Below are 230,686 nucleotides of genomic sequence, written 5' to 3'. Positions count from 1 at the left end.
ATTTACTTTTATTTTTTTAGGCATACTAATATGCTGTAACATGCAACCAGCAAACAAAATCACCCCACACTTCCCTCTAAAGAAACCGCCAGCAACTTCTGCGCCTCCACAGCGAATTCCATTGGTAGTTGGTTAAAGACTTCTTTGCAATAACCGTTAACAATCAGTCCTACTGCATCTTCGTTAGAGATGCCGCGTTGGTTGCAATAAAAGATCTGGTCTTCGCCGACTTTTGATGTTGTAGCTTCGTGTTCTACTGTTGCTGATTTATTGTTTACTTCAAGATATGGGAATGTATGTGCGCCGCATTTGTCGCCGAGTAATAGTGAATCACATTGCGAATAGTTGCGGGCATTTTCTGCTTTTGGTGAAATGCGAACGAGTCCACGGTAACTGTTATGACTATGTCCACCGGAAATACCTTTTGATACGATTGTACTCTTCGTATTTTTTCCGAGGTGAATCATTTTCGTTCCGGTATCAGCCTGCTGATAATTATTCGTTACGGCTACACTATAGAATTCACCAACAGAATTATCACCTTTCAAAATCACACTCGGATATTTCCAGGTGATAGATGAACCTGTTTCAACTTGCGTCCATGAGATCTTTGAATTATCACCTGCACAAATTCCGCGCTTGGTTACGAAATTATAGATTCCGCCTTTTCCATTTTTATCGCCCGGATACCAGTTTTGTACTGTACTGTATTTTACCTGTGCATCTTTGTGAGCGTAAATTTCTACTACTGCAGCATGCAATTGATTTTCATCACGCATTGGAGCAGTGCAACCTTCCAGATAACTAACGAATGCACCTTCATCAGCGATGATGAGTGTACGTTCGAATTGTCCGGTGCCGGCAGAATTTATTCTGAAGTACGTCGATAATTCCATCGGGCAACGAACGCCTTTTGGAATATAACAGAAAGAACCATCGCTGAAAACTGCGGAGTTCAATGCTGCATAAAAATTATCGGTACTCGGAACGACAGAGCCTAAATATTTTTTTATCAGTTCCGGGTGATCATGAACTGCTTCACTGAATGAACAGAAGATTATTCCAAGTTCAGCAAGTGCTCCGCGAAAAGTTGTTTTTACAGAAACGCTATCGATGACAGCATCAACAGCAACACCTGTTAAACGTTTTTGTTCTTCGAGAGAGATGCCAAGTTTATCAAACGTTGCACGAATTTCCGGATCAACTTCATCCAGTGAGTTCAGTGTAATTTTTGTTTCGGTGCAGAGTAATAGATGATATCCTGAAAATTAATTTCCGGATAATGAACATTCGGCCATTTCGGTTCGGTCATAGTTAACCAATGACGAAAAGATTTCAATCGCCATTCGAGTAACCATTCAGGTTCATTTTTTTTTGCAGAGATGAACCGAACGATCTCTTCGTTCAATCCTTTCGGTGCATTATCGGATTCGATATTACTGACAAAGCCATACTTGTATTCGCTTTGGGTGATATCGTCTATGATCTTTGTATCTGACATGAATCAATGGGAATTAGTCCCTGATGTTTTATTTACTTCTTTATTAAATTAAAAACAACGTTATCGAACGTTATCTTTAATCAGACTTAATCTAATTAAGGAATTCGGGCAAAAAAAATTACACCGAAAAACTTTCACCACAACCACAAGTACGGGAAGCATTTGGATTGATAAAATTGAATCCTTTACCATTCAGTCCATCTGAGAAATCAAGCTCAGTACCAATCAGGTACAGGAAGCTCTTCTTGTCGCAAACGATCTTAATTCCCTTATCTTCAAACACTTTGTCCTCAGGTAATTGCACATTATCGAAGTCCAGTTTGTATGTCAAACCTGAACAACCGCCACCTTCCACACCCACTCGAATGAACGAATCAGCCGGTTTATGGTCTTTTTGAATCAATTCCAGCGCTTTTTCTTTGGCGCGCTCTGTTACCGTTATCATTTTTTGCCTTTCTGCTTTAAAATCAGGTACAAAGGTAGGCTTTCAGGGGGTGAAATCCAACCTTTTTAGTGGGTTTTATGTACTCATAAACAATGCTTTAAAGCAAAAGTTAGCTGATTGAAAGAATTTCCATATTTTTAAGTCCATAGAATATTTAAAAATGAACCTAAAAAACACTTTCATATTACTTGCAACTTTCCTGTTTTCAAGTCTAAACGGAATGGCCCAATTCACACAACTAAATGGTCCAGAGGGATGCTTTCCAAATTGTTTTGCAAAAATTTCAACAGGTATCCTCTGCGGATCAATGCAGAATTTGTATATCTCTCCAAATGAAGGGAGAAATTGGGTAGCATTTTCCGATTTTCAAGGTAAGCAGATTTGTTCTATGTTAACATCTTCTGATACCATAGTACTTCTCTATTTTTCCGGAATTGAAGTTTATGATTCGTACGATAGTATACATGTGACAAAAAGTTTTGATGGTGGCCAAACTTGGCCGCTTGATACACTAATATACACATATATAATTGAACCTTCGCTAAATAGATTTGGCAATAAAATAATTGTAAGTGCAGCTCCAACTATTCTTGAATCTGACGATTTTGGCAGCACTTATTATCCGATAAACATGCCTGATGGTGGAGAGTTTGTAGGATCCGTCTTCAGCAACAATTTTCTTTATCTAGTGAGCTTCGATTCTCTTGAGTCCAAACATTATATTTCTGATACTACCTTAAATTTTTCAAGAATAGACTCACTAGATCAGATTCAACATAAACTTATAATTGACTCTTTAGTATTCGGATATAAATGGGGTCCACCAGGTTTTGTATCAATTATGAAAAGTGAAGACAGAGGTATAACATGGAATACATCAGTGACAATTGACTCAACAATATTTTTCTTCCTTCGGTCAGCAGACAATTTATTATATTGGGTAGATCGATCAAATAATTATACTGTGTCTAGTGATTTTGGTATAACCTGGACAGCTTCTCCAATTCCATATCAAGTACGATATCAGAATCGCTATACTTTGCCAAATGGAGATGAATTATCCTTTAGCAATGAACTTTACAATCTTGTCCACTATATTCCATCTCTCGACTCTGCATATTTATCATGTTCTGGAATCAAAGGTCAATTCATTTTAAATTTAGAAGGGAATAGCAATGTTTTGTATTGCACAGCTGAACTAAATATTCTTAATAAAAGTGAAACTGATGGCCTAAATTGGGATACTATAAATAGAAATATGTCATCAATAATTGTAAGCGGCGACAGCATCTTTTCTACAAATCTTTACTTCATTAGAAGTTACGATCGGGGATTACCTGGCAACAGGGATTAAATACAGGTTCGAGTTCAAACGTCGTTTTATACAGTCCACCTATCAAAATAAATAACAGATTCTATTGCAAAACAAGCACTAAACTTTTTTATAGTGATGACCTTGGGGATAATTGGACGTCACTACCTCCTCTTCCAATCATTTCGGGATGTACTACTAGTTCAAATTTTTCCGGTACGTTATGCGCGATAGGAAATGATCTAATTGCAAATACATTTACTGGCGGCATCTTTAAGTTTGATCCCGTAACATCATCTTGGACATATTTATACTGCATTCCATCCCAGACTAATAATTTATATCTTTCGAATACAACTTTTGTAAATAATATACTTATTTCGACAACTGCTTCAACACTCTATACAAGTTTGGATTCCGGACAAACATGGAATCAATCTCCTTTAAACGGTGTGCCAAGATCACAGAGGAACCCAGCTTACTCCACACTCAATCGTTGGAAGAAATGGCGAGTTAATTGGCTTGCTAAGAAAGAATGGAATTTACACTTCTTCTAATAATGGAATTGACTGGACGCCATTATATTCAAACCTTCCATTTGAATCAAGAAATTTGACATTGATTAATGACAGATTATATATTGGTTCAGAATATCAAGGAATATGGCGGGAAAACACTATTCTTGGTGTTGGTTATATTTCTAATTCAGAAAAAGAATTGTCAGTTTATCCTAATCCAACGAATGGAAACATACATTTAAAAACGCCGGAAAGTATTAATGAAAATATTTTACTTAAAATTTATGATCTACAAGGAATATTCGTAAAATCAGCAGAACTAGAATCAGCAGAAACTGATATTGAACTTGAGAATCTTTCAAATGGTATTTATGTAGGAAAATTACTTTCAGAAAGTGGAAAGGTTAATTATCAATTCAAGATTTCAATTATTAAATAGGTCAGATTAAATTAAGTTGATTGACCATTTTCCGTCTTAAATTATAGTCGGGAATACTCACTCCAGTTTTTTATTCCGACTTCAATACACCATTCCGGTAATTTTTCCCTTTTACTTTTCAAACAACCTGCCACCACCAAATGATCTGTTGATCAAAGTTGCAACACCATTGTCTCCGGCTACTTTTAATAATTTTTTCTCTTAGTACAGTAAATCGATTGAATAATTAAATTGGAAAAATCAATTTTTTCGGAAAAAATTATTTTTGTAAGCTCATCATGCATTGAATCCTGATAGTGTGTGATGCCAATATAATTTTTAATTCCTTCTTCTTTCCATTCTCTTAAAACAGGTAAATGTGTTTTCCAATCAAGCAGAGCAAATAGATTATTGTTTAATGAGTTTTAAATTTCCGGATTCAGAAGTTTTTACATTTGTGATCTGAACAATGTAAACTCCTTTTGAAAGTTTTTCTGTGTTCAATAAATATTCAATGCCAACAAATTTATCAGCAATGAAATTTTTCTTACCAAGAAGATCATAAATTAAAATCTCATAGTTTCCGGTTTCATTGGAGTTGATGATCACACGAGCATGATCCGTGACAGGCATTGGCTGAATAGAAAAGTCAATTGATCTTTTTAAATCGCGAATTCCGGAAACAAGATTATTGCTGAAAGTTCTCATGGTAGTATTCGTCACCACAGGAGCATTCTGATCAAAATAAATATATGCTGTATTATTTACAGGCGTAGGATCAACATTCGATGAACTTCCGCTTATACGGAATAAGATATAACCGTGACTTGAAGCTTCGTCAATATTACTATCAGGTAAAAGAATATTATCAAAATTAAATTTCAGAATGTTATTATTCATTCTTTCTACTGTACACGGATGAGAAGTACCAACCAATTGCATTGATTGAGGGTTCAATCCTGCATCAAGAGTATCCATCACAAAAACATTAAATGCAGTATCATTCCCTGTATTTTGAAAACGGATCTGATATAATAATTCCTGATCCATAACTACAGCGCTGTCTACACCTACACCGAGAGGGAATGCAGATTTATCATTCGGATCATAAGAGCACCTAACGGTATTTGTAAAATGAAGAATATTTTGATTGACTATGACACCAGCTGTGTCAAATTGATTTACTACTCCATTGATCTCAAAAACACTACCAGCCGCTGGAAACAAACAGGACGTTTGAATATTAATAGTTTGTCCGGGAACTAAATTTGCAAAACTATATGTGATTGTTTGACCGTTTACCGTTCCTGCGGGATATGAATAATTATATACCAAATTGGTATCTAATGTCAATTCAACAGTAAAAGAATCTAAATATGTTCCTATATTCTGAAAACTGGTAATGATTCCACCAACTAGATTACAACGTGTAAGCGGAGCAGTAATGGAAGAAGTCATTTCATGATAAAACGTATCCGGCATTATTAAAAAATCAAATCCTGTTGTATCGCTGTTAAGTACAATATTGTATGAAACAGGTCCACCTGCAATTGAAAAATTTCCTATTGCAGAATATTCAATTGTGTAATTTCCTATTGTATCATTTAAAAGATAATTTCCATTTTGATTCGTATAAGCAATTTGCATTGATGGAGTAAGCAATATCTGTTGACCGTTTAAACCTATGTCTGTAGAATCTATTAACCCATTTCCATTCAAATCCCAATAAACGGTACCTGTGATAGAATGATGTCCCGGATAAAGATTAATGGTGTCAGTTACCATACAACCGTTTCCATCAACTGCATAAAATATATAAATCCCACTTAAAAGATTACTCGCTATAGGTGTTGTTACACCATTACTCCACGAATACGAATAAGGAGGAGATCCTCCAAACACACTGGGTGAAATACTTCCATCATTGCAAGTAAAACATGAAGGATAGATTAAATTATAAGTTACACTCAGCGGATTTGCAGAAATTGGAAGAACTGTAGCTGTCGTAGCACCACTACATGTATCACCACTTGCATCGATCGTAAAAAAACTATATACACCGGCAGTCAAGCTGGTTATAGTATATAAACCGGAAGTGGAATTCGGGTTTGCCTGAAAATAAAATGTGTATGGAGCAGTTCCGCTATCTGCTTGTAAAGTTATTTGTCCACTCTGATTATCGCAACCCGAGTTAGTAACACCAATTAACGAAACAGTACATTGAGCAAATAGTTGGTTGATCGAAATAATTAAGAGGAAAGTAAGTAAATATTTTTCATGAGAATTAATTTTAGGGTTAACGGTAAAATATAAATTCAGCAAATGTGGCTATGAAAATAAGAAAAGTTCTTGAGATTCAAAAAGTGGCTGGAAGGAAAGCGATTTTTAGAGCAAATATCAAGTCTGTTTTCTCTCGTTGTATTCTCTTAGGTTGATGAGATGATTCGGTTTAGCATAAAGGACAGGAATTATAAATCTAAATGTAAAACAAAACAATTAATTCATCTTACTATACTTTGGCCTGAGGTATATTAGACTTGAGGAAGATGGGAATTTGGGCAATAATGCACAATATATATGTAAAATAAAATCTCAATTAATAGATTTCACTTCATTTTTTACATTAACTTCCTACTTATAATTATATTCAATATTATGAAAACAACTTTCCCGTTTATAATTCTAATTCTCAATTTTATATACTCATCAGGACAAGACAGCCTTGCAATAACCAGAGGTGAGTTGGAAGTGAGCGGAAATTTATATTCTCAAAGTTATGGTGTAAAAAGATATGATTCCGAAGGACATTTAATAAAAGCAGAAAAAGTTGGACGTACTTTTGATGCTTATTATCCTCAATCTTATGGGGAATATGTAAATTATTATTATGACTTGAATTGGAATTTGATCACAGATAGTAATTTTCTTTCGATTGATACGCTAGGGTATGCTTTAAATAGTGTTCATCATTATTACTATGACCTAAATGACGAACTGACAATTGACAGTTTATTCGATTTCAAGCTTCATATTTTAACAACAGTTGATAGAGATGCCAATAATGATACAATTACAATTGACAGATTTCAAATTGATTCTACATCCTATATTTTTTATGACAAATGGGAGATAACTCGTGATGCATTTGGGAGAGCAATCCTCAGGGAATACTATTTTTATTCTCCGACCGGCATTCCAATACTTAAAGAAAGGCGTACTTGTACATATGATATTAATGGCAACGTCATACTTTTTACTATTCAGTCCATCAACAATACAGTTCTCACTGAAACTTATCGGCAATCATTTCAATATTCTTCAAGTGGTCAACTTGAAATATATGGATTTAGGGGAATGAATTTCGGCATATTTAGCCTATTAGATACTGCAAATTATCAATTCAATGCAGCCGGAAATATTTCTCAAAGTCTGCAGATTAATTATTTTACAGGAACACCTGATTCAACTATTACAATAAACACTTATGATAATAATAATTTTTTAATACAGACTGACATCAATGAAGTCACATCTGTTTCAGGAATTCCAACATATACAACCTACCGTTATCTAATCACAAGAGATCCGATAGGACAACCGATTGATTCTACATGTCAGCAATATATTTCAGGAGTTTATCAGAACACCAACCTATTTCTATTCGATTATACCCAAGCCCCATCAACCATTGATCGTTTCGAAATTGAATGTCCGAGTGGATTATGCAACGACACTGTTAAACTTACAAAATACACTTTCGGAAATTTTGGAGGTTATTTGATAACATACTATTCATTCAATTCCGGGGTGCTGACATATCTCAGTTCCACAGGCATTGAATACAATTCAACAGGAAAAGTACTAAGTGATCGTACAGGTTCAGATGGTTATAATTACTATTTCCAATACGACGTAAATGATAATTTAATTTATTCAGATAGATATCACTATCCGTTAAACCATAAATACGAACATTATTCATGGGTAATTGACACCGTCAATATACTTACAGTTTCTATTAATTTTAGTGACACGATTAGTTGTCAGCGTAGTCCAAATTATGGTCTGATAACTATATCAGGTGGATATCCACCATATTCAATAAACTGGAATGACACTTTAAATATTCTATATCCAAATTCAGAGATGCCAATATTTTTTCCTGATAGTAATACAATGTTTATTCTAACTGTTACAGATTCCATCGGCCAACAAATATCAACATCATTTACTTTGCGTGGCAATAATCATACTCTATCATTGTTTCCAACTACAGCTTGTATTGGAGATACACTTGTTGCAATAGTTTCGCCACCATTATCAGGTAATTATCTGTACAGTCTGGTAGAAGATGGGTCAGTTATTTCTACTTCAAATCAACCAATTTTTGTAATTCCTTTTCCAGCAATTTTCAGATACAAGTCAACACATCTTGTGCAAACAATGTAAGATCAAATGAAATTCTTATTCTCCCGCTGCCGTTTATCCAACTTGGCGCTGATAGGGTTCTTTGTTTAAATGATTCCATCCAACTTAATATTCCTTCTTCCGATTCCATTCTATGGAATGACGGATCCAACAGTTCACAATTTATCATTCACAATCCCGGAACCTATTTCTGTACTTTAATAGATTCAAATCAATGTTCGTCCACTGACACAATAAGTGTTATAGGAAATTCAATTGCACCACCAACTTTAGGGCCTGATACGACCATCTGTATAAACCAATCGATAATTCTAAATGCAGGAACAAATTTCACAAGCTATTTATGGCAGAACGGAGACAGTGGTCCGTTTTTCAATTACACTTCTTCTGTGGCAGATACAATGCTAGCTACTGTCATTGTTACAGATAGTAACAACTGTATTCAATCAGACAGCATATCCATTATTGTTGACATATGTACAAATACTAATAATCTTCACGGTGATTTAATTTCAATTGGCCCAAATCCTTGCCATGAAATATTGAACATATATAATATTTTTCAACAAATAAGAATCGGCTCAATCAGAATCCAAATTTTGGACATGACTGGAAGAGTTGTTGAAATGATAGATGTGACAGGTTCTGAATATTCAGTCAAGATTGATGTCACTCATCTTGAAAATGGTATATATTTAATCAAATTATCCTCGAACGATTTTTCCAGTAGCGCAATGTTCGTTAAAAACTAGCATATGAGATTGATTCTTTTTCTTTGTATATTTATTTAATTTCTGAAAATTCTATGGTAACTAAAATTCAATGTCAATATTCAATCAGATATAATTCAAAAAGTTGACCATTTTCCGACTCAAATCGAAATCCGGAATAGAAACTGAACCGGCACGATAGTTTTCTACTGCATGTTGAACATCAGAAGTTGCAGGAATAACGCATGTAACATTAGGATCAGCAAGAATAAATTTCAGAAAGTACTCACTCCAGTTTTTTATTCCGACTTCAATACACCATTCCGGTAATTTTTTTCCTTTTACTTTTTCAAACAATCTCCCTTCACCAAATGGTCTGTTGATCAAAATTGCAACACCATTGTCTCCGGCAACTTTCATTAATCTTTTTCCGCATGCAATGAATCGATTGAGTAATTAAACTGAACGAAATCAATTTTTTCTGAAGAAATTATTTTGGCAAGTTCATCATGCATTGAATCCTGGTAATGCGTGATGCCAATGTATTTTATAATTCCTTCTTCTTTCCATTCTCTTAAAACGGGCAAATGCGTTTTCCAGTCGAGCAGATTATGAATTTGCATCAAGTCGATTTTCTCCCGCTGCATTTTTTTCATAGATGATTTCATCTGATCGATACCGGCTTGTCTTCCGGTTGTCCAGACTTTAGTTGCGTAGAAAAAATCATTTCTTGATTTTAATTTGGATGTGAGGTTTCCAATAACAGTTTCAGATCTTCCATACATTGGTGAACTATCGATCAATCTTCCGCCACTGTTGTGCAGCTCCTCCAAAACCGGAATTAAGTTTGATTGATTGCTTTCGTCAACATCAAAACTTTGCCACGTGCCGAGACCGATAGCAGGTAGTAATTCTCCTGTGGATGGTATTATCCGTTTAAGCATACCTATTAATTTTAACACTAAGATCACTAAATTTTTAGCACAAGAGCACAAGTGATGCTTTTTTCATAAGTGTTCTTGTGACAAATTTTAGTGACCTTAGTGTTAAAATATAACTCCAGAATACTATTGAATCATAATTTTCTTAAACACCCTGTCCTTCGTTCCGCTATTTACAATAACATAATAGATTCCTGAAATGAAGTGATCATTCTTGATCGCAACGGAAGCAACTCTGTCGTTCAATGTGATGTTTTGAGAGTATTGCTCTTTACCAAGCATATCAACGATCTTCAGTTCGACTTCCTGATTTCGACTTCCGGAAATGCTAACGTTAATGAACGGACCGACTACCGGATTCGGATAAACTTCCAAAGTTAATTCATCAGGTTTATTCAGATCTATAGAAACAGTTCTTGAGTATTCTTCATTGCCATTGAAGTCAGTTTGTTTCAAACGATAGTATGAAGTACCCGGATATGGTCTCGGATCAACAAATGAATAAGACTGGAAGTGTGTTGAGTTACCTTTTCCGGAACGATACCAACTTTTTCATATATAAAGAAGTCGATCGTTTTTTCTACAGTAAAGAAATCATTATTTGTTTCACTTGCAGTTGCCCATGTACAAAGCACATTAGGATTTGTTTCCTGATCTGTGAGTTGTGCATTGAAATAAAGTAATTCAACCGGCAGCGGAATTAAACAACCTGTACTTGCAAGTGCACCACCGTCGTGAATTCCTCCATTCAGGAATGTAAATAATGTTGCGCATTCGTTTCTAACACCTTTTGAATGTCCATCGAATGGTCCACCACTGAAAATTGATCCCGGTGGTGCAGGACAAGCATCAATATTTGCAGAGAAGCCATCATATGATCCTCCGAAGTAAATTGAAACTGTCGATGGACAAGTGGTTTTGCTATTTGAGAATCCATTATAAGAACCTCCGGTAAAAATTTGTGCAACCGGTAAACATGCAATACCGTTATTTGCAAAGCCATCATAAGAACCTCCTTTGTAGATCGTCGCAGCAACAGCACATGAAGTTCCTGAATTGGAAGAACCATCATATGCTCCGCCTTTGAAGATAATACTCATCGGTCCGCAAGTGAGACTGCTGACAGAACTTCCCTGGTATGGACCGCCTTTGTAAAAAGCTGTAATTGGTAATGGACAAGAAGTTCCAATAACTGAGTGTCCATCATAAGGTCCACCGGAGAATATAGTAGCAGCAACAGAGCAAGAAATTTTTCCAACTGCTAAACCATCATACGAACCACCGTGATAAATTGCTGTAATTGGTGGTGCACATAAAGTTGAATTAATAGAATGGCCATCATAAGAACCACCTTTGTAGATATCCGCCAGACATGCGATGTAACTGTCCATTGAATAACCGCTGAATGAACCTCCTGAATAAATTGTAGACTGACAAGTTGTGAAATCCTGACTATTTCCATCGTAAGGCCCACCTGAATAAATACTGGCAGCAAATGTACATGATGAAACCGTATTTACAGAAAACCCACTATACGAGCCACCGGTAAACACAGAGACTGAAATACATGTTGTGCTACTTGAACTGAAACCATCATAAGGTCCGCCGTTATAAATATTGATCGGGCTTGGACAAGCAACAAAAGGATTACTTGCATACCCATCATAAGATCCACCAATAAAAATACTGGCAGCAACCGGACAAGCGACACCATCTTCTGAAGTTCCATCGTAAGGTCCACCTCTGTATATCAGATTTGAATACACACATGAGAATCCTGAAGATGAGAATCCATCATAGGGGCCACCCTTATAAATGCTGGCAGCAACAGCACAGCTTGCTGAATTCAAACTGAATCCATCATATGAACCGCCTTGATAAATTGCAGTGATTGGTGGCGGGCAAGAGATGCTATTAAGATGAAATCCATCATAAGATCCGCCTGAGTAAATTGAAAATGAAGTCGGACATGGTGCAAATTTATCGACAGAAGAACCATCATATGGGCCACCAAAAAATATACTGAGTGAAGAAAAGAAACAATTAGAAGCTGTATCTACTGCATAGCCACTATAAGATCCGCCTTTAAAATAGAAGCCGAAACTATACAAGATGTTTTACTGGTAGAAAAACCATCGTATGGACCACCGGTATAAATTGGTGGCGAAGTTGTAACACATGTACCGGCACTAAGGCTGAAACCATCGTATGCACCACCGGTAAAAACGGAAGCTGCAACAGTACATTCAAATTTGTAAACTGAAAATCCGGAATTTCTTCCGCCATTATAAATATTTCCCTGACAACTATTCCATGAATTAAATCCACCGCCATTGAAAGCTCCGCCACTGTAAATTGTAGTTGCACAAACAATCGCGCTCATTGAAGAACCCTGGTAAGATCCACCTTTGTAGATTTCAACCATTGTACATGAAGTCATGCTGACACCTATGCCGTCATATGAACCACCTTTATAAATATTTGCTGAACTTGAACAGGAAACAGTTTGCGACAATGAAGATCCGTCATTTGATCCTCCTGAAAATGGTGAGTAAGTTGAAACGCAAGAACTAATTGAAACAGCAGAACCACTATAATCTCCTCCCCTGTATTGCGAAAATGCAGGGAGCCTGAATAAAATAATTAAGGCGAGGATAAAACTGGTCCGCATAAATTTTATTATAGATCAACACTAACATGCATTGTCAAACCGGAAGCATCTAATTAATGCAATCAACGATCAGCCAGTACAACTGCTAAAGTGATTAAACTTTTACTATTAAATTTTTTTGTAATGATTTAAAATAAGTAATAGGAAGAGATGTAATATCTCTGTCCTATTACTATTTCAATAACACTTTCCACGAAGGATCATCCAAGGTCCTTGAGAAAGGATAAAATGATAAAGAGATTATCTGATACCCCGTCCGCCATTTTGAGCATTTCTACCAATTTGGTTCGGGTTATTATACATATAGTTTCTATCAGATACCTGAAGCTGTGCAATACCGTTGTTATAAGCACCGCCGCGTAAACCGATTAAGTTTGCAGCACTACCGTTAGTCGCAGTTGTGTTATTGGCAGGCCATGTAGTAACATCATGTTGACCTGCAGCATCAAGTGCTCCATTTCCCCATGTACGAGTCAAAGCATTAGAAGCAGGCGTTGAGTGAATACCAACATAATATTCCATTACATTTCCACTCATATCCATGATACCGAAATAAGAAGCACCTGCTGTCTGACGAGTACTGCTTGATGTAGCATAGATCCCAACACGTGCAGGTCCAATGGCACCGTCACCGTTAGTATAAGTACCGTTACCATATGTGCAATTTCCGGCGATGAAAGTTTCTGTTCCATTTTCCGTTGCAGCACCTGCGAAAGTTGTTCCCGGGGCGATAACAAGATTTCCCCAGGCATATTCACCTAAAGTTGATCCGTTACCACGACAAGCTTTTTCAAATTCTGTTTCTGATCCCGGACGTAAACATGCCCAATCAAGATATGCAGTAACATCAGCCCATCCTAAAAAGTTTTGAGCTCTGTCGGGACGAGTTGTTGAATATGGAAGTACTGCTTGTTGAAGTTGATTTCTGTTTGTACCAAAGCTTCCCGGTGCACGGGTAGTTTGTTGTGCAGTTCCAAGTGTGTTCAGGAATTCCATATACTGACCTTCTGTAATTTCATACTTTGTCATATAGAATCCGTAATTGCCTTTTGGAAAAGCAGCCGATACGTTATTTACTGTAAGTACAGAACCAACCGGTTCGTTGTTCATATAAAAAGTAGATGTACCTGTTTCAAAAGCACCTGTAACTGTCATAGATGCAGAGTTCAGAACGTTTGAACCAAGGAAACTATTTACAGCAGCAGTAGTACCGCTACCATCACCAATTGTAAAATCACCTTGAGGAACGTAAACCATTTCTATTCCGAAAACATTTACGCTTAAGTTTGTTCCCGGACCAGGAAGGGCAGGAACGTTTAGTACAACAGTTGAGGCAGCCAGAGTTCCGGTACCTGTAACTTTTGGACGCAACATAATACCATCCGTAAAATCAAGTGTTGCACCTTGAGCAACGCTTTCAGTAATACCTGATGTACCATTCCAGTTGACAGAAGTCATTGCTTCCAGTGAAGCAGGAATAGTATGATTCGCAAGTACATTACTTAAAGCTCCATGTGTAAATGGAATAGCTGATGTAGCATTACAATCTTTATACTTAATAAAGATCCATACTGCATCCCAGTTGTTAGGAACTCCGGTACCGGCAATGTTCCAGCTATTATCCCATGACACAGAGAAAGAAACTGTCTTTGCAGTCTGATTCACGGAGATACCGGTGATCTGAAGATTGTTTGCTGATACAATTCCATTTAGGGATAGAATTGAGAAAACAAGTATTAAACTTGTTTTGATTTTATTTACAAAGCGTTTTGTTTTGTAAACAGAATTCACCTCCATAGAGGCATTGTGTGGATGAATTTTCATAATGGATATGTGTGGTATTTATTTAATTTCAATTAAAATGCTTCTGCAAATTCTTTGGAAAGAAATTGTGAAAGCAGATAATTCCAAGTGTGGGCTTAGACCTATCTGTGAATTCAAACGGCAGCTTAGAAATTAAAGTTCCTTGAAATTAAGTTAAAATGACTCATTTTGAATTTTTCCAAGATTGAAATTCTGAAGAATAACTGTAAGAAAATTGAACTTTTCTATAGTGTTCATTTATAATTTCAGAAATTCAGAATACAATAAATTGGAAACATCCTGTTATATAATATCATTTTAATGAAAATAGTTGTTTAAATAAAAATGCCGACAGAAAATAAGATGTAAGAAAAGATTGTAATGAGTTAAGACTATTTGAAGTACAATTTTACTTTACAATTCAATTATCCGGAATTTTTCAGCAACTCCCACGACCGGGGCTTTTGCAGCAATTCGGAATGTTGAACTATCTACGGTCAGATATTTTCCGTTAGCTGCCTGAAATGCTACTGTTGAATCTGAAAATTCAATAATCCGAAAAGTTTCTTCTTCTGATCCTGTTATTTTATTCGCTTTAATTTCAGACATCGAATCTTTCTCCAGATGCAAAATCAAATTTGTTTGAGCCTTTATCATACATTCTCCATTCTCAAATCTGATCATTAAAAACGTTTCCCAACTTTGGGCAATATCTCTATTGGCTTCAAGCACCGGATTTTCATTATCAATCGCGGAAATATATTTCCCATTAAATGCTTTTAGATTGATCTTCGTCCGGCTAATTTCTTTCCTTCCAAAATCGTTCAAATGTTGAACTAAAGAATAATCCGTCTTATTGAATTCACACCATTCTTTGAGTGTTCTGTCACGTGGCTCATAGAAAAAATTCAGATAATTACCCGGATCGAAACCGGTATAAGAATTTACACATTTAATATTTAATTCCTGACAAGCGATCATTACATCAAGTGCCCTTGCGACATATCCCATATAACCGCTTTCTTCCGGGCCGACATAAGTATGAAATGCCATGTAGGCTATTGCAGAATATTTTGGATCATACTGTTTTTCGATTCTCGCCTTAACATCGGCTATACGAGACTGAGATGTTTCTTTATCAAATCTCTTTACTTTATTAGCATCAACCTGGTTTTCTATAACTACTAAAACCGGCAATAAGTAAAGTAAGAATTGCATTTTCGGAAATGCCTGAATTATACTTTTAAATGAAAATACAAATACAAGAATGAAAACAAATACTTCCAGATTAATAATTCGGTCAATAGATCGCATTGATGAAAATCCGGGAATTTTAAAAATGTATTCATATAAAGTGAATCCATTAATGTTCAGACAAAAAATTACACAAAGAAATAATGTAGTTAAGAAAAATAGATTCTGCTTCTTATTAAGTTTATCGTTCTTTTTAAAAAACAACAAAAAGACTGTTGTTAAGACTCCAATCCAAGGAAGTGCCCCAACAAAAAGATAGTGATTCCACCAAACATCGAGTTTACCGATACCATGATCAGATAACACATTCCATACTGCGGATGAAGGAGTTGCGAAAAAATAAGATCTGAGATGCGGAATGGTCGAAAATGCTGATTCAAATTTGCGCATACCCATTGTTTTTGCAACATCTAGATATGGTTGAATCAATGGAAACAAAAGTACGATTGATGCAATAATTGTTACTGCTAACGTTGCTAAATATTTCTTCTCTTTAAACCCAGAAAAGACTTTGAAATCTTTGTAAACAATAAAATAGGAAATGCTTAGAAACATAAGAATGTAGATCAGTAAAAATGCAAGATAGATCCCGCAATAAAACTGATAGATAAGTCCAAGTGACATAAAAATAAAATACTTTGACTTTCCTTCAGAAAGAAACTTCCAGCACCAGAAAATTACAAGTGGTGCAATAAATTTTGGCAATACCTGAACATGATCAAATTGACCCAGATTATAAATTGAAAAGGCAAAAATATAAGCACCTACGGAGGATAAGATATTTTCTCCGGACCATTTTTTCAATGCAATGAAACAGAAAATATAATTAAGTACAAAGAGCGAGATAATCCATAACAAAAATGAAGTTTCCCGGTCTGTCCCAAATCTGAATACGCTATAAATGGGAAGTGTTCCGATTAAATTATCTGATAATGCAGTTACGTTTTTATATGGATATAAAAATGGTGCATTCCAAAACGAATCAATTTGCCCTGTCAGATACTTATGCCCATGTTCAAGAATATAATTGTTAAATCGGGTATCACCCAGATCTCCGGGCATTTTAGAAAGATTGGTTTCTATAATTTTTAATGGCATTGAATACAAACCACAAATCAAGAGTAAGACGGGAAAGATGTATTGTAACTTACTTTTCATTATTTGTTTGTTCAATTAAGTAAAAACTCAAATTCAGGTGCATTCGTTCTGATAAGTCTGCAATGTAAAAATTTTATTCTGCTGATAGTAGTTGCAGAATAAATTTTTGAACTCTACCTTTATACTATGTACAAAATAATCTATGTTCTTTTCGTAATCCTGCTTTCTTCAAGTTGCTCCTCACGAAAACCTGAATCAGGTATTTCGGTTTCAGACACGACAGCAGTGCAGGAAATTCCCAAATCTGGATCAGTTACGATAAGGGACATGAGTCGGTTTCCGGATATTAAAAATCAGAACAATCTGAATAAGATCGTCAGAGAACTGGAAACTTCAGAATGTGTTGACGAAAATGGTGTTGGTTTTGCTGCTGAGTACACCCGTACTTATGCATTGTATGAGCGAATGACACAACTGGCAACCGAACAGCAATTATTCGGATTACTCAGAAACAAGAGCGCAGTTGTAAGAGTATATGCATTCAGGGCTTTGGCTACAATGAAATACAGTTCGGCCAATTCCGGAAAAGCCATTCTGGATTCAGATACAAATCATGTTTGTTGGTTTGTAGGCTGTGTGAAAACGGATACGGTGGTTTCGTTTTTTTCCCGCTCTGAAGAGTAAGGTTAATTATTAATTACTAATTTCCTTATTTCGGGCAGTGCATTATAGAGCTGATCAAACGAATCAATAACAAAATATTTATCCTGGAGAATATCGGTTCTGAAATCGGTTGACATGATTTTATTTACATCAAAGTTCAATTTTTCACATTCATTACTCAGACAATGTTTAGTTTCTCCATTAGAAGAAATTATTCCGGCGCCATAGATCTTTAATTTATCATTCTCTCTGATCAATCCGAATTCAATAGTGAACCAATAAATTCTTCCAAGCAGTTCGATTGCTTTCGGATCATCAATATGTTCAAGGGCTATATCGCTGATACCCTTGAAGAAATTGCAATATGCAGTATTGCTTAAAAGTGGAACATGAGCAAATACATCATGAAACATATCCGGCTCTTCTATATAATCAAGTTGTTCAAATGATCGCAACCAGCAGGTAGCTGTAAATTTTTTTTCAGACAGGTATTTGAAAAATTCTTTTTGCGGACTGATATTAGGAACTACATGCAGATTCCAACCTGTCAGATCGTTCAAAGTTGAATTGACCTCGTTAAAATCCGGGATCTTATCGTTTCTGAAATTGACAATTTTCAATGCGTCGAGATAATTCCGGGAAACTGTTTGTGACAAAATATCCATTTGCCGGTCAAACAATATTTTCCATACCCGGAAATCTTCGTCGGTATAATCAGAATAAATTTGTGAATTGGGCCTGTTCATTCTATGTTAAGTTTATTCGAAGAGAGTTTGTACGAAATTCTCAGGACAATTGTTCTGCACTTTCTCTTTTCTTTAAATAACTAAAGCCCATTGATGCTACAATAAATATTCCACCCATTATCCACCACATTACAGGAAATCCAAAATTGTAGGCGATCTGACTACCTGCTGCGGGACCAAGTACTTGAGCAACAGCCCATGCCATCGTAAACAGACCGGCATATTGTCCACGGTTATGCGCATTTGTTCTGCTCATAGCATGAGAGTTCATAAAAGGCAGAGAAAATATTTCACCACCAACACAAATCAATGTAGAAATAAGCGCAAGTAAAAATCCTCCGGGAAATAAATTGAAAATCAGGTATGAAAATCCTAATAACACTGAACCCAGAGATATCAATTGCAGTGTGTTTCTTTTCCCGTCAATAGAATGTACAATGATCATTTCAAATGCTGTAATTACCAATCCATTCAGAGCCATTAAAATTCCAATTGATGTTTCAGCTAAATTCAATTCTCTTTTGAAATATACCGGTTGAGTAGTAAACAACTGAAAAAAAGTAAATGCATAAAGGAACACACAGATTATGTAAATCAGATAATTTTTATCTCTGTAAGGAGATCGGATCACATCCGGTTTCTTTTCTACCGCTTTGTGAACCGATTTTATTTTAGAAGGCGCAAGTGCGAAGTAGAGAAAAAATGCCGCAAGAATATTAGTAATGCCATCGATCCAGAACAACAAATGATAATTTGTTGAAGCGATAATTCCACCTAATGCACCACCGAAAGCCCAGCCAACATTTATAGCAAGGCGATTCAATGCGAAAGATCGCGTTCTGTTTTCAAGTGTACTATAATGAGTAATAGCAGAAGAATTTGCCGGACGAAATGCTTCATTAATAGACGCAAGGATAAAACTTGCAATACAGATCTGCGAAAACTCCGTAAGTTGTCCTATCACAAAGAACATTAATCCACCACCTAACAAAGCAAACAGCTGGATAAAATAGAATCCAAATTTGTCTGTTAGTTTTCCTCCTAACCAGCCACCAACTACTGCTCCGCAGCCAAAACATGCCATCACCCACCCTGCTTTTCCAATAGTGTAACCTAATGCAGTCGTCAAGTAAAGAGTCATGAAAGGCATAACCATAGTCCCGGCCCGGTTCACGAACATAACCATTGACAACAACCAGGCAGGTCTGGACAACCCGCTGTATGCATCACGATATAAATTTTTTATTTTTTTCACTTTGAATTTTATTTAAACCAAATGACTTTTTTTTTAAAAATAAAAAAGGGGATAATTTTCTAAGAAACTATCCCCTTCCAATGAATATTTAAAATATTCAATTGAATGAGACAATTCCAAATTGATCGTATTTTCTTTTCTGGCCGAAGATCATTAAATTATTGTCGTCTACTTGTTCACAGACTCTTGGTTGAATAACGACTTCGACTTCTTTATTGTCAAACAATGTTTCACGAGTTAATTTCCCTTGATTATTAATTCTTGCAATGGTGACAATTCCATTTCTATCTCTCAAATTGAAATTCTTCAGGTTTCTGGTTGTTTCAATTTCTAAATTATCTCTGTTATCATTGTAAATAAATCCAATGAAATCATCTGTTACCATTAAAGCAAATGACGAATAACTTCCGCCATCATTTTTTGAACGCTGGCGTTTTGGAACTTTCTTCGACCATTCGATTTTTCCTTCAGCATCAATATTAACTACGATTATATCGTTATAATTATAGATCGTGGCACTACAAGTCATATTATTACCGCAAGGGTAAGTGTACGTATAAATATAGATCTGTTCAGCAACCAGTATGGCACCACCGTCTGATCTTTTTATCAATGACCTTAAGTGATATGAGCCGAGTTCCATTTCCTTACCTTTTTCTTCATTCTTTTTTGCTTTCTTTTCTTCCTTTTCGGTCATGTATTCGGTCATGAAATCCATATCGAATTCCTTAAAATTAGAAGCTTTGACTTGCTTTGAAATTGGATCAAGAGTAAGGAAAAAGGCACCATTAATACCTCCTTTTCCCAGATTACTATAGAAGCCTGCACATGTGATATCACCATCCTTATTAATTCTGAAAGTAATATCCGCTATAAATTTGTCTTTGAGTTTAACTTCATAATCAATGGTTGAATTTCCCTGATCATTGAATACAATAATATGATGAGTATAGTTTACTTCTTTTTTCACCCAACTATCCTTATCGCGATACAAAATTCCTAAGACATAAAAATTCCCGTTATCATCTACCATAAATCTATTTGTTCTGAACAGTGTATTCTGATATGGCAATTGAATATTTTTTTTCCAGGTAATATTCAGAGCATTATCAAACATGATCACATTGAATTTTTCGTTCTCATCTTTCTCAACAGGAATTTCTTCAATAACCATCAGGTAACTATCATTTGCAGAAGTGTAGATTGAGAAATCTCCTTTTTCCCTTCTTTTTTCATATTGAATTGCGGCAATTTTTTTATCGCTTCCTACAGACGTCATCGTTTTCTTATTGACTTCCTCAGCCAATAGTGTAGTTGTTTTCGTGTCCTTATCAATATTAGTTTTGAAAACATATAAGCGATCTGCGAAATAGACTCTTTCAAATAGACTAAATCTTTCTTTCGTTTCTCTGTTCTTTTCTTCAAAAATAAAGTTGACAGGGTTATCAAGATTTTTATCCAGTTTTTCTATTGTAAGATCATTTTTAAGTCTGGCACCGAAGTAATAGAAATCATCGTCCATTCCGATCAAATCGGAAATTGATCCGCTGTTGGTGCCTTTTAGTTGCGGTCCCCATTTAACAGAAAATTTACCTAATCCATTTTGAGCAAATAGATTTACGTTCAGTAAAAGAAGTAATAAAAATAATTTCAATTTCATATGACTTGGTTTCTTTAATGCTATTAATGTTTGATTCATCATCAAAGTATCTCTATGACGAATCAGTGATAATTAAATTTAAGATTATAATTTTTTGAATGTGGATAACTGCGCGCAAGTAAATAAAGATTTTGATACCAATCAATAAATATTATATTTGTCGACAGCAAATTTGAGCCCACATGACCCTTAAGAAAACGCAATTTTATTGCCTTATATTATCAATTTCGATGATTATTTCGAGTTGTGCTACTATTTTAAGTCCTGAGAAAGGAACTAATACTCTGGATGCTACGCCCGGTCCTGCAGAAGTATATGATGAAAATGATCATATGATTGGAACAACTCCTTTCGATATGAAAAAAGTAGGATCGAAAGTAAAACTTCTTACAATTAAAAAAGAAGGGTATGTAAGTAAACAAGTGCCTATTTACAGAAAAACAAAAAACGGTTTACTTTTTCTTGATGCATTATTGTTATGTATACCGTGTATAGTTGATCTTCCTTCTGACAATATAACTTACATAGAACCTAAGAATAAGGTTGTTGATCTTAAAAAAGCGCCAAAGGAATATGACCGGCCGATTTTGCTTGCAATAGATAAGACTTCATATGAGAATGAAGAGATGGTAAAAGGTCGTGTAAATGGAATGACTAAAAAACCTTCTGACAAAGGAGCTTCAAGATCTATTGGCGATATTGATTACATAGAAAATACAATTATCGAAAAACTGGAAAAAAGTTATATTGATGCTGTAACAGTATCATCGAACAATAATGCTAAATCAGGTATGACCAAAGCTAAGGTTCGTGTCAAACCGGTAATCAACTCTATTGATTTTACTGTTAAAGGTAAATATCTGAAATTATATGAAGGAACAGAATCGATGAAATGTACATGGAATTTTTTCCGAGGTACGGATGGCAAAGATAAGATCGGATCTATTGTTACCAATGTTAGCATGAGTCGTTCAAAAGGAACAACTACTACAATCCTTGACGACCTGATGTCAGAATCCATATCTGAATTATTAGCCATTGACACCCTTTATGACTTCCTCGATAAAAATGAAAAAATTTATTTGTCAGATTCAAAAGGTTCTGAGATAAAGATCTCTACTTCTCCTAAAGTTAATTTTGAGACAAAGAAAGATATGTTCAAGACCACTAAAGAAGGTGTTGTAACTGTTCTGACAAAAGATGGATTTGGAAGTGGGTTTATAATTTCACCTGACGGATATATTGTGACAAATTATCACGTCGCTGATGGTCAGAAAAACAATATTCAGGTAAAATTAAATTCCAATGTAAAATTAAAAGCAACAGTTGTAAAAAGTAATGAAGACTACGACTTATTGCTTTTAAAAATAGATGCAGAAGAACTTAAACCACTTTACATGGGTAACAGTGATGCCATTGAAACCGGAGATCCAGTATACGCTATCGGCACACCATTGGAAACAAGTCTTGGTCAGACAATAACAAGTGGCATCGTTTCAGGAATAAGAGAAATAAACAACATGAGTTATATTCAGACTGATGTAAGTATTAATTCAGGTAATAGCGGCGGACCGTTGATCAACGAAAACGGTGAAGTGATTGGTGTAACAACGATGAAACTTTCTGGAAAAGGTATAGAAGGAATTGGCTTCTGTATTCCATCTAAAGTTGTATTAGATAAATTGAATATCAAATTCTGATCCGGACACTAATCGTTATTAACTCTACCCACATGAAATTAAAGATCATATTCGTCTGCATATATTTTCTCATCGTACAAAATCCGGTTTATTCTCAGGCGATAAAAATGGATGTACTGGGGTACACTACCCTTCAGAAATCTTATACAAGTACTTTCTATTACGGTTTTGGATACGAACAAAATGTAGGAGAAAAGATCTCATTGGGTCTGACATATAGAAAAGGATATTCTATTGATCCGGATTATAGTACGTTAGTTAATTCATACAGTTTTGTTGGATATGAAAATGGTGTTGGATATAATGTTTCATTCGATATTTTAAATATTTCAAACTGGCATGAATTCGTTTATACTTCAAAATATTTTTTTGAGGATAATTTAGATGGCGGATATTTTTCAACAAGTATAGGTCTTGTAAAATCTGAAATTGAATATGACATACAAAATATCTGGCTGGATCAATCTCCTGTATATAATGCATTTGATATTTCTTACGGTGTTTACAAGCAGGATCTGACTCTTGTACCCATATCATTCGATCTCGGATCAAGAAGTGAATTCGACGGCTGGTATTATGATTTTTACCTGGGCTTATCCATCCTTCCATTTGGAAATAAAAAAGATGTTAAGCCACAGTTTCTTCACAACAGAGGAGTAGAAACAATGTTTGATCCTGTTTCATTTCACATTGCCTTATGTTTTGGCGTTAGTTGGGCAGACTAAATTTATTCCTTGAACGAACAACAAAAACAACTCATGAAATTCAAATTTATTCTGTTCGCTTTTTTTCTTTCTGTTAATGCAAACTTCGTTTTTGCACAGGCCATTAAGTTAACTTTAATAGAATATAATGAAGTTGGGCGAACTGGTACTGACAACTCTGCCTTTGGAATTGGTTACGAACAAAACCTAAACAGCAGAATCAGTATTTTAATAAATCCCGGCATGGAGTATCCGGATGATCTTGACGATACTTTTAGTTATGATTATAGAGACGGATTGTACCAATATGATAATGATGTAACGGATATTGGTTTTTCAAGAAAGCACACTACACTCAAACTTACATTTGAGTCCAGATATTTTTTCCGTGATAATGATGAAAATTCATGGTACATGGCAAGTAAAGCCAGTTTTCAAAGTAGAAAAGAAACTACTATAATTCATTACATAGGAGACTATAATTCTCCTCAGACAAGTTTTCACGATATAGAAGTGAATGGAGAATATTCACAAAGTGTTTTCATAACTCCATTATCGTTAACTATAGGACACAGAAGTAATCTGGAAGGGTTTATATTTTATTTTAATTTTGGTTATGCATTCCTGCCAAAAAATGTTTACGATCTTTCAATTCCAACAGGAAGTATCATTGACAAATCAGTTACTTATCATAAATCAACTATAACTTTTGGATTGAGTATTGGAATTGGCTGGGCAAGTTATTGATCAGAAAGCTTTCCAACCTTGTGCTTGCAACTTAACCTGATTTCCTGATTTATCTATGAGGTGCAAACCTTCTTCTTTTGCAACCATGTGACCGACAATTGAAATATCAACATGCATCCGCATCTTTTCATAGTCAGATTGTTTGATCGTAAAAAGTAATTCATAATCTTCGCCACCACTTAAAGCACAAACAGTCGGGTCTAAATTAAATTCTCTAGCCTTCTCGTAAGTTTGCGGATCAATTGGAAATTTGTCTTCATATAAAGTGCAACCTGTTTGAGATTGTTTACAAAGATGCATTACTTCAGAAGACAGTCCGTCAGAGATGTCGATCATTGCTGTTGGTTTGACATCCACTTGTTTCAATTTATCTATAATATCTTTTCTTGGTTCAGGTTTTAACTGACGCTCGAGAATGTAATCAGCATTACTCAGATCAGGCTGGATCTTTGGATTCTCAAGAAAAATTTTCTTTTCTCTTTCGAGCAATTGTAATCCAACGTATGCTCCACCCAGATCACCTGATACACAAATCAGATCTCCGACTCCCGCCCCATTTCTGTAGACAATGTCTTCTCTTTTGGCTTTACCAATTGCAGTAATCGAAATAACTAAACCTGAAGTTGAGGAAGTAGTATCACCACCAACCAGATCGACAGAATATTTATCGCAAGCCATCTGAATTCCTTCATATAATTCTTCAATTGCTTCCAGGGAAAATCGGTTTGAAATAGCTATTCCGACAACAATTTGTTTGGGTGTGGCATTCATTGCATAAATATCACTCAGATTGACCGTGACAGCTTTATAACCCAAATGCTTTAATGGTTGAAAAGTAAGGTCAAAATGAACACCTTCAACAAGCATATCAGTAGTAACAACGGTCATTTCATCACCATTATCGATCACTGCAGCATCGTCTCCGATTCCTCTGACACTTTCCGGATTTTTTAATTCAACTGCAGAAGCAATCTGATCTATCAATCCAAACTCTCCCAATGAGCTAAGTTCTGTGCGGTTTTCTTTATTCTCAAACATGTGGCAAAAGTACTAAAAAGATTGCTTACGTGGGGTGGTGACAGAAGGGTAGATAAACCATTTGCTATCAACTTACTCTTAAACCTACACTTAAACTCAAAAAAAGTTTAATTGTAAGAAGAAAAAAACACCTAAACCAAATGACGTTTTTTTATCATCCCACCCTTTGTATCCTTGATACTATGTGTAATGAGAAAAGCCTTTTGATCTATTTTATCTACCTCGGCCTTCAGCGTTGACATTTCCAAACGGGTTACAACGGAAAAAACAATATCAACTTCACTTAACTGATGTCCATGAGAACCGTACCCACCTTTTCCTCTGTAAACAGTTACGCCCCGTCCAAGTTGTTCAGTGATCATTTTCCGGATCTCATCGCTTCTTTCTGAAATGATTGTTACACCCGTATATTCTTCAATTCCGGAAATAATATAATCAACCGTTTTAGCAGCGGAAATATATGTCAGTATGGAATATAAGGCTTGTTCAAAGGATAGTACAAAAGCTGCAACACAAAATATTATGATATTAATAATCAGGATCACATCTCCGATTGTAAGAACAGATTTTCGGGTAATACTTAACGCAAGAATTTCTGTTCCATCGATAACACCGCCGCCTCGCATAGCCAGACCAATTCCAACTCCAAGAAAAAAACCTCCAAATACTGATACAAGTAATTTATCGGATGTAAGAATCGGATAAGGAATAAAATACAAACAAAGTGCAAGCCCACCGATTGCTGAAAGAGTTTTCAAAGCAAAGACTTTATTAATTTGCCTTAGTCCCAGATAAATAAACGGAAGATTTATAATAACAATGAGAAAAGACAAACTCCAGCCTGTGATTTCCGAGATCAGCAGACTGATACCCATAACTCCACCATCAATAAAACCATTAGGAAGTAAAAATCCTTTTAAACCCAAACCTGCACTAAGCATGCCTGCAATTATCAGAAAGCCATCGATAAATTGTGACCGTGCATGACGTTTAAATGATTTGTAATCTTGTTTACCGGCTCTGCGAAAAATCTGTCCTTTCTTTTTAGCTCTGCTCTTTGCATAATTAATAAAAAGTGATTGATAAATTGGATTCATAAAAAAGAAATTTTTGAAAGACTCATTGAAATAAAAAGCAATGAGTCTTTCAAGATTAAGAAATTAAATTTATCACACAGCAACTTTTTGTTTTGCCATCAATGATTCAATCTCATCAACTTCTACAGGAATACTTTCCATAAGATCAACAGGACCTTTTTCTGTGATGAGAATATCATTTTCGATTCTTATACCAAGATTTTCTTCAGGAATATAGATGCCGGGCTCGCAAGTGAAAACCATTCCCGCCTGCATTGGCAGATAACGGTTGCCAATGTCATGAACATCCAATCCTAAGAAATGGGAAGTTCCGTGCATAAAATATTTTTTATAGAGTGGCATCTTCGGATCCTGCTTTGCGACTTCAGCAGCATTGAGCAGACCTAGTCCGATCAATTCTTTCTCCATCACCTTACCAACTTCCTCATGATATTTTGGAATGGTATTACCTACAACTAACATTGAAGTAGCTGCTTTCATCACTCTTAACACTGCATTATAAACATCTTTTTGTCGTGCAGTAAATTTTCCATTTACAGGAATACTTCTTGTGAGATCGGCAGCATAGTTTGCATATTCTGCCCCGAAGTCCAGAAGAATAACATCTCCATCCTTGCATTCTTTATTGTTGTCGTTGTAATGCAAAACATTTGCACTGGCGCCACTGGCAATGATTGGATAATAAGCATGTCCATTTGCACGATTACGGATAAAAGTTGCAGTGATTTCTGCTTCGATCTCATATTCCATTACACCGGGACGCAAAGTTGAAAGTACTCTGCGAAAAGCTTTATTAGTAATTTCCACAGCTTCTCTTAATAAAGCAATTTCGATTTCACTTTTTATTATTCTCAGGCGAGCCATAACAGGACCTGATCTTTCATACTTGTGATTTGGATACTTGCTTTTCAATTCTCGGGCGTAACGTTCATCACGGTATTCAACTTCAGAAACAAACCGGTCATTTTCATTCAGGTTAATATAGACATTTGTTGAATGATGCATTAAAAGCGGAAGTATAGAAGCATAATCATCAATCCATAATACTGTTTGAATTCCGCTTGCTGCGCGCGCTTCATCCTTGGAATATTTGTGGCCTTCCCAGACAGCGATATGTTCATTTGTCTTTCTTAGAAAAAGCATTTCGCGATATTCAACAATCGGATGGTTTGGTGCGATAACTAAAACGGATTGTTCCTGATCAATTCCACTCATCCAGAATAGATCTGAGTTTTGACGGAAAGGGAAATTACAATCTCCATTGCGTGGCATTTCATCATTAGAATGAAAAATTGCAATGGAATCTTTTTGTAATTCAGCTACAAATTTTTTTCTGTTTTCGACAAACAACTTTTTGTCAATTGGAGTGTACTTCATATTGGACCGGGTTATGTGGTAAAAATAATGAAATTTTCACATAATATCGTCTAAATATCCAAATCAAAACAGTAAAAAAAGCATAAAATGAATCAACAACCCCCTTGTTTAGGAATATTAAAATCTATTTAAACAATGAATTTGAATTTACCAGGCATTTGGGAATATTCCACTTTCCAGCAAACTCGTTTTTATCAAGTTGAGTGCCATCACATTTAAGCTCAACTCCATTTTCATTTTTAAGAATTATTTTCAACTTACCGGCTCTTATATTTTGAATAACAGTATCACAGATTGCCTGACCGGAGACAGATTTAAAATTGCAGCCAATAGCAACACCAACTTGATTATTGTATAGATCCATTTCTGATGAGACAGAGTCAGGCAAAAGTCCCTCTTCATCGTTTTGGTTTTTTCTGAATGAAATTTTATTTGCCTTCTCATGCGCCTTTCCCAATCGCAAAGCTTTTTTCCATTTCATGGTCTGAGCCATTCGTGCCATCCAATAAGCATGTCGGAATGCATCAATTTGTCCACCAAGCGGATCGCCATCCAATGCAGAAATCTGGAGAAGACTATCACTTTTCAATCTTGCTTCCCTTGTTATCTTAAAGGCATCTTTTGCAACGAACGGATGAGTAAACACCCACCATTTTTCCGGACACGATAATTTCCAGAATGAACCGAATGCAGAAGATTGCGCATTCATTTTATCAGACAGAAACAGAAACGACAAGAAGAGCAGGGCTGCTTTCAATTTTAGATTTTGTATTTCTGCAAAGATAGGTGAAGTTTATCGGTTAAGGAAAAAGGCGCCAGCAGATCGGATTCTTAATCTTTGTTATTTACGATATCTTGTCCATACTTTTATTAAATTGCGCCTATGAAGCAAGGGGTTTATAAAATACTAAGCATAGCACTTTTTTTAGGTGCTTGCTCTGCACCAAAATTATTGCCTTTATCATCTGATCAGGTAAAAGCAAATTTGAAGTCGCACATTATTACACTTTCCTCCGATGATTTCGAGGGAAGAGAAACCGGAACTGCCGGAGAAACTAAAGCTGCGAATTATCTTACCAAACAATTCAAGTCGATCGGACTAAAAGCGAAAGGTGAGTCCGGATATCTTCAGAAATTTAAGTTCAACTCAGGAGCAACTTTTGGAAGCAGTACTCAATTGGTTGTAAACAATTACATCTTTAAAAATGGAGAAGATTTTTATCCTTTACCATTTTCCGGAAATGCTGTTGTAACAAACTTCATTACGAAAGTAAGTTTTGGAATTACTGATACTAAATTGAATCGCGACGATTACAAAGGAAAACTCAATATCGCCAAGCGTATATTTTTAATTGAGTCAGGTACGCCTGATGGAAATACACCGCATGGAAAATTCGGAGAATGGAGTGACTTACGGAAGAAAATCGATCTGGCAATTTTAAAAGGTGCAGCAGCAATAATTTTTATCAATTCAGACACAGCACAGTCGGATCCGAAAGCTGATTGGTTGAATCATACAACTCCGGTTTCAATTCCGATTCTCTTCGCAAAAGGAAAAGCTGCACAATTACTCCGCGACAGTGTGGTTACAAATTGTACTATAGGTGCAGATATAATACATGTCGAAAAAGAAGGACGGAATATTGTAGGCTACATCGATAATAAAGCTCCTTACACAGTTGTTATCGGCGCACATTATGATCATCTCGGTTATGGCGAAGAAGGGTCTTTATACAGAGGCGAGAAAGCAATACACAATGGAGCGGATGACAATGCAAGCGGAACTGCAGCATTGATTGAACTTGCAAAATTTATTATCACAAACGGATTGAAAAATAAAAACTATCTGTTTCTTGCTTTTAGTGGTGAAGAGAAAGGATTATTAGGATCCAATTATTTTGTGAAACATCCGACCATTGATCTGAAGAAAGTAAGTTGTATGATCAATATGGATATGCTCGGACGATTGAAGTACGACGACAAAGCATTAATCATAAATGGTATGGGCACATCTCCGCAATGGAAAGAATGGATCAATACCATTCCTACGGGAGATATGCGTTTGAAAACAACAGATTCAGGCGTTGGTCCGTCCGATCATACATCATTCTACTTACAAAACATTCCCGTTCTTCATTTCTTCAGTGGTACACACAGTGATTATCATAAACCTACAGATGATGAAGACAAGATCAATTATGACGGCCAGATGCAGATCATGGAATTGCTTCAAACTATTTTACGCAGAATAAATGATGCCGACAAAATGGTCTTCACAAAAACGAAAGATGATGAGAATGAAGACGCACCAAAATTCAAGGTAACATTAGGTGTAGTTCCTGATTATTCATTTGAAGGAGAAGGTATGCGCATTGACGGAGTTACTGATGGAAAACCTGCTTCCAATGCCGGTTTACTTGCCGGCGATATTGTTGTTCAACTAGGCGAACACAAAGTTCTCGATATGATGAGCTATATGAAGGCTCTTGGAAAGTTTTCAAAAGGTGAGACAACGAAAGTAAAAGTTATCCGGAATAAAGTTGAGATAGAAAAGGATATAACATTCTGATCGAATAATCTCGCGTTTAGAATTAATCCAAAATACTTATGGATCAAAAAATATCAGTAATAGGTGGCGGTAGTTGGGCAACAGCAATTGTAAAAATTCTATCTAACAATGTCAGTAAAATTCACTGGTGGGTACGAAGCAATGAGACTGCAGAGTTTATCAGGAAGTACAAACACAATCCGAATTATCTGAGTGATGTCGAAATTGATCTTTCAAAAATTGAAATCGAAACAGATCTTAAAAAAAGCGATAACATCTTCTGATCTTATCATACTTGCTGTACCATCAGCGTTCCTTAAGAATACATTAGAGAAAATTACAAGTGACGATTTCAAAGGCCGGGCCGTTTTTTCTGCAATCAAAGGAATTATTCCGGATGATCTTTTAATCATAGGTGATTTCTTAAATCAAAAAATTGGAATTCCGATCAATCAGATCGGAGTAATTACCGGACCATGTCATGCAGAAGAAGTTGCAATGGAACGCCTCTCTTATCTGACTATTGCTTCACAGAATAAAGATACAGCTTCACGACTGGCAACAATTATGTCGTGTCGATATATTAAAACTTCAGTCAGTGATGATATTTACGGAACAGAATATTCAGCCGTTTTAAAAAACGTTATTGCAATTGCAAGCGGAATATGTCATGGTGTCGGTTACGGCGATAATTTTCAGGCTGTATTAATCAGCAATGCAATTCAGGAAATCGAACGGTTTGTAAAAGCTGTGCATCCTGTAGACAGAGACATAAAAGATTCTGCATACTTAGGTGATTTGCTGGTAACTGCATATTCTTCGTTCAGTAGAAACCGAATGTTTGGAACAATGGTCGGTAAAGGATACTCAGTTAAATTTGCTCAGCTCGAAATGAATATGATTGCAGAAGGATACTATGCAACAAAGTGCATTTACGAATTGAATAAAAAATACAACGTTCACATTCCGATTACGAATGCAGTCTATCACGTACTTTATGAAAAGATTGCTCCGAGAATTGAGATGAAGTTGTTGAGTGATCAGTTTTCCTAGATATTTTAAAAATCCATAAGGCTATAAATCACTTTGCAAGTTTTTCAAGATTATCAGTCGCTCTTGGATTTCCCGGACGAACAATTAATGCTTGCTTGTAACACTTTATTGCTTCTTCCTTATTATTTTTCATTCTGTAAACATCACCCAGCTCATTCCAGGCAACAACAATATTTGGAAATTTTACAGTATAATATTTAAATAAAGAAAATGCCGCATCGACATTTCCATCGTTAACAAATCTCTGTCCTACTTCATACAAGATCATATCATCAGATATTTCAATTTGTTGTTTTGGAAGTTCTACAGCCAAATCAGCATTGCTATTAGAATTTAAAACATTGAAAACTTTTTCACTCACCGGAGATTCAAATCTTGAATTCATTTCAAAAGCATCCTGTACAATTTCACCTTGAAAATATAACTGTGTAACATTCGGTAAAACCATATTTGTATTCGCGGATTTTTCATTTGTAACCATATAAAATACAAGTCCTTCCTCCGGTAAGCGGATCATTCTGGCAAAATAAATCCTGTTACTACCTCCATTATCTATCATAACTGTATTTCTCCTGCTCTTTGAAATATTACATCCATAACCAAAAGAATAATTTCCTTCAGTTCCATCTTCAATTATATGTCTGGTAAACATTTTATCTATTGAAGTCTTACTCAGGATTGCTGCAGAAGATATTGCATTGATCCATTTATACATATCATTAAGCGATGCTTCAAGGCCGCCATTACCTTTCAGATTCCAATACGGACCTCCTCCTGCCTTTTCAAAACGCTGCTGATGAGTTCCCCAGTCAAGGCCGTTATTATAACCATGTGCAATGGTATCCGAATCCAGTTGAGGATAGCAATAGCTGATCCGCTTTATACCAACCGGATCAAAGAGTTCCTTCTTTAAAAACGCTTCATAATTCATACCTGAAACCTGTTCAATTATAATTGCAAGAATACTCATCCCTACATTCGTATAAACAGCTTTTTCGCCAGGAGTAAAAGATAAAGGCTCACTGAATGCTCGTTTCAGATATTCAGCAGTTTCAATTTTTTCATAATCTCCACCATCATTTTGCAAAAACTCCGCAAACCCTCCTGAATGGGTCAGCAGCTGATGTAATGTAATTTTTGATTTATCGGCAGGGGCATCAGGAAAAAACTTTATCAGACTATCATTAACTGACAATTTTCCTTGTTCAACAAGTTTCATGATTCCACTCGCTGTAAAAGCCTTTGTAATACTTCCCATTGAAGCCAATGTTCCGGAAGTAAAAGGAATTTTTTTCTCCTTATTTGCCCAACCATATCCTTTGCTGAAAATTTTCCGGCCATCTTTTACTATTAATAATGCGCCCGAGAAATTTCTATCTACAGAAAGTTTAGAAAGATAGGAGTCAATCTTCTTACATGTATCATTTTGATAAACGAATTCGTTTTTATCATTTTCAGCAAATGACAGATGATCAAACGTCAATAATATTGTCAAGATGAAAATAATACTTTTCATAGGAGGTTATTCTTGTGGTTTGTTCAGTAAATATAAGTCCAATCCACACGAATAATGTTAAGACAATCATAAAGTCACCTCTACTTTGCAAAAACGATCATCGGCACCTTCGAAACAAATGAAAATTCTGCCGAATAAGAAGGTGCGAAAATTTTATCAAAAATGTTTTTTTTCACATGTCTGAACATAATTAAAACCGAAGGCTTTGATCTTTTTACTGCAGATTCCATATTTGAAACAAAGCTACTCGCAATATCAAGATTGGCCAGATGCAAACTGAAATTCTGCTTAGAATATTTCTTTTTTGCTGCTGTCATAATTTTTTCTTTCAAGTGCAATTCAGCGGGAAAATCAAAATGCAGTAATTCAATTTTTGCCTTTAGTGATTTATTGAAATTAACAACCAATTTTAATTCCTCTTGAAGTTCATCGAGATCAGTGGCATAAAGTATAGTAGAAATCTTCTCGTGTTTGTATGAAGATGGAACAGAAATTACCGGAATCATCGAATTTTTTATTATTGTAGAAGTATTTGTCCCGAATAATTTTTTTACTGCTCCTGCACCACGGGTGCTTATACATATAAAATCAAAATGATTTTTTTTTGCATATTCAACAATATTTTTATCAGCGGAAACAGAACGACCTAAAACACATTCAGCATTTGGATATTTTAATTCCATACTTTTATAAACAGACGCTACGAATTTTTCAAGTTGGTTTTGCAGTTTTTCCACTTCAGCAATTTCAAACGACCGGGCTTTACTACTTTCCCATGAAGTTGGTTTCATTACATAATAGGAATGAAAAAATGTCAACTTAACTTTCTCTTGCAATGAAAGTTGAATTGCAAACTTCAAACCTGCTTTTGAATTTGCTGAGAAATCGGTTGTCACAAGAATTTTTTTCATCGTAAAGAATTTTGTTTGTCAATATTCCAAAGTTACGTAACCAAAAGCGAGAAATCGTGATATTTATCAGTAAATTCTGAATAGATTGTCACTTCGACTAAAACTGATCTACTTATGGAGCGGTTTTATCATGAAAATGCGAAAAAACTTTATCTGCTCTTGAATTACCAATTACTGCCTTCAACTCATCATGCGACGCTTCTTTGATTCGTTTAACGGATTTGAATTCGCGCAATAGTTCATCTGCTGTCGATTGACCGATTCCCTTTATATCGGAAAGTTCTGTCTTCATTACTCCTTTACTTCTTCGATTACGGTGATGAGTAATTCCAAAGCGGTGAACTTCATCCCGCAAATTCTGGATTACTCTGAGTGTTTCACTTTTCTTGTCGATATACAAAGGCGCAGAATCGCCGGGATAATAAATCTCTTCCAGTTTTTTTGCAATTCCTATGACAGCCATTTTTCCTACTAATCCCAATTTTTCCAGACTGGTCATTGCTGAACTAAGCTGACCTTTACCGCCGTCAATTACTATCAGTTGCGGAAGAGGTTGTGCTTCATCGAGCATTCTTTTGTAGCGACGATAAATTACTTCTTCCATCGAAGCAAAATCATCGGGACCTTCAACGGTTTTTATATTGAAATGCCGGTAATCTTTTTTGGAAGGTTGCCCGTTTTTGAAAACACTCATAGCAGCAACCGGATATGCACCTTGAATATTTGAATTATCAAAACATTCAATATGTCTGGGTAGTTCGGTTAAACGTAGATCCTTCTGCATTTTCTCCATCAGGCGCAAAACTTTGTTTTCAGGATTTTGTTTCTCGAGTTGAAGATCACGTTCGCGGATATAATTTCTCACATTACTTTCCGATAATGAAAGCAAGTGCCGCTTCTCTCCTATTTTTGGAATTGTAAACGTAACTCCTTCCATCATTGTAGGAACTTCAAAAGGAACAATTATCTCTTTAGCATCACTGTTAAATTTAGTCCGGAGATCAGCAATAGCAATTTCCAAAAGTTCTTCCGGAGATTCATCGAGTTTCTTTTTAATTTCAAGAGTATGGCCTTGTACAATAGAACCGTTCATAATGCGAAGAAAATTTACGAAAGCAGAATCTTCCTCTGTTACAATACTGAATACATCGGTATTATGAATTGATGGATTTACAACAACAGATTTCGTTTTAAATTTCTCAAGCAGTTCAATCTTTTGTTTTGTGACCTGAGCTTCTTCATAAAAGAATTGTGCTGACTGCTGATTCATCAGATTTTTCAAGTGCTGAATTACAGTATTTATATTTCCTTTCAGAATGAGCCGGATCTCTTTGATCGTCTGATCATAATCTTCCATTGATTGATGTCCTTCACAAGGACCCTTACAATTTCCTATATGATATTCCAGGCAAATTTTGAATTTCTTCTTTTCAATATTTTCCGGAGTAAGGTTGAGATTACAATTTCGAAGTTTGTAAAGTTGTCCAATAAGATCCAGCAATGTATTGATCATTTTCACCGGAGTATACGGACCAAAATATTCCGATCCATCTTTTATCATCTGGCGCGTAATAAAAATTCTTGGGAACTTTTCATTCTTAATACAGATCCATGGATATGTTTTATCGTCTTTAAGATTTACGTTATATCGTGGCTGATGTTTTTTGATAAGACTATTCTCCAGCAGGAGTGCGTCCATCTCAGTATTAACGACAAGAATTTTAATGTCAGCAACCTTACGGACCATTACGGTCGTTTTGCCATTTTCATGAACATCTTTCTGAAAATACGAACTGACTCTTTTCTTCAACGACTTCGCCTTCCCGACATACAATAGCAATCCCTCTTTATCATAGAACTGATAAATACCCGGGCTGTCGGGGAGGGTTGAAAGGAGTTCGGGGATCTTCAATTGGTGAGTAGTAATTGGTGAGTAGTAAGTAGCACTATTTTCTTACTTGCGATAATAAGCTATGAATAAAGAAAAACTTGAACCGAAGCTCAACATTATCAATTATTCATTATTAATTATTCATTCCTTCTAGAGTCCGTATTCCGCAAGTAAGAACGCCATTGCACCCATTGAGGCGGAGCCGAGAAGCAGTTCGCGTTTGTTCACTTTATCCCATGTATCAGAAGCAGCATGATGGTAATCAAAGTACCGTTGAGAATTTACATGTAGTCCCATGAGTGGAACATTATATTTTTCCATAGCACTGATATCAGCGCCATCGCCTTCTCCTGAGAAATTATATAAACCATAATCCAAAAACAGTGGTGCCCATTTTCTGACTTTTTCTTTTTTAGCTTCCGGCATATTCAATCCGAATCCTAATGGTAGAAATGCACCTGCATCACTTTCAATTGCTGCAATGTGTACTTCTTTTTTTTCATTCATGTTTGCAGCATATTTTTGTCCGCCGCGTAAACCGTTTTCTTCATTCATAAATGCAACAATACGAATTGTTCGTTTCGGCCGCATGTTGATTGCTTTCAGTGTTCTTATGATTTCGATTGACTGAACAATCCCGGCACCATCATCATGCGCTCCTTTACAGTTGTCCCATGAATCAAGATGTCCGCCGACAACTACATACTCTTTTGGTTTTTCCGTTCCGCGTAACTCACCGATCACATTGTAAGAAAGAACACTGTCTTTCATTTCACAATGAGTCTGCATGAAGAATTTTGTTTCCTTATTTGTTTTCAGGATTTTACTTAAAAGATTTGCACCGATCGTACTGATTGCAACACAAGGAATTTTCGGAATTGAATCGATGTACCGCATTGCGCCGGTATGTGGAAAATCATCGAGAGCATTTGTCATTGACCGACAGATGGAGCCTACAGCACCATACTTTGCAGCTTCTGAAGGAGCTTGCCAGCGATATTTTACAGCTTCGCCGTATGCTTCAAATGTATTGATGAATTTTTCATCGAATGGATGGTTGAAGAAAACGATTTTTCCTTCCACCATAGCCTTTCCGAATTTCTCCAGCTCATCGAAATTAGTTACTTCGATTATGTTTGCAGTCAGACCTTCTTTCGGAGTAGAGATAGAATTCCCAAGTGCAAGAATCTGCACTTCCTGTTTATTACCGCTTGCTTCAACGATCACACCTTTTTCTTTTGCACCACGTACCCAGTGTGGAACCATTACTTCTTCCAGATAAACAGAGTCTGCTCCGGCTTCAATCATTTTTTGTTTAGCCCATTCGACAGCAGTGCCGGCTTCTTTCGAACCTGCTAAGCGTGGACCTACATTTTCGGTTAGGTCATAAAGCCATTGATAGGCGCGGCCGTTTTCGAGGGTTTCGTTAAAAATTCGTTTAATTGAAATCGAATCTTTGTTTTGTGCTTTTACCGAAGTAAGGTTGATGAAAGCAGATATAAAAATCAGGAGGATTCTTTGCATGGTTCTTAATTTCGATCAAAAATAGTAAAAAAAGAGAACTAATATCTGCGCTAAATCTGCGGGATCTGCGGGAGAAATTTCAGTGTGTTTTCTTTCCCGCAGATCTCGCAGATCCCGCAGATTCATCGCAGATTTTGCGCAGAATTCTATGTATTGGTATCCTGTATATTTACTGCTTCAAGAATCGTCCTTTCACCTGACCATTGTTATTTGAGATCTGATAAAAGTAAACTCCATTCTCCAGATAATTTATATCAATAAAATGATTTGCACTTAAATTTAAATCATGGTAAACAATTCTTCCCTGAATGTCAATGATCTCGATAGAATATTTTTCCGAATTATCTTTTGCATTAAAAAGCAAAACACCATTTGTGGGATTTGGAGAAAGACTCACTTGCAGATCAAAATTACTCTCATCAACTCCGACAAATAAAACTGTAACTTGCTGTGTGGTCGAGTCGGTAGATGTACAACCTTCATTGACAACTGTGAGTGAAACGTTGAACAAAGCAGCTGTATGGAAAATGTGTGTAACGACATTTCCTGTATCCACAGCACTTCCATCACCAAAATTCCAGATCGCAAAAGTGTTATCTGATGAATTAGCAGTGAATACAACTGTATCATTAAGATGTGCAGGTGAAGGAGAGAATGTAAATGTTGCGTCAGGATTTTTTATATGAACAACAAATAAAGCAGTCGTTGATTGTTGTGGAGTTCCGTTGTCAGTTGCTGTGACAGAAATTGAATGATAACCTGCATTTCCTGAAGTACCGGCGATATAACATGAAGTGGCGGCAACATTTCCCGGGGAGTTCTGAAGGACACCGCAATCAGAAAGTCCAAAGAAATTAAATGCTGTTGTAGTCAACTGAGAAAGTTCAGGTGAATAAAATTCAAAATCAACTATTGCAGTATCACCAATACAAATCTCCAATGTATCGCAAAGCCCGGTATATTTAAGGAACGGAGCAATATTAGCTGAGTTGCACAATCCAAAAGTATAGGATTGATTATCTAAAAAATCAATTCCCGCGCCTCCGCCATATGGACCATTGTATGTTGACCCCGGTTGATCAAAACGACCGATTTGAATTGAACTTATTCCATCACCTAAATTTGCTCCAACCGTAGCAGGTGTTCCGCCAAAACCTCCGGCACCACCTGATGCAGAACCCGTGGTCCACTGCATATCCTGATAACAAAAGGAAACATTTTTACCTGCGTCAAGAATTGGGTCAGAACCATCAGTCAAAATTAACTGAAATGTATTTAACAAATTATCTTGTGTATTATAATATCCAACATGATCCCATTGAATTATCAGTGCTGTACTTGTAAGTTTATAATAAACAATTCCGCTTAAAAGACCACGAGTATCAACATCGCCCCAAAAAGGAGAGATCATCTTAAAGTTTGGTGAAGGGAAAGAATCTGCTATGAAAGCAGTAAATGGACCGTCAAAAGAAACACTACCATTATTATTAATATATATCGAATTGTAATTACTCCCATAAAAACAAAAATTGAACGGAATAGCAAATGGAGCCGTTGAACCATCATCATTTCTGTATTCAGGTGGTCCATTAGTAGATCCATTAAAAGGAACAACATTCCAGGAACTATCTCTTTCTATCCAGCAATTACATGGATCAGCTTCATTCACTTCAACCGGTTCAGAAATCCTTACGTCAGCATTTGCAGTTGAATGAAATGTTACCGGAATATTCTTCGGGTTATCTGATGCATATATGAAAGCAGCAGTAATAAGTTGAAGGAATAATGGAAGGAATTTTTTCATGTGGACTTTGAGAATACGCTTGAAATTAATTTCGGCAACATCGCAGAAATTATTCAATACAAATATAAAATAATGCAGGAGAATTCAAAATGACCTGGGTCTATTCTATCTCAATTCTGAGTCTGAAATTCTGTTTCCTTATTTACTTCTTCCGTCGTTTTCTCAGAAGTAAACTTATTCTGAAAGATCAAAAGTAAGATCACACCAACAGTTATAGATGAGTCAGCGATATTAAAAATCGGGCGGAAGAAAAGAAACGTTTCACCACCCCAAATCGGTAACCAGTCAGGAAAGCGACCACCGACGATCGGGAAGTAAAGCATATCGACAACTTGTCCGTGGAGAAAATTTGAATAACCATGTCCGGGAGCAAAACGTGCTACACCTTCCATGCTATCAGTGAACAACATTCCATAGAAAGCACTATCGATGATGTTTCCGATTGCACCTGCAAAGATCAATGCGAAGCAAGTAATAATAAGTTTATGAGATTTTTGCCGGATCAAATGAATAAGATACCATCCGATTCCAAAAGAGGCTACGATACGAAAAACACTTAGAAACAATTTGCCAAAAGAACCACCGAACTCAAGTCCGAATGCCATTCCATTGTTTTCAGTAAAATGAATCAAGAAAAAATCAAAGACCTTAAACTCTTGTCCGAGATACATGTGGGTCTTGATCCAGATCTTCACCACCTGATCTACGAATAATACCAGTAGTACTATTAAAGCTGCACGTTTCAAATTAAATAATTTCGGATTTCGGATTGTGGATTTCGGATTGCGCAATCCGAAATCCGAAATCCGCAATCCGAAATTCAAAAAAATTAGTCGCGATACTGGTTAAGTTTCGCTTCGATACTCTGAGTAGTATGTGGAACGGCACGCAGACGTTCTTTCGGAATTAATTTTCCTGTCACACGACAAACACCGTATGTTTTATTTTCAATACGAACCATTGCATTTTCCAATTGCTCGATGAATTTTTTCTGACGACTTGCAAGCTGACCTGCTTCTTCTTTTGCAAGTGAATCCGATCCATCTTCAAGTATTTTGAAAGTACTTGCAGTATCATCGGTACCATGCTCATTGGCAGCTGTCATCTGTGCTTGTAGTAACATCAATTCTCTACGCGCTTCTTCCAGTTTTTTATTGATGATAGCACGGAACTCTTCAAGTTCACTATCAGCATAACGTGTTTTACCGGAATCTTCCTGAGGTTTCTGAGGTCTGTTCAAAGCCGGTTCTGGACGACGGTTAAAAGGCGCAGGGCGACCGATCACCGGTCTTTCTTTTGGCGGAGCCGGAATTTCATTGCGCGGTGGAAGCTGTGGCTTCTCAACTTTATTTTTCGCAGATTCTTTTTTAGAAGCTTTTACAACCGGAGGTGCTTTTACAACTTCGGGTTTTGCAACAACTGCTTTAGCAGGAGTTTTTACAGCAGGTTTAGCAACAACCGTTTTAGCTGGAGCTTTTGCAACAACTTTAGCGGCTACTTTTTTCGCCGGAGCTTTTGCAACTACTTTTTTAACGGGTGCTTTTTTAGCAGGAGCAGCTTTTTTAGCAACAACTTTTTTCGCCGGTGCTTTTTTGGCAGGGGCAGCTTTTGCTTTTTTAGCTGGAGCCGGCTTTGCTTTTTTAGCAGCAGGTTTAGCTTTTGACTTGGTAGCGGGTTTCGCTTTTGATTTGTTATTAGTCTTCTTACTCATATGAAAACGTTATTCTAAAGGGTTGTTTTTGATGGCTTGAATCCGACTTAATTAAGCCCGGATATGTGTTTTTGAATGATAATCCGCGTTTGTATTTCGTCATCTACCTCCAGGTTAACCGCATCTTCGCCATCAAGACGGTCGACCAGATCTAATTTAGCTGCTAAAATTTCGGCGCAAATATAATCTTTATTATTTATCAGGGAATTCCTAATTCCCGCATGTTCCAATACTTTCAGGTCTATTCTGTCGGTGACCTCAAAACCGCGTTCTTTGCGCAAATTCTGTATTCTATTGATGAATTCACGGGCAATTCCCTCCTCTTTTAACTCCGGAGTAAGCGTAATATCAAGGGCCACCGTCAGTTTTCCTTCGCTGGTAACTTGCCAGCCCGGGATATCTTCAGAGGTGATCTCCACATCTTCATCAGTAATAATGACCGTTTGATCTAGTACTTCAAATTCAAATTTCTTCTCTGCTTCCAGCGTCTGGATTTGCTCCTGAGTCATTGCTACGATACACGCTGCAACATCTTTCATCAGTCCACCGACCTTTTTTCCGAGTACTTTGAAATTCGCTTTGATCTTTTTGACAAGTACTCCTTTTGTATCATGAATGTATTCTATCTCTTTCACATTTACTTCTGCGAGTATAAGATCCTTTACAGCTTCCACTTTTATTTTGAATGCTTCATCCAGAACAGGTATTAATATTTTATTCAACGGTTGACGTACACGGATATTTACTTTTTTCCGAAGCGATAATACCATCGATGAAATTTGCTGTGCAAGTTCCATTCGTTCTTCAAGCGATTTATCGATGATAGCAATATTCAATTCCGGAAAGTCTGCAAGATGAACAGATGTAGCTTTACGAAGTGAACTTACAGTATTCAGATCACGGAATAAACGGTCACTAAAGAATGGCGCTATTGGTGACATCAATATTGAAATTGTTTCAAGACAAGAATACAATGTCTGATAGGCAGCAATTTTATCATTCGTATATTCTCCTTTCCAGAAACGACGACGACTTAATCGTACATACCAGTTACTCAGATGTTCCGTCACAAAATCAGAGATTGCTCGTGCTGCTCGTGTCGGTTCGTAGTCTGCAAAACTTTCATCAACGATCTTGATGAGTGAATTCAATTCAGATAAGATCCATCTGTCTAACTCTGTTCTGTCTTTAATAGCAATTTCTTTTTCAGAAAAAGTGAAGCCATCAATGTTAGAATACAGAGCGAAGAATGAATATGTATTATAAAGTGTGCCAAAGAATTTACGTTGAACTTCAGAAATTCCTTCGAGATTAAATTTAAGATTGTCCCACGGCTGAGCATTGCTGATCATATACCAGCGTGTAGCATCGGCCCCGTATTTTTCCAGTGTTTCAAACGGATCAACAGCATTTCCAAGACGCTTCGACATTTTATTTCCATTTTTGTCGAGTACTAAACCGTTACTCACAACATTTTTGTAAGCAACAGAATCGAACAACATAACAGAGATAGCATGTAATGTAAAGAACCAGCCGCGCGTCTGATCAACTCCTTCGGCGATAAAGTCTGCCGGAAAAGCTGATTTAAATTCATCGGCATTTTCAAAAGGATAATGCCATTGAGCGTACGGCATTGCACCTGAATCAAACCATACATCGATCAGATCCAGTTCGCGCTTCATTGGTTTTCCCGAAGGAGAAACTAAAATTATATCGTCAACATATGGGCGGTGTAATTCAAACTGGCCACCATTCTCTCTCGCTGTTTTTACGAGATTCGATTTCATGAATCCTGCAGCAACAGATTTTTCAACTTCTGATTCCAACTGAGAAACCGAACCGATACAGATCTGTTCAGAGTAATCTTCATTCGCCCACATAGGAAGTGGAATTCCCCAAAAGCGTGAACGCGATAAATTCCAGTCGACCAGATTTTCCAACCAGTTTCCAAATCTTCCGGTCCCTGTAGATTCCGGTTTCCAGTTGATCGTTTTATTTAACTCAACCATTCTTTCTTTCGCAGCAGTTGTGCGAATGAACCATGAGTCGAGCGGATAATATAAAACCGGTTTGTCTGTTCTCCAGCAATGCGGATAAGTATGTTCGTAGCGTTCAGACTTGAATGCTTTACCTTCTTTTTTTAATTTGATAACAAGACGTTCATCAACGGAAAGATATTTTTCACCGCCTTGTTTTTTTATTTCAATCGCTTTCTCTTCGTCATTGAGATAAGCTTCCTTTACAAATTCTCCTGCGAAGTCTGTTACTTCAGAAGTGAATCTTCCTTGCTTATCTACAAGTGTCAATGAACCGATTCCATTTTGTTTAGCAACACGAAAATCGTCTGCACCAAAACTCGGAGCGATGTGAACGATACCTGTTCCGTCTTCCGTCGTAACAAAATCACCTAGCAATACACGGAATGCATCACCGTCTGTTGGCTGTGCATAAGGTAAAAGTTGTTCGTATCGGATTCCTTCCAGATCCTTACCAACGATTTCACCAATGACTTCGAAAGGAATTGCTTTATCGCCTGCTTTATAATCTTCGAATGAAACTTCAGAATTTTTTTCAGGAAAATATTTATGCAGTAAATCTTTTGCAAGAATTACTACTACAGCATGATCAGTATTCGGAGTAAAAGTTTTTACAGCGACATATTTTATTTTCGCACCAACAGCCAAAGCAGTATTCGAAGGCAAAGTCCATGGAGTAGTTGTCCATGCCATAAAATAAACTTTACCTTCTTCCAGTAAAGAATCCGGCAATTGACCTTTAACCTTTGACCCTTGACCCTTAGCAATCCGAAACATAGCAACCGCCGACGTATCCTTCACCATCTTATAAGTTCCCGGCTGATTCAATTCATGCGAAGAAAGTCCGGTACCTGCAGCAGGTGAATAAGGTTGAATGGTAAATCCTTTATACAATAATCCTTTGTCATAAAATTTCTGCAAAAGATTCCAGCATGTCTCTATGTAATCATTTTCGAAAGTCACATACGGATTATCGAGATCGACCCAATAGCCCATTTTACGGGTAAGATCATCCCAGATATCTTTGTATTTCATCACCTCCTTACGGCAGGCTTTGTTGTAATCTTCGATAGAAATTGTTTTACCGATATCATCTTTACGAATGCCTAAAGTTTTCTCTACTGAAAGCTCGATCGGAAGTCCGTGGGTATCCCAGCCACCTTTTCGTTTTACCTGAAATCCTTTAAGTGTTTTATAGCGGCAAAAAATGTCCTTGATAGAACGTGCCATGACGTGATGAATCCCCGGTAAACCATTTGCAGAAGGCGGACCTTCATAGAAATTAAAGGCCGGACGACCTTCACGGGAAGAAACGCTGGCTTCAAAAGTATTCTCATTTTCCCAGGTTTTCAGGACATCCTTAGCCAGTTCGCTGAGATTGAGTTGGTTGTATTCAGGGTATTTTGACATAATGAACCATTCAAAAGGTCCGCAAAAGTACTAAAAAAGGACCATAATACAGGCATGCTGACTGTAATAATGACTGATTTTCAGCGAAATGGGTGCTATACCAATTGGGTATAAACAAAAAAAAGCCACCTGGAAGGGTGGCTTTAAAATTAAGTAGTGGGGAAATTACTGTTTTGTATATGTTTTTGTAAAAACATAAGTAGTTCCCCCTGTAGTCAGGCTTTCAGTCAGACTTAACGTTGTTTCAGAAAGAGCTGTTATCGGATATTCCTTCGCAACACCTCCGGTAGGAGTTCTTGTTAAAGTTGTTTCACCGCTATTGAATGCCCAAGATCCAGATTCCTTAGTTTGAGGATCACCAGCAGAACATTTTGTTGCACCTTCATCAGTGGTATATGTATTCGTAGTAGTGTATACAGTAATATTATTCAACTCACATGGAGGAATGTATCCGATAAGATTCGTTACTAACCCCGTACCGCCATAATTATATGCTGGATCTACTGAAAACGCAGTAAGTTTCCAGCTTTTATCGATCAATAACGACTTTTTAGAACTTGGTGTAGGAGTTGGTGTAGGAGTTTCTTCGTCTTTCTTACAACCTGCAAATGATACTGTTGCTAAAAGGCAAATCAAAAGGATTTTAGATTTCATTTTAATATTGGGTTTTGGGTTTGAATTTCTGATATTATAAAGTGGCTCGAAGATAGTGTTTTCCACTTTAAATTTTGTTAATTATTTGTATCCTGCCAAAAAACGGAAACCGTATCTTTCCAGCCATAAAAATTATATAATGTCTGATCAGATCAATTCTTCAAAAGCTCCGGAACCGGTTGGATTATATCCGCACGCCCGTCGGGCCGGAAATTTACTTTTTTTATCCGGTGTCGGTCCAAGAGAACGCGGGACAAAAAAAATTCCGGGTGTGGAGCTTGATGCAAACAATAATATCATCAGTTACGATATTGCCGCGCAATGTCATTCTGTTTTTAAAAATGTAAAATACATTTTAGAAGATGCAGGAAGTTCATGGGAAGAAATTATTGATGTGACAGTTTATCTGACGAATATGAAAGATGATTTTCCAATTTACAATAAACTATGGGCTGAGTATTTTCAAAACAATCCTCCATGCAGGACTACTCTGGAGATCAATTGCCTGCCGACACCGATTGGAATTGAGTTGAAGGTGATTGCTTTGGTTAAGTAAGTTGGTCGATCTTTAATATAGTGCCGCATGAAATTTCAGATGGCTGTCGTTTTTTTAACTGAATCAGGTCAAAGGTCAAAGGTTATGACTGCATAATCTTTGACCCTTGACCTTTGACCTGATTGCATTTCCAAAAAGCAACTCCGGTGATAAAACCTTTATCTCTGAAAAAAAAAAATTATTTCCCTACAACCAACTTCCCTGTAAATTCCTGTTTGCCTTCTTTTCTGAGTGAATAAAAATAAACACCGGGCTCTACTGAAATTGAGAAATTGTTTTCGGTTGAAGAAACATTTCTTGAAATGATTTGCTTACCTCTTACATCATAAAGAACAAACTCATAAGTTGAATAGAGATTAGAGATAGAAATAGTTTCTTTATTGAGGAAGACTGTTGGATTTGCTTTTAAGATCTGGTCAATACCTGTTCCCACTGATACGATAAATACAAAATCAGTGGAATCAATTTTAATAAATTCGGCACAATTTCCGATAGAATCAAAAGTACCTTGAAAAAGATTTGCAGTAACATTATACGTACCTGCTGATAGTACTCCAATTGGCAAAGTATCTATTCCGGGGCAAATCACAGTGAGCATTCCCGGACAATGATAATGATTGGTTGTGATATTGTTTCCCGACATAGTAAAATTTTGATTTACAAGATCGCAGGGACCACTGGTAAAAATGTAACTTCCAATCACTGATACGGTGTCCGATTCTGTAGGTTGGGTTGGACTGATTCCAACGTATTGAAAACCTTGTCCGAATGATTGCACGCTTAATAATAAAATTGCGGAGAAGAGAAGTAGTTTTTTCATGACTTTTAAGTGTTAGTCTAACGAAGTTAAAAAATTATTTTAAATCATCAATGTCCGATAAAACATTTTCATATGAAAATTGTTCTATCAGACAGCAGTGATTAATATTATGATGGTTAGAAAAGCCGGAAGTTATTTCCGGTTTTTCTATATTATTGAACTGCCTTTCTGGTTTTGATAATTTTCCAGATAAGAATTGCAGAAATGAGTGTTATTATTGAAAACAGTTTTTCGAAATTGGTCTTTGCCAGTACATTTCCAAGCGTGTTGAGAACAAAAATTACAAAGTAGATCCACAGTATGAAATTCAGCATTCGTTCGTTTATTTCAAGTCTAAGATATTTACCTTTTAGTAATAGAATAAAAATCAGGATCAGGATTATTCCTATAGAAACTGATTCGAAGACATACATATCCCGATCATTTTTAAGTCTGCCTCCCCATGCAATTTCGTAAGGAATTAGTTTTGTGATTATCCCTAAGTGAAAAATTATAGCAAGAAAATTCAATATAAGCATCCAATTCAAGGAGGAATTAATTTTCATATCTTTTCAAATCATTAATATTAAAATTCACTACTGTTTATTGGTCGTCGCTTCATTAGGCTACCAACTCCTCAAATAGTTTTTGCAAAGTTGCATCCAGATCTAAAGAGAAACCGGGATGAGGTCGCGACGTTTGTAAAACGGAGCTTCGAACAGCAGTCAACCAACGGAATCGTGAAGGCACATCCATCTTAGCAATTGGTCCGCCATTATCATCGCCGTTATTTATTTTTTCGAATGCATGCAAGTAACTTTGAATTTGCTCAATGTCCAGTTCGTTCGCAAAGCATTGCAATTTTGAAATATCAAGATGACAACGTGATTTGAGATAGTTCTGTTTTTTAGAAAACAGAACAATGCCCACATTTACAAATTCTTCGCGTTCAACTTTAGGGACAACACGAATCACCGCATATTCATATAAGTATTTCTCTTGCATCTTTTGCGGCTTTTATAAATAGTTCGGAATTATCTCTGCGAATGGTCAGAAATTTAAAATAAGTGTTTCTTATTTCTGCAGGTGATTCATTTGTGTCTTGCCATTGTAACCATTCATCAGGAATAAGATCAGTAATTTCTCTCAGGATCTCATCTGAAAGAATCATCTTGAATTCTTTGTCGACCATATCCAGTTCTCCTGCCTGAGAAAGTAAAACATGATCTTTGATCAGTTCAAAATTACTCCGTGCATGCTTCTCCCAGTTGGTCCATGTATGATGAAAATAAAAAGAAGCACCATGATCGATCAACCAAAGGTCTTTGTGCCACATCAGCATGTTTGTATTTCTGAAAGTCCGGTCGACATTTGTAATGTATGCATCGAGCCAGACAATTTGCGATGCAAGTTTTGTATCAACTGTTGTCACGACCGGATCGAAGGTCAGTGCACCTGATAAAAAATGCAAAGCAAGATTTAATCCCTTACTTGCTTTGAGAAGATCCTGAATTTCTTCATCCCCTTCTGTTTGTCCGAAAGCTTCATCAATATTTGCAAACACTAATTCCGGAACACGAAGTTTAAGTACACGTGCAATTTCACCACCCAGCAATTCAGCGATCAATGCTTTTACGCCATGACCGGCGCCTTTGAATTTGAGTACATATTTGAAATCATCATCAGCCTCCGCCAATGCCGGCAAGGAACCACCTTCTCGAAGAGGCATCATGTAACGGGTGACGTTTACGTTGCGGATGTAAGGGGAGAAATCATTCTGCAATATTAAAATAATTAATTCGAAACGACTTATAAAATTTATACATTATCTCCAAACTCCATTGCGGTTAGTCGGTCATCAAGAAATTCAATTCCACTAATAATTTGCAAGTACTTAATTGGAGCATTCCCATCAAAATAAAAATTTTGCTGATTCAACCATTTAGTAAATTCTTTGTCCGTACCAAAAACCATTTTTCCTTGTCTAAACAAAACATATAAAGCAATTGCATGTTCAGTCAATCGCCATGACAAAATTTTCTTAAAGGATTTGTATGTCCTAAATTTTGCATGACTAATGTCAAGAATACTCGAGATTTCAATATCGCTTAAATTGGAAATTTCCTTTAATGCTGTAAAAAGTTTTTTCGATTCATTCTTACTCGTCTCTAAGCAATCTAACATGCTTCTTGTTCCGGCATTAACAGGTTGCTCAATCATTGGAACAAATTTTTTACCGGATGAAGCTTTCATAATTTAAATTTTAGAACTAACTAAACATAAGAATTATTTTCTACTAATACCAATTAACTTTTTCGTAAATGTGGTTTTTCACAATGAGATTGATAGGTGAAGTTGTCCTCCTAAACCAAGCTCAACTATTTTTGCAATGTGGATAAACGGACTTCCTTTATGTTGTTCTCAATTTTTGAAATATAAGATTTTGTTGTTCCTACTTTTTCGGCAAGTTCAGCTTGAGTCATCCCTTTTTCTAATCGTGCCTCATAAATCAAAACTCCAATTTTAAAATCTTCAAACCCGGCTTCAAGCTGATCACGTTTAATAGTTCCCTTTTTTCCATAATGTTTTTCTTTAAAACCTTCGAGGGTTAGAATGTTATTTTTTTTCGTCTTCATATTCCTGTTTAATTTTTAAAGCTCTTTCAATATGGTTCTGTAAAGATAAAAAATGTTGCACTAAAGTGCAACTGCCATATAATTCTTATATGGGATATTGAAAATAAATTCAAAATTTAGCTATGAGAAAAAAATTCAAATTGGCTACTGTATTGTTAAACTGAAGCCAACTTCTATTCATACGAAGAAAAAAAAGTTCAATTAGCCGACCTCGCCTAGAAACCGAAAAGGTCCTTCCAGGATGACTTTTTTGGCTCTAACATATGCTCAAGGTGGAAAAAAAATCTGCAGGGCCTGCGGCCCGCATATTTTTTTTCCACCTTGAGCATATACAACAAACCGCTTTGTCATCCTGGAAGGATCTTTTCGTTTTCTAATCTTGACTGTATAATCTTAGGGATTTGTACTATAATTTATTTTCTTATTCCTTTACTGCCACCACACACGAACTCCTAAAAACCTCTGTCCCCTTTTCCAGACTAAATGCTTTTGCCCAAATTAAATACCTCCCCGGATAAACAAGTTTTCCTGCATCAGAAAATCCATCCCAGAAGATTTGTCCGGTTCCTGAGACAGTTTGATTGACCAGCAGTTCGCGAATGGGTGACCCATCTTTCGAAAAAATCGACAGACTCAGAATTGTACCCGGATCTTCAAATTGAAAATTGATGGTGAGCAGATCTTCATAACCATTGTTATCGGGAGAAAAGACTTCATTAACAATGTCAATTTTTCCTGAGCCCGGATTTTCACCAACCCAATGCGAATTCGTAAAACCCGGTGTAGCAAACCCGACAGTCGAAGCTGCCGAATGCCATTGTGCATTTTCCGGATCACCGAAATAACCATTTAATCGTTCCAGCGAAACACCGTTTGGAGAATTCAGAAGATAGAAATGCATGTCGTCGGAATACCTGAATGCATCGAGTCGGTTGCCGTCACCATCCCGAAGAACGACACGACCTTCATCAGAATTAAAATCAGGAATGTCTTCCAGTTGGACAATGGATTTTAAATCCGGACAATTGTAAAATCCGGTGACACCGGCCACTGATTTAGTAAACGCCAAATATTCTCCCGGGAATAATATCCGGTGATCGGAACTCAATTGTGATTCATCCTTGACGGAGTTTTCATCATCAGCTTCTGCTTCCTGAATGATCCATTTGTTGAGGTCAATGATCTTCGAAGAACAGTTGAACAGTTCGACAAAATCTTCGCCGCCATCTCGCGGATCAAATAAAATCTCGTTGATCACAACATCACCTATTGCTGCAGGTTGTGTTTTTCCGAAGCGATATTGAATATTAAGATCAACTGCATTGCCGGTACAATCGCGGAGCGTATCGTTAATTTTCAAATGATAAATTCCATCGGCAAATTGATTTGCAAACTCCAGCAGAAAAGAATTTTCCGTGATCTGATTTACGGAAATACAATCATTCGCGACATTATACTTGTCAATAGCTATAAATCCTGATGGAATGATAGTAGAAAAGATAGATTCACTGAATTCTATTTGTAAGCTAAGAGAATCTACAATGTAGAGATTATCTATCCATGGTGTTGTATAATCTGTATGAATTCCGGCAACACTATTGGCCAGACCGGGTGTACCATGTGCCGTGTTTTCAGAAGCTTTCCAATTCGCCTGATCCTGACAAGTGAAGTTTGCGTCGATTCGTTCTGTCGTCCAGCCGCCATCATTCTTGTCGTTATTGTGATAGCTGTCGTCATTAAAAGGAACGGTTTCAATTTCCAGTTGCAACGAATTCATCAACGTCAAGGTATCACCGGAATCGTTATTCAATCCGGGAAAACCTACGACACCAATTCGATTCTGAATTGCCGAAAAAAGCTGATCGTTTTGCAAATCATAAACAACAACGTAATGGTTTGGCTTTAACAAATAATCCGGAAACATTGCATCAGAAGAACCATCAGAAATTGTCCAGCCTGCAAGATTGATTGCAGAATCAGATCGATTAAACAGCTCAATAAATTCTGCATTTGGCAACGGACTTAGCGAAGACATTTCGAAATAGATCTCTGAAATGATAATATCATTCAGCATTCCCGAGCCAATCGGGTGATAGGAAAAAGCGATGCTTGTATCATTCATTCTATTTCCGGCAGCATCCCGGAGATTTTGCAAATGAAGATTCAGTTCATCGCCCACAGTAAAATGCTGCGGGAAGAAAAGCATGATTGAATAATCATTAAGTGAATCAATCGTCAATTGAGAAGGATTACCGATTGAAATGATGTTATAATTTGCAAACGTATTTGCACTTGCGAAATCAATCTGCTCTGAGAACTGCAGTTTGATGGTAGTATCAGTTGGAATTTCGATAGAAGTACAACTCGGCTTTTCATCATCAGGAATAAATTTTCCGGCATAGACATCATCGAAATAAAACCGCTGGAGATTTCCGGAAGTGTAATTACAATCGAGGAAAAAATAATCTGGAGCGGGATTACCGGGATCTGATCCTGACGCTATTTGTGAATAATTGCCGGTTAGATTTTCATCAGCAAAGACTTGCCATAACCCGGAAGGGAATCGCAAAACCCGGATCTGAATTTCAAAAGCGGCTGCAATCTGTCCATCGGTTCCACGGCAAACAGATGTGATCACAGTTCCGGATTGTCGGAACAATTCGATGGCATCATTTGACAATGACTCGCCCAATTGAAGAAAATAACCGCTGACGGAAGACTGAGAATTATTCGTATCGGCTGCCAAATAGATCCGGCAATAGTTACCGGAAGAAGGAGCGAAATCGAGTTTGGTTTTGATCCGCCATTCCAGCGTGTCATTATAATTCATGTTAATGGGGACAGCTAAAGTCGAATTACCTACAATCGCAGAATTCAACTGCAGCATGCCGCTGGAATTGACAATAAAATCTGCACTATCACCCTGCCATTGCGGATTTGAAGTAAAATCGCCGTCGGTAAAATTGTCGGCGAGCTGAGCATTTGACATTGTAACCAGCAAAGAAAAAATCAGTATGAGGAGGTTCTGCATTGGAGCGATTGCTTAATTTGCAGACAAAATTAGGGTGCTGAAATCGGATTCGTAACCCCATAAATGCTGGATAATAAAAGAACCTTATGAAAGTAGCAGTAGTCGGTGCAACCGGAATGGTTGGACAAGTAATGTTGAAAGTTTTGGAAGAACGCGATTTTCCTGTCGACGAATTGATCCCTGTCGGTTCTGACAAATCGATCGGCAAAGAAATTTTCTTCCGAGGCAAACCGTACAAATGTGTTTCAATGGCTGATGCTGTATCGATGAAAGCAGACATTGCTATCTTCTCTGCCGGTGGTAGCCCTTCATTGGAATGGGCACCAAAATTTGCAGCCGCAGGAACAACTGTCATCGATAATTCCTCCGCATGGAGAATGGATGCAACAAAAAAACTGGTTGTACCGGAGATCAATGCACATGTGTTGACGAAAGAAGACAAGATCATTGCCAATCCGAATTGCTCGACGATTCAAATGGTAATGGTGCTGAATCCGCTGCACAAAAAATATAACATCAAGCGTGTTGTTGTTTCAACCTATCAGTCTGTTTCCGGTACAGGAAAAAAAGCAGTTGATCAGATGCTGAATGAACGTAATGGCGTGAAAGGTGAAATGGCATATAAATATCAGATCGACATGAATGTTTTACCGCAGATCGATGTGTTTCTCGACAATGGCTACACAAAAGAAGAAATGAAAATGCTGAACGAGACGCGCAAGATCATGGGTGATGATTCAATTCGTCTGACTGCAACAACAGTTCGTGTTCCCGTCAAAGGCGGACATAGTGAAGCAGTGAATGTAGAGTTCACAAATGATTTTACAGTTGAAGATATCCGTTCGATATTGAAAGACACAAAAGGTGTGATCTTACAGGATGATGTTTCCAATCAGCAATATCCGATGCCACTTTTTGCAGAGGGAAAAGACGATGTCTTCGTAGGAAGAATCCGTCGTGACGAATCGCAAGCGAACACAGTGAACATGTGGATCGTTGCAGATAATTTGCGCAAGGGTGCGGCTACGAATGCTGTGCAGATTGCGGAGTATCTGGTGAAGAATAAATTGGTCTGATTGCAGGTTTTAAGTGGTAAATGTTGGCGCCAGTTTATGTCGGCGGTTGGTATTTTTGACTGACACTGTAGATGGCACATATTTAACCCCGGGGGCGCGCTTCAAAAAATGAAACGGTCCTTGCAAAGGATTAACAGTAAATTGTGTTGTAATTGAAATAAAAATTATCTGTAAATGTAAGTTTGAGTTTAAGTGCAGGATTAAAGTGCTGGCTTGATAGAAAAATGGTGAATACATATTTAACCCCGGGGGCGCGCTTCATCAATTGAAACGGTCCCTGCAACCAATTCAAAATAAACTGGAATAGAAATTAAACTGAATTAGAAAGTGAAATAGAAATAGAAAATGCTTAGCAAACAAAAGGCTGACGCCATGCAGAAAGTCCCCAAGTTTTCCCCTGTCTGCATGACTATCCGCCGAGGCGGACAGCATTTTTAAATAATCAAATGACTATAATAAATTTGAAATTCGTTACCGCATAAATGCCGGTTCTTTTATTAAACAACAAAAGAGATATTTAAACTTAACATTTCAAAATGATTAAAATATTTTTTACGCAATTTTTATTTCTCCTCTCAGCACAATTTTTATTTGGGCAAAATGCATTTCATACTGACACATTATTTGTCACAGGAAAAGTAAAATCAGAATGGTCCTTTCCAATTTCCGCTATTAAAGAATACAAGAGTGACTTACTTGGTGATGTCAATACCAGTTGTTCTGCAAAGCAGCGGGAAGATTCCAAAGGTGTGAAAGGTGTTTTAGTAAAGACTCTGTTAGATACTGTTGAGTTCGATTATGAGAACCGGAAAATGCTGAACGAATTTTATTTTAAGTTTGAGGCAGTCGATGGTTATACTGTTGTTTATTCCTTCAACGAAATCTATAATACAGAAACCGGCAATCATCTTTACATAGTTACTGAGATGAATGGAAAAGAGATGGGTGAAATTGAAAATAGAATACTTTTTGCTTACTATGAATGATCTTAAAACAGGGAACAGGAATATAAAAGGATTGAAGAGGATAGTTGTTTGCAGGGCAGAATAGTTTTTATAAATTCTTCTGAAAGTGAAGATTCTTCATTTGGTTGAGGTTGTCTTTTGTTCCTTTTTCAAAGATCATTCATTTTATATTTTACCTGCATCATCATGTATTATTTGATTTCTCAAAGGGATAATTCTTTCTATGTTGTATATTTACTTTAAGTAAAAAATTTCATGAGAAATATTTCATTCATCCGGATTACGGTCGTCTTTATTTTATTTTCAGAAATAATTATAGGCCAAATTACTCGACGCGTATTATTTTTAGGAAACAGTTATACTTCCGTTAATAATCTTCCTCAACTGATCAGCGACGTGGCGTTGTCTGCGGGCGATACATTAATGTTTGACAGTAATACTCCCGGTGGATATCAGCTTCTCGATCACAACACAGATTCCGTTACACGTAGCAAGATCATGGCGGGTGGATGGCAGTATGTTGTGATGCAAGGGCAAAGCCAGGAACCGGTACTTGAACATAATCGGTTTTTAAGCGGAGGAAAAGATCTTGAAAAATTAATTAAACAGTACAATCCATGTGCTGTTCCATTAACATACATGACCTGGGGAAGAAAAAATGGTGACTCAGCAAATTGTATGTATTATCCTCTTGTTTGTACTTATGATGGCATGGACACAACCATCAGGCGCGCTTATATGTATCTATCTAAAAATCTCAACTGTGAAGTGTCGCCTGTATCTACAGTCTGGAGATACCTTCGTTATAATTTTCCACAGATTGAATTGTATCAGTCTGATGAGAGTCATCCATCAGCTGCCGGTTCCTATGCAGCCGCCTGTTGTTTTTATACTGCCATTTTCAAAAAAGATCCATCATTGATCACATATAATTTCAGTCTCTCTCAGTCTGAAGCTGCAATAATTCGCAATGCAGCAAAACTGATCGTATATGATAGTTTGTCATTTTACGATTTTAAAAAACCTCCGCTTGCTCAGATTGGTACTCAGGTTGGAGCAGGATACAATGAATTGAATTTTTATTCCCGGGCTCAGGGAATTAATCAAAACTATTTGTGGGATCTTGGCGATGGTACTATTGATAGTCTGGGTTACAGCTATCACGGCTATTTGAGCGATGGATCTTACTACGTTACTCTGACAACCAATACGTGCGACCTGCAGGGACTACACACAAGTTTTGCTGATACAATTGTTCAGTTTTGCAGTCATGATCCATCTGTTTTTACAGAAAATCCATGGCTGTGCTACAATGATACAATTTACACTTCTGTTGCAGATTCATATCAATGGTTTGCTTATGATGATTCATTACCTGAAACCGGGCAGTTTCTTCCAGACTACAGGCGTTATGCTGTTTCGGGATTTTCTGTTGTAACAACTTTGAACGGATGTTCTGAAAGATCCCGCAGTTATTCTGAGGCACCGTTCTGGACAGGATATTATTTTGATGCAATCGGAGATCCTTGTGATGGAGATACAGTTGTGTTTTCAGTTTTACACATTAACGGAAGCCTTACAGGAACAGAAAACATTTTATGGTACAAAAATGACACATTACTACAATCGATAACTAATGAAGATACCCTTCTGATTTATTCTTCCGGCAAGTACGAATGCAGGGTCATTAATCCGCTTTCTGAATGCCCTGTAGATACAACATCACAGGTCTTATTCTATGATTGTGGATTGATCTCTGTCAATGAAATAAACCATGACCCTGAATACCGTTTGTACCCAAATCCTGCCACAACATTTGTCAAAATTGACAGCGGAAACCAGCCCTTCTCGGATCATCTGGATATACTAAACTTCACAGGAGCAATTGTGAAAACGATTGAGTGTTCAAACGACATACCACTGGACATTTCAGAATTATCTGAGGGAATTTATTTTTTCCGTTTCGGAAAAAACAGGACAAAAGTTTATAAGTTAATTGTTCAGTAAGAAAATTTTTTGCACGGCCCTTAAGGGCCGTGCAAAAAATTATTCATCTCCAGCAATCATCTTCAAATTAATCTCATCTCTTATCAGTCTCTGACTAGGATACCATGCTGCCAAAAGTCCAATCACAGCAACAGCTCCAAAAACGTAGATAAAATCTATCAGCAGCATTTGTACCGGATAGGCATCAATCACAAAAGTACCGGAGCCGCCAAGAGCGATCAGGCCGAATTGCTGTTGCAGCCAGCAGATGAAAAATCCGATTGCAAGTCCGGAGATGGCGCCGGTCATAGTGATGAGCAGGCCGTCGATTATAAAAATTTTACGGAGCATGGAAACATCTGCACCGAAGGATTGCAGTACTGCAATGTCTTTCTTCTTGTCGATAACAAGCATTGTGAGTGAACTGATCACATTAAATGCGGCGACTACAAGAATGAAAGTTAGAATTAAAAACACCGCCCACTTTTCTGATTTCATGATGCGGTAGATGAGTTCATGTTGCTGAAAGCGGTTCTTTACTACAAATTTGTTTCCGAGTTTTGTTTGAATGTCGGATTGTAATTGATCGACATCTGTTCCCGGAACTGCAGCAATTTCAAGAGCCGTCAGATGATCATCGTATTCAAAAATCTCATTTGCAAAACGCAAAGGAACGATGATGTATTTACTATCGAACTCCTGTTGAATAGCGAAAATTCCTGATGGAGAAACGTAACGTTTATTAAATGCTTCTTCCGGATTTGTAAATGAAGTTGCAGTTCTCCGTGGCGCATAAATTTCCAGTTGCGTGTAAGGATCACTCATGCTTATTTGAAGATTGTATGCAATTGCACCACCGACAACAGCAAAATCCGTATCACCACGCGCAAGTATCATCGTTCCATCAGTTAGCATAGTATCCATTCCATTCGACTTGCTGTAATTATCGCTGACACCTTTGATGGTAGCAGTAACTTGTTTGTCGCGATATTTCACGAGCACATTTTCCTCCACTACACTTACAACATACTTCACTCCATTGATCTTTTTGAGATCATCGAGCTTCACTTCCTGATTCGAAAAAGATTTTCCTTCAGCAATCGTAATTCGCAGATCAGAGTCGAATGAATTATAAAGTTGTTTGATGAGTCCTTCAAAGCCATTGAAAACAGAAAGCACGATGATCAATGCTGCTGTTCCGATTGTAACACCAATGATAGAAATGAGAGAAATGATGTTGATGACCCGCTGCGACTTCCGGCTGAAAAAGTACCTTGTTGCTATAAGGGAAGAGATTGACATGTTTAGGCGGTCTTTGTGTTTTTTTAGGTCAAAGGTCAGAAGTCAGAGGTCACGCTGTACGGCTATTAACATCCTATATTTATTAATTGTAAATGTAATTTGTACTCTATTCGATTCAAAGAACAAAAGTCAAATTAAACGAGCAGTAGTGACCTTTGACTTCTGACCTTTGACCTAAAATTTATTTAATCCTTCCACGCCTTAACCACAAGTCCAGTGCCTGTAGAATGCCTGCCGTATGTGTCCAGATAATTAAGCACAAACGAAATCGGATAAGCGATAATATAATAGAACGGCAGAATGATAAAGAACAATTTCGTTTTGCCGAGCATAACGATCGGATATTTCATCGACAGTCGCCACGAAATTTTTCCGGGAGTTCCGTATTGATAACGCGCTTCTATTTTATTGAAACCTGCAGAGCGCAGTTTGTCCTGTATTTCCTGAATGTTATATCCATCACGCACATGTTCTTCGATGAAAGAAGATTCATCATCGCCATGCACATCGCTGCCACCCTGATCGGAAGGAGTTGAGATCAGAACCATTCCACCCGACTTCATCGATGCGAAATAATTTTTGAAAACCTGAACATCTTCTAAGATGTGTTCCATTACATCAACACAAACAACAAGGTCATATGCATTCGGCACAACATATTTCGTAAGGTCACCCACTTCAAAGCGGACATTTGTAGAACCGATCTGCTGAAAGAAGCGATTGCAATCAGCCACTTGTTCATCCTTCACATCGATAGAAGTGATCTTCCAGTTTTGATTTTTCTGATTCATCCAGTAAGTATACTGTCCGAATCCCGCGCCTGCATCAAGAATATCTGCATCCTTTTTCGCTGTCCGGATCCATAATCGAAGTTCCTTATGCACATGCCATGCACGGAGCAATAAAAGATCCAGCAGATTATAAAAAAGTCGTCTTAAGAAAGGAGTTTTATTAAAAACATTGCCCAGGGAGCGCTTTATGGGGTCGTATTGCATATAGGGTTATGAATATGCGCGAAGATAGGAAATGCCTTTAAATTAGGTCAAAGTTCAAGGTTCAAAGTTCAAAGTTTCGAAAGCACTTAACCAGTTGAATTCTAATATATAACAGAGGGGGTTTCTACCGCAAAGAATCGTTTCAAGATTCAACTGCTTTCCCTACGAAGCCAACTTTGAACTTTGAACCTTTGAACAAAAATACTCTTGATAGCTGGTGGTGCTGGGTGGAATATTGATATCCTTAAAAAGCTTCTCCATCTTCTCCACATAATCCAGCGAATCATCCAGAAAAAACTTCAATTCCGGCACAATTCGCGCCTGGTGTCGGATAGAATTTCCGAGTAAATGGCGGATTTCCTTCGTATGTTTTTTGATCTGTTCCAGCACAGCATTCGGGTCTTTTACCCCAAAAAACGACAAATGTATATTCGCAATCCCCAAATCCGGCGACACGCGCACATTCGTAACCGTCACAAAAGCATTCCCATAAAAATTCCGGCCTTCCTTCTGGAAAAGCTCACCGATTTCTTTTAGGAAGAGGCGGTTGTATTTTTGTTGGCGGGTGGAGTCCATTTGGTCTTTTGTAAGTTTGCAAAGATAGTAAAAATGGATAAATCTTATAAGAACTTGTTTAGTAGTGTTTTATTTACGAGTATTGGAATCTGATGGATATTAAGCTTTTCGAGTATTCTATTTCTATGAAAAGACTTTTGTGAGATTGAGTATATTTTTAAGATCGATTAAATGAGTGGTTCCTTTAGAAAATCAGATAGTGAAGCAGAAATTGAAGTCGGTAAATTTTTGGACAATCAATTTTATTTCAAGTATGTAAAAAACTTTCAAAGGAGAATTACATACGAAGAACAAATGCTTGGAATTGATGTGCATCTTCGATTTAGAAGACGAAGTTAATTTATTGGTCGACGAAAAGGCGATGGTTCATTATGTAAATAAATCACTACCAACTTTTGCATTTGAGGTTAGCTTTAAATTAGCAACAGGAAAAGAAGTTGAAGGTTGGCTACTTGATAAATCAAAACTGACTCAATATTATATAATCGTATGGATTTGGGCCACAAAAGATAAGGGATTCAAAGAAAAGATATTACCAAAATAGAACTAATACTTGTAAAAAAGAGATGCAATAATTCAAATGTTAGAAAAATTTGGTTTTAATGACGATAAAATTAAAAAAACGGTTATTCAAATAAGGACTGAAAAAATAAATGGAGCATGTTTCAAAGATACCAATCTGCCATTCTATTTTTATCATTCTGATAAATTTGTTGAAAGTCCAATAAATATTGTGATTAAAAAAGAAAAGCTCTTGCAAATTGCCTCTGCACAACATATCATTTCAAATAAATCTCATCTCTAATATATGAATTATTAAGCCAGAAACTTTGTTTGGTAAAATACCTCAAGCCTGTTTTTCTATCCTTAACAGGTAAATAATCTGTATCCTTTGAGTTCGTTGCATGTGGCCGCACATGAGCGACTTCATTATAATCCTTACTTGGAAAATTAGTAATTCTCCTTTTCCTTTTTTTCCTAGAACTATATCACCATTTGATAAAATTTTCCTAGTTCTTAGCCAAACTCTCTTCGCTTGAACAATATCCCTATAAGGCATATTCCAAAATTTTACTTTCTCAAAAATAAATTTGTTCCCCACTTTTCTAAAAAAAACAATTAAATACTTCTGCTCCAAAACACTTTTAAATGAAGATTCCGCCCAACTTTCGTTTAATAAATCTCGAAATTTAAAGTACGGGAAAGACATGTCTTCGTTTGGTAAATTGTTCTCTTTAATTCTTACAACCTTAATTTTAATGTTTGCTTTTTCAAACTCTTCAATTTCCTTTTTTATTTCTATTCCAAGAATAGATTTTGTTAAACTTGAATAATAATTTTTTGCTGACCTATTCAATTTGATTCCCAAGTTCTTTTCAATTTGCGAAATTGTCATACCTATATACTTTTTAAACTTTTTAGATACAATTTCTTCGACAGACGATTTTTTTGCAATTTCCTTTCTTTGTATTAATTTACCATAATTATCTCCTGACTTTTTTTGAATGGTTGCAAGAATATGATTAATATAACCTTGCTTAAAAGAGAAAGCTCGAGGTTTAGCTTTAATTTTGCTCTTCGGCTGTACGGTGAAATCATTTCCTGTTGCCGATTTTGTACAGGCACCAAGATAGAAAGTGTCCCCTTCTGATATTTCATGAGCTTTGCCTTGCTTCACCTTTAATTTAATTTCATTCCAATCCTTTTTTATAATTTGCAAATCAATCTCAGGAATTTTCCAATTTTCAACAACTAAAATTTTGTAATCCCAAATATTTTTGCCCTTCTCATAAAGATAAAATATAAATAATAGATCTTTATTCTTTTTAATCACAGTACATGATGAAAATTTTTCATTGATTAATTTTTTATAATTAATCATATTTAGAACGATACGCTCCTTCGCCAAAAATCGATTTTGTTTAGATTTTTTCAAAGGTGAAGATTTTAGCTCTAAACCAATTTCGGGAAAATCCGGTGCTGGATTTGAATTAGGTTTATACTCAAAATAATATTTTTCTAAAGCAGTACCGAACCCACCTTTATTTCCTATGTTTATTTTTGCTTTCACTTTCTTGCAAGCACCTCGTAAAGTAGAATTTCTCAACTTAAAAGCAAAAGCAAGAACCGATCTTTTATTTCTCGGATTATAATTTTGAGAATAGAATTTAGTAGTATTTTTGTTTGACATTTTAAGATATATATAATTCCAATTTTTAAAGAAATCTAAATGCAACTTTACACAAATTAATCGCAATTAGGTTCCAAGCATTAGAAATTCATACTTAAATTAAATTTTCACTCCTTAGAAAATAATGATTTCGAGGTTTATAATAGCTATTTTAAATAAATTTCATCTCGAATATAAAAATTATTCAACCAAAAACAATGTTTAGTATATTCAAATGAGCCGGTTACATTATCTTGTACTGGTAATGAATATGTTTCTAATGAATTTTTTGCATGAGGCCTTACATGTGCGATATGGCTTTCCTTTTCCCAGGAAATTTGTAGAGCGAATATTCTGCCTGAATCTTTTACAATTAATTTAGAAACTATATCCCCATTTTGGACAATTTCTCTTGTTCGCGTCCAAACCCTTTTAACATCACTTATATCAGATTGTGGCATATTCCAAAATTTTACTTTATTAAGGACATACTCTTTATCCACTATTTTAAAAAAAACAAACAGGAATTTTTTTTCCAAACAATCTTTGAATTCTGATTCGTCCCAATCTTCCAAAATTAATTTTTCATATTCAGAAACTTGGAAATGAAACACTTTCTCGTGGCAAATTATTCTTCTCGATTCTAACGGTCTTAATTGTAACATCCGATTTTTTAAACTCTTCAACTTCTTGTTTTAACTCAACGCCTAATATAGCTTTAACCAAATTTGCATAGTAATTTTTCGCACTTTATTTAAAGTCAAGCCCAATTCAACTTCAATTTGACTAACCGATTTAGTATAGTAGATTTTAAATTTATCCTGTACAATTTCAACAATTGTCTTCTTTTCAACCTGTGATTTAGATGATATTAATTTCCCATAAATTTCTATGGGTTCATTTGCAATGTAGCAATAATATGATTAACGTAACCCTGTTTTAAAGAATAAGCTCTCTGCTTCGCTAAAATAGAACTATTATGCTGTGGTCTTGGATTACCACCTTTGCTCCCTTTAGTACATGCTCCCAAATAAAACGTATCACCTTCTGAGAGTTCGTGGGCTTTCCCTTCAATAATTTTTTCTTATTAGCTCCCAATCCTTCTTAATGATTTCAAGATCTGTTTCATTAAAACTCCATTCTTCAATTAATTTAATTTCAAATTCTAAAAAGGTCTTTATTTTGTTCGTATAAGTAAAATATCAGAAGTAGATTAGCATTTTTCTTCCAAAATGAACTTGTTTCAAAACCTCTTTGCAACATCTAAGTATGAAATAATATTCAATACTAATCGTTCCTTTGAACGATATTCAGAATTCGATAATAATTTTAATGGAGACGCCTTTAGCTCTAACCCAACTTCTGCAAAATCAGCTTCTGCAACCGAATTGGGCTTGTATTCAAAATAAAATTCTTCAAGCAATTGACCGAAAGAGCCTTTATTTGAATAATTCTTATTTATTAAATCTTGTCCATACTTCCTTTAAAGTTTTATTTTTTAATTTTTTAGCATAATCAATAATCGACTTTTTATTACCTCTATCATACTTTATCATACTATCCCTTTTCTAAAACTATTTTTATTTAAGAAAAGTATGAAATTAAATTTCACTTTGTACTAGTTTTTTTAATTTTTCTATTCAATTCAAGACCAATCCTCTCAATAACACCAACAACCAAAGCATTCCCCATAAAAAACGCACGTTTCGTATCCGTAATACCATCCATTTTCGTGTGTTCATCAGGAAACATATTTAGTCTTTCCAGCTCAACTGGCGATAATCGCCTTAGTCTTCCGTTAGCTTGAATCACATGCTTAAATCTTGAAGGAGATGGCCCACCTTCGCCAGTAATAATTGTTCTTGATGGTTTATCAATTGGATCAGGAAATATCATCCCTCCTTCGCTATAATGATATTCAAATCCTTGGGCATTCTTCCTCATTTCTTTTTAGATCCTTTCAAATAGTTCCATTTATCAAGATCTTTTTATCGATATAAAACTCCTCTGTAACTTCTCCATTTTGAAGTACATCTTTTAAAACAATAAAATTACCTTCATGATTGGGCCTCGTCTTAATTGTTGTAACTTCTCCATTGATCATAATTCCAGTATTTTCAAAATAACCTGAAATTCCCTTCTTATTAAAATTTGCAGAAATGTCGACAATATCTCCTTCAAGTTTAAATTCTATAGGGAAATTTATTGTCTCACTTTCTACAGGGAAAGCTTTTGCAATGGTACCCTGTTCAAGTATCCATTCAATTGGTTTTGCTTTCTTAATTTCACTATATATGGATGATCCTTTTTTATATGCTAGAATAAAAACTCTTCTTCTCCTTTGTGGCATTCCATATTCTGCAGCATTAACAACCCTCCATTCAACAATATAACCTAACTCATTCAAGCTTTGAAGTATAATAGCAAAATCTCTTCCTCTTTGTCCTGACGGTGAAATCAATAGACGATCCACATTTTCAAGAAAAAGATATTTTGGCTTTTGCTTTTTCTCACTAAGTATTTTATGAATTGACCACCACAAAACACCTTTTTTTCCAATTAACCCCTTAGAGTTTTTTAACGAAGTAGCAACAGAATAATCTTGGCAAGGAAAACCTCCAACCAACAAATCATGATTTGGGATTTTCGTTACATCTACAGCAGAAATATCCTCATTAAAATGACCCTTCTTTCCCCAACGATTTTCATATACAAGTGATGCATGCTGAGTTTTTGTAGAAGGCTCCCATTGATTACTCCATACAACTTCATAATTTGATTTAATGGACTTTTTGTATCCCGAAGATGCAGACTTTCCTTTCCATCCTTCTAATCCAAGTCTGAATCCGCCAACACCTGCAAATAATTCAACCACTTTTAATTTATCTTCCATGATTTATTGATCTTAAATACTTTACTTTTTTTTCCGCTACTTTTAAAACTTTTTTTGCACAATCCTCGTAAGCAATTTCAAAAGCAATTTTGTCACTCATAAATTGAATAAGCAACTCTTCTTTATTAAGATTTAATATTTTAGCGAGTTTAATAATATTGTCCCTTGTTGGCTTTCTTTCACTTCTTTCAATCTTACTTAATATTGCTTGATCGATATCAAGGTGCGCAGCCACATGTCTTAGGAGTAAACCTTGCGACTCTCTAGTCGTTCTTATTATTTCCCCAACAGTTTTCATTTTTCTACTTGACAATATTTGTCAAATATAAATAGTCAAGTGTAAAAGTAATTAACATGGAATGAATTTTACTAACAATATATGCGGAGAATTTACGTAAGGCTGTAAAACAATCCATGTGTTCACAGGTAATATAATTAATTATAATTTAGTCAACGCAAATTTTTTGAGACTATTTTTTGAATTTTATAGACGCAATTCTCCAAATTTGATTTTACTTGACATTCCCAAATAACTATCGAAATCCAACCAGCCTTTTTTAATTCTTTAGATTTCCGTTTATCTCTTTCAACATTTCTATTAAACTTATCTTTCCAAAAAATTGAATTAGTTTTAGGTAAAGTCAAATTACAAATTGGGCATCTATGCCAAAAACAACCGTTTACAAAAATTGCAACTTTCTGTTTACTAAATGCAATGTCAGGACTACCTGGTAAAACTTTCCAATGCAACCTATAACCACGCAACCCTTTATTCCAAATTGCTCTTCTTAATTTAAGTTCAGGTTTGGTGTTCATGGCTTTATTAGAGCTCATGACTTTTGATACAGATCTATTTAAGGGTTTAGGAGATCGTTTATCTCTGACATATTCCTTTTTAACACTCTTCATTGGGAAAATAATTAAAGAAATATGCCTACGTTTTTCACTTCCCACCCAACGTCAACCCCACCCCCACCTCAATCACAAAATTCTTCCCCGCATTCTCATCCGAAGCAAATTTATCATCGATCACTTTCATAAAGCCGGTAGTCGCTCGTGCATACACGAGAAGGAATGATGGAAGCTTGTAACCAATACCGCCTACCAATGCAAGATCCGATTTGTTGAATTCAAGGTTGGTTTCAGTCTGAGCGGGTGCGGGAGGTGTTGAGGTTCCGCTTACGACACTATAGGTTGTGGAAGTGGTAAGAGTTGCTGTGCTTGTAAGCAAATACGAATATTGTGGTCCGGCCTGAATGAAGAAGCCGCCCTGGTCGCCGAAGTAAAGAGTAAGCATGATTGGAATGTCGAGATAACCGAGTGTTGCATCACCTTTGATCCCAACATCAATCAAAACCGAATCAACTGCTTGTCCATTTTGTACTGTCGAGCGTGTAGCGGTTACATAATCATACTTGAAGCCTTTCGATGAATACAAAGCGCCTGTCATCACAGACAAATGATGCGTAAATGGTATGTTGAACATCAATCCGCCGTGATACGCGAACTTACTGTTGACGTTGAATTCGGTTTCGTTTAAGGTGGCTACTCCTATGCCGGCTTGGGGGCCGAAGTAGAATTGGGCGTTCGCATTTGCTATGAAGAAAGTAAAAAGAAATATGGAGAGGAGTTTTTTCATTGGGGATTTTTTGGATTAAAGTGTTTTAGGTGTGGTATTCGTTGAGTGATTGGGCAATCGTTTGTTATTTCAACAAATTTAGGAAACGGATTGTGATGGCAAAAATTATAATTCAACAACGGGCTGGATTTAAGAACCTGAATTTGTGATGGAATTGGCTCGTTTTTACTTTAATTTCATTCTTAAAGGCGAGGCGGGAGTATATTCAGACAAATTATTATATTTGATTTAAAACCAAACCCTTTTTATCATGAAAAAGCTCCTGACCCTTGCAGTACTTTTAATAAACTCAATCGTTTTCGCCCAACCTTCTTGTCAATGGGCATACATTCCTGTCGGAGCTGTGCAAACGTATAACACAATTTACAACTCAACGACTGATCACTCGGGGAATCTTATCGTAACAGGAATACTTTTGGGAAATGCTGATATGGATCCGGGTGCTGATCCGGCAGATACTTCATTCAGTACAGCGACTTACAATTACTACATTTCAAAAACTGATTCTTCAGGCAATTTGATCTGGATCCATTACTTTCAGAACAACTCACAAATTGGTCTGTTCGAATTCGTCGGACTGAAAGTGAATTCGGCAAATGAAATTGTTGTTGTTGGAAATTTTACCGGACTGATCGATTTCGATTTCTCTGATGCAGGTGTTGATACTTTGCGAAGCCATTTCCCTACTTACACTGATTATTTCGTAGCTAAATATGATCCATCGGGATCATACCAATGGGCGTTCAGCATTGGTGATCCGACCACAAGCGATATCGTTGCGCAGGCAATGACCATTCTTCCAAACGATAATATTGTGATCGCCGCTAATCCCAACGGAACTATTGATGTTGATCCGGGAGTTGCAGTTCATTACAACATCGGTGGAAATGGGAATGTAATCTGCTATGATAATAACGGAAACTATGTCTGGAATAACAATATTTCCAACACAACATCCTATTGCATTCTAAACAATAGTCTTGAAAGCGATATCGGCGGTAATGTGTTTATGGCAACAGTTGGATATTACAAACTAACCTTAACTGCATTCGATAATGCCGGTAGCAGAAGTAGCGAAATGACCATTGGAGATTTCCCTGCCGGTGCACGTGTTAATCCGCAGTCATTGTTGACTGATAAATCAACCGGAGAAATTTATGTTGCAGGAACATATGGCGGTATGGTTGATTTTGATCCGGGCTCAAATGTGGTATTCAGAACGTCTTCCTCGGCAATGTTTCAGGATGGTTTTATAGCTAAATATGACCGGTTCCTAAATTTCATCTGGGTACAAACGTATGAAGGTGAATGTTCGTTTGGGAATTTCAGTCTTGACTTCTATGGAGCCGATATTGCTGCTGTCGGGAATCTGGCAGGAACAATTGATTTTGGTAACAGTACAATTTTATCAGCATCTTCTTCGTTCAGTCCGTTCTATATAAAACTCAATTCAACCGGTATCACACAAAGTGGTTTTACAATTGATGGTTTTGGTAGATTTAATTCTATTCATAGCTTTCCGAATAATTCTTTCGCAACGACAGGATTAATTTCAGATAACACCGATATGGATCCGACATCGGGAACATTAATTTTAAACGCTACTGCTTCAAACCATTTCTGTGCGGTATATCAATCTCCTGTTCAAACTTCTGTTGTAGAAAATGCTATTGATATAATAGTTGCTTATCCAAACCCTGCAATGAACTTTGTCGAATTGAAAATCAGCAGCAGACTTGTTGGCGAGACCTATACAATTTATGATATTACATCTAAAGCAGTTTTAAGTGGTGAATTAGTAACTGAAAATACGACCATCAATCTTGAGAACATTGCCAGTGGAATTTATACGTTAAAAACAGGTTCAAATCAGGAGCAAACTTTGAGGATAGTAAAAGAATAAAAGAATATCTTTGCCCCCAATGAAAAACTACCTGCGCCTGCTGCGCTATGTGAAGTCGTATAAAGGTTTTGCCTTTTGAACATATTCTTCAATATGCTTTCGGTGGTGTTCTCGCTTTTTTCACTGACGATGGTCATTCCTTTTATGAATGTGCTCTTCGGAAAGGAACAAGTCTATGCTAAAGTGGAGTGGACATTTTCTGTTAATGCTGCACTTGCCAATTTCAATTACTATTTAAGTCAGTACATTATAGAAAACGGAAAAATTCCGGCGCTTACTTATATCTGTGTGCTTATCATTATTTTGTTTTTCCTGAAAAATCTTTTCCGTTATCTCGCTATGTATTTTATTTCGCCGATCCGTAATGGTGTTGTGCGTGATCTCAGAAATAAAATGTACAACAAAGTTTTATTTCTTCCTCTTACCTATTTCTCCGAAGAAAAAAAAGGTGATCTCATGTCGCGCATGACCAGTGATGTGCAGGAGATCGAATGGAGTATCATGCAATCACTGGAAGTGATCTTCCGCGAACCATTTACTGTTGCACTTTATCTGGCAACGATGGTGATCATAAGTCCGCAGTTATCCCTGTTTGTATTCATCCTGTTACCAATAGCTGGTTTACTCATTGGACAAATCGGAAAAAGTCTTAGACGAACTTCTTCAAAAAGTCAGGCGAAGATGGGAGTTTTACTTTCTGCAATTGAAGAAACGCTTTCTGGTCTGCGCATAGTAAAAGCTTTCACAGCAGAATCATTCTTTCAGAAAAAATTCTACAAGCTGAATGACGAATACAGAAGACTGATGATCCGTCTCTATCGCAAACGGGATCTTACTTCACCGTTGAGTGAATTTCTTGGCGCTGTTGTAATGGTGATCGTGATCTTCTTCGGTGGCAAACTCGTACTGGATCAGGCGGTAAATCTTGAACCGAGTGTGTTCATTTATTTCATTGTGATCTTCTCGCAATTGATCCCGCCTGCGAAATCGTTCAGTGAAGCGTATTCAAATGTTCAGCGCGGACTGGCAAGTGTTGAACGTATCAATAAAATTCTGGATGCAGAAATTACGATAGCTGATAAAGAACATGCTATCCAACTTGCAGATTTCAATCATGCAATTGAATACAGAAATGTTTCATTCGCTTATCACAAAGGCGGATCAGGATGGGTTCTGAAAAACATCGATCTCAAAATCGAAAAAGGAAAAACGATTGCACTCGTAGGACAATCAGGTTCCGGAAAGACAACGCTTGTCGATCTGCTTCCGCGATTCTATGATCTGGAGCATGGTGAAATTCTCATCGATGGTGAAAACATCAACAGCTACAAACTGAATGATCTTCGCGGTAACATGGGAATTGTGAATCAGGAAAGTATTTTATTCAACGATACAATTTTCAACAACATTGCATTCGGTCTTGACAACATCAGTGTTGCTGATGTTGAGAATGCAGCGAAGATCGCAAATGCACACGATTTCATTATGCAGATGACAGAAGGTTATCAGACGAATGTCGGTGACCGCGGCGGAAGATTGAGCGGTGGACAACGTCAGCGCATCAGTATAGCACGCGCCATTCTGAAAAATCCGCCGATACTTATTTTAGATGAAGCAACATCTGCGCTTGATACAGAAAGCGAACGTTTAGTTCAGGATGCCATCACGAATCTGATGAAGAACAGAACGACGCTTGTTGTTGCGCATAGACTTTCGACGATCAAACATGCTGACGAGATCATTGTGATGCAGCAAGGTGAGATCATTGAACGCGGTACGCATTTGCAGTTGTTGGAGAAAGCGGGGGTATATAAGCAGTTGTATGAATTGCAGGCGTTTGTTTAAGGAAGTTAAAAATTAAAAGAAAAAAGAAATAAATCGTTTTCATAAGAATTTGCACTTTTCACATTCCTTTTCAATCTGTAATTACAAATTTTTGAATTTAATTTTTGGTGGTACTTCTATTATTTCGATTTTGGCAATGTATTCCAATTAAACAATCCATCAATTCACAGGTCGCCCCTACGGGGCTAATACGTTATGGGTATGTTTCGTTCTACAAACAGGTCGCCCCTGACGGGGCTAATTCGTTATGTTGAGGTATTTGCGTTTATTAATGAGCTAACAGATTAAAAATTTTATGTCTGATACCATGTGGTTAATTTTTTAAATAAAAAATAAGTTCAAAGCAAAAGATCACAAAAGAAAATTACTGATAGCCCCAGAGGGGCAACCTGTTTGTAGAAAAACAAGAGACCCACGTTCAATAGCCCCGTAGGGGCGACCTGTGATATGATTGATTCTTTCCTATTATTAAATGCCAATTTTACATTCTAGAAAAATCATTCTTCCTATGATTTCAGATTACATTAAATCACAGGTCGCCCCTACGGGGCTAATTCGTTATGGGTATGTTTCGGGCTACAAACAGGTCGCCCCTGACGGGGCTTGCAGCAAGAAGAAGGATGCGACAGTATTTCCAGATAATTCATCCTGATTACATTTGTCATTTTAGTAGAACAGTTAGCCCCAGAGGGGCGACCTGTTTATAGAAAAAACAATACACCCGCGTTTAATAGCCCCGTAGGGGCGACCTGTGATATGGTCGATCTGTTTCAACATTGCAAAACATTTCTAACATCATTATAAAATTTGAGAGCTCAAATTTTCCAATTCATAAATCGCCAAACTTAATTTAATAATACGTTGCCATTCGTTTAGTCTCAAAATACACTTACATTTACCAAACAATCGAATTACAAATTACAACAAAGAAACATGTACGACATCATAGGCGATATTCATGGCCACGCAGATAAACTGGAAGAGTTACTTAAGAAACTGGGTTATTCAAAGAAGAAAAAGGAATTTTCTCATTCAGAGCGGAAAGTAATTTTTGTAGGTGATTATATCAATCGTGGTCCGAAGATTCCCGAAACCCTGGAGATCGTGCGCAACATGGTGGAGAGTAAAAATGCAATTGCATTGATGGGAAATCATGAATACCATGCAATCTGTTTTCATACCAAAAAAGAAAAAGGCGGATATTTAAGAAAGCATACCATTAAAAATATTCTTCAGCATTATAAAACAATAAAGCAATTTGAACATGATCAGGATGGTTATGATGAAACTATCAACTGGTTCAAGACTCTTCCATTATTTTTCGAAAATGAAAATTTCCGTGTTGTACATGCTTGCTGGGATGAAGAGCAGATAAATTTTTTTAAAAGTTTAACTGCACATAAACTGGATCATCAATTGATCACTGATTCTACAAATGAGGATTTACCAGCATTTAATGCATTTGAAATTACATTGAAAGGAAAAGATCTTGTGCTTCCATTGTCAGAACGGTTTTCAGATAAATATGGGGATCATACTTCCATTCGTGTGAAATGGTGGGTGGATGCTCATCATTCTACTTTTAAGGAATTATGTATTGATCCATTACCGGGACTAAAGGATGATGCTGTGATAGGTGGAGAACAATTAAGTGCGAGCAGATATAAAGAAGAATACAAACCTGTCTTCTTCGGACATTATGCACTCGAAGGAAAACCGAAAATTTTAAGAAATAATATTTGTTGTTTGGATTATTCTGTTGCTAAGGAAGGGCCGATGGTGGCTTATAAGTATGATGGGGAGAAGGTGTTGGATAATTCCAAATTAATTTCCGTGTAAAAGGAAAGGGGTAAACACAAGAACACTAAGTTCACAATAAGAGCACGGATTTTGTTTCACAGAATAATTCCGTGCTCTTATTGTGAACTTAGTGTTCTTGTGTTTTATTTTACTGTAGGGTACCCCATCGATTCCCATTTAAGAATCCCGCCTTGCAGATCATGAACATTCTTAAATCCTTTTTCTTCCATTAATTTTGAAGCGGCTGCACTGCGCGTTTTCCACTACGGCAATACACTTCATACTTTTTGTTTTTGTCAAGACCATCGAGACGTGAGGCAAAATCATCAGCGTTATAATCGATGTTAACCGAATTTGCAATATGGCCTTCTGAATATTCTACAGGAGTCCTTACATCAAGAACAACAACTGTTGAATCTTCAATTTCCTTTTTGAAATTTTCAGGAGTAATTGTTGTTGCAGTGTTTTGTCCGCAAGCGAATTGAACAAATGCAATGAGGAATAAGATAGCTAGTTTTTTCATGAGAGGCTAGGGACGCTGTCCCGTGTTATTTTAAAGTGTCTACTCCTATTATCTTTAGATAACAGGATGGCTTTGATTTATACTGCAAAATTACTGTTTATATTCTTAACTGACTGTGACTAAAGTTACATTAAGTGTAAATTTAGTTTAAGAGTAAGTTTAAAAGTAAGTCTATAGTCAAATCAATCCTGCTCCACACGCTCCGGTCTCATCTGCGGGAAAAACAACACATCCTGAATTGAAGCAGAATTCGTCATCACCATAGCTAAACGATCGATTCCAATTCCCAATCCAGCTGTCGGTGGCATACCGAATTCCAGTGCACGGAGAAAATCTTCATCGAGTTGCATTGCTTCTTCATCACCACGTTTTCCTAATTCATTTTGCTCTTCGAAACGCATACGTTGATCGATAGGATCATTTAATTCAGAAAAGGCATTGCAAATTTCTTTGCCATTACAGATAGCTTCGAAACGCTCTACCAGTCCGGGTTTTGAACGATGCTTTTTTGCAAGCGGCGACATTTCCACAGGATAATCCGTTATGAATGTCGGTTGAATTAATTTTCCTTCGCAATGCTCACCGAAAATTTCATCGATCATTTTTCCGCGGCCCATTGTATTGTCGACATGAATACCAAGACCCTTCGCTGTAGTAGCAAGAGCAATTTCGTCCATCTCAGTAATATCGATTCCTGTAAAATGTGCAATCGCTTCATACATTGTAAATCGTTTCCATGGACGTTTGAAACTGATGATATGTTCACCAACCTGAATCTCTGTTGTGCCATTGGTATCGATAGCAACACGCTCGACCATTTCTTCAACTAAGTTCATCATCCATTCGTAATCTTTGTATGCAACATACAATTCTACCTGCGTAAATTCCGGATTATGAAAACGACTCATTCCTTCGTTGCGGAAATCTTTTGCAAATTCATATACGCCATCGAATCCGCCAACGATCAGTCGTTTCAGATATAATTCATTTGCAATCCTTAGATATAAAGTCATATCTAAAGTATTGTGATGCGTCTTGAACGGACGCGCAGCAGCACCCCCATAAAGCGGCTGAAGAATCGGAGTTTCAACTTCCATGTAGCCTTTCTCATTCAGGAAAGCACGCATAGAATTAGTAAGCTTCGAACGTTTTAGAAATGCTTCACGAACCTGAGGATTCACGATAAGATCGACATACCGCTGACGATATCTCATTTCAGGATCGCTGAATGCATCATGAATATTTCCATCAGCATCTTTCTTCACAACAGGAAGCGGACGAAGCGCTTTGCTCAGAAGTTTGAAACTCTGAACATGAATACTTGTCTCGCCCATTTTTGTAACGAACACATATCCTTTCACACCAATGATATCGCCCATGTCGAGCATTTTCTTAAAAAGAAAATCGTAATCCGATTTATCATCGCCCGGACAAATATCATCACGTTTCACATAGATCTGGATCCGGCCAATGCTGTCTTGCAAAACTCCGAAGGCAGCTTTGCCCATATCGCGAATGCTCATCACTCTTCCTGCGAAAGAAACTTCTCTGTAGGCATCTGGATTTGTACCGAAGCCTTCAAGCATTTCCTTGGAAGTATGTGTTATCGGCCATAGTTCAGCCGGATACGGGTTGATATTGTGTTGTTGCAATTCCTCCAGTTTCTGGCGGCGGATCAATTCCTGTTCATTCAATTCCATAAATTGTGTATTTCGTGGTGCAAAGATAAAATTTCGGTTGAAGTATTTGAAAGTCTGAGGAGTAATTACTACCAGAATTCTTTCCCGCAGAGTTGCGCAGAATGCGCAGAAAATCCGCAGAGATCCTTCATGTCTTGATAGAAAATCAAATCACTCATGATCCCAGAGGGATCACATATCGGTAGAAAAATAAAAATGCGAAACACCATGACCCCAGCGGGGTCATATAAATCAATGCAATGGAAATGTCGATTTTAACAAAATCCATTGTCGTTCCAAATCATATACGATCCTCCGGGATCGATTCGAACGGCAATGCCGTTTTCTACGATATTTGATCCTCTGGGATCATAGCGGATTGGTTTATTCGAAATGTGCATCTAGGAACATGGCTGATCTGGTTTATTCGAAATGTGCATCTGGGATTATGGTTGATTTGGATTTTTTTCGAATGTGATACATCTGAGAACATGGGGATATGGCATTATTTTCAATATTTAATGAACCATGAAACAAATTTACCGTACGAATGCCTGTTTCCTGAGTTTTTTCATGATTTCAGGTTCAAAATTTCGAAGGTCAAATTCAAAAGTGTATTTTTACAAATAAATAAAAGAACAATATGAGCGATATGAAATCACTGGTAGACCAGTTTCCGGGGCAGCTTAAAGAGGCGATTGGAATTGGTGAGAAATTTTCAATGACAAAGCCTGCAAAAGAGATCCGGAATATTCTGATCACAGGTCTTGGCGGGTCAGGTATTGGCGGAACGATCGTTGCTGAAATAGTTTTCAATGAATGCAAAGTTCCTATTACTGTCAATAAAGATTATTTCGTACCGGCATTTGTAAATGATGAGACGTTAGTGATCGTTTGCTCCTATTCCGGAAATACGGAAGAAACGTTGCAGGCAATGGAACTGGCAATGCAGAAAAATGCCAAAATTGTTTGCATCACTTCAGGTGGAAAAGTTGCCGAGATTGCAAAAGCAAAAATCTGGACCACATTATGATTCCCGGTGGATTACCGCCACGTGCATGTCTTGGATATTCACTGACGCAGTTGTTCTACGTTTTTGTTGCAGGAGGTTTTGCAGGAAAGCATATCATCGATGAATTAAAGACTTCAATTGAATTAATAGAAAATGAAAAATCAGCTATTCTGAAAGAAGCGAATTCGCTTACAGAATTTTTCATGAATAAAATTCCTGTCATCTATGCAGTAGATGGATATAACGGTGTTGCAACACGTTTCCGTCAGCAGATCAATGAGAATTCGAAAATGCTTTGCTGGCATCATGTTTTGCCGGAGATGAATCACAACGAACTTGTCGGCTGGACTGAAAAGCACGAAGACCTTGCTGTTATCATTCTTCGCAGTGACAATGATTATGCAAGAACACAATCAAGAATAGAGATCAGCAAAATGTTTTTTCAAAATACGCGAATGTGCGTGAGTGTTATTCAAAAGGAAAATCGCAGGTTGAAAGAAGTATCTATCTGATTCATCTTACTGACTGGGTTTCTGTTTTGCTTGCTGAGAAAAACAAATTGATGCAACGGAAGTAAACATCATCAATCACCTGAAAGGTGAATTGTCGAAAATATAATGAGTGAAATTTTAAATTCATTAACTACGATCACGGAAGATCAGCAAAATCGCGCTGTCATTTTCCGTGATCTTGGTTTAATAGATTACAAGGAAGCGTGGGATTATCAGGAGAAGTTGTTTCAGGAAGTTATTGACAGAAAAGTAAACAACAGAAAACTTCCTGTTGAAGAACAGGAATCTCCAAAACATTATTTGCTTTTCTGTGAGCATCCGCATGTTTTCACACTTGGAAGAAGTGGTGATGAAGCAAATCTGGTCATCAAAGAAAATGATCTTCCATCTGTACAGGCAACATTTTACAAAAACAATCGTGGTGGCGATATTACCTATCACGGTCCGGGACAAATTGTAGGTTATCCGATTTTAGATCTTGATTTTTTCTTCACCGACATTCATAAGTATTTAAGATTTTTAGAAGAAGCAGTAATTCTCACTCTGAAAGATTACGGAATTGAAGCCGGCAGAATTGCAGGATTGACAGGTGTATGGCTTGATCCGGAAGATAAAATCCGCGCGAGAAAGATCTGTGCTCTTGGTGTCCGTTGTTCAAGATGGGTAACAATGCATGGTTTTGCATTCAATGTAAATACTGATTTGAATTATTTCAACTACATTATTCCCTGCGGGATTACGGATAAGCAGGTGACATCGATGGAAAAAGAGTTGGGAAGAAAAGTTGATATTGAAGAAGTGAAATTGAAACTCAGAAAAAATATTGGATTACTTTTTCAAATGGGATTAAAATAAAACACTAAGTTCACTAAAATTCGTCACAAGAACACTTATGTTAGTAGCATCACTTGTGCACTTGTGCTGAATTTTAATACTTAGTGTTAAAAACAATTTTTTCTAATCATCCATTCCGAAAAGCGACGCCTCTTCCGTCTTACTAGAAGTCGCAACCATTGTATTGATCGTTTCCATTTCTTCAGCAGTAAGATACCGCCACTCCCCTGTTTTTATTCCATCAAGAGAAACGTTCATTATCCGGATGCGTTTTAGTTTTGTCACTTCGTAATTCAGTGCTTCACACATTCTCCGGATCTGTCTGTTCAGACCCTGAGTAAGTATGATCCGGAAAACAAATTTGCTTTCCATTTTCACAAAACATTTTTTCGTTACTGTATCAAGGATTGGAATTCCTTCTGACATCAGCCTGATAAAATCAGCAGAGATCGGTCTATCGACAGTAACGATATATTCCTTCTCATGATTATTTCCAGCGCGAAGAATTTTGTTTACGATATCACCATCATTAGTAAGAAAGATCAATCCTTCAGAAGGTTTATCGAGACGACCGATTGGAAAAATTCTCGAAGGGTAGTTTAAGAAATCGACAATATTATCTTTTATATGCGTATCCGTCGTGCACGTAATCCCAACTGGTTTATTGAAAGCCAGATAAACGAGTTCCGGTTTTGCATTCAATGGTTTTCCATCGACAGTGATCTCATCTTCACTTGTAACTTTAGTCCCAAGTTCAGGAATAGCTCCATTCACACGTATACGTCCTTGCTCGATCATCCGATCCGCTTCACGACGGGAGCAGAAACCTGATTCGCTTAGAAACTTATTTAGCCTTGTCATTGTTGCGAAAGTAGGGAAATTTACTTTCTTTTTAGTAGGGTCGTTGAGTATTTTTTTGTTTAAAGTTTAAACAATATATGGTCGATGGAATTACACAACAACATGTTAAAACTTACAATCCTTTCAAGGTAAATTCAATCATTTTAGTAGTATTTTGCGACTATGAACAAAACAAAAAAGCGCAATCCTTTTTGGGCGAAGATCATCTGGGGATTTTTTATTATCCTGGTGAGTACGATGATTGCAATCTGGATCTCCGGTTACACTTTCATTTATAAAACACTTATTTACACTTATCCGGATATTGATGATATCAATTTGTTTGACACAAGAACGGTAACAGATAGTGCCGGTATTCCATGGACCTTATCCACATCGTATAATAAAACCAAATTGAATGAAAATACTGAAGCAACCTTAACTGCAAATGAGAGTGTAGCATATCTGGTAATTAAAAATGATTCAATTGTTCATGAAGAATATTGGGATCATGCTTCAGCAAATACATTGAGTAATTCATTTTCAGTTGCAAAAAGTATTGTTGGATTACTAACAGGTATTGCCCATGACGAAGGATATTTTTCACTTGACGATTCTGTTGGAAAGTATTTGCCTGAATTTTCTGAAGGGAGAAATGGAACCTTGAAGATCCGGCATCTTCTGCAAATGAGTTCCGGACTTAACTGGGATGAATCGTACAGTAGTTTATTTTCAAAAACAACAGAAGCATATTATGGCGATGACCTGAAACATCAGGTATTGAAATTAAAAGTCATCAAAGACCCCGGAACCGTTTTCGAATATATGAGTTGCAATACTGTTTTACTTTCGTTGATCATCAACAAGACTACAGGAAAATCAATTTCAGAATTCGCTTCGGAAAAATTATGGAAGCCGATCCATGCAACTCAACCAGCATACTGGTCGCTCGATCATAATGATGGTATAGAGAAATCGTATTGTTGTTTCTATTCAAGCGCAAGAGATTTTGCAAAAGTCGGGAAACTTGTTTTAGATAGTGGCAGATGGGAAGGAAAACAAATTGTGTCTAAAGAATTTTTAAATGAAATGCTCACTCCAAACATGATCAAGGATCAGTTTGGTGCGTCTACAGATTATTATGGTCTGCAATGGTGGATGATGGATCACAAGGGTCATAAAGTATACTACGCAAGAGGAATTTTAGGACAGTATATTGCAGTGATACCGGATGAGCAAATCATTATGGTACGCTTAGGCCATAAGCGCGGACAGAAAGTGGGGAATCATTATGATGATCTTTTTGCTTATCTGGATGGAGCGTTGGAGTAAAATTGTTTACAGGTTCGCAGGTTTCAGGTTCGGAACCTGCAAACCTGTTAACTTTCAAACCTTCAAACCAATTTACAATTCCTATTTTAAGTTCCATCATATATTGGTTTCAAATCCCTTACGATGAATTTATCTTTGTCAGATGAATTCACTACCCGTTATCCAGAATATTTTATTTATCGATATTGAAACTGTCCCTCAATATGGTGACTATGCTGATGTTCCTCCAAGGATGAAAAAATTGTGGGACAAGAAATGCGAGAACTTTAAGGAGGATAAAATGCCATATGAGTTCTACGACCGTGCAGGTATTTATTCAGAGTTTGGAAAAATCGTCTGCATTTGTTGCGGATACTTCGACAACGATCAGGTCTATAATGAAACAGAATTTTATGGGCATGATGAGAAAGCAATTTTAATTTCTTTCAAAGAATTGATCAGTTCCAAATTTTATCTGAATACAAAAGTTCTTTGCGCACACAATGGAAAGGAATTTGATTTTCCCTATATCAGTCGCAGGATGCTCATACATGGAATCTCACTTCCATCGATGCTTGAAATAGCAGGAAAAAAGCCCTGGGAAGTAAGGCATCTTGATACAATGGAGCTTTGGAAATTCGGTGATTACAAATCGTATACTTCACTTGACTTGCTCGCCGCTGTCTTTAATATTACCACTCCTAAGGATGATCTTGATGGAAGTATGGTTAGAGAAACTTATTGGTTAAAAAATGATCTGGAAAGAATTGTAACATACTGTAAAAAGGATGTCCGGACGTTATGTGAAATCTTTATGCGAATTGCTCAGGTGGAGAGAGTGAGTTTTCCTTTGGTGAATAAGGAACTTTTAATTTAATTATAAACTTAGTGATCTTGTTTGTCTGAAAAATATAAACACTGAGGGCACTAAGTTCACAATAAGAACACGGAATACTTAGTGGTCTTTCTTGTGAACTTAGTGCCCTCAGTGTTAAAATTTTCCCGGTTTTTATCGGATCATCACCCCAGCACGGTTAATCACCGGTATATTCACAAAATATTCTTCTTTAATTGTCTCCGGCAGAAAAATATATTTCTTGTCGTACATATGTCCGTTCATATGAAAGCTGACCCAGAATTCATTGCTGAGACCAAATAAGTTTTCCATAATTGGTTCAATCTTTCCATAGTCATTCGAAGAAATGTCGCCGATTAAATGTCTGAGGACACTTGTTTTTACTTCTCTTCCTTCAAACTGACCATAGCCAACAGAACTTACCAGTACGCTGGCAATTTCTTTATCATAGAGATTGATTATGTACACGTTCCAAACTTGTTCGCCTTCTTCTTCTTCGCGGACCACTGCAACTACAATGTTCTCAACGATCAATTGCGGAATGTCTTTTAGCATAGGCTGTAAAGATAATGTTTTTAGGAATTGTTAATTAATAAAATCCTATACCAATTATAATTAACGAGACTATCTTATTTTTACATTCGATGAGCTCGCCATTACTTGAAATCCGGAATCTGAGTACAAAATTCACCACTGAAGCAGGAGATGTTGTCGCTGTCAATGATATTGGCTTTTCTATAAACCGGAGCGAAACGATTGGCATTGTTGGAGAATCCGGATCGGGGAAATCTGTTACTGCACTTTCAATCATGCGGCTGCTTTCCAATAATGGGTCGATCACAGCCGGGAAAATTGATTTTTTCGGTAGAGATAAACAGGCCGTGGACTTACTTCAAATTTCTGAGAGAGAGTTGGAAAATTTCCGCGGCAATGAGATCTCAATGATCTTTCAGGAGCCAATGACTTCTCTCAATCCTGTAATTTCCTGTGGCAAACAAGTTGCTGAAGCACTCATCATCCATAAAAATTTATCCAGGTCAGAAGCAAAGCAGCGGACTATTCAACTTTTCGAAAAAGTAAAATTGCCACGTGCCGAAAAGATCTTTGATGCTTATCCGCATGAACTATCAGGCGGGCAAAAGCAAAGAGTAATGATTGCCATGGCTATCAGTTGTGATCCTGCTATTTTGATTGCTGACGAACCGACAACTGCATTGGATGTTACAGTACAGAAAAAAATTCTGGAACTGTTGCAACAGTTAAAGTCGGAATATAACATGAGCATGATCTTTATCTCTCATGATCTTGCTGTGATTTCAGAAATCGCAGATCGTATAGTTGTAATGTACAAAGGAAAAATTGTAGAAAGTGGAACTACTGCCGAAATATTAAGTGATCCAAAACATGCTTATACAAAAGCGCTTTTAGCTTGTCGTCCGCCGTTGAACAAACGCTTATACCGCTTGCCGACTTTGTCAGATTTTATGAAAGAAAACAATGACGGAAGTTTTTCTGAAATTAAAACTTTTGTGAATGACACTTTAAAAAATCTTGAGGTCAGCGAAAATGAAATCGAAATTCAACGTCAAAAATTATTTTCACAACCTCCAATTCTGCAGGTAAAAAATCTGAGTACATGGTTTCCTGTTAGAAATGGTTTATTCGGAAATACAACAGAATATATCAAAGCAGTTGATGACGTAAGTTTCGATGTATTTCCCGGCGAAACGCTGGGTTTAGTTGGAGAATCCGGCTGTGGTAAAACTACTCTCGGCCGAACGATTCTGAGATTGATAGAACCAACATCGGGTCAGGTTATTTTCAAAAATAAAGATTTTGCAAATCTCGAAGGACAATCACTTCGTAAAATGCGGAAGCATATTCAGATGATATTTCAGGATCCATATTCGTCATTGAATCCTAAAATGACCATTGGAAAAGCGATCATGGAACCTATGCAAGTCCATGGTCTTTTTGAGAATGATACTATCCGAAGAATGAAAGTATATGATTTACTTAATCGTGTGAATCTGAATGATAGTCATTTCAACCGCTATCCACATGAATTTAGTGGCGGACAGCGGCAAAGGATTTGCATTGCAAGAGCGCTTGCAACACAACCTGAATTTATAATCTGCGATGAATGTGTTTCTGCACTGGATGCTTCAATTCAGGCACAGGTTTTGAATTTACTCAATGAACTGAAACGCGATTTCAATTTTACCTGCATCTTTATCTCACATGACCTTTCAATTGTAAAATTTATGAGTGACAGAATGATTGTTATGAATGGCGGAAAAATTGAAGAAATCGGCAGTCCGGAAATCATATACAAATCACCAAAATCAGAATATACAAAGCGTTTAATAGAGGCAATTCCGGGAATGGTTTCTTCTTTTCAATTATAAATTTACTAACTTGTCGCCTTCATTCTTTCTATGAATCCGACAAAAAAATGGGCTGTTGTAGTACCGATGGCCAACGAAGAACATGATTTTTATCCGTTTATTTCCGCATTGCAGAAAGAACTGGATATGTTGAAAAGTGGGTCTGTCTTTCTCATCGTTGATAATGTTTCTAAAGACAAGACTCTTGAATTGTGTCGTCATCTTTCAGAAAACGATAAACGTTTTCATACGATCTGGGCTCCTGAAAACAGAAATGTTGTTGATGCATATATCCGCGGTTATAAAGAAGCATTAAAAAATTCCGATGCTGAATTTATTATTGAAATGGATGCAGGTTTATCACATGATCCGGCTTCATTAGAAATTATCCTGAATTCACTGGATCAGGGTACGCAATGTGTGTTCGGATCGCGGTTCATAGAAGGTGGTTCAATGGGCGATTCTCCTGCTAAAAGACAAAGCCTTTCAAAGACAGGTACTATTTTATCAAACCTTTTATTAGGAACAAAATTGCATGATATGACTTCCGGATATCAGGGGTTTCAGAGAAACATTGTTGAAAAATTCACAGCATACGAATTGAAATCGAAAGCACATTTTTATCAGACAGAGATCCGTTATCTTTTGAGGAAATATCCATCGAAAGAAATTCCAATACAATATCAGGCCCCGAGTCCACGGGTTTCAAAAAAAGCAATTACCAATTCAATTGAAACATTACTTTACTACTTTTGGCGAAGAATAACGTTTCGTTCCATTTCAATCTGATGAGTATACTAAAAAAGGCATTGATCATTACATCAATTGCTTCCCCAAATGAAGTATTGAAAGCACATGCACAAGGTGCAAAAGCAAATAACATTGACTTCATTGTTATCGGAGATACAAAATCTCCGGCAACATTTGAACTTGATGGCTGCCGTTTTCTGTCTATCGAAGATCAGGAAGCGCTGGAGTTCAGACTTGCAAAAATTCTTCCGAAAAAACATTATGCAAGAAAAAATCTAGGTTATCTGCTTGCTAAAAATCATGACGTCATAATTGAAACTGATGACGATAATTTCCCCTATGAAACTTTCTGGAATGAAAGAAAGAGAATTCAGAATGCCGACGTATTTAATAATTCCGGTTGGGTGAATGTGTACAGTTTTTTTTCAAAGGAAAATATCTGGCCACGCGGATTTCCATTGCATCACTTACCGAATAAAAATGAACCTAAGTCAATTATTCAAAATGTAAGTTGTCCGATCCAGCAAGGTCTGGCTGATGAAAATCCTGATGTTGATGCTGTTTACAGAATGACATTGAAACTTCCGATAAAATTTGATCAGCATAACTCGCTTGCTCTGGGAAAAAATGCCTGGTCACCTTTTAATAGTCAGAATACAACATGGTTCAGAGAAGCGTTTCCGCTTTTGTATTTACCATCTTACTGTTCATTCCGCATGACTGATATCTGGCGAAGTTTTATTGCACAAAGAATTGCATGGACATGCGACTGGCCGGTGTTATATCATAATTCAACGGTTTGGCAGGAACGGAATGATCATAGTCTGATCAAAGATTTCGAAGATGAGATCCCCGGCTATCTGAATAATGAAACAATTTGTAAAAAACTGGAAGACCTTGATCTTGCAAGCGGAGAAAGAAATATTTTAGTCAATCTCATTCGTTGTTATGAAATGATGACTGAAAATAATTACATAGGTAAAGAAGAAATGAAACTGGTAGAAGCTTTCTGTGAAGATATCCGATAAATTATTTTTTTGCCCAGATATTGTATTTCATAATGCACCAAAGTGTACGAACACCATCTTTCCAACCGATTTTTTTTCCTTCAGCGTAAGTTCGTCCGTAGTATGAAATACCGACTTCATAGATACGCACATTTTCAATTCTTGAAATTTTAGCTGTGACTTCCGGTTCAAAACCGAAACGGTTTTCTTTCAGATTGATCTGCTTTATATAATCGGCACGGAACATTTTATAACATGTTTCCATGTCAGTCAGATTCAGATTTGTAAAAACATTCGACAAAAATGTCAGGAATTTATTTCCGATAGAATGCCAGAAGAATAATATCCGATGCGGTTTGCCGCCCATAAACCGCGAGCCATAAACAACATCTGCAAATCCATTTAAGATCGGCGCAAGTAGAATATTAAATTCCTGTGGATCGTATTCAAGATCGGCATCCTGAACAATGACCCAGTTACCGGTTGCAGATTGTATACCGGTACGAATAGCAGCACCTTTGCCTTTGTTTACTTCATGACTTACAAGACGTAAGTTAGTATAGTTGTGAGATGAAATAAAATTCTGAACAGCTTCCAAAGTATTATCTTTAGAACAATCGTTGACAATAATAATTTCCTTTTTTATTCCATGGAGATCGACAGCAATTACTCGTTCCAGGATTCGATGAATTGTTTTGCCTTCATTGTAAGCAGGAATAATAACGCTAAGAGTTTTGATTGAATCGCCCATTGGAAATTTTGTTGTAAGAAACTTTTTTATAAAATTTAAATTGTATGAAGTACTTTTTAGTTAATGACCATTTCGGGAATATCGCCTTCAACGATAAGCTTACCTGCCGTTGCATTAATAACTTCCTGAGTACTGATTCCCGGAGCTCTTTCTATCAATTTGAAACCACCGGTAGGTAATACATCTACAACAGCAAGTTCAGTTACAATTCTTTTAACACAACGAATTCCTGTTAGTGGCAAGGAACATTGCGGAAGCAATTTAGATTCGCCGGCTTTATTTACATGCTGCATAGCAACGATGATATTTCTCGCAGCAGCGACGAGATCCATTGCACCACCCATACCTTTGACCATCTTTCCGGGAATTTTCCAGTTTGCAATATCTCCTGTTTCACTCACTTCCATTGCACCTAATATTGTAAGGTCAACTTTACCGGCGCGAATCATTCCGAAGCTCATTGCTGAATCAAAAAATGCAGAACCCGGAACTGTTGTGATCGTTTGCTTTCCGGCATTAATCAGATCCGGGTCTTCTTCACCTTCAAAAGGAAACGGGCCCATTCCTAACAGACCATTCTCTGATTGCAAAACGACATTCATTCCCTGAGGGATATAATTTGCAACAAGGGTCGGAATTCCGATTCCAAGATTCACATAATATCCATCTTTCACTTCGCGGGCGATCCGCTTGGCGATGCCATTTTTATCCAGTGCCATAGTCAATTGATTTCGCGTCAAAATTATCATAAAATTTGAAAATTAGCCCATATAAAGCGGATGAAGTCCGAATTTTATCTGTAGAAAAAACAAGAATAAAGTCAATTATTCCGAATAGGGACTCTTTAACCTGACAGGTTCCTTGATTTTGGATATATTTGCGCCCGAGCGCCGACATTTCATGAAATTAAGCATAATAATCCCCCTTTATAACGAGCAAGAACTTGTTACAAAAGTCTTAGACGAATTACAAAAGGTAAATTATCCGGCATTTCTGGAAGGTTATGAGATCATTATCGTCGACGACTGTTCGAAGGATGGTTCTTACGAAAGAGTCAATGAATATATTGAGCTATCACCCAACCGACAATTTATAAAACTGTTTCGTCATGATGTTAATAGTGGCAAGGGCGCAGCTGTAAGAACAGGAGCAAGCAAATCATCAGGTGATGTTCTTCTGATCCAGGATTCCGATCTTGAATTATCTCCACGTGATATTCCTTCTATGTTAATCGCAAAAAAAGAACTTGAAGTTCCATTCATTAATGGATCACGGTACATGCCCGGAGTCATTCGTCCGCAATCATCATTTAAAAGATATTTCTTCAACAAACTTTTTACATTGATCGCTTCAATTTTTATTGACGTCCATATCACTGACGTTGCATGTGGATATAAATTATTTGACAAAAGTCTTTTTGAAAAATTGAATCTGCGTGAAAATCGTTTTGGATTTGAAGCTGAACTAATTTTAAAGTGCGGACGATTCCAAAGAAACTGGATCGCTGAAGTTCCGGTCCGTTATTTTCCCAGAAATTTAGGAGAAGGAAAAAAACTTCGCAACATCGATGGACTTAGGATTTTTAAGACGTTGATGAAGTATGGGTTGTTTAAGATGAAGTAAAGTGAAAAGTGAAAAGTGAAAAGTGAAAAGTGAAAAGTGAAAAGTGAAAAGTGAAAAGTGAAAAGTGAAAAGTGAAAAGTGAAAAGTGAAAAGTGAAATTTTATAAAATTAAATTATTTTTTCGTGTAAGAAATAGTGTAATCTTTTAAATAAATGTCGTGGAGGATTTCGTCGTTGGCGAAGATTCGGACTTGGTTTGCTACGTTAAAAAGAGTATCGACATATTTTATTCCAACCTGGATATCTGTCCAACTTTTGTCTTTCAGATAAACATTTTCACTAAAGTCGCGGGCCACAGTAAAAACTGAGCCTGTGTCATTTTTGAATGCAAACACGCCTCTGAATTGATTTGTATTTATAGTTTCGACACAGAATATTTTTGCAGAAATATAAATTGAGTCTATATTAAGTGTTTTGAGATAGTCGTATGGAAGATCCAGCGCATGTGTGTATGGATTATCCTTGTGAAGAAAAACACTTTTATCCAAGGGGAAAGTTTTGTCTTCGTATTTTTTATAATCAAATTCAATTCTCCTTTTTCCGGATTTACCATATGAGGATAAACCAAGTTTCGCTGCTTCATAATCCGGTGGCTGTAACGATTCAACCCAACCTGGTCGGTAAGTTACTGAAAGAAAATTTTTCATGTATGATTCTTTAGTATTTGAATCATAGTGTATCAATCCAATCATATATTGAATATTTTGTACTGCTCCGACATAAAAAAGAAATCCGGTTACAGCAACAGCAACTTTAAGTTTAGAAAAATTCAGCCTCAGCATTTGTATGGTAGATGCAAAGGGCAAAGCCAGGAGCGGATAAAAATCTATCAACGGACGTTGGCCAAATGAACCCCCGTACCACCATGACCACCATGACCAGATAACATAAATAGTGATGAGAAAAGTAATTATTGTTGCATGCTTAAATACTTTTTCCTTTCCTTTCATAACAAATAACCCAATGATCGTTAAGATCATAATTGGTGAATAGATCAACCAACCTTTCCTGAAACCTATTAAGCCTTCTAAGATATGCGGATTGTCCCAGAAAAAACGTTCGCCATTATATGAAAAATACAACCAATGCCCGGTGATCTTATGCCAATAAAGTAGTTGCGGTAATCCGATCATGAAAGCAATCAGGATCATAAAGAGAAAATGAAACTTTCGTTCTAAAAATAATTTCAATCTTGCTCTAAGAAAATTCCCGGAGTGAAAATCATACAATACGAAAGGAATTAAAAATATTATCATAGTTGGCCGGATAAGAATGATCAAGCCGTATAAAAGTCCGATTACAAATGAACGCAGATAGGTAGCTTCTTGGTACCATTTTACAATTACATACAAGAGTATTGCAGTAAGAGAAAATAAATATCCATGCGACATGAGTGGTTGTCCGGTTGTATACCACATCCAGTTAGTGCTGAAATAAAGGCAAAGCAAAGTGATACCGGTAGTCAGGTCATCAAAATATAACAATAAAAATTTCCTCAGATAGATCATTCCAAGAATGAGAAACACCAACGCACTGAACATTAAAGCTGTTTGATATGGTTGGGTGAACCCATCTGCTACATAACCCAGCGATGGTGCAATTGCATTTGCTACAAAAAAGAATGGTGCATAGAGATAACACAATCCCATTGTAGTCTTGATAACAAGTTTTCCCGACTCAGTATGCTCGGGCCAGAATTTCGAACCATATGTATTGGGATCCTCTCTGGTAAATTCCAGTGATATATCGTGATGAATAAAATAAGCAGGTAAATAGGCGTAGTAAGAAACAACATCATTTTTAATATATTGTTCTTGATATGACCGGTAGTGAATAAAAAATCCCCACCAGAAAATAACAGCCAATAGTATTGCAAAGCCACTATAAGAAAATGGGTTTTTTTTCTTAATAAAAGAAGTTTCGCTCATTGACGCTTGAAAAAATGGTGCTGTTAGTTTCTCTTTCTTACTGTAAGCTGTTCAATTCGCTTTTCGTAATTTTCGCCCTTGAAGATTCGATGCACATAAATACCGGGAGTATGAATCATATTAGGATCAAGTTCACCTGCCGGAACAAGTTCTTCAACTTCCGCAACTGTGATCTTGCCTGCCATAGCCATAAGGGGATTAAAATTTCTGGCTGTCTCGTGAAAAATTAAATTACCATGAGCATCACCTTTCCATGCTTTCACGATTGCAAAGTCGGCATCGAATGCCATTTCCATCAGATAATCTTTGCCATTAAAATTGCGGACTTCTTTACCGATTGCAACTTCAGTTCCTACTCCGGCAGCGGTAAAAATCGCCGGCATACCATATCCTGAAGCAAGACAACGTGTTGCCAATGTTCCTTGCGGAATAAGATCAACTTCCAGTTCACCGGAAAGCATTTGTCTTTCGAACTCAGCATTCTCTCCTACATAAGAAGAGATCATTTTTTTTATCTGCTTTGATTGTAACAATAGTCCCAATCCAAAATCATCAACACCTGCATTGTTACTGATACAAGTCAATCCGCGAATTCCTTTTTTCACCATTGCGGCAATTGTTTTTTCAGGAATCCCGCACAGACCAAAACCACCAACCATGATTGTCATATTATCACGCATGTCGCGGATAGCTTCTTCAGCACTTGCTACTACTTTGTTCATTGTACTACTTAATTAGAAATTATCTTTATCAAATGCATCTCCTCCGCTTGATCCCGGCTGAACATACTTATCACAATTTAGTTCAACGTTCAATTTTTCTGAAGGTGGGGTAAATTCACGTTTAGATAAATTGAGTTCTTTATCTGCATACACTTTTTGCATATATAATGCCCATATAGGCATTGCAGTCCGTGCTCCTTGTCCTAGTTCTGTTGTCCTGAAATGAACAATCCTATCTTCTGCTCCAACCCAGCAACCGGATACAAGATCCGGAGTAATACCCATGAACCATCCGTCACTTTGATTTTGAGTTGTTCCGGTTTTTCCTGCAATTGCATTTGAAAATTTATATTGACCACGTAAACGTGCGCCAGTACCGAACTGAACAACACCTTGCATCAGGTTCAACATTAAGTATGCAGTTTCTTCATTGATCGCTTCAACTTTCCTTGGAACAAAATCCTGAAGCACGTTTCCGTTCTTATCTTCAATCCGCATCAGATAAGCAGGTTGTGTCCATACACCTTTATTGGCAAAAGTAGAATATGCTCCTACCATTTCATAAACAGAAACGTCGGGTGTACCAAGACAAATTGCGGGAACGGGATCGATAGGAGATGTAATTCCCATGCGGCGTGCAATATCGATCATCGGTTGCGGACCGAATTGTTTCATCAGATAAGCAGAGATAGTATTCACTGAATTTGCTAAACCTTCTTTCAGCGTAAGCATTCCGCCGTATTCTGCATTCGAATTAACAGGTGACCATTGCTCTCCGGTAGGCAGATCGAAAGTTACTCTTACGTTTGGAATTTTATAGCAAGGAGAATATCCTTCCTGCATTGCAAGCGTATATAGGAATGGTTTGAATGTTGATCCTACCTGACGTTTTCCTTCTTTAACGTGATCGTATTTGAAATAACGGTAATCATTCCCTCCTACCCAGGCACGTACTGCGCCACTGATAGGATCCATTGACATAAAACCACATTGCAAAAATTTCTTGTAATATATCAGACTGTCAAGTGGAGAAAGCGTTGTATCAACTTCACCATTCCAGGTGAAGATCGTCATCTTTACTTTTTTCTTAAATGCCTTATCGATTTCTTTATCGCTTGCCTTTGCTGCTTTCATAGCAATATAGCGATCTGTTTTTTTCATTCCATCAGTAATAATTTCCGGATGCTCATCCCATGGTTGTGCTTTTCCTTTCCAGTGCTCATTGAATTTTTCTGGATCTCTTTCATGTGTTCGCGCATAGCTTCTTCGGCATAGCGTTGCATTTTTGAATTGATGGTAGTATAAATTTTCAATCCATCAGTATAGAGATTGTAAGGTTTCCGGTAGCGTTATTAATATGTTCTTTACACCATGCCAATAATTCCGTTCGCAGTACTTCACGGAAATAAGTTGCCAGTCCGAAGTTATGATCTTCCATCTGATACTTAAGTTTCGTAGGAAGTGCTTTGATTGAATCGTACTGATGATCATTGATGAAATTGTATTTATTCATCTGTGAGAGAACGATATTTCTTCTAGCGAGAGAATTTTTTCGGATTACGGGCAGGATTAAATTTTGTTGGAGCCTGTAACATACCGACTAGCACAGCAGATTCCTGTATGTTCAGTTGATCCGGTGATTTTCCAAAATAAGTTTGTGTTGCAGATTTAATTCCAAAAGCATTACTGCTAAACTCAACAGTGTTAAGATACATTGCAAGAATTTCATCCTTCGTATAACGGCGTTCCAATTGAATTGAAATTATCCATTCCTGAATTTTCTGGATAACACGATCCATTTTACTTTTTGGTTTTTCGTGAAAAGATTTTTCGCAAGCTGTTGCGTTAACGTACTTCCTCCGCCGGCGCTACCTGCTTTGAATACGACCCGGATCAAAACCACGCAGATCTATTCCGCTGTGATTTTCGAAACGGATATCTTCTGTTGCTTTCAATGCATTGACAAGATTCGGTGAAAGATCATAGTAATGTACGTTCGTCCGGTTTTGGATGTAGTACTTACCGATAACATTCATGTCGTTTGACAAAACTTCAGACGCCAGATTACTTTTCGGGTTTTCCAGATCTTCGAATGTTGGAAGTTCTTCGCCGATATAACCTTTTGAAGCGAGAAAAAGTACGAAGATGACAAAGATGAAAGGCAAAGAAACCAATATCCAAAACAAGCGGATATATTTACTAAAGGAGGGCTTTGATTTAGGCATATTTAAACCGGGGTGGTTGTGATTCTATGAACGCTGGTCAGCGAAGTTAATTGAATTCTACTTTGAAAAATCGCAAATACATCTAATTGATATTTAACGACTTACAATGCCCTTCTGACTCCTAAACGTAATAGAAGGTCCGAAGATACCAAAAATAAAGGCAGAGCTTAGTGGGAGAAAGGCAATTTATAACAGTAGATAGTTAATAGCGTCTGGAATGCTAAGCGGAAATTGTTTTAGAATTCGAAGATCTGACCACTTCGAATTTGTGCTTCAGATTCAGGAAGTATTTCTCAAAGTAATTGTATGAAACGTAAGCGAGCGTGATCGTTGATGCAACGATTATTAAGTAGACAGTTAAATAGTTTATGACTTCAAACTTTGAAAATTTAACTATGATTTTTTCTGCGAAAAAAATCATCAATGGATGAATCACATAAATTCCGTAAGAGATCTTACCTAAGAAATCAAAGGTTCTGTTTTCAAGTGGGATCAATCTGTTTTTAACGTTAGCCTGACCGACAATAATAAACAGAGCAAATACAGATATAACTTCATTGTTAATTACAACTGGTAAATTGATAAAACTTCCACACGACAGGAAAATGACAAGCCAGGAAATAAACTGCATTAATTTATTATCAACCAATCTTAAAAAAACACTATTTTCTTCTCTGTATAAAATTGCTCCAATAGCTCCGAACATCATACAATGAAAACGAGTTATTGTGAACGACATATCATGAATAGATCCCGGATGAAATATGTGAAAATAAAATTTTCCTGCCAGCATAAATACTACCAATGCTATCAACACTGTTTTAAGGGATTTTGCTTTTGCGACGATCCATGGCCAGAATAAATAGAATTGTTCTTCTACTCCGAGTGACCAGTAATGTTCAAGCAACGGTATCGGACGAGCATAAATAAATGGAATATTAGAAGCAAAGAAAATATATTCTAAAAGCGAAGTTCCATTGATAGGAATTCCAATTACTATTAAGGTGACCAAAGCGCCAATGAGATAAATATAATACAGAGGCCAGATCCGTAAGATCCTTCTCATATAAAATTTTCTGATCTGAATCTTAGCTTTGCTTTTTTCTTCGAGCAAAAGGTAAGTGATCAAAACCCGCTCAATACAAAGAACATTGTAACGCCGAATTCGGACATCAATGTGACTTTAATTTTCCGTTTGCAAGTGTTCCAAATATAAAAGGATCCAGATCAAACTTTTCAAGGCTATGGTTATATGAGAAAAGACAACAACCAATGCAGCAATTGCTCTTACTCCATTAAGGCCCGGAAAATAAACTGTTCTCGTTTCAGACAATTGATTGAAGCAATGTAGCTTTTTCAAATATAGAAATTATTTGTGAATTATTCAAAGGCATTTCAACTTACACTAACCCTATCACAACAAAAAAGAAAGGGTCAAGGGTCAACGTAAACCCGCTTGACCCTTGACCCTTTACCTTTGACTTCTTTAAAAGATTTACTTCAAAACGTATCTTCAATCTTCACCACCTTCACTTCACGAACTTCCAGCGGATATTTCGCTACTACATCATCTTCTTCAAGAATCACTTTAGGAAGAGTCGCTTTAAGGTTGTCGGAATATGACATCGGAGAAACTGTCCCGGCACGCAGACTTTCTGCAAGATTATTTACTTCTGATTCGTCAGTAACAATAACTATATCCATGTTCTGAACCTGCCAGTATTTTTTGATAGCATTATTTACATCAGCAAGTGTAAGTTTTGCGAGCAGAGCATCGAGTTCATTGATCCAGTCTTTTCTTCCGTAGAATTTAGAATCCATCATATATCCTAATTTTCTTGAAGGCGTTTCAATGTAAAGTTTGCTGTAGCTTTTCAGAAAGTCACGTGTTGCTTCGAAATCTTCTGCTGTCAAACCATTCCTGATCAGATTATCCATTTCACGGATAGCCATTCTGATCGCATAATGTGCATGACCGATCTTAATACTATCGAGTTCTTTATATTGTCCTTTCAAACCTTTCGCAGTTTGCACCGGACGCAGCCAGATACTGAAATAATTTAAAGAACGTGGAGTTCCTGATGGCGGCAACATATTACCTCCACCATTCTCATACCATTCAATGTAAGAGTAATCACCATAGTTCATTGAACGTTCTTCGCGGATTTTTTATACAATCTTGAATATGATTTTCTGTGTTCACCTAACCAGCTGTTTGCAACCATAAGTGCGCGAACTCATCATTAGAACGAGTAATGTTCATTGGGAAACCTGCAGAAACAGCAGAACCTAATGCCCCTTTTTTTAGAAACAATTTCAACCGTTAAACCTTTTGGCTGAGCCGGCATACTGATCTGTGGCAAATTTGGTTTTGATACTGATAAAAGTCCGGCGTCTGCTTTTACTTTCGTAACAAACGACAGAGGATAATCGCCCGCAATTCCAATGAGCACATTGCTGTTTGTAAAGTAAGCCTGATATTGCTTTTTTGCATCTTCAACTGTAAGTGTTTTTACACTTGCAACATTACCTTCATTCAACTGAGCATAAGGAGTACCACGGAAGATGAATGACTCGAGATATTTTTTTCCCAATTCCTCATCCGACGATTGACGGATTACCTGCTCTACATAATTCTGTTGATTAGAAAGTAAACGATCGAAATCGCTTTTAGTGAATGACGGATGCAGTAATAATTCACGTACCACTTTTGTATAAAATTCGTCAAGATACTGTGATGGTACCTGAAACGAAATGATTGCAACCTCTTTATCAGTTGAACTGCTCATACTTGCAGACCAAGGGTAGATCATTTTGCGAATGTCGGTAGAAGACATTTTTGAAGTGCCGCTTTCAACGATCATATCTGTTGTAATACTTGTAAGACCTTCTTTACCGGCAGGATCACATATTGATCCGTTTCGGAACATATAACGAAGGGTAACTTTTCCCGATTTGGGAATTGGAAGTTGTACGATCTCCTGTGCTCTTGCAGCAACGAAGCAGATCAGAAACATTCCTGCTATAATTATTTTTTTCATGATGATTCGTGTGTAAGATTAGAATGTTGCTTTCTCTGTTGGTGCAATTGTACCGATCGTTAATCGTTGCGGCAAAAAATATTTCTGCGCGACACGCATAATATCCTGCGGAGTAACTTTGTCGTACATACTGAAATACGAATTAAGTTGTTCCGGATCACCACTCACCCATGTAAAGTGACTTAAGTTCTGAGCGATTGCTGTTGGATTATCAATTGACATGATCGCTGAATTTCTGAAATTCATTTTTGTCTCCTGAAGGATCTTACCATCAATTGGTTTAGATTTTGCTTCTTCCAACACTCTTTCCATTTCTTTACGGATATAACCAAAGTCAGCAGCATCAACTAAAGACGCTTCAACAGAGATCAGATAAGGATCACGAGTTGTATAAGAATCAGCACCGATTGATCTTACTTTTTGCTCCTGTATTACAAGTTTGTTGTACAAGTCAGAATTTTCACCGAAGTATGCAGCACAAAGAAGATCCAGCGCAGGAAAATCATTTGATTTCGGATCGTAACCCGGGCCTTTATAATTCAGACTTAAGTAAGGTGGGAATCCTTCTTTCTGAAGGTTAGTATATTTTGTTTCTTTCTGCGTAGGTTCTGCAGGAACAGTTGATACATATGTTCCCGTTTTCCATGCTCCGAAATATTTTTTTGCAAGTTCATTTACTTTTTGTGCAGTAACATCACCTACAACTATGATCGTGCAATATTCAGGGCGATAATAACGGTTGAAGAATTCGATTGAGTAATCATATTGATTTGGCATATCTACGATGTCTTCGAAGAAGCCCATTGTTGTATGCTTATATGTATGACTTTCAAAAGCGGTGTTCTGAATCATTTCATTCAGCTTGGTGTAAGGGTTAGCCGAATTTTTTGTGTATTCACCTTTCACTGCTCCGGCTTCTGTTTTAAAATCCTGAATAGAATATTTCAGATTTTGAAAACGATCTGCTTCAAGCATGAACATTGTTTCTAGTTTGTTTGCATCACCGGTCATGTGATAAAGTGTTCTGTCAAGACTGGTATTTGCATTTGCAGAAGCGCCTGTCGATTTCAGCACAGCGCCATATTTATCTTTGGGATAAAGATCCGTTCCTCTGAACATCATGTGTTCAAAGAAGTGAGCGAAACCGGTGTGTCCTGGTTCAACTTCATTTCGTGAACCTGTACGTACAACAATATAAAACGCAGCGATTCCCGGACTTTGATAAGGAACTGTAACGACATTTAATCCATTCTCAAGTTTCGTCTGAAGAATTGGATACGGGAAAATCTTTTTCTCCGGTGGTGTCATAGTCTTCGGTTCTTCTTGTGCATGAGCCGGAACTAATTTTGACTGTTGTTGGGGAGTGGTTGTAGCTTTGGGCTCACTTTTTGGTCTTGGTTTAGCTTTGTCTTGAGAAAAAGCATTTGACCCGGTGAAAAGCATCAGGAAGGCAATGCTTCCGGTGACTATTCGATTTGTTTTCATGTGCTATTGATTGGTATGCGAAAGTATCGTTTTCATTGAAATAAATAAAGGATTTAACATGTTGTTAAGAGTTTCTTTGGCTGCAAACCACTTGGTTAGCACAGGTCAAAGGGCAAGGGTCAAAGGTCATTCGTACAAAGCCTTCCAATGGCGAATCTTATTAGAAAAGGGAGAATAAAATAGTGGATTTGATATTCCCCATTTTAACCAATTCAATTCGTTGAATTATGTGCAGGAATTCCCAATCACATGAATTAGATTTGCATCAAGATAAATATCATGAAACTAAGAACCATCGTCATTACCTGTTTAATGCTGCTAATCGGATTGCCTGACAATTCTTATGCTGACGAACGCATGGCAGCGCGTAAAGAACTTTTTGGACTTTTGCAGGAGCGACAAAAGTTATTTGATAATTATAGTCAGACAACAAAAAAGAAAAGCGGTTTTTTTGGGAACCGAACAAAGAACGACATGCGCGAAAGCCATGCGACGCTTCAGGAAATTGTTTCGATTGACAATAAGATCATGAATTCACTGGAAAGAGTTATCGATACAAAGAATTTTGAAAAGACTACAATGTCGTTTGATGTAAGTGGATATCAGGAAAGAATAGATAATTTGTCTAAAGTAAACGAAGTAACACTTTCACAAAATGATAAACTCGAGAAAGAAAAAAAGTATCTGGGAAAGCTTGTATTACGAATGAAGTTTTATTTTGTTTTTTTGTTTTTGATAATTATTGGATTGCTTTATTGGATGTATCGAATGAGGAAATCAATTAGTAGTATTAAGATATAAAAAATGTAAACACTAAGTTCACTAAAATTCGTCAAAGAACACATAATGATCCGTAGTTTCACTTGTGCTCTTGTGCTAAAAACTTAGTGATCTAAGTGTTTTATTTTTCATACTTTACAAAATCAGAAATTTTCAGCATTAGCACATGCTGCCATAATAAAACTTCACTCCAAAAATAAAATCTAATTTGCTTTCTCAATCCGAATCCCTGCATCCATAATCTGTGGCAGAGGATCAATACGCATTGCTTGTTCTAACTGAAAAATATATTTACCGGATTCAGGAAAACGAAATCCTCTTTTAAAAAGTTGGCGGTTGTCCCAGATATCACCCATACCATCGCCTAACCATTTACCACTGGCATCAGCAAGAGTAAGTTCTAAAGTATCGCGCTCCATTTTTCCTGATGGCGATGTGGTAGTGAAAAATAAAAATATATTACTGAATTGATATCCGCCGGCATTTCTCAGATTGATGTAAAGATTATGCGATGAAATTGTATCCTGAATGTCTACTGTAAACTGAACAGCATTATTTTGTTCCCACCGATTTTCAGGAAGTTTTACATTGTCTTCAAAAACAACATTGCGATCGCACGATGAAAGCGAAAGCAATGCAACGAGTATGAATAAATATGAAAAATACTTTTTGAATGGAAGTTTGAGATTCATCCGTTATTGATCTGCCGGTTTATCCGGTCGTGGTTGACGAGGAACTCTATTTGTTCTGTTCGGTTGCGGATCAGCAGAAGGTTGAGAAGTAGGAGCAGCATTTTGTTGCGGACTCTGTGGCCTAGGTTGATTCTGCTGTGGATTATTTGGCCGCTGTGCCTGATTCTGATTAGGATTATTTTGCTGAGGCTTATTCTGGTTCGGATTATTCGGACGCTGACCTTGATTTTGCGGACGCGGCTGATTCTGTTGCGGAGCATTCGGCTTCGGCTGATTTTGCTGCGGAGCGTTTGGCTTTTGCTGATTCTGCTGAGGACGAGGTTGATTCTGCGGCCGGTTTTGATTTGGATTTTGCTTCTGATTCGGATTGCCTTGATTTGGCTGTCCTCCTTGTGGCTTACCCGGCGCATTCCCTTGCGGACGCGGGAGCATTTGGTTGACCTCCTGCTTGTCCGGCATTCATTTCACCACCAACTTTTTTCTTCTTCTTCTTTTTCTTCTTCAGTTTATCCATCCGGTCAATACGATCTTGTCCAACAACATTTTCGTAATCAGGAGCGATATCAATTTCTACTTCAACCGGAAGAGCCAGGTCAGTAGGTTTAATTTTTTCTTTATTCAGATTGATTACTTCATTAACTCTATCGACAGAAAGCATGACCCAGTTACCACCAACTCCACCTTCACTTAATTCGCGTTGTTCTTTTTTCTCATCGATTGTATATGCATACCACATCAATCGTTTGAAAATATCTGTCTTGCGATGGAAAGCTCTTCCATTTTCTGTTTCCAGAATTATATTTGTCGATGGAAAATCTTTTAATGCATCAACGTATGAATCTAATTCATAGTTAAGGCAACACTTAAGTTTAGTACACTGCCCTGCAAGTTTCGCAGGATTAAGTGCCAGATTCTGATAGCGTGCAGTACTTGTTGAAACAGTTTTGAAATCTGTCAGCCATGTAGAGCAACACAGTTCTCTTCCACAAACACCAATACCACCTAAACGACCTGCTTCCTGACGCATTCCGATCTGACGCATTTCAACACGAATCCGGAATTCTTCAGCAAGTTTTTTTATCAGCTCACGAAAATCTACGCGGTCATCAGCAGTATAAAAGAAAGTTGCTTTTTTTCCATCACCTTGAAATTCTATATCACTTAACTTCATTGAAAGTTTAAGTGACTGGATGATCTCACGTGAACGGGAAAGCGTAGCAGTTTCTTTATCTTTAACTTCGTTATACTTTTCTAATTCTGATTGTTTGACTTTTCGATAAAGAGCTTTGATAGTATCTGAATCTTCCGTTACACCTTTTTTGCGTAATTGAAAACGTACTAATTCACCTGTCATCGAAACAACACCAACGTCGTGACCGGGAGTTGCTTCAACAGCAACAAGATCACCTACTCTTAATTCAACGTTATCTTTATTTGTAAAAATTCTTTGCGACTCCCTTTAAAACGAACTTCAACAATTGGAAATGGCGATTGCCCCGAAGGCAGTACCATATCTGAAAGCCAATTGTAAACGTTTAGCTTGTTGCAGCCGCCGGTTCCACAAGTGCCATTACTCCGACACCCGCTTGGAGCCCCATCTTTTCCCGTACTACACGATTTACAAGCCATATGATTTTTGTCAATAACATGCAAAATTAGCAATTTTGGGGAATTAGGAAGTAATATAAGTAATGGTGGTATTTAGTTGAAAGTCAGCGGTTAATAAGAGCCAATATGAGTAAATTAGTATAAGAGTAGTATAAGAGACAATTGCTTCCACACACTCCGCACTTCAAACTCAAACTGACTTTACTAAATGTGGAATTGAGATTGAGGTGTGGAAATGACAGAACCTTGCCATCTTTAATTCAACGCTCTACTCTAATCAACCTATGCACTATAAACGACAGATCAGAAAATAAAATCTTAAAATTTGCATTGCGATCAATATATGAAAAATGGCTTTGTTGAATTCTTCGATCAACTCTTCTGCATTATTGATATGAATAAAAGGAGCAAGTCGGGCAATGGCAGTTAACTCTTCTCCATCAAGACGGAGTAATGAACGGTTACCATAATTGATGAGCAGGCACTCACGGATATTATCAAGACTGTCAGTTAAAAATTCCTTTTGTTCATCCCTGGAAAGATCGTTTAATTTTAATGTAAGTTCATTGATGACTTTGAGATTTAACTGATAGCATCCACGCATCCAGCTAATAAAATCTTTCTCAAAATTTGCACGTTCTTCAGCACGATCAATCAATTGCAGCGCTTCAGAAAAACTTCCATTTGATTTATGATGCAAAATGCCGGGCAGTGGCTTTGTCGATTCCGTGCTTGTTGATCAATTCAGCAAGCATATCTTCTTCACTGATTCGATTAATTTTGACAAGCTGCGTGCGGGAAATAATAGTTGTTAGGAGACCTTCGTAATTTTCTGAAACCAAAAAGAAAAGTGTGCGCTCAGGTGGTTCTTCAAGGATCTTCAATAATTTATTTCCTGCTGGATCATTCATTTTCTCAGGCAACCAGATGATAACAATTTTGTATGGAGCTTCGACTGCTTTGAGATTTAGTCGGCGCATGATATCTGCACTTTCATGAACAGAAATAATTCCTTGCTTGTTATCCAGATCTGCATTCTCCATCCAGTTCATGTAACTGAGATAAGGCTGGTCGATTATTGCTTTGCGAAATTGTTCAATGAAGTCAACACTTTTCGGTTCTTTAATTTTTTCTTTCGAAGCTACAGGAAAAGTATACGAAACATCCGGATGAACATACTTTTCCATTTTCTTACACGCAGAACAACTTCCGCATGAATCATCAAGGCCCGGATTTTCACACACCAGATACTGCGCAAACGCATTGGCAAGGGGAAGACCACCGGCACCTTCAGGTCCCAGAAACAGCAAAGCATGACTCACTCTATTCTCCTGAGCAGAGTGAATAAGCCTTTTTTTCACATCAGTATGTCCGATTACTTCCTCAAATTTCACTGTGTAAAAATAGTTTTTTGTTTTAACCGTTATAGTATTTGCAGGAATATTTATTGACTTAAATGGCAGGTAGTAGCAGGTAATTCAAGAAGTTTGATCGTCTCTTGGATCCTCAGAGTTAATAATATTGAAAAAAGAAAAATTGAAATGATGCTTCAATGTTGTAGGGAGATGAATTTATCTTCATTGTGCAAGTGAACGAATTTTGAATTCATTAAAAACTGAGTAGCAGAAGCTGACAGGTATACATATTTAACCCCGGGGGCGCGCGATCAAAGCGGCCCTTCATGAATGAATGTAAGTAAGTATTGTATGATGATTATATTATAAAAATTGCCTACGCCTGGCAAGGGTTTCCCCCAATTTTCCCCGCTTGCCAGACTATCCACCTGCGGCGGACAGCACTAATAAATAAACAAATGACAAAATAATAATTGAGAAATATAACCGCGTAAATGCAGGTTCTTTTTGAAACAAAACATCAACTATTCAGAGTTAACTAATAGTCTGAACAACTCACAACTCACTAAAAAAACAGGTATCTTTACCACAATGAAAAAAATAATTCTTTCGCTCTTAATTTTATCTCGCAATTCAGTTATGGACAGGAGATGTGGGGAATCAGTAATAGCAACTATAGTGGTAATATGGGAATCTTTCTCAATCCTTCTGAAATTGTCGGGGCGCCATACAAATATGAGATCAATTTAATTGCCGGAGATTTTTTTGCTGAGAATAGCTACATCTATTTTCCAAAAGATAAAAATATTGTTCTGAATACAATTTTCGGAAACAACGAGCCGGGGAAAAATTATTTATTCAGAAATTCAACCGCTTTGCAAAAAGGGTTTGGTCATACTCTTATTATTGGACCAAGTTACATCAAGAATAATGGTGACTGGGCGTGGGGATTACATTCTGCATTCAGAAGTGAATTGAGTGTGCTGGATGTTCCTGCACATTTAGCATATACATTTTATTCAGGATTTCATGCGCCGGAAATTTTCGGTGTCAGATTTAATTCTACACCAATGAGTTTTGCAAGTGCGAGCTGGCTTGAACTTGGTGGAACTTATGGGCGAGTGTATAGTGAAACTGAAAAGCACTATATAAAGTGGGCTGCAACAGGAAATTTACTGATAGGATTCAATGGTTTGTATGGCGACATTCAGAATTTAGATTATACTGTTCTGGATTCCAGCAATGTTGTCTTTCACAATGTAAATGCAAAGATCGGAAAGGCTATCGATGATTCATTTATCGCACTTCGAGGCGCCGGACTGAGCACAACACTTGGAGCAACTTATATGCATAAAAGAAAGCAAGGTGGATTTGAATGTAATCGCAGCAATGATAACATCAAAAAATATGATTACAGAGTCGGTGTTTCTCTTATTGATCTGGGAACGATTCGCTATTTCCGTAAATCAGAAATTATAGAAATTGCAACAGGTGCAAATCAAGTGTGGACAGGCATAGATTCAGCAAGTATTGGTCTGGGAAAATGTCGGGACAACGGTAGTGTCAAATATCGGTGGTTCAATTCGCGAAGAAGGGTTTTACATGTGGATGCCACTTGCTGTGAGTACACAATTCGATTATTCTTTCACTCCGAAAATTTATGGAAATCTTTCACTGGTAAAACGAATTCACTTTATGGAAAACCAGATTGCAAGAGGCGATCAAATGAATCTTGCCGTTCGTTATGAAAAAAGAAAATTCGAAGCGAATCTTAATTACACTTTATTTGAATGGGATCAACCGTCGCTTGGATTAGGAATCAGATACAAATGGTTTGTGATCGGAAGTGACCGGTTACTTCAGTTCATCGGACTTTCTGATACTCAGGCATTCGATTTCTTCTTTGGTTTCAAATTTCAGTTTTGCAAGAGACCGTTTAGTCCGGGACCGGATTGTGCGGCATTCCAATAACATCTGGATTTTGACCAGGATTTATCTGATTATTGGATTTTCAGGAATTAACTGATTTAGGGATTTCTTGGTTGATAGCTGAAAAGTCATCAGACTGATTATTCAATTCATAAAAGTTATCTAAAGCATGAACGCTCTTATTTTAAATTTAATTGTATCTCTGAAATAAGGCAACCAGGAAATCCAAAATCAGCTAAATCCAGGTCCTATTTTGTTTACTTTTGTCCCATGAAACCATCGACCACCACAATTTCAAAACGAAAAAGCTCTGATCCGTGTAGACTTCAATGTACCTCTCGATAAAGAATACAATATCACTGACAACACAAGGATCCGTGCTTCCATTCCAACGATTAAAAAGATCTTATCTGATGGCGGCTCGGTTATATTGATGTCACATTTAGGGCGTCCGAAAGAAGGTCCGGTTGAAAAATATTCTTTGAAGCATCTGGTCGATCACATTGCAAAGCTATTGGATACGAATGTAAAGTTCGCCGAAGATTGCATTGGCGAACAGGCAAAACAATTAGCAGCAGGATTAAAACCCGGTGAAGTTTTACTTTTAGAAAACCTCCGCTTTTATAAAGAAGAAGAAAAGGTGATTCTGCTTTTGCAAAAAACTTGCCGCGCTTGGAGATGTATATGTGAATGATGCTTTTGGAACAGCACACAGAGCTCATGCATCAACTGCTGTGATCGCAGAAAATTTTCCGGGTAAAAAGTTTTTCGGTTATGTAATGGCAAATGAAATTGCAAATGCAGATAAAGTACTTCTGAATTCGGAGAAACCTTTTACTGCTATTATGGGTGGCGCAAAAGTGTCAGACAAGATTCTCATCATTGAACAATTAATGAATCGAGTTGACAATTTATTGATCGGTGGAGGAATGGCATTTACATTTGTGAAAGCTATGGGTGGAACGATTGGTTCATCGTTGGTTGAAGAAGACAAACTCGATCTTGCATTATCAATCATAGAAAAAGCGAAAGCAAAAAATGTAAATCTTATTCTTCCTGTTGATGCAATCATTGCAGATAAATTTGATGCAAATGCAAATTCCAAAGAGTGTAATATCAACGAAATCCCGGATGGCTGGATGGGCTTAGACATCGGACCAAAATCCGAAAAACTTTTCAATGATGCCATTGCACAATCCAAAACAATTTTGTGGAACGGTCCGGCCGGAGTTTTTGAATTTGAAAAATTCTCTCATGGAACAAAATCTGTTGCAAAAAATTGCCGCTGCAACTGCGAATGGGGCATTCTCTTTAATCGGCGGCGGTGATTCTGCTGCTGCGATTTCGAAATTCAATTTGACAGATAGGGTGTCTTATGTTTCTACGGGTGGCGGTGCTTTGCTTGAGTACATTGAAGGGAAAGAATTACCAGGGGTTGTGGCTATTGGCAAATAAAACGTAACGTACAACTTTAAAACTAAGAGTGTAAAGCTGCGAATAATTTGTAACCCTTCACTTCGAGCTGAGGATCTTCAATCCTCATTAACAGTAAATACGAATTACTTTTTCACAAATTTAATTAATTGTCTTTTCTTAGAAAACGCATCTATATAAATGCAATTGTAAATTCCTGACGGCAGTGTATACAAGTCTACTGTATTTTGATTCTTATTTATTTCTTTCGAAACGATTTCTTTTCCGCTTTGATCATAAATTGTTATTGATCCCGATAGTGAAGATTTGAAATTGATGAAAAGAATACCCGTTGTCGGATTCGGATAAATTTCTATTTCATCATTTACAATTTCATTAATATTAGTACAAGTCGCAAATTGAATCTGTATTGAATCTGTAAAAACACAACCATTAGAATCTGCAACTGTTACAAAATATTGAGTTATCGTTTCAAGTGAATCACTAATATTAATGAATTGCGCACTACTTCCTATGCTCCATTGATAAGTTGCAAAACCATTTCCGGCATCCAATAAAATTGAATCAATTAAACAAAGAATCGTGTCGGCTCCTAACTCTGGTCCAATTGTATTTGAATTTGTTATAGTTGCCGTATCAGAATAAGTGAAAAAGCCTTCTGAGTCTATAATCAAAGCAAAATAATTTCCTGAAGAACTTACATAGATCTCTTGCGAAGTATCTCCGTTATTCCAATTATATGTATAGCCTGAAGGAGCTGAAATAAGAATGCTATCGTTGTTACACAATACTGAGTCAGGAATACTTAGAGTTCTATTGAAATTGGGTTTCGTAATTTTTTCAAACAAAACCCCCATTTTTAAGATCGTAGTATCGTATGCTGTTCCCAAAAGGACAAATTCATTTTCTGAAGTCTGAATCACATGAGAGATATTTTCGTCATGCGTAAATCCCCACATGATCGTTCCTGTAGAATCCATTTGAATTAAACTTCGTCCTAAATAAGATGGCGTTGATCCAAAATATAAAAGATCTGCAAGCAAGGTGCTACTCCATCCTTTATAAGCCGCTGCTATATAAATTCCAAAATTGACTGAATCAAGAAGAGTTGAATTATAATCATAGAAATTAAAATATTTCAAATTGTAGTCAGCCTTTACAAAACGTTCAGGACTGATTGGAATAATTTTTTCATTATACATCAATGCACCAATCGCAGTTGTTGAAATTATACTTCCATCTGAATTTATTTTATGAATGATCGTGCTGTCTCTTTCTAATATACAATACAATTGATTCGTATGATCTTTCACAATTTGAATCACACTATTTTCCTGACATCTAAGATCTACGGAATCTTTTATTGAAATTGTGTCTCCATTGGAATTAAGAATAAGTAAAATGGGGTGGAAAGAATTAAATGTTAAAGGCGAAACATGCAATGCAGAATAAAGTAAAGTATCATTCACCATTTCACCACTAGTAATTTTTAATCCTGAATAATAATTTGAATCTGAAAGAGGTTTGTTCCAAATTAATGCTCCGTCATTTTCAAATTTGAATAATTCACTTGGATCAACTACGCCACCAACCCGAACAATTTTATCTGCAATTATTCCTGAATCCGACGTTTGAAAAACAGAGTAAACTTTGTAATTCTTATTTTCAGTATCCATTATTTGGCTGGTGTCTATCCAAACAACATTGTATAGTGAGTCAATTTTAAACACAAAATTCTGTTCTTTGATTTCGGGAGTCTGCGATCCATCAGGAAATTCGAATTCCGTTAATCCGCCAATGCAAAAGCCGCCATCCTTAAGCGTTGTTCCGGCAGTACCTCTGCTCCAGTTTATATGTCCTGCATTTGTGCTTACAAAAAATATTTTCTTCTCAATGTGTTGGGCATATGAGAATAGCACTCCGGCGAAAAATGCAACTATCGATAAAATTGTTTTCATGCGAAATTATTATTTTATTCAAAGGAAGAATATTTTTTCGACTACTAACTCATTTTACAATTTACTTATTAACCAACCTCGCGAAGGATTTCCCGCTACGAAGGATTTTTACTCATTTTTATTCGCACTGTGGATTTATAATCCTCGTCACGTAAAAATATTTCCTGCAGATCTCGCTGCACTCGAGATTTGTTTCACATATCAAATCATTTATTCTTCAAAACTATAGATCCAACTTTCAACAACGGATAATAAAAAATCGATTCCGCCTTTTTATCAGTATCCAGCCATTTAAATTTTGCATCCGCTTTGTTGAAGAAATACAAAAACAGTCCTATCAGAAATGCATATTTTAAAATTCCGAAAATTGCGCCGGCGATTTTGTTGAAGATTCCAAGTGCAGTGATGTTGACAAGACTTTCAAAAAGTTTAGCAAGAAACCATGCACCAATGCTCACTCCTATCCATACAATCATGTAAGACACGTAACGCAGCGTATCAGGAGAGCCGCCAAACGTATTGAATAAAAATTCAGCAACAGCAGCTGCCATTTTGAATCCGAGAAAATAACATAACACCAATGCACCTAACATGGCAACTTCATAGATAAATCCTTTCATGAAGCCACGAATGGCACCGAAGGCGAGAAGGATAAGAATGATGATGTCGAGGAGACTGCATTTTTTTCAGAAATTTTTTATTAGTGTAGTTTGAGTTTGTGATGTGTAGTTTGCAGGTACGCCACACTACACACAACAAACTCAAACTGAATTATGAGGAAATGTTTTTTATAAGTGTGGAGTTTGAGTTTGTAGTGTGAAGTGTGTAGGTACGCCACACCACACACCACAAACTCAAACTGCATTATATAATCCCCCGCTCCTTCTTCACCTTCTCATACGCCTCATTGATCTTCTTAAACTTCTCCTGCGCATCTTTCTGATATTCGGGACCAAGGTGATGTACTTTATCAGGGTGATATTTCACTGCCATTTTTCTGTACGCTTTTTTCACTTCATCATTCGTTGCAGTTTTTTCAACTTCAAGAATTTTGTAAGACGAATCTGCTTCAACAATGAACATCGCTTTAATACTATTGAAATCTCCTTGCGAAACTCCGATAAGATGACTGATCTGGCTGATCACATTTAACTCCTCTTGTCCTACTCCACCATCAGTTGACGCAAGTCCGAACAATAAATGTATCAATTCTAGTCTTGATGGTGGATCAACAAATTGTCTGATCTGCTGACACACTTGTCCGATCTGAATTTCCTGCTTCAGGATCTCACGGAAGAGAAGCATCCGTTGCTGAGTGTGTGCTTCACCAAACTGACGACTAAAAAAATTCCTTACGAAATCCAATTCAGATTTCAGGATCCGTTGATCTGCTTTCATAACTGCTGCACACAGCACAAGCAAAGCAGCACTGAAATCATTCGGTAAAAATCCGGGTGGTTGATTCTGATTTCCGGAATTTAATTTAATACTACTTTCTTCTGTGATCGATCCAAGTGCAAAGCCAAGGATTCCACCAATCGGACCACCTACTGCCCAACCTAATCCACCGAAGATCCATTTATTCCAAGTTGACATTTTCTTTTAGTGTTTTGGACATTCACACGACTCTTCTCTTAAAACATCACGGATCGCATTCAGTGTGACGATATCTAGAGTTGGCATCGTTTTATTTACTATTTGTCCTTCTTCTTTATCTTTTAGTTCTTTATTAATTATCATTTCAGCCATCATAGCACCAATTTTTTTTCGCTCATATTTTTTAAAGATAATAAACGCTTTCAATTGATCATTATTCATTTTGCGGCAAGTGTCGATCATTGTTTTTCTGTCAACCTTAATAAAATCTAACGGATTCCTAGAATAAAGATCGACAAGGTCCCAACTATTATTAGTACGTTGATAGTCGTCAGATATTTTATGTAAAATTCTATACCTGAAACCTTCTGTGTTAGTAATGTATGCTTTGTTATCAACTTCTACCATTCTATTGAATCGCGCTTTTCCCTCCGGACCATACCACAGATATGTCTTATTAAATTTTTTATTCAGTGCACGAAACTTAGCCATGTCAAATCCATTCAATCTGTCGAAATATTTATTTCTTATTGACATACTTGAAATCTTTCCTTTTCCTTTCAGCGCAATTCTTTCCCAGCCTTTGATGGCTTTCTTTTCTCCGGGAACAGTGCAATAAACTGTGTTCACAATAATATTATTCGCCACTAATTTATCTACCGTTTCATCGATGTCTATTGTTCCGGTTGTTACATCACCATTTCCAACAAGAAAAATCATTTTAATTGCTTCAGGATCTTTCGACCACGAAATTTTTTTCAGACAAGTATTCAATGTTGCTCCAACATATTGATCACCTTTTTCAATTCGTGAAGGAATTTTATATAACAGACTACTTAGTTTTTCAAAATCTGTACTTAGATCTTTTACAATCCGGGTATAGCCATTTTGTTTCCCATAACTGAACCGTGCATATGTAACTACAGCAATCCTGTAATTTGGTTGAGGATTACAATTTGAAAGAGTGTACCAATAATCCCAGATATGATTTCGAAGATGATCGATCAGGCCGTTTGAACTACTACTCAGATCCATTGCTATAACTATGTCAACTGGACGACCCGTTTTTATCTGACCCTTAACAGTTACAGAAAAAAACAAAAGTAAAACGAAGGGAATCCGAAAGAAGCTGATGTGCGGCACGATTTAAAATAATTCGATGGGCCGCAAAGGTAGCAATCCCACAAAATTCTGAATACCTTTGTTGCAAATGGATGCTATTGATTTACAAAACCTAAAGCAGGACTGGGAGAAATTAACTCAGTCACTTGCCAATACTTACGGGGAAGAACCGGATCTTCAGACGATACTTTTTCTGATCGGAATTCAGGAGCTGGGAAAAGGTCCGATGAAATATTCTAAAGACGAAAAGCAGGACCTGATGCACATTGCAGTTTGCCGCTTAATGAGTCAATTTGGATATTATGAGCTGGAAGGTCTCGACCAGGATGGCTGGCCGCATTGGAAATTGGTAAAAAAACTCCCGCCTTTAACTTTAAAAGAGCAGGATTTATTACTGAAACAAGCTGTAATTGAATACCTTAAGTAATCCCTTAAGATTATAGATAAAGCGTGACACTCACCGTTTCATGTTCTTTCAACCGGACAACTGACCGGGCAGTATCTGTATTACGGATTGCTTCTGCGTTTAAATAGGCTTCAAGTTCAAAAGAAAATTCTGCTCTTCCTGCAGCATCTGAGATCTTGGTAACACGAAGATCCGACTGAACTCCATTGACATTATTTACCGCAGTGTCTTGCCACAAAGTTACAGAAGCGCCTTGTACTGAACGCCCTGCAGAATCGACTACTAAAATAACGGCTACTGTTGGGCCATCTTTTTTACAAGAGCTGAGAGCAAAAACACAAAAAAATGCTGATACAACAAGAGCAGTAATTAGTCTGCCTCTCTTTTCTGAATTCATCTGATTTTGGTTAATATTGTAGTCAATCTAATAACACTACAAAAATATAATAAAATGAAGAAAATTAGCATTCTTTTTTCAATAATCTGTCTCATTTCTGCTTGTAAAGGACCTCAAACTGTCACAAAACCAAAGGTTGATGAAAATATTGAGCATGAAGTCCTGATTTCAACTGATATGGGCGATATGGTAGTGAAACTTTATAATTCAACTCCACAGCATCGCGATAATTTCCTCAAGTTGGTAAACCAAAAATTCTACGACAGTTTGTTGTTTCATCGTGTTATTCAGAATTTCATGATTCAGGGTGGTGATCCGGAATCAAAAACGCAGCTCCAGGAGTGATGTTAGGAAATGGAGATGTGGGCTACACTATTCCGGCAGAATTTGTCGATTCATTGTTTCACAAAAAAGGTTCATTGTGTGCAGCTCGTACGGAAAATCCAACGAAAGCATCAAGCGGTTGTCAATTCTATATTGTACAAGGACAGGTTTTGAAACAAGAACAAATCCCTATGCTTGAAATGCAACGTCGGATTAAATTAAGTCCAAAGCAAATTGAACTTTATACAACAGTAGGTGGTACTCCGCATCTTGATAAAGCCTATACAGTTTATGGTGAAGTTATAAAAGGTCTTGATGTACTGGATAAAATTGCAGCAGTAAAAACTGCTCCCGGTGATCGTCCGTTGCAAGATGTAAGAATGAAAATGAAACAAATTAAATAATGCAAGAAAAGATTGACACACTCATCAGTGAAATAGAAAAATTCGCTGCTCAGTCGAAAGAAGAAGTTGAAGGATTCAGAATAAAATATTTTGGAAAGAAAGGTGTATTGGCAGATCTTTTTTCTGAAATGAAAAGTATTGCTCCTGAAATGCGCAAAGACTTTGGACAAATGGTCAATAGTCTGAAAGTAAAAGCGGAAGAAAGACTGGAATCATTTCAGCAAGCATTAGAAAGTGCAAGTGATTCACAGAAGCCAAAAGATTTAGATCTGACGTTACCGGGAGAATCGAATGCAATTGGGTCAAGACATCCATTGTCATTGGTAAGAAATGAAATTCTGAATATCTTCAAGCGCATTGGTTTTACAGTTGCTGATGGTCCTGAGATAGAAGACGACTGGCATAATTTCACTGCCTTGAATTTTCCGGAAAATCATCCGGCACGTGATATGCAGGATACATTTTTTATTTCGCAGGAAGGCAGTACAGATTCTATTGCATTGCGTACGCATACTTCATCTATACAGGTGCGAATAATGGAGAATTCAAAACCTCCGATTCGTATTCTTGCTCCGGGTCGTGTCTACAGAAATGAAGCGATCTCAGCGAGAGCGCATTGTTTTTTTCATCAGGTAGAAGGATTATATATTGACGAAGGAGTTTCATTTGCTGATCTTAAGCAAACGCTTTTATATTTTGCGCAAGAGATGTTTGGTTCAGATGCAAAGATCAGATTGCGTCCGAGTTATTTTCCATTCACAGAACCTTCTGCTGAAATGGATGTAAGTTGTCAGATCTGCAAAGGCAAAGGTTGCAATGTATGTAAGTACACAGGATGGTTAGAGATCATGGGTTGCGGAATGGTTGATCCGAATGTTTTAGAGAATTGCAAAATAGATTCTACGAAATATACAGGTTATGCATTCGGAATGGGAATTGAACGGATAGCAATGCTTCGGTATGATGTAAAAGATCTGAGATTGTTTTCGGAGAATGATGTGAGGTTTTTGAGGCAGTTTAAGAGTGAATAATTTTTTGAACACAAGAAAGAAAAAATTAATTCGTTGTATCCACCCAAGCTGATCTTGAAACAGTGTTCTGTTTTGAAATTTTATACGCCTTTCCTTCTTTAACAACCGAATACATTTCAATAACAACTTGCTTGCGATGTTTTACTTCATAAACAAAATTCACACTTGGAGGCGAGTCGGGTTCCTGAATTGATTTTTGCTGAAGCAAAGTAAATGATAAAGTATTGCCCAATGCCTGATTGAGCTGTTCAAACTTTGCAATTCTGGCTTCATCACTTTCGCCATTGTGCATTTCTTCGGAATAGTGGTCCGATAAATTTGTGAAATCATTTCTGCTGATCTTCTGCATAAAATCCTCAACAAATTTCTGAGCCTGGACAGGATCAGGTATTTCATGGGTGCATGAAATAGAAACAAGGGAAATAAACAAAATTGTTTTTAGAATTAGAGCGTGATTTTTCATAATAATTTTTTTTGGAGGATTCATCTATTAATACTGCTAAATACGAAAGGTAACCCTACGGTTTAATTATTTGCATTGATGAACGATTACGTGACCTCATGTGCGACCCCTTCGGGGTCGGGTTCGGGGCTTGTGATGCTATGTCTACAAATGTGCGACCCCTTCAGGGTCGGGAGTCTGGTAAATGTCTGCCGTGAATTTTGCTCAAAGGATTCTTGTATTAGTTTCATTAGTTACCTTTTCAAATGTTCAACTCTATGGATCGATCTTGCATTTTGAAAACTTGTACCTGCCGACCTTGAAAGTTCGCGTGTTGTGATGTTCTATCTACAAATGTGCAACCTTTTCAGAGTTGGGACTCTGGTGCATGTTTAATGGAGAATTTTGCTCAATGGATTCTCATTTTAGTTTTCTTTTCAATCATTAATTAATGTTCAACTTGCATTTTGAAGTCTTGTACCAGCCGACCTTGAAAGTTCGCGTGTTGTGATGTTCTATCTACAAATGTGCAACCTTTTCAGAGTTGGGACTCTGGTGTATGTTTAATGGAGAATTTTGCTCAATGGATTCTCATTTTAGTTTTCTTTTCAATCATTAATTAATGTTCAACTTTATGGATCGATGTTGCATTTTGAAGTCTTGTACCAGCCGACCCTGAAAGGGTCACACATTTGTAGAAAACGGAACAACAAAACGACCCGACCCCGAAGGGGTCGCACATGATTTCCCGATCCCCCGAATTAAAGCACGGATAAAAAAAATCATTTCCCCTATTATATTGAACGATAAATAAGATTTCATAAATTATTTTTGAAGAAAAAATTATGACAACACATTCAGAAATATATATTCAAATCATATTCGCCGTCAATGGACCTGAATCTTTGATTGACTCTTCATGGGAAAATGAATTATACAAATACATCACCGGTATAGTGCAAGCAAAAGGAAACAAAATGCTTGCAATTGATGGAATGCCGGATCATATTCATTTCTTTATAGGACTTCATATCGATTGTACACTTGCAGACCTGGTAAGAGAAATTAAAAAAAGTTCAAACGCATACATTAACAGTAATAAATTTACAAAATCTCGTTTCTCATGGCAATCTGGATATGGTGCCTTTTCGTATTCCAAATCTGACATCGATACGGTAGTAAAATACATCATGAATCAAAAAGAGCATCATAAAAATCAAACATTTAAAGATGAATTTATATCGTTCCTGAAAGAATACAATATAAAATATGATGAAAAATACTTATTTAATTGGATAGATTATAAATAATCCATGTGTGACCCCTCCGGGGTCGGTTCGATTGCGGGGCAATTATTTTTCTACAAATATGCGACCTCTTCAGGGTCGTTTACAATAGAAACCATTGTCACTAAAATTAACTGATTAAACATGTATTCAGATAATTATAAACCAGCAAAGCCGTAACCCACACTCTTCACACCCAAACTCACACAAAATTTAATACGCTCTTTCATTCACCCCTTCAATATAATTCACAAACGCTTTACACACTACTCTGTTTCCACCCTGTGTAGGATAATTTCCTGAAAAATACCAATCGCCTCTGTGGTTAGGACATGCTGCATGCAGATCTTCGATCTTTTGGAAAATGATCTGTAAATCGGCCTGAAGATCCGAAGGACGAACTAGCTCTGCAATTTTATTGCTGATCTGCTCTGCTGTGAATGGCTGATAGATCATACGAACATAATTCTTCATTTCCTTTCCACCCATTGCCAACTGCTCCTTGCATCGTGCATAGGTTTCGTCAATGATATGTTCGAGATTATTTTCTTCAAGCAATTGTATTGCAGCTCTGAATGCGATCAGATCACCGATCTTCGCCATATCAATTCCATAACAATCCGGATACCGGATCTGTGGTGCAGAACTAACGACAACAATTTTCTTTGGACCTAAACGATCAAGCATCCGAAGAATAGAATTCTTCAGTGTTGTTCCGCGCACAATTGAATCGTCGATGACAACTAAATTATCAACTCCCTTTCTTATTGTACCATAAGTGATGTCATAAACATGTGTAACAAGATCGCTGCGTTCATCATCATTCGTAATAAATGTACGAAGCTTTGCATCCTTGATTGCAATTTTTTCAGCGCGTGGACGAATGTTGAGGATCTCCATCAATTTTTCGTCAGTAAGATCATTGCCTAAAGCTTTTATCTTTCTTTTCTTTACATCACGTAAATAATCCTCCATGCCATGAAGCATTCCATAGAAAGCAACTTCGGCAGTATTTGGAATGAAAGATAAAACAGTATTACGAAGATCGTAATCGACAGATTGTAATGTTGACTGACATAACAACCGACCTAATTCTTTTCTCTCTTTATAAATATCAACATCACTTCCCCGGGAAAAATAAATTCTTTCGAATGAGCAACTCAACTTTTGAGTTGGTTCATTGATAAGCTCTTCTCCTACTTTTCCATTCTTGCGAATCACAAGAGCATGACCGGGCTTTATTTCATTTACTGATTCAACGGGAACATTAAAAGCAGTCATAATCGCCGGCCGTTCACTCGCAACAACAACAACTTCTTCATCGCGATAAAAAAATGCCGGACGAATTCCTGCAGGATCACGGAGAACAAATGCATCACCGTGTCCGAACATTCCTGCAATAGCATAGCCACCATCCCAGCGATGTGAAGAATTTTTCAATATTCTTCCAATGTCAATATGATTTGCAATAAGTGGTGAAATTTCTTCTTTACTGTTGCCAAGCTTTTTGAATTTGGCATACTGTAATTCATTTTCTTCATCGAGAAAATGTCCGATATTTTCCATCACTGTAACAGTGTCTGCCTTTTCTTTTGGATGTTGACCTATCTCAACTAAATCCTGAAAAAGTTCATCAACATTTGTCATATTGAAATTACCTGCAACAACTAAGTTGCGGCTCATCCAATTATTTTGTCTTAAAAACGGATGACAGGCTTCAATACTGTTTCCACCATATGTTCCATAGCGTAAATGACCTAACCATAATTCTCCTGTAAAAGCAACATTTTTTTTCAGCCATTCAGGGTCCGATAAATGTTCGGGATTATTCTTTCCGACCTCTTCAAACTTCGCCTGCATTCTACCAAAAATATCTTTGATCGCCTGTTTTTCATTGCTCCGGTAACGGCTGATGTATCTTGATCCCGGTGCAGGATCAAATTTGATATTGGCAACTCCCGCACCATCCTGGCCGCGATTATGTTGCTTTTCCATCATTAAATACAGCTTATTCATTGCATAGAATGCTGTACCATATTTTTCCTGATAATATGAAAGTGGCTTAAGCAGCCGAATCATAGCGATTCCGCATTCGTGATGAAGGAAGTCAGACATAGTGCAAAGATACGGTTTTCAGAGGGAAATAAATGCAAAAATCATAGGTCAAAAGTCAAAAACTGTGGCACCCTTTGCCTGCCAGGATAGAGTCCGGATGTGCCCACCCTGTCTTACCCAATTCTATACTCCTCTTCCTGATCTACCAGATTTGCCGGAGGAATTGAAATAGTGAAAACATGCAGATTTTCCTTGTATTCGTATTTGATCTTGGCGCCACAATGGTCGATGATCTTTCTTACGATTGCCAGACCAAGCCCAATGCTGTCCGGCGATTCGCCTTTTTTGAATCTGTCGAATACTTCATCAGGCGATAAAACGGGTGCATGACCACTGTTTGCAATTTCAAATTTGTCTTTACGGAACGTCACAAACAGATCACCGTTCTCCAGATTATACTTGATCGCATTCGATAAAAGATTAGTAAGTAAAATATCAGCGAGATGCGGATTCATTCTTACAAGAACTTTATCATCGATGTCAAGATGCAATTGAATATTTTTTGAAGAAATAAAAAGCTCAAGATCTTCCAATTGTTTGTTCAGCAATTTTCCCATTTGTAAAAGTTGCAGTCCTGCATATTGATCATTGTCAATTCTTGTAAGCATGATCAATCCTTTATTCATTTTCGACAAACGGTTCACTGAATCAAGTGTACTTAAGATCTGATTGAGTTGTGTTTCTGTCAATTCACTTTGCAACAATAATTCCAGCTTCGAACGAATGATCGCAAGCGGCGTTTGAGTTTCATGTGACATATTCTCTGTAAACTCTCTCAGATTTTTATAGTCGCGTGTAACTTTATCTGTCAGTTTAGAAAGTTCTGCATTCAATGCATTGAATTCATCAACCTGACTTCTTTGAAACATTGTTGTACCGCCTTTTTGCAGATCAAACGTCTTAAGAACATTTAATGCCCGGTAGAAAGGATTCCAGATCTTGCTGGAAAACCATCTGTTCAGAAAATAAAAACATGCAATGATATCGAGTGCAACTAATAATAACGTTGCAAGAATTCCTTCAGCAAGTTGTTCGGTTTCTGTTAATCGTCGTGCAAGTTTTATTCTGTAACTTTTTCCATCCACAAGTTGTTCATACGTCATCATTCTGTATGGAACTTTTCCTTTTTCATATAGATCATAGATCGAAGTGTCGATCATGATTACTCTGAAGGATGAAAATTTATCTATCGGTTCGATTTCAATTCTATCTCCAAAAATTAAGTGCAGTCCCTGAATGCCTTTCTGATGTTCCAGTTGTTTTGCGATCTCGCTTTTTTCAAAGAGCATGTGCTCAGAAATTTCATTGTCGACCAGATACAAAACGCGATATGCAAGAAAAGCGCTGCTCACTAATAACAGCACGAGAGCGATTGCAATGTAATATCGGTTTGTAAGGTTGAGTAATTTCATTCAGACGACAATTTATATCCTACACCGTAAATTGACTTCAGATAATCGTGCGCTCCATTGTCTGTCATTTTTTTCCGAAGATTTTTGATGTGGCTATAAATGAAATCAAAGGAGTCGGCCATATCAGCATGGTCTCCCCACAAATGTTCGGCAATGGATTCTTTTGTTAAAACTTTATTTTGATTACTTAAGAAGTATAATAATAATTCGTGTTCTTTTTTAGTGAGAGAAATCAGTTTATCTTTCACATACATCATCATTTCATCAGGAACAACCCTGATCTCATTAAATAGAATTTCATTCTTACCTTGAAAAGCTCTGCGGCGAACTACCGATTTTATGCGGGCAACGAGCTCCGGCATATAAAAAGGTTTAGTTACATAATCATCAGCACCGAAATTCAAACCAACTAATCTATCATCAAGTGAGTTTTTAGCAGATAAAATGACTATTCCTGTTTGTTTCTGTTTTTGTTGAAGTACATTAATTACTTTTAATCCACTACCATCGGGCAAACCAATATCAAGAACTACACAGTCGTATTCGTATAAGTCAGCTTTTTCAGTGGCTTCTGCTAATGTTTCGGCTTTTTCGCAAATCATTCCTGACTCTTTCAGGAAGATAAGCATTGAATCCAATAATTGTTTTTCGTCTTCAACGATAAGAATCTTCATGCTTAATTTATTAATGGTATTATTTAATTAATTAGTTTTGGAATCCAATATAGCGACCTTTTACGTTGACTCCACAGCGTAAAAGTAAAATAAGGTTAGTCAGTTCGCTAACAATTTACAAAAAACTTCTTTACTATTCAGAATTCATCCAGAATCATAGTCTAAGTTTGAAAAATAATTAATCCCCCACATACATTAATGAAAAAGTTAGTATTTCTTATTGCTGTTTGCTCAGCACTAATGATCACTATGTCTGCTGAAAAGATGGACGATAATGGTAAAGCCGGTTATACAGGTTCTCCCGGTGAATTAAATTGTACAGATTGTCATGACACATATGTTCTTAATTCAGGCGGAGGTTCAGTTTCATTGACTTCAACAAATATGACGAATTGGGTATATGATCCGGGCGTAACTTATCATATGGTTGCAACAGTAACAAGAACTTCAAATGAACTTTTCGGAATATGTGTTGAAGCGCTTTTACCTGGCGGCGCCAATGCCGGAACTCTTATACAGACAAATACAGTTACTACTCAGATCAAAACTAAGACAGTTAATGGTACTTCACGAAGAAGTGTTGTACATAAACTGGATGCCGGTCAGGGCGTAGATTCATTTGCATTTACATTCGACTGGACAGCGCCTGCTACAAATTCAGGTGATGTTACTTTTTATTTTGCAGGCAATGCTTCTGATTTTGACGGGAACGAATCAGGCGATTACATATATATTGATAGCAGAGTTTGTGCTTTTAATTTAAGTAATAATATCAATTCAGGCGAAAATAATTCTTTAATGTCTGTTTATCCTATGCCAATTCAGGATCACTTTAATTTAAATTATAATTTAAATTCTACCGGTCCGGTAAATATCAAATTGTATTCTATTAAAGGGGAATTGGTTTCCATCTTATCGTCGCAAGTAATGGCTGCCGGTCAGCATACCGATAACTTCTATCTCCCGAACAGATTAAGTTCAGGAAATTATATTATAAGTATTGAATCGTCTGCCGGAATCACTTGTCAAAAGGTTCTGATCAATTGAAAAATTTCGGATAACGATTAATCTTGTTCAGCAAAAGGTTTTACCCGTTCATCCACAAAAAACTATTAATTACTGCGTAATTTATTAATCTTGCGAAATCAGGATTTTAATATTAATCCAATAAACTAAAATGAAAAAAGTTCTTTTTGTTCTGGCAGCATCTGCATGGCTTACTGCTTGCACCAATGACAATCTTGAAGAATTACATCCTGCATGTGATACAACCGGTGTTGTTTCATTTGCAAATGTTATTCTTCCAATAATGAACAGTTCATGTGGAACTGATAACACAGGGTGTCACATCAATAATTCTGCGGATGGTGGCTACGGCTTAGCCAACTATACTGATATGATGGAATACTTTGTATCTCCTGCAAAAGATTTAAAATTTATCCGTACACTTACTCATGATCCCGCATTAACTTCCAGTTTATATATGCCACAAGGCGCAGCTAAACTCGATGAATGTAGTATTATGAAAATACAGGCATGGATCAATAATGGTAAACAAAACAATTAATAATAAAAGTGACGTGAAAAAAATATTCCTACTACTATCTTTATTTGCATCGTTTACAATTGTAAATGCTCAGGATTTGCTTGGAGATCTGGAACCAACAGCAGGTGACGATTTTGCCATTGCAACATTTAAATCGACTCGATTGGTAAATCAACATACGATCGAAACAACAGGTCCGAGAACACTTGATTTCCGGATTTCACACCGATTTGGTCCTGTAAATTCTGAAGCTTACAATGCTTTTGGTTTAGATGGTCCTGCAAACATCCGTTTAGGATTAGAGTACAGTCCTGAAGGTCGTTTTATGTTTGGTATCGGCCGGAGTTCTCTGGATAAATTAGTGGATGGTTTTTTAAAGTATCGCCTGCTTCGCCAAAAAACTGATAATAGTATGCCGTTAAGTGTTACACTTCTTGCATGCGCTTATTATACAACACTTAAAGATGGAAATGCAGCCGCAAACGGTTTCGATCGATACGAATTCCGTTCTTCCCGTTTTTCTTATTGCTATCAATTGCTGATCGCCAGAAAATTTTCTCCGAATTTTTCCTTTCAGGTTGCACCTTGGCTGGTTCATTATAATCTGGTTGATCTTCAGTCAGACAAAAATGACGCATATGGTTTAGCGGCATTATTCAGATTAAAATTCACAAAACGTGCTGCCATTACTGCTGAATATGGTTACAGATTAAATAAATACACGGCAGTTACGAAAACAGAAAACGATAATCATTTCGATACATTCTCTATTGGTTACGAACTCGAAACCGGGGGCCACGTATTTCAGATTCATTTCACAAACAGTTTCGGTATTACGGAAAATCAATTTTTCCCGAAGACAGATACTAAATGGAATGATGCGGGAGTTCGGCTTGGATTTAATATTTCCAGGGTGTTTACTTTGTAGTTCGTAATTCTTAATTAAAATATAGAAATTAAAAAAAACCATTGGTCATCAATGGTTTTTTATTTTATATCCGCTCAGCAATTTTTTATAGTTCAACCACACCGAGCACTTTCATCGATTGCTTACTTTGAATGAAAGCTGTTAATCTTGTATTTTTATTGAACTTAATTTCTCTTACCGGAATTTTTATCTGAGTTGTCTTTTTTATTCCATTTACTGAATGCAATAATCTGACAACATAATTATTTACAAATGTTTTACTTGCATTTGCCCCAGCTTCAACCTTTGTTGAGATTCCATCTTCTGTTATGGCTAAACGGAAAACAGCATTCTGATCATCTTTTGAAGTATTGTAGGAAATATAAAGTGTATCATTCGCAAGAGAATCTTTAACAACGGAAAATTTAAACTGCTGCGGAACAGTCAGTGCATTTTTTATTTCTTCCTTTAAAGTGGTTTCTTTCGTGCCACTGAAACTTTTAGTACCGTTAATTACAATCTCAGGAGTATACAATTCCTTCTCCGCAAGTACCCTGGAATAATTTTCCTGTCTCTTTGTAAAATAAAATTTACTAAGCGGGTCCTTCCAGCCTAATCGGTTCCAGTAATCAACATGGTATTCAAGTACAAAAACATTGCTCCCGTTTTTCTTTTCAGCAGCAACTGTTTTATATAAAATTTCTTCAGCAACCGGACTTGTTTCATCGCCTTGAGAGGTGAACAATTCAATAAAGGCAAAGTTATTCTGAGCGTGAGATTGTAAGGCTGAAAAAATAATAATAAAGAATATAGTTTTCATTTTGTTAATCAAGATTTTAATAAAACACTAAGATCACTTAGTTTTTAGCACAAGAGCACAAGTGAAGCTAAAGTATTATAGTGTGTTCTTGTGACAAATTTTAGTGATCTTAGTGTTAAAATTTCATTTATAGAAACTGTTCCTTCTTCAACCCAAGCCACTCCAAAGCGCTTCCATTCAGGAGGCGTTCTTTCATTGCATCGGTATAAGGCATAGATTCAATTAATTTGCCGGGACTTAATTCGCCGAGTGGAAATGGATAATCGGTTCCAAGAGCTACTCTTTCTACACCAATTAATTTTACGATCATGTCCAACATCATTGGATCATGAACGAGTGAATCGAGATAAAATTTTCCAAGATAATTTCTTGGGTTAACCGGATTATCAATTGCAACAAGATCCGGGCGGACATTGAAACCATGTTCTATTCTTCCAATTGTTGCAGGAAAAGATCCGCCACCGTGTGCAAAAGCAACTTTCAATTTTGGTAATCTTTCGAAAATTCCACCGAAGATCATTGAACAAATAGCAAGTGAAGTTTCCGCAGGCATTCCAACAAGCCAAGGTAGCCAGTACTTATTCATTTTTTCTTTTCCCATCATATCCCACGGGTGAACAAATATGGATGCATTCATTTCCTGAGCTGCTTCGAAAAAAGGAAAAAGTTCGGGTGCATTCAGATTCCAGTCATTAACATGCGAGCCGATCTGAACACCACGCAATCCGATCTTCATACATCTCTCCAGTTCCTTAATTGCAAGTTGCGGCGATTGAAGTGGAACAGTTCCAAGTCCGATAAAGCGTTGCGGATAATCTAAAATGATTGCAGCAATGTGATCATTCAGATACATTGAAAGATCCAAGGCGTCATCCGGTTTTGCCCAATAGCTGAACATGACAGGAATAGTTGACAGCACCTGCACACGAACTCCGTGCATGATGCTTTCATTCATTCTCACATTCGGGTCCCAGCAATTATCCTGGACTTCGCGAAAAAATTTGTCATCGATCATCATCTTGGCACAACAAGGCTTATGATGATCTAATGAAACAAATCCTCCATAACCATACTTCGCTTTAAAATCAGGAAGATGTGCCGGAAGGATGTGTGTGTGTATATCAATTTTGAGCATTCTTCTTTTCCCTTGCAACCTTTGCTGCTAATGATTCATATTTTTCTGCATTCGGAATATCACCGATATTTCTGTATGTAACAGCAGCCAATCTATATGGTTCAACAAACTCCGGATCTACTTCAATTGATTTTAGGAAATAAACTATTGCAGTCTGGAAATTATCCAAAGCATCTTTTCTGTGCTTTTCTGCATTCGCCGGATCTTTCGACGCCGCTTCCGTTGAGCCTTGTCCGAAGACACCATAAACACTTGCCAGATTATTTAAAGCATGTGCATAATTCGGGTTGTACCTGACTGCTATTTCGAAGTATTTTTTGGATTCAACAAATCGTCTTTGATTAAACAATAAGAAACCATAATTATTATTTGTAACCGGGTTAGTATGATTAAACTCCAATGATTTCAAATAGTCAAGTTCAGATAATGAATCTTGTCCCATTTGTTTTAAGATGTAGGCCCGACGCTGATAGCCATCAGCATATTCCGGATAAACATTTATTGCTCTTGTAAGATATTCTACACCTTGTTTTTCTGCATTGTAGATCGCTGTGCTATCAGGGAGTTTTGCGAAATATTCATCTGTTGTAATATGATTCGCGAGATAAAATAACATGTGAGCACTATCAGGTGTCTTTTTTACATCTGTTGAATATAAAGTGTAATCGTTTTTCCATTCCATACTTCTTGCATAAGTTTGAATTGAAAAGACAACACTTATTACAGCAGCAGAAATGATTGGCATTTTGTAAGAATTGAAAAAATTATTCCACGAGTTGAATATCCTTTCAGAGACATCTGATTTGAATATTTTAATTAGCAGATGCGCAACAACAAAGCAGAATCCAAGCGACGGAATATACATTAGCCGCTCGCCATAACAAGTACCGATCAGCATGAAAATATTTGAAGCTACAGATGCAGTAACGAAGAAAAACAATATTCCAAATGCTGCCTTATCCTTACTTTTGAATTTGACCAGTGAATACACCAGTGCAGAACCAAGTCCAATCAATGATAACAAGAATTTCCAGTCAGTAGCAGTAACAGCTTTGAAGTGATTATATGATCCATCAGCAATAAGTGGATAAGGAATGATCAAAGTCTTAACATAGTAGCCAAGCATATAGATAGCATTTACTCTCTGTAAAAAGAAATTTGGTAATCCGGCGATGTAATTATCAATAACAGGGATCTCTGATTCAATGCCTCCTAAGATCTTATTTCTGATCAGAAGGAAAATTACTGAACAAAATGTCATTGCACCGATTGCACTGAAATAATGTTTTTGTTTTGCATCAGTAAAAAAATAAAACATCAATGGAATTGCTACAATAAATGTTATAGTAGATTCCTTGGCAAACAAGGAGGCGAGAAAACAAAATACCGCCAATAGAAATTTCGACGTTTTGTTTTCTTTTATCCAGTCGTAAAAAGCACCCGCACTGAGAAGACATAACAGCAATGTCATGATCTCATCACGGCTTTTTATATTTGATACGACTTCGGCGTGTATGGGATGAAAAACAAAGAGCAGTGTTGTGAGAAATGGAAGAATTAGTTGTCCATTCAGATACTTGCTTAACACTTTGAAAAGAACCACAGCTGTTAATGCAAAGAGAATAATATTTATAAAATGACCGAAAGCAGGATTATTCGGAGCGATCTGCCATTCAACTGCAAACATAGCTTTGGTCAAAGGACGATACAATGTATAGTCAACAATATTCATCCCATATCTGTAAGATGATTTGAAGATATCAGGAATTGCGCTAACGCCTTTCTTGGTTTGTGTATTGTCTTTTATTAAACCAAAATCATCGAGAACATAATCATGTCCGATCGTGCTGACATACATTATGAAGGCTAAAGCTGCAAGAGCTAAAGCCAGAAAAGTCTTCAGTGATTTTTGTTTGTTCTCCTGTTTTTTAATTTCTTTCGGAGAAATTGTACCACTTTCTTTTTGCAGTGCAATTTTTTCTTTTCGTGTAAGTTTTGTGGACATAATATTTTTAAGCCGTTAATACGGGTGGTTCCATAACAGTTCCACATTTTTTACATGTACGCAGATCAATATTGCTATAGTAGTTGTTCATCACTTTTGGTAATTGAGTTACTATATCTGTCATGACAAAATATTCTTCATGCAATTTGTTCTTACACTTTTCGCAATACCAGATAAAACCGTCTTTCATTCCTTCACGACGTTGAACTTCCATTACAAGTCCAACTGTATTCGGACCTCTTCTTGGTGAATGTGGAGTTCTTGCCGGAAGCATATAGATCTCTCCTTCACGAATAGGAATATCGACATGTTCGCCATTATCAACGATCTTAACGGTGATATCTCCTTCGAGTTGGTAGAAGAATTCTTCTGTCTCATTGAAATGATAATCCTTACGTGCATTTGGTCCCCCGACAACCATTACAATAAAATCCTGCTCCGGTGTATAGATCACCTGATTTCCTACAGGGGGCTTTAACAGATGACGATTTTCATCGATCCATTTTTTAAAATTTATTCCTGATTTTGCTGCCATAATGTTTGGGATTATTTTCCGTTACCGGAAGTTTTATTAGATGTAAACATTTCATTTAACTTTTCACGGATTTCATTGAAAACAGTTTCAGCACGGCTACCTGCTTCTTTAGCGACTTCTTCGATTTTATCACGCAGATGATCGGCTTTATCTCTGTAGGTATTTCCAAATTTTCCGCCGTTGATCACATTATCAATTTCGCCATGAAGAAATGAAGGGAACTTTGTTTTTAATTCTTCACTAACTAATTCTATCGATTTTTTCGCCTGCTCTCCGGTTATCCCGGTACTGCCTACGATCTTGTGAATAAGCGCTTCCATGTCTGTTTTATAAAGATTATTAATAGTTTTGTTGTCAATTCAAAAATAGACAAAGGTTTTTGACAATTCAACACCCTTATGAAGATAGATTTAACCGGAAAAAAGGCAATAGTATGTGGAAGTACCCAGGGAATTGGACGTGCTTCGGCAGTTGTTTTAGCTGAATTAGGCGCGAATATTACGTTAATCGCCCGTAATGAAGTGGAACTTCAAAAAACTGCAGCTGCTCTTCCATCAAAAGGTCAGAAGCATGACTATATCGTTGCAGATTTCAGTCAGCCGGAAGACCTCCGCCGGAAGGTCGATGCATATATCAGTTCAAATGGTCCGGTTCACATTTTAGTTAATAATACCGGGGGACCTGCAGGTGGACCGATTGTCAATGCAAAGAGTGATGAATTTCTGAGTGCATTTACCAACCATCTTCTCTGTAATCAACATCTGGCACAAGCAACTTTTGAAGGAATGAAGTCAGCCGGATATGGCCGGATAATCAATATCATTTCAACATCAGTCAAACAACCATTGAAAGGACTCGGAGTTTCAAATACGATTCGTGCAGCGGTAGGAAATTGGGCAAAGACCTGGGCCAATGAAGTTGGTGCATTCAATATTACTGTCAACAATGTATTACCCGGAGCAACAGGAACCGGACGGTTAAAAAGTATCATTGAAAATAAATCTTCGAAGACGGGAATTTCGGTTAGCGAAGTCGAATCAGAGATGATCGAAGAGATTCCGATGAAACGATTTGCCACTCCGGAAGAGATTGCAAATGCCGTTGCTTTCCTCGCTTCACCGGCAGCATCGTACATTACAGGAATTAATCTGCCGGTTGATGGCGGACGAACAGGCAATTTATAACAATCATTTCGTTCAGTAGACAATCATTATTGAACGTATAAATATCAATAGCGAACATTAATGGAAAAGATAAGAATTCAGAACTTTATCAATGGTGAATTCAGTGCACCGGTTTCAGGAAATTATTTAGACAACATTGATCCGGCAACGGGCGAAGTTTATAGTTTCATTCCTGATTCCGATGAGCGTGATGTTGAGCTGGCAGTTGCTGCAGCGCGGGCAGCTTTCCCGTCGTGGTCGATGATGCAGAAAGAAAAACGTTCGGCAATTCTTATCAGACTATCCGAATTGATCGAAGCCAATCTCGAAGAATTTGCAATTGCAGAATCGATTGATAATGGAAAACCGGTCTGGCTTTCGCGTTCTGTCGATATCCCAAGAGCGGTTTCCAATTTTCATTTTTATGCTACGGGAGCATTGCATGTTTCGACAGAAACACATGCTATGGAAAATACTGCCTTGAATTATACTTTGCGGACACCGATCGGTGTGGCAGGATGTATTTCTCCCTGGAATCTCCCACTCTATCTTTTCACATGGAAAATTGCACCGGCTCTGGCAAGTGGTAATTGTGTTGTTGCAAAACCATCGGAAGTTACACCGATGACAGCATTCAAGCTCGCTCAACTTTGTAATGAAGCAGGAATGCCGAAAGGAGTTTTAAATATCGTACACGGACTTGGACCAAAAGTTGGAATGGCCATTGTTTCACATCCTAAAATTCCTGTGATCAGTTTCACAGGTGGAACAAAAACCGGCGAAACAATTGCGAGAACTATTGCACCAATGTTCAAAAAAATGTCGCTTGAATTAGGTGGTAAAAATCCAAACATCATTTTTGCAGATTGCGATTTTGAACATGCAGTCAAGACTACTATAAAATCATCATTCAGTAATCAGGGAGAGATCTGTTTATGTGGGTCAAGGATCTTTATTGAAAGACCGTTATATGAAAAGTTCAAAGCTGCATTGATTGAAGAAGCAAAGAAATTAAAAGTTGGAGATCCACTCGACGAAAAAAGTATAATGGGTGCCATCGTTTCCAAACCACATTACGAAAAAATCCTTTCATACATTGAACTTGCAAAACAGGAAGGTGGAAAAATTGTATTCGGTGGGAAGAGTGTAAATCCGGGTGGAAAAAACTCAAACGGATTTTTTATTGAACCAACTATCATTGAAGGGTTAGCATACGATTGCAGAACAAATCAGGAAGAAATTTTTGGTCCTGTCGTTACATTAACTCCGTTTGATACAGAAGAAGAAGTTCTGATGTTTGCTAACAGTACAACATACGGTCTTGCAGCAACGCTATGGACAACAAACTTATCACGCGCACATAGAATGTCTGCTCTGATCGAAAGTGGAATTGTATGGGTAAATTGCTGGCTCCTCCGCGATCTTAGAACACCATTCGGCGGAATGAAAGGATCGGGAGTTGGTCGTGAAGGAGGTTTTGAGGCGTTGAAGTTTTTTACGGAAGAGAAGAATGTTTGCATTAAGTTTTGAAACTCGAAATTTTAACACGGAGAACACAGAGAAAAAAATTGAGAAAAAAGAAGCTCAATCAAATATTAAAGTTTAATGCATTGTCCCCCTCTGTGTTCTCCCTTTTTTTCTCCATGTAATCCGTGTTTTATTTTCTATTCTCACTCCTCACCAATTAAAATAATGTCTCCAACCGAAATCGCCAACAAATGGTTCTCCGCCTTCAACATTCAAAATGTAAACGACCTTCTTTCTTTGTATGATGATAACGCTGAACATTTCAGTCCGCGTCTGCTAAAAAATCATCCTGAAACAAATGGTCTGATCAAAGGAAAAGCTGCAATGAAAGATTGGTGGCAAGGCGCATTCGACAAAATGCCTTCATTGAGATATTCGCCAATTGAAATCCGGGAAGAAGGTGATATTGTTTTTCTGAAATACAAACGAACGGTTGACGGAGAGCCGGAGGTTATTGTGAATGAGTATTTAAAGATTTCATCTGGTTTGATAGCGTATTCGAAGGTTACTTAAATAAAACACTAAGAACACAAGTTCACAAAAGATCACGGAATGTGCTAATAATAAATTACAACATATTCCGTGATCTTTTGTGAACTTGTGTTCTTAGTGTTATACTTTCTTTGTTTTACATTATTTATTCCTCGATTACAATCTTCCTCGATTGCATCTTATCCCCACTGATCAATTTCAAAATATAAATCCCTGCCGGAAGTCTTGCTTCGGAGCGCATCAGTTTGATTTCATGTTCGCCTTCGCTTTGTTGACCGTAGTCTAAAGCATAAACGATTCTACCCGCAACGTCAGTAATCTCAATTCTTGTTTCGCTGGCTTCATCAAGGAAGTAACGAACATTGATCTCTTCTGTTATAGGATTTGGGAAAATGGAAAGTTTATCACCAGCAGGAACAGCAGCATCATCTGATAACCGCGGAGCAATTGGTGTTCCTGATTTCTGAATTGTAAACTGATCAAAGACAGACCCTGTGTAAGTAAGGAATTTGCAATCCATACGGTCACCAAGAACATCAATAACCAATGAACCATACACCTGAACAGATGATGAATACATTGCATTGTGTGGCCAGCCGGGACTTGTAGATCCGAGCTGTCCGGAAACCCCTACCACAGTATAAACTGTTCCATTAAAAGAGGGCGAAGATTTAGTATAAGATGCCGGAAAAATTCCACTACCTGAATTGACAGCCATTGTTGCTGCATTAAAAGTAGATTCAACACCATAATGACCTTTTATCATCATTGATCTTTCATACGAATGACTATGCCCCGATAAGACAAGATCCACTTTTTTATTTTCAAGGATAGGAACAATGTTTGTCCGCATCTGAATCAATTCTGTTTCTGTATCTGAGTTGTGCGATCCTAATGAATACGGAGGATGATGGAAATAAACTATTGTCCACCGTTGAGTATTTGCAGCTAGATCATTCGTTAGCCATGTTGCCATATTTCCTCCTGTCGCACGGAAAGTTGAGCCTGTAGATTCAAGACATACAAAATGTACGTTTGCATAATTGAAAGAATAATATGCTTCAGTTCCACTTGCCAATCCACCGGCTTCAGCTGCTTTAGGTAATGTAAAATTATCGTAATACGGACCTGATTGAGCTGCAGCATTTGCAGTATGCAGATCATGATTTCCGGCTGCCGGCCAGATGACAGTATTTTTCATCCGGTATGTATATTTAGCAAATACGTTGGTGCTATATTCTGCATCCGTTCCATCTGAATATGCGTTATCGCCAACCCAAAGCCATACATTTGTAGGTGTTGTTCCTGTGTAATTTCTGTAGGCATCACGAACAAGATTTTGCGCATTTGAGTTAACACCAAAATCACCAATGGTCCAGATCCTTACCGGACCTGTAGAACCTACTACAGGATGTGTGATGAAATAATTTCCTGTGTCACCTTGAAGTGTTGTTGCAGAACTTCCTACTGAATAATAATATTTTGTGTTTGCAACTAAACCTGTAAGCTGCACAATATGTTCACCTGTAACAACTGCATCTGTTTTTGAAAGCGAAAGATTCGTTGCCGAAGTTCCGTATTTTATTTTGCTGTCTGTCGGAGTATTAGTACGCCATCTTATAAAAATACTCGTTGATGTTGCAAGATTCAGATATGGTCCTCTTGTAAGTGTAAGAACACCTGCAGGTGTTTGAAAAATTCCACTTGTACTCCACGCACCTGCTCCGCTTGCGCATACAACCTGAATTTGAAATTCATACCACGTCGATGCTGAAAGATTGGTTAGCGTTTTTGAAACTGCTGTTGAATTGGTCTGCACCCAGTTGTTAGAATATCGCACTGCATATCTGACGTTATAACTCAATGCAGCAGTCACTGCACGCCAACCGATGGTTGCTGAATTCGATGTGATAGCAGTAGTTGAATAGTAATACGGATCAGCTACCCCGCAATTAGAAGATAATGTTGTAAAGGCATTACTGGCACTATATGGTAAAAGTGGATTTGCAACACAGATACAACGAACTACCCATGTGTACGATGTATTTGGTAAAAGTCCGGTAAACGTATACGAGTGTGATGTTCCTAAAACTTTGATCCATGTATAAACAGTTGATCCGGTAACACTGTAGCGAATCATAAATGTATCCGCATTCACATTTGGATTCCAGGTAATGGTTGCATTATTGGAAGTAATATTATTAGTTGCTGTAAGATTCGGTATCACACATGAAACTGTACCGACAGCAGTATTGAAAGAAGCAGGAGTTGGTTGATACCCACCTGAAGCTCCACCTGCACAATAAGTTCTTACAACCCATTGATAACTTGTTGCAGGATATAGTCCGGTTATTGTTACAGATGTTGCACTTGCACTTGGGACAGACTTATAAAAATATGCAGTTGAACCGGTAACATTATATCTGACCAAAAAACTGTCAGCAACTGTTGCTGCCCAATTGAACTTTGCACTGCTCACTGTAATATTAGTGGTTGTTAAGTTTGCAGGTAAATTACAGGCTGCTTCAACCTTTTGATAATTCAAAATGGTCCCCATTACTATCGTACAAAATGCAATCAATACTTTAAAAGTAGCCGTTCTAATCATCTCAATAATTCTTAATTGTTCGCTGAACACGCAAATTAATGAAAAAATCCATGTTAACAAATTGTTAAGTGACGGAAAAGCAATTCACTTCATGTATTATCCAAAGTACATGCGTTTTTAATACCTCAATGCATTGTGAGTAAAAAATTGCAAAGGTCTGTCTACTATTGGTAAAAGTCTGAAAATGATTGGTAAAAAAATGGTCTGATGATCAAATCTATAAATAAAGATCAATTCATCAGACCACCGATAATTTGTTAAAATTGGCGAGTGATTAAAATCAGGTTACGAAGAATTAATCACAGCGCTTATTATTGAATAATTATTTTCATGACACGGGAGTTTTTATCAGTCAATACATAAAGATAATACAAGCCTTTTGCAATTGAACTTGTATATAACGTATGCTGATTTATTCCATTTATCAATTTCAAATTGCTTCGCATCACTTCTTTTCCCGTCGCATCAATTACTTTGATCAATGCATTTTCAGAAGTTGAAGAAATTATATTCAGATTGATTTCTTCAGTAGCTGGATTTGGAAATGCATAGACAGGAATTGTTCCGCCGGCATTTTCATTTATGCCAATGAACAATGTTACTCCGATCGAATCAACACTTGTACATCCGTTTGGACCTGTTACAATAACTGAATAAGTTGCTGCGCTATTTACTGTGATGGTCTGAGTTGTCTCACCCGTTGACCATAAATAAGATGTTTGAGTACCGGCATCCAGCATCAGTGTTGTACCGGTTTCAATAGCAGTATCATTTCCTAATTCAACAGTTGGTACAGGAATGATCACAACATCAGCCGGTGTTCTGGAACTTTCGCAGATATTAAATGATGCAGCATAGAAAGTTGCATCGCTTGTTAATGGCGGAGTTGTAAGCAATGATCCGGTGCCCAATAAATTTCCGCCGACAGGAGCATCGTACCAATAAACCTGTGCAACAGAAACTGCATTTACATAAGCAACTCCCTGACCGCAACTTGTTGTATCACTGGTTACAGGCGGAGCGGGAATTTCGTGTATCGTTGCAATTGCAGGAATTCTTTCACTTGCACAAGCACCAACAGCTTCTGCATAATATGTAGTTGTAGTACTTAATGCAGGAGTAAGGAAATTAAATCCGCTACCAACTTGTGTTCCGCCAAAATAAGCATCATACCAGAAGATCGGATCAGCAGCATTTGCATTCAACACAACTGTTCCCGGACCGCATCTTGAATTATCAGTTACAGTTGGAGCAGGTGCAGAAGTGACAGTAACAATTACCGGAAGTCTTTCGCTTGGACAAACGATGCCGGCTTCCATATAATAGACGGTATCATGCGGAATAAATCCGGTGATGAAAAGATTGCCTGTATGAATTAGTGCTCCACCCGTTTGTGCATTGTACCATCTTACTTCTGCAGTATCAACTGCATTGAGAATTACATTGCCGGGACCACAACGATTTTGATCCGGACAAACAGGTGCGGCAGTAACAGGATTTACTTCAACTGTTATATCAACCAGATTACTTGGACAAGTCAAACTTGTCTGAGCAAAGAATTGTGTAGTACCGGTAAGATATGGTGTAATGAAATTTGGTCCTGTGCCGATGATGTTTCCTCCGGGTGCAGCAAACCAATAAATTGAATCAGGTGCATACGCACTTAGTTGAACTTGTCCTTCACCGCATCGCGCTGCAGGTGCGATTACAGGATCTGCTCCCTGAGTTACAACCGTTACGACTGTTGGCAGTGATGTAGTAGTACATCCACCAAAATTAATAATGACGTTATATGTACCTGCAACACTTGAAGTGAGTAGTGTATCAGTTGCACCGGGAATGTCTGCATTATTTCTTTGCCATTGATAAGTATAACCTGGTGTATATGGAATAACTAAAGCCACGCTACCACCAACACAAAATGTTGTACTTCCATTTACTTCTGTTTCTGTATTCAGTGCTCCTGAGAATTCCACTCCCGGTGATCCACCGATACAACCGGCATACCAGCTTGCACCTATAGAAAGATCTGCAGTATTAGCTGTCAACTCATTTGTATAACCTTGTCCATCGGAAGCAACCGGCCATGGAGCAACATCCTGAAAATAGAATGATTTGAAAACGGTTCCATCATTTTTAATAAAGCGAATTTGTTCACCGGCGTTACTCAGATTAAAACCAAGTGGACCTATCACATTATTAACCGTTGGATAAACTGTTCTGAATTGTTCAAGGTCTTCAGCAATTACAAGATATCCATTTGGAGGAATGACAGTGCTGACAGGAAAAGTAAAAGTGTTCCAGTCGTTTTCATCTTTCAACATCCATCCGGAAATATCAAGTGCAACGTTTCCATAGTTATGTAATTCTAACCAGTCTTCTGCCGGATAAAGTGTTCCTGAATTATAATTGAATTCACTGATGGTCAATTGCGGTGTTATAGCACTGCCGGAAAAGTGAGCAGTAATAGCATCATTACCTGTAAAATTATAAGTGGCAACCTGATCAGGATCATTGCCTCCTATCACCAATGGAGAACTCCAGTGATTAAATGTATAACCCGGATTTGGAATTGCAGTAATCGTTACAGGATTTCCGTTGAAGTAAACTCCTGACCATGGATAACTATCAGGTACAACAGTAGAGATCTGAATACGGCCGGCATTTGCGGGAGTAACATTTAATGTCAATAAAACTTTTCCTGCTAAACCGAATTCATCCCTGATCTGACTCCTTGCTGTGTCTGCACGGAGGTTAATAAAATTCCGCATGACATTAATATTGCTTTGCCACTGCGTCATATTACTTCCCCATTTTGCAAAATGTTCAGGCATATCATAGGCCATGCTATCCTGAAACTGATGCATGATCGGGAACATTTCATTTGGAAGAAAAATAGTATTGATCAGATCTGCATATCTGTTAATGAATTCTCTTTTAAATTTTGCATTTCTTAAGAAACCATTAAATAGCTGAGATGAATAAGATCTTGCTGTCGGATGAATCGCTTTCGACAATCTGTTCTCTGTAAAGTTTGCATCATAGCCCAAACCGAAATCAAGATCATAAAGTAGATAACGGCCTTTTCCACCATCTCTGATCGGACGCCACATTTTTATATTATTCGTCCAGTCACCGATCCAGTCGCCATTATTAAAATATGTTTCACATGTCCAGTAATCAATAACATTTTTCAGATCCCATGTTGAATCCATCAATGCATAGAATTGTTGTCTGGAAGAATCTTGTGTAGTAACGTAGTTCAATGTATTCCAGAAAAAATCATCCGTTCCTTCTTTCACTTCGACAGTACTTCCAAATTCTTTCAGGTAATCGATCTCATCTTTTTCATAGCCGAAATTATTTTTTATCCAGTGATGATCATGATTTTCATGGATTGTATAAACGCCCCAGAAATCACCATTCAGAAATACCACTGCCGGTTCTGCTGCTACATATCCGGTATGTGTTGGTTTCATAACTCTCTCCATGAATGCATCACGGAAGTGTACGATGTTGTAATCGGTACCTGAATTACGAAGAACGAAATTATCTGTTTCATCGATTTCGGGTTTGTCGGAAAACAAAGGATAGTGAATTTCGCCTTGACCTAAACGATCACTGAGTTTGATCTCAAAACTTTTCTGCGGCTGAGCTCTTGAATAATTTCCATAGATAGAAATCGAAGCGTCAAAATTAAAGATCCGGCTTTTGTCGCGGTCAAAAAATTCTATCGATGCATTCTTTTCTCTGTCTTGCCAAAAATTTGCTCCGAAGTATGGGTAATTAGGTTGTGCATTCGGGCCGAATGAATAGATCCCGGTATTCTCATCCCATAGATTTAACGAATCGGTGTTGATTGCAAAAACAGGAAGCGTTATATCTTCATCAATGAAATAGGTATTTGTTACAGTTGCTGAAGGCAGTTTTCCATTTGAAAATGCTTTAGCACGTACAACCTGTGATGAGTTGATAAGTATTGGAAACAGATATGGTGTTGATGTCGCTGTTGGTTCATCTCCGTTCAGCGTATATCTTACTAATCCGGCTTGAGGATTCGTCAATGTCAGCCATCGTGAACTTGTATAGAAACCTGCCGTTAAAGAAAAGATCGGTGGTAAAGCATATGAAGTATAGCAAACAGAATTGTCGTTTGTTGATCCGGGTGAAGGTGTATTTACAAAACACCAGTTAACCGAGCCATCAGGAATTCTTGCATTGGAATGATCTGATTGCATTGAAACAAATGTTCTGCTGTCAATGATAGTTGATGATGCATTAGTCAGATAAACTGTCTCACCACTTCTGCTTAATTTAAAATTTGCATTATAATATTCCTTCGGTGGATTATTAAAAAACGGCGGCGTCGGTCCATAAATCGTCCCGGGATTTTGTATTCCAAATGACAGATAAACAATTGCTGTAAGATCGCCTGAGTTTGCCGGCTGATTGTGTACTTCAACAGCAAGAACATTCGAACCTTGTACCAGAGCACTTTTGAAAAGAGCATGATCAATAAAAAAAGAATCGGGATCTTCACCCTGATACACTTTCGCTTCATGGCTTAAAATAGCAAGTTCATTGTATGCCGGACGGACTCCCTGAACTCCAATATTTGCGCGGGCAATTTCTATTCCGTTGAGATATGCAACAAAACCATCGTCATAATCTATATTGAAAATTGCATTCACGATCTGAGACGTATCAGACACGTTAAATGTTTTCCTCATCAATACAGTTCTGCACTGAGAAATTGTTGTCTGATCGTCACCATCTCCAAAACCAATTCCTCCTGCACCTGTATTCCATGCTGCATCATTAAAAGACCGATTACGCCAGTTAGTATCAGGAGTCGGATTTGATGAATAGTATTTCCAGATATCAGAAGCATTAATTGGAGTTTCCCAATGATCAGAGATCGTTGTCCGATTATCATCAGATGCGAATACGATCAGATGCGAATCCGGCTGTAGAATATAAGCCGGAAAAGTAAAGAGACTGAAATTTGTATTGTCATCAGAAAGATGATAGCCGGCAAGATTCACAGCGCTACCACCGGAATTATAGATCTCTATCCAGTCATCGTATTCCTCCAGACCATTTTGTATAGTAGAAGTATTAGAGGCAGAGATCTCATTGATTACAATTTGTGCATTAGCTGAAAAAGTAATGGCCTGACTAAATATAATCAGAAGTACCAGATAAACAGAAAGGGCGGCACCTCGTTTAGTTAAAATAACAGGAGTATGAAGTTGTTTCATTATGAATCCGGGAGATATTAGTAAAGTTAATTTACGGAAATTTAAAGATAATTTGTTTATAATTTAACCTATTCGATTACAATTTTGGCTAATAAACGATTTTAACCTTTGTATAGATTGTCAGAGGCAACAAATGTACGGACATTGAGTCGTTTATAAATCTTTATGCCTGTTAAATATTAGGGAATCTCTATATGTAAGGTGAATATTCATTTAACAAACTGAAAATATGACTAATTTTGGGTTCAACTCAGAATAAAAACATTTATGGAATCTTCACGTCGCGATTTTTTAAAGAAAGGCTCATTGCTGGCAGTAGCAGGAATAGGCTCACAAATCTTAGGATCATCAATTGCAAAAGCAGCAAGTGCATTGACCGATGAAGAAGAATACAGCACATTTTCACTTGGGCCATTACCTTATTCGTATGATGCTTTAGAGCCTCACATCGACAAACAAACGATGGAGATTCATTATACGAAACATCATCAGGCATATGTGAATAATCTTAATGCAGCTATGAAGGCTGATAAGATCAAATCTACATTAACTGATCTGATGAAGAACACTTCGAAATACAGTGCTGCTGTAAGAAACAATGCAGGCGGACATTGGAATCACACTTTTTTCTGGGAAACAATTTCACCTTCAGCAGGTGGTAGTCCGAAGAATGTAGAATTCTCTACTGCACTTTCAAATTCATTCGGATCATTTGAAGATTTTGTTGCCCGCTTTGAGGAAACTGCATCAAAGCGGTTTGGGTCAGGATGGGCATGGTTAATTCAGACTGCAGATCGAAAACTGGTTATTACTTCCACACCTAATCAGGACAATCCGTTGATGGATGTAGCAACAGAAAAGGGTGCGCCAATTCTGGGACTTGATGTCTGGGAACATGCTTATTACCTTAAGTATCAGAACCGTAGAGCAGATTATGTAAAAGCCTGGTGGAATCTTGTGAATTGGGATAAGGCAACGCAGCGGTATCTAGGAATATAATTAATATTGGATAATTAATAATATCACGTCTTTGATTTGATATTATCTTGGAATTCAAGGGTTTTTGTGCTGCGTTTTTTATGTTGCCTTTTTACAGGTTCAAGTTTTGGTGTATTTGAATTCTCAAGCGTGGTCGGAATCAGGCAAATAAAAAATTTATTGACCTATTGCTTTTTATTCCTTGATTGTTACCTTTGCCCTCCCTAATAAAAAACCTTCTTTCTGTGTGTTCTAGTTCGCCGCGGCGAATAGCTTAAGCAGGAAAGAATGGTCTTCTCACTGAGAAAACAGTGCGAAGGTACATTCTTCCTTAGCTCAGCTGGTTAGAGCATCTGACTGTTAATCAGAGGGTCCCTGGTTCGAGCCCAGGAGGGAGAGCAGAATGAGTTTTCAAGTGTAACATACACTTACTCAAAATCTCGAAAACAAAAGGTCACCGAAAGGTGGCCTTTTGTAATTTTAGGGATTTCCCTATTTTTTTATGGTGAATTGATTAGATAATTTTATTCGAGATATGTTTTTGTGTACATCATTTACTGCAAAACTGCCGATATTTTTTATGTCGGTTCAACAGATGATTATGAACGTCGATTAGTTGAACACAACAATCATGAAAAATAAATTCACTTCAAAATTTGATTTCTGGGAACTCAAATTGGTACTTGCTTTTAATTCAAGGGCAGAAGCCATGAAAATGGAAAAATTTATAAAAAAACAAAAGTCAAAACTATTCATTGAAAAATTAATTCTTGGAGAAAACCTAACCGGAAATCTGGCTCAGCTGGTTAGAGTCCCGCACGTGCGGGATTAATCAGAGGGTCCCTGGTTCGAGTCCGTCCATACGGGAAGAGCAGAATGAGTTTTCAAGTGTAACATACACTTACTCAAAATCTCGAAAACAAAAGGTCACCGAAAGGTGGCCTTTTGTAATTTTAGGGATTTCCCTATTTTTTTATGGTGAATTGATTAGATAATTTTTATTCGAGATATGTTTTTTGTGTACATCATTTACTGCAAAACTGCCGATATTTTTTATGTCGGTTCAACAGATGATTATGAACGTCGATTAGTTGAACACAACAATCATGAAAAAAATAAATTCACTTCAAAATTTGATTTCTGGGAACTCAAATTGGTACTTGCTTTTAATTCAAAGGATGAAGTTCTTTTACCTCTCTAATTGCTTGAGTTATTTGATTTTTACTCAGATATAGCTCAGAAATCGAATTGATTTCAGTAGATCTTTTATCTTAAAAGAACATCGAAACTTTTCATTAAATTTGATTTGTTGCATGAATTTTCAATAATTATTCTTGCATTTTGCATCCTTTTGTGCTATATTTGTCGTAGAAAGGCAAACGATGTCAAAAGTAACCGAACTAAAGAAACACCTTAAACGAGGTGAAGTCTATCGACGCTCTGATCTTGCTCAATGGTCAAATGCGGTAGATCGCCATATAGGTACACTTGTAAAGGATGGAACTTTACAAAAACTATCTGGAGGACTTTATTATTACCCTAACGAAAGTGTTTTTGGGAATATGCCACCGGATGAATTAGCACTCGTTCGCAGCTTCCTGAAAGACGATTATTTCCTTGTAACTTCTCCTAATGATTATAACAGTCTAGGCGTTGGAACTACCCAACTATATAATTCACGTGTTGTTTATAACCACAAACGACATGGAGAATTTAAACTTGGTGGCAGAACATTTATGTTCTTTTCAAAGCACCGCTTTCCTACAAAGGCCACTCCTGAATTTTTATTAGTTGATTTAGTGAGTAACCTCGATAAGTTAGCAGAAGACACGGAACTTGTGCTAAAGAATGTTTCAACGAAATTAAAAACAATGGATCTTAAAAAACTGAAACAAGCGGTAAAAGAATTCGGTAGTGCACGTGCGAAATCAGTTTTAACTCCGCTGATCAAACAATCCGAAGTTCAACATGCCTATTGATTATTTGCATAATCACAAAGAGTTTGCAAACCTGTTAAGTATTCTTGAAACAGAAACAGGAATTATTCCGCAACTAATCGAGAAAGACTATTGGATAATGCATGTGCTGTACGGCCTCAAGCAACAAGGCTTTGAGTTTGAATTAAAAGGAGGCACATCGCTTTCCAAAGGATATAAAATCATTGATCGATTTTCGGAAGACATTGACATTTATATCAAACCTTCTTCAAACTTAACAGTTGAAACAAACCCAAAGAAGACAAAACCTAGTCATGTGCTTTCACGGAAAGATTACTATGATTGGCTTGCATCAAATATTAAAATTGATGGTATTGTTTCAGTGGAAAGAGACGAAGCATTTGACAATAAAAAAACATATAATAGCGGCGGCATTCGTTTAATATACCCAAGAGTAACAGCTCCAGTTAGCGGTATGAAGGACGGAATTTTATTGGAATTAGGATTCGATACAGTTACGCCCAACAATCCTCTTACAATTAGTTCGTGGGCGTTTGATAAAGCAAACGAAACAAAGGCTGTCGAGATAAAAGATAACAGAGCAATAGACGTTTTGTGTTATAGTCCAAGCTATACATTCGTAGAAAAATTACAAACAATTGTTACAAAATTTCGCAAGGAAGAACAGGGAGGAGAAGAACTCCCTAACTTGATGCGTCAGTATTATGATGTCTTTTCACTCCTTGGAATTGACGAAGTACAAAAATTTATCGGTACTCCAGAATATCTTGAAAACAAAGCAGCTAGATTATCAAATGCAGATTTAAAAGTACCTCTTCACGAAAACGAAGCTTTCAAACTTTCCAACGCTGAATTGCGATCAAAATTTATTCAGAGATATAAATCAACTTCAAAACTCTACTACAACGGTCAACCTGAATTCGAAACTTTACTGACTAGAATCCATGAATTTCTAGATAAATTTTGATTGACTTTCCCGATAGCCTTCATGGCTTGACTTGTACTTTCGCCTCAGTATCCGGGAAACCAAATTAAATAAATATCTTCGACCTAATTTCCTAAATTAAATTCATGACCTTCCACCCCTGGCACAACGTCTCCTTCGGAGAAAAAGCTCCCGACATAGTAACCGCTCTCATTGAAATCCCAATGGGCAGCAAAGCAAAATACGAAATCGATAAAGTTTCAGGAATGCTTAAGCTTGACCGGGTACTATTTTCTTCGGTTTATTATCCGGCGAACTATGGTTTCATTCCGCAGACTTTGGGTGATGATCACGATCCGCTCGACATACTTGTGTTATCTCAGATCGAAATCCAACCGCTTTGTCTTGTAAAAGCAAGAGTCATTGGTGTAATGAGGATGATCGATAACAACGAAGGCGACGATAAGATCATTGCAGTTGCAGAAAATGATATGAGTGTGAATCACATCAAAGATATTGCAGAATTACCGGCGCATTTTATTGTTGAGCTGAAAAACTTTTTTGAAAACTATACAAAGCTTGAAAATAAAAAAGTACTTATCGAAGGATTTCAAAGTATTGAAAAAGCGAAAGAAATTATTTTGAGGTCAATTGCATTTTATAAGGAGACTTTTGAAAAGTCTAAATAGTAAACACAGAGATAATGGAGAAAAAAAGGGAGAAAGAGGAGAATATGTAGCTCTTTTTTTCTTCCTTTTTTCTCTATGTCCTCTGTGTTAAAACAATTAAATCGATACCAGTTACATAACCTTACGTTTTAAATTTCGGTTTGCATTATGCCATCATCAAAAGATATAAAATTCTCTGCTCTGATGAGTCTTGTTACAACATTCATTGTAACATTTGTTTTAGTCTCAATCAATGTTGGGTACAATGAACTTTTCATGTTTATCTGGATGCGTTCCTGGTTAGTAGCATTTGTCCTGGTTGGACTTGCTATCTTATTTCTTGCACCTGTGATCCGGAACTATTTGAATAGACCTTAGTTGACCTTACCGAATATTCCATATTAAAAGTGTCCGTTTTATTTCCCATTGATATAAACTTTTCCATTCAATTCATTTAAACACTTTTATTCAACTTCTTATTCGTTGATTTCTTTTTAAAATCTGAATTAATACATTACCTTTAAAATTATCCTTGAGCACTTAATCTAAATCATGCTCACTAAAATTAATTTTATGAAAAATCTATTACTTACTATTCCGGCCTTATTGGTTTCTTCACTTCTCTTCAGTCAGGGAGTTCAGGTAACTGAACAAAAAGCAAATTTCACTTCCGGTGAAAAAGATGCACTGGTTGTTACAATTCAGAATAACTCTAAAGACAAGGTCGTTGATCTCTGGAAGGACAACCTGAAAGAATTTAAAAGCGAAAAAATCAAAACGGAAAAAAATGAAATGTTTGCCGACAACGTTCTCATAAAAGAATGGGGTAACAATCCTGTAGACATTTATACTGCATTTGAAGAAAACAAAGATGGCGGCAATGTAAAAATGATGGTTGCTTTTGATCTTGGTGGAGCGTATCTGACCAGAGAATCTGATTCGATGAAATACAATTCAGCAGTTAAAATGGTCCGCGATTTTGCGGTGAAAGCAAACAGACATCCATATGAAGAACGAATTATTATCTCGCAAAAACTGATTCAGAACATGGAAGATGACCAGAAGAGTTTAGAAAGTAAAAATAAAGACCTTGCTAAAGATATCGAAGATTACAAAAATAAGATCTCTAAATCTGAAGAAGAAATTCGCATGAACGAAGAATCACTTGGTAAAAAGAAGGCTCTCATTCAGGCAGAAAAAGCAAATCACGAAACAATAAAAAGTGATATGGAAAAAATTCAGTAATTGAATTATTTGAAAGGCCAGCATTTATTATTGTAATAGGTGTTGGCTTTTTTTATTTGCTATCTTTTTTGTAAAGTAAGTGGAAAGGGTGCCACAGCTAAAAAGATCTGCGGGAGAAAAAATCACGCTTAATTTTTCCCGCAGATCTCGCAGATTTCGCAGAAAATCCGCAGAAATTCCTGCGGAATTGAATTAAAATTTAGACAGATATTTCGTTAAAGCAGTTAGTTGTTAGAAATTGAAACATCAATTTCGATCTCGCAGAGATCTCTGCGGATTTTCTGCGAGATCTGCGAGATCTGCGGGAGAAAAAATCACGCTTAATTTTTTCCCGTAGCTCTCACAGATTTGGCGCAGATTTTTTAATCTAGGTTTTTATTTTGCCTATTGAACAACAAACGTTAGAGTTGAAACAATGCTTTCACTACTTACTTTCAATATGTAAATTCCGGAATTAAATCTGAGTGCAGAAATTTCCATTTCATCACGTTCGGATATTTTATCTTGAATGTATACAAGTCTCCCGGTAGAGTCATAAATTTTCAGATTCCTTTTTTCAGAACGCAGATCTCCAAACTTTACAGTTAAAAAATCATTCACAGGGTTTGGGGAAATTTCCATCTCTAACGAATTATCGGTTTCACCGACAGCAACATTAGAGCAAGGTATAACACGTGACGTTCCGTCCAAATCCCATGAAGGCTGAATCGGTACACACATCCATGTCAGCACAGTTACAGCATTGTCCGGTTCTCTTGTTGTTGTTGAATAATCATAAACAGAAAAAGTATTTGATTGATTTGCATTCCATGTGATCGGTCCTGTTACATTGCAATCATTATTATTTACACTTTCATCATTAAGTACACTTCCCGAATTATCTTCGCATCTCCAGTTAGCAAGCAACTGACTATAATTAGGATGCAAAGCAGTTACAGGAATATTAGCCCAATTTAAAATTGTATTGCCCGGCAAAGCTTCATTCCAGATCCGAATATCCTTATAACTACCATTGAAATTAAACGCATACGTTGTAGTTCCATCCTGATTGATAACAAGTGGCAATCCCGAATTTATGTTACCAATATTTTGCATCTTATCGAAGCTTACTACTATTCCATCTTCATAGGCAGTCATCAATCCATCACGATCAAAACTTACTGCAAGATGATGCCATTCTCCGGGTAACAATGTTCCACCCTGTATATCGAGTCTATCGACACCATCACCAATATTCACTTTCCAATATTGGCCTGCTTGTGCAGAGATCACAAAACCCGGGTTTAATCCACTATTCCAGTCCTTATTACTGATGAATGCAGGATCGTCAGTAAATAAATCTGCTTTAACCCAAAATTCGATTGTAAAATCCTGTGTTGCGCCAAAGAGAAACGGAGTCTGATCAACGGGCTGAGCATAAGTCATTGTATTAAAATGTGCTTCATTGAAAGTGTCGGTTACTGCAATTTCAGTTCTGTTTAATTCCTGCTGAACAAAATCCGGACTTGAATAAATTGTAAAAATTGTTCTCTCTTCCAAAGTCCCACCACCATGTCCTGCGATATTTCCACCATGATCAGTAGTCAGAACTACCAGCCATTCTTCATTTGCATAATTGGGCCTGTTGTGAAGAGCAGTAATAATTTCTGCAACATAGCCTTCAGTAATTTCTATTGCCTGAATATACTGGGGAACAAGCGGCGAAAATCCGTAAGTGTGTCCGGCGTGATCCACATCATCAAAAGCAACAAAGAGAAGATCGGGATCATCGTTAGTCAGGGCATCCACTGCTCCATTCTTAACTTCAAGATCTGTAGCATAAGTTCTTTCGCTATCAGCATTCTGAATTATTACATCATTGATTGGAGCCCAGTGCACTGATGTCACCGTGCGCAAAGTGGAATCAAATGTCTCAAGTCGCGAAATAAAATCAGGATAATTTATATAGTTCGAGCCGGCAAATGTATTATCAGTAACTCCATGCTTTGTGTGCCACACTCCTGTAAGCATACTGCTCCAGCCGTTTCCACTCCATGTTTTATATGCACACAAACCGTTTAGGCTATAGATTGAATTGATCAGAAGATTATCTATTGCCGGTGTAGCTGATGTTGTCAATGCATCGGCTCTGCAACCGTCGATTCCAATAAACAAGACTTTTCTGGAATTCTGTCCTGAAACACAAATGGAAATCAGAATAAAAAACAAATTAAGAGCAGATTTTTTCATAGGACTATATTTTGCCTTACAAGATAAATAAATAAACAACCTGATTATATTTACATTAAATTTTACGGTCTTGTGCAATGCTAAATTAGTTCTGTACAAAGAAACCGGTTTCAATTTTTCCTCAGAATAAAAAAGCTGAAGTAATGAACAGGGAAATCAAATTAATATCAATAAAAATCCTGCATACATTAATATGGATCTTTTTCAATATCGTTATTTTTTATTTACTTTATGCTGTTATTGTCAATAAAATTGATCGATGGGTTTGGGTATGTATCTTTTTGATCACACTGGAAGGTTTGACATTATTAATATTTAAAAATGTTTGTCCGGTTACAATTGCTGCAAAAAAATATTCTGATTCCGATAAAGCTAATTTCGATATCTATCTTCCGAATTGGCTTGCAAAATATAACAAGCCAATTTACACAATTATAGTTGGAATTGCACTTATCATTTTATTCTATCGGCTGTTTACTTAAATTTCAAATAAGACAAATAATATGAAAAATCTGATCCTATCATTTTTTCTTCTTACAATTATTTTTTCATCAAATGTACAAGCACAGGAAAAAAATAAAGAACCCTTGGAAAAATCCGGCGATTCGTACATTCCTAATGAATTCAATAGAATGAAAACATCTCCACCAAAGGGATTATTCAAAATAAAAAACCGTAGTTCGTCGTCAAGTAGTATTACAACCTATCAAGTTAATGTAAATAACGCCGGATTAAATATTGTTGGTGATGCAGCAAACGAACCTAGTATTGCAATCAATCCAATCAATCCAAACCAGATAGTTATAGGATGGCGACAGTTTGATAATGTAACAAGCAATTTCAGACAAGCCGGTTGGGCTTATTCTTCCGATGCCGGTCTGACGTGGACGTTTCCCGGTTCTATTGAGCCGGGAGTATTTCGTTCTGATCCGGTTTTAGACTGCGATCTATCAGGCAACTTTTATTATAACAGTCTTACGATAGACAGTGCAAATACATTTCTCTGCAAGATTTTTAAAAGTACTGATGGTGGTGTAACATGGGATACCGGAGTAGACGCCGGTGGTGGCGATAAAGAATGGATGATCATTGACAAAACTTCCGGTCCGGGAAACGGAAATATTTATTCTACATGGTCACAATTTTCAAGTTCATGTGCACCCGGATCTTTTACAAGATCAACAACTGCCGGAACAAGTTTCGAAAATTGCACGGAAGTTTTGAATCAGCCACAATTAGGTACAATGATAGTTGGAAATTCCGGTGAAGTGTATATCTGCGGTCAGGATATAGTCAACAATGCCGGAATTGCAATTGCCAAATCAACAAACGCTCAAGTACCGGGTTCATTGATTACATGGAATCCAGTGGTAGTTGTTTTTATGGATGGCATAATTCAATCCGGTGGAATTAATCCTGTTGGTTTAATCGGGCAAGGAAACATAGATGTTGATCGGTCAAATGGTGTCGGACAGGATAATATATATTTACTTGCCACAATGATGCGGACTTCAAATTTTGATCCGGGTGATGTAATGTTTGCAAAGAGTAGTGATGGCGCTTTGACATGGAGCTCTCCTGTCAAATTAAACGACGATACATTAACAACAAATACTCAGTGGCTTGGTACACTTTCCGTAGCTCCGAATGGAAGAATTGATGTTATCTGGCTTGATACACGTGATAATCCGGGGTCCGACTCATCAGCTCTTTATTATTCATATTCCAATGATCAGGGTACGACATGGTCGATTGATGAAAAATTATCTGACTCATTTGATCCACATGTTGGTTATCCAAATCAGGATAAGATGGGCGATTATTTCCATATGATCTCTGATAATACGGGTGCGCATCTTGCCTGGGTCAATACCTTGAATGGTGAACAAGATATTTATTACAGCCATATCGCTCCTCAAGTCGCAACAGGAGTAAGTACTCTGCTAAACGAAATAAACTTTTTCATTTCGCCGAATCCCACAACATCCGGTCACATTTCGGTAAAGTGCGATTTCAAAATTAGTCATTTTGAAATTCTTTCTGTTCAGGGGAAAAGAATAATTTCTCTTCCTATAAATACTTCTATGAAAGACCTGGATATATCATCATTACCAAATGGAATTTACATTCTCAAGGTCTTCACACCTGAAGGTCAGACTGCTATCAGGAAATTGATTAAACAATGATTCCCTTGGCATTCCAGTTTCAAATAGCTAGTTTTACACTATGGAAGATCAGGAACCAAAGCATGTTCGTCGGGTAAGATATAAAGGAACACATCCGAAAGCTTTTAAAGAAAAATATAAAGAATTACAGCCTGAAATTTATTCGGAAGATGTTGACAAGGTCATGCAACAAGGCCGGACTCCTGCAGGAATGCATCGTTCAATTTGTGTGGATGAGATCATGGAATTTCTGAATATCGTTCCTGGACAAATTGGACTCGATGCTACACTCGGTTACGGTGGACATGCTCAGGAAATGATTAAGAGATTGATTCCCGGCGGACATTTATATGCTCTCGATGCAGATCCACTTGAACTTCCGCGCACCAAAGAGAGATTGCTCACAAAAGGTTTTGGTCCTGAAGTGGTAAGTTTTCATATCATGAACTTTTCAAGCATTGATCAGATAACTTATGAATCAGGACTATTGAATTTTGTTCTTGCTGATCTGGGTGTATCCTCTATGCAAATTGATAATCCGGACAGAGGTTTTTCATTTAAAGTAGAAGGTCCTCTTGATCTTCGGCTTAATCCAAAAAATGGAGTTCCTGCATCCGACTTTTTAAAAAATATTCAGAGAGATGAATTGGAAGAATTGCTTCTTGTCAATTCAGATGAGCCACATTATATTCCAATTGCTAAAGCAATTGTTTCTAAAGTTTCAAAAGGAATTAAAATTTCGACAACAACTCAATTAAAGCAGATCATTCAGGAAGCTTTAGATTTTTTACCGGAAAATATAAAGAAAGAAGAAATCAAGAAATCTTGTCAACGTACATTTCAGGCTTTGCGAATAGCTATCAATGATGAGTTTGGAGTGTTAGATACTTTTCTTGAAAAACTTCCCTATGTACTTGCACCGAGCGGGCGTGTTGCCATTCTATCGTTTCATTCCGGTGAAGATCGTAGAGTCAAAAAATCTTTTCAATCATTATTTCGCGCAGGAGTTTATTCTGAAGTTGCTCCTGATCCGATTCGACCTTCTGTTGAAGAAAGCGCTTCAAATCCGCGAGCGCGTTCCGCGAAATTACGTTGGGCAATCCGGTTGTAACTTAATTAAAGTTATAGATCGAAAAATAAAAATCGAATTACATCAATTTACTTTTTAACAGGTTTTGTAAAACTATAAGCCCAGAAAATCAATAAAATCTGTAGTGGAAGTCTGATTACTGCAATCCACAGATTAGTATTGTTTTCATTTATATAATTCAACATCATTTGAACATTTGCTGGGAAAACAAATACAAGGAGTAAAATAATACACCATCCTCCTGTTTGTCTTGTAGAAGGAAATACCAATAAGAGTGCGAATAATATTTCCAAAATACCACTTACCAAAACTAATTCTTCATGCCATGGAAGCCAGTGCGGCATAATTGAAATGTACATCCCGGGATTTACAAAATGATTTATTCCTGCGAAAAAATATAATGCAATCATTAAGTAAAGAGAAACAGTTTTCATAAGACAAATGTAATCCTTACTTTTAAGCTACTTATATTACAGTTCATTTTAATTCTTCCAAAATGATAAATAAAACTTATTTGCTAGCTCTACTCTTATTGACTCAAATTACAATCAGTGCACAATCTCCATATTCTGATCCGCTCGCAAGCACTTATTCAATCGTCGCAAGAGATTCGATTACAGGTGAAATGGGAATTGCAGTACAATCACACGCCTTTTCAGTCGGCTCAATTGTCGGATGGGGCGAAGCAGGAATTGGCGTAGTTGCAACTCAATCATTTGTAAACCGAGCCTACGGTCCTGATGGATTGAAATTGCTCAAGTCCGGAAAGTTGCCTGCAGAAGTAATAAAAATTCTCACAGCTTCTGATTCTGCAAGAGATGTCCGGCAAGTTGCTGTTTTGGACATGCAGGGAAGAACAGCATCTTATACAGGCAAAAAATGTATTCAAGCTGCAGGAAATATTGCTGAAAAGAATTTTTCTGTACAAGCAAATTTAATGTTAAACGAAACGGTCTGCCCGGCTATGGTAAAGGCTTTTAAAGAAACACATGGTCCTCTTGCAGAACGTATGATAGCAGCGCTTGAAGCAGCACAAAAAGAAGGCGGTGATATCAGAGGAATGCAAAGCGCTTCGATTTTAATTGTTAATCCGGTTGCTACAGGTAATATTTGGGAAGACAAACCAATTGATCTTCGTGTTGAAGATCACATTCAACCAATTGAAGAATTGAAAAGACTTTTAAATCTCTATCGCGCTTATGAACATTCAAATCTCGGGGATCTTGCTGTTGAAAAAAATGATCTGACTTTAGCAGAGAAAGAATATGGTCTTGCTGAAAAAATGCTTCCCGATGATATAGAGATGAAATTCTGGCATGCTGTTTCACTTGTCAATAAAGGAAAAACTGACGAAGCTCTGAATCTTTTCAAAACGGTCTTTGCTAAGGATGCAAACTGGTCAATCCTGATTCCGCGTTTAAGAAAATCTGAGCTCCTGATTTGCAGCGATGAAACAGAAAAAATAATTCTTAATGTTAAATAATATTATTCGAATTCTGTAAATTCTAAAAAATGAAATTTCTTCTCCGCTATATCGTAATAGGAATGCTTTATGTAACACCCGCTTTTTGCCAGCAACAAAAAGCACCGGAAACTTCAAAGCCTTTTGTTCTTGGATCGATAGAAGAGTTCGAATCAAAAATTCTGGGTGAAAATAGAATTCTGAATATATATTTACCGGAAGGTTACATTCCGAATGATACGACAAGATATCCGGTTGTATACTTATTGGATGGTTCAGCTGATGAAGATTTTATTCATACCGTCGGACTCTTCCAGTTCAACACTTTTTCGTGGATAGACAGGGTTCCGAAATCCATTGTTATCGGAATCGCTACTGTCGACAGAAGAAGAGATTTCACTTTCCCTTCAACAATTGAATCAGAAAAGAAAAACTTTCCGACAACAGGGCATTCTGATAAATTCATTTCCTTTCTTGAAGAAGAATTAAAACCATTTATAAACAATAAATATAAAACCAATTCGTCAGCTATGTTGATCGGACAATCCTTAGGTGGGTTATTGGCATCAGAGATCTTATTGAAAAGGCCGGAAATGTTTAACAAATATCTCATCATAAGTCCGAGTATCTGGTGGGATAATGGTTCATTGCTAAATCAGTCGAATCAAGTTATTGAAAAGCTAAGTCAAAAGACAGACGTATACATTGGAGTTGGAAAAGAAGGATTAACACCTGGTGAATTTCCGCGTGTTATGGAAGTGGATGCAAATCTGCTGGTAGAAAAATTAAATAATTCTAAAAATAAAAACATCGCTGTATACTTCGATTATTTGCCGGATGAAGATCATGCAACTATTTCTCATCAGGCTATTTTCAATGGACTTAGAATGCTTTATCCGGTAAAAAAAGAAGTTAAATAAAATCCAAAAATAAATATGATTACTAAAATTGCCGTAGTGACCGGAGGAAGTCGCGGATTAGGAAGAGACATGGCAATCTCAATAGCAAAAAAAAACATTGATGTAATTCTGACATACAATTCTAATAAAGAATCAGCAGAAGAAGTAGTTGTTGAAATAGAAAGATCCGGACAAAAGGCGTATGCGATAAAATTTGATGTTTCCGATTTAAAGTCCTACGACAATTTTATTTCAGAAATCAAAACAGTTTTAAACACAAAATGGAATTCCGATAAATTCGATTTCCTGATTAACAATGCCGGCGTAGGTGCAACTATTCCTATAGCACAGGTAACAGAAGAAGCATTTGATAATCTGATGAATATTCACTTCAAAGGGGTTTATTTTCTGACACAGAAATCTCTTCCAATGATGAACGACAACGGAGGAGTTGTTTTCATTTCATCGGGAACTACCAGATTCTGTGTTCCCGGATATTCAGTCTATTCATCTCTCAAAGGTGCCGTCGAAGTATTTACTAAATACGTGGCGAAAGAATATGGCAATCGGGGTATTCGATCCAATATAGTTGCGCCGGGTCCGGTAGAAACCGATTTCAACAATGCAGCAATCAGAAACAATCCGCAGATGCAGGGTTTTCTTACAGCACAAACGCCTTTGGGAAGAGTTGCAAAAGCCGACGATATCGGAAGTGTTGTTGCATTCTTATGTGCGGAAGATTCAAAATGGGTTAATGGACAGCGTATAGAAGTTTCCGGTGGAATAAATTTATAATTGGAATTGCTGCTGTCCGACAAAGCTAATTTCATGTGAAATTATTTTCGGATTTCATATTCCCGGTTCCAATATTTGATGATTCGTATCGTTTGTTCAATCGAATCATTTGTTATGTCGCATAAAATATTTCCATTTCTCTTTTTTTGTTTTGTTATCACGGGTTGTCATTCTCAGAATGCAGAAGAGCGGCTTCTTCTATCAAATGAAAATAATCAGTCAATCGAAATTTTCGATTCAACATTTAAAACCATTCATATTTTTGTAGCCCTTTGCGACAATAAATATCAGGGAATCGTTCCTGTACCTTCGAAGATTGGAAATGGCCAGGATCCTGACAACAACTTATATTGGGGTTGTGGCTTTGGAATCAGGACTTACTTTAAAAAAAGTAAAGAGTGGGAATTGGTAAAAATTCTTAAACCAAACTCTATCATACATGAAAGACTTATTTTCAAAAACACAAGTAAGAATTTCTATTTGATTGCCGACGCATACGACGGCAAGTTTATAAAAAAATGTACGCAGGATTTTCTCAATGGAACTGCCGGAATTAATAAAGATACGATTCAAGTAAATAATAGAACAATTGGTGTTTCAGGAAATGCAAGTCTGTTAGTATATATTGGTCATGATGGTTTGATGGATTTTGATCTGGAAGAAACATATATGAATTCAGACGGAAGAAAGAGAGATGTAATTATTCTGGCTTGCTACAGTCGTTCATACTTTTCAAAATACATTCAACAGGCAGAAGCCAATCCATTAGTTTGGACAACGGGTTTAATGTGTCCTGAAGTTTATACTGTTCATGATGCCATTTCCGGATTTGTGTTAAATGAATCTAATGAAGAGATACGAATAAGAGCAGCAAACGCTTATTCCAAATTTCAGAAATGCAGTATTGGTGCCGCAAAAAAATTGCTCGTTACAGGCCCTTAATTTTTTCATTCAACAATTTTCTTAATACAATTCCCTGACAAATAATATTTATATTTTTCTACATTTACTTTTTATAAACAGGAATCTGTTTCAAGTTACATTATAAATCTAAAAGTATCTGATATGAACTTCTCCAAACTATTATTTACATTACTTGCTTTTCTTTTTATTGTAGTAGTAAAAACAAATGGCCAGAACGTCATTGCAACCACATCAGAAATAAATTACATTGACGCTATCGGATCAGCAGACACTTTAATTACTCCCGACAAAATCTTCATTGAAATTACCGTTCGCGAGCGCTACGAAGGGCGAACTAAAGTTACAATAGATAGTCTTGAAGATCTATTAAAATCCACTTTAATTAAAATTGGCATGGAGCTTAAAAACTTAACTCTCGCAGATGCAAATGGTGATCTGGTCAGAATAAAATGGAAAAAGCAAGATGTTCTGACCAGCAAGAATTATTCATTAATGGTTTCATCTGCATCAGAGGTTAGCAAAGTTTATGAAGAATTATCAAAATTAAAAATTCAGGAATTGTCAATTGAAAAGGTTGAACACTCAAAAATTGAAGAGTTTAAGAAACTCATAAAGATAAAAGCAGTGCAAGAATCAAAGGAGACAGCAACTTATATGCTTGCTTCTATAGGCAATACTATTGGTAAGACAATCAGGATTGAAGAGCTTGCTATTGACTTTTCGTATTGCTGATCCACCTGCCTTATATGATGCTTTAAATATCAGAGGTAGCCGTTCAGAAGGAAACTCCTATTATGTAGATGGTTTAAAAACCGAAGACAATGATATTAAATTCAGCAAAATTCCGGTTTCTTGTAAAATTAATGGTCGGTTTGAAATTAAATAGTCAATTGCTTGCAAAAAAAATTGAAGTAGTACATTAGAATTAAATTTTTCATCTTAGCATTTTACAAAGGACCTATGCTACCAAAAGAAAAATTAACTGCTTTTTTTACATCAATCGGTTACTCAGGAAATGATCTAGAAAAAATTATCGACGCATTTACTTTTCAGGAGTTTGAAAAGAATGAATATCTCGTAGAGGAAGGAAAGATCAGCAGGCAAATTGGTTTTGTCGAAAGCGGCATGTTTCAATACTTTGTTATCATCGATGGAGAAGAGCGCACAACCTATGTAAATATTGAAAATACTTTTCTTGCATCTTTGTCAAGTTTCATCGGAGAAATTCCTTCGTTGGAAAATGTTCGTGCACTTACAAAAAGCAGTATTTCTCTGATCACAAAACCGAACTTGAGAATGATGGTCAATGAAGTTCCCGGTTTTAAAGATTTTTATATCGGACTATTAGAAAGTTCTATTTGCGGAATTGATTCAAGCAGACACGACCTGATAGTCCTTACTGCAGAAAAGCGTTATGCAAAAATGCTGAAACATGAGCCACATCTTTTACAGCAGATTCCACTCCTCCATCTGGCTTCTATGCTTGGTGTTACTCCGCGACATTTGAGCAGAATTCGCGGTAGTATCAGATAATTTCACTTTTGGACATTTGTCCTGTAGATTCCTTTTCAGGGATCAGACATTTGCATCGTCAAACAAAAACTAAAAACAAAAGACAATGCAAAAGATCCTATTTACAATCATTTCTATGTTACTGATAAGTAACATCAACGCTCAAAGCCGTTTTTCTTCAAAAGAATTAAGTGTTAACGGATTCAGAAACCCTTCAATCGGTCTGGAATACCGCAAAAATCACGTATCTGTTCATGCAGGATACTATATCACAGCTCTCGAAGCCGGGATAACAACAAAATTTTTCAAAGCAGGTGTCACGACATGGTTTCTTCCAGTCGGGAAAAAAGAAAACCCTTCCTCATTTTATGCCGGTGCATCTTATTTGAGAGGGATTAATCTTGATTACGAAAAAACCAATGCCCTTGGACTTGAAGCCGGTTTCAGATGGATGGTTTGGGAAGGTTTAAATCTTCGAATCGGAGCTATAGCACTTGTGGCCGAAGGTCATGATGTGAAGATCAATCCAACTCCGGGAATCAGTTATTCATTCATCATAAAATAAACCGGAGATGAATACCCACAGAACGATCGGACTACTTTTGATAATAGCCGGAGTTACGCTCCTGATACCTTATACGATGTTAACTATCATCTTTGAATATCCGGATATTCTACGACAAGACACATCAGTAATACTTCACAAATTTCATGACGGTGGTAGTGAATTAATCTGGACCTGGTTTGCGTTTGCAATGACCGGTATACCATTACTTCCTGCCTTTATTTTACTCGGACAAAAACTTGAAAACAAAACTGCATCTGCCCGCTTAGCGACAACATTAGGTGTGATTGGATTGATCGTTCAGATTGTCGGCTTATTGCGCTGGACATTTGTGGTTCCTGTTTTAGCAGAAACATTTGTCAATGCAACTGATGATTCCACAAAAGCAGCGACAATTTTAGCTTTTAAAACTATTCATCAGTTTGCCGGAGTATTACTAGGTGAACATCTGGGTCAATTATTCAGTATCGCCTGGACAGTTTTAATTTCCTTCACACTGCTAAAACAAAAAATGATCCCTCGGTGGCTTGGCGCTTTTGGATTCATTGCTTCTTTCATATATCTCCTTGCCCAAGCAGAATTATTTGCAACCGTTATTCCTTCATTCCCTGTGTGGGATCTTGCAGGATTTGTCGGAAGTACGTTGTGGTTGATTTGGTTGATAATTGTTGGTGTAACTTTCCTCAGGAAAGATGCACCAACACCCAGGTCAGCTTAACTCAACCGATTTTAACCGAAATAATTATCATTAAAATAAAATAACCTTTTCAATTCAATCGTTTCTTGCTTCAACCATTCTCAAAAGGTCGATGCAAGTTCTTACAACTTTTCTGATATCAATCTGGTCGTTGACATTTACATCATGCATTAGGACTGATGACTCAATACATGATGTAAACAAACCGGCTTTAGAATTTACTTCCACCAGAAAAAAAGCAAAAGAAGCCTTAAAGTTTTGTACTGCTAAAAACTACAATACAGATTTTTGCATTCTCATTGATATGAGCTTGCATTCCGGAATTAAAAGATTTTTATTCTGGGATTTTAAAAAAGATACAATTCAATATTCTTTTCTTGTCGGTCACGGATGTTGCGACAATCGCTGGAGCAGTGATCAATCGAAATCAGATCCGGAATTCAGTAATAAGGACGGCAGCCACTGTTCATCGTTAGGAAAATACAAATTGGGTGAAAGAGCCTACAGCGACTGGGGAATAAATGTAAAGTATGTTATGCATGGTTTAGAGTCAACGAACAATAATGCTCTTGCCAGAACGATCGTTTTTCATTCATGGGATCAGGTAAGTGACAACGAAATTTATCCTGAAGGAACGCCTGAAGGTTGGGGTTGTCCAACTATTTCAGACAACAGTTTCAAACTCATTGACCCACTTTTAAAAAAATCAAAGCAACCCGTTCTCATGTGGATTTATAAATAATTTTTATACCATTTAAACTCGTAACCTCAATTCAACGTCGTATCCTCTCAACACCATCAACCCAAGTCCCGTCAGGGACGCCCTACTGGTAACACCTGGTGATCACCCGAGCAGTCCAATTCAAAGTCGTATCCTCTCAACACCATCAACCCAAGTCCCGTCAGGGACGCCCTATCGGTTCCAAAAAATAAAACCCTCGACTTATGGAAAACTGTCTTCCCCAGCCTCTATGATAAAACTCTCCTCACTTCAAACCTCTTTATATAGAAAAAACATTTACTGATCCTCATTTATAAATAATAATTATCTAACTTCTAAAACAATCAATTATGCAGATCAGCAAAATTATTTCAGCAACATTCGTTGTCATTTTACTATTCAGTTGCTCACAATCAAACAGAGAAGATCTCAGCGGAGAAAAAGTTTCACCCGCAGCAATTGGAGAAACTCAAATATCAGAGCCCCCTCCTCCCGATTTCAAATCAGAAATATCTTCAGAAGTTTCAACGAACGGCGGAGTAAGCGAAAAAAGAAAATTCATCCGTACAGCAGAACTAAAATTTCAGGTAAAAGACGTAATTGAATCTACCGGAATCATTGAAGGTATTGCTTCAAGATACGGTGGCTTCGTTAATCGTACCGACTTGAAAAGTACGATCGACAATGTAACGAATAAAGCAGTCAGTGAAGATTCGTCACTGGAAACAACATACTATTCTGTTTTAAATTCTATTACACTCAGGGTGCCTGATTCAAAACTTGATTCAACACTTAAAGAAATTTCTTCACAAGTAAAATTTCTTGATCACAGAATTATAAGATCCGATGATGTTTCACTCCAATTACTTGCAAATGAATTAACACAAATAAGATCGACAAAAAATACAGACCGGTTGATCAAAGCCAGTGACGAAAGAGGAAAAAAATTAAGAGAAACTATTGATGTGGAAGATATTTTAAGCAACAATCTTACTGATTACGATAATGCCCGGCTTAATAATCTTTCCCTTAAAGACAGAATCAAATTCAGTACTGTTTCCATTTCCATTTATCAGCGCCAGGCTTTGAAACGTGAACTTATTTCAAATGATAAAAACATTGATGAGTATCAACCGGGTTTTGGAAATCAGATTACAGAATCGTTTAATTTCGGATGGGAAATTATTCAAACACTTATTCTTGCAATTACAAAGATCTGGGGAATTCTTGTTCTCGTTTTCCTGATTTACATTGCCCACAGAGCCATTTATACAAAAACACGGAAGAGCCGGATTTAAGGACTCTTTCGCAGGCTAAGAATATAAACTACATCTAATCCACATCTTAGTTTAAAAAAGATAGCAAACAAAACTGTATTTTGGGTCAGCTCCCGAATCCGGAGAAATATTGCATACAAATTCTCACAATTAAAATTCCGGAAAATTACATGAACAAACTGATTTCAATTTACATTTTGATTTCTGCTTTCGGTACCTTACAAACAAAGGCAAGTACTATTCAGTCCGGAAATGAATTGTTGGCAATTGCAGAAAATTTTAAGACAGCAAATAATGCAGACAGTGCAATAATATATTTTCAAAAAGCTTCCATTGCATTTGATGCCGAAAAAAACACAGCATTATTCATTCATGCTAACAATCAAGCCGGGATTTTATCAAACCGGCAAGACAAATATGCAGAAGCAAAAACGGTTCTGACAAAATCGCTGATTTCAGTTGATGATCCGACAGACAGTATACAATTATTGATTTCAACAACCTATCTTAATCTTGGTGTTGCTTATGGTGGTGAAGAGGATTTCGAAAATTCTCTGCTTAATCATAATAAGTCACTACAAATCAGGCTCCGTATTTTAGGACCTGAACACAGAGATATTGCAACCAATTATGGTAACATAGGAAATATTTATTTCAGAAAAAAGGAATATGATACAGCCATCACCATTCATGAAAAAGCTTTACATATCCGTCAAAAATTATTTGGCGAAAAAGGTGTAGAAGTAATACAGAGTTATTCTAATCTGGGAAATGCTTTCAGGGAAAAAGAGAAATATGATTCTGCATTGGTTTATTTCGAAAAAGCTCTTGACAGTAAAATTACCCAGGTTGGTGAAGGGAGTAAAGATCTGAGCAAGTATTACAAAAACATCAGTGAAGTTCATTATCTGATGAATAGAAAAGAGCTTGGTGATCAGTATCTGAAAAAATCGAATGGGGTCTTTGAATAAGATATTGAACCATTGATTGCAATTGACCCTTTGAAAAGTCGTTTTTGACCCTTTACTTTCCGGAATTATTTTGTAAAATTGTACGAATAAATAAATTTTAAGATTCTATATAAATGACACACGAACTTACAACCTGTCTCTGGTACGATGGTAAAGCCAAAGAAGCTGCTGAATATTATTGCTCGATCTTCAAAGATTCAAAGATCACAAGTGAAAATCCAATGGTTGTAACATTTGAGATCAACGGCAGCAAATTTATGGGACTTAATGGAGGTCCGATGTTTTCATTTAACGAAGCTGTCTCTTTTATTGTAACCTGCGATACTCAGGAAGAAATTGATATGTACTGGAATAAACTTATAGCCAATGGTGGCAATGAAAGTATGTGTGGATGGTTGAAAGACAAATATGGAATGTCATGGCAGATTGTCCCTGGTAGTCTCGGAAAACTAATGTCAAATCCGGCTAAAGGCGAACGCGTAATGCAGGCACTTCTTAAAATGAAAAAACTTGATCTTAAAGTTTTAGAAGAAGCTTGATCCAACGTATTGTTTATTTCCTTTATCTTACCCGCTAATGAAAATCCTGATCATCTTTCTTCTCTTTTTAACATTTCAATTGAATAGCTTGGGGCAAACTCCAAATGACTCCATACAGGTTAATAGATCTTTCGGTACTACTTATTATCAACATGGCGAACAACTGACGCCAAAATTGTTGCTGAATATTACTTTATCAAATCCCGCAGCATATGCAGAAATGAAAATTGCAAGAACAAACAGTACTGCAGCAAATGTTTTAGGTGGTATCGGCGGTTTCATTGTCGGTTTTGGTCTTGGACCCCTACTAGTTGGTAAAGACGCAGATTGGGGAGTTGTAGGGGTAGGAGCAGGTTTTATTGGGATATCCATTCCGTTTTCAATCGCCTTTAATAAACATGCACGAAAGGCAGCAAGAATTTACAACGAAGGCCTCAATACTTCAAATTTAAAATGAATGAGTAATTAATCTTTCACTCAATGCTACTATGACAATGGAATTGTCTGAAGAAAATAAATCATTCGATAAGATCAACTTCGAAGAATCGCCATTACCCAGAGGTGAATATGAATATTGTACTTTCAATAATTGCAATTTTGCAAACAGTGACATCTCATCAATAAAATTTATTGACTGCACATTTAAAAATTGTAATCTGAGTCTTGCTAAAACTGTGAATACTATTTTCCGGGAGGCAAAATTCCTGGACTGTAAAATGCTTGGCCTTCGGTTTGACTCCTGCAGTGATTTCGGTTTATCATTTTCATTTGAGAATTGCACATTGAATCATTCCACTTTTTTTAAAAAGAAACTTAAAAAGACCATTTTCAAAAATTCGCAATTACAGGAAATTGATTTTACGGAATGCGATCTGACAGAATCAAAGTTTGACAATTGTGATTTAATGGACGCACATTTTGAAAGGTCGATATTGGAAAAAGCCGATTTCCGAACTGCGTCCAACCTGGCGCTGGACCCTGAAATCAACAGGATTAAAAAAGCTAAATTTTCTCTTTCGCAACTTCCGGGAATGTTCATTAAATATGACATAATTATTGATCTGGGAAATTAAAATATTAGTCATATATTAGTTGATGCCTGATAAGGTAGTTTCAGATCACAAAATCGATTTATTTGTAATTAAGTTCTGAACGGTTTTTCCAGGAACATTATTCAAAAATAAAATACAATCCTGCAAAGATCAGCAGAATTGCTATTGAAGTCAGTCCATATAAAATAATGTGATATAATTCTGGTACAGGATTCGTCAGAGAAAGAACACAACTGACAAAACCCAGCACCGCACCTGTTGCAGCGAAAGTAAACCCACGCTTTTGTCTGATCGCATTTTCGTCAGGAGTTGTTTGTTTCATTCTGAACAAAATTATAATTTTGAATCAATAAAATTAAGTTATAATTTGACAATCCAATTGGACGATATCTATATTGGATAGCATCAATCTGTGATATTCTTACACTATGAAAACCAAAAATGATCAGGCTTCAACGGTAGATATGTACATATCGAACTTCCCGAAAGATATTCAATTAAGGCTGGAACAGATCCGTGCAACTATTATGAAAGCTGCCCCTAAAGCTGAAGAAGGAATCAGTTACCAGATGCCTGCTTATAAATATAAAGGACCGCTTGCATATTTTGCAGGATACAAAAATCATATAGGATTTTATCCAATGCCGGATGTCCTGAAAGAATTTAAAAAGGAGATTTCCGTTTATAAGAATGCAAAGGGATCTGTTCAATTTCCGAATGATGAAAAATTACCCCTGAGTCTTGTCACAAAAATGATTAAGTTCCGTATGAAGTTGAATGAAGCTGATCAAAAACTGAAAGCAACTAAAAAAAGTAAATAGTTTATGCCGGATCAAATTATTATCAGAAAATATACTTCATCGGATCAGGACAGTATTCTGGAAATGCTGCGCCTGAACACACCTGCCTATTTTGCCCCTGAAGAGAAGGGTGATCTGATAAATTACCTCAACAACCATTCTGAAAATTATTTTGTCGTTGAATATGGAAAAGCGGTCGTTAGTTGCGGCGGTTTTAATTATTCCGATGAAAAAGGCGTCATCAGGATCTCCTGGGACATGGTTGACCCGCAATATCAGGGAATGGGATTCGGATCAAGGCTTACCGAATTCAGAATTGAAATGATCAAACAGCTACCGAATGTAAAAAGGATCTCTGTCAGAACATCGCAACTTGCCTTCAAGTATTACGAACGATTCGGATTTGTACTTGAAGAAGTGATAAAGGATTTCTGGGCTCCGGGATTTGATATGTATCGGATGGAAATGAATGTTGAATAGTAATATCTCCTTTAATGTATAAATTATCTTTCTTCCTCATTTTACTCTTTTGCTCATTTATACCCTTAAAGGATTTTATTTCTGAACAGAAAAAATATGAACGAGTCCGCAAAGCTTTTACCGAAAAAGAAAACAGTATCTCTAAGACTTTGTCTTCCCAAAACATTTCGATCAATGAAGTTGAAATTATGCTAATTGCTTATAAGCACGAAGAACAACTGGAACTTTATGCAAAAAAGAAGTCTGCTTTAGCATACCAGAAAATTGAGACCTATGAAATTTGTTCTTCTTCCGGAGGTCTTGGACCAAAGCGCAAGCAAGGTGACAATCAGGTGCCGGAAGGGTTTTATTATATTGACAGATTTAATCCGACAAGTAATTTCTATTTATCGCTTGGAGTAAGCTATCCAAACCAGTCAGATAAAAGAAAAAGTACGGCAAGTGATCTTGGCGGCGATATTTTCATTCACGGTTCTTGTGTAACTATTGGTTGTATGCCTATGACCGATGATAAGATCAAAGAGATCTACTTATATGCAATTTCTGCCAGACAAAACGGCCAATCAAAAATTCCGGTTTACCTTTTCCCATTTAAAATGACTGATCAAAATTTCAATGCTTTTTCCACGAAATACAAAAACAATAGCAGCTTGATTAAATTCTGGTCAAACTTAAAAACAGGCTTTTATAAACTTGAGGCTGAAAAAAGTGAATTGAAATATTCAATCTCCAAATCAGGAGATTATCTTTTTTAATGGTTGGTGCATTAAAAAAGACCTTGGCCATATTCTTAACTTTTCCTTAAGTGTAATCCGCAGGTCATTTGAATATATTTGAAATACTTAATAAAGAGTTTCAGATTTAATATTACTTTCATTTATGAGAAAAGAGCTTATAACAACAATTATACTGTTTTTCATTTCACATATTTCATATTCACAATCACCGACAATTGTGAAAAGCGATAGCATCACCTACCCTGTACATCGAAATAATATTGGCAAGATCGCCTATATGGAGAAACCAATTGCCATCGAAAGGTTTTCAGAAAAGGATTTTCTGTCAGTCTATGAATTAAAAGAAAATTCAGATTTGAATATCCGGGTCTTCATGGAAAATTCTTTGACAAATTATTTACATCGTCTTTCTCCAACTTCAAATGTAAAAGAACTCACATCAAATGGAAACTACAATTTTACTTTTTACATCAACAATAAAATAATTTATCAGGAAAATCTGAATCCGGGTGCCGGAAGTGCAGAAAGTAAAAACACGCGGACGGTTTTCCGTGTGCCTCTCATAAGTTCAACCAATGAAGATTCATGGGGAAGGTTCCTATGGAACAGGTTTATGATGCGTGGTGGAGAAGATGCTTTGTCTGTCGGACAACATAATCTTACTATTGAAATCCGGCCATATATAAAGCTTGATTCTGTTATTATAGGAGATGTTATAGCCAAAGGTTCATTAACTATCAATATTCCTGAAAAAATTATTGATAAAAATCTGATTACTATTCAGTCGATCTATAAAAGTGATGACTGGAAAATCTCAACTGCACCCTACGACCAATTATTAATAGAAAATCTTAACCGCAAAATTGCCGAAAAGAAATTTAAAAACATTACAAGTATTGTCGTGATAAAAAATGGAGAGCTTTTAATTGAAGAATATTTCAATGGTGCTACCAGAGATTCTGTTCACGATACCCGTTCAGTCGGCAAATCGTTTTGTTCGGCTATTATGGGAATTGCTATAAAGGAAGGCTATATTAAAGGTGAAAATCAAACTCTTCGTGAATTTTATAACCTGAAAAATTTCAAAAACTACACTCAGAAAAAAAGACAGCATTACTTTGAAGAACCTGCTTACTATGAGCTCTGGTTTTGAAGGTTCTGATATGAATGAAAGTTCGCCGGGTAATGAAGAGAATATGTATCCAACAGATAACTGGGTTGAATTTACATTGAATTTACCAATGGATAAATCAAAAGTTTCAGGTAAAGACTGGGACTATTTCACTGCAGGTGTTGTTATACTTGGCGATGTGCTGGATAAATCCCTTCCCGGTGGACTGGAAAAATATTCCGCTGAGAAATTATTCAAGCCTTTAGGAATAACTAATTATGAATGGCAATACACTCCACAAAAAGTTGCCAATACAGCCGGTGGATTGAAAATGTCGTCGCTTGACTATGCAAAGTTTGGTCAGTTATATGTAAGTAAAGGAAAATGGAAAGGCAAGGAAATCATGAATTCCGATTGGGTAGAAAAATCTCTTTCAAGACAAATGACAATTCCGGAAACACAACTTGCTATTCCTGCAATTGATAATGAGTTTTACGGCTATCTTTTCTGGATTAAGACCTATCGCGCAAAAAATAAAAACTATGAAGTTTCCTATTCCAGTGGAAATGGAGGAAACAAGATCTTCATCTTCAAAGATGAACCAATTGTAATTGTGATCACATCAACAGCATTCAATACGCCTTATGCACATCAGCAAACAGACAAGATCATGGCTGATTATTTAATTCCGGCAATAGTTAAGTGAACAATTTTATTTTTACATTTAACAAGTCATTCTTATTTGCACGACTTATCGTTTATGCGTCAGAAAATTGCTCAGTTCATTTCCATCCTTGGACATCCGTTTGTAACACTTCCTGCTTTTCTTCTTTATGTTCTGTTCGCATATGAAGAACTTTATAAAGCAATCTGGACCTCCGGTATCGTTATAGGAGGAATGTTTATTCCCATGGCGGTAAAAACATACAGAGGTACCAAACGTGGCGATTACACTAATCTGGATGTTTCAAATCAGATGCAACGTCAGAAATGGTACCGGACAGCTGTTCTGCTTTTAATCTTAGTAATAGCACTTTTATATTTCACTGATCAGTCAAGATCGATGCGCTTCAACACTGTTTATGCATTCCTGCTTTTGGTAACAGCACAATTAGTGAATGTTTACATAAAAAGTTCAATGCATGTTGCCTACAATGTATTCCTGGTATTTCTTATTCTTCCTATCCATTCCGAATTGGCCATTTTATTCGGTTTTTTTGTAGTGGCAATTGCCTGGTCCAGACTGGAACTTAAACGACATACTATGAAAGAAGTCATTTCAGGAACAATTATCGGGCTTGTCTTCGGAATTACATCTTTTTTAACTACCAATGCTTTCGGAAAATAATTTCAAAAAATATTTTTTGTTCCGTGTCCAATTTCATTAATCTCATTTGTCATTGGTGTATAAAACATACATCCATTAATTTCTAAAAAAACAAAAAGATGAAAGAATTTGTATTAATTTTCAGAATGACAAAAGATGATCAGCCATCGCCCGCTCAAATGCAGGAGAGAATGAAACTATGGCAAGACTGGATGGGCGGAATTGCAGCTCAAAACAAACTGGCAAGTTCAGGAAATCGTCTGGGAACAGAAGGCAAAGTTGTCAAGCCAAAAAATGTAGTTACGAATGGTCCATATGTAGAGATCAAAGAAACTATTGGTGGTTACATTATCATCAAAGCTGAAACAATTGATGAAGCAGCTGAAATTTCAAAAGGTTGTCCGATCCTTCAAGGCGGCGGCAATGTTGAAGTGCGCCCAATTGTTTCAATGGAATAAATTTTCCGCTTTCGAAAAGCTCCCATTAATCCGGGAGCTTTTCTAATTTATTTTAGTCATGAACAATGAGCAAGAATTGATCCCGCATTTATTCAGAACAGAATACAGTAAAATTGTTTCTGTGCTAAGTAAATTATTCGGATTCGATCAGATTGAAATTGCTGAAGACATTGCAGGCGATACTTTTCTCACTGCTACTGAAACATGGGGCTTGAAAGGCATCCCACCGAATCCGACTGCATGGCTGTACAATGTTGCTAAGAACAAAGCCAAAAATCATTTACAGCGTGCGAAACTTTTTGAAAATAAAATTGCACCTGAAATAAAAATAAACTTAGCTACTAATCAGGAGATCGAACTGGATCTTTCAGAATCCAATATCAATGACAGTCAGTTGCAAATGATGTTTGCAATCTGCAATCCTGCAATTTCGGTGGAGTCACAGATAGGATTGTCATTGCGAATCCTGTGTGGTTTTGGAATTGATGAGATTGCAGATGCTTTTCTTTCTAATAAAGAGACAATAAATAAAAGACTTTTAAGGGCAAAAGAAAAACTGAGGACAGAAAAAGTTAAAATTGAATTGCCGGGAATGCAGGAGATCAACGTTCGGCTGGATGTTGTTTTGACAACTTTGTATTTACTATTCAGCGAAGGCTATTATTCAACAAGTCAGAATAAAACGTTGCGGAAAGACCTATGTCTTGAAGCTATTCGGCTTTGTTATATGCTGGTCGAAAACAACGCTACTAATAAGCCTCCTGTAAATGCCTTATTATCTCTTATGTGTTTTCATGCATCGCGATTTGAAGCTCGCACTGACGACAATGGAGAACTGGTTCTTTATAATGATCAGGATTCAGCATTATGGAATAAAGATCTGATCGAGAAAGGCGAGTATTTTCTGAATCAGGCAGCGCAGGGAAATAAAATTTCAAAATATCATACAGAAGCAGCAATTGCATATTGGCATACGATCAAAGACGACTCTAAAAATAAATGGGAAAATATTTTGCAGTTATACAATCAGCTTTTGCAAATTGAATATTCACCAATGGCTGCGTTGAACAGAACCTTTGCTTTGTCTATGGCTAATGGGAAAAATGCAGCGATCATTGAAGCTGAAAAATTAAAGCTTACAGATAATCACTTTTACTATGTCTTACTTGGCGAGCTCTATACTGGTATTGACAATAATAAAGCTAAACAAAACTTTGAAGCTGCATTAGTATTAGCTAAAACAGACAGTGACAAGAAAGCAATCTCCACAAAGATAAATAACATTGTATGAAAATTTCAGTTTTGATACATTACTTTTCATAATTGATTATCAGGCCCGTTAGGGCCATACTTTTGTTAACTTTAGGACAATACAAGATAGCCCCTTTGGGGCGTACTCTTTAAGCACACAGCTTTTTTCGACAACAAAAACACAATTTGTAATAAGCCGAATGCAATCACTATATATTGGAACTTTTATGCAGTTGAATTAATGGACACATGCATTGTGTTTAAAGAGTGCGCCCCTAAAGGGGCTTGACGGTCTCGTGTAGTCTAGTATTACCGAAAGTACGGCCCTAACGGGCCTGTCACTTCTAAATACATATACTGATTATAAATTCTTGAGTTAACCTAATGAATAAAGTTTTTCCTTTTTCAATCTTTTAATATCTTTCATTCTTCAATTCAACCTAAAAATAAAGATATTTGTAAATGACATTTGCATATATAATTGGTGTAGCCGCCTTCCTGTATTTTTATTCAAAATTGTCCGGTAACAGTATTCATATATATATTTCAAATTCAAACATTCAATTGTATCATGAATTGTTAACTCAACACAACGATTACTATAGAAATCTGTCACCTGCAGGCCGAAAGAAATTTATTAAGCGCCTACATCGTTTTCGTTCACATAAAAATTTTATCGGAAAGAATGGATTAGTAATTGATAACAAACATGAAACTTTAATTTCCGCAGCGGCTATCCAGATCACCTTTGGTCTTGAAAATTATGTGTTGAGTAATTTTCGGGAGATCATGGTTTTTCCCGATACGTTCCGGTTTACACACAGTGATGTTTATTACAAAGGATTAACCGGCCAGAGTGGAAAAATCTTTCTGAGTTGGGAAGACTTTATGGAGGGCTATGAGACTAAAGAAGACAAGTTAAATTTAGGGATTCATGAAATGGCACATGCTCTTGAATTAACCGCCCTTTTAGGTAGTGATACGACAATGGATTTCGCAGTTAAGTATGATACCTGGAAAGAAAAAAGTAATGATGAATATCACAGGATCAGGAATGATGAAGATTCATTTCTTCGAAATTATGCGGGAAAAAGCGAAAGGGAGTTTTTTGCCGTTTGCATTGAACATTTTTTTGAAGCTCCGAAAGAATTTAGTGATGAATTGCCTGATATTTATATACCTTTATGTATCTTGCTTAATCAAGACCCACGTAATGCTCATTGTGATTATCTGTTAGAAAAATCAATTTAAAAACATAACAAATCATGGACACTACAATGCAAATCCTCAATGTATCTCCCGATTGTGAAATTGTCAATTCGCGAGTGATCAATTTTTCCAGAGATTTAATTTTTCGTGCATGGACAGATCCTTATCATTTAAAAAACTGGTGGGGACCAAAAGGCTTTACAAATACTTTCAGTGAATTTGATTTACGTCCGGGTGGTACCTGGAAATTTGTAATGCACGGTCCCGACAAAGGACATTTCCCAAATGAAGTAGTTTTCGTAAAAATCGAAAAGCCCGAACTTATTGTTTTAAACCATGTTTCCAGTCCACAGTTTCAGGTCGTAGCATTGTTTGAAGAAGTTGCTTACAACAAAACAAATCTAACTTTCAAAATGGTTTTCGGTACAGCAGAAGAATGTGAACAGATCAAAGCCTTTGCTGTAGACAAGAACGAAGAAAATCTGGATCGCTTGGAAGCGGAATTGGGGCGGATGTTGAGTGGGAAGAATTGATTCCTGCCTTTTAGGATTTCATTTTACTTTTACAAACTTGATTAGTTTGTTCTCATCTCCGTATGTGACGAACAAACTATCGCCTCTCTGTGTTACAGAAGTTAAATCTAAAAAAGCGTCGTAAAAATTATGACCACATTTAGTTCGTTCCATTGCTTTTGATCCTTCCATATTTGTAAAACTAATATTGTTTTCAGAATCAATTGAATATTCTCCTTGAAGAAAATTTTTAGACGCTAATCCATGAATGATGCCTGCCTTTCCTTCAGGATCAAACTCTATATAGAATGCGTTTTCATTGTTAATATTTGGGCATTCTTCAGATTTTGTTTGAGTATTATAGAAACAAACAAAATTCCATCTACCTTTTAATTCTCTTTTATTGGGTTCCTCTGAAAATGAAATGGAAAAGTCCAGAATAAAAATAATAGTTAGTAAAAAATAAATTTGGGAAGCGGGATTTTTCATAGATGCAAACAATATTAGGCAAAAAAGAACAATGTTTTATTTTATTTAGTCCATAAATCAATTCATAATGCTTGATAAGACTTATGAATCCATAATTCATAAATTAAAACACTCGAAATAATCCCAAAGAACCTCCCAATTTATAAAAACCGGGTTCTTCCGTAAGTATTGTTTCCTTACTACCATTGACAGAATAATATGGTAAAGCCTTTAGATAAACTTTTCCGCCTACATTTAATTTATAGCCTATTCCAAAACTTGCTACCCATCTATTATAAGTTGCAGATTCCAGTTCCAGGATTTTAGTTTCAATTCACGGTGAACCATTAAATATTCTTTGTGCGAAAGTTGAAATGACAAACTCATTATTAAACGCAAAGAAAAACGAATTCTTTTTTCTGCTAAAATTCAGATGAACATTTAACAATATTCCTATATTCTTCGACTTATAAACGATTGGATACAAATCTGTATTATAAAATTGACGCTTGGAATATTCTTCATTAAAAAAAGAAATTCCCGTTCCAAATGCAACCAACTCTGTATTATAAATTCCTTCAAAACTCACTTTTGTATTAAGCGGATTATAAGATCCATCATTATAAGAATAACCTGCACCTGATGACCATGATATTCTTTCAACATGAAAATTGATGCCTGCAGAAATTCCGTTTTGTGCATTACATTCCTGAATAATTAGTATTCCGAAAAGGAATATAAATTTTCTCATTTTATAAATAAAGTCTTTCAATATTATCAAGTTTTATTTTACCTTATAAGCTTTTATATGTCTTCAGTCATTAAAAATTGCTATCCTTCATTTAAAAAAACAATATAACCAAGAAATGGCTCATTAAAATCGTTATAGAAAAAATACTTTGTGTCACATCTGTAATTTCCCTCCAGTAATTCAGGAGCAACAAATGAAACCATACCAATTTGACTTTCTCCGGGATTGATGCATTCACTGTTTAATTCAATTTGCCCTGATGAAAAAGTCCAGGCAAGAATGTCAAAAAACGGTCTGTGTTTATTACGAATTGGTTGTTTACTATTAGGAGAACAAAATATTTTAACTTTAAATTCTTTATCAGCCATTTAACTAGCAATTTAATTCAATGCTAACAATGTAATGATTTTTAAAGAATAATATCAGGTGGTCTATAAATATACAAATAAATTTAACTTTAACAAAGGTTACTTACGACAAAGGTAAAAACGATTAAGAAATAAATATTTTTGAATTTTTTGGGGTTCAACTTTAGATTTTATAAAAACAAACTATTAAAACATTCGAAATACTCCTAACGAAACCCCTAACTTATAAAAATCTTGCTCAGCAACGAGTACTGCCTTTTTTGAACCATTTATTGAACAATAAGGAATAATTTTAAAATAAAATTTTTCCGCAAAATTGAATTTATATCCAATTCCAAAACTGGCGACCCAACGGTTATACGTTGAGGCCTCTAATTCATAAACTTGATTACTATTAATAGTTCCAAAAGGTCGATCAATTGTTTTGATGCTTGAGTTGTAAAGATAAACTCATTATTAAAAGCAAAGAATAATGTATTTTTATTTTTTCTAAAATTCAAACAGGTGTTCAATAATATAGCAGTGTTATTTGACTTATAATTTATTGAATTCAAATCAGTATTTGAAACTTGACGCAATTTATATTCTTCAATAAAAAATGAAACACCTGTGCCTACTCCTATCAATTCTGAATTATATGTCCCTTCTAAACTTATTTTAGAGTTTACAGGATTATAATACCCATCATAATAAGTTCCTGCTTCAGTTCCAGTCCAAGTAATTCTATCAAAGTGATAATTTATCCCAAAAGAAAATTTATTTTGAGAATAACTGTCTTTAGCAAGAAATAAGCCTATTATAAATATAACTAGTTTCATTTCAACAGCAATTTACGTATATATTTCTTTCCATCTAAATTAAATACTCTACGATAAAATCCAATGCTCATAATAGAAATTTCATACTCCGAAATTTTTGATTTCTTCTTAACTTCGTCTTTAAATTTCTTGCCAAATATATATCTCTGCTTGAATAAGTCAAGCCTTGATTAAATCCTTTTATTAGTTCACTTTTTTAAATGTATACTTTACTCCAAAATAAACCATTGCTGCATCAGCCAAAACGCTAATTTAATGACAAACCTGCGCTTGTCTTCATTTTGATGAATGATATATAAAATTAATGTATTAAATTAAAATGCAATCCGTAATCATGTGCGACCTCTTCGAGGTCGGGGGGCCTGTGCATTATTTTCTACCAATATGTGATCCCGCCGGGATCAGTCGAAATTTAGTGGGATGTTCTTAGATACAGATCTAATATACCTATTAGATCGCTAAGAATATTTTTTTTATTTTGATTTGGGATACCAATGGAATAAATCGTATTGAAGTGAAATTTCTTTCCGAGTTTAATATATCTTGCATTCTCATATCACCGTACCATGAAATTCACCTTCAAATTCGCACTCCTCCTTTCATCTCTCCTAACTACTGCGCAAGCTCCAAACCCCGCCCTAATCGGTTACTGGCAAAACTGGAACGATGCAAATTCACCTTACATACAACTTGATCAGATCGATTCGCGCTACAATTTAATCGAAGTTTCATTCGCTGTTCCGCAAGCGGGAACAGATTATAAAATGGAATTTATTCCCGATCAGGTTTCGCAACCGGCTTTGATAATACAAATTCAAAGTCTGCAAAGTCAGGGGAAAAAAGTTTTGATCAGCATTGGCGGAGCTACTGCACCTGTTTCGCTCGACAACATTTCAGAACGCGATACATTCGTTGCGACGATGAATGCAATTATCAATACTTATGGTTTCGATGGAATTGATATCGATCTTGAAGGGAGTTCATTGTCAACATCAGGTGGTACAATTGCAAATCCAGTGGATGCTCATGTGATCAATCTGATCGACGCCATCAAACAGATCATGGGTGATTTTTATTCTGCGCATAACAAAAGATTACTGCTTACAATGGCTCCTGAAACCGCATTTGTTCACGGAGGACAATCGGCTTATGGTGGAATCTGGGGTGCATATCTGCCGGTGATACATGCCCTGCGTGACTCCATTGAAATATTACAAGTTCAACTTTACAATAGCGGAAGTATGTATGGTATCGATGGAAATATTTACACGCAAGGTACAGCAGATTTCATTATTGCAATGACAGAAGCACTTATTCAGGGATTCAATACAGCTGGCGGAATGTTTGCAGGACTAAATGCAAGTCAAATTGCTGTCGGACTTCCTGCCTGTACAAATGCTGCAGGTGGTGGATATACAGATCCGTTGATCGTAAAATCTGCAATGGATTATCTTCGCGGAACAGGTCCGCAGCCGGGAAGTTATACGCTGTTACAATCCGGTGGCTATCCGGATTTGAGAGGAATGATGACATGGTCTGTAAACTGGGATGCCGTAAATACCTGCGGAACTGCAGACGAGTTTGCCGAAAATTTCGAAACGATATTTAATATTCCGACTACAATTACAAAAAATGATTTTGAAGAATTATCCGTCTATCCGAACCCTGCGAGTGAATACATTACAGTAGTAAATACACAAAATTCAACAATTGAAATCTATGATATACTGCAACATAGAATGCAGATAAAAAATCAATTGAAAGAAAGCGATAAAACGACTTTCAATATTTCAAATTTATCGCCGGGAATATATTTTATTAAATCGCAAGATTGTTTTTTTCGGTTTATTAAACATTGATTCCTATTTCATATGTTTACAAGTGTGAATAGAAAAGTATACATTCTGAGTGGACTTGGTGCTGATGAAAGGGTCTTTAAGAAATTAGATCTTGTTCCTTTAGAGCCGGTATATTTAAAATGGATCCCACCACACAAAAATGAAAGTGTAGAATCTTACGCTTCACGGTTACTTTCTCAGATCACAGAGAAAAATCCGGTTCTGATCGGTCTGTCATTCGGAGGAATGATGGCTATTGAAATAGCTAAACAGATTGAAACAGAAAAAATAATTTTACTTTCATCAGCGAAAACGAAATATGAAATTCCCTGGTATTACAGATTTATTGGTTTTTTAAAAATTCAAAGAATTTTTCCGATCAGGTATTTTAAAAAAGTAAAATTCCTGACAAATTGGTTATTCGGAATTACAACTCATGAAGAAAAGGTCTTGTTAAAAACCATAATTGAGGAAACAGATCACAGGTATTTATTATGGTCTATCGAAAAAATTCTTACCTGGAAAAATACGTTTGTTCCAAAAAATGTTATTCATATCCATGGTACTGCAGACCGGGTCTTACCGATCCGTTATATAAAATGCGATTACGAGATCAAAGGTGGCGGACATTTCATGACGTTGAATATGCCGGGGGATATTTCTGATATAATTAAAAAGTATCTTCTGTAACATGGTTGATAAAATAAACACTAAGAGTAATGGTAGATAAAAATAAACACTAAGACCACAAGTTCACAATAAGAACACGGATTTTATGACATATTAAATTCCGTGATCTTATTGTGAACTTGTGTTCTTGTGTTTAACTTCATCCCGTATAATTTTATTTGTTTACATTCATTTCATACAATCATTCCACTACAAAATGAAAATCCCCAACCCAGCATTCAACTACGACACCCACGGACAAAAATATTCAGGACAAAGAAAAACAGATCCGCGGATTGCTGCATATGTACATAACGCATTAGCAGATTCAGAAACCGTTATTAATATTGGTGCGGGCAGCGGATCATATGAACCCGAAGACAAATATGTAATTGCTGTTGAGCCATCGATTACAATGCGCACACAACGAATTGCAAACGGAAAAATTCCTGCTATCAATGCTAAAGCAGATTCACTGCCATTCGATGACAGATCCTTTGATGCAGCAATGGCCATGGTAACCGTTCATCACTGGCCGGATATTGAAAAAGGAATTTCTGAAATCCGAAGAGTGACAAAAAAACGCATCGTCATTATGACCTTTGATCCGGATGCATTAGATGATTTCTGGAATGTAAATTATTTCCCCCAACTAATAGAAATTGAAAGAGCACGATATCCTTCAATCACACGTTTGCAAAAAGCTTTAAGTGCAAAAACGGAAGTCATAAAAATTCCAATTCCACTCGACTGTGTCGACGGTTTTCAGGAAGCCTACTACGGTCGTCCGGAAGCTTTTCTGGAAAAAGAAGTCCGTATGGCTCAGTCGGCATGGGGATTTTTATCTGCAGAACTTGAAGAAAAATACATTCAGAACTTAAGTAACGATCTACAATCGGGGGCCTGGGATAAAAAATTCGGTCATTTCAGAACACAACCAAACTTTACCGGTGCGTTAAGATTGATCGTTGCAAACTTATGATTCGGGAATCGAATTGATAAAGTGAAACCTGATTTATTAACAACGCCTGCAATTTCGCGGTGAAAATCATGTTTTTTTCTGTTTCAAATGCATGGTCGTCTTTAATAAACCCGCCAACTTTTCTATCTTTGCCGAAAATATACCACCCCCATGAGCCTTGTAGTAGTCGGAACTGTAGCATTTGATGCCATAGAAACACCTTTCGGAAAAACAGATAAAATAATCGGCGGAGCAGCTACCTATTCAGGGATCTCAGCTTCGTATTTTGGAAAAGACATTAAGCTGGTTTCCGTTGTCGGTGAAGATTTTCCGACGGAGATGATCGAAAAATTCGGCCAGTTTGGTTTGAATACCGAAGGTTTACAGATTAAAAAAGGACAGAAAACATTTTTCTGGTCAGGGAAATATCACGTTGATATGAATACGCGTGATACAATTGACACTCAACTAAACGTGTTGCTTGATTTTGATCCTGAAATTCCTGCTTCATATCAGGATTGTGAATTTCTGATGCTAAGTAATCTGATGCCACAACTTCAGAAGAAAGTAATTGAGCGAATGACAAAGCGTCCGCGTCTGGTTGTATTAGACACGATGAACTTCTGGATGGAAACACAAATGGAAGCTCTTTTAGAAACGATCAAACTTGTCGATGTACTTACGATCAACGATTCAGAAGCTCGTCAGTTGACAAATGAATATTCACTTGTACGTGCAGCTCAGAAAATTCTGACAATGGGTCCGAAATACCTGATCATCAAAAAGGGTGAGCATGGTGCATTACTATTTAATAAAGAACAAGTGTTCTTCGCTCCTGCCCTTCCACTTGAAGATGTATTTGATCCGACAGGTGCAGGCGATACTTTTGCCGGAGGTTTCATTGGCTATCTTGCACAAACGCGCGATATCTCTTTTGACAATATGAAACGCGGAATTATTTATGGTTCAGCAATGGCTTCTTTTTGTGTTGAGAAATTCGGTATCGAAAGACTTGCGGAATTAAAGCAAGAAGAGATCGATGAGCGCGTTCAGCAGTTTGTGAACCTTGTTCAGTTTGATATTGAACTTGTCTAATCAATTTTTCTTGAATTGTTTATTTTAGTTTTAGTGCTGCGGGTTTTTAAAACACTAAGACCACTAAAATTTAGCACAAGAGCACAAGTGAAGTAATACATCATTAAGTGTTCTTGTGACAAATTTTAGTGACCTTAGTGTTTAAATTTTACCTGTCCTCCAAACAAAAACAAAAAAAGCTGCATCAGAAAATCTGATACAGCTTTAATTAGGATTAGGGAAATTTCTTTTTAGAAAAAGTTGCACCGGAAAATTCGGTGCAACTGTATTAGGGTTAGGGAGACTCTTTTGAAAAAGCTGCACCGGAAAACCCGGTGCAACTGATATTAGGATTAGGGAAACATCTTTATATAACTCATTTTATCTTTTTACAATTTCAATTGCTCTGTTAAATATTCCTTGTTCAGAAATACAACGAAGCTGATAAATTCCTTGAGGTAAACTTTCAACAGGAATCGAAGCCTGGTTACCATTTACTTTCAAATGCACTAGTTGCTTTCCTGTGATATCAAAAATATCCATGTACTGGATCATGATATCATTTGAATAGATATTCAAAACGGACGTTGCAGGATTCGGATAAACTTTAAAGTATTTGTTTAAGTCTATAACCGGTACTTTGTTTACAGTCGGATCTACATAAATTGTATCATTCACTCTTGCCAATGGTTGAACAAGTTGAGTGTATGTTATCGCTGTTACATCAGTTAACCTGAACAGTGAATTTGTAACTGTAGAAATATTATCTACAATAACAACATCGAAAGATGCAAGATCACCAAAACCGTTTGCAACATTCTGATGATCGTTTCTCACCATTGCAACTTCAAGTTTTCCAATCGTAGGAAAATGTCTGACGAATGTGATCATATCAACACCAACAGTTCCTAACCAGCTTCCAACAAAACTCGATTGTACACTCATTGTATCAACAACAGTTGGATCATAGTTTACAGTAAATGCAATTCCATACAAACTATCAACCGGAACGGCCGCTGTGCCCAATAGCACATCAATATGTACTGCCATTGATGGTCCGACAGTATCAGGAGTTGCTTCAAGACTAAGCGGTGGAAGAAGATGACTTGAAGTAGTAATAACAGGAGGTGTTAAACGAGCCGGGTGATTGAGAGAATAATTCTGATCGATTGCAACTGTATCAGCATACTCTACAATTCCATTTCCATCACTATCTGCATGTTTGATATTCACTGCAGAACTGAACCACGAAGAAAAATCTGCTGCGGGTTGCGCAGTCCAGGAATTATTTCCACCTCCTCTTACAGGACCGGTTTCATTGAATGCAACACCGATATTTAGTATGTCAAAGTTGTTGCACAACAAATCAAAATTTGCATCACCCGGCCATACATCGGAAGTAACAAGACAAGGTGTAAATTGCCAGTTAACATTTCCGCCGAGATCTGTACAGCCTTGTCCGGCATAAAAATTCGCCCCGCCTGCGCCGGTGATCCCTTGCAACAATGCATTACTGATACAAACGTCACCTGAAGTTTTTGAGAATGTTGCAGCGTTTGTTCCATTTAAATACACTGGAAATCCCGGACTACCTCCACATATTAGCTGAGTACCGATCTCCTGAGTTCCATACACAGTAACTGTACGTCCGGGATTATTAAAGAACAGTGTATCAAAATAATTATTACCAAATAAACCAACATCATTGAAGAATACAGCCTTCTCAATTGTGCATGTACTGGAAACTCCACTGATACCTGCATAGTAGTAAGCCGTAAATTGTTTACATGTAAGACTCGGTGTACTGAAATTACAACCTGGTGCATTTACAGTAATGTTTTTAAATGTCCCCTGAGTTTTGAAATAGTAACCGTACGCATAATAAGCAGGAGCAAAAACGTTCATATTAAAATCCGTTTGTGCAGTATTTGTATTTGTTCCTTTAAGATCAAAGTTTGTAACTTCTATTGTTACAGGTCCAAGATTTACTGTTGTGCCCGCTTCACTACTTAAATTCGAAACCGTGATATTGTTTCCATTAAGATCAAGTGAGCCCGATGCAAGATTAATGCTCGTTCCGGAAAATTCATCAGCAAGTGTGAATGTTCCATTTGCCATTTCTATTTCCATTTCATCCATTAAACTTCCGCCGGTAAATAATTCTGCAGTACCTGAAGAAAGCATTCTCAGGTTTTGCAATTGGATGATTGTAGTCGGTGCAAAGTACGCTGATGAATACATTGTAACTATTGCCGGAATTCCCGGAGCCAATGTAACTTCAGTTCCTGCTGTGCGCATATCGAATTTATTCATGGCAGGATTTGCAATATCGAATGTCAGAGTGTTTCCACTCAGTCCTGAATTCTGATCAAGGTATACATCGTCTACTGCAGTAGGAACACAGTTACCACCGGTGCCACCACTTACTAAAGCCCAGTGTGTAGAATCACTCCAGTTTCCCGGTCCGCCAATCCAATATAAGTTTCTTGCAGTAGGCGAAGTGATAGTCCATCCGGTATTATTACCGGAGTTGATACTATTCGTTGCATTGAACACTGCACCTGAAACATTGATGTCAGCAATATCAAAGTAGTCGACGTTTACAGCATTAGACAAAGTCTTGACAATATTCGTTTGCGCACCCGAAGTTCCACTTCGAAGACTGATCATTTTATTACAATTCGCAGTTGCAAATATTTCATTCGTAACAGTGAATGTTCTTCCTGCGTCCTGGATAATTGAATGTCCGCCGTTATTTAATTGCAATGTATCAGTAGAATTTTGTCCATGCAGATACAAGTCACCGCCTACTTCCATTCTTCCAAATGAATTATTATTTCCAAGATGAACAGTACCTGTACTTTTAAAAATGTTTGCTGTTACATTTGAATCTATTCGCCCATCCTGAGTAAAATCAATACTGTAATATGTTCCGCTTGATGCCATAACAGCATTTGAAGTTGGGAATTGAATTTGCGCAGTTGACGAACCAGTCTGAGTACCCATAAATGAAAACCCCTGCGTGTAGAAAAGTGTATTCGTCATAATTACGGTTGTAAGCGGATACGAATTTAATCCGATGGCATTCACACTTCTGTTGCTGAAATCCATTGTACCACTTTCGAGAAACAGAATCTCAAAATTCAGATCAGTTGTTGCAGTATAAGTTCCTGTACCTACTTTATCAATATAATTTAACGGAGCTATTGAACCCAGAATGCAAGTACTTGCAGTGCCTGTTAATTTCAAAGTATTAACATTCCAGGTTACTGCTGATTGAATATCTACAGAACCATTTACAGTTAGAAAAGTTCCTGAAAATACCGGCCCGAATGCAACGTTAGAAATTTGCAGATTATTACAAGTTGCGAGATCATTGACTGTATAAACAGTGTCGCCGGCTGTTAAAGAATTTGCATCGAAAATTGTGCTGTCAAGTTTTGTCGGACTACATGTAGTTGGGATTCCGCCGCTGGTAAGTGACCAATGAGCCGGATCATTCCAGTTTCCTGTTCCATTTACCCAAAATAATTTTCTCGGCGTAAGGCTTGTAATTGTCCAGCCGGTGTTATTACCATTGTCAATTGAATTGTTAGCAGTAAATGTAGCACCGCCCGTAGCAGTGATTCCACTCAGTTGAATATAATTTAATGTCACATTTCCGGAAGGTACATTCAGAGTAGAAATTCCACCCGGATACATTGAGTTCAGAGTTCCGAAATTATTGCAATCAGAATTTATATCAAGTAAATTATTTACAGTTGAAGTTTCATTTACATATAAATAAATATTGGTGCTGGAGAGCGTATCGAATGTACTTGTACTAAGAATGATTTGTTTATCAAAAATACCTTTTTGGATGATTGAGTTTCCAACAAATCCATTATCGGTCATTGACACATAATTAGAACTAATTCTGAGAACAGATCCTGCACCTATGAACATAACAGAATCAAATACAGTAGTACTTCCTGAAGCTTCGATTTCTCCACTTGCACAATCAAAGATCACTGTAGTAAGATCACTGCCGGTAATTGTTCCAAGAGCCTGAAATTTTCTTGGTTGAGTACTGAATGAAGTGCCTGCAATTGTAACGGTGATATCACCTGTTGTTAAAACGGGAAGAACTGTTTTGGTAAATGAATTACAATGAATATTATTTCCGTTTGCATCAAGACTACCATCTGTTAACTCTATATTTCCTGTACAATACAATGGCGATTGAAGAACAAATGAACCACTTCCATTAAACTGAATATAACCAAGTTCTTTTTGTCTGGTGTCAATGTTTACACCTGTTTGAGTAGATGAGAAGGCGAAACTTATCTGATTAACGATCATATTATCAATAAATGTAAGCGAGCCATAAACTTTGAGAGTTGCACCCATTCCTTCAATACTCGGCATATATAGCGCACCGGTCCAATCCATGTTCTTACAGAAATAAAATGTAGAGTCCAGTTGTACAAACTGATTGATTGCAGTGAATGATTGAGCATCAAAAAACACATCATCATTCAGATTTGGAATGGATGTATGAAATGTAGACCCACCACTTGTCGTTGCCCAATGATTTGCAAAGTCACTCCAGCTTCCTGATCCTCCAACCCAATAAAAATTTGCAGCATTGGAATTCTGAAGAGCGGATAACATCAATCCGATCATGAGTAAAATTTTCGTTGTAGCTTTTTTCATTGTCTGTGCTTTTTCCTTTTGATGTGGATACAATTTCACGTTACAAACATATTGCTTGCCCGCCTACCTAAAAAATACAAAATATTCCATTTGTCAAAGGGTATATTTTGAATAAATTGACACTTTACCCTTATTTTTGTGATTTTTTAACCTTTTTTTCTTAATTTGTCAGGCCCTTATTTTTGGCTGTTTACCAAAATTTCCGAAAAAATGACAACCCTTAAAGTTAAAGAATTAATTGACGTGCTTTCTCCTAATGAAGTGCGGTCATTCCGGCTATATCTGAAGTCGCCTTTATACAACTCTTCGGAATCTCTCTCAAATTTATTTGAGCTACTGCTTGGTACGGAATCAATTTCAAAAAACGTACTATTCGTCAGGATGTTTGGAGAAGTACCATATAACGATAAGAAAATGCGGTATCTTTTTTCTGATCTGACAAGCCATCTGGAAAAATTTCTTTCCCTCCTGGAATTTGAAAAAGATTCTGAAGAAGAATCTCTGTACCGTCAAAAATCACTTTCAGAAAGAAATGTCAAAAAAGCATATTCATTCACTATGATTAAAAGTAGTGCAAAAGAAAATTCTGAAAAGGCGAGATCTTTTATGAATAAATATCGCTCTGAAGAGATCGCCCATCTGTTCAATGCACGTCAGCACTCAAGACTTGCACAACTTAATTACACCGGACTTTTAAAAAGTCTGGATCAATTTTATTTCGTTCGAAAGCTGCAATTACAATGTGAACTGATCAATCTTAAAAATGTATTGAACAAACAATTTGAAGTAATTCTAATAGATCCGATCTGCGAATATCTTGTGTCAAACTCATTTCTTTCATCACCATTGATTGAAGTCTACTACTACATCCTGATCAGTTTGAAAGGAAACAAAGAGGAGTCATTCGATGCTTATGAAAAAATAATTTCCATTACAAATGAATTTCGGAACAAATTAGCTGTAGAAGACCTGAACAACATTTACCAATATGCAAAAAATTTCTGCATCAGGCGGATCAATTCCGGTGAAGATAATTTCCGTTTAATTCTTTTTGATCTGTACAAATCAATTTTAAAAAACAAACGATTGATGAAGCATGATCACCTCTCGCCCTGGGAATTTAAAAATATAGTCACCCTTGGTTTACGATTGAAAGAAGACGAGTGGGTAAAAGATTTCATTTCACGATTCATCAATTTTCTGCCGCCACATGAAAGAAAAAATGCTTTAACCTATAATACTGCAATGCTCTATTACTTTAAAAAAATTACAAATTCGTTTTAAAATATCTGCAGGAGGTTGAATTCACGGATCTTTATTATCAGCTTGATTCCAAGTCAATACTATTAAAAGTGTATTTTGAAAATGATGAGCAGGAAGCACTACTTCACCACATAGCGGCATTCAAAATATTTTTATTAAGGAATAAAAATATTTCCGCTTATCAACTTTCCATTTATAAGAATTTTATAAAATACTCTTTGAAGATCTTCCGCGCAGGTTCCAATTCGAAAAAACTGGAAGCACTGCGCGCAGAAATATCATCGTCAGCAAATATTTCCGACAGAAACTGGCTGACTGAACGAATCAATGAATTAGTCTAGTTATATTTTGGTTCTGTCTGAACAGAATACTTCTCTACTTTATTTACAACAGGTGGCAATGTTCGCAAATAATCATAGATAGCACTCAGATCTTCGTCAGTCAGATTACTGTACAAGCCCCAGGGCATTGGTGAATTATTTCCTCCTTTTCCAACAGGAATGTTTTTCGCCTTTTCATCTCTGTAAAAACGAAACTTATCAAGAAATGCTTCTTTGGTCAGGAGTCCGATACCGGTTTCATTATCCGGAGTAATGTTAGCCGATGTAGCACAATGTCCATCGATGCAAAATTTAAATCCTCCGGCAAATTCTGTTCCCGGTAGCATCTGACCTTTTTCTAACTTGGTATGACAAGCAATACAAGCGACTGCATTGACCATGTACTCACCATAGGCAAGTGTGTTTGCGCGGTCGGGTGCCGGTGGCAATGGACCATCAAGATCTTTTGGAATTGTTTTAACAATAAGATTAAGCGGGAAATCAAGTTTCCGTTCAGGGATTTTGTTCTCAATTGGTTTCAGAGAACGGATATATGATATGATAGAATAAATATCTTCCTGCGACATTTTACTGAAATGTGTATAAGGCATCAGAGGAAATAGTGCTTCGCCTTTTTTATTTACTCCCACTGTAATTGCACGAAACAATTCTCCATCAGTCCAGTCGCCAATACCGGCAGGTGTAATATTTCTTGCATAGATAACTCCGGGCACATCTGCTTTCGGTCCGTCAAAAACTTCTCCGCCCATTCCTTCAGTTCCCGGAACGATCGGTCCACTGAATTTTGTAAAGTCGCGCTTAGAATGACAATCAATACAATTTGTAACATAATTTGCTAAATACTTTCCTCTTTCAAGTCGTTCTGGTGTAATTTCTACATGGATGTCCTTAGCTGCTGCGACATTTGGGTGAGTACTGTTGAAGTAAATCAGAAATCCGATTACAGCGATAACTACTATTCCGAGGATAATGCCAATAACTCTAAGAATTTTTTTCATGGTGGTGGTGTGTTTATGTGTAGAGCAAAAATAAAAAAGTTTTTATACCGGCAAAATCCAATTTAAAAGATGTTTTGTATAAGTGATCAGGTATTTTTCTCAAGCAGAATTACGCAGAAAATGCAGAAAATACGCAGAGATCTCTATGAGACCGAAAACAATGTTTTAGATTCAATAATAATCGTTAAACAAAATCTGCATTTCATGATTATGAAAAAATAATAACAAAAAAAGGGAAGCAGCCAATTGCTGCTTCCCTTTAATTTTTCGGGATATTCCCGAGTGAAGTTATTACTCAACTACAACTCGTTTCGATTGAGAGTTTCCGTCTTCAGAAGTTACGCTGATTACATAAACACCTTTAGCGAAATCTGTCATGTTGATTTCAGTTGAATTATAGTTTTCAGAAGCATCGATAACATTTGAATAAATGATGTTACCAAGTAGATCTGCAACCTTCACTGTATATTTCATATCAGAATCTGAATTGAAAGAAACAGTTGTTTTAGCAGAAGTCGGGTTCGGATAAACTGAGAATTCAGCTGTGTTGATTGAAGCGTTATCAGCAGCTGTACGACAGAACTGATTTACAGAAACTGCAAGTGCAGCCGGTTGAGAAGCGCCACAAGCGTTAACTGCATTTGCGCGTACAACAGCAGAAGAAGTCAATGCTGTGTTGAAGTTTACAATTGCAGTTGTTCCTGATGGAGCGATCGAAGCGCCACCTGTTACTGACCATGTATAACTTGTAGCACCTGTTATCGGAGCAAGGTTATAAGACACGTTTGACTGAGTTTTACAAACCGATGTTGGACCTGTGATTACAGGGACAGCAGGGCGGGAAGTAACAGTGAAACAACGAGCCGGACCAGCACCGCAAGCATTGTTAGCAGACACACAGATGTTACCTGCATTAGTAGTAAATGCAGCAGTGAAGTTAACTACGATTGATAAGCCGTTAGGTGCAGTTGATACGATATTCACACCTGCCGGTACTGACCAGTTGTATGAAGTAGCACCCGGAACCGCAACAATAGAATAAGTTACTCCGCTCAAGTTACAAAGAGCTGTACCAGGACCAGTAATACCGCCCGGTTGATTTGGAACAGAACCTACAGTAAATGATCTTGTATAAGATCCACAAGTGTTAGATACTGTAATGCTCACTTGTCCGCTTGTCCATGCAGGTCCGAAGTTGAACGTTGCTGAAGAAGTTGTTGAAGTTAAGTTCTGTCCATCAAGTGAAGCGTCACCTGTGATAGACCATGTATAAGTGTCTACACCCGGAACAACAGGCATTGAATATGTAGCAGTTCCGTTTGCACAAACTTTTGTAGGTCCACTCACTGCATTAGAGTGTGCAGGAATACCCGTGATAGTCATACCACGAACTGCAGAGATTCCATTACAGTTTACACCACGAACCTGAACAGATCCTTGAGCAAAGTTTACAGGAACACTAACAGTAATTGTATTTGTACCTTGACCAGAAGCAATGAATACACCTGTACCTGTAACGGTCCAGTTGTAGCTAGTTGCATTAGCTGATGAAGTTGAGAATGTATACACACCTGCACCACAAGTTACACTTGGTCCGCTGATCACAGCAGGTAAAGAAGGATATGCAACGATCACTGGAATATTTAAACAACTTGTCATACTTGAACCACAAGCGTTGTTTGCAGCAACACAAATGAATCCGCCATTGAATCCGCTACCGAATGCAACAGTGATACTGTTTGTAGTTGATGAGCCTGTAGCGCCGCTTGGAAGAGTCCATGTATAGCTTGTTGCGTTAGGATCATTAATAACTGAGTAAACGATTCCTGCAGAGTTACGACAAGCTCCTGCCGGACCGCTGATAGCACTTGGAGTACCAACTGAACCACCTGAACCAGTAACTAAAGCTGTAGCAGAACCGGAACATCCATTACCATCAGTAATAGAAACCGTATATGAACCGGCAACTAAACCTGTTGCAGTAGCAGTAGTTTGTCCGCCCGGTGACCATACATAAGTATAAGAACCATTTCCTCCGGAAGCAACAACTGTTGCAGTTCCGTCAGGTGTAGAACATCCTGAAGCAGGAGTAGTTGAAGTTGTTCCTTCTACTTTTGTTGGTTGAGTTAATGTAACAGAAGACGATGAAGTACATCCGTTAGCATCAGTTACAGTATATGTAATTGTACCTGCCGCTTGATTGAATGTACCTGTTCCTGAATAAGGAGCTGTTCCACCTGATGCATTAACGCTAACAGTAGTTGTTCCGCCGAAGCAAAGAATACTTCCTGTTGCAAAAGCAGTCGCTTCCAGTTGAGAAGGTTCTGTTATAAAAATAGAAGTTGAAGATTCACAACCGTTAGCATCAGTTACAGTGAATGTCCATGACCCACCACCTAGCGTGAATGTACCAGTACCTGAATAAGGAGCTGTTCCACCAGTTGCAGATACTGTTATTGTTGATGAACCACAATTACAAAGAATCGGTGTAAATGAAGATGATGCTACAAGAACAGCAGGTTCTGTAATTGTAATAGTAGTTGTAGCTGAACAACCGTTTGCATCAGTTACTGTGTAAGTATAAGTTCCTGCTGTTTCATTGAAAAAACCTGTTCCTGTGTAAGGAGCTGTTCCACCAGTTGCAGAAACTGTTACTGTTGATGAACCGCCATTACAAAGGATTGCTGTTGCAGAAGAAGATGCTACAAGTGCAGCAGGTTCAGTAATAGTGATAGTAGTTGTAGCTGTACAACCATTAGCATCAGTTACTGTGTAAGTATACGTTCCTGCTGTTTCAGTGAATGTACCAGTTCCTGAATAAGGAGCTGTTCCACCTGTTGCAGAAACTGTTACTGTAGATGAACCGCCATTACAAAGAATCGCTGTAGAAGATGATGATGCAACAACTGCAGAAGGCTCAGTAACCGTTCCTGTAGTTGTAGATGTACAACCATTAGCGTCAGTTACAGTAAATGAGTATGATCCTGCTGAAACAGTAAATGTTCCTGTTCCTGAATAAGGAGTAGTTCCACCTGTTGCAGAAACCGTGATTGTTGTTGTTCCGCCATTACAAAGAATTGCAGCATCCTGACTTGATGAAGCAGAAAGTACTGTTGGTTCAGAAACTGTACCGGTTGTTGTAGATGAACATCCATTAGCATCAGTAACAGTGAAAGAATAAGGACCTGCACTAACCGTGAAAGTTCCTGTTCCTGTTACCGGTAATGCACCACCTGTCTGAGAAACAGTTATAGTAGTTGTACCACCATTACAAAGGATCGGTCCGTCCTGAACTGAAGAAGCAACGATAGAACAAGCAGCAGTGTTTACTGTAGCACAAGCAGATGTTGTACATCCGTTAGCGTCAGTTACAGTGATGCAATAGTTACCAGGAAGAAGTCCTGTTAAGTTTGTAGAAGAATAAGGAGAAGTACCACCTGTTACAGAAGCGATTGAAACAGTACCATCAGCACATGTAGGACATGATGCCGGAGTTGATGTTGCAGTTGCAGCTAAAGCTGTTGGTTCAGTAACTGTAATCGTTGTTGAAGCAGTACATCCGTTAAGATCAGATACATTATATGTATATGTTCCTGCAAGAACCGTAAAAGTTCCTACTCCGATATAAGTTGGAGTACCACCGGCTGCTGTCACAGTTACTGTCGATTCACCACCGTTACAAAGAATTGCTGTTGCAGAAGAAGACGCTGTAAGAAGTGCTGGTTGAGTAATTGTAATTGTTGTTGTAGCTGTGCAATTGTTTGCATCAGTTACAGTGTAAGTATAAGTTCCGGCTACTTCAGAGAATGAACCTGTTCCTGTGTAAGGAGCTGTTCCGCCTGTTGCAGATACTGTTACTGTTGATGATCCACCGAAACAACCGATTGCTGTTGCAGAAGAAGAAGCAACTAATTCAGAAGGCTCAGTGATCGTTACTGTAGTTGTAGCTGTGCAACCATTTGCATCAGTTACTGTGTAAGTATAAGTCCCTGCTACTTCAGTAAATGTACCTGTTCCTGTGTAAGGAGCAGTTCCACCTGTTGCAGATACTGTTACTGTTGATGATCCACCGAAACAAGCGATTGCTGTTGCAGAAGAAGAAGCAACAACTGCAGTAGGTTCGTAGAAAGTAAGAGTTACTGTAGCAGTACAGCCGTTAGCGTCAGTTACTATGTAAGTATCTGATCCAACTGTCTGGTTGAATGTACCTTCACCTGAATAAGGAGGTGTTCCACCCGATCCTGTGATTGTAACAGCAGTAGTTCCACCATTACATAGAATTGGAAGGAATGAAGGAGTGATCGCAACAGCAGACGGTTCAGATACTGTGATATTTGTAGTTGAAGAACATCCATTATTATCAGTGACAGTAAAAGAATATGATCCTGCACCCACTGTAAATGCTCCTGTTCCTGTTACGGGTTCAACGCCGCCTGTTTGAGAAACAGTAACGGTTGTTGTTCCACCGAAACAAAGAATTGCAGGGCCTTGTGAAGATGAAGCCAGTAAAGCACAAGAAGGACTTGAAACAGTTGCTGATGCAGTAGTCACGCAACCGTTATCATCTGTTATATTAGCCGTGTAAAATCCTACACCCAGACCTGTTGCTGTTGGTCCTGTTTGTGTTGGTGTTGTATTCCATATAATTGTGTATGGAGCTGTTCCACCGGAAACGTTAGCAGTAACAGTTCCATCTGTTGCTGAAGGTGTAGAAGCGTCTGTTGAACTTCCGGTTGCTGTTAATGCATCCGGCTCTGATACAGTTACCGACGTATTAGTAGTACAATTGTTGGCATCTGTAATTGTATAATTATGTGTACCCGCACTAACAGTGAATGTACCTGTTCCTAAATAAGGTGATGTTCCGCCTGTTGCAGATACCGTTACTGAAGTAGTTCCGCCATTACAAAGAATAGGAGCATCTTGAACCGCCGAAGCAACTAGTGCTGCAGTAGGACCAGTAATTACTGCAGTGGCTGTTGCAGAACATGCATCAGCACCTGTAGCAGTTACAATATAAGAACCGGGTTGAAGTCCGGTTGCAGTTGCACCTGTTTGTACCGGTGATGTATTCCATGAATAAGTTACCGGCGCTGTTCCACCTGTTGATGTTGCAGTAGCAGATCCTGTTTCACCAAAACACAATGTGTTTATCTGAGACTGGATTGAAGCTGCAATTGTACAACCTGCTGAAGGTACTGTTAATGCACATGGCGTTATAAGAGTTTTCGTTAATGCAGAAGACAAAGATGTTACTGAATTACAATTCAGGTAAACGATCATTGCAGCAGTTGGTGCAAAAGCAAGTTGTGCTGATGCTCCTGCAACAAATGCGTTATTACCGTTTGAATTACTAACCATAGTCAAGGCAAAACGGCCTAACTTAACTGTTTGGCCAGGTAGCACTACAGGAGCCTCATTAGGTGGTCCGGCACAAGTTGCATTCTGGTAGATCGCAGTACCTGTTGAAACCTGCCATTGTCTTGCAGCCGCAGTATAACTGAATGTCGGCGAATTAGTAGGAGGAAATGACCTCGGTATTATCGATTGGCCATCGTTTACATAAGAAAATGTAACTGTGTTAGTTCCTGCAGGTAATAATGCAGTACCATGTGTCATACGAATAACTGTGGAGTTGATGCGCATGTCCGCAGGTCCGCTATTCGTCATCATAACATCGAAAGTAATTACGTTCGAAGTTATCGTACAATTATCAGTGGACATCGAATAACTTTGTCCTTTGCTGGTGCCCCATGCCGTCAACAAGACGAGCAACGTCACGAATGTTCCTTTAGAAAGGAATAGTATTATTTTTTTCATGTATTATTTGTTTATCCTCTTGGTTATTTTATTGGTTAGTATATTAACAGAAGCAACAGAGCTGGGCCGCTCCGTTACTTCTGATTATTTTTTAAGGATGTATTGCGAAAACCCCCGCAGCATTATTATTATCATAAGCAGGGAAATCTCCCGCATCAACAAATCCATCACCATTCAGATCTGTAACATAATAATCGCAGCATAGACCTGCTGTGTTATCATTATCATAAGGTGGGAAATCTGCTGCATCAACGAATTCGTCCTGGTTAATATCACCGGTGAAGATTGAATAGATTCCTTCATTCAGATCATCTGCCATCCAACCTGAAAATGCTTGTGTAGCTGAAGTTGAGAAGTCATACGATGCCGGTGTTGCTGAAGCCATTGCTATGTCAACAGCTGACCATGTAAGTAAACTATTTCTATGACGGATTGCGATGTAATAATTTCCATCAGCTGCATTCAATGTTGCTGAACATGTTCCATCAGTCATCAATACTGCCTGAGTAGATGCAGCAATTAAAAATGTAGATGCATCATAAATTTCAACAGTGATCGTATCTGCTTCTGCACCTGTAGCACCCGGTACCAATTGATTCAATAACGCAGGCTGCATTGTTCCGCCGCCTAAGTAGAAACCTTGTAAAAATGCTGTTAGGTTTAGAGTCATACCTGTTGGACAAGTTGTAACTGTGAAATTCGCAGTTGTCGTAGTACAGTTGGCAGCAGTATACAGATTGAATGAACCAGACGTTGCTGCCGGAGGAATTGTAACCGTAATTTCTCCTGAGTTTACTATAACAAATATAGTTGAAATTCCATTTAAGTCAATAGCTGTAACCAAGTTTAAATTTGACCCGAAAATGGATACCGTTGACCCCACGCAGCCTGATGTTGGTGTAAAGTTAGACACAAGAACGGCTGCCGGATCCGATACTGTGATAGATCCCGTACCCGTACAACCATTTTCATCAGTAACTGTATAGTTATACGTTCCTGCAGCAACTGTGAATGTTCCGGTTCCGGATAAAACACCGGTTCCTCCGCTCGCAGAAACTGTTACTGTTGCTGTTCCACCAGGACAAACAATTGGTGTAGTTTCAGTAACAGTAACTGAAATTGCTGTAGGTTCTGTTATGGTAATTGAATTAGTACCTGTACAACCATTTGCATCTGTAACAATATAAGTGTGCGTTCCGGCAGAAACTGTAAATGTTCCCTCTCCTGTTAAGATTCCTGTTCCGCCTGTAGCTGTTACAGTAACAGTTGCTGTTCCACCATTACATAATACAGGTGTTGTTTCAACAGCTGTAACTACGACTGCTGTTGGTTCTGTTAATGTGATCGATGCAATACCTGAACATCCGTCAGCACCTGCAACAGTATAGTTATGTGTTCCTGCAGAAACAGTGAACGTACCTGTTCCTGTATACGGTGTTACTCCACCTGTTGCTGAAACTGTAACTACAGTTGTTCCGCCATTACATAGAATCGGGTCAGCAGTTGCAGTTACAACCGGTGCTTCATTTACGATAACAGTTATTGGAGTACGTGGACTTTCACAACCAAGATCAACATTTAAAGGAGTTGACGGAAGACCAGGATTTACACCTGTTCCTGTTGTATAATTCGCAGAAGCTGCAATGAATGTTCTCCAGCCGCTGATCGTACGTGATTGAGCACTAAAGTTCAAATTCACATAGTTTGCAGAAGCAAAAGGAAAAGTATTTGCTTCAACACCGGATGTCAATCCTGGAGGTACATTACCAGTTGCTGTTGAAGTTGCATTTTCAAAAATGTTTGTATCATCAAACACTGCAAGATGAATTTGCTGAGCAGTATTAAATAGTGGATTATCAGTAACAGTACTTGTGAAAGCATAGATCTGATCACCTGCTCCGGCAAAATCAAGTTGGGTATAATTTTGAGCTGTTGTACACGCCGAACATGTTATTGGACCTGTAGTAGTCCAGATATAATCTGCAGTACTCACTGTGCTTTTGATCATTGTTCCGGCTGCTACAGTATTTAAAGCAGTCCAGCGCACAAAACCTTCACTTCCGTTTGCATCTACTGCAGATGCTGATCTGAATCCTGTTCCTGTCCAGCCGTTATCTGTAAAATAGATTATCGTTCCTGCAGGAATTCTGCTAAGTGCAACGAATGAATATTCGATCCGGTGCCTGATCCTGGAATCCGGTGATAGCTATACTCAAAGGAGCTGTCTGTTGTTGAGATACATAATACGTCGTTGATCCTGCTGTTGCAGTCGAAGGTGTTATTGATGCATTCGGCGTACCTTCTGTTGGTGTAGTATACCACCATGCACTATATCCCGGTAATGTTGTTGCAGTTAGTGGAGTTGCAATATCGTTCTGGCAATATGTAACCGGAGAAGATACTGTTGGTGCACTAACATTTATAATATTTACAGTTGTTGTAGATGATGCTGTACAACCTTCCACTGAAGTTCCTGTAACAGTATAAACAGTTGTTACGATCGGTGATGCTATACAACACTTCCTGTTGTTACATCTAAACCTGTACCCGGAGTCCATGAATAAGTTGAAGCTCCTGTTGCTGTTAAACTTACAGAACTTCCCTCACACATTGTAGTTGTTACCGGAGTAACTCCAACTATAGGCAGATCATTAACAGTAAGTGTAACAGTACCCAATGTTGTACAACCACTGATATCAACTGCAGTTACTGTATAAGAAGTAGTTGCAGATGGCGTAGCTGTGACAATAGAACCTGTTGGTGAACTCAGACTTCCTGAAGGAGTCCATGTATAAGTAGATGCACCTGTTGCTTCCAGTACAGAAGATTCTCCTGCACAAATAGCAGCTGGTGTAGCTGTAACTGAGATCGTACTTGAACTTTGAGTAATAACAGTAAACGATTCAGATTTTGTACAACCGCTTGCATCGGTAACAGTTACAGTATATGTACCCGCACCTAGTCCGGTAATGTCTTCTGTTGTTGCAGAGTTGCTCCACAAGAAAGTATAAGGAGAAGTTCCACCGGCAACAGTAATGTCAACCGCACCTGTGCCTCCACCTGAACAACCTGTATTTGTTACCTGACCAACGATTAGAATATCGTTAGGCTGAGTTACTACTACTGATGAACTTGCAGTACAACCGATTCCATCAGTCGCTGTTACTGAATATGTACCGGCGATCAATCCTGAAATAGCATTTGTGATCTCACCATTGGGTGCCCACAAATAATCTATTGGAGTATTAGTTGAAGTCGCTGTTGCTGTTGCAGTACCTGTTGCCCCACCGAAACACAAAACATTTGTTGAGCTTGCAGAAACAGTTACTGAAGATAAACTTGCATCAGCATTGGAAAGAGAAACAACCTGACGTCTGATTGCAGTAGTAGTATTTGCACCGGCTGCCCAGATTCCTGTTGCAGAAGTTTCGAATGCCGCAATTGTATTATCTGCATTACGTGCTTCAATTCTTCTTACACCATTAGAGTTGTTAGCACCTATCGGATAAACAGCAGCGAAAGTTCCTGCAGCTGTTGAGCCCATGAAGATCTGATCTACCAATGTTCCCGGGAATCCTGTTTGTGTTCCTTGTGTAAGACCACTTGAATTTGCAGGGTATGCAAAGATCGGATCGCCCGTACCTGCAGTATTATCATAGATCAAAATATATTTTCCACCAATACAAGCAGCAAGCTCACCGGTTAATAAAGCTCCGTCATCTGTTGTTGCAGGCGTAAGTGCTGATGGTGCAATGTCAAGTGCTGTAATTGTTTTTGTCGTAATAAAATTCGGAACGATTGTTCCAAATGTTCCCGTTGAATAAGCAATACGAACATTATGAACTGCTCCACCATCGAAACGTGATACGTTTCCTGAAGGTTGAAGGAAGATCCATACCGGACCTGAAGCTCCATTAGCATCTGTAGTAAATGCACTGTTTCTTGTTTGTCCTGAGTAGGCTGTTCCATTCCAGATTGTACCGGCACCCAATGATGTACTTGCTTCTGATGTCAGACCAATTCCTGCAGCAACATTATATGATGTGTTTGGAATTAAATTATCTATCTGGAAACAAACTGCAATTGGTGTACGGTTAGTATTTGTAGTTGATGTAGTTTTTGATCCCATAAATTGTGGAACCACTAATTCAGTAAATGCAACCGGTGGATTGATAAGTATGTTTGAACTGAACGTTGAGAATAATGAACCTGAAGTTGCTTCAAGAACATAAGTACCAACCTGACTGAAGACCACATTTGAGAATGTTGCAATACCATTTACGAATGGAACTGTCAACGTACCTGAAATTGATCCCGGACCGTTGAAGATTGCAATAGTTGCAGATCCTACATAGTAAGGGTCTATAGATGCATTTGGTCTTAAAGCGAAAACATAGAACTGATCAACTGCAACGTTCACTACACCATTTGGTGGTGTGCTTGCAAATTGTAATTGATTTGCTATATCATAAACTTCAAATGCGGAGTTTGTGCATCAAATAATACATCGCCGGCAGTTGTCGCAGCGTTGATAATTACATTTGGTTCTGCAACATCATAAACGATTCCTGAAATTGTAATCTGGTCTGTACCGGAAAGCATAACCCCGGTAGTAGTGCCCGATAAAAGTGAACCGAATCCTGCGAAGACTGTAAGGTCAATAGTAGTATTCTGTGTTACGTTTTGTGGACTACCAACATTATCCTGTGCCTGAATTGTAATTGAGAAAGGTTGATTCACGACAACATCAGCTCCACCATTAACATTCAGAACAACCAATTGTGTAGGGAATGAAGGTGCAGCAGTTGTTACATCGTTTGGATTCAGGGTAGCTGTACTGGTATTATACTTCGTAGCAACACCTGCTCCATTGTAAGAATATACACGGAAGAAATATTGCGTAGAAGGAGTAAGGTTAGTGATACTAACTATATTACTAGGCCCATCATATACAACTTGTTCTCCACCACCGTAAACTGTATTGGCAGTATATGTACTTCCATCTACAGGATTTGTAAATGAATTCGTTGTATTCATTACTACAATACGGTTTGCACCATCACCTAAATTCCAGGTAACTCCTGTTGCATTTGTAAGTGTAGAAAAGAATGAAATATTATCGTCTTGAACAAGTGGTGTTTGAGGACCAACTGCACTGAAAGTAAAGTCATCAATTGCAAGTCCGTCATCAGAACCGGAATCATTTACATCTTTCCAGCGAATAACTAATTTTTGTCCCGGTAACCAGTTACCTGCTAATGGGAATGTATAAGATTTGCTTACTTGATTAAGAGGATTGTTTCCGTCAAGTGCACCAAGTGTTCCTGATGTTACCGGCGCTGTTAAATCAAGAGCAGATACTCCTGTATAAGTTCCTGTCAGGATATTGGTACCATCAAGACTATATTCAAATGTAAGAGTATTTGTTCCTGCACCATATCTCCATTGTTCACCTACATAAGTAATTGTAACAGTTGAAAGTGGTGTTGAACCGGTATTTACAAAAACGGCTCCCATAGCTGGAACTACTGTTGCTCCCAATGAACCCAAAGCTCTTTCGGCAGATGCTGTAGTACCATAACTGTAGCTACTTCCTGTACTTCCTGCTCCATTATCAGCCTGCATTCTTGCATCTCCACTTGCCTGATTTGCGATCTGCCATCCTGTTAAACTTGTTGCATTGATAGGAGTCGTAGAAACATTATAAGGTCCCTGACCAAATCCTGTCATTACCGGTGTACCCGATAAAGGCAGTCCGTTAAAATCCTGAGAATATGTACCTGTTGTATAGCTGATATCATCAGGTGTTGTTGCACTCGCACTTCCGAAAGTTGAAGTAAGATAATTTGTTGTCAATAGTGTTCCATTGAATTCATAAACACGAACACTGTAAAGTGTATTCACTGAAAGTCCTGTAACAAGTACAGATGCAACAGAAGCACCACTATAAACAATTTTATTTCCACTTCCCTGATCTGCTGCAACTGAGAAATCTGAATTCACTCCTGAATAAGTTGAGCCATCCGCTGGTATAAAAGTTACAGGGTTAACTGCACTTACAACAACTAATCTGTTAGGACCCGAACCTCCGCTGAAATTAATTGTCAATTCAGACGTTTTCACTTTCGTGATCGTAGTTGTTGCAGATGATGCCGGTTCAGTAGCAAATGTTGAAGTGCTATTTGTTCCAGGGCTAACTACATAATAATTTGTCAGTGCACCTGAACCGTTGTATTCATAAACTGCATAATGATATGTAGTAGCAGCAGCAAGTCCTGTAACTGTAACAGTATTTCCTGATCCATCATACACGGCTTTATTTCCACTTCCCTGATCTGTTGCAAGGTTATAATCAGAATTCACTCCTGATAAAGTTGTTCCATCGATAGGAGAGAAAACAACAGGGCTCGTATGTGCTATAACTACTCTGTTAAGTCCATCACCACCCGCAAAATTAAGAACCATTGATGTAGCAGTAACTGTTCCGAATGTAATCACAGATTGAACAGTTGGCTCTGATGCTATTGCAGTACCACTCAATGAAAGAGTTTGTGGGTTAGCAGTATTACTTGTATGAGATACCGTACCTGCTAATGTTCCCGGTGCTGTTGGATTGAAACGTACATGAATTGTTGTGGTTGCTACAGATCCCGCCGACTCCGGCAAAACGATTGATCCGCTGCTGGTAGTCCAGTTAGTATTGTCAAGTGAAATTTCATATTGAGCACTTGGCACCAATGTAATATCATCAACTAAATTTGATCCTGATACTGTATAATTCTGAGAAGCCGAAGGTGTCCCGGAAACTGTAGAGAAAGCTGTTATTGTTGAATTCACATTGATCACAGCACTGCTTGGAGCGGCAACTGTAAATGTTGCACTGTTTCCTGCTGTTAGAACGTCGCCCGATGTTCTGGTTGCTGTCAAAGAAACTCCTGATTCAGCGACATCATAGAGTACCCCCGAGATGACAGTTGAACTGCTGCCGGCACCAATGGTTCCTGTTAAGGTTCCTGTTAAAGAACCTGAGCCGGATAAAAGTGTAAGTGAAACATTGGTTGCAGTCTGAACATTTCTTGCAACATTGGTTGCATCCTGCGACTCAACGGTTACAGAAAAAGAAGCATTCTGAATCGGACTTGCCGGAGAAATATTTGTGATCGCAAGTTGGGTTGCAGGAATAAATCCTGTTCCTGACAAGCCTACCACTGGTGGTGTACTTACAGATCCACCTGAAAAAGTTACATCGCCGGTTTTCAGACCTGCTGATTGTGGCGCGAACCGAACATAAACCGGTACATTTGTAATTGTACCTGCTGTATAAGGAACTAATGCAGTTGGCCCAAATGTGATATCATCATTGGATACTACGTAATCTGTCGAAGGAGCTGTAACTGTTATATCAGAAGCGGCAGGAGAAAGATTCGCACCGCTCAATAAGAAATTCTGTGATGCACTTGTAGTTGACACCGCCTGATTGGCAAACGTCAATGTTGCCGGTGAACGTGTAAGTGTAGGAGTTACTGAACTTGCTGTTACTTCTACAGAGGTATTATTATTTACTCTGAAAGTAGTACCTGATGCCAGAGCATTATAACCATACACATATATATTTAAAACTTGTCCGGCTGAAACAGAGATTGGCGAACCCGGAGTAAGTACATAAGATAATGATGTTCGTTGGAATAAACGTTCCTGTGATACAATGCACCCGCATCTATTCTGTATTGCACTTCACCTGTAATAGTATTGGCACTTACCTGTGAAACTATAGTTACTTTAGATAAAGTGAAATTCGTTGTAGCATTTGCAGTGATTGAAAATGTATAATACTTATTTCCTGTAACTGCTGCTGCAGAACCAGTAACGTTGAATGCATTACCTGAAATTCCTGTACTTGCAGAAGAACATCCAACACCCGGACCTCTTGACAAAGAACTGAAATGTTAATCCGTTACTGCGGGAGCAGCAGTTGAAGTTGGCGTTGCCGGGCAAGTTACCGAGCCCATACCGGTGTACGATACAGTTGTTTGACTGAATGAGCTTGTCGAACAAATGAAAGCCATTACAAGAAGTAAAAGATACTTCAGGCTATTGTTAACTCTGCTCGTACATTGATTTTGTAATGAATGTATCATGTATTTGATTTTTAGTTTTTTCTGTGGGGGGTGAATATGAAAGTTGAATTTGTTTCATTAAAATTATCGGAAGCAAATTTTGCTTTCGAATTTTAATCAAACAACAATTCAATCTTAACTAATCAATATTATTTCGATAACTCTTGTAAGCCCCGTCAATAAAGGCTTTCCGCAAGTTACTTATTCCTTTACAATTCGCAAACTTTTCTGACCGAAGTCAGAGTTTACACGCAGTATATAGATTCCACCGGCTATCCCGGAAATATCCAAATCGCTGATTCCTTCTGAAACATTTGAAAAGATTTTAACTAAACGACCATCTAATTGGTATAATTCAGGAGAAAAATCGGTGCCTCCCAGACAAGTCAGACGGATTTTGTCTGTTGCGGGAACCGGGCCTGCCTGGATAAAAAACCTGGAATCTGTTGTAAATTTGACTGCAACCACTTCGCTATAGCTGAACTGGCGGTCAAAATCTGTTTGTTTTAACCGGTAATAGGAAATTCCCGGCAATGGGCGCTCATCAATTGCAGAATAATTGAGTATTACATTGCTGTTCCCGGCGCCTTTTTCTTGCTTAAGGTCAGAAAATTCTACTCCGTCATAACTTCTTTCTATTGTGAAATAGTCGTTGTTGATCTCAGTAGCAGTACTCCAATCAAGATCAACCTGTTCGCCATTTGGTTTAGCAGAGAAACTCAGCAATTTCACCGGTAAAGGCGAAGTAATTGCAGCAAGAGTCCATGCTCCATATGTATTGAATCCCGGAGTTGTTGTAGTATAAGTACCTGTCGTTTGACCGGCAATAGGATAGATCCATTTGCTTGTTCCCGGATTGAACCATTGTGCAACCATCAAAGCCATATTATTAAATGGTGCTACAGGTAATTCTACAGGTGCATAAGTAAAAGTACAAGTAGCAGTTGGTGAACCGGCAGAAGCCGTAATTTCCCAAAAACGATCTACTGTTGCATCTCTGTTGTCCGGCAAAAGTCCTGTTGTACTATTGAGATTGGTCACTAAATAAGGAGAGACCGGCCATGGTAAATTATTTGCAGGTGTTCCATAAGTAGCAACTGCTAAATTCCCGACGGTTGTTCCTGTAGGAATAGAATATGTAAACGGAATATAATTCGGAACTCCCGGTTTACCAAATGGGATCACATAATTGCTTGCCAATGCAACTGTCCCAATGTTCCATTGAACGATTGAAGAATTGTTAACTGTTTCGACTGGACAATTAAATTGTAATGTTGATGAAAATTGTTTTGAAAAAGTCAATCTGAAATATCTTTCACCACCCGGGCAATTTATTGTTTGGGTATTAGTACCTCTAAAAATTACAGTACCGTTCTTCATCAAATCCGCTTGTATTATAGTTATACCAATTTCCTCCAACATTCTAATAGTTTGATTATTACTATTTAGTATGCACACCGGATGAATTAACAATATTCAAATCATTTGCGATATTATAGATCCCCATGAATTAAACATAAATTTATTTCCAGATCCCGAAATAGTTAAATAACCATAAAAATTAGAGCTTGTACCAAAAGGGATGCTAGATGAACCAGGAATTGAAGGTACATTTTGATTTCCAGTACCAGAAAATTCTGTAAAACTACCATTTTGAATATCCCAAGTACTATTTATACTTGACAGTGCTGTATTAAATCCACTTGTACCAGTTATTTCCAAAGTTCCTCCAGTCATAACTCGAAGTAAATGACCTGCATTACCACCACTAAAGTTCATTGAACTCGTAGCTGAAAGAATTGCATTGGTACTAATTGTAAAAGTTGTTGCGTTTATTATTGCAATGATAGTGGCACCAGCTGGAATTCCTGTTCCTGAAATGCACTTCCCAATTGTTAAATTAGTTGTTGAAATTGTTGTTACAGTAGGAGATCCTAAAACAGTTGTACAATTTGAGGTTTGAAAATTAGTGCTAACCTGAGCAGTCCTTAATATTCCACCATTATTTATTATCCAAGCACAAGAACCACCACTGCTTAAAACAAAGCCGTTAACTGTAGAGTTAGCAGGATAATTAGTGGTAAATGTTGTTGCATTAATAATAGAAGTTACAATTGTTCCCAAAGGAAAAGCGCCTATTCCTGTTCCAGTTCCTACAATGCTAGCCCCAATAACTAATGTTGCAGTATTTGTTGCAGTAACAGTTGTTGAACCTGAATGCAATTTATACCAGTAACATTTACTGCAGTATTGTTTGTTGCAAAGTATGTAGTCCCCGATACGATCATTGTTCCGTCTATTGTAAAACTTCCTGCTGATTGAGTTACTCCACCAGATACAATATCACCATCTATAGCTGCATTACCTGTCAAAGCGCCACTAGGAATTAAATTTAAAGTTGCTCCAGCGGCAATATATACATCAAAACGAGATGTTCCAGACGCATTATTATTATAAATCTGAACTTGAGAACTGGAGTTGAATCGAATGTTTATATCACGATAAATATTGAATTGAGTATGTTTACTTAAGCCGGTGTTTTTTCTGATCCTTGAAACATCAAATGTTCCTGTTCCTGTTACATTACAAACTACACTTTCTATTCCAAGTGAAAGTCCGTCGAAAATTGCTCCATTACCAATAATACCATTGCAGATAATATCGCCATGAATATTCAAATAACAATTTGTTGCGTGTTGTTCCAAATCTTTCCACCTGCAACATCAAGTGTAAAGTTACATTCACGATTTGAAGTATTCATACAACTACAGTCGTTCCACTAATAATAAAAGCATTTTCGTTCTATCAGGATAATTTACACCGGGAACTGCACCCAACGGTGCTGGTGCCCATGATGCTCCATTCCAAATTCCCCATGTTGATCCTGTTTATAATTACCCGAAGCAATTGATCCAAAATCACCAACCGCTTGCCCAAAAACGTGATTACAAATAAAAATAAGTAATACAAAAAATACGTTTTTGATTTTATTCATGAGTCTTTTTTTAAATCCGAATCATAGCTTATGAAAACTATGCCCTTCAAACTTTTTGCAAAGAAATAGCTTCTCCTTTGCTACAACATTAGGTGAATATTAAATCACAAGTCCACACTTTTTTGCTTGTAAATCGAATCTTCACGGTTTAAGGGGCAAACAAGATAGTAAAAGCAATTAAAATGAGAGCATTTATCACAAAATTTTACAATATAATAGAATAGTCTTTCACCCACTAAATAGTGTCGTTAACGGAATAATTGGAATTTCTCCATTTTTCGGGCCCCGTTTTTTGAAAACGTCGTCAGTACAATTCAGATTAATATTGACCGGTAAGATCAGCGGCTCCGCCCGATATTTCGTTCCAACTAGTTGAAATACTGATAATTACCACTCCTGAAGTCGGGAAATCGGCAATCTTTCCGGTCAAATAGGTGGCAAATTCACTAATCGTTTCATTATGTCCGAAAATAGCAGCCGATTTAACTTCATCGCCGATCGAATTAGCCACCTGAAGGTAGTCGCGAACGCCGGATTCATATAGGTTTTCATCAAGCAAAATCTGTGATGCAGGAAAGCCCAGTTCTTTCGAAAAAATAATTGCTGTATTAACCGCCCTGAAAGCCGGACTTGAAATTACAAGATCCCATTCCACATTTGCTGTTGAGAGTTTTAAAGCAACACGGTGTGAGTCACTGACACCTTGCTGAGTTAATGGACGTTCGAAATCAGTAATACCATCGGAAGGAAAATCTGCCTTCGAATGTCTGATCAGATAAAGAGTTTTGATTGATGACATCAGATACGCTTAACGTAATGGTAGTACTGTCTTAAAGCCTGAGGATAAAACTGTATATAAATTTGCAGAAAAACAAATCAGATGAAAACGATTCTTCTAAAGCTGATGAACAAAGAAACATTGTCGTTCGAAAGTATCTATCAAAACAAAGGATTTGCGGCCGATGCTTTTCAATTCTCGCTGATCGAACCACAAAGAAACAGAAACAGAAAAAAAGATTTCAGATAACGAAAGTTCTGAAAACAATTAAACGAACAGCATCACGGGCATTTTATTCTTCGGTCTTGTTGTTTTGGTTTTCGGTTTACTTTGTCGTTCATCAAACGATTAAGGCGTTTGCATTATTTAAACTTTAATATAAAGAAGAGGAATGAAGTGGAAAGAAGTGGAATGAAGTGGAATGAAGTGAAAAGAAAAAAGAGACATTCACATTTGAAAGTACAATTCACGCATCAGTAATTCACACTTTAAAGATTAAGGATTAAACAAAAAGCAAAAAGCAAAAAGCAAAAAAAATAACGATTTTTTAAAAAACAGCCATGATAACTTTAAATAAAAACTGGAACACGGGCATCGACTCGAACAAAAAATTTCTTTCCCGTTTGATGACTTATTTTATTTCGCTTTGTATAGACAATAAAAAATTCGATGTGGTTTATGAGGGGAGGTTAAGCCCTTCAGATTTCAACGAACCGGATGTAGTGATTTATTCAGGAGATATTAAAACTACACCGGTCGTTGCCATCGAAATCTCACGCGAGAGTGATCTGGAACAAACATTTTCCACCACAAAACAATTAGCGGTAAATTCTGCACTTGAAGAATTGTTCATTTTTCTTCCCGAAACAAATCGTTGGTTACAATACAAACGAAGCGAAGGAACATTCGTAGAAGTTGCATATGCAGAAATTCTTTCCGTTCCGCTTTATCGTTTCAGAGAATGGTTTTCGAGAAATCTTTCAGCAGCGTGAATTATTTTTCAGGTTACATGTAACAGGTTTCCGGATCTTTCTTTAAGAATTTTTTTTCTAAAAGATCCAATTCCCCAATCTGAAATGTGTGACCTGAAATATTCTTTATGATTAGGTTCAAAATAAATATTACACGAAGTTATATCTGCGCTAAATCTGCGAGATCTGCGGGAGAAAAAAAATTACCTGAAATATTCTTTATGATTAGATTCAAAATAAATATTACACGACTTATATCTGCGCTAAATCTGCGAGATCCGCGAGATCTGCGGGAGAAAAAAATTGCGCTTAAATTTTCCCGCAGATCTCACAGATCCCGCAGATATAAGTCGTGTAAAATTTTTTTAATATTATCCTGAATAATTTTTCAATTGAATAAATATTAATAGCTTGTAAAAAAATTAAGTCAAACAATCTGCGCAAAATCTGCGGGATCTGTGAGATCTGCGGGAGAAAAAAATTACCTGAAATATTCTTTATGATTAGGTTCAAAAATAAATATTACACGAAGTTATATCTGCGTTAAATCTGCGGGATCCGCGAGATCTGCGGGAGAAAAAAATTGCGCTTAAATTCCTCCGCAGATCCCGCAGATCATAAAATTTGTATAAATTTTTTAATATTATCGCAGATTTTTCAATTGAATAAATATTAATAGCGTGTAAAAATTAGCAAACAATCGCGAAAAAAAAATTTCCCATCAAATGCATCACTATAAACAACGACCCCGTCAAAATTACAAGCCACAAAATTATTCCCTGCAAAAGTGGTCGTGGTCCGACGGCTTTGATGTTCTTTAAAGAGATACTTGTACCGATCAAAAACAATGTAACACTGAATCCGATCTTTGATAACATCAACACTCCTGATTTTATTCCTTCCGGAATTGCTGCATAGGTATTCACTAATGATGCAAGAATAAAAAATAAAATAAACCAGGGAAATGCGGAGGCACTACTTTGTTTTTTGAAAATAAAGGAGGTAAGAAATGCCATTGGTATGATCCACAAAGCCCGTGCTAACTTTATCGTTGTTGCAATCATCAATGATTCATTTCCATACTGCGCAGCTGCACCGACAACAGAACTGGTATCATGAATTGCGATCGCTGCCCATATTCCAAATTGCTCTTGCGTCAGACCAAAATAATGTCCAATCGGTGGAAAAATAAAAAGAGCAACTGCATTAAGAATAAAAACAGTTCCTATTGAAATAGAAATATCTTTTTCATCAGCCTCTACAACCTGACTGATAGCAGCAATTGCACTTCCTCCGCAAATGGCTGTACCAACACTTATCAGATATGAAATGATCTTGTCTACTTTCAGCATTTTTCCCAGAATAAATCCAAGTCCGATTGCAGCCGAAATAGTGAGTAACGTAAACACAAAGCCATCTTTCCCGGCGGCAACGACTGCTGTGAAATTCATTCCGAATCCAAGACCGATCACGGCACCCTGCAAAAGGTATTTGGTGACCGTTTTTGATTTTTTGGCAAAGGGGTTAACGGCAAAAATTCCAATTGCAAGTCCCATTAAAAGAGATAGAGATGGAGATAATTGCAAAAAAACAATCAATCCTATAAAAACAAAAAATAAGGTAACGATCAGACTGTTAGGTTTGTCCGGGATTGGTGTGGGCAGTTCCGTTTTCATGGATGGGCGAAAGGTCGTGAAAAAAAGTGTTTCTGCAATTAAATTCGCGGGTTCACGACAATGGAAAGGTATAGGTTGAACGGTTTGCAGGTTAACAGGTTTGCAGGTTACCAACCTGAAACCTGCAAACCTGTTAACCTGCAAACATTTACTTCCATTTCGTATCTTTACACCCAAATACCCCCCCCATGTACGTTCAACAACTTTACACAAACTGTCTGGCCGAAGCGGCGTATTATATTGAATCTAACGGTGAAGCGGCCATCATAGACCCGATCCGTGAAACAGATCTGTATATCGAACTGGCAAAATCACGTGGAGCGCGTATTAAGTATGTATTCGAAACACATTTTCATGCAGACTTTGTAAGCGGACATATTGATCTTGCGCATCAGACAGGGGCGACTATTGTTTTTGGTTCGAAAGCTGAAACAGGGTATGAAACATACAAAGCAAAGGATGGCGAAGAATTCAAGATCGGAGATGTAACGATCCGTGCATTGCATACTCCCGGACATACTCCTGAATCTGTTTGCTATTTGTTACTTGACAAAAGTTATCAGGAGCACAGCATTTTCACCGGTGATACTCTTTTTGTAGGTGATGTTGGTCGTCCCGATCTTCTCGACGGTAAAATGAGTAAAGAAGAATTAGCAGGAATGATGTATGAATCTCTGAATACAAAGATCAAAACATTACCTGATGAAGTTATCGTTTATCCGGCTCACGGTCCGGGATCTTCATGCGGAAAAAATTTAGGAAAAGAAACTGTCAGCACAATTGGTCAGCAGAAAGCTACAAATTATGCATTGCAGAATATGAGTAAAGAAGAATTCATTAAAGAACTTACAACCGGACTTACTCCACCACCGCAATATTTTTTCAGTGATGCACGTATCAATAAGAATGGTTATTCGTCACTTGCGTCTGTTCTTACAAAAAACAGAAAAGCACTTTCACCGGATGAAGTGGAAGATGCAATAGGAAACGGTTCACTTGTACTGGACACTCGCACTCCGGATGATTTTGAAAAAGGATTTATTCCCGGATCGGTCAACATTGGTTTGAATGGAATGTTTGCTGTGTGGGTTGGAACAGTTGTAGACATAACAAAGAACCTCGTTTTAGTTTGCGATTCAGGTAAAGAAGAAGAAAGTTTGCTTCGTCTTGCGCGTGTTGGTTATGAAAATGTTGCCGGCTATTTACAAGGAGGTTTTGACACATGGAAAAATTCCGGGAAGAAAATTGATACTATAACATCTATTGAGCCATCCGAGCTGGTAACTAAAGTTAGTTCAGGTGCGGCTGTTCTTGATGTAAGAAAGATCTCTGAAGCAGAGGGTGGTCACATTACCAATGCAACCGTAATTCCTTTAAACGAACTTGCAGAGAACACTTCTGAAATAAACAAGAGTGAACCGGTTTATGTTCATTGCGCAGGTGGTTATCGTTCGATGATCGCTGCATCAATATTAAAAGCGAAAGGCTTTAATAATATTGTGAATGTTCATCACGGCTGGAGTAAAATAAAAGATACTGCTGTACCAATTTCATTAGGTGCACCTGCAAATCTTGCAACGAATTAACTTTTTTTATTTTGTCAGAGAACTTTCCGGCTTCCGATGATCTTGTGATCGTTGATTTTTATGCTGACTGGTGTGAGCCCTGCAAGTGGGCATTACCGGTTATTGATGATGTGCTAAAGCATTTTAATGGAAAGATCACGCTCGAAAAAGTGAACATCGACGAGCAACCCGATCTTGCTGCATCATTACACATTATGAGTGTACCAACTTTTATTCTCTATCAAAACCGCAAAGAGATCTGGCGCATGCGTGGCTTTGATATTGCGCCGGTGATGATACGGAAGATTGAGTCTGCTGTTAGTGAGCTTTAGGAGTTTTTTTGAAAATATTTGCAAGAAATAATATCTGTATTTATTTCCCTCGAGCGCAGATTTTTAAATCTGCATCCCATCTGAGTGTTTTCTGCGAAAATCTGCGTCCCTCTCCGGGAAACAAATCCAAAAATTATATAAACATTACTCAAAGTCCTATAACACTTACCGAGTCGGTCGGATATACTTTTTGCTTCACAAATCAAAACAACCGACACAAATGAAAAATCTAGTTTCACTTCTTCTCATCCTGAGTCTTGCATCATGCAACAAAGAGGAGTTCAACCTTAGTCTTACGAAAGAGTTATCAATTAATTCAACATTCGCTGGAGCAAACTTTATAATTAAAATTGGCTTACCGGAAAACTATGATCCGGGCTCACAAAAATATTCTTCCATCTACGTTCTGGATGGTGAAGAGAACTTCGACTATGTTGCTGAAAAATGTAAACAAATAAGCGGTGATCTTTCAAAATCAAATGTCCTTGTGATAAGTATTGGATATGGAAATGACAGATCGCAAGATTATACTCCTACTGTAACTAATGCCGGGGGCGGTGGTGCAGAATCATTCATAGCAAAATATTGTTTCACACATGGATCATAGCGGTTCAAAGAAACCAAATATAAAAGAAGGACTGACATTCTATTTTTTGAATAAATAATAAAGAATCAATCTAAAAAATCCAACAAAATGAAAATAAAAAACCAGATCCTATTCATTATTCTACTTTTAAATTTAGCGGAATCAGCAGCACAAATAAGTTCAGACAACACAAGAAATGAACAATCATTAGAAAGAAAATTAACGATCGAACCGGCAATTGCTATAAAACCATGGCCAATTTCAGATCTGCTGGTAAGCAATCTGGTTCAATGGAATTTTAAAAAACATCTGAGCCTGGTTTCTCACACTTCATATTCATACAATAATGCCTTCCTTCGTGATTTCAATTACATCAAAACAAATTACAACTACTCCCTAAGTCAGAAGTTGGGAATCGGAGCTTCGGTATATTCCAAGCATTCCTCACATACATTTTCTCTGATTGCAGGAATAAAATATGATGCTTTCAAAGAAACTATGAACAATCCGGGAATTCGAGATTTTTCAGCTTCTTCATCGGGTGTTTCACCGGACATGGGTATTATGTATAATTTGAAAATCGGAGCTAAAAAATATTTCTTCAGTTACCGCATGTATCTTCCACTCACTCCTTATCCAATACAAACAAGTGACATATATTCTATAGATACTAATCTTGCAAATTTTACTTTAGAATTTGGAATAGGAATTCGTTTAAAGTAACAATAACAAACAGTGAATAAACGAATAAATGAAATCAGGTAACTAATTCTCTTTACTTCCAAGTTTGAAATTTATAAAGGCGTTGCGCAATTACCGAGCTATCACAAACCTCGTGGTTGTCCTTTCTGAATTTTCCATTATTGTACAGAAATAAAACCCGATTTAAGGTCAGAAACAGAAACTTCTTCACTAAAATTATTTAGTGTAATTTCTATTAACTTTTCGCCAAGTGAATTGAAGATGCTCAATACAGCAGGTTGCGCACCATGCCTGTTAAAAGTAATTCTTTCTGATGCCGGATTTGGATAGACAATAAAAGATCTTTCCTCTGATTGTTCATATACATTGACCGGACCATTCGGAAGATTGTTGATCCAAACAGAAATATCATCTGAACTCTGGTTACCGATTATAATATCATCTTTTCCGTCACCATTGATATCACCTGTTTGTGGTGATACAGGAGCTGTGCCTACATTTAAAGTTTCCTCAGCAAATGTATTTGCAGAATTACGAAGTATCACCATTGCCATAGTATTACTGACGCCATCCCATGTTGTTACAAAATCTTCCAGAGAATCATTGTTGAAATCACATCCTGCAATATTGTTTGCAGGAAAATTAATTGTAGCGCCACCACAGTTGGGATCTATCCAGTTGCCTGTTGTATCAGCACAGACTGACATAAAAGTATTGGATAAAAAATTCTGAAGGACAAGATCTGTGTAACTATCATTGTTAATATTTGTCGGATAAGCAAAAATGTAATGTCCCGAAGAATAAGTTGTCCTTGTATTCTGAGGAAGTTCACCGGTTCCATCACCATATAAAACTGAGTAACCATTTGCTGCAGCTGCACCATGAGCATTACAGACATCCAGGTTTCCATCATTATTGTAATCTTTGACAATAAGTCCGTCACCCCGCACTGTTATTCCGCCTGCTGTTCCGGTAGATACATCCGGTAAGCCTAGTCCTCCCAGAGAATCAGCCATGTGTACACCAACATACGAAGGGGAATGTGAAAGACTTACAACGTCATCGAAGCCATCCTTATTAAGATCACCAACCTTCAATTCATAAATTGCATGTCCTCCGGCATACGATACTTTAGACGGAAAATTTCCTGCACCATCGTTCAGATAAATATAAAGACTGTCGTTAAGTACATTTCCTAAAACAAGATCCGGAAATGAATCCGTATTGAAATTTCCTGTACCAATCGATATGCATTGTGCAACACCGATATTAATTCTGTTGTATTTTTTTAAATGAACATGGAGCTCCATAGTATAAATTCACATTGATTGAATTTTTACAGATTGCTGCGATGTCATCAAAACCATCCATACCGAAGTCTGCAACTGCAATACCGGTACCATAATCACCGGAAGGAAAAGTTTCACCCGGAGTGAAACGGAAATACGCAGCATTACGATAAAAGCGTAAAAATCTTCCGAAATTCATATAATAACTACTGCAAAAAAGAAGTGAAGAGCCGATTCCGTCCAGTTCAAGGCTGGTTATTTTTCCATAACCGCCGGAATTTATTCTTACATTATTAAATAAATATAAATGTGAAAATCCAATATTAGAAACTGCTGTATCAAAACTATATGCGAAATCATTTTTAATGCCATCATAATCAAAATCGCCCATAGTAAATGAAAGAGTTCTGGTTGCAGGGATTCTGTATATTAATGGTTGTGCAGAAACATTGTAATTTAATTCACCGCAAAATAAAATCGTATCGTTTATCGTATAATATTCAATGAAAGGCATCAGCGTCGGTATTTTCAAAATAGACCTCTTTCATATTCTGAATAAAAATCGTGCTGCTATTGAAGGCCGGAATATTAAATGTTCCCGCGTTATTCAGAAGTATCATACTTGCACTTCCAACCAGATCATTAAATCCATCACCATTAACATCGATTGAATGAAGATGGCTTCCATGGAAATTTATATCTAATACATTAGGCACTCCGAAAGAAAAATTGCCGCTCCCATTCAACATATACGATTGACGGTAATAATGAGCATTATCCGTTACAAAAACTGCAAGATCTAAATTCGTGTCATGATCAAAATCACTACATGCGACTTCATAATAAGTTGAAATAAAAGAAACCGAAGGAATTGAAAGCGTATCTACAAATGTGAACGCTCCACTACCATCGCCACTGAAAAAGCTTAATGGGCCTTTACCTCCAACAATAAGATCGAGATGATTATCATTGTTAAAATCACCTGCCTGAAGAATATCAGCTTCTTCCATAAAAGTACAGTCGAAAGAAAAAAGTGTCTGTTCCAGATAATTCTCACAGTGTCCGGAAAAAATGGTGATCCGGTCAACCGTTCCACCTGACGGCCGACCAATCATTGCAATATCTTCAATTCCGTCTTCATTAAAATCTGAACTGATCACACACTGCAATGAGCTTTGTGATGGTACATCGGCATATGATGAAAGATCTGATGCTTTACCATAGGATACAAAATTCGTCTGAGCGATAACATTTGAAACAAGAAAAAAAAAGAATACAATTAAATACTTCATGGTAGATCTAGCTTTTGATAATAACACAAATATAATAACAAGGCCGAAGTGAACAAGCAGTAGTAACAATTATTTGTTTAATTTGCTTTTCATAAAAAATAAATCATAATGAAAATTGTATGCATTTTTATCACCCTGATTTTTTTATCCAAAACTTCAAAATCACAAACATTTGTTGACACAACTAAATTATGGAATGTGCTACAATGCTATTCAGGTCCATTTGGATCAGATTGCGAAACATATTCATACAGATTAAGTGGAGATACAACACTTGGGGTTTATCAATATAAAAAACTACTTCAAACAAATGACACAACACTGATATATTGGTCGTTAAAAGGCGCGATGCGTGACAGCGGACAAAAAGTATTTTATACAGATTTCTTTAATGAATATTTACTATATGATTTCGGTGCAAATGTTGGCGATACAATTCGGTCAATATTTTTCTGTCAGGATACTCTTCTGGTTGTGGATTCTGTGGATACAGTAATGATAGATGCCGATTTTAAACGCAGATTATTTTTTAATTTTTTCTAACTGTGGTTTTACAGAGGTGTGGATAGAAGACATTGGAAGCATATTTGGTATAGCAAGTTCTTTTACAGTGTATGGTGATTTACCTTCAGATTACGGCGAAGAACTCCTATGTTACTGGAAAAACGATACAGTAAGGTGGATAAACCCTGTTTATAATGATTGCTACTATGTAGTTCTTGATATTGTTGAAGAAAATGAATTCACCATTAAAATCTTTCCAAACCCAATCAATGATTTGGCAACTATTGATCTTCATGGAATAAATTCAGACTGGAATTGGCGACTTTACAATAACCTTGGTCAGGTTGTTCAAAGTACAGAAAACATTAATTCATCCAGGTTTGAAATTAATAGAGGTGCATTACCATCAGGCGTGTACTTTTATTATATTGATTCAAAAGATGCTTTTATCAGTAAAGGCAAACTGATAATTAATTGATGAAACCGTTAAATATAATTTCAAGATATTGCAATAGCTTTTAAAGATTCAAATGGATAATTTTAACTGGTCGCAATTCACCAAACGAATTCAGATAAAATCTGATCTTGCTACTATTTACAATTCCTGGACAAAAAGTGCAGAATTGGAAAAATGGTTTTTGTCAAAAGCTGTATATTTTGATTCGAACGGGAAAAATATATCGGCTACTGAAAATGTAAGTGCCGGCTGTAAATATGAATGGAATTGGTTTGCACAAAATTATTTCGAAAGCGGGAAAGTAATTACTGCCAATGGAACTGATCTTTTTGAATTCACCTTTGCCGGAGAATGCAAAGTACAGGTTAAATTATCAGAAGTGAAAAATTACGTTCTCGTTGAAATAACACAAAAAGAAATTCCACTCGATAATAATTCAATACAAAATATAATACTGGGATGTGCTTTCGTATGGACATTTTATCTGATCAATCTGAAATCCGTTCTTGAAGGTGGCCTTGATCTGAGAAACAAAGACTCCCAAATGGAGGGGTTGGTAAACAATTAAAAAACTAACAGCATGAAAAATATTATAATAATTTCATTGGTTTTCTTAAACTGCATTTCATTGTCCAAAGCGGAAATGAATCCTGATTCATCTGATACAGGCTTTGTCAAAGAAAAAATCAGTATTTCAGGAATTGAGAAAGGTCTCATCGATAAAGAGATCTTACTTTCTTCAAAAGGTCTTGTATTTCAGGATAGCACTGCTAAGCTTTTTAAGATCGTAGGATTTAAGTTGAGTCTGTTTATCAAAAACAAAGACTTGATCGAACTAGATACCTACAGTGGTGAAATATCTGATGAAATGAAAAGTGCAATAAAATCTGCTCCGTCAGGAAGCAAATTATTTTTCGAATACATCCGTTGTGTTGACAACACCGGTAAAAACACCGCTGTGCTACCTACACAATTTACTTTAAAGTAATTCAACAAATTTATTCAGGAGTATTCAATTCCATTTATTCTTTTCCATTTCAATGATCTTTTTCAAAGAACAATGAATATTGGCAAAAACTGTTTTATTTGTTTTCAGAAAATAATCTGTCGCTCCATTTCTTAATGTATCAATAGCCTTTTCCAGGTCATCTTGTCCCGATACAACAATTACGACCGCTGTAGGGTTCAATTCCTTTATCTTCTGAAGAACAAGCAATCCATTTGGGCCTTCACTGAATTCATAATCTAAAATTATTTTCCGGGAATCATTTGCCTTATATTTTTTTAGAAATTCAGCTCCTGTTGAAAAGTGTTTGGATTGCATTTCCATTGCCGACAAAAGATAATCTTTCAGCATAAAACTAAAAGCCGGATCGTCATCGATTATATAGATTTCGAAATCATCCTGCGTAGTATTACTTTCAGATTTCTTAAGCTGTTCGACAGGTTGGTTCATGTCCGGAGATTTTCTATAAAAATAAATGCTGGTCAATGATTTTACACACAGCCTTAAGAAATTAATTAACATTTAAGGTTGTTAGAAACAATCTAAATAAATTATATTTGTGTATAAACTTCACATATGATAAATTTAAATAGGTTTTTGATTTTGTTTATCCTTGTTCCGACACTTAATGTTGTTGGACAAAATACCCCGTCGCTATGGAAACATACATGTAATTGCGGTGGGATGAATATGATAACTATTGATGATAATGGGAATTCCTATGTCTTTAATGATGGTCAAAATGGTGCTGCTTTGCCAACCGTTCTAAAATTAAGTCCGACAGGAAGCCAGAAATTCAATAACAACTATCTTCCTTCCGGATATTTGAGTATGGAGTTTAACAATGTCATTTACAAAAATGGACGAATTTACATTGCAGGAAATGTCAGTAACAGTACAGATTTAAACCGACTGTGTTTAACAACTGTCGACACGCTGGGAAATATGATCAATCAACTGGTTGTGGATTCGATCCAGATAAATCCACTTAGCGGTATCGAATCCGCTCCTTTTTATTCGTATGGATTTAAAATTGATCAATTTGAAAATCTGCATGTAGCATTTTCCAAAAATGATCAATCATTCAATAAATATTATTGCTTTCTCAAATTTGACCTAGCCTATAATCTTCTGGCTTCATTTACTGATTCGCTGGGATTGAATACCATTCCCGGACCATGCACATATCAAAATGATGGAACAGTTTACTATTCATATTCAGGTAACATTGTAAAGTTAAATAATAGCTACAGCTCAATTGACTGGATGGCACCTTTGAATAATCAATTTATGGATGCAAGAAAGATTCGTTCTACTTCAAACAGCAATATTTATATTTTAACAGCACAATTATCCGGAGTTCAGGATCCGACATATACGCTGGTCAAGATTCAGGATAATGGTTTGTCATATGCAAACATTTATGATTCATTAATTGCGACGTCTCCAGGTTTGGAGTTTACACAAATGTTAGTCGACGATTCCAGCAATTCTGTATATCATGCAGGGTATAATACTTCAAGTTTTCCATATCGCCGCTATGTAGTTAAACAAGATGGTTTAACCGGATCAATTGAATGGCGAGATTCGTCCTTTGATGGACAATTTATAAATGCATTACTATTAAGTGCACAAAATAATCTTGTAGCAATTGGTGGTGGTACTGATTATTATGTGTGGCTCTACAATTCGCTTGGAACTGTAGATGCAACAATTCTATATGATGGTCCATGTGGAGCTAATGACAATATTACCGCTGCACGTTTCGATCCGAACGAAAAGTTAATTGTAACGGGTTCGTCATGCGAAAATGCTTCTAGTATCAATTGGGGTACAACGTTGAAATATAATATTCCAACAATTACAACTTCCATTCCTGAGTCGTCCGGCAGAGACATTACAATTTATCCCACCCCGGCTGTTAATGAGATCAAATTAAATACTCAAGAGCAAATACTAGATTTAACCGCTTTTGACATTTTAGGAAACTTTACAAAAATTTCTTTCACAGATGAAAAGAATATCGATGTGTCGTTTCTGTCTGCGGGAGTTTATCTCTTGCAGGTTAATACGGCTACCGGCCTGTTTTATTCGAAATTGCTAATTTCAAAATGATGTACTAATAATCCTTATGCAAGAAACTTTTAAAGGCAAAAAAACCTTCTATGCAAAGTCCAGAAAAGAGTGGCGTAAATGGTTAGAGAAAAATAGTGAAACAGAAAAATCAGTGTGGCTTATCTTTTACAATAAACTAAGCAAAATCAAAAGTGTTCCTTATGAAGAAGCAGTTGAAGAAGGTTTATGCTTTGGCTGGATCGACAGTGTCAAATACAAAAGAGACGACGAAAGTTCTTATCAGTATTTTTCTCCGAGAAAACCAAAAAGTAACTGGAGCAAATCAAACCGGGATCGCGTAAAGAAATTAACGGAAGCCGGATTGATGACGGAAAGCGGGCAGAAATTAATTGATCATGCAAAAAAATCAGGGACGTGGCATGCATTGGTGCAGGTTGAAAATTCCGTTATCCCGGAAGATCTGCAAAAACTCTTCAATAAAAATAAAACAGCACAAAAACATTTCAATGCTTTTTCAAATTCAGCAAAACGTATTATCCTTGAATGGATCTTAAGTGCAAAACGACCGGAAACACGTGCTAAGCGAATCGAAGAAACTGTTCACCTTGCTTCAAAAAATATAAAGTCACGTTAGTATGTACAACTTATATCTCACAACGAATGCCTGATAAAAATTATCTCAAAAACCTTCGGGTACCTACAAAAGAAAATCCGCTTCGTATTCTTGTTAGTGCATGTATGATTGGAATAAAATGTGGAATCGATGGTACTGCTTATGGAGAATATCCAACTGTTCTGAAATTAATGAACTATGACAACGTAAAATTGATCTCTTTTTGTCCTGAAGATTTTTCATTTGGAACACCAAGAGAGATGTGCGATATTCATGGCGGAACCGGTTTGGATGTGCTTGAAGGTAAAGCAAAAGTACTTACAGCAACCGGAATTGACTGGACTGAAGGGATGATAAAAGCTTCAGAAAAAATGCTTGAGGTTGCAATAAGTAATGATATTGAACTGGCAGTAATGATGGATGTAAGTGCTGCATGCGGTAATCATGTGATATATGATGGAAACAGATATGCAGAAAATAAAAAATATCAGATTGCTATGGGTGTATGCGGTGCGCAATTACATCGCGCCGGATATAAAATAATCAGTTGGCGAGAATATGAGTCTCTGGAAATTTTATATTCTAAAATTGACCCATTGCATGTTATAAATAAAGAAGCTAAAGATTTTGATGAGCATGAGTGGTATAAGGGCTATTTTAAAAAATTAAACTAATTGAAGAAATAAAAATTAAACACTGAGATTGGTTATTTAGAACACGGAATGATTAGGCTCAGTGTTTAATTTTTTAACACATGAGCACCAGTCGATTTGACCACAGTTACACAAGGTGTTTTTTCAAAGTGTTCTTGTGACTAATTGTGAACTTGGTTCTGTGTTTAATCCTTTTATCAAAACCTTGTGAATCTTACACTTTTAATTAAACTTTTCACTTTTTATTTTTTCATTACAAGGATTTTTTCAAGTCTGACAAATTGATTCTTTCTTTTTTCTTCGAAAATCAAATTTATCAAATCCAAATTTTACTATAAACATCACAACATTGCAGTCGTGGAACTAATTACCCATTGAAAAGTTAAACCACTCTGAACAATTAAAACTCTTATGATTAGAAAATGTTACCTATTACTGGTGACGCTGGCATTGTCAGTGTCATCAAGAGGGGAACATGCGAATGTACAAAACTCCGTGGTGGGAGTAAGTACAGAAACTCTGATCAGAAACGGAAGTGGGTCCGTAAGTTCATCATTGGATACTGTGGGTGACCCTTCTCTTTTTGGTACGAATGTCTGGAATGTATACGCATGGAACTCTTCCAACGCGAACAGTTGGATCATTGATTATTATGCGGGATATTATGTTGACACTAATCTGTCAATGTTTACCCTTAACTACTGGGGTGATGGCGAAAGTCCATCCTATGCTCCGGGTTACCAGGGACAAGGCGTATTTGAAGACGATCACTCTTTCTCTGCAAAGAGGCGCGGGTTTCCAAATGGTTATTATCACATCAACATTCCAAGTCACGATGATTGGGCTTATCTGATCATTGATGGTGTTGAGGTATGGAATCACGAAGACTGTTGTGATTATCATGGTGACGTCTGGGAAGGATTTCTTGGAGATACGTCAACGATTGAATTCCGTGTTATGGAGTTTGGTGGAGGATCATATGGTTATGTTGAATTGCTTCGGTCTACAGTAGTAGCAACAGCAACAACAACTTTTATTCCATGCGTTAACGGAACTTCTGATGTTACAATTTCAGCAATAGACGGTGTTCCACCATTTACCGGTACAGGCACTTTCACCGTAACCGCCGGAACTTATGATTATACAGTAACCGATAGTCTTGGTGACTCAACAACAATTACCGTTGTTGTTGCCGGTCCACTTGACTATGATACAGTGATCACAACAAATATTTCACCCGCAATTTGCGAAGGTGATACAGTAATTCTGACCGGACCATCTCATGGAAAAGCATTGAGCTTTACTGCTCCTAACCGCGTGTTGCTTCCAATCAATTCTCCGGAAACTGATTATACATTTGAACTCGATTTCAAAACTTCAGAACCATATACAGGAATTTCAAGTGTCCGTGATGGCGACCTTGGCGGATCCAATGACAGAAATCTCTATCTGGAAGAAGGTGAAATTTTTCACAGACTTTTTTCTTCTGAAGAGATCATAAGTTCAAGCGGACAGAATTATGCAGACGGACAATGGCATCATGTTGCAGTCGTTGTTGAATCGGGAATTGGACAAAGAATTTATGTCGATGGAATATTAGTTGCAAGCGGTATAGTTGACCGTTCTGATTTTGACTGGGACAATACAATCAACATTGGTTTTGGAAACGACTGGTTCAATGGAAGTATTGACAACGTACGTTTATGGAACGTAGTAAGAACTCCATCAGAAATTATACAAGATCAAACATTGCATGTTGTAGGAAGTCAGCCGGGCCTTATAGGCAACTGGGACTTTGACGATATAAGCAATGAAACAACAACCAATTCAGTAGATAATTCAATAGCATATTTAATGGAAGGTCCTTCTGCAATTGAAAATAATACCAATACTTATTTATGGAGTAATGGAGAAACAACACGATCAATTGCATCGACACTTGCCGGCACATATACTGTTGCTGTTACCAATGCAAATGGTTGTGCTGTTGGAATTCCTTCAATGGAATTAACATTGAATCCATCGCCGGCAGTTCCTGTAATTTCTACTCAGTCTTCCCTTTCCTTTTGTCATGGATCGGTTGCTGAATTTACAAGCAGCGCAACAGAAGGTAATCAGTGGTTAATGAATGGAAACGTCATTGAAGAAGATACTCTTTCAACTCTGGAAACCGGTGAAGAAGGAAATTATTCTGTAATTGTTACCAATTCATTTGGTTGTACAAAGACATCGGCACCACAATTCCTGGAAGTATTTCCTGCACCTCCGGCTCCGGTAATTGTTCCGTCATCGGCAACAACATTCTGCGAAGGCGGTAATGTCGACCTTACTGCACGTTCAGGAAATGTAAATATTCGGTGGGCATCATCTGTAATTTCTTTCAGTTCAGAATGGGAAGAATTTGATTACGGTGCAATACAAGTGCTGGGCGAACCTGATGTTTATCCAAATTATGGAGATATAGAATTAGCATGGTCGCCTGTCGGTCATGATGATCAGGAATTTCTGGAGCTTGGATATACGCACCCAATTCCGATTAACTTCATTGACATTTATGAAACATTCGGACCGGATTTTGTTGATACGGTTTTTGTAAAAAATCCGAATACAGATCAATATGAAATAGTATACACAGCAATTCCCGAATACAAGGGTGATTCTGCACAGATCCTTCACATTACTTTTCCAATGACATCGTTTCCGGTTTCAGAAGTAATGATAAGTATGGATATGTCTGTTGTTATCGGATGGAATGAAGTAGATGCAGTGTCAATAGGAAATGATTTGCCGACAAGTTACCTATGGACAAACGGAGATACACTTCAAACATTCAATGCATCAACTTCAGCAACCTATACGGTGACCGTTGTAAATTCAATAGGCTGTACATCAACTTCAGAACCAATTGAAATCGTTGAGAATCCGAATCCCATAGTTACATCCGGACCGGATATGTATTCAAGTACATGTAATCCTGTTTACAATCTTTCAGGAGGGACGCCTGCGGTGGATATATGCAGGAACAGGAATTGCAGACGGAATTTTCAATCCTGCGGTTGGGGCAGGAACTTATAATGTTGATTACTTTTATACAGATAGCAATGGTTGCATAGGAAATTCATCAACAACCAAATGACAGTTGTTCCGGTACCTGTTAGCATCATTGAATCCATTTTGAAATGTTTGTTCAGATGCCAATCAATTTCATATTGGCCGGTGGCTCACCATCTGGCGGAATTTATTTTGGCGCGGGAATAACGAATGGAATCTTTTAATCCGGCGATTGGATCAGGAACATATTCTGATTCTTATTACATTTGTAGATTCAATGGGATGCAACACAAGTTCTGTTCAAAACATAACTGTTGATATCTGTACAGGTGTTTTGAATATTATTTCTGATGCATCAATCGCTTTGTATCCAAATCCTGCGGATTCAAAAATAAATATTGATTTGAATTCAGATGATAAAATTAATTCGTTGGAATTATATAATTCATCCGGAGCAATAGTTTACAGAAAAACGAATTCTGAAATAAAATCACTAAAACATTTTGAAATTGACCTAAGTTTAATTTCTCCGGGAGTTTATTTATTAAGATTATATTCTGAGAATGGAATCATCAATAAAAAACTGATGGTAGAGTAATTTATAATTGAACAAGTGAAACACGCCAGCGCCTGCAGTCAGTTTGATTGCGGGCGTTTTTTTTATAATTATGTGTAAAATTTAAGTGTAAAAATAAAACACTAAGATCACTTGTTTTCAGCACAAGATCACCGGGAAGTCAGTTTTGGTTTTTTCAAACCCCAAAATTCGTCACAAGAGCACATCACTTTAAGTGTTCTTGTGCCAAAAACTTAGTGAACTTAGTGTTAAAAAAAATATCAGAAACGCACCGGCACAGCACTTCTCACATAAACAGCTTTACCCTTTTCTTTACCCGGTTTCCATGCTGGCATTGAGCGAATTAATTTGAGAGCTTCCGAATCATACTCTTTCCCAATTCCTCTCTTCACATACGGAAAAAGAATTTTGCCTTTTGGACTGATCAGAAAATCTACATACACTGTACCATGTTTTCCATTAGTATGTTTAGGAGTATTCGTAAAAATATATTCTGCAAGCTTTTCTTGTCCTCCCGGAAACTGTGGCATCTCATCTACAACAAGTTTTGATGCTGCATTGGCATCTTCCCTTCCCCACATCTTCTTATATTTTTTTGCAGGGATAGTATCGTTCTCTATGATCATTGAACTATGGCATTTACTTTCGAGTAAATTGAACATTGCAGTATCGCCAAGGGCAAGCACTGCACTCCAGTCACGACAAGCCTCCAGTGTATCACTCATTGCAAAATTTGCAACACCTCTTTGAAAATATGCCGATGCATTGGATTCATTGGAAGAAATTTCTTTCGTCAGAAAACTATTTGCGCTTTCAAAATTTCCGGAATTAATTAATTGTATTCCCTGGTCTTCTGTGGTTACATGATTTTTCAATAAAGACTGAATCAGAGAATCCTTTTGAAGAGCAGATTGAGCCTCACAAAAAAATACGGCGCTGAGCAGAATAAAAAATAATATTACTCTTTTTAAGTTGGTGGGATAAATCATGTAATGAGTATTTTGGGCTGAATTTAATTGAATTTTTTAAATTCAGCTATAGAAAGAAATATTAGTGCCACTGACCCTCTCGTTTAATTGCGGAGTTGCTTAAAATAACCATCATTTACGCGGTTTGAATTTACATTTTATATGAGGTCATTTGTTTATTTAAAAAATGCTGTCCGCCGCGGTGGATAGCCATGCGAGAGGGGAAATTGAGGGGACTCAACGCATGGCGTCAGCCTTTTATATTTAAAATCAATACTATTTCATGCAATAAAAATTGTCAATAAGGTCCTGCTTTTTCGCGGGGTCCCCGGGGTTAAATATGCGTCAGAAAGAGTGTAAGAAGTAAGTTTTCCTTATATTTGGTTATAATTCGTTTCTAAATTTACTCCCCATGCTAAAACAAATATTTGGGTTTCTATTTATTCTTTTAGCCACAACAAATATTCAGTCTCAGGATATTCGTGGTTCCGAAATAAAGTACAGCAATCCCACCAATCAAACATGTAATTTTGAGATCAGTTTATATGTACAATCCGGGATGGGCATTGATCGCGATACGTTGATGTTTGAAAATACGATCGTGCCAGGAATTTCTACTCAACTCTCAAATAATATTACACTCTGGAAATATTCTTACCAGCATGCATTTGCGGGAAATGGAACACATCAGATTTACTACCCTGACAGTTTCAGAATTTCGTCAATTAGTAATATCATGAATTCAGAATCAGAAATTATTTTTCCTTCAATAAGATTAATGATGAATCCGTATATCGGTTCAAATTCAAGTCCGGTTTTTCTGAATAAACAGACTGAAATTTACAGATTAGGTAACACTATAATTCATGAACCGTTTGCTTTTGACGCAGAGGGCGACAGTTTGGTATTCAGCCTGGCTCCTGCTACATCTTCAAATTACACTTTTCCGACAGGGATCTCTATTGATAGTCAAACCGGAAAAGTAGAGCTTCCATACTCAAGTAATATTTATGCTATAAATATTCGGATTGATGAATTCCGGAATGGAGTGAGCGTTTCTTCAACCAACCGCGAAATGTTGATTGATGGAAATGCCCTTATAAATACAATTTCTGAAAATAGTAACTCCGTTAAATTTGACCTTTTTCCAAATCCTGTCTATCAATTGCTGAATGTGAAAACTGAAGCAAATATTGATGATGACTTTCAGATTTTCGATGATTTAGGTAGAATTGTATCGTCCGGAAAAATCAATGGTGGAGAAGCACAAATTGATCTTTCCCTTATTGCCCAAGGAGTGTATTTTTTTATCGTTTCCCAACAAGAAAACATATGCCGCGTTCGTTTTGTGAAAATCTAACCGGCAAGAAAATGATCCGGCAGACATTAAAAACCAAAATGAAATGAAAGTAATAATGCTAATATTAATTCCTGTCATGTCTTTGTTACTTATTTCCTGTGAAAAAGAACGTACAGAAAAAGTGACAGTGATCAAAGATTGCACGGGTAGTTATTTACGGTTTGATGGAAAAGATTATTTGATTTGTAACCGTGAAAAAGCCGAACCATTTTCAGATGGCACTATTGTTACTGCCACATTTAAAGCAATCAAAAACTGCACCGGTTCGGCAAAGGACGCAATCGTGTGTATGATGTATCATCAAAACGAAGGCTGGATCGAAGTGGAAAAAATTCAGTAAAGACAATACGAAAGAATTAGAAATATATGTTGAGATTTGTTTCCTATAGTGTATTGCTAATTCTTTGCATTCATTACAAATTTTCATTCAGCCAACCGGCACTAAAACAAGATCGAATTCTTTCCTCCAATGAATTAAGACAAGATTTACTCTTTCTTAAAAATAAACTGGAGACCCTTCATCCCAATTTGTATCTCTATTCTTCTAAAACAGAATTAGACAAACTCTATGATAGTTTATCAAATAGTATCATCCAACCGATGACTGATCTTGAATTCTACAAGCATATATCCGTGCTTAGCTCAACTATTAAAGATGGTCATACTAATTTTCTTCCAGGGAAGGAAACTATGTCATATCACGACTCATTCAGCAAGTTTCTACCGTATAAATTAATCGTTTATGAAAACAAACTATATGTTGATCGGGTTCTTACATATGAAAATTCCGTACTTCGTGGTTCGGAAATCATTAGCATCAATAATATTTCTTCTAAAGAAATTATTTCTGAATTGAAAAAAAGATTGGTCAGAGATGGAAATAATCAAACATATCCTTCATGGATTTTAAGTAACTACTTCAGAAACTACTATAGTTTTTCATACGGACATCCAACTGATTTTAAAATTGAATATTTACAAAGAGACGCGACGGGTACTGTAATGATCAAAGCACTTTCAAAGGACAGCATTTCTTATTATAACATCCGCAATTATCAGGAAATTGAAAATACTTTGCAAGCAGAGAAAGGAATTAAACTTCAAATCTCAAATGACAGTATTTATGCAGTATTAAAAATCAGGGATTTCCACAAAAGTGTTTTAAAACATATCTACAAACAGAATTTTAAAAAAGAGATTCGAAAAGCTTTTTATGAAATTGAAAAAAATAAAACTCCCTATCTGATCTTAGACTTAAGAGACAATCAAGGGGGCGAGCTGACTTATGGAAAGCTATTAGTATCGCATTTAATAGATAAACCATTTTCACTGATTGAATCTTACTATAAAGTGAATTCCTCCGGTGGGAAATATGAATTAAAAAAGACCGGAGGAAAATTTACCGGACTGCTCCAGCCATCAAAGGAAGCATATCAAGGAAATCTAATTGTCCTGATAAATGGCGGAAGTTTTTCCAATTCCGGAATTGTGGCTTCGTGTTTAAAAAGAAATACGAAAACAACCTTTGTAGGTGAAGAGACCGGTGGAAACGATAAAGTACTTGCAGGATACATAAAAGAAATCATTTTGCCTTTTTCGCAAATTGAGGTTCAGATTCCGACAGAACAATTTATGCTCGACAACGATTTACCATTGACAGGGCGTGGAACAATTCCTGATCTTCCATTTCAGCAAAATAGTAGCATGGATACTTCTGATGCGACATTAAATTATGTCATTAACAAGATCATTAAAGGAAAATAAAATTATTCGGGAACATTAAAAATAAAACCAACACCAAAAACATTCTCAATACTCAATTCAGGATCGTCTTTGAGATACTTTCGGATCTTTGTGATAAACACATCGAGACTTCTTCCAAAAAAATAATCGTTTTCACCCCATAGATCTTTTAAAAGATCTTCTCTCTTTACCAGATGATTTCGATTCTCTGCCAGATATTTAAGAATCTCACACTCTCTTTCCGTAATGCGTTTTGATTGCTCACCAAGCTTCAACACTTGATTATTTATGTCAAAACGAATATTTTCCAATAGCAATTAAATCATGTTTCACATCCATTATACCTGCAGGAATTCGCCGTATTACCGCTTTGATCTTCCACAATAATTCTTCTTCATCGAAAGGTTTTGTAATGTAATCATCGGCACCTAACTCATAGCCCTTCAATTTATCTTCCTTTAATGATTTAGCAGTGATAAAAATTATAGGAATTTTTCTATCCTTGAGTTTAACTTTCTTTGCTAAAGTAAATCCATCCATAACAGGCATCATAACATCAAAAAGACAAAGATCGAATCGTTCATTCTGGAAAATATTTAATGCTCCTTCGCCATCTTTGCAAAGTTTTACATCAAAGCCTTCCGTCTGGAGATAATCAACAAGCAGAATTCCAAGGTTGTCATCATCTTCAGCAAGTAATATTTTTAGCTTCTCTTTAGGCATTTGGTAAAGTTATGGCAAACGTTGTTCCTCTGCCCGGTTCACTCTGTAGTACAATTGTTCCATTGTGTAATTCAACGATCTTTTTTATGTAGGCCAGACCGAGCCCGAACCCTTTCACATCATGCACATTTCCTGTTGGCACTCTGAAGAATTTCTCGAACACTTTTTTCTGGTATTCCTTCTCTATACCAATTCCGTTATCGGAAATGGTTATGATAATATTTTGTCCACTGTTAAATGTTTGAATAACAATCTTCGGTTGTCCTTTTGAATATTTGATCGAATTATCGATCAGATTACTTATAGCATTTGTAAGATGAGTTTTATCTCCTTGAATAAAAACATTTTCAGCTTTCAGATTTAAAGCTACTTCTCCTTTCAAATTTTCGATTTGAATTGAAATGCACTTTAAGTGTATTATCGATCAATTCATGCAGATCAATTTCAGTTTTTCGGATTGGAATCTCCCCTCTTTCAAGAGCTGTCATACTCAAAACCTGTTCTACCTGAAGTCTGAGCTTTTCATTTTCCTGCAAAATAATTTCCGAATAGTGTTTTACTTTTTCATCGTGTCCGGATAATGCCTCCTTACCTACCATCTTCCCTGCCAGAGCAATATTAGTTAATGGGGTTTTAAATTCATGGGTCATGTTGTTCAGAAAATCTGTCGTGTGTTCAGAAATTCTTTTTTCTCTGATAAGCGACATGATCGTTCTCCAGAATAGCACTAATACAATTATGATCAGTATTACTGAAGCAATGAATAACACTCCCATTTCCTGTAAAAGAAACTGCTTCTTTCCTGGAAGGATCATATTCAATTCCAGTCCGTTTTTCGTTGCTTCTTCTTCAAGTCTTTTTTTGTAAACATTGTTTTTTAGTCCACTTTCACTTACAGGAACATTTCCATCAGGTTTCTTTACTTCAAATGCATAATCAATATGAAAATTGTAATACTGCATTGAGCTATTGAACAAAGAATCCGTTTTGTGAATTTCATCTTTACCGATGCACTCTTCCATATTCCTGCACGCCGCTGTATCTGTACTAAGTGCTTCTGCAGTTTTTGAAAGAACGAGGTTTGCTTTATCATTAAAGATCTCTTCTTTGATCTTGGCCGTAGTATAGATCCAGTTCACCTGAATAATGAGAACGATCAGTAGTGCAACGGAAGAAATAACGATAAATAATGTAGTCCGGTTCTGCTTCATTTGAATGATCAAAAATAGCTATTAATACTGTAATTATCGTGCATTAACAACTTAATAACAACTCAATAACGAGTGACTAACAAGATTTTTCCATCTCTGAAGTAGCTTTGTTACATAAATTCTAAAACTCCAAGACAATGAAAAAATTAATTCTAACTTCAGCAGTACTATTTATTACACTTTCCACATTTGCAAAAGAAGGTGACAAATGTTCTGCAAAATGTACGACGGCAGATCACAAAGAATGTAAAAAAGATGCAACTTGCAGTAAAACTAAAGGTACAACAGATGCAATGCTAAAAGAAGATAAAGCATGCTGCAAAAAAGGTGAAACAAAAAAGAGTGATAAAAGTATTGTAAAATAATCCGTATCTTTAAAATTATCTCAAATGAAAAATATCAAATTAACTCTTCTGTTGCTATTAGTGAGCACGATTCTGTTTTCTCAAGACTCTGTCAAACACTTTGTAGCTTATAATTCTCTATCAGGAAACAAAGTTCCGGGATCAGACATTAAATCGAATCTCTCCTTTGGGGTCCGTGGCGCATATAAAAATCCTGTAACAAAAGCAAAACTGAATTCTGCTACGAAACTGGACGACATATGTGAAGGTTATCCTGCAAATTGGTTGAATAATTATGTGTCTACAGAAATAGTTTCTACGAGTAATGGAAAAAAGGTGAAAGCATCCGGTTTGAATGGAACACTGACTTCTGAACAAAAGAAAATTGTTTCTTCAGTGGATCTTGGTGCAGAAGTGCTCATTGATGTGAAATACAAATCACAAAATTCCGCAACCGATAAAACTGAAATTCGCACCATGAGCTTTTCCGTTACAGTAGTACCTGATGTAGAAGCAAATTTCAAAGGTGGAAAAGTTCAGATGAAACAATACATGAAAGAGAAAGTTATAGATAATATTCCATCCAATATTACTTCATCTTTGAGACAAGCGATGGTTAAGTTTACAGTGAATGAAGAAGGGGAAATAATTAATGCCCGTGTTTCAGAATCGACCGGCGATCAGGACATCGATCGATTAATGCTTGAAGGTCTAAATAAAATGCCAAAGTGGATTCCGGCAAAAAACTCATCGGGTGAAAAAGTGAAACAGGATTTTGAGTTTGTGATGGCGAATGAAGGGTGTTGAACCTGGGTAATTAAAACACTAGGGGCACTAAGTTCACGATAAGACCACTAAGTATTCCGTGTTCTTATCGTGAACTTAGTGCCCTTAGTGTTTTAATTTTTCAAAAACATGAATTCATTTAATTTTAAAACAAGTATTTTATCCTTTTCACAATTTTTAATAAACTTCGCGTTATCTTTATACTTACAATAAGCTATAGAGAATATGGGACAACCACACAATTATGAACACAAAAAAAATTATTATTATTTTAATTGCCCAATAAAAACAAATTCGAAGCAAAGCCACTCAACATATTGCTTGAGTTATTTTTTCAGAGTTTGCGCAGTCATTTTGATTTTCTCATCATCCGCTAATGGCCAAGGTTGCAGCGATGCCGGTTTTTGTTCACTGAATAGCATTAAAGCTTCCGCCGACGATAGCCTTTCTTCAAAAAACAATCAGGTAAAAATTGGTGCATTTTATGGAATTGCCGACAATTCCATTTCAGTATGGGGAAATGCTCTTGAATATAACCGAGAGTTTTCAAATAAATTTGTAATGGATCTGAAATTGACATCCCTTTCACAAAACGGTAATGGTATCAGCGCTTATGGACTAAGCGATATATTTCTGACTGGGAATTATAAACCAAATGACAATTTAAAATTTACAATAGGAGCAAAAATTCCTTTTACAAATGGAAACAATAAACGGAATAACGTTTCGCTTCCGATGGATTATCAATCCAGTCTCGGCACGGTTGACTTCCTTGTTGCTTTTGGTTTTAAACTAAAGAAGTTTCAACTTGCCCTTGCAGTCCAACAACCGATTACCCAAAATAAAAACCAGTTTGATGTATCTGACTATCCTATTAATTCACCCATTCGACAATTTCAATCAACTAGAAATTTTATTCGCAGCGGCGACGTTTTTCTCAGAATATCTCGACCAATAGCATTTACCTCCAAAATGAAATTTACTCCCGGACTTTTACCAATTTATCACCTTTCAAATGATAGCTATACTGACAGTTCAGGTACGAAAAGAGAAATTGCTAGCTCTGCAGGATTAACTTTGAATGGAAACATAAGTTTGGATGTCGAACTTACCACTAAGAGTACATTACAATTCAGTGCTGCTGCGCCATTTATCGTCAGAGATACAAGACCCGATGGTCTTACACGCAGCTTAATTGGAGTTATAGAGTATAGCGTTAGGTTTTAGATTTCAAAAACCTGCTTTTTCAAAACTGCTTCGCAGAAAGTCAATCTCTCATTTTGAACTAAAGCAAGATGGCATCTAAGCAAAAGAATATTAATTAAATGAAATGCCAACTATCGAACTAAAAATTGAAATCAAAAGCAACATCGAAAGATGTTTTGATTTAGCACGAAGCATCGACTTTCATCAGATTTCTACTGCCGGAACAAATGAAAAAGCAATTGGTGGGCGGGCAAAAGGTTTAATAAATTTTGGTGAAACTGTTACCTGGGAAGCTACTCATTTTGGTATACGTCAGAAATTAACTTCAAAAATAACTGCCTTTGAAAGGCCATTTCATTTCAGGGATGAACAGCAGAAGGGAATTTTTAAGTTCATTGTTCACGACCATTATTTTGAACAAGCTAATGACAGAGTAATAATGAAAGATGTTTTTAGCTTTCAATCTCCTTTTGGTATCCTAGGCAAGGTTTTCGATAAACTTATCCTCAAAAACTATCTTAAAAAGTTTCTTGTCGAAAGAAATAATTTAATTAAGGAATATGCAGAGACAACAAAGTGGAAAACTGTTATTACTAATAATCGGTAATAAAATTTTAAATCACAAAAAGCATATTAATAAATATGATACTTTTTAATCCAAATCTGAAATAGAGTTTATACAGGAATGATAATATAAATTGTTTGTATTGTCTATTCTGATCAGGTTTTATAATAATCTACGGAATTCTTCTTTATCCGATTAATTAGTGCATCTTTACTTATATTATTCTTAACCCGCCTTACTTTCAGGTAAGGCGGGTTTTTTATTGCACTACCTGAATATTAATTAATCCACAACCTAAATATAATCTATGAAAAAATTATTACAAATTATTTTAATTCTTACTGTTTTCTGCTCTACATCTGCTAAAGGACAAAACAGTCATCATTTTAAAATATATGATTACTCGCTTGATTCCAACTTAAGACGCATTGCCACATCGGCATTAACTGCAGATGGCGGAATGGTCGTATTAACAGATAACGAATACAGGGGTTCTCTTTCTCCTGCCGATTATGGATTCTCCTTGATCCGTTATGATCAGAGTGGGAACAAAATGTGGAATACATTTATATCCGGATTCACAACTAGCAATGCCATAATCAAACGCATCATTGAATTACCCGACAACGGATTCGCAATTGCAGGAAATACAACATTTAACGGAGGTGGTTTTATCCTGAAGACCGATGCTTCCGGAACTATTTCCTATATGAAAAGTTATGCAATTCAAATTTACGATTGCGTTTTGGATCCTTCAGATAATGGTTTATACTTACTACAAATGCCGGAAATACATACTCCGGAATAATCAAAACAAATTCTTCAGGCGATGTTGTATGGAGCGATGCAAGAAATTTTTTACCGGACCCGGATCATTATTATATGGCTCGTCGTCTGAACAATGGAAACTATCTTGCTGTTGGTACAGCCTATGACAATCCATCAATATCTAACGGTTCAGGACTTATTGCATGTTACAATTCTTCGGGTACACTTCTATGGAGTCAACTATATGTGGGACCTGAATGGACAACAGGGTTTATGGAATTTACCGAACTTCAGGATGGTTCAATTCTTCTTGCAGGAACATCATCACAAGTTGCCGTACCGGGTTTAAGAACTTTGATCACGAAAGTAGATTCTGTCGGTAATGTAATCTGGTGCAAAACCAGCGTACTTGGTTCTCGAATTATAGATTACGGTTATGAATTTTCGGATGGCTTTCTTTACATGGTAGGAAACTACGAATGGTCCGGATTAGACATTAGACCCGCAACTACAAAATTTAATTCAAATGGCGATGTTTTATGGACAAGAATTCACCCTGAATACGATTACATAAATGATGTAGTTTATGGTTCATCAAATGATTTTTCAATATTGGGTGGTAAACTCGGATTTAATAATACAAGAACATTTTGTAGTACAGATACTGCCTTGACTCAATCGTGTGCATTATACGATACTGCATACACTTTTGTCAATACAACTATGACAACACTTCCAACTTCTCCTGTTTCTGTTACTCCGGTAACATCGGCATCGAGCCTGACACGAGTGAACTTCTCAGCAGTGAATTATGTGAAAATTGATGTTTGTTCACAAACAGGAATAGCCGAAGGTGCTCTGGAAAAACTTACCATTTCATTGTATCCCAATCCGGCTTCTGAAATGATTGCAATAGATATTTCGCTTAATGATTTTAAACCGGAAATGACAATTAATGTTTTTAATAATTTAGGTAAAACAATTAAACAATTTCAACTTGGTTCACCAAATTCAATTCTGGATTTAAAAGGTTGGGATTCGGGAGTGTATTTTTATATTATAAATGATAAATACAATGTTTTGAAAACAGGTAGATTTATTATTGATTAAAACTACTTGAAAATTATCACAAAAAAGGGGCAGGAAGAAATTTTTGCTCCTTTTTTTTATCGACCTCTTTCTACTTAGATTAGTATTTATAACTTTGATTCTCCCTTTCTATAAAAAATAAAATATAACCACCTTATTCATACAGGAATGGAAATAAATTATGAACTTCAAAAACAAATTTTTGAAATTATTAAAAACCAACTTAAAGAGGATAATCCACCAGAGGTAAAAATTACTTTTGACCGATTAAAAAAAAGCGGTTTTGATGATATTGATATAAATAAACTGATTGGCCAATGTGTATCAGTTGAGTTATTTGAAATAATAAGTTCAGGTAAACCATATAATGATGAAAGATATGTTAAAAATTTAAAGAAATTACCCAAGTCGCCAATTTGAACTATTACTGGTTTCGATGGGGCAAACACTTACAATTTATTTTAATATTTAATTTCTTGAAATTTCATACGCTTCAACAATAATGGAAATAAATCTAACACAGACTACATTAGATGATCTGAAACTATTGTTTCATTTTCAACTTGACAAAGAAGCCAGACACCTCGCTGCTTTTACTAATAAAGACTCAAAAGACGAAAGAGCATATGTTGAACGGTATTCAAAATATCTTACCGATCCTTCCATTAATATGCTCACAATAAAAGTTAATAATAATGTTGTCGGAAGTATTTCCAAATTTGTAATGGAAAACGAACCGGAAATTACTTATTGGATCGATAGAAAATTCTGGGGCCGGGGAATTGCTTCAAATGCGCTTAAAGAATTTTTAAAGATCGAAACCATAAGACCGATCCATGCGCGCGTAGCCTTTGATAATTTAGGTTCACAAAAGGTTCTGGAAAAATGTGGTTTTGTTAAAATCGGTAAAGACAAAGGATTTGCAAATGAACGACAATCTGAGATCGAGGAATATATTTATATACTATCTGAAGATTCCTTATAAATACTCCTTTTGCAAATGTATTTTCTTTTTATAAAAAGTAGCCCTGAAAGGGCGAAATTCGCCACCACAGGGTGAAGCCCTGTGTATTATATGGAAATAAAAAAATGAAATAAAAAATGAAAATTAAAAATTTATGAAAGCTCTTCTTATTTATTTTATTTGCTCTTCGCTTCTATTCAGTGACGGATCTTCACTGCTGGACAATTCCGTCCCTGTCTTTACAGGTGTAACTCTCGGAAATAAAAATGTTGATGCTTCTTATTTCAAGGGAAAGGTAACACTTATTAATTTCTGGTCCCTTGGCTGCCGGCCATGTCTTCAAGAAATGCCATTCTTAGCACAACTTGATACTATTTTTCCTGATAGTGCTTTTCAGATATTGTCTATCGCTCCGCATTCAAGAGAAAGATTAGTTGCATACAATTCTGATCTACCTTCGCAATATTCCGGGTTTCGTAAAGCATGTGGAGCGAAAATAATTATGTACGATGTATTACCTGAATGTGAGGTAACAATAAGATTTCCCACCGATGATGATGAACACCTGACTCTCTCTCATGACTCCGATGAAATTTCCAAATTGTTCAACGTAGACATGTACCCGACAACTTTTGTAGTTGACAAGTCCGGTATTATCAGATATGTTCGTAGCGGCTATCCGATGGAATCAAGTGATTCTCTCTACAAAATGCAAGTAATAACGGAGATTGCATCCTTGTTGAAATGAAATCCGTGTCTAATCCATCAATATCCGGACATTCTTCCAAATTATAATCTTTACCCGCTTAATTATAAAACCAATAAATTTAAAATTTAATTTGCGTAGTCAAATAACTACGCATATATTTGTAGCCAAATAGCTACATAAATGAATTTACGAAGAGATGTCTTTCAGGCGATCGCTGATCCTACGCGGCGGGCGATCTTACTTCTGGTCGCTTCGCAGGCCATGACTGCCGGAGCAATTGCCTCAAACTTTGACACTGCCCGGCCTACTGTTTCCAAACATTTGCAGATCCTTGCTGAATGCGAATTATTACATCAAACTCAGAATGGAAGAGAAATATATTTTCATCTAAATGCGCAAAAAATGAAAGATGTTGCAGATTTTATAGAACCGGTCCGCAATATGTGGGATGATCGGTTCAATAAACTTGAAGCCGTTATGAAAAAATACAAATCGAAAAAATAAGTTGCCATGGAACGCAAAACCAAAATAAATGCAGAAGACGGTAAACAGTATCTTGTCATCACGCGGGAATTTGATCTTCCTTTAGATCTGCTTTTTAAAGCCTATGAAGATCCTGAAATTGTTGAGCAATGGATGGGTACAAATGTGTTGAAACTCGAAAATAAAAAACACGGCGGATACCTTTTTGAAACTAAAGATCAAAATGGAAATGTCGTCTTTCGTGCCAATGGTGCAATACATGAATTTATTCCGGAGAACCTGATCGTTCGGACTTTTGAAATGGAAAACACACCATTTCCTGTTCAACTGGAATTCTTAGAGTTCGAAAGTCTTTCGGGCGACAAAAGCAAACTTACAATGCAAATTGTCTATCGCTCTCCTGAAAACAGAGATCAAATGCTTAAATTACCATTCGCTCAAGGAATAAACATGGCCCATGATCGATTACAGGAAGTTGTTAGTAAACTAAAATAAGACAGAACCCAATGAATGCAAAAGCAGATTTCTTTTTTGTCAAAAACTCAAAATGGCAGAAAGAACTTGAAACTTTAAGGAAGACTATTCTTGCAATTGGCTTAAATGAAGAATTGAAATGGGGTGTCCCTTGTTACACAATTAATAAAAAAAACATTGTGCTCATTCATGCATTCAAAGAATATTGCGCCGTTCTATTTTTCAAGGGTGCATTATTAAAAGATGCAAAAGGAATTTTGGTACAGCAAACCAAGAATGTTCAATCAGCACGTCAGATCCGTTATACCAATGTTAAGGAAATTGAACAAACAAAATCCACATTAAAAGCATACATCCGTGAAGCTATATCAATTGAACAAGCAGGTTTGAAAGTCGAACTTAAAAAGACGACAGAATTTACAATGCCGGATGAATTTCAAATCAGGTTGGAAAAAAGTCCGGCATTGAAAAAAGCATTTGCCAAACTGACTCTAGGTCGTCAGCGTGGATATCTCCTGTTTTTTTCCTCTGCGAAACAGTCAAAAACCCGTGATTCACGGATTGATAAAAATGTGAAAAGAATTTTAGCAGGAAAAGGTTTAGACGATTAATAATTACTTAATTTGATCTTAAATATTTAACATAATACTGATTGAAAAAAGAACTATCATCAAAACAATCTGAAGAGTTGCTTGCCATCCTGAAAGAACGTTTTGAAAAAAACATGAAGCGTCATAGAGGAGTTCAGTGGGATCAGGTTCTGTCGAAACTGAAATCTTCACCGGCTAAATTATGGTCATTGAATGAAATGGAAATTTCCGGTGGCGAGCCCGATGTAATCAGTTTCGGAAAGAAAACAAATGAATATATTTTCTGCGATTGTTCGCCTGATAGTCCTAAAGGAAGAAGAAGCTTGTGCTACGATTACGAAGCACTTCAATCCAGCAAAGAACACAAACCAAAAAACAATGTAATTGATCTGGCCGCTGCAATGGGAGTAGAAATTTTGAATGAAGAAGAATACAGAGAGCTTCAAAAACTTGGCGAATTCGATCTCAAAACATCCAGTTGGATAAAAACACCTTCCACAATCAGAGAGCTGGGTGGAGCGCTTTTCTGTGATCGTCGCTTTGATACTGTATGTGTCTATCATAATGGTGCTGAATCATACTATGCTGCCCGGGCGTTTCGCGGATTATTAAAAATTTAAGACCGTTCGTCAAAAGAAATTAAATTTTGAACAGACTATACAATCTCGACTATTTAAGAGGATTATCGGCTTTTGGAATAATGATCTATCATTATCTGAGTCTGACATATGGAAATTTTTCTTCTGATACTTTTATGGGCAGGCTTGGTCTTTATGGGGTGGCTATATTTTATGTACTTAGTGGACTAACTCTTTACTATGTATATTATGAAAAAATGCAGCCATCACTAAAAGATGTTCTTGATTTTTTTAAAAAAAGATTTTTCAGAATATTTCCATTACTGTGGCTGGTAACATTTATTTCAATTATGCTTTCAGGAAAGACGCCTGATCCGACAGATTTGTTTCTAAATCTCTCAGGACTCTTTGGGTTTATCAGATGGGACAAATCATTTTCAACAGGAGTCTGGTCAATTGGGAATGAAATAGTATTTTATATTTTCTTTCCATTTTTTATTCTTCTTATTAAAAAATTCAAACCTTTAATGATAATGCTATCACTTGCTATTTTAGTTTCATATCTATACTTCGCTTTCGTAAAACTTAGTCCGGATTTACTTTTAAGTGAACAATGGAAAAACTATGTAAATCCACTTAATCAGGTCTTTCTTTTTCTTGGTGGATTTTTAATTGGTTATTTTCTTCACAATATTAAAATCAAAAACACAATTGTACTTTCAATTTTGCTTTTCGGAATGTTATTATTTACATTTTATCCAACGACAGGAAATGTAATCAACATCGTTACAGGAACAAACCGATTAATTTTTACAACATGTTGTTTCCTGATATGTATTTGTTTTTACAAACTAACTTTCAAATTTCCCGCGTTTATTCATAAGCCACTAACACTATTAGGAGAGGCAAGTTATTCGGTTTATCTACTCCACCCTATTATCTGGATCTTTACAGGAATTGCAGCTTCCATCTTCCGTAAACGGTTCTTCTATTTTCCCGAATTATACAATCTGATTTTGTCAGTAATATTTACACTGATAATTAGTTTCTTTGTCTATCAGTATTTTGAAAAATATTTCATGAAACTTGGACACACCAAAAGAAATATCAACGCAAAGTAAAACCATCATGAGCGATCTTTCACTCTCTGAAAATCAAATTCACTTCGTTACTACTTTTCAGGATCTGCTCAACACTGATTTTCTTGGGAAAATAAATGCAATATGCTGGAAGCGTAAACTCATTGGTGATTTTTCAGAGATCGTTCAAAAAATTGAATTAAAGGAGAACATTACAGTAATTGATGAAGAGATGCTTTATGAACTTGAATTGAGTGAACAAGGACAACTTGCGCGAGAAATCCTTTTAAGTGATTTGAACATTTTGAAAGCTCATGGCTCATCTCCTGTTCTAAATCTGATAAAGTACTATGATAGAGATAATGAACATTCCTTTTTCCCAACCGATGTTTATTCTTTTCATGTCGATCGATCGCCTGTGCCAACCGATACCTTTTTATGTACCTACTATGGCGAGTCCAGTGCAATCTTGCCGAATTCACAAGCCGAACAAAAAGTACTCATCCCCGAAATACGTCAACAACTTAAAAAACTCTATCAAGGAGAAGATCACGGATTTGAATTATTCTTAAACGAACACTTCTTTGATCTGCATTACCAGGCAAAACCCGATGCGCACATTACTAGCTTAGGTATAGGAAATATATGGAAGCTGGCTGTTGATCATCCTGAAAGCAAAGTTCTTCCTTGCATTCATCGAGCACCAAGAGAAAAACCGGGAGAGAACAGGTTGTTGATGATTTGCTGAAATATACATAAGAAGTTCAAGGTATTAATTTTAGGTTTATGGATTAGAACAAAAACAGAAACCTTGTTAATAAACATTTTCATTCATGATCTAAGAGACAGCTGGGCTTTAACAATAAAATCATTAGATTTGATAGTAAGATTAAAAAAAAAACAATGGTCACAATAGAAAAACAAGCCGACAACTTTATATTTGAAGTAAAAGGTTTACACAAGCTTTGGGCTCTCAAAAGTCAGATAACAATTCCCGCAGAAAATATTATTAACGCTTTTCCAAATCAAGAAAACCTGAATTGGATACTTGGATTAAGAATGCCTGGTACTCACATACCCGGTTTAATTACTGCCGGGACTTACATTCTAAGAGACGGTACAATATTTTGTGATGTATCTGACCATAAAAAAAGTATAGTTGTAGAATTAAAAGACGAACATTATAAAAAATTGATCATAGAAGTAGATAATGTTGAAGAAGCAATAAGCATGTTGACGACCAAGTAATGCGTCGGCCGCTAACACCGCACGCCAAAAAAATTAACTGTAATTACAAATATTATTCTATCATACGTGTTAGAGTTTTGCTTCTAATGAAACATTTTGAAATAGAATAATAAATTTTGATTAAGACTAGAAGAATGAAACCCTTACGTAAATTGAATAAATATCGTTTCC

General features: G+C 37.0%; 213 protein-coding genes, 1 tRNA gene and 13 pseudogenes. 118 read left to right on the top strand and 109 right to left on the bottom strand.

The features are described from left to right. Positions 1-59 precede the first annotated feature (59 nt). Positions 60-1,501 (bottom strand): annotated as a pseudogene (gene sufB / locus IPL24_17665) (Fe-S cluster assembly protein SufB). 118 nt (positions 1,502-1,619) lie between these two features. Next, entirely contained in the window at positions 1,620-1,946 is a 327-nt protein-coding gene (locus tag IPL24_17660; protein MBK8365423.1) for an iron-sulfur cluster assembly accessory protein, read from the bottom strand. Positions 1,947-2,106: 160 nt separating this feature from the next. Here IPL24_17660 and IPL24_17655 point away from each other — a divergent pair, with 160 nt between their 5' ends. Then, positions 2,107-3,300, top strand: coding sequence for a hypothetical protein (locus IPL24_17655; GenBank protein ID MBK8365422.1), 1,194 nt, complete (start codon positions 2,107-2,109; stop codon positions 3,298-3,300). A gap of 408 nt (positions 3,301-3,708) precedes the next feature. Next, a complete protein-coding gene (locus IPL24_17650; GenBank protein MBK8365421.1) occupies positions 3,709-4,215 on the top strand; it encodes a T9SS type A sorting domain-containing protein in 507 nt (168 codons plus the stop codon). A 387-nt stretch (positions 4,216-4,602) separates the two neighbouring features. Here the strand turns inward: IPL24_17650 and IPL24_17645 are convergent, their stop codons facing one another. Beyond that, on the bottom strand, positions 4,603-6,516 hold the full coding sequence (locus IPL24_17645; GenBank protein ID MBK8365420.1) for a T9SS type A sorting domain-containing protein: 1,914 nt from the start codon (positions 6,514-6,516) through the stop codon (positions 4,603-4,605). Positions 6,517-6,849: 333 nt separating this feature from the next. Here IPL24_17645 and IPL24_17640 point away from each other — a divergent pair, with 333 nt between their 5' ends. Further along, on the top strand, positions 6,850-8,643 hold the full coding sequence (locus tag IPL24_17640) for a hypothetical protein (GenBank protein MBK8365419.1): 1,794 nt from the start codon (positions 6,850-6,852) through the stop codon (positions 8,641-8,643). A gap of 368 nt (positions 8,644-9,011) precedes the next feature. Next, positions 9,012-9,374, top strand: coding sequence for a T9SS type A sorting domain-containing protein (locus IPL24_17635; protein MBK8365418.1), 363 nt, complete (start codon positions 9,012-9,014; stop codon positions 9,372-9,374). 84 nt (positions 9,375-9,458) lie between these two features. Here IPL24_17635 and IPL24_17630 read toward each other — a convergent pair. The 6 genes and pseudogenes from IPL24_17630 to IPL24_17605 all read right to left on the bottom strand — a co-directional run bounded on the left by IPL24_17630 (position 9,459) and on the right by IPL24_17605 (position 17,159). Continuing rightward, positions 9,459-10,276 (bottom strand): annotated as a pseudogene (locus tag IPL24_17630) (aldo/keto reductase). Between the two features lie 123 nt (positions 10,277-10,399). After that, positions 10,400-10,729, bottom strand: a complete 330-nt coding sequence (locus IPL24_17625) for a T9SS type A sorting domain-containing protein (GenBank protein ID MBK8365417.1) — start codon at positions 10,727-10,729, stop codon at positions 10,400-10,402. Beyond that, positions 10,726-12,384: a hypothetical protein gene (locus tag IPL24_17620; protein ID MBK8365416.1), complete on the bottom strand. Its 1,659-nt coding sequence runs from the start codon at positions 12,382-12,384 to the stop codon at positions 10,726-10,728. The genes IPL24_17625 and IPL24_17620 overlap by 4 nt, the downstream gene beginning before the upstream one ends. Next, on the bottom strand, positions 12,330-12,944 hold the full coding sequence (locus tag IPL24_17615; GenBank protein ID MBK8365415.1) for a hypothetical protein: 615 nt from the start codon (positions 12,942-12,944) through the stop codon (positions 12,330-12,332). Before IPL24_17615 ends, IPL24_17620 begins: the two co-directional genes overlap by 55 nt. Positions 12,945-13,184: 240 nt before the next feature. Next, positions 13,185-14,768, bottom strand: a complete 1,584-nt coding sequence (locus IPL24_17610) for an SUMF1/EgtB/PvdO family nonheme iron enzyme (protein ID MBK8365414.1) — start codon at positions 14,766-14,768, stop codon at positions 13,185-13,187. Between the two features lie 393 nt (positions 14,769-15,161). Next, complete coding sequence (locus tag IPL24_17605) at positions 15,162-17,159, bottom strand: hypothetical protein (GenBank protein ID MBK8365413.1); 1,998 nt, start codon at positions 17,157-17,159, stop codon at positions 15,162-15,164. 126 nt (positions 17,160-17,285) lie between these two features. On the opposite strand from IPL24_17605, the gene IPL24_17600 reads away from it, so the two are divergent. Next, positions 17,286-17,783, top strand: coding sequence for a hypothetical protein (locus IPL24_17600; protein MBK8365412.1), 498 nt, complete (start codon positions 17,286-17,288; stop codon positions 17,781-17,783). Positions 17,784-17,785: 2 nt separating this feature from the next. Here IPL24_17600 and IPL24_17595 read toward each other — a convergent pair whose 3' ends face one another. The 3 genes from IPL24_17595 to IPL24_17585 form a co-directional block, all read right to left on the bottom strand. Next, positions 17,786-18,508: a phenylalanine 4-monooxygenase gene (locus tag IPL24_17595; GenBank protein MBK8365411.1), complete on the bottom strand. Its 723-nt coding sequence runs from the start codon at positions 18,506-18,508 to the stop codon at positions 17,786-17,788. Positions 18,509-18,548: 40 nt separating this feature from the next. Beyond that, positions 18,549-19,694, bottom strand: coding sequence for an MFS transporter (locus IPL24_17590; GenBank protein ID MBK8365410.1), 1,146 nt, complete (start codon positions 19,692-19,694; stop codon positions 18,549-18,551). 166 nt (positions 19,695-19,860) lie between these two features. Next, positions 19,861-21,423 (bottom strand): hypothetical protein, encoded by a 1,563-nt coding sequence (locus IPL24_17585; protein MBK8365409.1) that lies wholly within the window; start codon positions 21,421-21,423, stop codon positions 19,861-19,863. 230 nt (positions 21,424-21,653) lie between these two features. Between IPL24_17585 and IPL24_17580 the strand changes: the two genes are divergently transcribed. From IPL24_17580 to IPL24_17570, 3 genes are read left to right on the top strand one after another with little or no spacing between them, the layout of a single operon-like run. Further along, entirely contained in the window at positions 21,654-23,123 is a 1,470-nt protein-coding gene (locus IPL24_17580) for a trypsin-like peptidase domain-containing protein (protein MBK8365408.1), read from the top strand. Between the two features lie 32 nt (positions 23,124-23,155). After that, positions 23,156-23,848 (top strand): hypothetical protein, encoded by a 693-nt coding sequence (locus tag IPL24_17575; protein ID MBK8365407.1) that lies wholly within the window; start codon positions 23,156-23,158, stop codon positions 23,846-23,848. A gap of 33 nt (positions 23,849-23,881) precedes the next feature. Further along, positions 23,882-24,574: a hypothetical protein gene (locus tag IPL24_17570; GenBank protein MBK8365406.1), complete on the top strand. Its 693-nt coding sequence runs from the start codon at positions 23,882-23,884 to the stop codon at positions 24,572-24,574. On the opposite strand, the gene thiL is transcribed toward IPL24_17570, so the two are convergent. The 4 genes from thiL to IPL24_17550 all read right to left on the bottom strand — a co-directional run bounded on the left by thiL (position 24,575) and on the right by IPL24_17550 (position 28,843). Beyond that, positions 24,575-25,612 (bottom strand): thiamine-phosphate kinase, encoded by a 1,038-nt coding sequence (thiL, locus tag IPL24_17565; protein MBK8365405.1) that lies wholly within the window; start codon positions 25,610-25,612, stop codon positions 24,575-24,577. It abuts the gene before it with no gap. 131 nt (positions 25,613-25,743) lie between these two features. Next, complete coding sequence (locus tag IPL24_17560; GenBank protein MBK8365404.1) at positions 25,744-26,709, bottom strand: YitT family protein; 966 nt, start codon at positions 26,707-26,709, stop codon at positions 25,744-25,746. A gap of 72 nt (positions 26,710-26,781) precedes the next feature. Next, positions 26,782-28,086, bottom strand: coding sequence for an aminopeptidase P N-terminal domain-containing protein (locus IPL24_17555; GenBank protein MBK8365403.1), 1,305 nt, complete (start codon positions 28,084-28,086; stop codon positions 26,782-26,784). 124 nt (positions 28,087-28,210) lie between these two features. After that, a complete protein-coding gene (locus tag IPL24_17550; GenBank protein ID MBK8365402.1) occupies positions 28,211-28,843 on the bottom strand; it encodes a hypothetical protein in 633 nt (210 codons plus the stop codon). A 126-nt stretch (positions 28,844-28,969) separates the two neighbouring features. Between IPL24_17550 and IPL24_17545 the strand changes: the two genes are divergently transcribed. Then, positions 28,970-30,655: a M28 family peptidase gene (locus tag IPL24_17545; protein MBK8365401.1), complete on the top strand. Its 1,686-nt coding sequence runs from the start codon at positions 28,970-28,972 to the stop codon at positions 30,653-30,655. Between the two features lie 38 nt (positions 30,656-30,693). Next, positions 30,694-31,687 (top strand): annotated as a pseudogene (locus IPL24_17540) (NAD(P)H-dependent glycerol-3-phosphate dehydrogenase). Positions 31,688-31,715: 28 nt separating this feature from the next. Here IPL24_17540 and IPL24_17535 read toward each other — a convergent pair. The 9 genes from IPL24_17535 to IPL24_17495 form a co-directional block, all read right to left on the bottom strand. Further along, positions 31,716-33,203, bottom strand: a complete 1,488-nt coding sequence (locus IPL24_17535) for a serine hydrolase (GenBank protein MBK8365400.1) — start codon at positions 33,201-33,203, stop codon at positions 31,716-31,718. Between the two features lie 80 nt (positions 33,204-33,283). Continuing rightward, positions 33,284-34,114: a universal stress protein gene (locus IPL24_17530; protein MBK8365399.1), complete on the bottom strand. Its 831-nt coding sequence runs from the start codon at positions 34,112-34,114 to the stop codon at positions 33,284-33,286. A 112-nt stretch (positions 34,115-34,226) separates the two neighbouring features. Then, on the bottom strand, positions 34,227-36,041 hold the full coding sequence (gene uvrC, locus IPL24_17525; GenBank protein MBK8365398.1) for an excinuclease ABC subunit UvrC: 1,815 nt from the start codon (positions 36,039-36,041) through the stop codon (positions 34,227-34,229). Between the two features lie 114 nt (positions 36,042-36,155). Further along, the gene (locus tag IPL24_17520) at positions 36,156-37,529 is read right to left on the bottom strand and encodes a M20/M25/M40 family metallo-hydrolase (GenBank protein MBK8365397.1); all 1,374 of its coding nucleotides are present in this window, start codon (positions 37,527-37,529) and stop codon (positions 36,156-36,158) included. Between the two features lie 169 nt (positions 37,530-37,698). After that, on the bottom strand, positions 37,699-39,333 hold the full coding sequence (locus IPL24_17515) for a T9SS type A sorting domain-containing protein (GenBank protein ID MBK8365396.1): 1,635 nt from the start codon (positions 39,331-39,333) through the stop codon (positions 37,699-37,701). 110 nt (positions 39,334-39,443) lie between these two features. Beyond that, positions 39,444-40,079, bottom strand: coding sequence for a lipoprotein signal peptidase (locus IPL24_17510; protein MBK8365395.1), 636 nt, complete (start codon positions 40,077-40,079; stop codon positions 39,444-39,446). A gap of 83 nt (positions 40,080-40,162) precedes the next feature. Then, positions 40,163-41,044, bottom strand: a complete 882-nt coding sequence (locus tag IPL24_17505; protein ID MBK8365394.1) for a TraR/DksA family transcriptional regulator — start codon at positions 41,042-41,044, stop codon at positions 40,163-40,165. Between the two features lie 47 nt (positions 41,045-41,091). Next, complete coding sequence (locus IPL24_17500; protein ID MBK8365393.1) at positions 41,092-44,490, bottom strand: isoleucine--tRNA ligase; 3,399 nt, start codon at positions 44,488-44,490, stop codon at positions 41,092-41,094. A 165-nt stretch (positions 44,491-44,655) separates the two neighbouring features. Next, positions 44,656-45,144, bottom strand: coding sequence for a lipocalin family protein (locus IPL24_17495; GenBank protein MBK8365392.1), 489 nt, complete (start codon positions 45,142-45,144; stop codon positions 44,656-44,658). 139 nt (positions 45,145-45,283) lie between these two features. On the opposite strand from IPL24_17495, the gene IPL24_17490 reads away from it, so the two are divergent. Further along, positions 45,284-45,700: a RidA family protein gene (locus IPL24_17490; protein MBK8365391.1), complete on the top strand. Its 417-nt coding sequence runs from the start codon at positions 45,284-45,286 to the stop codon at positions 45,698-45,700. A gap of 178 nt (positions 45,701-45,878) precedes the next feature. On the opposite strand, the gene IPL24_17485 is transcribed toward IPL24_17490, so the two are convergent. The 7 genes and pseudogenes from IPL24_17485 to IPL24_17455 form a co-directional block, all read right to left on the bottom strand. Next, entirely contained in the window at positions 45,879-46,520 is a 642-nt protein-coding gene (locus IPL24_17485; GenBank protein MBK8365390.1) for a T9SS type A sorting domain-containing protein, read from the bottom strand. 152 nt (positions 46,521-46,672) lie between these two features. Continuing rightward, positions 46,673-47,065, bottom strand: coding sequence for a hypothetical protein (locus tag IPL24_17480; GenBank protein MBK8365389.1), 393 nt, complete (start codon positions 47,063-47,065; stop codon positions 46,673-46,675). Positions 47,066-47,120: 55 nt separating this feature from the next. Further along, the gene (locus IPL24_17475) at positions 47,121-47,504 is read right to left on the bottom strand and encodes a DUF3037 domain-containing protein (protein ID MBK8365388.1); all 384 of its coding nucleotides are present in this window, start codon (positions 47,502-47,504) and stop codon (positions 47,121-47,123) included. Further along, positions 47,482-48,231, bottom strand: a complete 750-nt coding sequence (locus tag IPL24_17470; protein MBK8365387.1) for an aminotransferase class I and II — start codon at positions 48,229-48,231, stop codon at positions 47,482-47,484. The genes IPL24_17475 and IPL24_17470 overlap by 23 nt, the downstream gene beginning before the upstream one ends. Positions 48,232-48,317: 86 nt before the next feature. Further along, positions 48,318-48,752 carry a DUF2384 domain-containing protein gene (locus IPL24_17465; protein ID MBK8365386.1) on the bottom strand — a complete coding sequence of 145 codons (435 nt, stop codon included), beginning with the start codon at positions 48,750-48,752 and terminating at the stop codon, positions 48,318-48,320. A gap of 78 nt (positions 48,753-48,830) precedes the next feature. Beyond that, positions 48,831-49,135 (bottom strand): annotated as a pseudogene (locus IPL24_17460) (helix-turn-helix transcriptional regulator). Between the two features lie 421 nt (positions 49,136-49,556). Beyond that, the gene (locus tag IPL24_17455; GenBank protein MBK8365385.1) at positions 49,557-52,166 is read right to left on the bottom strand and encodes a lamin tail domain-containing protein; all 2,610 of its coding nucleotides are present in this window, start codon (positions 52,164-52,166) and stop codon (positions 49,557-49,559) included. An 86-nt stretch (positions 52,167-52,252) separates the two neighbouring features. Here IPL24_17455 and IPL24_17450 point away from each other — a divergent pair, with 86 nt between their 5' ends. The 3 genes from IPL24_17450 (at position 52,253) to IPL24_17440 (ending at position 56,214) form a co-directional block, all read left to right on the top strand. Continuing rightward, positions 52,253-53,242, top strand: coding sequence for an aspartate-semialdehyde dehydrogenase (locus tag IPL24_17450; GenBank protein ID MBK8365384.1), 990 nt, complete (start codon positions 52,253-52,255; stop codon positions 53,240-53,242). 536 nt (positions 53,243-53,778) lie between these two features. Beyond that, the gene (locus tag IPL24_17445; GenBank protein MBK8365383.1) at positions 53,779-54,228 is read left to right on the top strand and encodes a hypothetical protein; all 450 of its coding nucleotides are present in this window, start codon (positions 53,779-53,781) and stop codon (positions 54,226-54,228) included. 234 nt (positions 54,229-54,462) lie between these two features. Continuing rightward, positions 54,463-56,214: a T9SS type A sorting domain-containing protein gene (locus IPL24_17440; protein MBK8365382.1), complete on the top strand. Its 1,752-nt coding sequence runs from the start codon at positions 54,463-54,465 to the stop codon at positions 56,212-56,214. Between the two features lie 39 nt (positions 56,215-56,253). On the opposite strand, the gene IPL24_17435 is transcribed toward IPL24_17440, so the two are convergent. The 3 genes from IPL24_17435 to rbfA all read right to left on the bottom strand — a co-directional run bounded on the left by IPL24_17435 (position 56,254) and on the right by rbfA (position 59,066). Beyond that, positions 56,254-57,495 carry an FtsX-like permease family protein gene (locus IPL24_17435; GenBank protein ID MBK8365381.1) on the bottom strand — a complete coding sequence of 414 codons (1,242 nt, stop codon included), beginning with the start codon at positions 57,493-57,495 and terminating at the stop codon, positions 56,254-56,256. Positions 57,496-57,680: 185 nt separating this feature from the next. Beyond that, entirely contained in the window at positions 57,681-58,490 is an 810-nt protein-coding gene (locus IPL24_17430) for a class I SAM-dependent methyltransferase (GenBank protein MBK8365380.1), read from the bottom strand. Between the two features lie 162 nt (positions 58,491-58,652). Next, the gene (gene rbfA, locus IPL24_17425) at positions 58,653-59,066 is read right to left on the bottom strand and encodes a 30S ribosome-binding factor RbfA (protein MBK8365379.1); all 414 of its coding nucleotides are present in this window, start codon (positions 59,064-59,066) and stop codon (positions 58,653-58,655) included. Positions 59,067-59,373: 307 nt separating this feature from the next. Here rbfA and IPL24_17420 point away from each other — a divergent pair, with 307 nt between their 5' ends. Together IPL24_17420 and IPL24_17415 are read left to right on the top strand one after the other, a co-directional pair. Further along, positions 59,374-59,610 carry a hypothetical protein gene (locus IPL24_17420; GenBank protein ID MBK8365378.1) on the top strand — a complete coding sequence of 79 codons (237 nt, stop codon included), beginning with the start codon at positions 59,374-59,376 and terminating at the stop codon, positions 59,608-59,610. Positions 59,611-59,646: 36 nt separating this feature from the next. Beyond that, positions 59,647-59,871 carry a hypothetical protein gene (locus IPL24_17415; protein MBK8365377.1) on the top strand — a complete coding sequence of 75 codons (225 nt, stop codon included), beginning with the start codon at positions 59,647-59,649 and terminating at the stop codon, positions 59,869-59,871. Here the strand turns inward: IPL24_17415 and IPL24_17410 are convergent. The 6 genes and pseudogenes from IPL24_17410 to IPL24_17385 form a co-directional block, all read right to left on the bottom strand. Further along, a pseudogene (locus IPL24_17410) lies at positions 59,846-61,257 on the bottom strand (DNA mismatch repair protein). The gene IPL24_17415 and the pseudogene IPL24_17410 sit on opposite strands and share 26 nt — an antisense overlap. Positions 61,258-61,403: 146 nt before the next feature. Continuing rightward, a pseudogene (locus IPL24_17405) lies at positions 61,404-62,792 on the bottom strand (DNA mismatch repair protein). Positions 62,793-62,844: 52 nt separating this feature from the next. After that, positions 62,845-64,129: pseudogene (dcm, locus tag IPL24_17400) on the bottom strand (DNA (cytosine-5-)-methyltransferase). Beyond that, positions 64,119-64,427: a helix-turn-helix transcriptional regulator gene (locus tag IPL24_17395; protein MBK8365376.1), complete on the bottom strand. Its 309-nt coding sequence runs from the start codon at positions 64,425-64,427 to the stop codon at positions 64,119-64,121. Before IPL24_17395 ends, dcm begins: the two are co-directional and overlap by 11 nt. A gap of 152 nt (positions 64,428-64,579) precedes the next feature. After that, on the bottom strand, positions 64,580-65,038 hold the full coding sequence (locus IPL24_17390; GenBank protein ID MBK8365375.1) for a very short patch repair endonuclease: 459 nt from the start codon (positions 65,036-65,038) through the stop codon (positions 64,580-64,582). 34 nt (positions 65,039-65,072) lie between these two features. Further along, complete coding sequence (locus tag IPL24_17385) at positions 65,073-65,768, bottom strand: PorT family protein (protein MBK8365374.1); 696 nt, start codon at positions 65,766-65,768, stop codon at positions 65,073-65,075. A gap of 250 nt (positions 65,769-66,018) precedes the next feature. Between IPL24_17385 and IPL24_17380 the strand changes: the two genes are divergently transcribed. The 3 genes and pseudogenes from IPL24_17380 to IPL24_17370 all read left to right on the top strand — a co-directional run bounded on the left by IPL24_17380 (position 66,019) and on the right by IPL24_17370 (position 71,355). Beyond that, a complete protein-coding gene (locus IPL24_17380) occupies positions 66,019-67,671 on the top strand; it encodes a T9SS type A sorting domain-containing protein (protein ID MBK8365373.1) in 1,653 nt (550 codons plus the stop codon). Between the two features lie 19 nt (positions 67,672-67,690). Then, positions 67,691-69,516 (top strand): annotated as a pseudogene (locus IPL24_17375) (ABC transporter ATP-binding protein). A 933-nt stretch (positions 69,517-70,449) separates the two neighbouring features. Further along, positions 70,450-71,355 carry a metallophosphoesterase gene (locus IPL24_17370; protein ID MBK8365372.1) on the top strand — a complete coding sequence of 302 codons (906 nt, stop codon included), beginning with the start codon at positions 70,450-70,452 and terminating at the stop codon, positions 71,353-71,355. 190 nt (positions 71,356-71,545) lie between these two features. On the opposite strand, the gene IPL24_17365 is transcribed toward IPL24_17370, so the two are convergent. Both IPL24_17365 and lysS read right to left on the bottom strand, forming a co-directional pair. Continuing rightward, positions 71,546-71,839, bottom strand: a complete 294-nt coding sequence (locus IPL24_17365) for a rhodanese-like domain-containing protein (protein ID MBK8365371.1) — start codon at positions 71,837-71,839, stop codon at positions 71,546-71,548. Positions 71,840-72,021: 182 nt separating this feature from the next. Continuing rightward, a complete protein-coding gene (gene lysS / locus IPL24_17360) occupies positions 72,022-73,539 on the bottom strand; it encodes a lysine--tRNA ligase (protein MBK8365370.1) in 1,518 nt (505 codons plus the stop codon). Between the two features lie 631 nt (positions 73,540-74,170). On the opposite strand from lysS, the gene IPL24_17355 reads away from it, so the two are divergent. The 4 genes from IPL24_17355 to lipB are packed head-to-tail and all read left to right on the top strand — an operon-like array spanning position 74,171 to position 75,897. Then, a complete protein-coding gene (locus IPL24_17355) occupies positions 74,171-74,551 on the top strand; it encodes an SIS domain-containing protein (protein MBK8365369.1) in 381 nt (126 codons plus the stop codon). Further along, complete coding sequence (locus tag IPL24_17350; GenBank protein ID MBK8365368.1) at positions 74,548-75,042, top strand: hypothetical protein; 495 nt, start codon at positions 74,548-74,550, stop codon at positions 75,040-75,042. The genes IPL24_17355 and IPL24_17350 overlap by 4 nt, the downstream gene beginning before the upstream one ends. After that, the gene (locus IPL24_17345) at positions 74,988-75,107 is read left to right on the top strand and encodes a hypothetical protein (protein MBK8365367.1); all 120 of its coding nucleotides are present in this window, start codon (positions 74,988-74,990) and stop codon (positions 75,105-75,107) included. The genes IPL24_17350 and IPL24_17345 overlap by 55 nt, the downstream gene beginning before the upstream one ends. Before the next feature lie 40 nt (positions 75,108-75,147). Continuing rightward, positions 75,148-75,897: a lipoyl(octanoyl) transferase LipB gene (gene lipB, locus IPL24_17340; protein ID MBK8365366.1), complete on the top strand. Its 750-nt coding sequence runs from the start codon at positions 75,148-75,150 to the stop codon at positions 75,895-75,897. 102 nt (positions 75,898-75,999) lie between these two features. Here lipB and rluF read toward each other — a convergent pair whose 3' ends face one another. Next, positions 76,000-76,737 (bottom strand): 23S rRNA pseudouridine(2604) synthase RluF, encoded by a 738-nt coding sequence (gene rluF, locus IPL24_17335; GenBank protein ID MBK8365365.1) that lies wholly within the window; start codon positions 76,735-76,737, stop codon positions 76,000-76,002. Positions 76,738-76,899: 162 nt separating this feature from the next. On the opposite strand from rluF, the gene IPL24_17330 reads away from it, so the two are divergent. Together IPL24_17330 and IPL24_17325 are read left to right on the top strand one after the other, a co-directional pair. Further along, positions 76,900-78,048, top strand: a complete 1,149-nt coding sequence (locus tag IPL24_17330) for a serine hydrolase (GenBank protein ID MBK8365364.1) — start codon at positions 76,900-76,902, stop codon at positions 78,046-78,048. A 142-nt stretch (positions 78,049-78,190) separates the two neighbouring features. Further along, entirely contained in the window at positions 78,191-78,904 is a 714-nt protein-coding gene (locus IPL24_17325; GenBank protein MBK8365363.1) for a 3'-5' exonuclease, read from the top strand. A gap of 132 nt (positions 78,905-79,036) precedes the next feature. On the opposite strand, the gene IPL24_17320 is transcribed toward IPL24_17325, so the two are convergent. Continuing rightward, positions 79,037-79,438, bottom strand: coding sequence for a hypothetical protein (locus IPL24_17320; GenBank protein ID MBK8365362.1), 402 nt, complete (start codon positions 79,436-79,438; stop codon positions 79,037-79,039). 89 nt (positions 79,439-79,527) lie between these two features. On the opposite strand from IPL24_17320, the gene IPL24_17315 reads away from it, so the two are divergent. From IPL24_17315 to IPL24_17305, 3 genes are all read left to right on the top strand, one after another. Further along, positions 79,528-81,291: an ABC transporter ATP-binding protein gene (locus tag IPL24_17315; GenBank protein ID MBK8365361.1), complete on the top strand. Its 1,764-nt coding sequence runs from the start codon at positions 79,528-79,530 to the stop codon at positions 81,289-81,291. Between the two features lie 66 nt (positions 81,292-81,357). After that, positions 81,358-82,059, top strand: a complete 702-nt coding sequence (locus IPL24_17310; GenBank protein MBK8365360.1) for a glycosyltransferase — start codon at positions 81,358-81,360, stop codon at positions 82,057-82,059. Next, positions 82,059-83,048, top strand: coding sequence for a DUF288 domain-containing protein (locus tag IPL24_17305; GenBank protein ID MBK8365359.1), 990 nt, complete (start codon positions 82,059-82,061; stop codon positions 83,046-83,048). The genes IPL24_17310 and IPL24_17305 overlap by 1 nt, the downstream gene beginning before the upstream one ends. A gap of 1 nt (position 83,049) precedes the next feature. On the opposite strand, the gene IPL24_17300 is transcribed toward IPL24_17305, so the two are convergent. After that, entirely contained in the window at positions 83,050-83,778 is a 729-nt protein-coding gene (locus tag IPL24_17300) for a glycosyltransferase family 2 protein (protein ID MBK8365358.1), read from the bottom strand. Between the two features lie 56 nt (positions 83,779-83,834). After that, on the bottom strand, positions 83,835-84,497 hold the full coding sequence (locus IPL24_17295) for a CoA transferase subunit B (GenBank protein MBK8365357.1): 663 nt from the start codon (positions 84,495-84,497) through the stop codon (positions 83,835-83,837). 181 nt (positions 84,498-84,678) lie between these two features. Here IPL24_17295 and IPL24_17290 point away from each other — a divergent pair, with 181 nt between their 5' ends. After that, positions 84,679-85,401 carry a glycosyltransferase family 2 protein gene (locus IPL24_17290; GenBank protein MBK8365356.1) on the top strand — a complete coding sequence of 241 codons (723 nt, stop codon included), beginning with the start codon at positions 84,679-84,681 and terminating at the stop codon, positions 85,399-85,401. A gap of 113 nt (positions 85,402-85,514) precedes the next feature. On the opposite strand, the gene IPL24_17285 is transcribed toward IPL24_17290, so the two are convergent. The 11 genes from IPL24_17285 to IPL24_17235 form a co-directional block, all read right to left on the bottom strand. Further along, positions 85,515-87,329 carry a hypothetical protein gene (locus IPL24_17285; GenBank protein ID MBK8365355.1) on the bottom strand — a complete coding sequence of 605 codons (1,815 nt, stop codon included), beginning with the start codon at positions 87,327-87,329 and terminating at the stop codon, positions 85,515-85,517. A 23-nt stretch (positions 87,330-87,352) separates the two neighbouring features. Further along, the gene (locus IPL24_17280) at positions 87,353-88,051 is read right to left on the bottom strand and encodes a CoA transferase subunit A (protein MBK8365354.1); all 699 of its coding nucleotides are present in this window, start codon (positions 88,049-88,051) and stop codon (positions 87,353-87,355) included. A 12-nt stretch (positions 88,052-88,063) separates the two neighbouring features. Then, complete coding sequence (locus tag IPL24_17275; GenBank protein MBK8365353.1) at positions 88,064-89,212, bottom strand: hypothetical protein; 1,149 nt, start codon at positions 89,210-89,212, stop codon at positions 88,064-88,066. A 148-nt stretch (positions 89,213-89,360) separates the two neighbouring features. After that, positions 89,361-89,564 carry a hypothetical protein gene (locus tag IPL24_17270; GenBank protein MBK8365352.1) on the bottom strand — a complete coding sequence of 68 codons (204 nt, stop codon included), beginning with the start codon at positions 89,562-89,564 and terminating at the stop codon, positions 89,361-89,363. A 22-nt stretch (positions 89,565-89,586) separates the two neighbouring features. Beyond that, positions 89,587-89,850, bottom strand: coding sequence for a transglycosylase domain-containing protein (locus tag IPL24_17265; protein ID MBK8365351.1), 264 nt, complete (start codon positions 89,848-89,850; stop codon positions 89,587-89,589). Next, complete coding sequence (locus IPL24_17260; GenBank protein MBK8365350.1) at positions 89,814-89,948, bottom strand: transglycosylase domain-containing protein; 135 nt, start codon at positions 89,946-89,948, stop codon at positions 89,814-89,816. The genes IPL24_17265 and IPL24_17260 overlap by 37 nt, the downstream gene beginning before the upstream one ends. Continuing rightward, positions 89,920-90,237, bottom strand: coding sequence for a transglycosylase domain-containing protein (locus IPL24_17255; GenBank protein MBK8365349.1), 318 nt, complete (start codon positions 90,235-90,237; stop codon positions 89,920-89,922). Before IPL24_17255 ends, IPL24_17260 begins: the two co-directional genes overlap by 29 nt. Before the next feature lie 259 nt (positions 90,238-90,496). Further along, complete coding sequence (locus IPL24_17250; protein MBK8365348.1) at positions 90,497-91,342, bottom strand: acyltransferase; 846 nt, start codon at positions 91,340-91,342, stop codon at positions 90,497-90,499. A gap of 434 nt (positions 91,343-91,776) precedes the next feature. Next, positions 91,777-92,424 carry an insulinase family protein gene (locus tag IPL24_17245; protein MBK8365347.1) on the bottom strand — a complete coding sequence of 216 codons (648 nt, stop codon included), beginning with the start codon at positions 92,422-92,424 and terminating at the stop codon, positions 91,777-91,779. Positions 92,425-92,519: 95 nt separating this feature from the next. Further along, positions 92,520-93,317: an insulinase family protein gene (locus tag IPL24_17240; protein ID MBK8365346.1), complete on the bottom strand. Its 798-nt coding sequence runs from the start codon at positions 93,315-93,317 to the stop codon at positions 92,520-92,522. An 18-nt stretch (positions 93,318-93,335) separates the two neighbouring features. Continuing rightward, the gene (locus IPL24_17235; protein ID MBK8365345.1) at positions 93,336-94,802 is read right to left on the bottom strand and encodes an insulinase family protein; all 1,467 of its coding nucleotides are present in this window, start codon (positions 94,800-94,802) and stop codon (positions 93,336-93,338) included. Positions 94,803-95,081: 279 nt separating this feature from the next. Between IPL24_17235 and IPL24_17230 the strand changes: the two genes are divergently transcribed. Continuing rightward, entirely contained in the window at positions 95,082-95,603 is a 522-nt protein-coding gene (locus IPL24_17230; GenBank protein ID MBK8365344.1) for a hypothetical protein, read from the top strand. A gap of 182 nt (positions 95,604-95,785) precedes the next feature. Here the strand turns inward: IPL24_17230 and IPL24_17225 are convergent, their stop codons facing one another. The 5 genes from IPL24_17225 to IPL24_17205 all read right to left on the bottom strand — a co-directional run bounded on the left by IPL24_17225 (position 95,786) and on the right by IPL24_17205 (position 99,276). Next, the gene (locus IPL24_17225; protein ID MBK8365343.1) at positions 95,786-96,274 is read right to left on the bottom strand and encodes a gliding motility lipoprotein GldH; all 489 of its coding nucleotides are present in this window, start codon (positions 96,272-96,274) and stop codon (positions 95,786-95,788) included. Between the two features lie 3 nt (positions 96,275-96,277). Next, positions 96,278-96,706, bottom strand: a complete 429-nt coding sequence (locus IPL24_17220; GenBank protein ID MBK8365342.1) for a hypothetical protein — start codon at positions 96,704-96,706, stop codon at positions 96,278-96,280. After that, the gene (locus tag IPL24_17215; protein ID MBK8365341.1) at positions 96,672-97,628 is read right to left on the bottom strand and encodes a hypothetical protein; all 957 of its coding nucleotides are present in this window, start codon (positions 97,626-97,628) and stop codon (positions 96,672-96,674) included. The genes IPL24_17220 and IPL24_17215 overlap by 35 nt, the downstream gene beginning before the upstream one ends. Positions 97,629-98,171: 543 nt before the next feature. Continuing rightward, on the bottom strand, positions 98,172-98,582 hold the full coding sequence (locus IPL24_17210; GenBank protein ID MBK8365340.1) for a hypothetical protein: 411 nt from the start codon (positions 98,580-98,582) through the stop codon (positions 98,172-98,174). After that, positions 98,572-99,276: a hypothetical protein gene (locus tag IPL24_17205; protein ID MBK8365339.1), complete on the bottom strand. Its 705-nt coding sequence runs from the start codon at positions 99,274-99,276 to the stop codon at positions 98,572-98,574. Before IPL24_17205 ends, IPL24_17210 begins: the two co-directional genes overlap by 11 nt. A 611-nt stretch (positions 99,277-99,887) precedes the next feature. Between IPL24_17205 and IPL24_17200 the strand changes: the two genes are divergently transcribed. The 3 genes and pseudogenes from IPL24_17200 (at position 99,888) to IPL24_17190 (ending at position 102,621) form a co-directional block, all read left to right on the top strand. Next, a complete protein-coding gene (locus tag IPL24_17200) occupies positions 99,888-100,985 on the top strand; it encodes a hypothetical protein (protein ID MBK8365338.1) in 1,098 nt (365 codons plus the stop codon). Next, positions 100,933-101,208, top strand: a complete 276-nt coding sequence (locus IPL24_17195; protein MBK8365337.1) for a hypothetical protein — start codon at positions 100,933-100,935, stop codon at positions 101,206-101,208. Before IPL24_17200 ends, IPL24_17195 begins: the two co-directional genes overlap by 53 nt. 268 nt (positions 101,209-101,476) lie before the next feature. Continuing rightward, positions 101,477-102,621, top strand: a pseudogene (locus IPL24_17190) (phosphoglycerate kinase). 104 nt (positions 102,622-102,725) lie between these two features. Here IPL24_17190 and IPL24_17185 read toward each other — a convergent pair. The 4 genes from IPL24_17185 to IPL24_17170 form a co-directional block, all read right to left on the bottom strand. Then, on the bottom strand, positions 102,726-104,558 hold the full coding sequence (locus IPL24_17185; GenBank protein MBK8365336.1) for a T9SS type A sorting domain-containing protein: 1,833 nt from the start codon (positions 104,556-104,558) through the stop codon (positions 102,726-102,728). A 206-nt stretch (positions 104,559-104,764) separates the two neighbouring features. After that, a complete protein-coding gene (locus tag IPL24_17180) occupies positions 104,765-105,223 on the bottom strand; it encodes a CvpA family protein (protein MBK8365335.1) in 459 nt (152 codons plus the stop codon). A 199-nt stretch (positions 105,224-105,422) separates the two neighbouring features. Continuing rightward, a complete protein-coding gene (locus tag IPL24_17175) occupies positions 105,423-106,154 on the bottom strand; it encodes a TerB family tellurite resistance protein (protein ID MBK8365334.1) in 732 nt (243 codons plus the stop codon). A 6-nt stretch (positions 106,155-106,160) separates the two neighbouring features. Beyond that, positions 106,161-107,297, bottom strand: coding sequence for a VWA domain-containing protein (locus tag IPL24_17170; protein ID MBK8365333.1), 1,137 nt, complete (start codon positions 107,295-107,297; stop codon positions 106,161-106,163). A gap of 67 nt (positions 107,298-107,364) precedes the next feature. Here IPL24_17170 and IPL24_17165 point away from each other — a divergent pair, with 67 nt between their 5' ends. After that, on the top strand, positions 107,365-107,703 hold the full coding sequence (locus tag IPL24_17165; GenBank protein ID MBK8365332.1) for a hypothetical protein: 339 nt from the start codon (positions 107,365-107,367) through the stop codon (positions 107,701-107,703). Positions 107,704-107,713: 10 nt separating this feature from the next. Here IPL24_17165 and IPL24_17160 read toward each other — a convergent pair whose 3' ends face one another. Then, positions 107,714-108,079, bottom strand: a complete 366-nt coding sequence (locus IPL24_17160) for a hypothetical protein (GenBank protein MBK8365331.1) — start codon at positions 108,077-108,079, stop codon at positions 107,714-107,716. A 54-nt stretch (positions 108,080-108,133) separates the two neighbouring features. Here IPL24_17160 and IPL24_17155 point away from each other — a divergent pair. Next, positions 108,134-108,807, top strand: a pseudogene (locus tag IPL24_17155) (peptidylprolyl isomerase). After that, positions 108,807-109,838, top strand: a complete 1,032-nt coding sequence (pheS, locus tag IPL24_17150; protein ID MBK8365330.1) for a phenylalanine--tRNA ligase subunit alpha — start codon at positions 108,807-108,809, stop codon at positions 109,836-109,838. Before IPL24_17155 ends, pheS begins: the two are co-directional and overlap by 1 nt. Before the next feature lie 25 nt (positions 109,839-109,863). Here pheS and IPL24_17145 read toward each other — a convergent pair whose 3' ends face one another. Then, on the bottom strand, positions 109,864-110,301 hold the full coding sequence (locus IPL24_17145) for a hypothetical protein (protein ID MBK8365329.1): 438 nt from the start codon (positions 110,299-110,301) through the stop codon (positions 109,864-109,866). Between the two features lie 821 nt (positions 110,302-111,122). On the opposite strand from IPL24_17145, the gene IPL24_17140 reads away from it, so the two are divergent. Next, the gene (locus IPL24_17140) at positions 111,123-111,590 is read left to right on the top strand and encodes a transposase (GenBank protein ID MBK8365328.1); all 468 of its coding nucleotides are present in this window, start codon (positions 111,123-111,125) and stop codon (positions 111,588-111,590) included. A 189-nt stretch (positions 111,591-111,779) separates the two neighbouring features. On the opposite strand, the gene IPL24_17135 is transcribed toward IPL24_17140, so the two are convergent. From IPL24_17135 to IPL24_17125, 3 genes are all read right to left on the bottom strand, one after another. Beyond that, positions 111,780-113,681: an amidophosphoribosyltransferase gene (locus tag IPL24_17135; GenBank protein ID MBK8365327.1), complete on the bottom strand. Its 1,902-nt coding sequence runs from the start codon at positions 113,679-113,681 to the stop codon at positions 111,780-111,782. A gap of 113 nt (positions 113,682-113,794) precedes the next feature. Beyond that, the gene (locus tag IPL24_17130; protein MBK8365326.1) at positions 113,795-115,093 is read right to left on the bottom strand and encodes a HAMP domain-containing histidine kinase; all 1,299 of its coding nucleotides are present in this window, start codon (positions 115,091-115,093) and stop codon (positions 113,795-113,797) included. Continuing rightward, on the bottom strand, positions 115,090-115,767 hold the full coding sequence (locus IPL24_17125; GenBank protein MBK8365325.1) for a response regulator transcription factor: 678 nt from the start codon (positions 115,765-115,767) through the stop codon (positions 115,090-115,092). The genes IPL24_17130 and IPL24_17125 overlap by 4 nt, the downstream gene beginning before the upstream one ends. A gap of 198 nt (positions 115,768-115,965) precedes the next feature. Here IPL24_17125 and IPL24_17120 point away from each other — a divergent pair, with 198 nt between their 5' ends. The 3 genes from IPL24_17120 (at position 115,966) to IPL24_17110 (ending at position 118,241) form a co-directional block, all read left to right on the top strand. After that, the gene (locus tag IPL24_17120) at positions 115,966-116,814 is read left to right on the top strand and encodes a T9SS type A sorting domain-containing protein (protein MBK8365324.1); all 849 of its coding nucleotides are present in this window, start codon (positions 115,966-115,968) and stop codon (positions 116,812-116,814) included. Positions 116,815-116,944: 130 nt separating this feature from the next. Next, entirely contained in the window at positions 116,945-117,334 is a 390-nt protein-coding gene (locus IPL24_17115; protein MBK8365323.1) for a hypothetical protein, read from the top strand. Positions 117,335-117,347: 13 nt separating this feature from the next. Then, positions 117,348-118,241, top strand: a complete 894-nt coding sequence (locus IPL24_17110) for a hypothetical protein (GenBank protein ID MBK8365322.1) — start codon at positions 117,348-117,350, stop codon at positions 118,239-118,241. A gap of 85 nt (positions 118,242-118,326) precedes the next feature. Here the strand turns inward: IPL24_17110 and IPL24_17105 are convergent, their stop codons facing one another. The 5 genes from IPL24_17105 to IPL24_17085 all read right to left on the bottom strand — a co-directional run bounded on the left by IPL24_17105 (position 118,327) and on the right by IPL24_17085 (position 123,035). Then, the gene (locus IPL24_17105; GenBank protein ID MBK8365321.1) at positions 118,327-119,040 is read right to left on the bottom strand and encodes a DUF1223 domain-containing protein; all 714 of its coding nucleotides are present in this window, start codon (positions 119,038-119,040) and stop codon (positions 118,327-118,329) included. A 127-nt stretch (positions 119,041-119,167) separates the two neighbouring features. Next, positions 119,168-120,175, bottom strand: coding sequence for an amidohydrolase (locus IPL24_17100; protein MBK8365320.1), 1,008 nt, complete (start codon positions 120,173-120,175; stop codon positions 119,168-119,170). Further along, on the bottom strand, positions 120,162-122,180 hold the full coding sequence (locus tag IPL24_17095; GenBank protein ID MBK8365319.1) for a hypothetical protein: 2,019 nt from the start codon (positions 122,178-122,180) through the stop codon (positions 120,162-120,164). The genes IPL24_17100 and IPL24_17095 overlap by 14 nt, the downstream gene beginning before the upstream one ends. Before the next feature lie 7 nt (positions 122,181-122,187). After that, the gene (locus IPL24_17090) at positions 122,188-122,715 is read right to left on the bottom strand and encodes a 3-hydroxyanthranilate 3,4-dioxygenase (protein ID MBK8365318.1); all 528 of its coding nucleotides are present in this window, start codon (positions 122,713-122,715) and stop codon (positions 122,188-122,190) included. Between the two features lie 11 nt (positions 122,716-122,726). Beyond that, positions 122,727-123,035, bottom strand: a complete 309-nt coding sequence (locus IPL24_17085; protein MBK8365317.1) for a hypothetical protein — start codon at positions 123,033-123,035, stop codon at positions 122,727-122,729. Between the two features lie 78 nt (positions 123,036-123,113). Between IPL24_17085 and IPL24_17080 the strand changes: the two genes are divergently transcribed. The 3 genes from IPL24_17080 to IPL24_17070 all read left to right on the top strand — a co-directional run bounded on the left by IPL24_17080 (position 123,114) and on the right by IPL24_17070 (position 125,918). Beyond that, positions 123,114-123,899, top strand: a complete 786-nt coding sequence (locus tag IPL24_17080; protein MBK8365316.1) for an SDR family oxidoreductase — start codon at positions 123,114-123,116, stop codon at positions 123,897-123,899. Between the two features lie 60 nt (positions 123,900-123,959). Next, positions 123,960-125,408, top strand: a complete 1,449-nt coding sequence (locus IPL24_17075) for an aldehyde dehydrogenase (protein ID MBK8365315.1) — start codon at positions 123,960-123,962, stop codon at positions 125,406-125,408. A gap of 162 nt (positions 125,409-125,570) precedes the next feature. Beyond that, complete coding sequence (locus IPL24_17070; protein ID MBK8365314.1) at positions 125,571-125,918, top strand: nuclear transport factor 2 family protein; 348 nt, start codon at positions 125,571-125,573, stop codon at positions 125,916-125,918. A 124-nt stretch (positions 125,919-126,042) separates the two neighbouring features. On the opposite strand, the gene IPL24_17065 is transcribed toward IPL24_17070, so the two are convergent. Next, positions 126,043-128,505 (bottom strand): fibronectin type III domain-containing protein, encoded by a 2,463-nt coding sequence (locus IPL24_17065; protein MBK8365313.1) that lies wholly within the window; start codon positions 128,503-128,505, stop codon positions 126,043-126,045. Between the two features lie 311 nt (positions 128,506-128,816). Then, on the bottom strand, positions 128,817-133,766 hold the full coding sequence (locus tag IPL24_17060) for a CotH kinase family protein (GenBank protein ID MBK8365312.1): 4,950 nt from the start codon (positions 133,764-133,766) through the stop codon (positions 128,817-128,819). A gap of 267 nt (positions 133,767-134,033) precedes the next feature. Between IPL24_17060 and IPL24_17055 the strand changes: the two genes are divergently transcribed. The 9 genes and pseudogenes from IPL24_17055 to IPL24_17015 all read left to right on the top strand — a co-directional run bounded on the left by IPL24_17055 (position 134,034) and on the right by IPL24_17015 (position 139,540). Next, complete coding sequence (locus IPL24_17055) at positions 134,034-134,765, top strand: superoxide dismutase (GenBank protein ID MBK8365311.1); 732 nt, start codon at positions 134,034-134,036, stop codon at positions 134,763-134,765. A 304-nt stretch (positions 134,766-135,069) separates the two neighbouring features. After that, positions 135,070-135,143: transfer RNA gene (locus IPL24_17050), tRNA-Asn, on the top strand. 144 nt (positions 135,144-135,287) lie between these two features. Beyond that, positions 135,288-135,576, top strand: a pseudogene (locus IPL24_17045) (GIY-YIG nuclease family protein). Positions 135,577-135,762: 186 nt separating this feature from the next. After that, on the top strand, positions 135,763-135,945 hold the full coding sequence (locus IPL24_17040) for a GIY-YIG nuclease family protein (protein MBK8365310.1): 183 nt from the start codon (positions 135,763-135,765) through the stop codon (positions 135,943-135,945). A 181-nt stretch (positions 135,946-136,126) separates the two neighbouring features. After that, entirely contained in the window at positions 136,127-136,723 is a 597-nt protein-coding gene (locus IPL24_17035; GenBank protein ID MBK8365309.1) for a hypothetical protein, read from the top strand. Continuing rightward, on the top strand, positions 136,713-137,669 hold the full coding sequence (locus IPL24_17030) for a nucleotidyl transferase AbiEii/AbiGii toxin family protein (protein MBK8365308.1): 957 nt from the start codon (positions 136,713-136,715) through the stop codon (positions 137,667-137,669). Before IPL24_17035 ends, IPL24_17030 begins: the two co-directional genes overlap by 11 nt. 104 nt (positions 137,670-137,773) lie before the next feature. Beyond that, on the top strand, positions 137,774-138,316 hold the full coding sequence (locus tag IPL24_17025) for an inorganic diphosphatase (GenBank protein MBK8365307.1): 543 nt from the start codon (positions 137,774-137,776) through the stop codon (positions 138,314-138,316). A 147-nt stretch (positions 138,317-138,463) separates the two neighbouring features. Next, the gene (locus IPL24_17020; protein MBK8365306.1) at positions 138,464-138,673 is read left to right on the top strand and encodes a DUF2798 domain-containing protein; all 210 of its coding nucleotides are present in this window, start codon (positions 138,464-138,466) and stop codon (positions 138,671-138,673) included. Between the two features lie 195 nt (positions 138,674-138,868). Next, on the top strand, positions 138,869-139,540 hold the full coding sequence (locus tag IPL24_17015; GenBank protein MBK8365305.1) for a hypothetical protein: 672 nt from the start codon (positions 138,869-138,871) through the stop codon (positions 139,538-139,540). A gap of 384 nt (positions 139,541-139,924) precedes the next feature. On the opposite strand, the gene IPL24_17010 is transcribed toward IPL24_17015, so the two are convergent. After that, a complete protein-coding gene (locus IPL24_17010) occupies positions 139,925-141,769 on the bottom strand; it encodes an alkaline phosphatase family protein (GenBank protein ID MBK8365304.1) in 1,845 nt (614 codons plus the stop codon). A 143-nt stretch (positions 141,770-141,912) separates the two neighbouring features. Here IPL24_17010 and IPL24_17005 point away from each other — a divergent pair, with 143 nt between their 5' ends. From IPL24_17005 to rsmH, 3 genes are read left to right on the top strand one after another with little or no spacing between them, the layout of a single operon-like run. Further along, positions 141,913-142,251 carry a hypothetical protein gene (locus IPL24_17005; GenBank protein MBK8365303.1) on the top strand — a complete coding sequence of 113 codons (339 nt, stop codon included), beginning with the start codon at positions 141,913-141,915 and terminating at the stop codon, positions 142,249-142,251. Positions 142,252-142,272: 21 nt separating this feature from the next. Beyond that, the gene (locus IPL24_17000) at positions 142,273-143,955 is read left to right on the top strand and encodes a T9SS type A sorting domain-containing protein (protein MBK8365302.1); all 1,683 of its coding nucleotides are present in this window, start codon (positions 142,273-142,275) and stop codon (positions 143,953-143,955) included. A 40-nt stretch (positions 143,956-143,995) separates the two neighbouring features. Beyond that, positions 143,996-145,045, top strand: a complete 1,050-nt coding sequence (gene rsmH, locus IPL24_16995; protein MBK8365301.1) for a 16S rRNA (cytosine(1402)-N(4))-methyltransferase RsmH — start codon at positions 143,996-143,998, stop codon at positions 145,043-145,045. A 47-nt stretch (positions 145,046-145,092) separates the two neighbouring features. Here the strand turns inward: rsmH and IPL24_16990 are convergent, their stop codons facing one another. After that, positions 145,093-145,467, bottom strand: coding sequence for a DoxX family protein (locus IPL24_16990; GenBank protein MBK8365300.1), 375 nt, complete (start codon positions 145,465-145,467; stop codon positions 145,093-145,095). A 53-nt stretch (positions 145,468-145,520) separates the two neighbouring features. Here IPL24_16990 and IPL24_16985 point away from each other — a divergent pair, with 53 nt between their 5' ends. The 14 genes from IPL24_16985 (at position 145,521) to IPL24_16920 (ending at position 156,459) form a co-directional block, all read left to right on the top strand. Beyond that, on the top strand, positions 145,521-146,507 hold the full coding sequence (locus IPL24_16985; protein MBK8365299.1) for a DUF1028 domain-containing protein: 987 nt from the start codon (positions 145,521-145,523) through the stop codon (positions 146,505-146,507). A 29-nt stretch (positions 146,508-146,536) separates the two neighbouring features. After that, entirely contained in the window at positions 146,537-147,406 is an 870-nt protein-coding gene (locus IPL24_16980; protein ID MBK8365298.1) for an alpha/beta hydrolase, read from the top strand. Between the two features lie 15 nt (positions 147,407-147,421). After that, a complete protein-coding gene (locus IPL24_16975) occupies positions 147,422-148,180 on the top strand; it encodes an SDR family oxidoreductase (GenBank protein ID MBK8365297.1) in 759 nt (252 codons plus the stop codon). Between the two features lie 222 nt (positions 148,181-148,402). Next, complete coding sequence (locus tag IPL24_16970) at positions 148,403-149,122, top strand: hypothetical protein (protein MBK8365296.1); 720 nt, start codon at positions 148,403-148,405, stop codon at positions 149,120-149,122. A gap of 123 nt (positions 149,123-149,245) precedes the next feature. Then, on the top strand, positions 149,246-149,836 hold the full coding sequence (locus tag IPL24_16965) for an SIMPL domain-containing protein (protein MBK8365295.1): 591 nt from the start codon (positions 149,246-149,248) through the stop codon (positions 149,834-149,836). 228 nt (positions 149,837-150,064) lie between these two features. Beyond that, complete coding sequence (locus tag IPL24_16960) at positions 150,065-150,637, top strand: Crp/Fnr family transcriptional regulator (protein ID MBK8365294.1); 573 nt, start codon at positions 150,065-150,067, stop codon at positions 150,635-150,637. A gap of 85 nt (positions 150,638-150,722) precedes the next feature. Further along, positions 150,723-151,181 carry a hypothetical protein gene (locus IPL24_16955; protein MBK8365293.1) on the top strand — a complete coding sequence of 153 codons (459 nt, stop codon included), beginning with the start codon at positions 150,723-150,725 and terminating at the stop codon, positions 151,179-151,181. A gap of 7 nt (positions 151,182-151,188) precedes the next feature. Beyond that, positions 151,189-151,899 (top strand): DUF4386 domain-containing protein, encoded by a 711-nt coding sequence (locus IPL24_16950; protein MBK8365292.1) that lies wholly within the window; start codon positions 151,189-151,191, stop codon positions 151,897-151,899. 91 nt (positions 151,900-151,990) lie between these two features. Continuing rightward, a complete protein-coding gene (locus IPL24_16945) occupies positions 151,991-152,620 on the top strand; it encodes a murein L,D-transpeptidase catalytic domain family protein (GenBank protein ID MBK8365291.1) in 630 nt (209 codons plus the stop codon). 329 nt (positions 152,621-152,949) lie between these two features. Further along, on the top strand, positions 152,950-153,897 hold the full coding sequence (locus IPL24_16940) for a DUF4349 domain-containing protein (GenBank protein ID MBK8365290.1): 948 nt from the start codon (positions 152,950-152,952) through the stop codon (positions 153,895-153,897). A 149-nt stretch (positions 153,898-154,046) separates the two neighbouring features. Continuing rightward, complete coding sequence (locus tag IPL24_16935; protein MBK8365289.1) at positions 154,047-154,847, top strand: tetratricopeptide repeat protein; 801 nt, start codon at positions 154,047-154,049, stop codon at positions 154,845-154,847. A gap of 113 nt (positions 154,848-154,960) precedes the next feature. Beyond that, complete coding sequence (locus IPL24_16930) at positions 154,961-155,386, top strand: VOC family protein (GenBank protein MBK8365288.1); 426 nt, start codon at positions 154,961-154,963, stop codon at positions 155,384-155,386. Positions 155,387-155,423: 37 nt separating this feature from the next. After that, positions 155,424-155,843: a hypothetical protein gene (locus IPL24_16925; GenBank protein MBK8365287.1), complete on the top strand. Its 420-nt coding sequence runs from the start codon at positions 155,424-155,426 to the stop codon at positions 155,841-155,843. 37 nt (positions 155,844-155,880) lie between these two features. Then, entirely contained in the window at positions 155,881-156,459 is a 579-nt protein-coding gene (locus tag IPL24_16920; protein MBK8365286.1) for a pentapeptide repeat-containing protein, read from the top strand. A 97-nt stretch (positions 156,460-156,556) separates the two neighbouring features. Here IPL24_16920 and IPL24_16915 read toward each other — a convergent pair whose 3' ends face one another. Beyond that, entirely contained in the window at positions 156,557-156,760 is a 204-nt protein-coding gene (locus IPL24_16915; protein ID MBK8365285.1) for a hypothetical protein, read from the bottom strand. Between the two features lie 106 nt (positions 156,761-156,866). Here IPL24_16915 and IPL24_16910 point away from each other — a divergent pair, with 106 nt between their 5' ends. From IPL24_16910 to IPL24_16870, 9 genes and pseudogenes are all read left to right on the top strand, one after another. Continuing rightward, positions 156,867-157,259 (top strand): DUF1801 domain-containing protein, encoded by a 393-nt coding sequence (locus tag IPL24_16910; protein ID MBK8365284.1) that lies wholly within the window; start codon positions 156,867-156,869, stop codon positions 157,257-157,259. Between the two features lie 3 nt (positions 157,260-157,262). After that, positions 157,263-157,718 carry a GNAT family N-acetyltransferase gene (locus IPL24_16905; protein ID MBK8365283.1) on the top strand — a complete coding sequence of 152 codons (456 nt, stop codon included), beginning with the start codon at positions 157,263-157,265 and terminating at the stop codon, positions 157,716-157,718. A 14-nt stretch (positions 157,719-157,732) separates the two neighbouring features. Further along, positions 157,733-158,473 (top strand): L,D-transpeptidase family protein, encoded by a 741-nt coding sequence (locus IPL24_16900; GenBank protein ID MBK8365282.1) that lies wholly within the window; start codon positions 157,733-157,735, stop codon positions 158,471-158,473. Between the two features lie 124 nt (positions 158,474-158,597). Beyond that, positions 158,598-160,272: pseudogene (locus tag IPL24_16895) on the top strand (serine hydrolase). Between the two features lie 54 nt (positions 160,273-160,326). Then, positions 160,327-160,914, top strand: coding sequence for a hypothetical protein (locus tag IPL24_16890; protein ID MBK8365281.1), 588 nt, complete (start codon positions 160,327-160,329; stop codon positions 160,912-160,914). 98 nt (positions 160,915-161,012) lie between these two features. Beyond that, the gene (locus IPL24_16885) at positions 161,013-161,351 is read left to right on the top strand and encodes a transcription initiation protein (GenBank protein ID MBK8365280.1); all 339 of its coding nucleotides are present in this window, start codon (positions 161,013-161,015) and stop codon (positions 161,349-161,351) included. Positions 161,352-161,409: 58 nt separating this feature from the next. Next, a complete protein-coding gene (locus IPL24_16880; GenBank protein ID MBK8365279.1) occupies positions 161,410-162,642 on the top strand; it encodes an RNA polymerase subunit sigma in 1,233 nt (410 codons plus the stop codon). 422 nt (positions 162,643-163,064) lie between these two features. Beyond that, complete coding sequence (locus IPL24_16875; protein MBK8365278.1) at positions 163,065-163,853, top strand: zinc-dependent peptidase; 789 nt, start codon at positions 163,065-163,067, stop codon at positions 163,851-163,853. 14 nt (positions 163,854-163,867) lie between these two features. Continuing rightward, positions 163,868-164,344 carry an SRPBCC family protein gene (locus tag IPL24_16870; protein MBK8365277.1) on the top strand — a complete coding sequence of 159 codons (477 nt, stop codon included), beginning with the start codon at positions 163,868-163,870 and terminating at the stop codon, positions 164,342-164,344. A gap of 18 nt (positions 164,345-164,362) precedes the next feature. On the opposite strand, the gene IPL24_16865 is transcribed toward IPL24_16870, so the two are convergent. From IPL24_16865 to IPL24_16850, 4 genes are all read right to left on the bottom strand, one after another. Further along, the gene (locus IPL24_16865) at positions 164,363-164,812 is read right to left on the bottom strand and encodes a hypothetical protein (GenBank protein ID MBK8365276.1); all 450 of its coding nucleotides are present in this window, start codon (positions 164,810-164,812) and stop codon (positions 164,363-164,365) included. A 313-nt stretch (positions 164,813-165,125) separates the two neighbouring features. After that, positions 165,126-165,542: a hypothetical protein gene (locus IPL24_16860; GenBank protein ID MBK8365275.1), complete on the bottom strand. Its 417-nt coding sequence runs from the start codon at positions 165,540-165,542 to the stop codon at positions 165,126-165,128. An 80-nt stretch (positions 165,543-165,622) separates the two neighbouring features. Next, on the bottom strand, positions 165,623-165,910 hold the full coding sequence (locus IPL24_16855; protein MBK8365274.1) for a hypothetical protein: 288 nt from the start codon (positions 165,908-165,910) through the stop codon (positions 165,623-165,625). Between the two features lie 371 nt (positions 165,911-166,281). Further along, positions 166,282-166,728, bottom strand: coding sequence for a hypothetical protein (locus tag IPL24_16850; protein ID MBK8365273.1), 447 nt, complete (start codon positions 166,726-166,728; stop codon positions 166,282-166,284). 566 nt (positions 166,729-167,294) lie between these two features. Between IPL24_16850 and IPL24_16845 the strand changes: the two genes are divergently transcribed. The 4 genes from IPL24_16845 to IPL24_16830 all read left to right on the top strand — a co-directional run bounded on the left by IPL24_16845 (position 167,295) and on the right by IPL24_16830 (position 171,291). Further along, a complete protein-coding gene (locus tag IPL24_16845) occupies positions 167,295-168,587 on the top strand; it encodes a T9SS type A sorting domain-containing protein (GenBank protein MBK8365272.1) in 1,293 nt (430 codons plus the stop codon). A gap of 24 nt (positions 168,588-168,611) precedes the next feature. After that, positions 168,612-169,256: an alpha/beta hydrolase gene (locus tag IPL24_16840; GenBank protein ID MBK8365271.1), complete on the top strand. Its 645-nt coding sequence runs from the start codon at positions 168,612-168,614 to the stop codon at positions 169,254-169,256. A 196-nt stretch (positions 169,257-169,452) separates the two neighbouring features. Continuing rightward, positions 169,453-170,217 (top strand): class I SAM-dependent methyltransferase, encoded by a 765-nt coding sequence (locus IPL24_16835; GenBank protein ID MBK8365270.1) that lies wholly within the window; start codon positions 169,453-169,455, stop codon positions 170,215-170,217. A gap of 150 nt (positions 170,218-170,367) precedes the next feature. Further along, positions 170,368-171,291 carry a bifunctional hydroxymethylpyrimidine kinase/phosphomethylpyrimidine kinase gene (locus tag IPL24_16830; GenBank protein ID MBK8365269.1) on the top strand — a complete coding sequence of 308 codons (924 nt, stop codon included), beginning with the start codon at positions 170,368-170,370 and terminating at the stop codon, positions 171,289-171,291. 360 nt (positions 171,292-171,651) lie between these two features. Here the strand turns inward: IPL24_16830 and IPL24_16825 are convergent, their stop codons facing one another. Continuing rightward, complete coding sequence (locus IPL24_16825; GenBank protein ID MBK8365268.1) at positions 171,652-175,965, bottom strand: T9SS type A sorting domain-containing protein; 4,314 nt, start codon at positions 175,963-175,965, stop codon at positions 171,652-171,654. A 210-nt stretch (positions 175,966-176,175) separates the two neighbouring features. On the opposite strand from IPL24_16825, the gene IPL24_16820 reads away from it, so the two are divergent. Together IPL24_16820 and IPL24_16815 are read left to right on the top strand one after the other, a co-directional pair. Beyond that, positions 176,176-177,249 (top strand): hypothetical protein, encoded by a 1,074-nt coding sequence (locus IPL24_16820; protein MBK8365267.1) that lies wholly within the window; start codon positions 176,176-176,178, stop codon positions 177,247-177,249. Between the two features lie 68 nt (positions 177,250-177,317). Beyond that, positions 177,318-177,569: a hypothetical protein gene (locus IPL24_16815; protein MBK8365266.1), complete on the top strand. Its 252-nt coding sequence runs from the start codon at positions 177,318-177,320 to the stop codon at positions 177,567-177,569. Here IPL24_16815 and IPL24_16810 read toward each other — a convergent pair. The 13 genes from IPL24_16810 to IPL24_16750 all read right to left on the bottom strand — a co-directional run bounded on the left by IPL24_16810 (position 177,566) and on the right by IPL24_16750 (position 196,298). Continuing rightward, a complete protein-coding gene (locus tag IPL24_16810; protein ID MBK8365265.1) occupies positions 177,566-178,567 on the bottom strand; it encodes a cytochrome C in 1,002 nt (333 codons plus the stop codon). The two genes, IPL24_16815 and IPL24_16810, sit on opposite strands and share 4 nt — an antisense overlap. Before the next feature lie 291 nt (positions 178,568-178,858). Continuing rightward, the gene (locus tag IPL24_16805; protein MBK8365264.1) at positions 178,859-184,387 is read right to left on the bottom strand and encodes a T9SS type A sorting domain-containing protein; all 5,529 of its coding nucleotides are present in this window, start codon (positions 184,385-184,387) and stop codon (positions 178,859-178,861) included. Positions 184,388-184,478: 91 nt separating this feature from the next. Next, on the bottom strand, positions 184,479-186,395 hold the full coding sequence (locus IPL24_16800) for a hypothetical protein (GenBank protein MBK8365263.1): 1,917 nt from the start codon (positions 186,393-186,395) through the stop codon (positions 184,479-184,481). Positions 186,396-186,537: 142 nt separating this feature from the next. Then, the gene (locus IPL24_16795; protein MBK8365262.1) at positions 186,538-186,945 is read right to left on the bottom strand and encodes a hypothetical protein; all 408 of its coding nucleotides are present in this window, start codon (positions 186,943-186,945) and stop codon (positions 186,538-186,540) included. Next, positions 186,897-188,807, bottom strand: a complete 1,911-nt coding sequence (locus tag IPL24_16790) for a SprB repeat-containing protein (GenBank protein ID MBK8365261.1) — start codon at positions 188,805-188,807, stop codon at positions 186,897-186,899. The genes IPL24_16795 and IPL24_16790 overlap by 49 nt, the downstream gene beginning before the upstream one ends. 41 nt (positions 188,808-188,848) lie before the next feature. Then, complete coding sequence (locus IPL24_16785; GenBank protein MBK8365260.1) at positions 188,849-191,992, bottom strand: hypothetical protein; 3,144 nt, start codon at positions 191,990-191,992, stop codon at positions 188,849-188,851. 8 nt (positions 191,993-192,000) lie between these two features. After that, complete coding sequence (locus IPL24_16780) at positions 192,001-192,321, bottom strand: hypothetical protein (GenBank protein ID MBK8365259.1); 321 nt, start codon at positions 192,319-192,321, stop codon at positions 192,001-192,003. 12 nt (positions 192,322-192,333) lie between these two features. Beyond that, on the bottom strand, positions 192,334-192,525 hold the full coding sequence (locus IPL24_16775; protein MBK8365258.1) for a hypothetical protein: 192 nt from the start codon (positions 192,523-192,525) through the stop codon (positions 192,334-192,336). A gap of 180 nt (positions 192,526-192,705) precedes the next feature. Continuing rightward, positions 192,706-193,884, bottom strand: a complete 1,179-nt coding sequence (locus tag IPL24_16770; GenBank protein MBK8365257.1) for a T9SS type A sorting domain-containing protein — start codon at positions 193,882-193,884, stop codon at positions 192,706-192,708. 96 nt (positions 193,885-193,980) lie between these two features. Further along, positions 193,981-194,727 (bottom strand): hypothetical protein, encoded by a 747-nt coding sequence (locus IPL24_16765; GenBank protein MBK8365256.1) that lies wholly within the window; start codon positions 194,725-194,727, stop codon positions 193,981-193,983. Next, on the bottom strand, positions 194,679-195,209 hold the full coding sequence (locus IPL24_16760) for a hypothetical protein (protein MBK8365255.1): 531 nt from the start codon (positions 195,207-195,209) through the stop codon (positions 194,679-194,681). The genes IPL24_16765 and IPL24_16760 overlap by 49 nt, the downstream gene beginning before the upstream one ends. 110 nt (positions 195,210-195,319) lie before the next feature. Beyond that, a complete protein-coding gene (locus IPL24_16755) occupies positions 195,320-195,499 on the bottom strand; it encodes a hypothetical protein (protein MBK8365254.1) in 180 nt (59 codons plus the stop codon). Between the two features lie 319 nt (positions 195,500-195,818). Further along, positions 195,819-196,298, bottom strand: a complete 480-nt coding sequence (locus IPL24_16750; GenBank protein MBK8365253.1) for a histidine phosphatase family protein — start codon at positions 196,296-196,298, stop codon at positions 195,819-195,821. 81 nt (positions 196,299-196,379) lie between these two features. Here IPL24_16750 and IPL24_16745 point away from each other — a divergent pair, with 81 nt between their 5' ends. Further along, positions 196,380-196,526, top strand: coding sequence for a hypothetical protein (locus IPL24_16745; GenBank protein ID MBK8365252.1), 147 nt, complete (start codon positions 196,380-196,382; stop codon positions 196,524-196,526). A gap of 311 nt (positions 196,527-196,837) precedes the next feature. Continuing rightward, complete coding sequence (locus tag IPL24_16740; GenBank protein ID MBK8365251.1) at positions 196,838-197,269, top strand: hypothetical protein; 432 nt, start codon at positions 196,838-196,840, stop codon at positions 197,267-197,269. A 668-nt stretch (positions 197,270-197,937) separates the two neighbouring features. Here IPL24_16740 and IPL24_16735 read toward each other — a convergent pair. Continuing rightward, on the bottom strand, positions 197,938-198,924 hold the full coding sequence (locus IPL24_16735; protein ID MBK8365250.1) for a putative sulfate exporter family transporter: 987 nt from the start codon (positions 198,922-198,924) through the stop codon (positions 197,938-197,940). Positions 198,925-199,112: 188 nt separating this feature from the next. Here IPL24_16735 and IPL24_16730 point away from each other — a divergent pair, with 188 nt between their 5' ends. The 4 genes from IPL24_16730 (at position 199,113) to IPL24_16715 (ending at position 202,130) form a co-directional block, all read left to right on the top strand. Continuing rightward, complete coding sequence (locus IPL24_16730; protein ID MBK8365249.1) at positions 199,113-200,510, top strand: MBL fold metallo-hydrolase; 1,398 nt, start codon at positions 199,113-199,115, stop codon at positions 200,508-200,510. An 11-nt stretch (positions 200,511-200,521) separates the two neighbouring features. Beyond that, on the top strand, positions 200,522-200,821 hold the full coding sequence (locus IPL24_16725) for a thioredoxin family protein (GenBank protein MBK8365248.1): 300 nt from the start codon (positions 200,522-200,524) through the stop codon (positions 200,819-200,821). A gap of 220 nt (positions 200,822-201,041) precedes the next feature. Continuing rightward, a complete protein-coding gene (locus IPL24_16720; protein MBK8365247.1) occupies positions 201,042-201,428 on the top strand; it encodes a hypothetical protein in 387 nt (128 codons plus the stop codon). A gap of 87 nt (positions 201,429-201,515) precedes the next feature. Continuing rightward, on the top strand, positions 201,516-202,130 hold the full coding sequence (locus IPL24_16715; protein MBK8365246.1) for a hypothetical protein: 615 nt from the start codon (positions 201,516-201,518) through the stop codon (positions 202,128-202,130). A gap of 137 nt (positions 202,131-202,267) precedes the next feature. On the opposite strand, the gene IPL24_16710 is transcribed toward IPL24_16715, so the two are convergent. The 3 genes from IPL24_16710 to IPL24_16700 are packed head-to-tail and all read right to left on the bottom strand — an operon-like array spanning position 202,268 to position 204,690. Then, a complete protein-coding gene (locus tag IPL24_16710; GenBank protein MBK8365245.1) occupies positions 202,268-203,419 on the bottom strand; it encodes a T9SS type A sorting domain-containing protein in 1,152 nt (383 codons plus the stop codon). Then, the gene (locus tag IPL24_16705; protein MBK8365244.1) at positions 203,379-203,930 is read right to left on the bottom strand and encodes a hypothetical protein; all 552 of its coding nucleotides are present in this window, start codon (positions 203,928-203,930) and stop codon (positions 203,379-203,381) included. The genes IPL24_16710 and IPL24_16705 overlap by 41 nt, the downstream gene beginning before the upstream one ends. Then, positions 203,899-204,690 (bottom strand): VCBS repeat-containing protein, encoded by a 792-nt coding sequence (locus IPL24_16700; protein MBK8365243.1) that lies wholly within the window; start codon positions 204,688-204,690, stop codon positions 203,899-203,901. Before IPL24_16700 ends, IPL24_16705 begins: the two co-directional genes overlap by 32 nt. A gap of 108 nt (positions 204,691-204,798) precedes the next feature. Here IPL24_16700 and IPL24_16695 point away from each other — a divergent pair, with 108 nt between their 5' ends. Genes IPL24_16695 through IPL24_16680 form a run of 4 tightly spaced genes read left to right on the top strand, consistent with a single transcriptional unit; the run spans position 204,799 to position 206,639 of the window. Further along, on the top strand, positions 204,799-205,233 hold the full coding sequence (locus IPL24_16695; protein ID MBK8365242.1) for a hypothetical protein: 435 nt from the start codon (positions 204,799-204,801) through the stop codon (positions 205,231-205,233). Positions 205,234-205,249: 16 nt separating this feature from the next. Continuing rightward, complete coding sequence (locus IPL24_16690; protein ID MBK8365241.1) at positions 205,250-205,672, top strand: T9SS type A sorting domain-containing protein; 423 nt, start codon at positions 205,250-205,252, stop codon at positions 205,670-205,672. A gap of 52 nt (positions 205,673-205,724) precedes the next feature. After that, positions 205,725-206,219 carry an SRPBCC domain-containing protein gene (locus IPL24_16685; GenBank protein ID MBK8365240.1) on the top strand — a complete coding sequence of 165 codons (495 nt, stop codon included), beginning with the start codon at positions 205,725-205,727 and terminating at the stop codon, positions 206,217-206,219. Positions 206,220-206,231: 12 nt separating this feature from the next. Continuing rightward, positions 206,232-206,639: a hypothetical protein gene (locus IPL24_16680; GenBank protein ID MBK8365239.1), complete on the top strand. Its 408-nt coding sequence runs from the start codon at positions 206,232-206,234 to the stop codon at positions 206,637-206,639. Positions 206,640-206,663: 24 nt separating this feature from the next. Here IPL24_16680 and IPL24_16675 read toward each other — a convergent pair whose 3' ends face one another. After that, positions 206,664-207,107, bottom strand: a complete 444-nt coding sequence (locus tag IPL24_16675) for a response regulator (GenBank protein MBK8365238.1) — start codon at positions 207,105-207,107, stop codon at positions 206,664-206,666. Between the two features lie 147 nt (positions 207,108-207,254). On the opposite strand from IPL24_16675, the gene IPL24_16670 reads away from it, so the two are divergent. From IPL24_16670 to IPL24_16650, 5 genes are all read left to right on the top strand, one after another. Continuing rightward, positions 207,255-208,772 (top strand): T9SS type A sorting domain-containing protein, encoded by a 1,518-nt coding sequence (locus tag IPL24_16670; protein MBK8365237.1) that lies wholly within the window; start codon positions 207,255-207,257, stop codon positions 208,770-208,772. A 16-nt stretch (positions 208,773-208,788) separates the two neighbouring features. Then, a complete protein-coding gene (locus IPL24_16665; protein MBK8365236.1) occupies positions 208,789-209,367 on the top strand; it encodes a YdeI/OmpD-associated family protein in 579 nt (192 codons plus the stop codon). Positions 209,368-209,393: 26 nt separating this feature from the next. Beyond that, positions 209,394-210,020 (top strand): DUF523 domain-containing protein, encoded by a 627-nt coding sequence (locus IPL24_16660; protein ID MBK8365235.1) that lies wholly within the window; start codon positions 209,394-209,396, stop codon positions 210,018-210,020. A gap of 390 nt (positions 210,021-210,410) precedes the next feature. Next, the gene (locus IPL24_16655) at positions 210,411-213,074 is read left to right on the top strand and encodes a LamG domain-containing protein (GenBank protein MBK8365234.1); all 2,664 of its coding nucleotides are present in this window, start codon (positions 210,411-210,413) and stop codon (positions 213,072-213,074) included. 208 nt (positions 213,075-213,282) lie between these two features. Then, a complete protein-coding gene (locus IPL24_16650) occupies positions 213,283-213,648 on the top strand; it encodes a T9SS type A sorting domain-containing protein (protein MBK8365233.1) in 366 nt (121 codons plus the stop codon). Positions 213,649-213,887: 239 nt separating this feature from the next. Here IPL24_16650 and IPL24_16645 read toward each other — a convergent pair whose 3' ends face one another. Next, positions 213,888-214,502, bottom strand: a complete 615-nt coding sequence (locus IPL24_16645; GenBank protein MBK8365232.1) for an energy transducer TonB — start codon at positions 214,500-214,502, stop codon at positions 213,888-213,890. 505 nt (positions 214,503-215,007) lie between these two features. On the opposite strand from IPL24_16645, the gene IPL24_16640 reads away from it, so the two are divergent. The 3 genes from IPL24_16640 (at position 215,008) to IPL24_16630 (ending at position 217,719) form a co-directional block, all read left to right on the top strand. After that, entirely contained in the window at positions 215,008-215,955 is a 948-nt protein-coding gene (locus IPL24_16640; protein MBK8365231.1) for a T9SS type A sorting domain-containing protein, read from the top strand. Positions 215,956-215,998: 43 nt separating this feature from the next. Then, positions 215,999-216,295 carry a hypothetical protein gene (locus IPL24_16635; protein MBK8365230.1) on the top strand — a complete coding sequence of 99 codons (297 nt, stop codon included), beginning with the start codon at positions 215,999-216,001 and terminating at the stop codon, positions 216,293-216,295. A 188-nt stretch (positions 216,296-216,483) separates the two neighbouring features. Beyond that, complete coding sequence (locus tag IPL24_16630) at positions 216,484-217,719, top strand: hypothetical protein (protein MBK8365229.1); 1,236 nt, start codon at positions 216,484-216,486, stop codon at positions 217,717-217,719. A gap of 2 nt (positions 217,720-217,721) precedes the next feature. Here IPL24_16630 and IPL24_16625 read toward each other — a convergent pair. The 3 genes and pseudogenes from IPL24_16625 to IPL24_16615 form a co-directional block, all read right to left on the bottom strand. Then, positions 217,722-218,421: pseudogene (locus IPL24_16625) on the bottom strand (response regulator transcription factor). Beyond that, complete coding sequence (locus tag IPL24_16620) at positions 218,414-218,803, bottom strand: ATP-binding protein (GenBank protein MBK8365228.1); 390 nt, start codon at positions 218,801-218,803, stop codon at positions 218,414-218,416. Before IPL24_16620 ends, IPL24_16625 begins: the two are co-directional and overlap by 8 nt. Continuing rightward, positions 218,769-219,632, bottom strand: a complete 864-nt coding sequence (locus IPL24_16615) for a hypothetical protein (protein MBK8365227.1) — start codon at positions 219,630-219,632, stop codon at positions 218,769-218,771. The genes IPL24_16620 and IPL24_16615 overlap by 35 nt, the downstream gene beginning before the upstream one ends. Before the next feature lie 137 nt (positions 219,633-219,769). On the opposite strand from IPL24_16615, the gene IPL24_16610 reads away from it, so the two are divergent. From IPL24_16610 to IPL24_16535, 16 genes are all read left to right on the top strand, one after another. Continuing rightward, positions 219,770-219,997 carry a hypothetical protein gene (locus tag IPL24_16610; protein MBK8365226.1) on the top strand — a complete coding sequence of 76 codons (228 nt, stop codon included), beginning with the start codon at positions 219,770-219,772 and terminating at the stop codon, positions 219,995-219,997. A gap of 24 nt (positions 219,998-220,021) precedes the next feature. After that, positions 220,022-220,783: an energy transducer TonB gene (locus tag IPL24_16605; GenBank protein ID MBK8365225.1), complete on the top strand. Its 762-nt coding sequence runs from the start codon at positions 220,022-220,024 to the stop codon at positions 220,781-220,783. Positions 220,784-221,083: 300 nt separating this feature from the next. Then, positions 221,084-221,989 (top strand): hypothetical protein, encoded by a 906-nt coding sequence (locus IPL24_16600; protein MBK8365224.1) that lies wholly within the window; start codon positions 221,084-221,086, stop codon positions 221,987-221,989. Positions 221,990-222,092: 103 nt separating this feature from the next. Next, positions 222,093-222,575, top strand: a complete 483-nt coding sequence (locus tag IPL24_16595; protein MBK8365223.1) for an SRPBCC family protein — start codon at positions 222,093-222,095, stop codon at positions 222,573-222,575. A 265-nt stretch (positions 222,576-222,840) separates the two neighbouring features. After that, positions 222,841-223,341, top strand: a complete 501-nt coding sequence (locus IPL24_16590) for a hypothetical protein (protein MBK8365222.1) — start codon at positions 222,841-222,843, stop codon at positions 223,339-223,341. Positions 223,342-223,415: 74 nt separating this feature from the next. Then, the gene (locus IPL24_16585) at positions 223,416-224,411 is read left to right on the top strand and encodes a T9SS type A sorting domain-containing protein (GenBank protein ID MBK8365221.1); all 996 of its coding nucleotides are present in this window, start codon (positions 223,416-223,418) and stop codon (positions 224,409-224,411) included. 147 nt (positions 224,412-224,558) lie between these two features. Further along, on the top strand, positions 224,559-224,810 hold the full coding sequence (locus IPL24_16580; protein ID MBK8365220.1) for a hypothetical protein: 252 nt from the start codon (positions 224,559-224,561) through the stop codon (positions 224,808-224,810). 82 nt (positions 224,811-224,892) lie between these two features. Beyond that, on the top strand, positions 224,893-225,375 hold the full coding sequence (locus IPL24_16575; GenBank protein MBK8365219.1) for a GNAT family N-acetyltransferase: 483 nt from the start codon (positions 224,893-224,895) through the stop codon (positions 225,373-225,375). Positions 225,376-225,508: 133 nt separating this feature from the next. Next, on the top strand, positions 225,509-226,102 hold the full coding sequence (locus IPL24_16570; GenBank protein ID MBK8365218.1) for a TlpA family protein disulfide reductase: 594 nt from the start codon (positions 225,509-225,511) through the stop codon (positions 226,100-226,102). 141 nt (positions 226,103-226,243) lie between these two features. Then, entirely contained in the window at positions 226,244-226,567 is a 324-nt protein-coding gene (locus tag IPL24_16565) for a winged helix-turn-helix transcriptional regulator (GenBank protein ID MBK8365217.1), read from the top strand. Positions 226,568-226,573: 6 nt separating this feature from the next. Continuing rightward, positions 226,574-227,041, top strand: coding sequence for an SRPBCC domain-containing protein (locus tag IPL24_16560; GenBank protein MBK8365216.1), 468 nt, complete (start codon positions 226,574-226,576; stop codon positions 227,039-227,041). Positions 227,042-227,052: 11 nt separating this feature from the next. After that, positions 227,053-227,631, top strand: a complete 579-nt coding sequence (locus IPL24_16555) for a DUF1801 domain-containing protein (GenBank protein ID MBK8365215.1) — start codon at positions 227,053-227,055, stop codon at positions 227,629-227,631. 41 nt (positions 227,632-227,672) lie between these two features. Next, positions 227,673-228,230, top strand: coding sequence for a DUF4256 domain-containing protein (locus IPL24_16550; GenBank protein MBK8365214.1), 558 nt, complete (start codon positions 227,673-227,675; stop codon positions 228,228-228,230). Between the two features lie 26 nt (positions 228,231-228,256). Next, positions 228,257-229,309 carry an acyltransferase gene (locus tag IPL24_16545; GenBank protein ID MBK8365213.1) on the top strand — a complete coding sequence of 351 codons (1,053 nt, stop codon included), beginning with the start codon at positions 228,257-228,259 and terminating at the stop codon, positions 229,307-229,309. A gap of 7 nt (positions 229,310-229,316) precedes the next feature. Next, positions 229,317-230,015 carry a hypothetical protein gene (locus IPL24_16540; GenBank protein MBK8365212.1) on the top strand — a complete coding sequence of 233 codons (699 nt, stop codon included), beginning with the start codon at positions 229,317-229,319 and terminating at the stop codon, positions 230,013-230,015. Positions 230,016-230,170: 155 nt separating this feature from the next. After that, positions 230,171-230,515: a hypothetical protein gene (locus IPL24_16535; GenBank protein MBK8365211.1), complete on the top strand. Its 345-nt coding sequence runs from the start codon at positions 230,171-230,173 to the stop codon at positions 230,513-230,515. The last annotated feature ends 171 nt before the right edge of the window (positions 230,516-230,686 follow it).

Source organism: Bacteroidota bacterium (genome assembly GCA_016711505.1).
GTDB lineage: Bacteria > Bacteroidota > Bacteroidia > AKYH767-A > 2013-40CM-41-45 > JADKIH01.
The sequence above is the reverse complement of the archived record's forward strand: the minus strand, read 5'-3'. Positions and strand labels throughout refer to the sequence as shown.

Bases quoted from the DNA above. Each gene is read 5' to 3' on its own strand.
- IPL24_17310 (MBK8365360.1), top strand. From the start codon at position 81,358: ATGGCCAACGAAGAACATGATTTTTATCCGTTTATTTCCGCATTGCAG.
- IPL24_17500 (MBK8365393.1), bottom strand. From the start codon at position 44,490: ATGTCAAAATACCCTGAATACAACCAACTCAATCTCAGCGAACTGGCT.
- IPL24_17380 (MBK8365373.1), top strand. From the start codon at position 66,019: ATGAAAAAGCTCCTGACCCTTGCAGTACTTTTAATAAACTCAATCGTT.
- IPL24_16795 (MBK8365262.1), bottom strand. From the start codon at position 186,945: ATGGACTCCGGGTACAGGTTTAGATGTAACAACAGGAAGTGTTGTATA.
- pheS (MBK8365330.1), top strand. From the start codon at position 108,807: ATGCAAGAAAAGATTGACACACTCATCAGTGAAATAGAAAAATTCGCT.
- IPL24_16880 (MBK8365279.1), top strand. From the start codon at position 161,410: ATGAACAATGAGCAAGAATTGATCCCGCATTTATTCAGAACAGAATAC.
- IPL24_16720 (MBK8365247.1), top strand. From the start codon at position 201,042: ATGAAAAATCTAGTTTCACTTCTTCTCATCCTGAGTCTTGCATCATGC.
- rluF (MBK8365365.1), bottom strand. From the start codon at position 76,737: ATGACAAGGCTAAATAAGTTTCTAAGCGAATCAGGTTTCTGCTCCCGT.
- IPL24_17515 (MBK8365396.1), bottom strand. From the start codon at position 39,333: ATGAAAAAATTCCTTCCATTATTCCTTCAACTTATTACTGCTGCTTTC.
- IPL24_16925 (MBK8365287.1), top strand. From the start codon at position 155,424: ATGAAAATCCTGATCATCTTTCTTCTCTTTTTAACATTTCAATTGAAT.
- IPL24_16755 (MBK8365254.1), bottom strand. From the start codon at position 195,499: ATGAATAAAATCAAAAACGTATTTTTTGTATTACTTATTTTTATTTGT.
- IPL24_16695 (MBK8365242.1), top strand. From the start codon at position 204,799: ATGAAAATTGTATGCATTTTTATCACCCTGATTTTTTTATCCAAAACT.
- IPL24_17365 (MBK8365371.1), bottom strand. From the start codon at position 71,839: ATGAAAAAACTAGCTATCTTATTCCTCATTGCATTTGTTCAATTCGCT.
- rbfA (MBK8365379.1), bottom strand. From the start codon at position 59,066: ATGGACTCCACCCGCCAACAAAAATACAACCGCCTCTTCCTAAAAGAA.
- IPL24_17520 (MBK8365397.1), bottom strand. From the start codon at position 37,529: ATGCAAAGAATCCTCCTGATTTTTATATCTGCTTTCATCAACCTTACT.
- IPL24_17265 (MBK8365351.1), bottom strand. From the start codon at position 89,850: ATGGATCGTGTTATCCAGAAAATTCAGGAATGGATAATTTCAATTCAA.
- IPL24_16770 (MBK8365257.1), bottom strand. From the start codon at position 193,884: ATGAAGAACGGTACTGTAATTTTTAGAGGTACTAATACCCAAACAATA.
- IPL24_17195 (MBK8365337.1), top strand. From the start codon at position 100,933: ATGGAAAACCAGATTGCAAGAGGCGATCAAATGAATCTTGCCGTTCGT.
- IPL24_16985 (MBK8365299.1), top strand. From the start codon at position 145,521: ATGATAAATAAAACTTATTTGCTAGCTCTACTCTTATTGACTCAAATT.
- IPL24_16775 (MBK8365258.1), bottom strand. From the start codon at position 192,525: ATGATACATTCATTACAAAATCAATGTACGAGCAGAGTTAACAATAGC.
- IPL24_17600 (MBK8365412.1), top strand. From the start codon at position 17,286: ATGTACAAAATAATCTATGTTCTTTTCGTAATCCTGCTTTCTTCAAGT.
- IPL24_16940 (MBK8365290.1), top strand. From the start codon at position 152,950: ATGCAGATCAGCAAAATTATTTCAGCAACATTCGTTGTCATTTTACTA.
- IPL24_17060 (MBK8365312.1), bottom strand. From the start codon at position 133,766: ATGAAACAACTTCATACTCCTGTTATTTTAACTAAACGAGGTGCCGCC.
- IPL24_16750 (MBK8365253.1), bottom strand. From the start codon at position 196,298: ATGTCATCAATCAAAACTCTTTATCTGATCAGACATTCGAAGGCAGAT.
- IPL24_17250 (MBK8365348.1), bottom strand. From the start codon at position 91,342: ATGAGAAGGATCTTACGGATCTGGCCTCTGTATTATATTTATCTCATT.
- IPL24_16685 (MBK8365240.1), top strand. From the start codon at position 205,725: ATGGATAATTTTAACTGGTCGCAATTCACCAAACGAATTCAGATAAAA.
- IPL24_17220 (MBK8365342.1), bottom strand. From the start codon at position 96,706: ATGCTCCCGCGTCCGCAAGGGAATGCGCCGGGTAAGCCACAAGGAGGA.
- IPL24_16560 (MBK8365216.1), top strand. From the start codon at position 226,574: ATGGAACGCAAAACCAAAATAAATGCAGAAGACGGTAAACAGTATCTT.
- IPL24_16535 (MBK8365211.1), top strand. From the start codon at position 230,171: ATGGTCACAATAGAAAAACAAGCCGACAACTTTATATTTGAAGTAAAA.
- IPL24_17055 (MBK8365311.1), top strand. From the start codon at position 134,034: ATGGAATCTTCACGTCGCGATTTTTTAAAGAAAGGCTCATTGCTGGCA.
- IPL24_17200 (MBK8365338.1), top strand. From the start codon at position 99,888: ATGTGGGGAATCAGTAATAGCAACTATAGTGGTAATATGGGAATCTTT.
- IPL24_17080 (MBK8365316.1), top strand. From the start codon at position 123,114: ATGAAGATAGATTTAACCGGAAAAAAGGCAATAGTATGTGGAAGTACC.
- IPL24_17610 (MBK8365414.1), bottom strand. From the start codon at position 14,768: ATGAAAATTCATCCACACAATGCCTCTATGGAGGTGAATTCTGTTTAC.
- IPL24_16850 (MBK8365273.1), bottom strand. From the start codon at position 166,728: ATGAAACTAGTTATATTTATAATAGGCTTATTTCTTGCTAAAGACAGT.
- IPL24_17390 (MBK8365375.1), bottom strand. From the start codon at position 65,038: ATGAAGAGTGTTAAAAAGGAATATGTCAGAGATAAACGATCTCCTAAA.
- IPL24_17430 (MBK8365380.1), bottom strand. From the start codon at position 58,490: ATGCAATACGACCCCATAAAGCGCTCCCTGGGCAATGTTTTTAATAAA.
- IPL24_16655 (MBK8365234.1), top strand. From the start codon at position 210,411: ATGATTAGAAAATGTTACCTATTACTGGTGACGCTGGCATTGTCAGTG.
- IPL24_17480 (MBK8365389.1), bottom strand. From the start codon at position 47,065: ATGAAAATTAATTCCTCCTTGAATTGGATGCTTATATTGAATTTTCTT.
- IPL24_16885 (MBK8365280.1), top strand. From the start codon at position 161,013: ATGAAAGAATTTGTATTAATTTTCAGAATGACAAAAGATGATCAGCCA.
- IPL24_16975 (MBK8365297.1), top strand. From the start codon at position 147,422: ATGATTACTAAAATTGCCGTAGTGACCGGAGGAAGTCGCGGATTAGGA.
- IPL24_17275 (MBK8365353.1), bottom strand. From the start codon at position 89,212: ATGAAAAAAACAGATCGCTATATTGCTATGAAAGCAGCAAAGGCAAGC.
- IPL24_17010 (MBK8365304.1), bottom strand. From the start codon at position 141,769: ATGAAAAAATCTGCTCTTAATTTGTTTTTTATTCTGATTTCCATTTGT.
- IPL24_16700 (MBK8365243.1), bottom strand. From the start codon at position 204,690: ATGAAGTATTTAATTGTATTCTTTTTTTTTCTTGTTTCAAATGTTATC.
- IPL24_17655 (MBK8365422.1), top strand. From the start codon at position 2,107: ATGAACCTAAAAAACACTTTCATATTACTTGCAACTTTCCTGTTTTCA.
- IPL24_17575 (MBK8365407.1), top strand. From the start codon at position 23,156: ATGAAATTAAAGATCATATTCGTCTGCATATATTTTCTCATCGTACAA.
- IPL24_17135 (MBK8365327.1), bottom strand. From the start codon at position 113,681: ATGTCTGACTTCCTTCATCACGAATGCGGAATCGCTATGATTCGGCTG.
- IPL24_17175 (MBK8365334.1), bottom strand. From the start codon at position 106,154: ATGTCAACTTGGAATAAATGGATCTTCGGTGGATTAGGTTGGGCAGTA.
- IPL24_17095 (MBK8365319.1), bottom strand. From the start codon at position 122,180: ATGTCCACAAAACTTACACGAAAAGAAAAAATTGCACTGCAAAAAGAA.
- IPL24_17505 (MBK8365394.1), bottom strand. From the start codon at position 41,044: ATGAGTAAGAAGACTAATAACAAATCAAAAGCGAAACCCGCTACCAAG.
- IPL24_17300 (MBK8365358.1), bottom strand. From the start codon at position 83,778: ATGGGCGATTCAATCAAAACTCTTAGCGTTATTATTCCTGCTTACAAT.
- IPL24_16860 (MBK8365275.1), bottom strand. From the start codon at position 165,542: ATGAGAAAATTTATATTCCTTTTCGGAATACTAATTATTCAGGAATGT.
- IPL24_17035 (MBK8365309.1), top strand. From the start codon at position 136,127: ATGTCAAAAGTAACCGAACTAAAGAAACACCTTAAACGAGGTGAAGTC.
- IPL24_16585 (MBK8365221.1), top strand. From the start codon at position 223,416: ATGGCTCGTCGTCTGAACAATGGAAACTATCTTGCTGTTGGTACAGCC.
- IPL24_17640 (MBK8365419.1), top strand. From the start codon at position 6,850: ATGAAAACAACTTTCCCGTTTATAATTCTAATTCTCAATTTTATATAC.
- IPL24_16845 (MBK8365272.1), top strand. From the start codon at position 167,295: ATGAAATTCACCTTCAAATTCGCACTCCTCCTTTCATCTCTCCTAACT.
- IPL24_16590 (MBK8365222.1), top strand. From the start codon at position 222,841: ATGAAAAAATTATTACAAATTATTTTAATTCTTACTGTTTTCTGCTCT.
- IPL24_17185 (MBK8365336.1), bottom strand. From the start codon at position 104,558: ATGAAAACAATTTTATCGATAGTTGCATTTTTCGCCGGAGTGCTATTC.
- IPL24_16565 (MBK8365217.1), top strand. From the start codon at position 226,244: ATGAATTTACGAAGAGATGTCTTTCAGGCGATCGCTGATCCTACGCGG.
- IPL24_17615 (MBK8365415.1), bottom strand. From the start codon at position 12,944: ATGCGGACCAGTTTTATCCTCGCCTTAATTATTTTATTCAGGCTCCCT.
- IPL24_17130 (MBK8365326.1), bottom strand. From the start codon at position 115,093: ATGAAATTACTCAACCTTACAAACCGATATTACATTGCAATCGCTCTC.
- IPL24_17580 (MBK8365408.1), top strand. From the start codon at position 21,654: ATGATTATTTCGAGTTGTGCTACTATTTTAAGTCCTGAGAAAGGAACT.
- IPL24_16945 (MBK8365291.1), top strand. From the start codon at position 151,991: ATGCAAGTTCTTACAACTTTTCTGATATCAATCTGGTCGTTGACATTT.
- IPL24_17230 (MBK8365344.1), top strand. From the start codon at position 95,082: ATGAAACTAAGAACCATCGTCATTACCTGTTTAATGCTGCTAATCGGA.
- IPL24_16740 (MBK8365251.1), top strand. From the start codon at position 196,838: ATGATAACTTTAAATAAAAACTGGAACACGGGCATCGACTCGAACAAA.
- IPL24_17585 (MBK8365409.1), bottom strand. From the start codon at position 21,423: ATGAAATTGAAATTATTTTTATTACTTCTTTTACTGAACGTAAATCTA.
- IPL24_17545 (MBK8365401.1), top strand. From the start codon at position 28,970: ATGAAGCAAGGGGTTTATAAAATACTAAGCATAGCACTTTTTTTAGGT.
- IPL24_16835 (MBK8365270.1), top strand. From the start codon at position 169,453: ATGAAAATCCCCAACCCAGCATTCAACTACGACACCCACGGACAAAAA.
- IPL24_16930 (MBK8365288.1), top strand. From the start codon at position 154,961: ATGACACACGAACTTACAACCTGTCTCTGGTACGATGGTAAAGCCAAA.
- IPL24_16950 (MBK8365292.1), top strand. From the start codon at position 151,189: ATGAATACCCACAGAACGATCGGACTACTTTTGATAATAGCCGGAGTT.
- IPL24_16855 (MBK8365274.1), bottom strand. From the start codon at position 165,910: ATGGCTGATAAAGAATTTAAAGTTAAAATATTTTGTTCTCCTAATAGT.
- IPL24_17455 (MBK8365385.1), bottom strand. From the start codon at position 52,166: ATGCAGAACCTCCTCATACTGATTTTTTCTTTGCTGGTTACAATGTCA.
- IPL24_17385 (MBK8365374.1), bottom strand. From the start codon at position 65,768: ATGAAAAAACTCCTCTCCATATTTCTTTTTACTTTCTTCATAGCAAAT.
- IPL24_17595 (MBK8365411.1), bottom strand. From the start codon at position 18,508: ATGAACAGGCCCAATTCACAAATTTATTCTGATTATACCGACGAAGAT.
- IPL24_17100 (MBK8365320.1), bottom strand. From the start codon at position 120,175: ATGCTCAAAATTGATATACACACACACATCCTTCCGGCACATCTTCCT.
- IPL24_17660 (MBK8365423.1), bottom strand. From the start codon at position 1,946: ATGATAACGGTAACAGAGCGCGCCAAAGAAAAAGCGCTGGAATTGATT.
- IPL24_17125 (MBK8365325.1), bottom strand. From the start codon at position 115,767: ATGAAGATTCTTATCGTTGAAGACGAAAAACAATTATTGGATTCAATG.
- IPL24_16660 (MBK8365235.1), top strand. From the start codon at position 209,394: ATGCCTGATAAAAATTATCTCAAAAACCTTCGGGTACCTACAAAAGAA.
- IPL24_16810 (MBK8365265.1), bottom strand. From the start codon at position 178,567: ATGAAAAAAATTCTTAGAGTTATTGGCATTATCCTCGGAATAGTAGTT.
- IPL24_17440 (MBK8365382.1), top strand. From the start codon at position 54,463: ATGAGAAATATTTCATTCATCCGGATTACGGTCGTCTTTATTTTATTT.
- IPL24_17450 (MBK8365384.1), top strand. From the start codon at position 52,253: ATGAAAGTAGCAGTAGTCGGTGCAACCGGAATGGTTGGACAAGTAATG.
- IPL24_16615 (MBK8365227.1), bottom strand. From the start codon at position 219,632: ATGAAGCAGAACCGGACTACATTATTTATCGTTATTTCTTCCGTTGCA.
- IPL24_16910 (MBK8365284.1), top strand. From the start codon at position 156,867: ATGAAAACCAAAAATGATCAGGCTTCAACGGTAGATATGTACATATCG.
- IPL24_17020 (MBK8365306.1), top strand. From the start codon at position 138,464: ATGCCATCATCAAAAGATATAAAATTCTCTGCTCTGATGAGTCTTGTT.
- IPL24_17350 (MBK8365368.1), top strand. From the start codon at position 74,548: ATGATTCCCGGTGGATTACCGCCACGTGCATGTCTTGGATATTCACTG.
- rsmH (MBK8365301.1), top strand. From the start codon at position 143,996: ATGGAAGATCAGGAACCAAAGCATGTTCGTCGGGTAAGATATAAAGGA.
- IPL24_17090 (MBK8365318.1), bottom strand. From the start codon at position 122,715: ATGGCAGCAAAATCAGGAATAAATTTTAAAAAATGGATCGATGAAAAT.
- IPL24_17215 (MBK8365341.1), bottom strand. From the start codon at position 97,628: ATGACAGGTGAATTAGTACGTTTTCAATTACGCAAAAAAGGTGTAACG.
- IPL24_17285 (MBK8365355.1), bottom strand. From the start codon at position 87,329: ATGAGCGAAACTTCTTTTATTAAGAAAAAAAACCCATTTTCTTATAGT.
- IPL24_16610 (MBK8365226.1), top strand. From the start codon at position 219,770: ATGAAAAAATTAATTCTAACTTCAGCAGTACTATTTATTACACTTTCC.
- IPL24_16900 (MBK8365282.1), top strand. From the start codon at position 157,733: ATGTATAAATTATCTTTCTTCCTCATTTTACTCTTTTGCTCATTTATA.
- IPL24_16920 (MBK8365286.1), top strand. From the start codon at position 155,881: ATGGAATTGTCTGAAGAAAATAAATCATTCGATAAGATCAACTTCGAA.
- IPL24_16870 (MBK8365277.1), top strand. From the start codon at position 163,868: ATGGACACTACAATGCAAATCCTCAATGTATCTCCCGATTGTGAAATT.
- IPL24_17165 (MBK8365332.1), top strand. From the start codon at position 107,365: ATGGATGCTATTGATTTACAAAACCTAAAGCAGGACTGGGAGAAATTA.
- IPL24_17325 (MBK8365363.1), top strand. From the start codon at position 78,191: ATGAATTCACTACCCGTTATCCAGAATATTTTATTTATCGATATTGAA.
- IPL24_17535 (MBK8365400.1), bottom strand. From the start codon at position 33,203: ATGAAAAGTATTATTTTCATCTTGACAATATTATTGACGTTTGATCAT.
- IPL24_16575 (MBK8365219.1), top strand. From the start codon at position 224,893: ATGGAAATAAATCTAACACAGACTACATTAGATGATCTGAAACTATTG.
- IPL24_16800 (MBK8365263.1), bottom strand. From the start codon at position 186,395: ATGATCAAAAGCACAGTGAGTACTGCAGATTATATCTGGACTACTACA.
- IPL24_16915 (MBK8365285.1), bottom strand. From the start codon at position 156,760: ATGAAACAAACAACTCCTGACGAAAATGCGATCAGACAAAAGCGTGGG.
- IPL24_17330 (MBK8365364.1), top strand. From the start codon at position 76,900: ATGAACAAAACAAAAAAGCGCAATCCTTTTTGGGCGAAGATCATCTGG.
- IPL24_16710 (MBK8365245.1), bottom strand. From the start codon at position 203,419: ATGGAGCTCCATGTTCATTTAAAAAAATACAACAGAATTAATATCGGT.
- IPL24_17435 (MBK8365381.1), bottom strand. From the start codon at position 57,495: ATGTCAATCTCTTCCCTTATAGCAACAAGGTACTTTTTCAGCCGGAAG.
- IPL24_16735 (MBK8365250.1), bottom strand. From the start codon at position 198,924: ATGAAAACGGAACTGCCCACACCAATCCCGGACAAACCTAACAGTCTG.
- IPL24_17280 (MBK8365354.1), bottom strand. From the start codon at position 88,051: ATGAACAAAGTAGTAGCAAGTGCTGAAGAAGCTATCCGCGACATGCGT.
- IPL24_17495 (MBK8365392.1), bottom strand. From the start codon at position 45,144: ATGAAATCTAAAATCCTTTTGATTTGCCTTTTAGCAACAGTATCATTT.
- IPL24_17225 (MBK8365343.1), bottom strand. From the start codon at position 96,274: ATGAATCTCAAACTTCCATTCAAAAAGTATTTTTCATATTTATTCATA.
- lipB (MBK8365366.1), top strand. From the start codon at position 75,148: ATGAGTGAAATTTTAAATTCATTAACTACGATCACGGAAGATCAGCAA.
- IPL24_17555 (MBK8365403.1), bottom strand. From the start codon at position 28,086: ATGAAGTACACTCCAATTGACAAAAAGTTGTTTGTCGAAAACAGAAAA.
- IPL24_17305 (MBK8365359.1), top strand. From the start codon at position 82,059: ATGAGTATACTAAAAAAGGCATTGATCATTACATCAATTGCTTCCCCA.
- IPL24_17320 (MBK8365362.1), bottom strand. From the start codon at position 79,438: ATGCTAAAAGACATTCCGCAATTGATCGTTGAGAACATTGTAGTTGCA.
- IPL24_16805 (MBK8365264.1), bottom strand. From the start codon at position 184,387: ATGAAAAAAATAATACTATTCCTTTCTAAAGGAACATTCGTGACGTTG.
- IPL24_17065 (MBK8365313.1), bottom strand. From the start codon at position 128,505: ATGATTAGAACGGCTACTTTTAAAGTATTGATTGCATTTTGTACGATA.
- IPL24_17490 (MBK8365391.1), top strand. From the start codon at position 45,284: ATGTCTGATCAGATCAATTCTTCAAAAGCTCCGGAACCGGTTGGATTA.
- IPL24_17070 (MBK8365314.1), top strand. From the start codon at position 125,571: ATGTCTCCAACCGAAATCGCCAACAAATGGTTCTCCGCCTTCAACATT.
- IPL24_17270 (MBK8365352.1), bottom strand. From the start codon at position 89,564: ATGAATAAATACAATTTCATCAATGATCATCAGTACGATTCAATCAAA.
- IPL24_17005 (MBK8365303.1), top strand. From the start codon at position 141,913: ATGAACAGGGAAATCAAATTAATATCAATAAAAATCCTGCATACATTA.
- IPL24_16605 (MBK8365225.1), top strand. From the start codon at position 220,022: ATGAAAAATATCAAATTAACTCTTCTGTTGCTATTAGTGAGCACGATT.
- IPL24_17475 (MBK8365388.1), bottom strand. From the start codon at position 47,504: ATGCAAGAGAAATACTTATATGAATATGCGGTGATTCGTGTTGTCCCT.
- IPL24_16980 (MBK8365298.1), top strand. From the start codon at position 146,537: ATGAAATTTCTTCTCCGCTATATCGTAATAGGAATGCTTTATGTAACA.
- IPL24_16595 (MBK8365223.1), top strand. From the start codon at position 222,093: ATGCCAACTATCGAACTAAAAATTGAAATCAAAAGCAACATCGAAAGA.
- IPL24_16875 (MBK8365278.1), top strand. From the start codon at position 163,065: ATGACATTTGCATATATAATTGGTGTAGCCGCCTTCCTGTATTTTTAT.
- IPL24_17105 (MBK8365321.1), bottom strand. From the start codon at position 119,040: ATGAAAACTATATTCTTTATTATTATTTTTTCAGCCTTACAATCTCAC.
- IPL24_17355 (MBK8365369.1), top strand. From the start codon at position 74,171: ATGAAATCACTGGTAGACCAGTTTCCGGGGCAGCTTAAAGAGGCGATT.
- IPL24_17420 (MBK8365378.1), top strand. From the start codon at position 59,374: ATGTGCATCTTCGATTTAGAAGACGAAGTTAATTTATTGGTCGACGAA.
- IPL24_17290 (MBK8365356.1), top strand. From the start codon at position 84,679: ATGAAATTAAGCATAATAATCCCCCTTTATAACGAGCAAGAACTTGTT.
- IPL24_16570 (MBK8365218.1), top strand. From the start codon at position 225,509: ATGAAAGCTCTTCTTATTTATTTTATTTGCTCTTCGCTTCTATTCAGT.
- IPL24_17030 (MBK8365308.1), top strand. From the start codon at position 136,713: ATGCCTATTGATTATTTGCATAATCACAAAGAGTTTGCAAACCTGTTA.
- IPL24_17115 (MBK8365323.1), top strand. From the start codon at position 116,945: ATGAAAAAAGTTCTTTTTGTTCTGGCAGCATCTGCATGGCTTACTGCT.
- IPL24_16890 (MBK8365281.1), top strand. From the start codon at position 160,327: ATGCGTCAGAAAATTGCTCAGTTCATTTCCATCCTTGGACATCCGTTT.
- IPL24_16745 (MBK8365252.1), top strand. From the start codon at position 196,380: ATGAAAACGATTCTTCTAAAGCTGATGAACAAAGAAACATTGTCGTTC.
- lysS (MBK8365370.1), bottom strand. From the start codon at position 73,539: ATGGAATTGAATGAACAGGAATTGATCCGCCGCCAGAAACTGGAGGAA.
- IPL24_17235 (MBK8365345.1), bottom strand. From the start codon at position 94,802: ATGAAAACAAATCGAATAGTCACCGGAAGCATTGCCTTCCTGATGCTT.
- IPL24_16820 (MBK8365267.1), top strand. From the start codon at position 176,176: ATGACAACCCTTAAAGTTAAAGAATTAATTGACGTGCTTTCTCCTAAT.
- IPL24_16680 (MBK8365239.1), top strand. From the start codon at position 206,232: ATGAAAAATATTATAATAATTTCATTGGTTTTCTTAAACTGCATTTCA.
- IPL24_17570 (MBK8365406.1), top strand. From the start codon at position 23,882: ATGAAATTCAAATTTATTCTGTTCGCTTTTTTTCTTTCTGTTAATGCA.
- IPL24_17465 (MBK8365386.1), bottom strand. From the start codon at position 48,752: ATGAAAGCTTCATCCGGTAAAAAATTTGTTCCAATGATTGAGCAACCT.
- IPL24_17530 (MBK8365399.1), bottom strand. From the start codon at position 34,114: ATGAAAAAAATTCTTGTGACAACCGATTTCTCAGCAAATTCAAAAGCA.
- IPL24_17160 (MBK8365331.1), bottom strand. From the start codon at position 108,079: ATGAATTCAGAAAAGAGAGGCAGACTAATTACTGCTCTTGTTGTATCA.
- IPL24_16665 (MBK8365236.1), top strand. From the start codon at position 208,789: ATGCAAGAAACTTTTAAAGGCAAAAAAACCTTCTATGCAAAGTCCAGA.
- IPL24_17370 (MBK8365372.1), top strand. From the start codon at position 70,450: ATGTACGACATCATAGGCGATATTCATGGCCACGCAGATAAACTGGAA.
- IPL24_16675 (MBK8365238.1), bottom strand. From the start codon at position 207,107: ATGAACCAACCTGTCGAACAGCTTAAGAAATCTGAAAGTAATACTACG.
- IPL24_17120 (MBK8365324.1), top strand. From the start codon at position 115,966: ATGAAAAAGTTAGTATTTCTTATTGCTGTTTGCTCAGCACTAATGATC.
- IPL24_17025 (MBK8365307.1), top strand. From the start codon at position 137,774: ATGACCTTCCACCCCTGGCACAACGTCTCCTTCGGAGAAAAAGCTCCC.
- thiL (MBK8365405.1), bottom strand. From the start codon at position 25,612: ATGTTTGAGAATAAAGAAAACCGCACAGAACTTAGCTCATTGGGAGAG.
- IPL24_17000 (MBK8365302.1), top strand. From the start codon at position 142,273: ATGAAAAATCTGATCCTATCATTTTTTCTTCTTACAATTATTTTTTCA.
- IPL24_17445 (MBK8365383.1), top strand. From the start codon at position 53,779: ATGATTAAAATATTTTTTACGCAATTTTTATTTCTCCTCTCAGCACAA.
- IPL24_17605 (MBK8365413.1), bottom strand. From the start codon at position 17,159: ATGAAAAGTAAGTTACAATACATCTTTCCCGTCTTACTCTTGATTTGT.
- IPL24_16540 (MBK8365212.1), top strand. From the start codon at position 229,317: ATGAGCGATCTTTCACTCTCTGAAAATCAAATTCACTTCGTTACTACT.
- IPL24_16955 (MBK8365293.1), top strand. From the start codon at position 150,723: ATGCAAAAGATCCTATTTACAATCATTTCTATGTTACTGATAAGTAAC.
- IPL24_17145 (MBK8365329.1), bottom strand. From the start codon at position 110,301: ATGAAAAATCACGCTCTAATTCTAAAAACAATTTTGTTTATTTCCCTT.
- IPL24_16580 (MBK8365220.1), top strand. From the start codon at position 224,559: ATGGAAATAAATTATGAACTTCAAAAACAAATTTTTGAAATTATTAAA.
- IPL24_16935 (MBK8365289.1), top strand. From the start codon at position 154,047: ATGAACAAACTGATTTCAATTTACATTTTGATTTCTGCTTTCGGTACC.
- IPL24_17560 (MBK8365404.1), bottom strand. From the start codon at position 26,709: ATGAATCCAATTTATCAATCACTTTTTATTAATTATGCAAAGAGCAGA.
- IPL24_16730 (MBK8365249.1), top strand. From the start codon at position 199,113: ATGTACGTTCAACAACTTTACACAAACTGTCTGGCCGAAGCGGCGTAT.
- IPL24_16555 (MBK8365215.1), top strand. From the start codon at position 227,053: ATGAATGCAAAAGCAGATTTCTTTTTTGTCAAAAACTCAAAATGGCAG.
- IPL24_16715 (MBK8365246.1), top strand. From the start codon at position 201,516: ATGAAAATAAAAAACCAGATCCTATTCATTATTCTACTTTTAAATTTA.
- IPL24_16865 (MBK8365276.1), bottom strand. From the start codon at position 164,812: ATGAAAAATCCCGCTTCCCAAATTTATTTTTTACTAACTATTATTTTT.
- IPL24_16830 (MBK8365269.1), top strand. From the start codon at position 170,368: ATGAGCCTTGTAGTAGTCGGAACTGTAGCATTTGATGCCATAGAAACA.
- IPL24_16905 (MBK8365283.1), top strand. From the start codon at position 157,263: ATGCCGGATCAAATTATTATCAGAAAATATACTTCATCGGATCAGGAC.
- IPL24_16960 (MBK8365294.1), top strand. From the start codon at position 150,065: ATGCTACCAAAAGAAAAATTAACTGCTTTTTTTACATCAATCGGTTAC.
- IPL24_17395 (MBK8365376.1), bottom strand. From the start codon at position 64,427: ATGAAAACTGTTGGGGAAATAATAAGAACGACTAGAGAGTCGCAAGGT.
- IPL24_17315 (MBK8365361.1), top strand. From the start codon at position 79,528: ATGAGCTCGCCATTACTTGAAATCCGGAATCTGAGTACAAAATTCACC.
- IPL24_17295 (MBK8365357.1), bottom strand. From the start codon at position 84,497: ATGGCACTGGATAAAAATGGCATCGCCAAGCGGATCGCCCGCGAAGTG.
- IPL24_16635 (MBK8365230.1), top strand. From the start codon at position 215,999: ATGAAAGTAATAATGCTAATATTAATTCCTGTCATGTCTTTGTTACTT.
- IPL24_17240 (MBK8365346.1), bottom strand. From the start codon at position 93,317: ATGAAAAAAATAATTATAGCAGGAATGTTTCTGATCTGCTTCGTTGCT.
- IPL24_17245 (MBK8365347.1), bottom strand. From the start codon at position 92,424: ATGAACTATGGTGATTACTCTTACATTGAATGGTATGAGAATGGTGGA.
- IPL24_17590 (MBK8365410.1), bottom strand. From the start codon at position 19,694: ATGGTTATGTTCGTGAACCGGGCCGGGACTATGGTTATGCCTTTCATG.
- IPL24_16640 (MBK8365231.1), top strand. From the start codon at position 215,008: ATGCTAAAACAAATATTTGGGTTTCTATTTATTCTTTTAGCCACAACA.
- IPL24_16825 (MBK8365268.1), bottom strand. From the start codon at position 175,965: ATGAAAAAAGCTACAACGAAAATTTTACTCATGATCGGATTGATGTTA.
- IPL24_16965 (MBK8365295.1), top strand. From the start codon at position 149,246: ATGAACTTCTCCAAACTATTATTTACATTACTTGCTTTTCTTTTTATT.
- IPL24_17470 (MBK8365387.1), bottom strand. From the start codon at position 48,231: ATGATGCCTCTTCGAGAAGGTGGTTCCTTGCCGGCATTGGCGGAGGCT.
- IPL24_17075 (MBK8365315.1), top strand. From the start codon at position 123,960: ATGGAAAAGATAAGAATTCAGAACTTTATCAATGGTGAATTCAGTGCA.
- IPL24_17485 (MBK8365390.1), bottom strand. From the start codon at position 46,520: ATGAAAAAACTACTTCTCTTCTCCGCAATTTTATTATTAAGCGTGCAA.
- IPL24_17085 (MBK8365317.1), bottom strand. From the start codon at position 123,035: ATGGAAGCGCTTATTCACAAGATCGTAGGCAGTACCGGGATAACCGGA.
- IPL24_17415 (MBK8365377.1), top strand. From the start codon at position 59,647: ATGTTAGAAAAATTTGGTTTTAATGACGATAAAATTAAAAAAACGGTT.
- IPL24_17015 (MBK8365305.1), top strand. From the start codon at position 138,869: ATGAAAAATCTATTACTTACTATTCCGGCCTTATTGGTTTCTTCACTT.